Annotated in this window: 167 protein-coding genes and 2 tRNA genes (2 of these 169 only partly in view); 87 read left to right on the top strand and 82 right to left on the bottom strand. The window is 47.2% G+C overall.

The features are described 5' to 3' along the window. From RQM65_RS16140 to RQM65_RS16070, 15 genes are all read left to right on the top strand, one after another. Positions 1 to 705: the 3' portion of an O-antigen ligase family protein gene (locus RQM65_RS16140; RefSeq protein ID WP_314016451.1), read on the top strand. The gene continues 198 nt to the left of window position 1, outside the view; only the last 705 of its 903 coding nucleotides appear in the window; its start codon lies beyond the left edge, outside the window; its stop codon occupies positions 703 to 705. 31 nt (positions 706 to 736) lie between these two features. After that, positions 737 to 1834 (top strand): glycosyltransferase, encoded by a 1098-nt coding sequence (locus RQM65_RS16135; RefSeq protein WP_314016450.1) that lies wholly within the window; start codon positions 737 to 739, stop codon positions 1832 to 1834. Between the two features lie 13 nt (positions 1835 to 1847). After that, the gene (locus tag RQM65_RS16130) at positions 1848 to 2852 is read left to right on the top strand and encodes a polysaccharide deacetylase family protein (protein ID WP_314016449.1); all 1005 of its coding nucleotides are present in this window, start codon (positions 1848 to 1850) and stop codon (positions 2850 to 2852) included. Continuing rightward, entirely contained in the window at positions 2849 to 3619 is a 771-nt protein-coding gene (locus RQM65_RS16125; RefSeq protein ID WP_314016448.1) for a formyl transferase, read from the top strand. Before RQM65_RS16130 ends, RQM65_RS16125 begins: the two co-directional genes overlap by 4 nt. A gap of 4 nt (positions 3620 to 3623) precedes the next feature. Continuing rightward, a complete protein-coding gene (locus RQM65_RS16120; protein WP_314016447.1) occupies positions 3624 to 4778 on the top strand; it encodes a glycosyltransferase family 4 protein in 1155 nt (384 codons plus the stop codon). Positions 4779 to 4969: 191 nt separating this feature from the next. After that, positions 4970 to 5572: a sugar transferase gene (locus RQM65_RS16115; protein WP_314016446.1), complete on the top strand. Its 603-nt coding sequence runs from the start codon at positions 4970 to 4972 to the stop codon at positions 5570 to 5572. 4 nt (positions 5573 to 5576) lie between these two features. Further along, the gene (locus RQM65_RS16110; protein ID WP_314016445.1) at positions 5577 to 6596 is read left to right on the top strand and encodes a glycosyltransferase; all 1020 of its coding nucleotides are present in this window, start codon (positions 5577 to 5579) and stop codon (positions 6594 to 6596) included. Continuing rightward, a complete protein-coding gene (locus RQM65_RS16105; protein ID WP_314016444.1) occupies positions 6593 to 7561 on the top strand; it encodes an ATP-grasp domain-containing protein in 969 nt (322 codons plus the stop codon). Before RQM65_RS16110 ends, RQM65_RS16105 begins: the two co-directional genes overlap by 4 nt. After that, positions 7545 to 8213, top strand: a complete 669-nt coding sequence (locus RQM65_RS16100) for an HAD family hydrolase (RefSeq protein ID WP_314016443.1) — start codon at positions 7545 to 7547, stop codon at positions 8211 to 8213. Before RQM65_RS16105 ends, RQM65_RS16100 begins: the two co-directional genes overlap by 17 nt. Before the next feature lie 19 nt (positions 8214 to 8232). Then, complete coding sequence (locus RQM65_RS16095; protein ID WP_314016442.1) at positions 8233 to 9210, top strand: methionyl-tRNA formyltransferase; 978 nt, start codon at positions 8233 to 8235, stop codon at positions 9208 to 9210. 99 nt (positions 9211 to 9309) lie between these two features. After that, positions 9310 to 9990 carry a PIG-L deacetylase family protein gene (locus RQM65_RS16090; RefSeq protein WP_314016441.1) on the top strand — a complete coding sequence of 227 codons (681 nt, stop codon included), beginning with the start codon at positions 9310 to 9312 and terminating at the stop codon, positions 9988 to 9990. 208 nt (positions 9991 to 10198) lie between these two features. Further along, on the top strand, positions 10199 to 11260 hold the full coding sequence (locus RQM65_RS16085) for a GNAT family N-acetyltransferase (RefSeq protein WP_314016440.1): 1062 nt from the start codon (positions 10199 to 10201) through the stop codon (positions 11258 to 11260). A gap of 26 nt (positions 11261 to 11286) precedes the next feature. Further along, the gene (locus RQM65_RS16080) at positions 11287 to 12522 is read left to right on the top strand and encodes a GNAT family N-acetyltransferase (protein WP_314016439.1); all 1236 of its coding nucleotides are present in this window, start codon (positions 11287 to 11289) and stop codon (positions 12520 to 12522) included. A 167-nt stretch (positions 12523 to 12689) separates the two neighbouring features. Continuing rightward, positions 12690 to 14144 carry an MBOAT family O-acyltransferase gene (locus tag RQM65_RS16075; RefSeq protein WP_314016438.1) on the top strand — a complete coding sequence of 485 codons (1455 nt, stop codon included), beginning with the start codon at positions 12690 to 12692 and terminating at the stop codon, positions 14142 to 14144. A 180-nt stretch (positions 14145 to 14324) separates the two neighbouring features. Continuing rightward, positions 14325 to 15296: a hypothetical protein gene (locus RQM65_RS16070; RefSeq protein ID WP_314016437.1), complete on the top strand. Its 972-nt coding sequence runs from the start codon at positions 14325 to 14327 to the stop codon at positions 15294 to 15296. Between the two features lie 158 nt (positions 15297 to 15454). On the opposite strand, the gene RQM65_RS16065 is transcribed toward RQM65_RS16070, so the two are convergent. The 8 genes from RQM65_RS16065 to RQM65_RS16030 form a co-directional block, all read right to left on the bottom strand. Continuing rightward, positions 15455 to 16663, bottom strand: a complete 1209-nt coding sequence (locus RQM65_RS16065) for an OmpA family protein (RefSeq protein ID WP_314016436.1) — start codon at positions 16661 to 16663, stop codon at positions 15455 to 15457. A 255-nt stretch (positions 16664 to 16918) separates the two neighbouring features. After that, positions 16919 to 18067 carry an N-acetyl-alpha-D-glucosaminyl L-malate synthase BshA gene (gene bshA / locus RQM65_RS16060; RefSeq protein ID WP_314016435.1) on the bottom strand — a complete coding sequence of 383 codons (1149 nt, stop codon included), beginning with the start codon at positions 18065 to 18067 and terminating at the stop codon, positions 16919 to 16921. A 180-nt stretch (positions 18068 to 18247) separates the two neighbouring features. Then, complete coding sequence (locus RQM65_RS16055; protein WP_314016434.1) at positions 18248 to 21166, bottom strand: serine hydrolase domain-containing protein; 2919 nt, start codon at positions 21164 to 21166, stop codon at positions 18248 to 18250. A 65-nt stretch (positions 21167 to 21231) separates the two neighbouring features. Next, the gene (locus RQM65_RS16050) at positions 21232 to 21714 is read right to left on the bottom strand and encodes an ABC transporter ATPase (protein ID WP_314016433.1); all 483 of its coding nucleotides are present in this window, start codon (positions 21712 to 21714) and stop codon (positions 21232 to 21234) included. A 166-nt stretch (positions 21715 to 21880) separates the two neighbouring features. Next, positions 21881 to 22645: a (Fe-S)-binding protein gene (locus RQM65_RS16045; protein ID WP_314016849.1), complete on the bottom strand. Its 765-nt coding sequence runs from the start codon at positions 22643 to 22645 to the stop codon at positions 21881 to 21883. Between the two features lie 301 nt (positions 22646 to 22946). Then, complete coding sequence (locus tag RQM65_RS16040; RefSeq protein WP_314016432.1) at positions 22947 to 24278, bottom strand: 4Fe-4S dicluster domain-containing protein; 1332 nt, start codon at positions 24276 to 24278, stop codon at positions 22947 to 22949. 32 nt (positions 24279 to 24310) lie between these two features. After that, positions 24311 to 25294: an MlaD family protein gene (locus RQM65_RS16035; RefSeq protein WP_314016431.1), complete on the bottom strand. Its 984-nt coding sequence runs from the start codon at positions 25292 to 25294 to the stop codon at positions 24311 to 24313. 65 nt (positions 25295 to 25359) lie between these two features. Continuing rightward, entirely contained in the window at positions 25360 to 26637 is a 1278-nt protein-coding gene (locus RQM65_RS16030; RefSeq protein ID WP_432279872.1) for an N-acetylmuramoyl-L-alanine amidase family protein, read from the bottom strand. A gap of 178 nt (positions 26638 to 26815) precedes the next feature. Here RQM65_RS16030 and RQM65_RS16025 point away from each other — a divergent pair, with 178 nt between their 5' ends. Beyond that, entirely contained in the window at positions 26816 to 29581 is a 2766-nt protein-coding gene (locus RQM65_RS16025; RefSeq protein WP_314016429.1) for a putative LPS assembly protein LptD, read from the top strand. Between the two features lie 48 nt (positions 29582 to 29629). Here the strand turns inward: RQM65_RS16025 and RQM65_RS16020 are convergent, their stop codons facing one another. The 5 genes from RQM65_RS16020 to RQM65_RS16000 all read right to left on the bottom strand — a co-directional run bounded on the left by RQM65_RS16020 (position 29630) and on the right by RQM65_RS16000 (position 37833). After that, complete coding sequence (locus RQM65_RS16020) at positions 29630 to 30481, bottom strand: N-acetylglucosamine kinase (RefSeq protein WP_314016428.1); 852 nt, start codon at positions 30479 to 30481, stop codon at positions 29630 to 29632. A 94-nt stretch (positions 30482 to 30575) separates the two neighbouring features. Beyond that, positions 30576 to 31577: a type I glyceraldehyde-3-phosphate dehydrogenase gene (gene gap, locus RQM65_RS16015; RefSeq protein ID WP_314016427.1), complete on the bottom strand. Its 1002-nt coding sequence runs from the start codon at positions 31575 to 31577 to the stop codon at positions 30576 to 30578. Positions 31578 to 31781: 204 nt separating this feature from the next. Continuing rightward, on the bottom strand, positions 31782 to 32768 hold the full coding sequence (pfkA, locus tag RQM65_RS16010; protein ID WP_314016426.1) for a 6-phosphofructokinase: 987 nt from the start codon (positions 32766 to 32768) through the stop codon (positions 31782 to 31784). 191 nt (positions 32769 to 32959) lie between these two features. Then, positions 32960 to 33322, bottom strand: a complete 363-nt coding sequence (locus RQM65_RS16005; RefSeq protein WP_314016425.1) for a four helix bundle protein — start codon at positions 33320 to 33322, stop codon at positions 32960 to 32962. Positions 33323 to 33375: 53 nt separating this feature from the next. Continuing rightward, positions 33376 to 37833: a translocation/assembly module TamB domain-containing protein gene (locus RQM65_RS16000; protein ID WP_314016424.1), complete on the bottom strand. Its 4458-nt coding sequence runs from the start codon at positions 37831 to 37833 to the stop codon at positions 33376 to 33378. A gap of 124 nt (positions 37834 to 37957) precedes the next feature. Here RQM65_RS16000 and tsaD point away from each other — a divergent pair, with 124 nt between their 5' ends. Further along, positions 37958 to 38989, top strand: a complete 1032-nt coding sequence (gene tsaD, locus RQM65_RS15995) for a tRNA (adenosine(37)-N6)-threonylcarbamoyltransferase complex transferase subunit TsaD (protein ID WP_314016423.1) — start codon at positions 37958 to 37960, stop codon at positions 38987 to 38989. Positions 38990 to 39009: 20 nt separating this feature from the next. After that, the gene (locus RQM65_RS15990; protein WP_314016422.1) at positions 39010 to 39717 is read left to right on the top strand and encodes a 16S rRNA (uracil(1498)-N(3))-methyltransferase; all 708 of its coding nucleotides are present in this window, start codon (positions 39010 to 39012) and stop codon (positions 39715 to 39717) included. Positions 39718 to 39745: 28 nt separating this feature from the next. Here the strand turns inward: RQM65_RS15990 and RQM65_RS15985 are convergent, their stop codons facing one another. Beyond that, complete coding sequence (locus tag RQM65_RS15985; protein ID WP_314016421.1) at positions 39746 to 40654, bottom strand: TolB family protein; 909 nt, start codon at positions 40652 to 40654, stop codon at positions 39746 to 39748. 144 nt (positions 40655 to 40798) lie between these two features. On the opposite strand from RQM65_RS15985, the gene RQM65_RS15980 reads away from it, so the two are divergent. The 6 genes from RQM65_RS15980 to RQM65_RS15955 all read left to right on the top strand — a co-directional run bounded on the left by RQM65_RS15980 (position 40799) and on the right by RQM65_RS15955 (position 53133). Next, positions 40799 to 41476, top strand: a complete 678-nt coding sequence (locus RQM65_RS15980; RefSeq protein WP_314016420.1) for a DUF4159 domain-containing protein — start codon at positions 40799 to 40801, stop codon at positions 41474 to 41476. A 151-nt stretch (positions 41477 to 41627) separates the two neighbouring features. Next, positions 41628 to 42725, top strand: a complete 1098-nt coding sequence (locus tag RQM65_RS15975; RefSeq protein WP_314016419.1) for an AI-2E family transporter — start codon at positions 41628 to 41630, stop codon at positions 42723 to 42725. Between the two features lie 2 nt (positions 42726 to 42727). Next, positions 42728 to 43924 carry a class I SAM-dependent methyltransferase gene (locus tag RQM65_RS15970; protein ID WP_314016418.1) on the top strand — a complete coding sequence of 399 codons (1197 nt, stop codon included), beginning with the start codon at positions 42728 to 42730 and terminating at the stop codon, positions 43922 to 43924. 391 nt (positions 43925 to 44315) lie between these two features. Continuing rightward, positions 44316 to 47624: a SusC/RagA family TonB-linked outer membrane protein gene (locus tag RQM65_RS15965; RefSeq protein WP_314016417.1), complete on the top strand. Its 3309-nt coding sequence runs from the start codon at positions 44316 to 44318 to the stop codon at positions 47622 to 47624. A 49-nt stretch (positions 47625 to 47673) separates the two neighbouring features. Next, positions 47674 to 49419: a RagB/SusD family nutrient uptake outer membrane protein gene (locus RQM65_RS15960; RefSeq protein WP_314016416.1), complete on the top strand. Its 1746-nt coding sequence runs from the start codon at positions 47674 to 47676 to the stop codon at positions 49417 to 49419. 117 nt (positions 49420 to 49536) lie between these two features. After that, a complete protein-coding gene (locus tag RQM65_RS15955) occupies positions 49537 to 53133 on the top strand; it encodes a CRTAC1 family protein (protein WP_314016415.1) in 3597 nt (1198 codons plus the stop codon). Between the two features lie 95 nt (positions 53134 to 53228). Here RQM65_RS15955 and RQM65_RS15950 read toward each other — a convergent pair whose 3' ends face one another. Continuing rightward, a complete protein-coding gene (locus tag RQM65_RS15950; RefSeq protein ID WP_314016414.1) occupies positions 53229 to 54635 on the bottom strand; it encodes an FG-GAP repeat domain-containing protein in 1407 nt (468 codons plus the stop codon). Between the two features lie 349 nt (positions 54636 to 54984). Further along, positions 54985 to 63522, bottom strand: coding sequence for a T9SS type B sorting domain-containing protein (locus RQM65_RS15945; RefSeq protein ID WP_314016413.1), 8538 nt, complete (start codon positions 63520 to 63522; stop codon positions 54985 to 54987). A 159-nt stretch (positions 63523 to 63681) separates the two neighbouring features. Between RQM65_RS15945 and RQM65_RS15940 the strand changes: the two genes are divergently transcribed. After that, positions 63682 to 64806, top strand: coding sequence for a PQQ-dependent sugar dehydrogenase (locus RQM65_RS15940; RefSeq protein WP_314016412.1), 1125 nt, complete (start codon positions 63682 to 63684; stop codon positions 64804 to 64806). A gap of 283 nt (positions 64807 to 65089) precedes the next feature. On the opposite strand, the gene murQ is transcribed toward RQM65_RS15940, so the two are convergent. Next, entirely contained in the window at positions 65090 to 65899 is an 810-nt protein-coding gene (gene murQ / locus RQM65_RS15935; RefSeq protein ID WP_314016411.1) for an N-acetylmuramic acid 6-phosphate etherase, read from the bottom strand. 451 nt (positions 65900 to 66350) lie between these two features. Between murQ and nagB the strand changes: the two genes are divergently transcribed. The 7 genes from nagB to acs all read left to right on the top strand — a co-directional run bounded on the left by nagB (position 66351) and on the right by acs (position 77307). Next, positions 66351 to 68279, top strand: coding sequence for a glucosamine-6-phosphate deaminase (nagB, locus tag RQM65_RS15930; protein WP_314016410.1), 1929 nt, complete (start codon positions 66351 to 66353; stop codon positions 68277 to 68279). Positions 68280 to 68299: 20 nt separating this feature from the next. Further along, on the top strand, positions 68300 to 69574 hold the full coding sequence (locus tag RQM65_RS15925) for an MFS transporter (protein WP_314016409.1): 1275 nt from the start codon (positions 68300 to 68302) through the stop codon (positions 69572 to 69574). Positions 69575 to 69894: 320 nt separating this feature from the next. Beyond that, complete coding sequence (locus tag RQM65_RS15920) at positions 69895 to 71562, top strand: glycoside hydrolase family 3 protein (RefSeq protein ID WP_314016408.1); 1668 nt, start codon at positions 69895 to 69897, stop codon at positions 71560 to 71562. A 198-nt stretch (positions 71563 to 71760) separates the two neighbouring features. Further along, a complete protein-coding gene (locus RQM65_RS15915) occupies positions 71761 to 72834 on the top strand; it encodes an anhydro-N-acetylmuramic acid kinase (protein WP_314016407.1) in 1074 nt (357 codons plus the stop codon). 383 nt (positions 72835 to 73217) lie between these two features. Next, positions 73218 to 73478, top strand: a complete 261-nt coding sequence (locus tag RQM65_RS15910; RefSeq protein WP_314016406.1) for a DUF4212 domain-containing protein — start codon at positions 73218 to 73220, stop codon at positions 73476 to 73478. 137 nt (positions 73479 to 73615) lie between these two features. Next, positions 73616 to 75310, top strand: coding sequence for a sodium:solute symporter family protein (locus RQM65_RS15905; protein WP_314016405.1), 1695 nt, complete (start codon positions 73616 to 73618; stop codon positions 75308 to 75310). An 89-nt stretch (positions 75311 to 75399) separates the two neighbouring features. Further along, the gene (acs, locus tag RQM65_RS15900) at positions 75400 to 77307 is read left to right on the top strand and encodes an acetate--CoA ligase (protein ID WP_314016404.1); all 1908 of its coding nucleotides are present in this window, start codon (positions 75400 to 75402) and stop codon (positions 77305 to 77307) included. A gap of 187 nt (positions 77308 to 77494) precedes the next feature. Here the strand turns inward: acs and RQM65_RS15895 are convergent, their stop codons facing one another. The 14 genes from RQM65_RS15895 to RQM65_RS15830 form a co-directional block, all read right to left on the bottom strand. Beyond that, positions 77495 to 78748, bottom strand: coding sequence for a multidrug effflux MFS transporter (locus tag RQM65_RS15895; RefSeq protein WP_314016403.1), 1254 nt, complete (start codon positions 78746 to 78748; stop codon positions 77495 to 77497). A gap of 156 nt (positions 78749 to 78904) precedes the next feature. After that, the gene (locus RQM65_RS15890) at positions 78905 to 80251 is read right to left on the bottom strand and encodes a M24 family metallopeptidase (protein ID WP_314016402.1); all 1347 of its coding nucleotides are present in this window, start codon (positions 80249 to 80251) and stop codon (positions 78905 to 78907) included. A 162-nt stretch (positions 80252 to 80413) separates the two neighbouring features. Further along, positions 80414 to 81739 carry an AMP-binding protein gene (locus RQM65_RS15885; protein ID WP_314016401.1) on the bottom strand — a complete coding sequence of 442 codons (1326 nt, stop codon included), beginning with the start codon at positions 81737 to 81739 and terminating at the stop codon, positions 80414 to 80416. Continuing rightward, on the bottom strand, positions 81711 to 82685 hold the full coding sequence (locus tag RQM65_RS15880) for a CPBP family intramembrane glutamic endopeptidase (protein ID WP_314016400.1): 975 nt from the start codon (positions 82683 to 82685) through the stop codon (positions 81711 to 81713). Before RQM65_RS15880 ends, RQM65_RS15885 begins: the two co-directional genes overlap by 29 nt. Continuing rightward, positions 82676 to 83728, bottom strand: a complete 1053-nt coding sequence (locus RQM65_RS15875; RefSeq protein ID WP_314016848.1) for an o-succinylbenzoate synthase — start codon at positions 83726 to 83728, stop codon at positions 82676 to 82678. Before RQM65_RS15875 ends, RQM65_RS15880 begins: the two co-directional genes overlap by 10 nt. Positions 83729 to 83849: 121 nt before the next feature. After that, complete coding sequence (locus RQM65_RS15870; protein ID WP_314016399.1) at positions 83850 to 85817, bottom strand: sensor histidine kinase; 1968 nt, start codon at positions 85815 to 85817, stop codon at positions 83850 to 83852. A gap of 627 nt (positions 85818 to 86444) precedes the next feature. Beyond that, complete coding sequence (locus RQM65_RS15865) at positions 86445 to 87200, bottom strand: LytR/AlgR family response regulator transcription factor (protein ID WP_314016398.1); 756 nt, start codon at positions 87198 to 87200, stop codon at positions 86445 to 86447. 35 nt (positions 87201 to 87235) lie between these two features. Further along, positions 87236 to 88156: a 1,4-dihydroxy-2-naphthoate octaprenyltransferase gene (menA, locus tag RQM65_RS15860; RefSeq protein ID WP_314016397.1), complete on the bottom strand. Its 921-nt coding sequence runs from the start codon at positions 88154 to 88156 to the stop codon at positions 87236 to 87238. Then, positions 88157 to 88756, bottom strand: coding sequence for an SPOR domain-containing protein (locus RQM65_RS15855; protein WP_314016396.1), 600 nt, complete (start codon positions 88754 to 88756; stop codon positions 88157 to 88159). A gap of 164 nt (positions 88757 to 88920) precedes the next feature. Beyond that, positions 88921 to 89751: a CvfB family protein gene (locus RQM65_RS15850; RefSeq protein WP_314016395.1), complete on the bottom strand. Its 831-nt coding sequence runs from the start codon at positions 89749 to 89751 to the stop codon at positions 88921 to 88923. Positions 89752 to 90177: 426 nt separating this feature from the next. Beyond that, entirely contained in the window at positions 90178 to 90516 is a 339-nt protein-coding gene (locus RQM65_RS15845; protein ID WP_314016394.1) for a DUF2853 family protein, read from the bottom strand. Between the two features lie 180 nt (positions 90517 to 90696). Next, positions 90697 to 92463: a 2-succinyl-5-enolpyruvyl-6-hydroxy-3-cyclohexene-1-carboxylic-acid synthase gene (gene menD / locus RQM65_RS15840; protein ID WP_314016393.1), complete on the bottom strand. Its 1767-nt coding sequence runs from the start codon at positions 92461 to 92463 to the stop codon at positions 90697 to 90699. A gap of 274 nt (positions 92464 to 92737) precedes the next feature. Next, positions 92738 to 93838, bottom strand: coding sequence for a chorismate-binding protein (locus tag RQM65_RS15835; protein WP_314016392.1), 1101 nt, complete (start codon positions 93836 to 93838; stop codon positions 92738 to 92740). A gap of 7 nt (positions 93839 to 93845) precedes the next feature. Continuing rightward, positions 93846 to 94268 carry a PaaI family thioesterase gene (locus tag RQM65_RS15830; RefSeq protein ID WP_314016391.1) on the bottom strand — a complete coding sequence of 141 codons (423 nt, stop codon included), beginning with the start codon at positions 94266 to 94268 and terminating at the stop codon, positions 93846 to 93848. Between the two features lie 201 nt (positions 94269 to 94469). On the opposite strand from RQM65_RS15830, the gene RQM65_RS15825 reads away from it, so the two are divergent. Beyond that, on the top strand, positions 94470 to 95114 hold the full coding sequence (locus RQM65_RS15825; RefSeq protein WP_314016390.1) for an alpha/beta hydrolase: 645 nt from the start codon (positions 94470 to 94472) through the stop codon (positions 95112 to 95114). After that, positions 95111 to 95668, top strand: coding sequence for a GNAT family N-acetyltransferase (locus RQM65_RS15820; RefSeq protein ID WP_314016389.1), 558 nt, complete (start codon positions 95111 to 95113; stop codon positions 95666 to 95668). The genes RQM65_RS15825 and RQM65_RS15820 overlap by 4 nt, the downstream gene beginning before the upstream one ends. A gap of 138 nt (positions 95669 to 95806) precedes the next feature. Here the strand turns inward: RQM65_RS15820 and RQM65_RS15815 are convergent, their stop codons facing one another. The 5 genes from RQM65_RS15815 to RQM65_RS15795 all read right to left on the bottom strand — a co-directional run bounded on the left by RQM65_RS15815 (position 95807) and on the right by RQM65_RS15795 (position 102854). Next, complete coding sequence (locus tag RQM65_RS15815) at positions 95807 to 97051, bottom strand: NAD(P)/FAD-dependent oxidoreductase (protein WP_314016388.1); 1245 nt, start codon at positions 97049 to 97051, stop codon at positions 95807 to 95809. Between the two features lie 239 nt (positions 97052 to 97290). Continuing rightward, complete coding sequence (locus RQM65_RS15810; RefSeq protein ID WP_314016847.1) at positions 97291 to 98298, bottom strand: 4-hydroxyproline epimerase; 1008 nt, start codon at positions 98296 to 98298, stop codon at positions 97291 to 97293. Beyond that, entirely contained in the window at positions 98291 to 100048 is a 1758-nt protein-coding gene (locus RQM65_RS15805) for a DUF885 domain-containing protein (protein ID WP_314016387.1), read from the bottom strand. The genes RQM65_RS15810 and RQM65_RS15805 overlap by 8 nt, the downstream gene beginning before the upstream one ends. 4 nt (positions 100049 to 100052) lie before the next feature. Further along, positions 100053 to 101636: an aldehyde dehydrogenase (NADP(+)) gene (locus RQM65_RS15800; RefSeq protein WP_314016386.1), complete on the bottom strand. Its 1584-nt coding sequence runs from the start codon at positions 101634 to 101636 to the stop codon at positions 100053 to 100055. Between the two features lie 276 nt (positions 101637 to 101912). Then, positions 101913 to 102854: a dihydrodipicolinate synthase family protein gene (locus RQM65_RS15795; protein ID WP_314016385.1), complete on the bottom strand. Its 942-nt coding sequence runs from the start codon at positions 102852 to 102854 to the stop codon at positions 101913 to 101915. A gap of 445 nt (positions 102855 to 103299) precedes the next feature. Here RQM65_RS15795 and RQM65_RS15790 point away from each other — a divergent pair, with 445 nt between their 5' ends. The 8 genes from RQM65_RS15790 to RQM65_RS15755 all read left to right on the top strand — a co-directional run bounded on the left by RQM65_RS15790 (position 103300) and on the right by RQM65_RS15755 (position 113913). Next, entirely contained in the window at positions 103300 to 104130 is an 831-nt protein-coding gene (locus RQM65_RS15790; protein WP_314016384.1) for a helix-turn-helix domain-containing protein, read from the top strand. Between the two features lie 301 nt (positions 104131 to 104431). After that, the gene (locus RQM65_RS15785) at positions 104432 to 105994 is read left to right on the top strand and encodes a M28 family peptidase (RefSeq protein WP_314016383.1); all 1563 of its coding nucleotides are present in this window, start codon (positions 104432 to 104434) and stop codon (positions 105992 to 105994) included. Between the two features lie 131 nt (positions 105995 to 106125). Beyond that, positions 106126 to 106201, top strand: a tRNA-His gene (locus tag RQM65_RS15780). A 461-nt stretch (positions 106202 to 106662) separates the two neighbouring features. After that, positions 106663 to 108723, top strand: coding sequence for a tetratricopeptide repeat-containing sensor histidine kinase (locus RQM65_RS15775; protein ID WP_314016382.1), 2061 nt, complete (start codon positions 106663 to 106665; stop codon positions 108721 to 108723). A 134-nt stretch (positions 108724 to 108857) separates the two neighbouring features. Next, entirely contained in the window at positions 108858 to 110651 is a 1794-nt protein-coding gene (locus RQM65_RS15770; RefSeq protein ID WP_314016381.1) for a type VI secretion system Vgr family protein, read from the top strand. 5 nt (positions 110652 to 110656) lie between these two features. Next, the gene (locus RQM65_RS15765) at positions 110657 to 111337 is read left to right on the top strand and encodes a DUF4280 domain-containing protein (protein ID WP_314016380.1); all 681 of its coding nucleotides are present in this window, start codon (positions 110657 to 110659) and stop codon (positions 111335 to 111337) included. 33 nt (positions 111338 to 111370) lie between these two features. Next, positions 111371 to 112846, top strand: a complete 1476-nt coding sequence (locus RQM65_RS15760; protein WP_314016379.1) for a hypothetical protein — start codon at positions 111371 to 111373, stop codon at positions 112844 to 112846. Between the two features lie 299 nt (positions 112847 to 113145). Continuing rightward, positions 113146 to 113913 (top strand): hypothetical protein, encoded by a 768-nt coding sequence (locus RQM65_RS15755; RefSeq protein ID WP_314016378.1) that lies wholly within the window; start codon positions 113146 to 113148, stop codon positions 113911 to 113913. Positions 113914 to 114128: 215 nt separating this feature from the next. Here RQM65_RS15755 and bshB1 read toward each other — a convergent pair whose 3' ends face one another. From bshB1 to RQM65_RS15735, 4 genes are all read right to left on the bottom strand, one after another. Then, entirely contained in the window at positions 114129 to 114851 is a 723-nt protein-coding gene (gene bshB1, locus RQM65_RS15750) for a bacillithiol biosynthesis deacetylase BshB1 (protein ID WP_314016377.1), read from the bottom strand. A 140-nt stretch (positions 114852 to 114991) separates the two neighbouring features. Further along, positions 114992 to 116161 carry a trans-sulfuration enzyme family protein gene (locus RQM65_RS15745; RefSeq protein WP_314016376.1) on the bottom strand — a complete coding sequence of 390 codons (1170 nt, stop codon included), beginning with the start codon at positions 116159 to 116161 and terminating at the stop codon, positions 114992 to 114994. An 85-nt stretch (positions 116162 to 116246) separates the two neighbouring features. Beyond that, complete coding sequence (locus RQM65_RS15740; protein ID WP_314016375.1) at positions 116247 to 117656, bottom strand: MATE family efflux transporter; 1410 nt, start codon at positions 117654 to 117656, stop codon at positions 116247 to 116249. Between the two features lie 232 nt (positions 117657 to 117888). Continuing rightward, the gene (locus RQM65_RS15735) at positions 117889 to 119622 is read right to left on the bottom strand and encodes an FAD-dependent oxidoreductase (protein WP_314016374.1); all 1734 of its coding nucleotides are present in this window, start codon (positions 119620 to 119622) and stop codon (positions 117889 to 117891) included. 169 nt (positions 119623 to 119791) lie between these two features. On the opposite strand from RQM65_RS15735, the gene RQM65_RS15730 reads away from it, so the two are divergent. Next, positions 119792 to 120331: a YcxB family protein gene (locus tag RQM65_RS15730; protein ID WP_314016373.1), complete on the top strand. Its 540-nt coding sequence runs from the start codon at positions 119792 to 119794 to the stop codon at positions 120329 to 120331. 121 nt (positions 120332 to 120452) lie between these two features. Here the strand turns inward: RQM65_RS15730 and RQM65_RS15725 are convergent, their stop codons facing one another. The 5 genes from RQM65_RS15725 to RQM65_RS15705 all read right to left on the bottom strand — a co-directional run bounded on the left by RQM65_RS15725 (position 120453) and on the right by RQM65_RS15705 (position 128955). Continuing rightward, positions 120453 to 121295 (bottom strand): endonuclease/exonuclease/phosphatase family protein, encoded by an 843-nt coding sequence (locus RQM65_RS15725; protein WP_314016372.1) that lies wholly within the window; start codon positions 121293 to 121295, stop codon positions 120453 to 120455. Positions 121296 to 121350: 55 nt separating this feature from the next. Continuing rightward, positions 121351 to 122211 (bottom strand): endonuclease/exonuclease/phosphatase family protein, encoded by an 861-nt coding sequence (locus tag RQM65_RS15720; RefSeq protein WP_314016371.1) that lies wholly within the window; start codon positions 122209 to 122211, stop codon positions 121351 to 121353. After that, a complete protein-coding gene (locus tag RQM65_RS15715) occupies positions 122208 to 123947 on the bottom strand; it encodes a RagB/SusD family nutrient uptake outer membrane protein (RefSeq protein WP_314016370.1) in 1740 nt (579 codons plus the stop codon). The genes RQM65_RS15720 and RQM65_RS15715 overlap by 4 nt, the downstream gene beginning before the upstream one ends. A gap of 11 nt (positions 123948 to 123958) precedes the next feature. Next, positions 123959 to 127462: a TonB-dependent receptor gene (locus RQM65_RS15710; RefSeq protein ID WP_314016369.1), complete on the bottom strand. Its 3504-nt coding sequence runs from the start codon at positions 127460 to 127462 to the stop codon at positions 123959 to 123961. Positions 127463 to 127791: 329 nt separating this feature from the next. Next, positions 127792 to 128955, bottom strand: a complete 1164-nt coding sequence (locus RQM65_RS15705) for a FecR family protein (protein ID WP_314016368.1) — start codon at positions 128953 to 128955, stop codon at positions 127792 to 127794. Positions 128956 to 129107: 152 nt separating this feature from the next. On the opposite strand from RQM65_RS15705, the gene RQM65_RS15700 reads away from it, so the two are divergent. Further along, a complete protein-coding gene (locus tag RQM65_RS15700) occupies positions 129108 to 129695 on the top strand; it encodes an RNA polymerase sigma factor (protein ID WP_314016367.1) in 588 nt (195 codons plus the stop codon). Between the two features lie 98 nt (positions 129696 to 129793). Here RQM65_RS15700 and RQM65_RS15695 read toward each other — a convergent pair whose 3' ends face one another. Continuing rightward, positions 129794 to 133084, bottom strand: a complete 3291-nt coding sequence (locus RQM65_RS15695) for a cytochrome c biogenesis protein CcsA (RefSeq protein ID WP_314016366.1) — start codon at positions 133082 to 133084, stop codon at positions 129794 to 129796. Positions 133085 to 133458: 374 nt separating this feature from the next. Between RQM65_RS15695 and RQM65_RS15690 the strand changes: the two genes are divergently transcribed. From RQM65_RS15690 to RQM65_RS15650, 9 genes are all read left to right on the top strand, one after another. Next, on the top strand, positions 133459 to 133872 hold the full coding sequence (locus tag RQM65_RS15690; RefSeq protein ID WP_314016365.1) for a hypothetical protein: 414 nt from the start codon (positions 133459 to 133461) through the stop codon (positions 133870 to 133872). Continuing rightward, positions 133869 to 134381, top strand: a complete 513-nt coding sequence (locus RQM65_RS15685) for a hypothetical protein (protein WP_314016364.1) — start codon at positions 133869 to 133871, stop codon at positions 134379 to 134381. Before RQM65_RS15690 ends, RQM65_RS15685 begins: the two co-directional genes overlap by 4 nt. A 155-nt stretch (positions 134382 to 134536) precedes the next feature. Next, positions 134537 to 135322: a Rossmann-like and DUF2520 domain-containing protein gene (locus tag RQM65_RS15680; protein WP_314016363.1), complete on the top strand. Its 786-nt coding sequence runs from the start codon at positions 134537 to 134539 to the stop codon at positions 135320 to 135322. Between the two features lie 117 nt (positions 135323 to 135439). Then, positions 135440 to 135967: a KdsC family phosphatase gene (locus RQM65_RS15675; RefSeq protein ID WP_314016362.1), complete on the top strand. Its 528-nt coding sequence runs from the start codon at positions 135440 to 135442 to the stop codon at positions 135965 to 135967. A 38-nt stretch (positions 135968 to 136005) separates the two neighbouring features. Beyond that, the gene (locus RQM65_RS15670) at positions 136006 to 136596 is read left to right on the top strand and encodes a Maf-like protein (RefSeq protein ID WP_314016361.1); all 591 of its coding nucleotides are present in this window, start codon (positions 136006 to 136008) and stop codon (positions 136594 to 136596) included. Between the two features lie 59 nt (positions 136597 to 136655). Beyond that, positions 136656 to 137603, top strand: a complete 948-nt coding sequence (locus RQM65_RS15665; RefSeq protein ID WP_314016360.1) for a septum formation inhibitor Maf — start codon at positions 136656 to 136658, stop codon at positions 137601 to 137603. Then, entirely contained in the window at positions 137600 to 138205 is a 606-nt protein-coding gene (locus tag RQM65_RS15660) for a mechanosensitive ion channel domain-containing protein (protein ID WP_314016359.1), read from the top strand. The genes RQM65_RS15665 and RQM65_RS15660 overlap by 4 nt, the downstream gene beginning before the upstream one ends. A 347-nt stretch (positions 138206 to 138552) precedes the next feature. Next, positions 138553 to 141063, top strand: a complete 2511-nt coding sequence (locus RQM65_RS15655) for a PIG-L family deacetylase (RefSeq protein WP_314016358.1) — start codon at positions 138553 to 138555, stop codon at positions 141061 to 141063. 251 nt (positions 141064 to 141314) lie between these two features. Beyond that, positions 141315 to 143051 carry a sodium:solute symporter family protein gene (locus tag RQM65_RS15650; protein WP_314016357.1) on the top strand — a complete coding sequence of 579 codons (1737 nt, stop codon included), beginning with the start codon at positions 141315 to 141317 and terminating at the stop codon, positions 143049 to 143051. An 18-nt stretch (positions 143052 to 143069) separates the two neighbouring features. Here the strand turns inward: RQM65_RS15650 and RQM65_RS15645 are convergent, their stop codons facing one another. The 3 genes from RQM65_RS15645 to RQM65_RS15635 all read right to left on the bottom strand — a co-directional run bounded on the left by RQM65_RS15645 (position 143070) and on the right by RQM65_RS15635 (position 146405). Further along, complete coding sequence (locus RQM65_RS15645) at positions 143070 to 144032, bottom strand: SMP-30/gluconolactonase/LRE family protein (RefSeq protein ID WP_314016356.1); 963 nt, start codon at positions 144030 to 144032, stop codon at positions 143070 to 143072. A 149-nt stretch (positions 144033 to 144181) separates the two neighbouring features. Further along, on the bottom strand, positions 144182 to 144910 hold the full coding sequence (locus RQM65_RS15640; protein ID WP_314016355.1) for a carbohydrate-binding family 9-like protein: 729 nt from the start codon (positions 144908 to 144910) through the stop codon (positions 144182 to 144184). An 88-nt stretch (positions 144911 to 144998) separates the two neighbouring features. Next, entirely contained in the window at positions 144999 to 146405 is a 1407-nt protein-coding gene (locus RQM65_RS15635) for a Gfo/Idh/MocA family oxidoreductase (RefSeq protein WP_314016354.1), read from the bottom strand. A gap of 177 nt (positions 146406 to 146582) precedes the next feature. Between RQM65_RS15635 and RQM65_RS15630 the strand changes: the two genes are divergently transcribed. The 6 genes from RQM65_RS15630 (at position 146583) to RQM65_RS15605 (ending at position 160952) form a co-directional block, all read left to right on the top strand. Beyond that, positions 146583 to 147572, top strand: a complete 990-nt coding sequence (locus tag RQM65_RS15630; protein ID WP_314016353.1) for a 3-hydroxyacyl-CoA dehydrogenase family protein — start codon at positions 146583 to 146585, stop codon at positions 147570 to 147572. 234 nt (positions 147573 to 147806) lie between these two features. Continuing rightward, positions 147807 to 148925, top strand: coding sequence for a dipeptidase (locus RQM65_RS15625; RefSeq protein ID WP_314016352.1), 1119 nt, complete (start codon positions 147807 to 147809; stop codon positions 148923 to 148925). Between the two features lie 624 nt (positions 148926 to 149549). Next, positions 149550 to 152573, top strand: coding sequence for a SusC/RagA family TonB-linked outer membrane protein (locus RQM65_RS15620; RefSeq protein WP_314016351.1), 3024 nt, complete (start codon positions 149550 to 149552; stop codon positions 152571 to 152573). A 9-nt stretch (positions 152574 to 152582) separates the two neighbouring features. Next, entirely contained in the window at positions 152583 to 154160 is a 1578-nt protein-coding gene (locus RQM65_RS15615; RefSeq protein ID WP_314016350.1) for a SusD/RagB family nutrient-binding outer membrane lipoprotein, read from the top strand. A 343-nt stretch (positions 154161 to 154503) separates the two neighbouring features. Continuing rightward, positions 154504 to 157716 carry a VCBS repeat-containing protein gene (locus tag RQM65_RS15610; RefSeq protein ID WP_314016349.1) on the top strand — a complete coding sequence of 1071 codons (3213 nt, stop codon included), beginning with the start codon at positions 154504 to 154506 and terminating at the stop codon, positions 157714 to 157716. A gap of 119 nt (positions 157717 to 157835) precedes the next feature. Continuing rightward, on the top strand, positions 157836 to 160952 hold the full coding sequence (locus RQM65_RS15605; protein WP_314016348.1) for a DUF5107 domain-containing protein: 3117 nt from the start codon (positions 157836 to 157838) through the stop codon (positions 160950 to 160952). A gap of 49 nt (positions 160953 to 161001) precedes the next feature. On the opposite strand, the gene RQM65_RS15600 is transcribed toward RQM65_RS15605, so the two are convergent. Then, complete coding sequence (locus tag RQM65_RS15600; protein ID WP_314016347.1) at positions 161002 to 161847, bottom strand: DUF2911 domain-containing protein; 846 nt, start codon at positions 161845 to 161847, stop codon at positions 161002 to 161004. A 258-nt stretch (positions 161848 to 162105) separates the two neighbouring features. Between RQM65_RS15600 and RQM65_RS15595 the strand changes: the two genes are divergently transcribed. The 3 genes from RQM65_RS15595 (at position 162106) to RQM65_RS15585 (ending at position 164848) form a co-directional block, all read left to right on the top strand. After that, entirely contained in the window at positions 162106 to 162603 is a 498-nt protein-coding gene (locus tag RQM65_RS15595; RefSeq protein WP_314016346.1) for an SRPBCC family protein, read from the top strand. Positions 162604 to 162843: 240 nt separating this feature from the next. Then, a complete protein-coding gene (locus tag RQM65_RS15590) occupies positions 162844 to 163536 on the top strand; it encodes an SDR family NAD(P)-dependent oxidoreductase (RefSeq protein ID WP_314016345.1) in 693 nt (230 codons plus the stop codon). Position 163537: 1 nt separating this feature from the next. Continuing rightward, positions 163538 to 164848 (top strand): cryptochrome/photolyase family protein, encoded by a 1311-nt coding sequence (locus RQM65_RS15585; RefSeq protein WP_314016344.1) that lies wholly within the window; start codon positions 163538 to 163540, stop codon positions 164846 to 164848. A 25-nt stretch (positions 164849 to 164873) separates the two neighbouring features. On the opposite strand, the gene RQM65_RS15580 is transcribed toward RQM65_RS15585, so the two are convergent. Next, the gene (locus RQM65_RS15580; protein WP_314016343.1) at positions 164874 to 165842 is read right to left on the bottom strand and encodes a DUF6340 family protein; all 969 of its coding nucleotides are present in this window, start codon (positions 165840 to 165842) and stop codon (positions 164874 to 164876) included. 236 nt (positions 165843 to 166078) lie between these two features. Between RQM65_RS15580 and RQM65_RS15575 the strand changes: the two genes are divergently transcribed. Continuing rightward, positions 166079 to 166534 carry a VOC family protein gene (locus tag RQM65_RS15575; RefSeq protein ID WP_314016342.1) on the top strand — a complete coding sequence of 152 codons (456 nt, stop codon included), beginning with the start codon at positions 166079 to 166081 and terminating at the stop codon, positions 166532 to 166534. Between the two features lie 116 nt (positions 166535 to 166650). Here the strand turns inward: RQM65_RS15575 and RQM65_RS15570 are convergent, their stop codons facing one another. The 11 genes from RQM65_RS15570 to RQM65_RS15520 form a co-directional block, all read right to left on the bottom strand. Beyond that, a complete protein-coding gene (locus RQM65_RS15570; RefSeq protein WP_314016341.1) occupies positions 166651 to 167031 on the bottom strand; it encodes a DUF7009 family protein in 381 nt (126 codons plus the stop codon). A gap of 10 nt (positions 167032 to 167041) precedes the next feature. Further along, on the bottom strand, positions 167042 to 168286 hold the full coding sequence (dsrP, locus tag RQM65_RS15565; protein WP_314016340.1) for a sulfate reduction electron transfer complex DsrMKJOP subunit DsrP: 1245 nt from the start codon (positions 168284 to 168286) through the stop codon (positions 167042 to 167044). Positions 168287 to 168302: 16 nt separating this feature from the next. Further along, positions 168303 to 169445: a 4Fe-4S dicluster domain-containing protein gene (locus tag RQM65_RS15560; protein WP_314016339.1), complete on the bottom strand. Its 1143-nt coding sequence runs from the start codon at positions 169443 to 169445 to the stop codon at positions 168303 to 168305. A gap of 209 nt (positions 169446 to 169654) precedes the next feature. Next, complete coding sequence (locus RQM65_RS15555; RefSeq protein ID WP_314016338.1) at positions 169655 to 170272, bottom strand: cytochrome C; 618 nt, start codon at positions 170270 to 170272, stop codon at positions 169655 to 169657. Further along, the gene (locus tag RQM65_RS15550) at positions 170265 to 170963 is read right to left on the bottom strand and encodes a nitrate reductase cytochrome c-type subunit (protein ID WP_314016337.1); all 699 of its coding nucleotides are present in this window, start codon (positions 170961 to 170963) and stop codon (positions 170265 to 170267) included. Before RQM65_RS15550 ends, RQM65_RS15555 begins: the two co-directional genes overlap by 8 nt. A gap of 3 nt (positions 170964 to 170966) precedes the next feature. Further along, positions 170967 to 173297 (bottom strand): molybdopterin-dependent oxidoreductase, encoded by a 2331-nt coding sequence (locus tag RQM65_RS15545; protein ID WP_314016336.1) that lies wholly within the window; start codon positions 173295 to 173297, stop codon positions 170967 to 170969. Between the two features lie 5 nt (positions 173298 to 173302). Beyond that, positions 173303 to 173539, bottom strand: coding sequence for a chaperone NapD (locus RQM65_RS15540; RefSeq protein WP_314016335.1), 237 nt, complete (start codon positions 173537 to 173539; stop codon positions 173303 to 173305). 57 nt (positions 173540 to 173596) lie between these two features. Then, a complete protein-coding gene (locus RQM65_RS15535) occupies positions 173597 to 174895 on the bottom strand; it encodes an alginate export family protein (RefSeq protein ID WP_314016334.1) in 1299 nt (432 codons plus the stop codon). Positions 174896 to 175210: 315 nt separating this feature from the next. Further along, entirely contained in the window at positions 175211 to 176518 is a 1308-nt protein-coding gene (murA, locus tag RQM65_RS15530) for a UDP-N-acetylglucosamine 1-carboxyvinyltransferase (RefSeq protein WP_314016333.1), read from the bottom strand. A 30-nt stretch (positions 176519 to 176548) separates the two neighbouring features. Next, on the bottom strand, positions 176549 to 177205 hold the full coding sequence (locus RQM65_RS15525) for a DUF4290 domain-containing protein (RefSeq protein ID WP_314016332.1): 657 nt from the start codon (positions 177203 to 177205) through the stop codon (positions 176549 to 176551). A gap of 306 nt (positions 177206 to 177511) precedes the next feature. Beyond that, entirely contained in the window at positions 177512 to 177799 is a 288-nt protein-coding gene (locus RQM65_RS15520; protein ID WP_314016331.1) for a DUF493 family protein, read from the bottom strand. Positions 177800 to 178262: 463 nt separating this feature from the next. Between RQM65_RS15520 and RQM65_RS15515 the strand changes: the two genes are divergently transcribed. The 5 genes from RQM65_RS15515 (at position 178263) to RQM65_RS15495 (ending at position 182880) form a co-directional block, all read left to right on the top strand. Continuing rightward, on the top strand, positions 178263 to 178826 hold the full coding sequence (locus RQM65_RS15515; protein WP_314016330.1) for an AAA family ATPase: 564 nt from the start codon (positions 178263 to 178265) through the stop codon (positions 178824 to 178826). Beyond that, positions 178826 to 180730 (top strand): RecQ family ATP-dependent DNA helicase, encoded by a 1905-nt coding sequence (locus tag RQM65_RS15510; RefSeq protein WP_314016329.1) that lies wholly within the window; start codon positions 178826 to 178828, stop codon positions 180728 to 180730. The genes RQM65_RS15515 and RQM65_RS15510 overlap by 1 nt, the downstream gene beginning before the upstream one ends. A 79-nt stretch (positions 180731 to 180809) precedes the next feature. Beyond that, positions 180810 to 181757, top strand: a complete 948-nt coding sequence (fmt, locus tag RQM65_RS15505; RefSeq protein WP_314016328.1) for a methionyl-tRNA formyltransferase — start codon at positions 180810 to 180812, stop codon at positions 181755 to 181757. 175 nt (positions 181758 to 181932) lie between these two features. After that, positions 181933 to 182205 (top strand): HU family DNA-binding protein, encoded by a 273-nt coding sequence (locus RQM65_RS15500; protein ID WP_314016327.1) that lies wholly within the window; start codon positions 181933 to 181935, stop codon positions 182203 to 182205. 114 nt (positions 182206 to 182319) lie between these two features. Further along, complete coding sequence (locus tag RQM65_RS15495) at positions 182320 to 182880, top strand: YqgE/AlgH family protein (protein WP_314016326.1); 561 nt, start codon at positions 182320 to 182322, stop codon at positions 182878 to 182880. A 260-nt stretch (positions 182881 to 183140) separates the two neighbouring features. Here RQM65_RS15495 and RQM65_RS15490 read toward each other — a convergent pair whose 3' ends face one another. Both RQM65_RS15490 and RQM65_RS15485 read right to left on the bottom strand, forming a co-directional pair. After that, positions 183141 to 183986, bottom strand: coding sequence for an aminotransferase class IV (locus tag RQM65_RS15490; RefSeq protein WP_314016325.1), 846 nt, complete (start codon positions 183984 to 183986; stop codon positions 183141 to 183143). 222 nt (positions 183987 to 184208) lie between these two features. Beyond that, entirely contained in the window at positions 184209 to 184592 is a 384-nt protein-coding gene (locus tag RQM65_RS15485) for an START-like domain-containing protein (protein WP_314016324.1), read from the bottom strand. A 332-nt stretch (positions 184593 to 184924) separates the two neighbouring features. Between RQM65_RS15485 and RQM65_RS15480 the strand changes: the two genes are divergently transcribed. After that, positions 184925 to 184998, top strand: a tRNA-Met gene (locus RQM65_RS15480). Between the two features lie 371 nt (positions 184999 to 185369). Beyond that, entirely contained in the window at positions 185370 to 186899 is a 1530-nt protein-coding gene (locus tag RQM65_RS15475; RefSeq protein WP_314016323.1) for a sulfatase family protein, read from the top strand. Between the two features lie 28 nt (positions 186900 to 186927). Here RQM65_RS15475 and fucP read toward each other — a convergent pair whose 3' ends face one another. Further along, on the bottom strand, positions 186928 to 188250 hold the full coding sequence (fucP, locus tag RQM65_RS15470) for an L-fucose:H+ symporter permease (RefSeq protein ID WP_314016322.1): 1323 nt from the start codon (positions 188248 to 188250) through the stop codon (positions 186928 to 186930). A gap of 115 nt (positions 188251 to 188365) precedes the next feature. After that, positions 188366 to 190057 carry an arylsulfatase gene (locus tag RQM65_RS15465; RefSeq protein ID WP_314016321.1) on the bottom strand — a complete coding sequence of 564 codons (1692 nt, stop codon included), beginning with the start codon at positions 190055 to 190057 and terminating at the stop codon, positions 188366 to 188368. A 1061-nt stretch (positions 190058 to 191118) separates the two neighbouring features. On the opposite strand from RQM65_RS15465, the gene RQM65_RS15460 reads away from it, so the two are divergent. After that, complete coding sequence (locus RQM65_RS15460; protein WP_314016320.1) at positions 191119 to 192426, top strand: APC family permease; 1308 nt, start codon at positions 191119 to 191121, stop codon at positions 192424 to 192426. A gap of 43 nt (positions 192427 to 192469) precedes the next feature. Further along, positions 192470 to 193195: a class I SAM-dependent methyltransferase gene (locus RQM65_RS15455; RefSeq protein ID WP_314016319.1), complete on the top strand. Its 726-nt coding sequence runs from the start codon at positions 192470 to 192472 to the stop codon at positions 193193 to 193195. Positions 193196 to 193222: 27 nt separating this feature from the next. Here RQM65_RS15455 and RQM65_RS15450 read toward each other — a convergent pair whose 3' ends face one another. Then, positions 193223 to 194107, bottom strand: coding sequence for a dienelactone hydrolase family protein (locus RQM65_RS15450; RefSeq protein WP_314016318.1), 885 nt, complete (start codon positions 194105 to 194107; stop codon positions 193223 to 193225). 210 nt (positions 194108 to 194317) lie between these two features. On the opposite strand from RQM65_RS15450, the gene RQM65_RS15445 reads away from it, so the two are divergent. Continuing rightward, positions 194318 to 194692 carry a DUF302 domain-containing protein gene (locus RQM65_RS15445; protein WP_314016317.1) on the top strand — a complete coding sequence of 125 codons (375 nt, stop codon included), beginning with the start codon at positions 194318 to 194320 and terminating at the stop codon, positions 194690 to 194692. A 158-nt stretch (positions 194693 to 194850) separates the two neighbouring features. Here RQM65_RS15445 and RQM65_RS15440 read toward each other — a convergent pair whose 3' ends face one another. The 4 genes from RQM65_RS15440 to RQM65_RS15425 form a co-directional block, all read right to left on the bottom strand. Then, on the bottom strand, positions 194851 to 197169 hold the full coding sequence (locus tag RQM65_RS15440) for a GH92 family glycosyl hydrolase (RefSeq protein WP_314016316.1): 2319 nt from the start codon (positions 197167 to 197169) through the stop codon (positions 194851 to 194853). 205 nt (positions 197170 to 197374) lie between these two features. Beyond that, entirely contained in the window at positions 197375 to 198463 is a 1089-nt protein-coding gene (locus RQM65_RS15435; protein ID WP_314016315.1) for a DUF6544 family protein, read from the bottom strand. 111 nt (positions 198464 to 198574) lie between these two features. Further along, positions 198575 to 199585, bottom strand: a complete 1011-nt coding sequence (locus tag RQM65_RS15430) for a hypothetical protein (RefSeq protein WP_314016314.1) — start codon at positions 199583 to 199585, stop codon at positions 198575 to 198577. Next, the gene (locus tag RQM65_RS15425) at positions 199563 to 200063 is read right to left on the bottom strand and encodes a P-loop nucleotide/nucleoside kinase family protein (RefSeq protein ID WP_314016313.1); all 501 of its coding nucleotides are present in this window, start codon (positions 200061 to 200063) and stop codon (positions 199563 to 199565) included. Before RQM65_RS15425 ends, RQM65_RS15430 begins: the two co-directional genes overlap by 23 nt. 254 nt (positions 200064 to 200317) lie before the next feature. Between RQM65_RS15425 and trxA the strand changes: the two genes are divergently transcribed. The 6 genes from trxA to RQM65_RS15395 all read left to right on the top strand — a co-directional run bounded on the left by trxA (position 200318) and on the right by RQM65_RS15395 (position 207909). Continuing rightward, complete coding sequence (gene trxA, locus RQM65_RS15420) at positions 200318 to 200617, top strand: thioredoxin (protein WP_314016312.1); 300 nt, start codon at positions 200318 to 200320, stop codon at positions 200615 to 200617. Between the two features lie 554 nt (positions 200618 to 201171). After that, entirely contained in the window at positions 201172 to 202470 is a 1299-nt protein-coding gene (locus RQM65_RS15415; protein ID WP_314016311.1) for a TolC family protein, read from the top strand. A 116-nt stretch (positions 202471 to 202586) separates the two neighbouring features. Further along, positions 202587 to 203669, top strand: coding sequence for an efflux RND transporter periplasmic adaptor subunit (locus RQM65_RS15410; protein WP_314016310.1), 1083 nt, complete (start codon positions 202587 to 202589; stop codon positions 203667 to 203669). Positions 203670 to 204010: 341 nt separating this feature from the next. Continuing rightward, positions 204011 to 207289 carry an efflux RND transporter permease subunit gene (locus tag RQM65_RS15405; protein ID WP_314016309.1) on the top strand — a complete coding sequence of 1093 codons (3279 nt, stop codon included), beginning with the start codon at positions 204011 to 204013 and terminating at the stop codon, positions 207287 to 207289. Between the two features lie 88 nt (positions 207290 to 207377). After that, positions 207378 to 207683 carry a hypothetical protein gene (locus RQM65_RS15400; protein ID WP_314016308.1) on the top strand — a complete coding sequence of 102 codons (306 nt, stop codon included), beginning with the start codon at positions 207378 to 207380 and terminating at the stop codon, positions 207681 to 207683. Between the two features lie 19 nt (positions 207684 to 207702). Continuing rightward, positions 207703 to 207909, top strand: coding sequence for a YgaP family membrane protein (locus tag RQM65_RS15395; protein WP_314016307.1), 207 nt, complete (start codon positions 207703 to 207705; stop codon positions 207907 to 207909). Positions 207910 to 208012: 103 nt separating this feature from the next. Here RQM65_RS15395 and RQM65_RS15390 read toward each other — a convergent pair whose 3' ends face one another. Next, on the bottom strand, positions 208013 to 208312 hold the full coding sequence (locus RQM65_RS15390; RefSeq protein WP_314016306.1) for an HPF/RaiA family ribosome-associated protein: 300 nt from the start codon (positions 208310 to 208312) through the stop codon (positions 208013 to 208015). Between the two features lie 173 nt (positions 208313 to 208485). On the opposite strand from RQM65_RS15390, the gene RQM65_RS15385 reads away from it, so the two are divergent. Genes RQM65_RS15385 through RQM65_RS15375 form a run of 3 tightly spaced genes read left to right on the top strand, consistent with a single transcriptional unit; the run spans position 208486 to position 211512 of the window. Further along, the gene (locus tag RQM65_RS15385) at positions 208486 to 209568 is read left to right on the top strand and encodes an efflux RND transporter periplasmic adaptor subunit (RefSeq protein ID WP_314016305.1); all 1083 of its coding nucleotides are present in this window, start codon (positions 208486 to 208488) and stop codon (positions 209566 to 209568) included. Further along, on the top strand, positions 209565 to 210827 hold the full coding sequence (locus tag RQM65_RS15380; RefSeq protein WP_314016304.1) for an ABC transporter permease: 1263 nt from the start codon (positions 209565 to 209567) through the stop codon (positions 210825 to 210827). The genes RQM65_RS15385 and RQM65_RS15380 overlap by 4 nt, the downstream gene beginning before the upstream one ends. Positions 210828 to 210837: 10 nt before the next feature. After that, the gene (locus tag RQM65_RS15375; RefSeq protein ID WP_314016303.1) at positions 210838 to 211512 is read left to right on the top strand and encodes an ABC transporter ATP-binding protein; all 675 of its coding nucleotides are present in this window, start codon (positions 210838 to 210840) and stop codon (positions 211510 to 211512) included. 409 nt (positions 211513 to 211921) lie between these two features. On the opposite strand, the gene RQM65_RS15370 is transcribed toward RQM65_RS15375, so the two are convergent. Continuing rightward, positions 211922 to 212764 carry an ATP cone domain-containing protein gene (locus RQM65_RS15370; protein WP_314016302.1) on the bottom strand — a complete coding sequence of 281 codons (843 nt, stop codon included), beginning with the start codon at positions 212762 to 212764 and terminating at the stop codon, positions 211922 to 211924. Between the two features lie 149 nt (positions 212765 to 212913). Between RQM65_RS15370 and RQM65_RS15365 the strand changes: the two genes are divergently transcribed. Then, positions 212914 to 213195, top strand: coding sequence for a hypothetical protein (locus tag RQM65_RS15365; RefSeq protein WP_314016301.1), 282 nt, complete (start codon positions 212914 to 212916; stop codon positions 213193 to 213195). Here RQM65_RS15365 and RQM65_RS15360 read toward each other — a convergent pair. Both RQM65_RS15360 and RQM65_RS15355 read right to left on the bottom strand, forming a co-directional pair. After that, positions 213163 to 214536, bottom strand: a complete 1374-nt coding sequence (locus tag RQM65_RS15360) for an MBL fold metallo-hydrolase RNA specificity domain-containing protein (protein WP_314016300.1) — start codon at positions 214534 to 214536, stop codon at positions 213163 to 213165. The genes RQM65_RS15365 and RQM65_RS15360 overlap by 33 nt on opposite strands. 157 nt (positions 214537 to 214693) lie before the next feature. Further along, a complete protein-coding gene (locus RQM65_RS15355; protein WP_314016299.1) occupies positions 214694 to 215194 on the bottom strand; it encodes a hypothetical protein in 501 nt (166 codons plus the stop codon). A 189-nt stretch (positions 215195 to 215383) separates the two neighbouring features. Here RQM65_RS15355 and RQM65_RS15350 point away from each other — a divergent pair, with 189 nt between their 5' ends. Then, entirely contained in the window at positions 215384 to 216160 is a 777-nt protein-coding gene (locus tag RQM65_RS15350; RefSeq protein ID WP_314016298.1) for a patatin-like phospholipase family protein, read from the top strand. A gap of 145 nt (positions 216161 to 216305) precedes the next feature. On the opposite strand, the gene RQM65_RS15345 is transcribed toward RQM65_RS15350, so the two are convergent. After that, complete coding sequence (locus RQM65_RS15345; RefSeq protein WP_314016297.1) at positions 216306 to 216692, bottom strand: DUF302 domain-containing protein; 387 nt, start codon at positions 216690 to 216692, stop codon at positions 216306 to 216308. A gap of 239 nt (positions 216693 to 216931) precedes the next feature. Beyond that, a complete protein-coding gene (locus RQM65_RS15340) occupies positions 216932 to 217594 on the bottom strand; it encodes a WG repeat-containing protein (RefSeq protein ID WP_314016296.1) in 663 nt (220 codons plus the stop codon). A 338-nt stretch (positions 217595 to 217932) separates the two neighbouring features. Between RQM65_RS15340 and RQM65_RS15335 the strand changes: the two genes are divergently transcribed. The 3 genes from RQM65_RS15335 (at position 217933) to RQM65_RS15325 (ending at position 221478) form a co-directional block, all read left to right on the top strand. After that, entirely contained in the window at positions 217933 to 218136 is a 204-nt protein-coding gene (locus RQM65_RS15335) for a hypothetical protein (protein ID WP_314016295.1), read from the top strand. A gap of 489 nt (positions 218137 to 218625) precedes the next feature. After that, positions 218626 to 219954, top strand: a complete 1329-nt coding sequence (locus RQM65_RS15330; protein ID WP_314016294.1) for a dicarboxylate/amino acid:cation symporter — start codon at positions 218626 to 218628, stop codon at positions 219952 to 219954. Between the two features lie 279 nt (positions 219955 to 220233). Further along, entirely contained in the window at positions 220234 to 221478 is a 1245-nt protein-coding gene (locus RQM65_RS15325) for an MgtC/SapB family protein (RefSeq protein WP_314016293.1), read from the top strand. Positions 221479 to 221686: 208 nt separating this feature from the next. Here the strand turns inward: RQM65_RS15325 and RQM65_RS15320 are convergent, their stop codons facing one another. The 5 genes from RQM65_RS15320 to RQM65_RS15300 all read right to left on the bottom strand — a co-directional run. Continuing rightward, positions 221687 to 222826 carry an efflux RND transporter periplasmic adaptor subunit gene (locus tag RQM65_RS15320; RefSeq protein WP_314016292.1) on the bottom strand — a complete coding sequence of 380 codons (1140 nt, stop codon included), beginning with the start codon at positions 222824 to 222826 and terminating at the stop codon, positions 221687 to 221689. A gap of 11 nt (positions 222827 to 222837) precedes the next feature. Beyond that, the gene (locus tag RQM65_RS15315) at positions 222838 to 227196 is read right to left on the bottom strand and encodes a CusA/CzcA family heavy metal efflux RND transporter (protein ID WP_314016291.1); all 4359 of its coding nucleotides are present in this window, start codon (positions 227194 to 227196) and stop codon (positions 222838 to 222840) included. A 91-nt stretch (positions 227197 to 227287) separates the two neighbouring features. Beyond that, the gene (locus RQM65_RS15310; protein WP_314016290.1) at positions 227288 to 227659 is read right to left on the bottom strand and encodes a hypothetical protein; all 372 of its coding nucleotides are present in this window, start codon (positions 227657 to 227659) and stop codon (positions 227288 to 227290) included. 231 nt (positions 227660 to 227890) lie between these two features. Beyond that, positions 227891 to 230095, bottom strand: a complete 2205-nt coding sequence (locus RQM65_RS15305; RefSeq protein ID WP_314016289.1) for a heavy metal translocating P-type ATPase — start codon at positions 230093 to 230095, stop codon at positions 227891 to 227893. A gap of 45 nt (positions 230096 to 230140) precedes the next feature. Continuing rightward, on the bottom strand, positions 230141 to 230686 hold the 3' portion of the coding sequence (locus RQM65_RS15300) for a hypothetical protein (RefSeq protein ID WP_314016288.1). It continues 354 nt past the right edge of the window; only the last 546 of its 900 coding nucleotides appear in the window; the start codon falls outside the window, past its right edge; it ends in the stop codon at positions 230141 to 230143.

Raw genomic sequence — 230686 nt, 5'->3', positions numbered from 1 at the left:
TTTGCGGGAAGTGCCTGTTTATTAGGTTTCGCACTCTCTTATACAATTAATTCGAAAACTTGGAGGCTTATTGGCCAATTCGCTTTTACCCTTGCGGGTATACTCACTCTTTCAAGAACTTTCGTAATTGTTTGGTTGCTTATCAATATTTTGGCCATAGCAAAAAGCAAAAAAAACTTATTAGTCCCTGCTATTGGAGCAGTAGTTCTCATCGGCGTATTTACCTTCACAGATAGCAAAATGTTCGAGACCGATAGGTTCGATGCGCTAGAAAGTTTTTTTGACGAAGGGCCTGTTGAGACCAAGACATTGCAACGAGATTCAAGAACGGCCACTTGGGCCCTATACTACGATATGATAATGGATAAACCCATTTTCGGCCATGGATTCATGAAGCTGCAGAAAAAAACTAGTGATTTACCGGGTATCCACAACACCTATTTATTGGTTATCGGGGAGGCGGGCATAATTCCTCTTTTGCTTTTGATCGGATTATATGGTTATTTAATATATAACAGTTACAAACAGTTTAAGACGCGTCCGGAACTATTCTATATCATGGTTGTGGTTTCGTTATCCATGTTAGTTAGCCATAATTATTTTTTCGTTTACAATAATATTTTGCTTTCCGTTTATGTCTATTTAGAGCTTAGAAAAATCAGAAAGCTCGAACCGGAGAAAGCTACAGAGGTAGCAACCGTATAGAGTAGCAGTTAATTAATTTCGATTAAATGGAATGAAAATATTAAAAGCCCTAAAATTGAAAATGCAAAGGAGCATAATACATTATCGAATCAACAGAAAGAAAGTCAAGGTAGTTTTTATGATTCCCAATCTTGGGACCGGAGGTGCCGAACGGGTGTTTGCCTTTGTTTCCCAACATCTGAATCCCGATAAATTCGCTACGGAGCTGTTGGTCATGGGCAAATCTGAGCAGACTACTTACCAAGTCGATAAAATTCCTGTCACTTATTTGGACAAAAACAGGGTTTTGCATGCCGTTCCCGGTATTTATAGGTTCTTGCGCAATAAAAGACCCGATATCGTGTTAAGTTCTATTGGACACCTGAACATGGTCGCTGGCGTAATGGCCGTTCTGCTACCTTCTATCCGTTTTATTATTCGGCCTGCCAGTGTCGGATCAGAGGAAGAGGGAAGTTGGCAAGCTAAAAAATGCTTTGCCCAAGCCCATTCGGTACTCTGTCAATCAAGAGACATGGCCCATAATTTTCAAAAACGCTATGGCATTCCCGACGAAAAAATAACGATTATCGGGAATCCCGTGAGGGATACCGGAGAGATCGATGCACCGGATGTTATCGACCAAACCCATAATCTGGTTACGGTAGGCCGACTCGACCCCATCAAGGGCCATGCCCGTATCTTGAACATTTTGGCGCAACTGGACCGGGATTTTCATTATACCATTATTGGCGACGGGCCAGAAAAGGAAAATATATTGAATCAAATAGACAATCTACGGTTGAACGACAAGATTACCCATATCCCCCATACCGACAAGGTCAACGACTACCTCATCCAAAATGACCTGTTTTTACAGGGATCATATTCGGAAGGCTTTCCGAACGCCGTGCTGGAAAGCTGCGCCGTGGGTACTCCAGCATTGGCCTTCGACGTGCCGGGCGGAACCAAGGAAATCATCGAACACGGTACCAACGGGTTCTTGGTGGCCGACGAACAGGAATATCTCACCCTATTACAGGCGGACCACCACTGGAAACGAAATGAAGTAAGCCGTTCCGTTCTGTCAAAATTCGGATCGCAAACAGTGCTTGATCAATACGAGAACCTATTGGTCTCCTGTCTCGATTAAAATCATGCTTACTGTGATACAAAAAGAAAATATGTACGATTCGGGAAAATTTGTCATTTCGCTTGATTTTGAGCTTTTCTGGGGTATGAGGGACCACCTCACTTTAGAAAATTACGGGAAACACATCCAGGCGGTTTGGGAGGTATTGCCTAGAATGATACAGTCCTTTGAAAATTATCAGGTGAAAGCCACTTTTGCCACAGTTGGATTCTTATTTGCCGACGATAAAAAAGAGCTTAAGACTTCATGTCCTAATGATATACCGAAATATTCCAATCAAAGCCTTTCTCCGTATATAAGACATTTTGATACTATTGGTGACAACGAAGAAACAGATCCGTACCACTTTGCGCCATCCCTAATAAAATTGTTGCAAAAATATCCTTCGCAGGAAATTGCCACCCATACCTTTTCACACTATTACTGTCTTGAGGATGGACAGACCAAGGATAACTTCAGGAACGATTTGATTGCCGCCATAACTATTGCGGAAACCAAGGGCGTTGCCATAAAAAGCTTGGTTTTTCCAAGAAATCAGTTTAATGAAGAATATTTGGAGATTTTAAGGGACTTAGGTATAACCTCATATCGAGGCAATGAAAAAATATGGTCCCCTAGCGGATTAATGGCCAAAACTCCTAATCCGCTAAAGCGTGCTTTCCGGCTCTTGGACTCTTATATAAATTTATCCGGCCATAATTGCTATAACATGAAAGATATAGCGAAATCGGTGCCGTACAATATACCATCAAGTCGATTTTTAAGGCCCTATTCCCAAAAATTGGGACTGATCGAGAAAATGCGTGTGAACAGAATTCTGAATGGAATGACCTATGCCGCCAAAAATAAAAAAGTGTATCATCTCTGGTGGCATCCTCATAATTTTGGGGGACATCAAGAAGAAAATTTCAAAATATTAAATAAAATACTTGGCCATTATGATAAACTTAATTCCAAGTACGGCTTTGAAAGTGCTACCATGGGTGAAATATCCCATGCCTTAAAAGAAAAACAATGAGTATAAAAATTATTATGCTTACAGGCGGCGGAGAATCTTCTGCTTTTATGTTCAACGGACTGAAAGATACCACTCCTATATCGAAGGTAGTTGTCGAAGGAAAAGGCAATAAAAAGAAATTTCTGAAAAGGAGAGTTAAACGCTTGGGGTATGTAAAGGTTTTCGGACAAATATTGTTTCAATTGAGTGTGCCCAAAATTTTGAACAGATTCTCAAAAAATCGAACTGAAGAAATTAAATCACAATACAATCTTGATTCCAGCGCAATTCCATCAGACAAAATAATAAACGTACCTTCTGTCAACTCCAAGGAATGTATTGCTTTCCTACAAAAAGAAAATCCTGATTTGATTATTGTCAATGGCACACGTATCATCTCTAAAAAGGTGCTAAACTGTATCGATACTACATTTGTGAATACCCACGTTGGTATTACCCCGAAATACAGGGGAGTCCACGGTGGATATTGGGCTCTTGCAAACAATGATAAAAAAAACTGTGGGGTTACGGTACACCTCGTTGACGCAGGTATCGATACAGGGGGCGTGCTGTTTCAAAAAACCATAAGTCCAAATCAAAATGATAATTTTACCACTTATACCTATCTACAGATCGGGGAAGGGATACAATTGATGAAGCTAGCAGTAGATGATTTCCGTAAAAATAAACTTCGTGAAATAGAGAGTATGACCTCTAAAAGCATGATATGGTCTCATCCTACCCTATGGTATTACCTGTATACCCGGTTTTCCAAAGGTGTTAAATAAGGTTATGAAAAAAAAACTGTTCAGAGTCTCCGCCGTGGCGGGGTCGCTAGCCATACTGCTAAAGGGCCAGTTGCGGTTTATGAGTCAATATTACGATGTTACCGGGATATCTTCCGATGGCCATCAGCACGAGCGTATCCGTAAAACCGAGGGCGTGCGGGTGATTCCCCTCCGAATAAATCGTAAGATAAACCTTCGCGAAGATATCGTTTCGCTCTACCGTCTCTATCAACTTTTTAAGAGGGAAAAACCCTTCATCGTACACTCGCTGACACCAAAGGCGGGCCTGCTCAGCATGATGGCCGCCTACGCCGCCGGAGTGCCCCATAGGATCCATACGTTTACCGGACTTATCTTTCCAACCCATAAGGGAGCAATGAAAAAATTGCTCATTTTCTTTGATAAGGTCATTTGCTTCTGCGCCACGAAGGTTTATCCGGAAGGGGAAGGGGTCAGAAAAGACCTCATCCGCTACGGAATTACCAAGAAACCGCTCAAGGTAATCGCCAACGGAAATGTCAACGGCGTCGACCTTTCCTATTTCGATCCGCAACTTTTCGACAAGGAACATCGTGCAAATATCCGAAAGGAGCTTAATATCGAAAATTCCGATTTTGTCTTTTGCTTTGTCGGTCGGCTAGTTTTCGACAAGGGTATCGTAGAACTGGTGACCGCTTTCAATGAAATCAGCAAAAACCATGACGATATAAAATTACTGTTGGTCGGGGGATACGAAAAAGAACTCGACCCGCTACCGGAACACATAGAGAACGATATAGAGCATAACCCTCGAATAATCTCCGTGGGCTGGCAGTTGGACGTGCGACCGTATTTAGCGATTGCGAACATCTTCGTCTTTCCCAGCTACAGGGAAGGTTTTCCGAACGTAGTACTCCAGGCCGGAGCTATGGGCAAGTTCAGCATAGTGACCGACATCAACGGTTCGAACGAAATCGTTCAAGAGGGCTACAATGGCACCATCATTCCGGTCAAGGACTGCGATGCGCTCATCAAGGCCATGGCCCTTACCTTAAAAAATCCAACCAAATACGAAGGTTTTGATGTAGCCTCTCGCCAATTGATTGCTGAAAAATACGACCAAAAACTGGTTTGGCAGGCCAAACTTGAAGAATACAAGGCTTTGGAAATCGAAAGTTGAAACGTATCGACATTGAATGTCCAATAAAAATACAGATAAGTCATTTCTAAACGCAACAGTATGGCTTCTTTTGTACGTTTCTCTCCCCCACTATTGAAATTATATCCATTATTGCTGTAATTGGTCTATACTAAGCTACCCACAAAAATTATTATACTTACTTTCGGCCTCTATTTGAACACTTAATAATAATGTATCGACACTTCTTTAAAAGAGTACTGGACATACTGCTTTCGTTCGTCATCTTGGTCATCTGCAGTCCGATTTTGATCATCACTTTCATTCTTCTGACCATAGCGAACAAAGGCGATGCTTTTTTTATTCAAAGACGGCCCGGTAAAAACGCCAAGATCTTTAAGATATACAAGTTCAAGTCGATGAACGATAAAAAAGGGCCGGACGGGAAGCTGTTGCCCGATAGCGAACGGATTACCAAAGTCGGTCGGTTTGTTAGAAAGACTTCCTTGGATGAAATTCCCCAATTGTTCAACGTGCTCAAAGGTGATATGAGCTTAATAGGTCCCAGACCGCTTTTAATCCAATATTTGCCGCTGTATAATGAAGAACAGCGCAAACGGCACAATGTGCGGCCGGGCATTACGGGATGGGCCCAGGTAAACGGAAGAAATACCGTACCCTGGCCGCGCAGGTTCGAACTCGATGTCTGGTATGTCGAGAATATCTCGTTTCTTTTAGACCTGAAGATCCTATGGCTTACCTTTTTGAAGGTGATCAAGCGCGACGGGATCTCTTCGGAAACTAGCGCAACTATGGAAGCCTTTACAGGAAATTAAAGCTATGCAACTCAGTATTGTCATTCCTTGCTATAATATGGAACTCTATCTCGAGGAGTGCCTTGACAGCCTGTTGCGCCAAAATCTGGAGGCTTCCGATTTTGAGATCATTGTAGTTAATGACGAATCTAAAGACGATACCCTGAACATTGCCAATGGTTATGCGCGACAGCACGAGAACGTTATTGTTATCGATAAGAAAAATGCCGGGGTCGGGGCGGCCCGGAATTCCGGCTACGACATCGCTAAAGGAAAATATCTTTATTTCTTAGATCCCGACGACTACTTGGCCGAAAATACCTTGCCCATTTTGTTGGCGTTGATGGAGGATACCCGTCTCGACATCCTTACTTTTCAAAGTAAACCGGTAGTAGATACGCATTACCCGTTCTCGGAGAACCTCGACGAGCCCATCAAAGCGCTGGAGGTCAAAGATGGTATTTCGTACATTGCCGACCGAAAACACAAGAACGAAATCTGGTGGTTTATTATCCGAACGGAGTTTATGCGGAACACGGGCATTCGCTTTATCGAAGGTCGCTGGATGGAAGATGCCATTCTAACTTCGGAGCTATTTTGCGTAGCCCAAAGAATGGCGCATGTCGAACTCGATGTACACCGCTATCGGATCTTGCCCACATCCGCTATGCGGAACAAAAGTCCCGAACACTATAAAAAAGTCATTTATGACAACGCCAATGCGGCCCATGCCTATGACGGGCTGATCAAAAGTGTCCCCAAAAACCATCCCGATGCCGAGAGGTGCATCAAACGATTGAAGACCAGACAACAATCTTTTGTGTTTTTCTTGATGGTTCGCTTGATGAAATCGGATATCTCCGTAAAGGAAATCCCGGAAATGTTGGACGGATTTGAAAAAATAGACGCCTATCCCTTAAAGAAATTTTTAGGTGAGGATTACCACGGTGCGGCGTATTCGTTCTTGGTCTTCATCTTCAATCGAAAACCCTTAATCGATCCATTCATCAAGATGTTCCGTACATTTTATACCTTCGTACGATGAATATTCTAATCTCTTCTGCGGGAAGACGTGTGTCGTTGGTCCGGGCCTTTCAAAAAGAACTTAAAAAGGTCTATCCTAAGGCTAAGGTTTACGCTTCAGACGCCAATCCCCAACTTTCAGGGGCCTGTCAAGTGGCCGATGGTCATTTTAAGGTGCCGATGGTCTCGGATCCCGATTATCCCGAGTCGATGATACGGCAATGCAGGGAACATGATATTCAACTGGTAGTGCCCACCATCGATGCCGAATTGCTCCCCATGGCCATCAACGGGGATCTTTTTGCGGAAAACGGAATAAAAGCGGTTATTGCCTCGGAAGCCTTCGTCGAAAAATGTAGGAATAAAAGGGAAATTCACCGATTCTTCGAAGCGAACAAGGTTGCCGTGGCCCATGAATACTCCCGAGATAACTATCAGTTGCCGTTGTTTATAAAACCGATAGACGGAAGCCGTAGTATCGATACCTATCTGATAGAAGAAGAAGAAGACCTGACGGACTATCATTTCGATAACGATAAGCTGATGTTTCTCGAATATCTCGATCATAAGCACTACGACGAATATACCTGTGACCTCTATTATGGCAAGGACCATAACCTGAAATGTATCGTACCCCGAAAACGCCTGGAAGTCCGTGACGGCGAAGTGTACAAGGCCTTGACCGTAGATAATGTTTTGATACCCTATATAAAGGAGCGCTTGAGCCATATCGAAGGTGCGGTCGGCTGTTTGACCTCACAGTTTTTTAAACACAAGGCCGAGGATAAAATCTACGGCATCGAAATCAATCCCAGATTCGGGGGCGGGTTTCCCCTCTCCTACCTGTCCGGCGCCAATTATGTGAAATGGGTCATCCAAGAGCATTTTCTGGAGGAAACCATCGAGGAACAATTTGATTGCTGGGAACGTAATTTGCTCATGATACGTTACGACGACGAAATTTTGGTACATGGATATACAGGTTGATGCGCGAACCGTTATCGTCTTTGATCTTGACGATACCCTCTACAACGAAATGGAATATTTACGGTCCGCTTATGCTGAAATTGCCAAAAGTGTCGATCCCAAGCAGTGGCCATCCCTTTTTGCCCGTATGTATTCCCTTTTTCGAAGTAAGCAGGACGTTTTTGAGTATGTTTCCACAACATATCCCGCAAATAAATCGGATTTGCTGCACACCTATCGCAACCACACGCCCAACCTGCATCTTTTTGATGGCGTGTGCAAAACCATGGCTAGCATTAAAGATAAAAAAGGAAAAATCGGAATTATTACCGATGGCAGAAAAACCACCCAACGGGCCAAGTTAAAGGCATTGGGCATCACCGATCGTATCGATAAGATTGTTATATCGGAAGAGGTGGGTTCGGAAAAACCGGATGAAAGAAATTATAGGATTATTATGGAAGAGTTTCCCGATCATACCTATCTTTATATGGCCGATAACCTGCGAAAGGATTTTATCGCCCCCAACAAACTCGGATGGAAGACCTTGGGCTTGGTCGATAACGGACTCAATATGCATTTTGACGGACATCGATATTTCGACGAAACGCACATGCCCCAAAATTTTGTGACTTCCTTTCAAGAAGTTAACATTGTAGAAAGTGGAAGATAGATTACTTAACTAGAAAATCATGAGCAAGACCGAATATAAAATCTGTTGTATCGGATCTAACCTTGAATCGTTCGAGTGTTTAAATTATTTGGTCGAACAAGGGTGTGACATCCATACCTTGATTACGCTTCCCAGTGGCCGCAGTAAGAACGTATCCGATTATTATGATCTTCACGATTTTTGCGATACCCACGGAATTAATGTGGTGGATACTATTAACGTAAATTCCGATGAGACCGTTCAAGCCTTACAAAGTCTCGGTCCCGATTATCTTTTTACCCTAGGATGGAGCCAAATTTTCAAGGCGGAATTTATAAATTGCTTTTCCGAATTTGTAGTGGGTACCCATCCATCTAAGTTACCGTATGGCCGGGGTCGCGCGCCCCTACCCTGGACTATCCTCGAAGACTTAAGGTCGTCTGCTGTCAGCTTTTTCAAAATCGATACCGGCGTCGATACGGGAAGCTTGATTTTTCAAAAGGAGTTCGATATCCCCCCGAGAACTTACGTCAAAGATCTATATAGTGAAGTCGCCACACAATTGGGACTCGGATTTCACGAAATATATAAGTCCATCACCAATAACGAACCCATTACCTTCACCCCACAAGACGAACAAGGGGCTACCCACCGGGGGAAGAGAACGCCTTCGGACGGTCTCTTGGAGTTCCACCATAAAATCACGGAGGTCGAGAAGCTCATCCGCGCCGTGTCAGAGCCCTTTCCCGGGGCCTACTGTTACTATAAGGACCGAAAAATCACTTTTTGGGAGGTCGAATTTGACAAAGAGGACAATTACTTCGGAACTATAGGCCAAATCCTGAAAAAAAATAGAACCGGTATTTTGGTCCAGTTTTCAGATGGCAAACTTTGGCTCAACCGGCCGGGCGATGCAAATGGCGACCCCATCGATATGAAAATCTTTAGGATCGGCGATAAACTGGGCTACAGCCTTCAGGATGAAATTTTTATGTTGAAAAACAAGCTTCACACATAACAAAAATATCCCGGTAAAGAAAAAATATGGGATTTAAACCCTTAGAGATTAAATAGCCAACACGCAACTTCTAACGTACAACGTCTAAAAACTTACAATATGCTCCAACTCTTTAATAAAATCCTTGTCATAGCCGCACACCCAGATGACGAAATACTGGGCGTTGGCGGAACGATTCCCCAATTGGTCAAAATGGGCAAGCAAGTCGATGTTCTTATTTTTACGGATGGTAGCAGTACCCAGTATTTCAACAACGACGCTATACTCGAAGACAAGTTTCATGAGGCCAAGTCGGCCAACGACGTTTTAGGGTCCAAAGTACTGCCGCGCGAGGATTTTCCGGATATGCGCCTAGATACCGTAGCGCATGTAGATAAGAATATCGCTTTGGGAAAAATAATATCAAAAGGGGAATACGACACGGTATTCGTACAAGACCGTACCGATATCAACAAAGACCACAACGAAATTTTTGAAAGTACCTTAGTCGCTTGCAGACCTTACCCTGGTCAAAATGTGCGGCACTTACTCTCCTATTACGTCAACTCTTCGACGGAATGGGGCAACCTGCTAAAAAAAGAAGCTTTTAATCCCAATGTTTTTATCGACATCTCCGAAACAATCGAAGATAAATTAAATGCCATGTCGGAATATACGACCGAAGTAAGGGATTATCCCCATCCAAGGAGTATCGAGGCGCTAAGGAACTCGGCGAAATACTTTGGGAATTTGGTGGGTACCGAATATGCAGAACCTTTCTTTTTGGTGTATTCTATCTGATCCTAAACTTGCGACCAAATAAATCTCCTAATATACCGTTATCCATACTTGAGACGGAGCGGAGTTATGGATTGCAATCCTTTTGTATTGGTCCGCTTCTCGTAACGTAATCCATTTCCGACAAACCCCGAAAACGCTAAAAGTTACTCTCAAAACGTTTACTATTTCCTAAGTAAGACCGTACTTTTGTACCATTACATGTATCAGCATGATTGAAATCATCACGGAAAGAAAGAAATGGAACCAGTTTATGAAGCTGGTCGGCCATTTCGATTTTTACTATACATATTATTATCATCTTTTATCCAAAAAGGAAGAGGAGAAGCCCGTACTCATCGCCTATCGGGGAAATAATTCGCTTGTTGCCCTCCCTCTATTGGTGCGCGACATCGAGGGTACTGAGTATCGGGACGCCACTTCTGTATATGGATATGCCGGTCCGTTGTGCAAAACCAAGGACGGCAACCCCTTGCATTTTGACAATACAAGATTTAAAGAGGTGCTGCAGGGCTTTCTCTATGAAAACAAGATTGTTTCCGTATTCACCCGCTTGCACCCCTATCTCGACTACCAGAAGAACCTTATCGACGGTCTAGGTTGCGTAAACAGCCCCGGAGACGTGGTAAACATCGATTTGACCCTTCCTATCGACATTCAACGACGTCAATACAACAATCGCCTGAAGACCTATGTTAATAAGGCCAGAAGGAAGTATGATATCGTGGAAGGGAAGAATGAGGAGCAAATTGAGGAATTCATCGATATGTATTTCGCGAACATGCGAAGGGTCGATGCCGATGATTATTATTTTTTCGATAAGCGGTACTTCTATCAACTGATGATAAGTTCGTATTTTAAGGTGGAACTGTTAATGTGTTCCGTTAAGGATACCGGCGAACTGGTCGGAGGCGCCATGTTCATCAAAACGGGGAATATCGTGCAATACCACTTATCGGGATGCAAGGAAGAATACCTGCACCTGAATCCCATTAAATTATTGATCGACGAGATGCGGTTGCGGGCCACGGCCGAAGGTTTCACCTATTTCAATCTCGGTGGCGGTCTCGGGGTCAGGGAGGATTCCCTCTTCCACTTCAAGGCCTCTTTCTCAAAAGACCTTAAACCGGCCGAATTTTGGAAGTATATCGTGAACGAAAATGCCTACGATGAATTGGTGGTCCAAATGAACGATGGCCTCGAACGTTCGGCCCACGGGGAAACGGATTACTTCCCGGCGTACCGCCAACAAATCAAGACCGCTCAGGTCTAACATCTTTGATCTCGAATTCCTTTCAAGTGAACAATCCCTTTCAATCCCCAACCTTTACGGGCATTTGGTCCGAACGTTTCGCAGCAAATAAATCGGAACATCGATTTGATTTCATGCCTTCCCTGGCTTTTATAAAACACCGCTTTTTACCGCTCTATACCAATGTCGGCAAGACCTTGACCAAGGGGATTAGCTATCGGCTCGAACTCGAAAGTGCCCGGGATTTCAGAAAAAAAGCCTTCCTTATTTACGATGTTCCCAGCTATTTTGAAATCGATACCGACACTCATGGCACCGGTCTGGGACTATACCGCAGTACGCAATATCCAGGTTTTCTTATCAATCTTGAAAATCACGGCTCGGTCAACGAATTTCTGGCCACGGCCTTCAGCAAGAGCAGTAGGTACAAACTGAAGAAGTACAAAAAGCGCTTCGATGCCTCTTTTGACGTGCGCTATGTCATGTACCGCGGTGAAATGGCCAGGGAAACCTATGATCATATCTTCGACAGTTTCCGAAAACTGCTCGAAAAGCGTTTTGACGATAAGCAGATCACCAACAATAATCTCGATCCCAAAGAATGGCAATTCTATTACGAGCTGAGCTACCCCATGCTTTTGGAAGAAAAAGCTTCGTTGTTTGTTATCTATAACGGCGATGAACCCATCGGGGTTACCTTGAACTTTTTTTCGGAAGACATCCTTTTTGACGCGATAACCGTTTTTGATATCGATTATGCCAAATTCCACCTAGGGTCCAACACCATATTGGGCCTGTTGGAGTGGTGTCTTGCTAACGGGGTAAAAATCTTTGACTTTTCTAAAGGATATTTCGATTATAAAACCCGTTGGGCCACGAAGACCTATGATTTTGAATACCATATTTATTACGATTGCAAGTCCATACGGGCCAGGACCATCGCCTACTGTACAAAGCGTTTTTTTGATTTCAAGCAGTATCTGCGTGATAAGAAGGTGAACGAACGTATGCACCGGATGACCTATCGGTTGAAAGGCAGATCTTCGGAATCGGTACAGCACGTAAACTACAGGTTCCACGAAATTGATCCTGAAGGGCCGATCGACACCACCCGCGAACTGCCATTGGATGCCCTTGAAAACCATCACCTACGACCAGCGGTCTTCGAATTCCTTTACCTTAACAAGGGTCATTTTAAAGATGTTCGGCTATATGCTACCCGAAAAAAGAATCGTTATTTACTGACCTGTAACACGAAACAGGTTGTAGTTACGTTAGAATAGAACGACTGTGAAGTAAGAACCTTAGGATTTTGACCGATAAATGAAAATGTAACGCATTGAACAGTACTTAGAGGTCGGCAGTAGCAGTTGCAGAAAGCGAAAAACTTCAAACTACAACTGCCTACCCTTTATTATAATGCTACCCCGAACCATTAAATCCCCCTAGATTGCTCTTCAATTCCCTCGAATTTCTGCTTTTTCTTCCGTTGGTATTCGTGCTGTATTGGTTCGTATTCAACAAAAGCCTGCGTATTCAGAACCTACTGATCATCGTGGCCAGCTATGTGTTCTATGGTTGGTGGGACTGGCGGTTTCTGTTTTTGATCGCTTTCAGTACACTGGTGGATTTTTACGTGGGGCAACGTATCTATAATAACCTCAACGATAAGAAAAAGGCCAAATACTGGCTGTGGGTCAGTGTGGTCTGCAATGTGGGACTGCTCGGTTTCTTCAAATACTACAACTTTTTTATCGACTCGTTCGTCGATGCATTCTCCGCAGTAGGCTATGAAATGAAAAGTGTATGGACGCTGCGTATTATCTTGCCGGTGGGTATTTCGTTCTACACCTTTCAGACCATGTCGTACGCTTTCGACATTTATTACAAGAAGCTTGAACCTACCAAGAACTTTGTTTCCTTCGCCGCTTTTGTCGCATTTTTTCCGCAACTGGTCGCCGGTCCCATCGAAAGGGCCTCGAACCTGTTGGGACAGATAAATTCCCGAAGGGTTTTTACCTACCCCCAAGCCTCAAGCGGACTTAAACTTATTTTATGGGGCTTTTTCAAAAAATTGGTCATCGCCGATTCCCTGGCGCCCATCGTAGATGATATTTTCGCGAACTATGCCGACTATCCGGCCTCTACCCTGATTCTTGGGGTGTGCCTTTTTAGCTTTCAGGTGTACGGCGATTTTAGCGGTTACACCGATATTGCCATCGGAACCGCCAAACTGTTCGGCATTGAGTTGATGTCGAACTTTAAGTTTCCCAATTTTTCAAGGAACATGGCGGAATATTGGCAACGCTGGCATATTTCCCTATCGACCTGGTTTCGGCATTATATCTATATTCCCCTTGGGGGTTCGCGGGTGGGCAAACTGAAGTCCGTCCGGAATATCTGTATTATTTTTTTGGTCAGTGGACTTTGGCATGGTGCCAATTGGACCTTTGTATTCTGGGGAGGCCTTCACGCCTTATTGTATATTCCCGTATTCTTGATGGGAAGAAACCGCCTATACGCGGATAATGTTATCGGCGAGCGTACCTGGTTGCCCACCCCTACCGAGATACTGCAGGTACTGCTGACCTTTTCCCTGGTCACGTTTTCTAGGATTTTTTTCCGGTCGCCCTCCATTGGCGCCGCGTTCGACTATATCGACCGCATCGTCACCGATTTCCGCTATGAGCCCTACGTGCATCCCATGGGCTATCGTATGCTCGATTTTTTTATCCTGATCGCCGTGTTTACCTTTTACGAATACCTCATCCGAAAAGATGAACGTAGTCCCTTTAAATTCAAATATCGACCGGTACGCTTGCTCTTGTACGTTCTGGTCGTTTTGAGTATCTTATTGTTCTATGATGATGGGGTAAACCGATCGTTTATCTATTTCCAGTTCTAAGGGAATCCACCGGAATGCCTTGGCAGGAAAATGTTTTCGGTATGCAGAGGCTTTCGAACGGAATTTAAAACTAAAAACAAGGACCGCGGGTCATTCGAAAGGAAAAACATTAGAAATTCGAGGCCTCGAAGCATTTAAATCTCGAGTACCGAGTAAACGTATAAAACAACTTTCATAGACGTGAAAAAATTTATTTTAAAATCGGCGCTTTATATTTTCTTGATACTTCTTTTGCTTGAAGGTATCGTCAGGGCGCTACACCTGTACACGGAAGATCCCCCAAGGTTCATCGATGAATATGGGGTGGAAAAAAGGGTGCCGGACAATTCGGGATATGCCGTTACCGGAAACAGGAACCAAAATTTCTCGGAATTCCATATCAATAAAGCAGGATTCAATTCACATCGGGAATTCGAGCCGAGTAGGGACAACTATGAACTGGCCTTGATCGGCGATTCTTTTATCGAGGGCTTCCACCAAGATTATTACAGCTCTACCGGAAAACGGATCGAAGAGCGGATAAAAGGGATAGAAGTTTACGAATATGGCTACGCCGGATACGACTTTGCCAACCAAATTCATCTGGTGGATGCGTATTCGGATGATTTTGAGCTGATCGACCAGATTATATTTTACCTGAACTACGAAAACGATCTGGACCGCGGCATTTACGAACCCAATCACGGTAGGATTAAAATGCTCTCCTCTCCCCTATTTAGAATCCGCGACAATATAAAACTGCTGGCCTATGGTTCCAAAATCGGAATTGTGGAACCCTTAAAGAAATTGGCACAGGACGGGATTGCTTTCGGAGACACCGACGATGCCTACAAAGACAATGCGATGCAATCGGAGACCAAAGCGCAAAAAAAAGCAAAGGATCTAAAGCGGATCGATAATTTTAAAAGCCTCGTCGCGCTCTACGGATTCGATAAGGGCAAGAGCGCCCTGCTTCTGGACAGTCGAAAGACCAGTGACCTATTTTTGGAGTTTCTAAAGGAAAATGGATTTCGCTATATCGATTTTGCCGATCGGTTCGCAGCATCCAAAAAGTCAACAAACCTTATTTACGATCACCATTGGAACGCCCACGGTCGGGAATTGATCGCCGAAGAAATTTCGGAATATCTCAACGATCTGGGAAAGCGATAAAAGAGAAAAGCGCTCGGTTCATTGAGGCCACCCGACAAGCACGACCACCTATCCAAAACTAAGGCACCCGTAACGCAAAAGCCACGAACACCCAATCCATACTCAATACCCAATACTCAATACTCAATACTCACTACTCAATACTCAATACTCAATACTTAATACGCATTACTAAACTGGACCGTAAACTCAGACCGTCGGTTGAGCCTGTGCTTCGCTTCCGAACAATACGTATGGTCATCGCATTCGTTTTGCAGTTGTGTTTCACCATATCCCTGTCCGTTCAATCGGCCGGGAGAGATACCCTGTTCAATAAGGTATCCGACCGTACGCTCCACCCGCCGGCTCGAAAGCCATTCATTGTATTTCGACGCTCCCCTTGAATCGGTATGGGATCCCACCTGTAGGGTCACATCTTCGTTTTGATTTAGAATAGCCGCAATTTTATCAAGAATGGTTTTGGAATTATCGGTCAGGTATGAGGAGTCGAATTTAAAGTAGATCATGCCCAAGTCCGCAATCTGGGATTCGAGTTGGCGCTTTCTTCGGTTCTCCGCATCCTTTCTGGCCTTTTCGGCAGCGGCCAGCTGGGCGGCTTCCTTCTCTTTTGCCAAACGCTCCGCCAATGCCGCAGCCTCACGCTGACGATCCACCTCGGCGATGGAATCTTGCTTTCGCTGTTTTTCGGCCTTTAGGGCTTCGATCAGGGCCAGCTTTTCTTCGCCTTTATTTGACAGTCCTTTTTCGATTCCAAAACGATAGACCACCGCGGCGGCATGTTGCAGGTGATTGCTAGCGTCCCCCGTATTCATGGACCACTTCCCGGAGGAGTTCAGATCGAGTCCCCAATGGTCGGAGAACCAGGTGCGAAATCCGATGACCCCGTTATACGTTCCACGCGGGCGGTTGTTGGCCTCGGTGTATCCCAATCCCACCCCGAGATAGGGATCGAACCAGGCCGTTTCACCAATGATTTTGTTCAGATCGTACGTAAATCGCGCATCCAGACCGAAATAACTTTTTTCTTCCGGGTTGGGCATATTATCGACAATTTTGCCCTCCTTATATCGATTGTAGGTGGCAATCCCTTCGATACCTATCCCACTTTTAAAGTATCTTCCGAAGTTAAACCTTGTGGGATAGGGAACCGCATTCCATTGGGTCTTGAAGGCGAACAGTTCATCGGCCATATCACCGGAATCGTCGACGAAATTGTACCCTAGCCCGACCGTCCAAGCCTTTTCTACAATACTGTCTTTAGCCGTTAGCCGAAGTTCTTCTTCCCCGTCTTGTACCACTTCTTGGGAAAAAACTGAGGTGAGGGGGAGGCACGTGAAAGCGATCGCAATGAGCGTAATAGGTTTCATCTGTTTATTTTTATGGTTTTTTAAACGGTCAGATGTAATTCGCCAACAAACATCTCGATCAGTATCAAGATATCTTATGGCTCATTTCATAGGTGTAAAATTTGGGTGTTCTCGCTACAAAGTAAGGGCTATCGCTTCTTTTTACCAAAAATATAGTCCAAATGGTAGGAATTTTCGGTGGATTACAGTAATGGGACACGGATAAGGACTCTTCGCCTTGAGGTGCCGAACTATTTTTTGGCAGGGCCGCAATTTTTAGCGGTCGTATGCTTTATCAAAACGACTTTTATGGGCCTTTTCGTATATAGCTTCGTACAGCGGTACTATTCTATCAATATCAAAACGTTGCGCCGAAATCATGGCGTTGTTCTTGAATTTCTCCAGCGTTTGCTCGTCCGATAGAATTTTAAGGGCATTGCGGGCCATATCGTCCACGTCGCCCACATCGCTTAAAAAGCCGGTTACGCCGTCTTCGTTCACCTCGGGGATACCCCCGGTATTGCTCGAGATTACCGGTACCTTGTTGATCATCGCCTCCAACGCGGCCAGTCCGAAACTTTCCGTCTCGGAAGGCAGCAAAAACAGGTCGGAAAAACAGAGTATCCGGTCAATCTCGTTGCTATTGCCCAAAAAAATGACTTTTTCGGAAATCCCCAATTCTTTGCAGCGGTTTTCCGCATGGGTTCGTTCGGGCCCCTCGCCTACCATGACCAGTTTAGCGGGAATCTCTTGCTGGATCCTGTAAAACACTTCTATCACATCGGGAATACGTTTTACCTTTCGGAAATTACTGATATGGGTGACAATTTTTTCGTCATCTTCGGCCATCAGGGAACGCTGGCAATCGGTGAAGGAAGCACTGTATTTTTTTCCGTCGATAAAATTGGGAACTACTTCGATTTCTTTTTGGATATCGAAAAATTCCATGGTCCGCTGCTTTAGATTTTCGGATACCGAGGTGACCACGTCGGATTGATTGATACTGAAAGTCACTGCAGGCTTATAAAAGGGGTGATTTCCCACTAGGGTAATATCGGTGCCGTGAAGGGTTGTAATCATGGGTACGTAGATGTTCTCTTCCTCCAACATTTTTTTGGTCATATAGCCGGCATAGGCATGGGGGATGGCATAGTGTACGTGCAACAAGTCGATCTCGTGCAGTTTGATGGTATCGACCAGCTTGCTCGATAGGGCCAGTTCGTAAGGTTGATAGTGAAAGAGGGGGTATTCGGGCACGTTGACCTCGTGGAAGTGAATCTTATTGCTCAACAGTTCGAGCCGTACCGGTTGGCTGTAAGTCACAAAATGAATTTCATGGCCCCTGCCGGCCAATGCGATACCCAATTCCGTCGCGACTACGCCACTACCCCCGAAGGTAGGGTAACATACTATTGCTATCTTCATTCGTCAAAGTTAGCGAAAAGCGGGGAGAAAAAGAGGGAAAGACGAAAGGAGGAAAGACGAAAGGACGGCTGACGGGCGTGAACAGCTTCGGGGTAGCTCTTGAACCTTACATCAGTTGAAGTTTGAAAATTGATGCGCGGAATTTGGGTTTTGGAATTTGAGTTTTGGAATTTGGAATTTTCAATTAACAAGTGCCTCATAAATTTTCTCCTGGATCCGGGTGCGGAGTCCCGATTTGATCAACAGGGTGTTGGAGGCGGTGGGATAGGTGCGGTTGGATAAGAAGACGTATACGATCTCCTCTTCGGGATCGGCCCAGGTATAGGTGCCCGTAAACCCGCTGTGTCCGAAACTTTTGCGGGAAACACAGCCGCACGTGGGGCCGCTGCCCTCTAGTTGGGGCTTGTCGAATCCGACGCCACGACGAACGTCATTTTTGCAGAAGTAGCAGGTGTTGAACTTTTTAACGGTCCGGGATTCCAGAAAACGGGTGCCCCCGTAAAAACCTTCCTGCAGGTACATCTGCATGATCTTGGCGACATCACCGGCATTGCTGAAAAGTCCGGCGTGCCCCCCTACCCCGCCCTGCATGGCAGCGCCCATGTCATGAACATAGCCCTGCACCCGCTGGTACCGGTAGTAGTTATCCTCTTCCGAAGGCACGATCCGGTTCAGGGGAAACTTTTCCAAGGGATTGTAACTGGTGTTGTACGCCCCGATCCGCTCATAAAGAAAATCCTGGCTCAACCGGTCCAAGGGTCGTTTTTTTGTGGCCTCGATGTATTCCTTCATCACGTAGTAGGCCACATCGCTGTACCGGTACCGGTTCGATTTCAAATCTTGCCGTCCTATCCGATCGTAAATGGAATCTCTATAGGCATCGGTCAGATATAGCTTATCGGTGACTTTGGTATGAAAACCGTCCATTGGTGCATCCCGATAAAATTCTTCGGACGGTTTCCGGTCCTCGTCCAAGGTATCGACGTAGAAAGCGATCCATGCGGGAAGTCTTCCGTAGTGCGACAACGCCTTTAGCACGGTCACGTTCTTAAGTTCGGTATCGGCATATTCCGGCAGCAGGTCCTGAAAGGTATCGTTCAGGGCAATATCGCCCTCCTCGTCCATTTTCATGACCAGGGGCAGGGTGGCCAAAATTTTGGTGAGGGAGGCCAGGTCATAGATGCTTTCGGTGGTTATACTATCTTCGGAATCGAAGGTCGGTCGCCCGAAGGCCTTATCATAGACTACTTTGCCCTTTCGTGCTATCAACACTTGTGCCCCCGGAAACATCAATGAATCGAGACCTTGCTGTACCAAGGTATCTACCTGGGACAGTTTTTGCGCATCGAAGCCGGCCCGCTCGGGCAAGCTGTAGCCCAATCGTAAGAGGGACTTCAATTTCAGCTGTCGGTTTACCGGAAACTGGGGATGTACGGTGACCGGGAGCCTTCCCTTGGCCGGTAACGCCCCAAAAATGATCTGCGCCATTTTCTCTTGCGCCATCCGGCTATTTTGGTATCCGACGGCGACCGCATCCACCCTGCTTAGGGTATGCGCTTCCACATCCATCAGGGCGTAGGGTTTGGCAAATACCGAAAGTATAAGGTTCGAGCTGCGCATGGCGGCAATTTCGTTCAACCATTCCAATTCCCGCTGTGAAAATTTATAGGCTTTCCAAGGGCTCTCGTTGCTTTTATGAAATCCGATTATAACGAGATTGTAGGCTTTCAATTTATCCTTGAGGGTAGCGATATCTTTGGCATTGACCTGGGTAACCTTAGCATATTTGTTGAGAGATTCGATAAATGGCTCGCTGTTCGCATCGCCGAACTTTACGTAGGCAATCTTTTTGTTCTCCAGATTTTTGATACCCATCAGGTAGTAATCGTTCTTGACCACCGTGATGGCGTTCTCGATCGCCTCTTCGTAGACCAGGTCGTCGGTACGGCTGTTCAGGTCTTCATAGAGGTTCTCGAGCACTACCGGGCTATAGCGGTGCAGCCCCACTTTATATTTCGCCAGGAGGATCTTTTTTACGGAGGTGGATAGGCGTTCTTCGGTAATTCTACCCTTGTCGTAGGCCTGGGCCAATTTCTGCTTGGCCTTTTTTACGTCCATCGGCATTAATAGGATGTCGTTTCCTGCGATGAAGGCGGCCAGCTCGGCATCCCCATTTTTTCCGTGATCGGTCACGCCCTTCATATTGAGGGCGTCGGTAAAGACAAGGCCCTTGAACCCCATTTCCTCTTTCAGCACGCCGGATATGATCTGTTCCGAGAGGGACGAGGGAAGCTCTTCTTTCAGTTCCAGGGCGGGGACTTCCAAATGTCCCACCATCACACTGCTGAGCCCTTCTTGGATTAATTTTCGAAATGGATACAGCTCTATACTGTCCAACCGCGCCCGGCTGGAATTGATCATGGGCAAGGCGTGATGGGAATCGGTTTCGGTATCGCCATGTCCGGGAAAATGTTTGCCGCTGGACAAGACCCCGGCACTTTCCATCCCCTTCATAAAAGCGATGCCCTTGTTGGATACGTTTTCACGATCCTCGCCGAAAGACCGGTTTCCGATGATGGGATTTTTCGGATTGACATTGATATCGATATCGGGGGCGAAGTTGATGTGGACGCCCAGTCGTTTGGCATGTTCCCCGACGCGGCGGCCGACATCCTGTACGATGGTGTTATCCGTAATCGCCCCCAAGGTCATGTTCCAGGGGAAGGCGTAGGTGGAATCGAGGCGCATGGAGAGTCCCCATTCGGCATCCATCCCGATCATTAGGGGCAGCTTTGATGCGGCCTGAAAGCGATTGGTGAGTTTCGCCTGTCGTACAGGACCCCCGGTGGAAAAGATGACCCCCCCGATATGCTCCTGTTCGATCAGGGCTTCGACCCCATCAATGGCGGCCTTATTCTGGTCGGAACCCACCATGACCATGAACAATTGTCCCAATTTTTCATCGAGGGACATCGCCGCGTAGCGGGCATCGACCCACTTTTGCTGGTCGATGCTATCTCGAGTGATCAGGGGGTTATCCTGAGAATGGACAAAGCTAAACGTTAAAAAGAGAAAGGGGAACAGGTGATAAAATCGCATAGTGTGGACTGGTCTATGAAGATAACAGAAATCGACTAAAATTATTGCATTTCGTCGGATCCTCCTTACATAAATCTTGCGTGCCAACTTTCGGATGCCGGCACCTCCCAGTGCTCTTGATATTCCTCCTTGTTCGTGACCAAGTGGTTGAACACAATGGTTTTTGGGGATACCGCCTTCTGTTTTGCCATTTTTTTGAAATCGGCGAGCGGTTTGTAGGCGATGTATTCCCCCTGTTTATAGGATACGTTCATCTTGTCGAGGAGCTGCACATCGTACTTCTTTTCCAAATGTTGGACAAAACGGACCGAGGCATCGATGGAGCATCCGGATGCGGAGGTTTGTGATTGGTCTAACGCGATGACGATAAAACGCTTATAGCGGATTTCATATCCCGCTTTCAAGTTGCTGCCGTGGGCGGTCCAATCTTTTAGAAAGGCATCCAGTTCATTGCGGATCTCCTCCAGTTCATGGGGGGTAAAACTGCGGTTGGCCTGGTAGATCCAAACACGGGCGTCATCGGGTAAGTTGCTGAAATCTGTTAACATGAATGAGTTTATAAGTTTATGGGGCAGCCCGAAAATTCATTCGGCCGGCCCTCGGGTTTGCATTTTTAGATTCGAACGACCCCTCGACTGCGCCTGTATCCAGCGAAGTCGAGAGGCTCGGGGAGACATTTTAGATTATAGTTCAAGAACTGCCGCTGCCTACTGGTCAAAGATCCTCCGCCGTGGCGAGCAGCTCCGCGATATCCATGACCGCAATCGAGGCCTCCTTATCTTTACCTTTCACCCCGTCGGTCATCATGGTGTTGCAAAAGGGACAGGCGGCGGCGATGATTTCGGGCTGCACCTCAATGGCTTCTTCGGTCCTGGCGATGTTGACTTCCTTATCCCCTTCTTCGGCCTCCTTGAACATTTGGGCACCCCCGGCGCCACAGCACAGCCCCCTTTGCTTGCAGCTTTTCATTTCCACCAGCTCGGCATCCAACTTTCGGATCAGGTCCCGCGGGGCTTCGTAAACCTGGTTGCCACGACCGAGGTAGCAGGGGTCGTGATAGGTAATGCGCTTTCCCTTGAACTTACCGCCTTCCAAGGTGATTTTACCTTCTTCCAGCAATTGCTTCAAGAACTGGGTATGGTGTACCACTTTGTAGTTGCCGCCCAATCCCGGGTATTCGTTCTTAATGGTATTGAAGCAGTGGGGACAAGCGGTCACTATTTTTTCGACCCCGTACCCGTTCAATACCTCGATATTCGTCATGGCCTGCATCTGGAACAGGAATTCGTTTCCCGCCCGTTTTGCAGGATCTCCCGTACAGCTCTCCTCTGTGCCCAATACAGCGAAGGAAATCCCTGCCTTGTTCAAAAGCTGCACGAAGGCCTTGGTAATTTTTTTGGCCCGATCGTCAAAACTCCCCGCACAGCCCACCCAAAAAAGGATTTCAGGCGCCTTGCCCGCGGAGGACATTTCGGCCATTGTCGGGACTTTTAGTTTCTCTTTATTCAAAATAGTTTATGGGTTTAGGGGTTTATAGGTTTGGTGATAATGAGGTCTCGACTGCGCTCGACCGGACAGTTGTCATATATTGACGAAAAAGCTACTCCAGATTTTCGACCCCATTTTTCATTCTTCCTTTTTTCCTTCTTCTTCCCTCCGTCTTCAACATCCAACCTTAAACCCCTGCCCTGAGGGCAGTCGAAGGGTTGAACAGCTGCGAAGCAGCGATTGAACTTTGAATCTCATCACCTATTACTGCATACTGCCACTGACGACAGCCCTACTTCTCTTCCGCCCAGTTCAACCGGTCCATTTGATTGAAAGGCCAGGGAGCGCCGTTGTTCTCGACATTGCCCATCATATTGTTCAGGTCCCCGGGCGCGGCGGATTCTTCCATGACCAGGTATTGGCGTAGGTCCATGATGATGGACAAAGGATCGATGCTCACGGGACAGGCCTGCACACAGGCGCTACACGTAGTGCACGCCCAAAGTTCCTCGGGGGTAATATAATCGTTCAACAACTGTTTGCCATCATCGACGAATTCCCCCTTGTTCGCTTCTATATTCTTTCCCACTTCTTCTAGCCGGTCCCGCGTATCCATCATGATCTTTCGGGGGGACAATTTTTTCCCGGTCCGGTTGGCGGGACATTCATCGGTACAGCGGCCGCACTCCGTACAGGTATAGGCACTCAATAACTGTACCCAGTTCAGGTCCGTTACATCGGAAGCCCCGAATTTTTCCGGCTCCGTCTCCGCTTCCCCTTCGGCGGGGGCCGCAAAGGGATCTGCCGAGGGATCGAGCATTAACTGGACTTCCTGCGTGACCGCGTCGAGGTTCTTGAATTGTCCTTGCGGTCTTAGCCTTCCGAAGTACGTGTTCGGGAAAGCCAAAAGTATATGAAGATGTTTCGAATAGTACAAGTAATTCAAAAAGAACAGAATACCCGCGATATGTAACCACCAGGCCGTACGTTCGACTAGAATCAAGTTCGATACCGACATCCCTTCAAAGAGCGGGGCGATAAACTGGCTAACGGGAAAAGATCCCGCCTGGGTATAGTGCGCCACATCGAGTTGCTGTAATTGGTAATCGGCTGCGTTCATGGTCAGGAACAATACCATTAATACGAACTCGATGTATAAGATCAGGTCCGCATCGTTCTTGGGCCAGCCTTTTAGTTCGGGATTGACAAACCGGCGTATTCGCATGATATTTCTACGTACCCAAAAGAGGCTTACCGCAACGATGACCAAAAGAGCCAATACTTCGAACGATGCGATCAGTACATCGTAGCCCGCCCCTAAGGGAGCAAAAATACGATGGGTATCGAAAATACCGTCGATAATGATTTCCAGCACCTCGATATTGATAATGATAAAGCCTAAATACACAATAACATGAAGTACCCCGGCGATAGGTCGGACCACCATTTTGGTCTGCCCCAACGCGATTTTCGCCATGTTCTTCCAACGCTGGGTCGGATTGTCGGATACATCCACGTCTTTCCCCAATTTGATATTCCGCCGTAACCGGCCCACGTTTCGGATAAAGTACCCGATGCCGGCCAGCAATAATATGACGAATAGAATGTTGGGAAGATATTCCATGTAGTATTTTTTATGCCGAAAAAGTAAGGTGCCTACTGCTCCTCATCGATCGCTGCATCGGGAACATTTGCAGGATCGTCTTCCGGAAGCTCGTATTCCCTTTGCTTTTTTCCGAATACCGATACGTTTACGTACCGTTTGGGGTTGAGGCGCAGATCTTGTAGCAAAAGATCAAGTTCCCTAGAGGCGTTATTGAGATTGGTATAAAGCTTTTCATCGCTGAGCAGCTTGCCCAAGGTACCGTCGCCACTGTTCATTCGGGCCATTAACCCGTCAAGGTTCGCCACCGACGATTCCAGACTGGCCAGGGTACGGTTAAGCCCCGCATTGTTGAGGGAATCGGACAGCGTCGCAAAATTCGCCGTCAGTTCTTCAAAGTTGGTCAGCGAATTGCCCAGTTTCTCTTCATTGTCGTTGAGAATCCGATTGAGGGCATCGGCACTCCTTTTAAAGCTGGCTACCGTTTGGTTCAGACCCGACAGCGTTTGCCGCAAATCCTTTTTGGCGTTGTTGTCCAACACTTCGTTTACGTTCTGCAACAACGTATCGGCATTGGTAAAGGCATCTTCTACCTTGCGTTGCAAGGGGGTCAGTTGGTTCTGTAGCAACTCGGTAAGTCCCGGCTGTGTATTGGTCGGTAGGGTGTCGCCGGATTGGGCGGTAGCGGCCCCGTCGAAAACCGGTTTTATTTGAATGCCCTTGCCCCCGATAATCCCCGTATCATAGAGTTCGGCCTGGCTGTTACGGGAAAATTGAAACTTGTTCTTTACCGAAAATGTGACTACAAGATTGCCACTGGCGTCCTTGAACTTGATGCCGTTTACGTTCCCCACCGTGAGTCCGTTAATGGTTACTGGCGTGCCGGTCTGCAGCCCCCCGACATCATCATAAACCGCGTAAAAGGTTTTCCCGTCCTCGAACAATGGAGAGGATTTCAAATAGCTGAAGCCTAATACGAACAATAAGATGCCCCCTACGACGATAATCCCTGTCTTGATTTCCCTGGATAGTTTCAAACGGATGAATTTTGATTGATTACAAAATTAGAGATAAAAATCGGAAACGGCCCGTGAAAAAATACCTACTGTCCCGAAATATACTTCTTGCTCTCCCTGAACGACAAGCGCTCTCCATTACGATATACCACGATAAAGGAAGTGGTATACCCCTTGATATCGGCGTTGGATTTTAACATTTTGGCCTCCCTCAGGGAGCTGGTGTTTCCGTAAAGATACCGATTTAGGTTCTTAATAGGTTCCTTGCTTACACGGTTCAGGCCATTGAAGGAGGCTGGACGCAACGGAAAATCCTTTGCACTCGCCATAAGCTGTACCTTATACACGATTTCCGCTTCGTCCCTCGCGGACTCCTTCTTGCTCGCATGGATGGGACTTTCCTTCGGCTTCGCCGAACCCTTCTCTCCCGAGACCTTCTCCGCCGCACTGTTGTTGGAAGCCACCTGTTCGGGGGCGGAGGAAACTTTGGAGGTCGGCTTGTTTTCTGAAGCCCCTCTTTCTGCTGTCCCCCTTTCCGTCCTTGCTTCGGGATCCGGGGCCTGGGTGATCGCGGGAGTGCCAAAGTCGGCTATATTCGCCATGGCATTCTTTTTATAGACCATAACGGCTTCTGCGATGGCCGTTCCCATTTGGGATTGGCCCTTTTTGGAATTCAGGTAGGCTCCTTCCTTCTTATTGGTCAAAAATCCCGTCTCTACCAGCACGCTGGGCATAAAAGTCTGATGCAGCACGATAAAACCGGCTTGCTTCACCTTTCTATCGACCCGGTTCAATTTGTTGGAAAAATTATCCTGTATCGCTTTGGCCAATGCAATGCTCTGATCTAAGAATTCCTCTTGCATAATGGTCAGGCCGATGACGGATTCGGGGGAGTTGATATCGTAATCCGCATAGCGGCTCTTATAGTCATCCTCCAAATATATCACCGAGTTTTCCTTTTTGGCGATCTCGAAATTCTGCTTATTGGCATGCAGTCCCAATACAAAAGTACCGGCTCCATGGGCGTTGGAGGTATGCGAATCACAATGTACGGAGATGAACAGATCGGCATCGGCCTTGTTGGCAATCTCTCCCCTGACGTACAGATCGACAAAGCTATCGTCTTTTCGGGTGTAGATGACCTTGATTTCTGCATGTTCCTCCAAAATCGCCCCGGCTTTTAAAACGATATTGAGCGCGATATTTTTTTCGTAGTATCCGTTGCCCAAATTTCCGGGATCGTGACCTCCATGGCCTGCATCTAAAACCACGGTGAACGGATCATCGTTCGGGGCGGCGTAAGCCTTGGTATGAAATACGCTCAGCAATAAGACGAGCACAATACAGAACCCAGGCGAAATCATCCTTTGGCAACCTGCGTTCGACCCATATTTCAATGCTTTCATTTGGTTAAATTTGTGGTAACTCCCTATAACGGGAACAAAAAATATATGTAAGTTTGGACCCTCTTAATCACGGTTTCCGCTAGCTATTGCAACGAAAACTTCATGCCAAACGAATACAAAAATAGGATATAAAGCCTTGCAATCAAATAATCGCCGTTTAGTATTACTCCTTTGGCTTGTTGCCGGCATCTGGTCCGCAGCTGCCCAGGAAGACGGTTTGATACCCCTGCCCATCAAGGCCGAACCGGATTCCATTGTCGCCCCGCTCCTCCCCCGACCTGTTGAAAAAGATAGCCTTTTGGTCCAGGACACCGTTGCTGTCGATACCACTAACGGGAAAGAACCTTTGTTATTGGACAAAATTCGATACAACGCCAAAGATTACGTGAAGCTTAGTCAAAAAGAACAAAAAATATACCTCTACAACGAAGCGGAAATCTATTATCAGGATACCGAGCTCAAGGCGGGCATTATTATAATGGACTACGTAAAAAACGAGGTCTATGCGGGACGGATCAAAGATTCCCTCGGAAATTATACCCAACTGCCGTTTTTCAAGCAAGGTGACAACGAGGTGCGGCCTGACAGTATCCGCTTTAACTTCGATACCGAAAAGGCGTTGATCTTCAATTCCCGTACCGAACAGCAGGCGGGCTTGGGCCAACTGGGCAGCGATGCGATGAAAGTGTACGCCCAGGTCACCAAGAAAGAAAACGACTCGGTCTATTTTATGAGCGAGGCGAAGATAACGACCTCGCAAGACACGATAAATCCCGATTACTACATCCGCCTGCGGAAGGCGAAGTTCGTGCCCAAGAAAAAGGTGATCGCCGGTTTCAGCAACCTCTACATCGCCGATGTTCCCACCCCTATCGGCCTCCCCTTTGCCTATTTTCCCTTGACCGTCGGACGTACGGCGGGCCTGATCATGCCTACTTTTGGTAACGACCCCGACCGGGGCTATTTTTTACAGAACGGAGGCTACTATGTGCCTTTTTCGGAATATGCCGATTTGACCCTCACCGGGGATTTCTATACCAACGGCAGTTACGGATTTCGCACCCAAAGCGTCTACACCAAGCGGTACCGCTATCGGGGCAACGTCAATTTCAGGTACGAGAATCTGGTGAACAGCCAAAAGGGGTTTGACGATTATAGCAACAGCAAGGTCTGGAACATCCAGGTTTCGCACTCGCAGGACCAAAAAGCGAGTCCGAATTCCCGATTCTCCGCTTCCGTAAACTTGGGGAGCAGTAGTTACTATCAAAACTCGCTCAACCAAGTGAACCTGCCCCTGACCCAGAACAACAACCTGTCGTCCTCGATTTCGTATTCCAAGACTTTTCCGGCCTATCCTTCGGTAAATATGAGCCTCACCGCCACCCATTCCCAGAATACGAGTCCCTCTGCCCGGGAAAACCCGGACCAGAAAAACATCCAGATGACCTTACCGACCTTTCAGGCGAGTATGGAGCGGATATTTCCCTTCGCCAAACGCGACGGGATCAAAAAGGGGATCATCCAGAACATCAACTTTCAGTATGACGTCAATGCACGGAACCAGTTGACCACCAACGACGCGGATTTTCTCAAGGCGGCCATGTTCGACGAGGCCAAGGTCGGGGCGCGGCACCGCATTCCCATCAGTACGAATTTCAAGGTCGCCAAGTTTTTCAGTGTCAGTATGGGCGGCAGTTATGAGGATGTCTGGTCGCTGGAGACCTTTCGCCAACGCTATGTACCTGCCACCGATGAGACCCGGGGGCAGGTGGTCAGGGATACCATCTCCGGTTTCGATCGGTACAACACCTATAACCTCAGCGCCAGTGTCGGTACCACGGTTTACGGGACCTTTAGTTTTGGGGAGGACAAGAAGATCCAGGCCATCCGACATGTGATGCGGCCGTCCCTAAGCTATGGATATGCGCCTTCGTTCGACCAGTTTTACGATGAATACTTCAACTCCGATCTCGACGAACTGGTGGAATACAGCCGGTTCGAAGGAACGTTGAACGGCGCTCCCGGGCTGGGTAAATCGAACAGTCTCAGTTTTTCGCTGGCCAATACCCTGGAGGCGAAGGTAACGGACAAGGATTCGACAGCCACCGAACCTAAAAAAGTACCGTTGCTGAGTAATTTTAACATATCGACAGGATATAACTTTGAGTCCGATTCCCTGAAATTGAGCCCCTTGCGCATCAACGGTGGCACCAATATCCTGAACAATAAAATGTCCATCAACTTTTCCGCCGGCCTGGACCCCTATGCCATAGACAACAACGGAAGGAGGATCAATACCTTCAATGTGGATAACGGGGGCAGTCTTTTTCGCCTTACGGCCGCCAACATCAATATCGGGTACTCCATCGATAGCAAAACTTTTGGCAAGAAAGACGAAGAGCCCCTCGAAGATGAGCCCATCGGGGGATATGACTATGTAGCCCAGAGCCAAGGCCGTGACGATGATCTCTTCGGGCGGGCCGATAATTACAATAACCGGATGATCGATGACGACTACGGCAAGGACGGCGAGGATATCGAAAATCCGCCCTATGCCACCAAGATTCCCTGGAATTTTCGACTGGCCTACTCCGCCAGCTATTTCAATTCCGCACGGCAGAACGAGTTCAGCAGCCATTCCCTCATGTTTTCGGGGGATATCGAGCTTTCGCCCCGCTGGAAGGTCGGGGGATCATCGGGCTACGACTTTAAGAACAAGGGCTTCACCCTTACCCAACTTCGCTTCGAGCGCGACCTGAAAAGTTTCCGGATGAACTTCAACTGGACGCCCTTTGGCACCTATTCCCGCTGGTACTTTTTTATCGGGATAAAGAGTTCTTTGCTCAGCGATCTTAAATGGGAGAACAGAAGTCAGCCTTCGCGAAACCGGAGTAGACGTTAAAAAACTGGCAGTTGCGGTAGAGGGTTAGTAGTCGGTCGACTTTAATCGTTAGAGCGTTTCCCGATGAAACTCCATAAGCCCCTCAATGGGTCTTTGCCGGATGACCCCTACGATGAGGTCGTTGCGCTCCAACACAGCGGTGAGTTCATCGCGTAGATAATGGGCGATGCTTCCCACAAAGTTGACTGGCACCTTGGTCGCGAGGTCGAATTGCATGACGTAATTATTGATAAATTGCTGAAAGCCCTTATCGATGACCCCCTTGGAGTACGGATGGTTTTTGTTCTCGATCAGAAAGCGGGCGAAGGTAGCCAAATAGGTATTGGGATTCGGCTGTTTGTAGAGGTTCTCTTTAATGACATCCGCCTCGAGGTCGTACTGCTCGGCGAACTTTTCGGCCAGGTCCTTCGGGATCTTGTTGAAGTAATAATCGCGTATCAGTTTTCTTCCGAAGAAATTACCACTGCCATCGTCCATGGGGATATAGCCGAGAGAGGTGACTTTTTGATGGAGATTTTCCCCGTCGTAATAGCTGCAGTTCGAACCGGTACCCAAAATACAGACAATGCCCTGATGCCCCACTTTAACGGTGGAAAAAATAGCGGCATAGGTATCCTCCTTGACATCGGCCTGCGCGTTGGGGAAGAAATCCTTGAAGATTCCGGTCAAAAAATTCTTCATGCGATCGGTACCACATCCCGCCCCATAAAAATGCAGTTGGGTTACCTCGTCCTTATTTTTCGAGAGTTCAAAATTGTTGGCCAACCGGTCTTCGATGACGTTGCGGGTCAAGACTTCGGGACTCAATCCCAAGGTCTGGGTGATGAACAGTTGGTTTCCCTCTTCGTCCAAGGCAATCCAATCGGACTTTGTGGCTCCGCTATCTACTATTAAAATCATATGCTTAAGTTATAAGGTTGGTGGCATAAAAGAATCCTGAAAATAGGCAAAAAATCACCTACTTTCAGGATTTCCTTTAAAAAACAGCTTAAAATTATAAACTTCCTACATACTGCGCCAAATCGAGCAACTTACTTGAGAATCCGGCCTCGTTATCGTACCAAGATACGACCTTGAAAAATCGAGGGTTCAATTCCATTCCGGCGCTGGCATCAAATATGGAGATATGGGTGTCCCCCACGAAATCCTGTGATACCACGGCATCCTCGGTGTAACCAACAATACCTTTTAACTCCCCTTCCGAGGCAGATTTAAAGGCTTTTTTGATCTCTTCATAAGAGGTATCCTTTTCTAAACGCACGGTCAAGTCCACCACGGAGACATCGGCGGTAGGTACCCTAAAGGCCATTCCGGTAAGCTTGCCCTCCAATTCGGGAATCACCTTTGTTACTGCCTTTGCGGCCCCGGTCGAAGCGGGAATAATATTCAAAAGGGCACTTCTACCGCCCCTAAAATCCTTTTGGGAGGGACCATCTACCGTCATTTGGGTCGCCGTAGTAGCGTGGACCGTAGTCATCAGCGCCTCCTCGATCCCGAAATTATCATGTAGCACTTTCGCCATTGGCGCCAAGCAATTGGTCGTACAGGAGGCATTGGAGACGATGGTGTCCGATGCCTTTATCTGCTGGTTGTTCACGCCCATGACGTACATCGGGGCATCTCCGGAAGGTGCTGAAATTACGACCTTTTTGGCACCCCCGTCAATGTGGAGCTGCGCCTTTTCCGTGGATTTAAAGATGCCGGTACATTCGGCCACGATCTCAACGCCCGCATCGTCCCATTTTATGTTTTTGGGATCCCTCTCGGCAGTGACCCTAACGGTCTTGCCGTTGACCACGAGATGGCCGTCTTTCGTCTCGACGGTTCCGTCGAACCTCCCGTGAACGGAATCGTATTTTAAAAGATAGGCCAAATGATCTACCTCCAAAAGGTCGTTGATAGCGACTACATCGACACCGTCACGCGTGACGGATTCCCGGAAGACCAATCTTCCGATGCGTCCGAATCCGTTAATTCCTATTTTTAAGTCTGACATATTCTCTGTGTTTTAGGTTTAAAATTAGTATTTGATTCCAAAGTGCCATCTGCAGCACATATAGAACTTGTCTCGAGTTCATAGTATTGAGTGTCGGATATTTCGAGCCTTCCAACCACGACCCTAAAATACAGGTTACGAAGCACAGTTGCAAGAAAAACACTCTTTGATACCCATCGGAACAAACAATGGTATCGGAAGGAATTACGTGGTCATAATTTCGGAGACCCGTATCAATTCCTTATCAATTTTCGTATGCCCTTTTATAGCCTTACTGATGGGGGTCAGGATAATTTGGTTGTTCTGTATGCCCACCATGAAATTGGTCTGGCCATCTAAAATACTTTCTACGGCCTTTACGCCCATTCGGCTGGCCAGTACCCGATCATAACACGAAGGTGCCCCGCCCCGCTGCATGTGCCCTAATACGGAAACACGAACGTCATATATTGGAAGGTGTTCCTCAACGTATTCCTTGAGTTCAAAAACGCTTTTTCCAATCTTATCGCCTTCCGCAACGACCACGATGCTCGACGATTTGCCTGATTTCTTACTGCGTTTCAAAGATTCGAGCAAACGCTCAAGTCCCCTATTCTCCTCGGGAATCAAAATTTCCTCGGCTCCTGCCCCGACCCCGGCATTCAGGGCGATATGACCTACATCACGGCCCATAACCTCAACAAAGAACAGTCTATTGTGAGAGCTGGCGGTATCCCTGATCTTGTCGATTACGTCGACTACGGTGTTGGTTGCGGTATCGAAGCCCAAGGTATTCGAGGTGCCGAAAATATCGTTATCGATGGTACCGGGAATGCCGATAATCGGAAAGTGGAATTCCTCGTTGAATTTCAGGGCCCCATTAAAACTGCCGTCGCCGCCGATGACCACGAAGGCATCTATTCCCTCGGCACGTAGTTGTTCATAGGCCTTCTTTCGGCCCTCGACCGTTCTGAATTCAGTGCAACGGGCGGATTTTAATATCGTGCCGCCCTTGTTGATAATATTGTTTACGCTTCGGGCGTCCATCGGCTTAAAGTCGCCTTCCATCATGCCTTGGTATCCCCGGTAGATCCCCACACAGTCCACCTTCATATATGCACATGTCCGTACCACTGCGCGAATGGCCGCATTCATTCCTGGAGAATCGCCCCCGGATGTCAGCACCCCTATTTTCTTTATATCTGGAACCATTAAAAAAAACTAAGCTGCAAAAGTACAAAAATTGGTGGAACCGGAGGGAAGTTTGACGTTCTAATTTAGACTATTCGCAGGGTATCGAATGTTTTCGTGCTCGGTGCTCGGTGCTCGGTGCTCGGTGCTCGGTGCTCGGTGCTCGGTGCTCGGTGCTCGGTGCTCGGTGCTCGGTGCTCGGTGTAATAAAATCAAATTTTGTTCCTGAATGCAATCATCATATTCATCAACTTATAAGAATCATCGTAATGCTTTTGAAATACATTGACATCGATATAATTTCTATTTTTGGCCTTATAAATACATGTCACAACCTCGGCAAGTGAACGGATTGCGTAACCCATGAATTTTCGAAATTCTGGTTTTGACTGAACAATCGATCCTTCCGATATATTTAGTGCAATGGAGTCTGCAGCTCTTCTCAATTGGGAGGATAGATTATAAATTTCTTTCTTAGGAAAATTATCTGCCAACACGTCCATATGCTCTCCTAAATCCATAGAATTTTGCCAAGTAATTAGCTTTTCAAATTTAAACTTGTTTTGAAGTTGCATGATTCTATATTTTACCTCGTGCATCGAACATCGCGCATCCAACCTATTACCTTTTACCTCCTCCCCTTCGACTTGGGATAAAACCGCAACAGGCTGTCCTTGCCCATCACGGCGGTAGGCACTTTGGCGGGATCCGGTAGGCTTCTTTTAGCGCCTACATTTTTACTTAGGATGTTCCTAAAAAGTTCCCGAAAACTATCGAAGTCCACCTCATACGAAATCCCGATCCCTTGGGTATAGCCTAATCTGTCGGCCAGATACTCTTGGATATCGTTTTCGCGGTTGAAAAATTTGGCACTCAGCGTACCTTCTTCATTGAGCAGCAGCTGCACTTCAAAGTCGCCTGCGATTACGGTTTCGCGGGTGCCACCTACCGGTACGCCTACCTTACCGTTGAACAGCAATCGATCGCTGATCTTGGTCGATACGGTGACCCCTACCCGGCTTTCTGTCTCAAAGGCCGTACTCCGATCATAAAAACCTTGTTCGTACGACAGGCCCAAGTTGAAATTATCGTTTTCCCCCAGCACCTGGTTCAGAAGTCCCGATGCGGATTGCAAGAGGTTGCCGGTCACCGCCTGTTCGTTGATGCCGGTCTGGTCGTTGACGAACGAGCCTTGTGCCAAAAGAAAAAGGGCGTTGCGCTCTTCCACGGTGGGGTCTTGAAGCCGGTATTCCAATTCGGACTGCACAATGGAGTTCGTACCTGGAAAATCGATTTGGAATTCGATATCGGGACTCTCCAATTCGTTGGTCAGCTTGATGACCACTTCGGTGGGAATCCGCCGGGTGTACCCGGGATTATCGAGCAGGGGCGCCGGATTGGCGTTCAAGGCATAGACCGCCTCCAGGTCTAAGGTAGCCTCAAGGGGTTCACGGTCCCAAACAATGGTGCCGCCGGGTTTTACCTTGAAGGTCTTGTTGATTACGCCCCCGAACTTATAGTTGTATTCCCCATCGACCACAACAAAATCCCCATACATTTCAAAGGCCCCGCGCGTATTGATACGGATCAGCAGAATGCCCACCCCGCTTCCCTTTAGGGAGCTACCGGTTTCGATATCCGTAACAATTTCCACTTCGGCATCCGGGGTTACATCGAGGTCGAACGTGAGTTCCAGTCCTTGAAATTCGTCCAAGGTGAGCTTTTCGTCAACGGAGTCCAACCCGTTTTTTCCCACAAAATTAATAAAGGAATAGTCTCCCACCGATGCCACGTCGCTCAGGGGAATCTTTAAGGAGGTGCCTCGGGCCGTTTCACCTTCCACCTTGATATTCAAGGCCTTGGTGGGACCGAAAATCCGACCCTTTCCGTTCAGGTATCCCGTACCGTAATACAGTACTTCTTCTTCAAATTCAGTATTTAAAACAAGTAACCGGTTATCTTTTGTATCCACATTGAGATCCAGCACCCAATCATCGAAAAACGAATGGCTTATCGTGCCGTTTAAGGTCGCACCTGTTTTTTTGGCGGTGTCGGTAATCGCAATATCCTCGAAATCAAAGGTCTGATCGTACAGGTCCACCCGCGAACCGTTCGCAAAACTGTAGTCGACGTTCAGGTAGGGTACTCCCAGCCCCGCATTGTTCAATGTTAGCGTACCCCCGAAATCAGGATTGTTTACAGGTCCGTTTATGCTCGCCTTGCCACTGACATCGCCCCGCATATTGCTCAAAATGGACTCCGCCAAGGGAGCGAAGGGGGTAAGTTCGAATCCGTCCAGGTGGATTGAAATATCGGCTTCGGGCATGTCGCCCCGGTTGTAAATATGGCCCTCGATCCCCAGCTTTTCACGCCCGTTGTCCGTTATCTGTGAATTGACCGAGAACTCGGTCAGGTCTTTGTTCCCTACGATACCCACGGCCAAATCGCCCACTCGGATGGCGTTGATGGAAAAATCTTCGATCCCGAGATTGGACGAGGGCAGGTAAATATTATCCTTCTGTAGAATGTTGAGCGTACCGTTTACCTCGCCCTCTAATTTCAGGCTATCGATACTAGGGGTAATCTTGTTCAGGGATACGATCTTAAACTGCAGTTCGAGGTCTTTATAGGTCGAGTCAGCTAGTTCGCCACGAAGCCGAATCTGTTCTTCCTCGCTATTGTTCATCACAATTTCCTGGATACTGATACTGTCCAACGTTCGGTTAAAAATGACCTTGTTCTTATTATCATTGTTCTTGTTCAATACCCAAGTATTGCCCTTAAAACTAAGATCGGAAGTCTTTAGCCCGATAACAGATCGGTTATCGCCGTTGAAGGTGTGGTAAAAGTTCAGGTTATAACTATCGTCGAATTCGCTGCCGCCCTTGAATTCCGTCCGAAAGAAAAGGGTATCCTTTAAGGTCGTATTGATCAGGTTGAAATCTTTAACGTCGTAATAGCTGTTCGAAAGGTCGCCAACGGAAACAAAGGTATTGAACAGCGGATTTTTATTGTCGATTCGAATATCGATATCATCGGCTTCGTTGCCAAAGGCGGTTATGCTCGGGGATTCGAAGTTCAGCTTGAAATCGCCCTGATCGGCCGCGATATCCCCCTTGATAAAGGTATTCGGATCGAACTTGACTTCGGGAAAAAAGACCTCTACGATCTTATTGTATATCTTAAAATTAAAGGTCAGGGTCTGCCCCCCGGAAATCTCGAAAGGCCGGTAATTGGTGTAGATGCTTCCCAGGGAATTTTGGACCAACCGGCCCAGTTCCCGGACCTTGAAATTGCCCTTGAGGTATCCGGTGATAATATCCGGCGAATTGATATCGATGATTCGAATGGAGTCGTTCTCGAAATTTGAAGACACTTTAAAATCCTCAAAATAGTACGCGTCGTTCTTGTTCTTAAAAACCGTTTCGTTGAATTTGATATCGCCTTCAAGATCATCCAAAGTACTGCCCGTAACTTCCATATAGATATTGCCCTTGAATATAGACACGCTATCTCTGATGAAATTTAGGCGCTTCAAATCGGCGTAGTCCACTTCGGCATTAAAATTAAAATTATTACGCGCAGATCCGAAATCCGCCAATCCCGAAAAATCGAATTTAAGGTTCTCATCGTCGACAATCAGGCTTCCGTCGAAAAGCTGGTCCTTTACGACTCCCGACACCTCGATGTTCCGGTAGTCGTAGTTGTTATAGTGTAGGCAATACACCTCACCGACCACTTCGGTATCTAAAGTTTCTTGCACGAAACCCTTGCCGGCTACGTTGACATCCAGGTTTGTCTCTCCCAATTTTTTGTTATCGGTGAACTCGCCCAGGTCGAAATCGATGAGGGATATAAAACCTTTGTAGGTCGCATTGTCGATATTGTTGACATCGGTAAGGTCGAGATCGACATAACTGCTCCCTATGGCCGTATTGAGATTGACCTTGGTGCGGATAGAGCTTTCGGTGACCGTGGCATTTCCTCTTATCGTAAACTGACCCAGCTTTTCAAAGGTAGATGGAATGGATTTCCCGAGGATGTTGGGCATCAACGCCCGCAGTTCGTAATAGCTGGTTGTTACGTTCTTCATATCGGCCTGCATAATGAAGGGGTCGGCCTTGGTGAACAGGTTCTTGAAATTAAAATCGCCGCGGATGCCCGTGTAGTCGGACTGTACAAAGAGCTCTTCGGTAGTCAGGTCGTTCAAGGTTCCGCGAATCTTTGAAGAAAAGTTCACCTCCTTGCCCTTCCCGAACTGGTCGTAGAGCATATTGATCTCGTCGAAGGCCACGGCCGAGTCGTCAAATTCGGCGGTCAGGTTGACCTTGTTCACAAAATCGAGAAAATCTTCACGTTGGTAATCGAACACGAGATGGCCCTTCAAATGTGAACCCGGGGTAGAGATCAGGAGGGAGTCGAAGCGCATTTGCTCGCTGGTGTACTTGAATTCCGTGGCCATTTTCTCCACCTCGATACCTTGATCGCTTTTAAAGGACATCGACTCGATGTCGGCGGACACCTCGGGTCCCGAAATCTGAAAATCTTTTGCGCTGATGTTGAGGTCCGTAAAATGCAGCATTTGTTCGGTTTCGCGATTTTCGTCCAGTAGGGTAAAATTACTGTTGGCAATTTCAACATCGGAGGAAGAAAAGAAAAAGGCCGGTTTATTTGGATCTTTAGGACGGCCGTCGTCCAACTTATCGATAAACACATTCAAGTTGGTGCTGGTGGAATCGCGGTACGTTTTCAGCTTAAAGTTTAGCTCGTCGATATCGATGTCCCCAAATTCCAGCTGGCCTTTGATCAAATTGCGAACACTCAAGACGGAGGTGGTGAGCTCGTTTATGTAGAAAAGCGTATCTTTTCGGTAATCGGCAACATAGACTCCCTTTAGGTTGGTATTCCAGGAAATCAACGAAATTCGCAGCCGGTCGATACTGATATTCGTTCCAAAATCGGCGTTGATGGTTTTTGCGACCTGCCGGGCAAAACTGGTTTGGACAATAGGCAACGAGAGTACGAGCGTGCCCAAAATACCGATCAATAAAAACACCAATAAGGTCCGGATCAGTATTTTTCCCAATTTTTTGATAGCCCCTGCAGTTAGAAGTGAAACGTGTGATTTAAGATACCGGATTTTTACCTCCCAAAGTTACGGTAGAACTTAATATTAAATAACTTTGCGTCCAAATTTTATTCCAAAATCCTTGAAACGAGAAAAGATTAACATTCTTGCCATCGAATCGTCCTGTGACGACACCTCTGCTGCGGTTCTGCGGGGCAAAGAGGTGCTCAGCAATGTGGTGGCCACCCAAAAGATCCATGAGGAATACGGGGGCGTAGTGCCCGAACTGGCCTCGCGGGCACATCAGCAGCATATCGTTCCCGTGGTACACCAAGCCTTGGCCAAGGCAAATATGGATAAACGTGAGCTATCGGCCATCGCCTTTACCCGGGGTCCAGGGCTGATGGGCTCGCTGTTGGTAGGTACTTCGTTTGCAAAATCTTTGGCGATGGGCCTGAGTGTTCCCTTGATCGAAGTGAACCATATGCAGGCCCATATCTTGGCCCATTTTATCGCGGAAGACGGGGACGGGGACGGCCCCCAATTCCCCTTTTTGGCACTGACGATCAGCGGGGGGCATACCCAGATTGTCCTGGTCAGGGACTATTTCGACATGGAAATCCTCGGCGAGACCTTGGACGATGCCGTGGGAGAAGCCTTTGACAAGAGCGCGAAGTTATTGGGACTCCCCTACCCCGGGGGACCTTTGGTGGATAAGTACGCCAGACAGGGAAACCCCGATGTGTTCTCCTTTCCTAAACCCAAGGTAAAGGGACTCGATTTTAGTTTTAGTGGCCTAAAGACCAGTATTCTCTATTTTGTGCAGCGCGAGACCGCGAAGGACCCTGATTTTATAAAGAAGAATTTGAAGGATATCTGTGCCTCCATCCAAAAGACCATTACGGGGATTTTGGTGGACAAGCTCAAAAAGGCCTCGAAACAAACTGGAATCGACCGTATTGCCATCGGCGGCGGGGTTTCGGCCAATTCCGGTATTCGAAAAGCCCTTCAGCAGGCCGAAAAAGATGAGGGTTGGACGACCTACATTCCAAAGTTCGAATACTGCACCGATAACGCCGCAATGATCGGAATCGTGGGGTATTTCAAGTACCTAGAAGGCAGTTTTGCCGATCAAGCGGTCTCGGCGAAAGCGAGATATGGCATTGATGGGTAGTTTTTCGTAATTTCGCTCCCATGCAACTCTTCTACAACCCCGACCTCGACCAGAGTGTCTCGCAATTCACTTTTCCCGAAGATGAAAGCAGGCATATCGTAAAGGTCCTGCGCAAGAAAGAGGACGATATCCTTCATATCACTGATGGAAAGGGGCATACGTTCGAAGCGAAAATTACGGACGCCCATCCAAAAAAATGTAAGGTAAAGATCATCTCCAGTTCTAAAAAGCACCGGCGGATGCACCGCTTCCATCTCGTAGTGGCACCGCCAAAGTCAAACGATCGTTTTGAGTGGTTTCTGGAAAAGGCCACCGAGATAGGAGTCACCGAAATCACCCCGATCATCTGCGAACGTTCGGAGCGGAAAATGATCAAATACAAAAGACTGCAGAGGGTCGTTCAAGCCGCCATGAAACAAAGTTTGCGGTCTTATCTTCCCCAACTCAACGAAGCTGTTTCCCTAAATGATTTTTTGGAGAAAGACCAAAAGGGCCTACGCTTTATCGCCCACTGCGAGGACAGCGAGAAAACGGATTTGGCACGTAGGGTCGCCCCCGATCAAGAGGTGACGGTGCTCATCGGACCTGAGGGGGATTTTTCGCATGATGAAATAAAGGCCGCCGAAAACCGAGGTTTCCTGTCCGTATCACTTGGGGATGCCCGATTGCGGACGGAGACCGCCGCCCTGGTTGCCTGCACCATAGTCAACACCATCAACAATAGGTAGTCCGAATGCTGTAGGTACGCTTTCGCTCTCATTTATAGGCGTAACTGACAAAAGCAAAGCGTTTGCCATCGGACGACCATGAGGGCACGTTAATCGTGCCTTGCCCCCCGGTGAATTCGCAAAGGGTTCGGATCGACCCTGTTTTCAGATTGTAAAGCCGAAGTGCAACTTCTTTCATCGGCGGATGGGCGCTGCCCTGGTCCTTTAAATAGGATATAATAACGAGATGTTTACCGTCGGGGGAAGGATGGGGAAACCAGTTCGAAAGTTCATCCTCCGTCAACTGCTCCGGCTTGCTGCCATCGGGATGCATCCGCCAAATTTCCATTTTTCCGGAGCGGATGGAGTTGTAGTAAATGTACTTTCCGTCGGGGGAATACTCGGGGCCGTCGTCAAGCCCCTCGGTATCGGTCAATGCCGTTTCCTCCCCGCCGGTTACGGGAATGGAGTAAATGTTAAAGTGTTCACCGCGTTTTGCCGTATAGACCAAAGTGCTACCGTCGGGGGACCAGCCGTGCCAAAAAGAAGGGGTGTTTTCCGTTACCCGGACCGGGGTACCGCCCTCGATGGGAAGCGTGAAAATACAGGAGGTAAGCCATCCCCCTTCGCCGCTCTCCACATTATGGCTGATCGCCAAGGTCTTACCATCCGGGGAGATTCCGTGGTCATTGTTGCAACGGTCGGCGAAACCGGTATCGAGCTTTTCCTTTTTTCCATCCCAATAGACCTTAAAGAGGCCCCCGTTCTGATTGATGATGAAATATTTTCCGTCAGCACTCCAGTTCGGGGCCTCAAAATGGGCATCCTCCTTTAAAACCACCCTGCGCTCATCGGTTTCGATATCGTAAATTTCCAGGGTCGAGACGATGCCCTGGTTCTGCGCCGACGCGGATACAGCGAGCGTGAAAAAAAGTAATAATAAAATACGGTCTCCCATTTCTTTCAAATTTATTTCTTAAATGTAGTAAAAATAAAGGGAAGCCGTTTAAAATGCTTGGCGGTCTCATGTTGGTTTATTGAACGTCATACCGATACCAAAACATTATGATTATTCTTACATTTGCGTCCACATTCAGTATTTATGAACCCTCTTGAAGGAATTCGAAGTAATCTCCAACATCTCATTCTTGGCACTTTGCTCTTTAGTCTAGGTATTAGCACGGCAGACGCCCAGGAAATCGCCGTACTCAAATATAGTGGCGGCGGGGACTGGTACAGCAACCCGACCTCCCTGCCGAACTTGATCGGATTCTGCAACGCCAATATCGGTACCAAAATCACGGAAAAACCGGAAACGGTAGAGGTCGGGAGCCCCACGATCTTTCAGTATCCGTTCCTGCATATGACCGGTCACGGAAATGTTATTTTTTCGGAGGAAGAGGCCGAGAATTTGCGCACCTACCTGCTGTCGGGCGGTTTTTTGCATATCGACGATAACTACGGAATGGAGCCCTATCTGAGAAAGGAATTGGTGAAGGTCTTTCCGGATGCGGAATTGGAGGAATTGGGGACGGACCATCCTATTTTTGACGCAGTTTATGATTTTCCCGAAGGCTTACCAAAAATACACGAACACGACGGGAAACGACCCCAGGCATTCGGGATAAGGTATCAAAACAGACTGGTGCTGCTGTTCACCTATGAAAGTGACCTCGGTAACGGCTGGGAAGACCCCTCGGTGCATAACGATCCGGAGGAAGTACGACAGAAGGCCCTGAGAATGGGAGCGAACATCATCGCCTACGCTTTCGGACATTAAAATTCCATCCCATTTCGGATTATAACCTATATTTGAGCCACTTAAAATCAGCCCCTGAATCCATAAACTTTGGAACTTAATTAAACATAAACCCATAAACCCATAAACCCACATACTCAACTAAACTCAACTAAACCCATAAACTCAACAAATGACCGCTAAAACCATTTCCGACGGAATATTGCGCGCCTTGGCCATAGTCCTGGGTATTGCCCTGCTGCTGTATTTCCTTTGGCAAATCCAGGCCGTTATCGCCTATCTGGTGATCGCCGCGGTAATCGCGCTGCTCGGTAGGCCCGTGGTCTATTTTTTTCTAAGCAAGTTGAAACTACCGAAGCTACTGGCAGTAGTACTGACTATGCTGTTCTTAATGGGTATTTTAGCCGGGGTCATCGCCCTTTTTGTTCCGCTATTGACCGAGCAGGGAAAGAACCTTTCGTTGCTCAATATCAATGCCCTGCAACAAAATCTCAATTCACTTTACGCCGAGATTACGAAGTACTTAGGGGCATCTCCCGATATGTTCAACAAATTGTGGGACACCGACCTCGAGCAGTCGATGTTGGAGCGCTTTGACGTAGGGTTTATTCCAAATTTTCTGAATACCCTCCTGGGGGTCATCAGCACTGCGAGCATCGGGCTGTTTTCGGTACTTTTCATTTCCTTCTTCTTCCTAAAGGACCGCCTCTTGCTGCAAAAGGGTATTCTAGCTTTTGTTCCCAAAAGAAAGGAGAAGGCCACCATACATTCCATCGAAAAAATCAACAATCTGCTATCCCGCTATTTTGTCGGATTGCTGTTGCAAATCTTTGTGCTGTTCGTCATCTACACCATTACCCTGCTGATCGTCGGCATCGAAAATGCCATCGTTATTGCCTTTTTATGCGCTCTTTTCAATATCATTCCCTATATCGGTCCTATTATCGGGGGCGTCGTAATGATCGTGCTTACCATGACCAGTAATCTTGGAATGGATTTTAGCAGTGTGATACTGCCCAAGGCCGGTTATGTGCTGATCGGATTGGCGGTGGGGCAGCTGGTGGACAATTTCTTTTCGCAACCTTTTATTTTTTCGAACAGCGTGAAATCCCACCCCTTGGAAATCTTTCTGATCATCATTATCGCCGGCTTGCTGTTCGGGGTGGTAGGGATGATTGTCGCAGTACCTGGCTATACCGCGCTGAAGGTCGTTCTAAAGGAATTTTTGGCGGAAAACAAAATCGTAAAATCCCTGACCAAAAGCTTATAGTCTTGCACCATCCCATAGGTTTCGACAAAAGGATATTGCGTACCGAGGTGCAGGATTTTATATGGAAAAATCAGCGGACCGACATCGTATCGCTGCTGCTACAAAAGCCTGTTTTCCAAGACATTTCAAACCGGGCGCTGGCCCAACAGTTGGAGGCCCGCAAAAAATGCGAAACCAAACTGCCGAAATGGTTCGGAACGAAAGGAATCTATTACCCGAACAAGCTCAGTATCGAGCAGTCTTCTTCCGAGATTGCCGCGAAGTACAAGTCCCAACTCGTTTCCGGCGAATCGCTGATCGATGCCACGGGGGGATTTGGGGTGGACAGTTATTATTTCAGTTCCCAAATGGCCCAGATCTACCATTGCGAAATCGACCCGAGGCTTTCCAAAATCGCGGCCCACAATCTTAAGGTTTTAAAAGCGGAAAATATCCGGACCATCCCGACGGACGGGATACAGTTTTTAAGGGATTCCACATCCTATTTCAATTGGATATACCTCGACCCCTCACGAAGATCGGTCACCGAGGGAAGAGTATTCAGGCTATCGGATTACCGCCCGAACATTTTGGAAGACTTGGGGTTGCTTTTCGCCAAGTCGGATAACATCCTTTTAAAAACCTCTCCCCTACTGGATTTTTCGATCGGCATCTCCGAATTGGGCGCAGTAAAGGAAATTCACGTGGTGGCCGTAAAAAATGAGGTCAAGGAACTGCTCTGGATACTGAAAAAGGGATACGCTGGGGACATGATGGTGAAAACCGTGAATTTTTCGAACCGTGGAACAGAAACTTTCGAATATCCGCTATCCGAAGAGAAAAGTACCAGGGTCGAGTACGCCCTGCCCCTATCCTACATCTATGAACCCAATGCGGCCATCTTGAAATCAGGCGCATTTAAGACGGTGTCGAAGCGCTTCCACCTTAAAAAACTGCACGAGCATACCCATTTATATACTGCTGACGAGCTGATCGATTTTCCCGGGCGGCGATTTAAGGTGAAGGTCGTCCTTCCTTACAATAAAAAGCAAATCAAACGGCTTGGCCTTAAGAAAGCGAATATAAGCACACGCAATTTTCCGGAAAGCGTGGCGGAAATTCGGAAAAAATTTGGGATCGGGGACGGGGGGGATACCTATCTTTTTTTTGCAACCCTTACCAACGAGGTTAGGACGGTGCTACTATGCTCAAAAGAATAATTCATACCATTGGTTCGGTCTATTACATAAACAGGATGGGATAAGAGCCAAGATGACGTGGTGTTCAGATCGCTGCATATCGCCCGGTTCGAACGGGAAGTGCGCGAGAAAAATCTTAATAACCCGGTTAAATATAACATTCTTAAAAAAATTAACAGAAGTTGAGCACACATGGTTAGCGCGTTTCACTATCAAGAAAACCAGCCACTTACAGCTGAAATAGCTGATTTATAGTGGGAATTATTTGAAAACTTCGAATTTTTATAATTTTTGATGTCATAAAATTTTAGTATCATTACAGCCGAATTTTGTTTTTGTTAACATCTAATATGTGAATATTACTTAGCAAAAATGAAATTTTACTCGAACTCTAAACTAACAAACAACGATTATGAATCAACAACGTAGAAACTATGCGTTACCACCCCAGGGGAAAGGTCATTCTTTCTGTATCGGGCTCTTCTCAATGCTATTATGTCTAGGATCACAATTCGTCCTGGCCAGTACGGCGACAATCGGTAGCAATGAAACGAATGTTATCTTGCAGTCTACCGTTACCGGTACGGTCGTCGATAGCGAGGGCATCCCCTTACCGGGTGCGAACGTTCTTGAAAAAGGGACCACTAATGGTACCCAGACCGATTTTGACGGTAATTTTACGCTCGATGTTGCGGATGGTGCCACTTTGGTCATCAGCTACATCGGGTTTCAGACCCAACAAGTTCCGGTGGATGGCCAATCCGAAATCAATATTACTATGGCGGAAGATTCTGCCCTTCTCGATGAGGTCGTGGTTACAGGATATCAGACCCAGACAAAGCGTGAGACCACTGCTGCGGTCTCTGTAGTACAGGCCGAAAAGCTCGCTGCGGTCCCCTCAGGGAACGTAGAACAGCAATTACAGGGCCGGGTTTCGGGTGTTACCGTTATTACCAATGGCCAACCGGGTACGACAAGCCAGATTCGTATCCGTGGTTTCGGAGCCTTCGGAGGTAACGAACCGCTGTATGTTGTCGACGGGCTTCCTGTAAACAATACCGAATTTTTGAATCCCGATGATATAGAGACCACGACCGTGTTGAAGGATGCCGCAGCGGCTTCGATTTACGGGGCAAGGGCGGCCAACGGGGTTGTGGTCTACACCACCAAGCCCGGTTCCAGGGGCACTCAAAAAACCGAGGTTTCCATCAACATCTCCAGCGGTATCTCCGATCCGAATGCAGGAAGGGCAAAGAAAATGCTGAGTCCTTATGACCAAGCAAGATATACTCACATCGCTTACGAGAACAACGCGGCCGCACTGGGTGTTCCAGTTGACTATAACCACCCACAGTATGGCAGCAACCCCATTCCTACGCTGCCCGATTATCTTTATGCCAACGGCCCTAGCGGTGTATCGGCCAGCGAGGTCGATTTGGCGGCAATTCGGCAGGCCTATGAAAACGACCCCCAGAATACATTTTTGATCCGTCCCAACCTGAAAGGCACGAACTGGTATAAGGAAATTACCCGGGTAGCCCCCCTTAGCAGGTTTACCGTCGGCTTCAAAGGCGGTACCGAAAACGGTAGGTTCTATTCCAGCATCTCCGGACAGGACCAAGCAGGTATTCTACTGGAAAACGATTTTAAAAGATATACGGCACGGTTCAACTCCGAATGGGATCTAGCCCCATGGCTGAGTATCGGGGAGAACTTTCAGGTAACCTACCGGTCCTTGACAGGAGGGTTCGGTGGATCCGGAGGAATAGGCGGTGCCGACGATGAATCCGCGATACTATCTTCATTTCGGATGTCGACCATTATACCGGTATATGACGAGTTCGGAAGCTTTGCCAGTACGAAGGCGGCCGGTTTTGGTAATCCAAGAAACCCTGTTAGGGAATTAAAGAACAATGATGGCGACGATCGAAGCTACTCGATCGGCGGAACGGGCAATGTATACGTTCTCCTGAAACCCTTCGACGGACTTACACTACGATCGAGTCTTGGTGGCGGTTACAGCAACTATTATTATACAGACTACACCTACAAGTACCTGGGAGACGCCGAACCCCAGGCGAACAATAGCTATGGAGAAGGCAGCGGATTTAATTTCAATTGGACGTTTACCAACACGGCCAGTTACGACAAGTCGTTCGGGGTGCATCGCATCAAAGCGCTTGCGGGCATCGAAGCCCTGAATACAGGAAGAGGCCGCAACATCAGCGGATCGGGACTCAACCCGTTCTCCACCGATCCCGATTTCCAAAGTCTCACCGTGGTACAAAGTCCGGTAGTCAATAGTAGTCAATATAAGGGTGTAAACTTTTATTCGCTTTTCGGAAAATTGGATTACAATTTCGATGAGAAATACTATATAACAGGGGTATTACGTAGGGACGGAGCCTCCCGCTTTGGGGGGAACAACCGATACGGAACCTTTCCGGCCATATCCGGTGCGTGGCGAGTCATTGCCGAATCCTTTATGCAAAACCAGGAAGTTTTGAGTGATCTTAAGGTAAGGGGAGGCTGGGGCCAAATGGGCAACTCCAACAACGTTAACCCGAACAACCAGTATTTCCTGTATGCCGCCGACAGGGCCAATACCTTTTATCAAACCACCGGTCAGGCCTCTGGAGCGGACGAAGGCTTCGCGTTAAGCCGTATAGGAAACCCCGATGCCAAATGGGAGACCAGTACCACTCTCAACATCGGTTTCGACGCCAGTTTTTTCAACAATAGATTGGATTTCATCCTAGATCTCTGGAAGAAAGATACCGAAGACCTCCTGTACCAATTGCCGTTACCGGCCGTAACTGGAAATTATGCCGCCGCACCCTCTGTTAACATTGCTAAAATGTCGAATAAGGGGTTGGACTTCGAAATCATCGGACGGGGAAACTTCACGGAGGATTTTAGTTTTGAAGTGAGCATGACGAACTCGTTTTTGAAGAATGAGATTGCGTCGTTGGCCCCCGGCCTTGATTTCTTTGACGGACCCAGTGTGAGAAGCATCGTCGCCACTAGAAATGCGGTTGGTCAGTCCCTATCGGCCTTCTACGGCTACAATGTCATTGGATATTTCAATACCGAGGAAGAAGTGCAGAACTCCCCCGAACAAGACGGCAAGGGCTTAGGCCGTTTCCGATATGAGGATGTTAACCGGGATGGGGAAATTACCCCAGACGATCGAAAGTTCCTGGGAAGTCCCGTACCGGACTATACGGGAGGAATAACCCTGAACTTAAAATATAAGGCACTTGAGTTCGAAACCTATTGGTACGGTACTTTTGGTAACGAGATCTGGAACCAGTCTAAATGGTACACCGACTTCTACGGCACCTTTGAAGGTGCCGCGAAAGGAGTTGCCGCCTTCGATTCCTGGACCCCGGAGCTCGGCAACGATGCCGCCGCTCCAATTTGGGAAAGCGCTTCCAACTTCAGTACCAATACCGTAGGCAATTCCTGGTACGTTGAAAACGGTAGCTACGTTCGCTTACAGCGTTTGTCCCTATCCTACGACTTTAAGGAAGAACTGGCGGACAAATTGGGCCTGACCAAATTTAAGATCGGACTGTCGGCCAATAATATTTGGACCATTACCGATTATAGTGGCATCGATCCGGGCATCGGTAACGCCGCGGATACCAACTTCGGTATCGACGTCGGCAACTATCCCGTCGCCCCCCAGTATCTGATTAATTTTGAAATCGGCATCTAAAAACCGGCTGCTTAACTTGTTTAAAAAAACTATTTTTATAAAAACTATTATGGAAACAATATATAAATCAAAAAAGTTGGTCGCCCTATCGATTGCCCTGTTGATGTCGGGCATATCGTGTAGCGATGAGTTTCTAGAAGTGCCGCCCACTAACACCTTGGCGGAAGCACAGGTAACTACCGTCGAAGGGATTGAAGGTTTGTTGATTGGGGCTTACTCCATGTTGAACGGGGCTTTGAACGGTAACCGTGCAGCCGGACCCAACCATTGGATTACGGGATCGATTCTTGGCGGCGATGCCAATAAGGGCACGGATCCCGGTGATTATGCCGCAATGGCCACGATACAACGCTTTCAGGCCGATCCGACCTTTGCGGAATTTAACGCTTTATGGGCGGCTCGTTACGAAGGGGTAAGCCGATGCAATGCCGTACTGACCGCCATCGCCGAATCGGGCGATGCGATTCCTGCAGAAAAGGCTACAACTATGGCGGCACAGGCCCGAATGCTCCGGGGGCATTTTTATTTTGATCTAAAGAAGCACTATAACAATATTGTAGTCTTCGATGAGACCGTCCCTACCGTTGAAATACCTGAAATACCCAACAACGGCGATGCCTGGGCACAGATTGAATCCGATTTTCAATATGCATTCGACAACCTGCCCGAAGTAACCGATGCGGGCCGGGTCAACAAATGGGCCGCCGGAGCTTACATGGGTAAAGCCAAGCTCTATCAGGAAAAATATGCGGAGGCCATAACGTGGTTCGACGATGTTATTGCCAACGGTGTGACTTCCAACGGACTTAAATATAAATTACTGGATGACTTTGCCGAAATCTTTAATGCGGCCAACGACAACCACGCCGAAGCCATTATGGACGTTGAATCCTCCAACGAAACGGGGTCCGTTAACAACTCCAACTGGTGGGACGACCTCAACTATCCCTATCAGACCGGTACCGACGGACCGGGGGACTGCTGTGGCTTTTTTCAGCCCAGTTTTGAACTGGCCAATTCGTATCGGGTGACCGGCGATGGTCTGCCCCTTCTTGACAAGTCGTATCGAAATTCCGCTAATGAACTGGAAACCGATATGGGTATATTGACCAGCGAACCCTTCACCCCCGATGCCGGCCCCGTAGATCCCCGACTTGATCATTCCATCGGAAGAAGAAGCATTCCCTATTTAGGATGGCAACCGTTTCCCGGATCGGCATGGATCAGGGTTCAAAACTACGGCGGCCCCTATGCCCCTAAAAAATATGTGTACTATGTGAACCAAGATGGGGTGTACACCGATGCGAGTTCATGGACGCGTGGTTATGCTACTATGAACTATACGATTATTCGATTTGCCGATGTCCTCTTAATGGCGGCGGAAGCAGAAATCGAGGCCGGTTCTTTGGAACAGGCGCGTACCTACGTCAATATGGTTCGAGCGAGGGCGGCCAAATCGGAATTTTGGGTTAAAAATGACGACGGAACCAATGCGGCCAATTATGTAATCGCTGAATATTCCCCAGCCCAATTCGCCAGCAAGGCATCGGCAACCCAAGCACTCCGTTTCGAACGCAAATTGGAGCTATCCGGGGAAGGACACCGGTTCTTTGACTTGGTCCGATGGGGAATTGCGGCCGAGGAGATCAATTCTTTTATTGACTATGAGAAGCAATATTTGTCCTCAGCATATGAAGGAGGCAATTTTACCGAAGGAACCAACGAATATTTGCCTATACCCCAGACCCAGCTTGATTTGCAGCCTGGAGTGCTAACACAAAACCCTGGTTACTAAAGCAGTAATATTAAAGATACGATAGGCAACAATCTTGTAAAGGCATCTCGAAATCGGGATGCCTTTTTTGTAATTTCGTAACATCTATCAATCACCTATTTTGGCATTGTTGTTCATATGAAATTTGAAGAAGTCAAATATAGTGTTGGGCTCCTGGTCCTCATCTTGTTTCTTAATTCGGGTTGTACGGAAGAGGAACGGCCCAAGCGATTTCATGCTATTGGCCCATCGATATCGGGATTGGACTTCAACAACCAACTCTCGGAAAACGACTCCATCAACATCATTGATAATGAGTTTGTGTACAACGGGGCTGGCGTGGCCATCGGGGACCTGAACAATGATGGTCTCGATGATATCTTCTTTGCAGGCAACCAAGTGGACAACCGGCTTTATTTGAACCTGGGGGAACTGGAGTTCGATGACATTTCCAAGACGGCCCAAATTGGAAAACCGGACTCCCTTCTTTGGTCGTCGGGAGTGTCCATCGTGGATATCAATGCGGATGGAAAAAATGATATCTACATCTGCAATACGTTTTACCGGGATTCCGTACATAGAAAAAATCTCTTGTACATCAATCAGGGGAACAACGACCAGAACGTACCCCTGTTTCAGGAAATGGCGGAAGCCTACGGGCTGGCTGATGTCAGTTATTCCTCCCACGCCCAATTTTTTGACTATGACCGTGACGGGGATCTCGACCTGTTTATCGGGGTCAACCGTATCGAAGGCGTAGACCCGACCCTATTCCGTCCCCTCGAGGATGACGGAACATCAATGAGCAAAGACCGGCTCTACGAAAATCGCGGGAATACTGGACAAGGCCACCCACATTTCGTTGAAATTTCTGAAAAGGCCGGTATCCGCTACCATGGCTATAGCCATAGTACCGTCATCAACGACTTTAATGAAGATGGCTGGCCCGATATCTACGTTGCCAACGATTTTTTTAGCAACGACCTCCTCTATATCAATAATCAAGACGGTACTTTCACCAACCGGGCCCGGGACATGTTCAAACATTTTAGCCTGTCTTCCATGGGCAGCGATATGGCCGATATCGATAATAACGGGCAGCTGGAACTCTACACCACCGAGATGCAGCCCTATTATAATAAGCGCAAGAAATTGTTTCAAGGGCCCAGCAGTTATCAAAAGGAAATTTTTACCAAAAAATTCGATTACGAAAAGCAATATACTCGCAACACCTTACAAATTAGCCACGGTACCAATCCGGAGACCCAACTACCCGTTTTCGGGGAAATTGCGATGCTCGCCGATATCAAGGAAACGGATTGGAGCTGGGCCCCGCTTTTTGCCGACTATGACAACGACGGATGGCAAGACCTTTTTATTACCAACGGTTTTCCAAAAGACGTGACGGATCGGGATTTCGGTGATTTTCGTTCGACTTCAAAACAGTTTATAAGTAAAGAAAAATTGATTGCCGCCATACCCCAGATCAAGGTTCCCAATTTTATGTTCCGCAACAGGGGCGATTATGAATTTGTGGACGTCACCAAAGATTGGGGGCTTGACTTCCCCACCTACTCCAACGGCGCCGCCTATGGTGATCTCGATGGTGATGGAGATCTCGATTTGGTAGTCAACAATATCAACGACAAGGCGCTTCTTCTTGAGAATAAAACAAACGAGCTCGATCAGGGCAACCGTTACCTTCGGATAAAACTGAAGGGGCCAAAAAATAATTTGAACGCCATTGGGGCCACTGTAGAAATATATGGGGATAGCCTCCGACAGAAAAAGTCGCTCCTGAGCGGGCGGGGATATCTTTCCCAACCCGAAACCATCCTGCATTTCGGTCTAGGGAACCGTTCCAATATAGATAGCCTGAAAATCAACTGGCCGAACGGGAACGAGCAAATGCTCGGCAAGGTTTCCGCGGATACCGTGGTTACCATCCCCTACTCCCCACATCCCATACATTCCGACAAAACCAACGCTCCTAGACAATCGCCTCTGTTCGAGGAGGTTTCGGACAGGTATGGTCTGGACCATTTTGCCGGAGACCATGATTTTATCGATTTCAACTTCCAAAGTACCTTACCCCACAAATTCTCACAATACGGGCCTGCCCTATCCGTCGGGGACATCAACAGCGATGGCCTCGATGACCTGTTCGTAGGAGCAAGTCGTAGTTTTAAGGAAAAGTGGTTTATACAACAAGCAGATAACAGCTTTGTGCAAAAAGAGGTCGCCTATAAGAACTCCCAAGAACTCCACGAAGAAGATGCGGGTACCTTACTGTTCGATGCCGACAACGACGGCGACCTCGACCTCTATATCGCCCGAGGCTCCGCCCAGTATCCGTCTGGGCATGAGTATTATCGAGACATGCTCATGATTAACAATGGTCAGGGCAATTTTACGTATTCAAAAAACAGCCTTCCCGACATGCGCACAAATTCCTCGGCCGTAAAAGCTGCGGATTTCGATCGCGATGGTGACCTTGATCTCTTTATCGGGAGTAGGGTGTTGCCGTTTTCCTATCCTAAGTCCGATCGCTCATACATCCTTAGAAATGAAAGTAGCGCCGGCAGCCCGAAATTTACCGATGTGACCCAAGAGATAAACCCCGAACTGGAATTTCCCGGTTTGATCAGCGATGCACTTTGGACGGATTTTAACGGGGACTCGTGGCCCGATTTGATCTTGGCCGGAGAATGGATGCCCTTGCGCTTCTTTAAAAACGATTCGGGAAAACTGGTTGAAGTTACCGAAACCACTGGGGTAGATAGCTATTCGGGATGGTGGAACAGTCTGGCAGCGGCCGATCTGGACAACGATGGCGATATTGACTACATCGCGGGTAATGTGGGGGAAAACCTGAACTTTAAGGGTTCGATGGATGAACCGGTGCGTATCTACGCCAAAGACCTGGACAACAACGGGAGCATCGACCCCTTGATTTCCTACTATCTGCGTGACAGTGTCGGTATCAAAAAAGAATACCTCTACCACCCTTGGCAAGATGTGACGAAACAATACGTAGGCATCCGAAAAAGATTCAATTCTTTTGGGGAATTCGGGGAAGCAACTTTACCGGAAATGTTTCCCGACGGCCTGTTGGACGATGCTACTGTAGATTCCTTGAACTATATGAAGACCTCGTGGGTGGAGAATCTCGGTGATGGTACGTTTAAAATGCACGCTTTGCCCATCGCCGCCCAGCTCGCACCGGTTTACGGAATCCTGCCTCAAGATTTGGATGGTGACGGCTATCTGGACCTCCTCATGGTAGGAAACGACTTCGGGATGGAAGTCCAGCAAGGGCCTGCGGATGCGCTGGTCGGAGTGGCCCTAAGAAACAAGGGGGACGGCAGTTTCGAATCCATTCCGTTGAACCAAAGCCATTTCTTTGTACCCGGTGATGGGAAGAGCCTGGTCGCGATTTCACTTTCGGATACAAAGCGCTTGATTGTCGCATCCCAAAACAATGATTCCCTACGGGTATTCGAACCAAAAGCAAAGTCAGATGGCGTACGCATACTATTGCAACCCGACGAGGTAAGATCGGAAATCCGGTTTCAGAATGGACAAAAACAGATACGGGAATTTTACTGGGGCAGTTCATTTCAGTCACAATCAAGCCGCATTATTAGGGTACCGACCAAAGCATTGGAAATCCGTTTCTACAATATTTTTGGGAAAGAAACGCGGAAGTTGGATCTGCAACACGTTGAGACCTAAAATCCGGATTACACTTTCGAATACAAATAAACATTGAGTTTATTGGCACGTGGCAAGTTGGACAATGTTGCGAATCCGATGAAAAACCCAAAGGACTATTCCAACAGCACATTTTCCAAGATCAGCATATCAAAGTCTGACTCCCCCCACCTTTGCTTTAAATCCACCGGTACGGGGCTGAAGGAATAGGTAAAACAGCTGATTACAATATCCTCATCCCCGTCGTTGTCGACATCGCCGGCACCCATCAAAAACCATCTTCCGGAAATTGTCGTGGGTAGACCTTGCGGCTCGAATTGAAAGCTATCCTCGTTCTTGTTTTCGAGATATACGAATGATTGCACGGGCCTTTTCCCATAATCGGGAAACGTAGAGATTAACGCGATGTCTATATCCCCATCTTGATCAAAATCCCTACTAACGCTGCGTGAAGCTCCGTAGAAAGGATAAAAGAAGGTTTCCGAAAATTGGTTCGACCCATCGTTTAAGTAAATCCGTAATCCGTGATAGGGTTTTAAAATTGGGGTCTTATCCCCGTTATCTCCGTGTACGGTAATCAGGTCTTGGTCTCCATCGCCATCGTAATCCAATAACTCGAACCAACTGCTTCCGTAAAGGGGACTGAAACGAACCACCTGTTCTTCCCGAAAGTCCAAATTCCCGGTCTGATACAAAATGCTAACGCCCTCATCGCCTTGGGCGGTCATAGCGATAATATCATCCTTTCCATCCGAATCCATATCGTGAACTACCGTTCTTAGGGCTCCTGGCCGGGCCAGCAATACCCGTTTGCCATATATGGAGTCGTTTTGCTTGGTCAAAAGGGATAACTGCCCCGTAAGATTTCCGAACTCACAAACCAGGATTTCCTTATGGCCGTTACCGTTGAGATCATATACCGTGGTATGTACGGGCCGGTGAAAATCAAAGGGTAGCCGCTTTGCGGAACCGTCTTGCAGCACGTGGATACCGCCAGCCACAATCTCGGAAGGATCAAGAATGCCGACGGTGGTAATGTAAGCGATACTGTCCGTCTGGTTGAATGCCGTTATGGCATTGCCCAGGTTGAATCTTTGCAGTAAGGCGTTTTTGTTGGCATCGTACTCGAAGACCTTTCCCCGCAGATCGGCAGTTATCACTCTTGCCTTTTTTGGATCGTAATTTACAAAGCTAAGAAAGCTGCCAGGGCTGCTATCGATAGCTACCGGTTGGGGCGTAAATTGGGTAAGGGTACGGTCCATACCGCGAGAGTTCTCCTTCGTTGGGCTGTCCAAAATATGTTCCGTGGACAAACTGTCGGGTGCACGCGCGACAATATAATCGGTTAGTAGCTGCCAATCTTCCCTGGAAATGATGGGTTTCGCCCCATAAACCCCGGATTGAATCATGGCATACTGCTCCTCAAAGCTAAAGCCCTCGTAGGGGTCATAGGTAGAATCTCGAATTCCCATCCGCGCCCCCATATTCGGCAGTACTTCGTTCGCCCATAAATGCTTGGGCAAATCCTGGATATCGGGAGCCAAATGGCAGCTGGCGCAGTGGGTTTTGTATAAAGTCTTTGCTCTTTTGGTTTTGTTTGAGCATGAAGTCCCAAAAACCAAAAACACGGTCAAATTGATAAGTAAGAACCAAATTTTCATAAATATGCCAAAGATACCTTTCTCCTGTACATCCTGTTGCTCCCGTCCCTTGTTTATTATGAACACGAGACAAATGGTCTTTTCGTAAATAACAAAAAAGAAAGCAGCGGGGAGCGTATTTTATCTTTAAGGCCGATTATGGCGATCGTCAAAATAAAACGGATGTCCCAATAAAGGGACATCCGCCTTGCTAAAAAGTAGGTATCGGTTGCTAGCGATACAGCGTAAAGTGACCGACGTATCGGGTCTCCCGTTTGTCGTTCTGGTTGACGACGTACCAGTAATCGCCCGTGGGCAGTTCCTTGCCTTCGTAAAGCCCGTCCCATTCACTCACTTGGTTCAGCTCCGCCACTACCCTACCGTAGCGATCGTAGATGATCACTTCGATATCGGGGAAATACTCCCGGTTGTTGGGCGACCAGAAATCGTTCTCGTTGTCGCCGTTGGGTGTAAAGAAATTAGGGATTTCTAACATTCCGGTAAACTCGAAGGGAATGGAAGCTACGGCTACACACCCTCTCTCATCGACTACGCGTACTTCGACGGTACCGCTTTCGGTAGTCGTATAGATACCCTCGTTTCCGTACGATTGCCCGTTAAAGAAATACTCGTAGCCGCCGAATCCGCCCGCAGCGATGGCGGTAAGCTCGTTCGGAGCGGTTTTTTGGGCATCGAGAGTCAAGGGGTCATAGGCATCGATGGTAAATTCAACGGAATTGGTACATCCGTTTTCGTGATAGATATACACCGTATGATTGCCGGCCGGCAAATCGCCCCAAGTACGCACGTCCGTGGCCATCGCGGTAATCGCATCCGTCGGATCGATGGGGTCAAGGGCGAAGAGAATTTCCGAAAGACGGCTTTCGTCTTCCAAGGCGATATGGGTCGTGCTATTTGGGAAAATTCCCTCGCAACCATATTGCACGATGGGTTCCGCAGCCAGCTCTACCCCGATTTCAATCGGCATCTCGACAAAAGTTTCACACAGGTTGGCATCCTGAACGAATACGATATAACTCATGCCGCCGGCCAGGTTTTCGAAATACAGGTTGTCGTTTCTCTCGTACATCTCGCTCCCGTCCGAACCGGGACCGATCAATTTGGTCTCGTAATATTCGATTGGGTTTAGGGGGTCCGTATTATCGACGAAAGGTGTTCCCCCGACAACCGTCAACTGTCCGGTACCGTCTGCGGCCATGATACAGGTTTCGGGCGTAGTCGTGATATCGGTGGTCATAAGCTCATCAGGTTCGGTGACCGTGATGACATCCTTTTCGAAACATCCGTTTTCATCCTGAATCAAGATTTCATAATCACCAGCGGCCAGATTCTCAAACGTATAGATACCGGGATTGGCAGCATCGCTGAAGAACTCGTTAAAGTTCGGGGCGATGGCGAATTGAATCAACCCGACGCCTCCACTGTTCACCTCCAAGGTAATCGAGCCATCGGCCTCTCCCGTGCAACTTACGGGGGTTTCGCTAGAAGTGAACAAAATCGGGTCGGGCCTTACAATACTGAACGGTCCGGCGATATCACTACAGGTAATTCCACTGGTGACGGCGATGTAGTAATCGGTGGACTCCTCATCAAGGCCTTCGAAGGTGCCGAAATCCTGCGTACGGATCAACCGCGCCCCGGAATCGGGAGTAAAAGCATCAACGGGATCTCCGATATACAAGCTGAACACCTCGTTTCCTACCCCCCCGTTGGTGAAGGATTCGATACGTCCGTCGTTCTCGGAGGCACAGGAGATATCATCGGGGGCATTGGGCAATAAGGTAATTCCCGAAGCGTCGGTCATGGTGATTCCATTTGAACGTACTGCCGCGCAGACATTGCTCACATTTTTCTTGCGCACATCGACCTGATAGGTAATACCGGCATCCCCCGGGAAGCGGAAACTCGTACCCGTCATATCGGCATAGGTACCGATCTGGACCCCATCTTCCACCATGATGTATTCATAGACTACGGTGGGATCGGGATCGGGATTCTCGATGGCCAGTTCCATTTCGCCACGGCCACCGCATCCGGGAACTTGGGTCTGGACCAACCTAGGATTGACCGGTGGTGGCGGAACTACTTCATAAGGAGGCGTTACAAAACTACAGTTGTAGCTCGAGGTAACCTCAATGGCGTACCATCCCGCACTGATCACCCCTCCGGAAGTACCGGTAAAGGTCGGGTCATCCTGCAATCCACTGCGGTCGCGTTCATCGAGTCCACTTGGCGTCGGTAGGCCGGTAGTATTGCTGTCCAAATAGATCAACTGATATTTGTAGCCTGCCCCTACTACTCCGCCTTCGGCACCAGGAGTGTTGGTGGACAGATTGTACGCCTCCAGCACGGCATTGTTACCCCCGGGGCAGACCAGGTCCTGCGGTTCGCGAATGCCTGCGTTTATAGCGGGAACGGGAGGCAGATTGATAGTATCTATTTCGGTACATCCCTCGACATCGCGAATCTCTACCTGATAGTCCCCACTGGACAGGTTATCGAATTCATTGCTCGTTCCAAAAGGAACGACTTCCACAAAACCGGCTCCGCTATCATATAAGAGTCGGTATTCGTAGGGATTATTGTCCCATCCGCCGCTTCCGGCCGCCAAGATTCTTCCCTGGTTATCGTCACAGGTCACGTTACCTACTTCCATGGCTACGACCCCGAGCGTACCGTTCGGAACACTTATGGTGGCCACCCCGCTATCCGCGGAACAGAACGGCACATCCGTAGCAATCACTTCCACAAAATAATTTCCACCGGGAAGTCCCCCTGTCCGAGCCGCATCCCCATTGATGTCCGGAAAGTTTGCAGTGTCAAAATTTCCTGAAATTATCGGGGTCGTTTTGCCGGTATCGGAAGCTTCGTACACGTGATAATCGTAGGTGCCGGTATAATCGGAGACCTCTATGAACAGGGTCCCCGTGTTACCAGGCGTATTGCAACGCACCGGATTGGCCTCGGTAATCGTCACCGTAGGGTTGATGGGCAGATTGACGGTATGCACCGGGAGGGGATAGCTACAGCCGCCCGGGGAATCGTCGCGAACTACGAAAAAGTAATCCCCTGCATCGGGCAACAACACGGTCGCTGGCCCTCCGCCGGTTACCGAAACGTCGGCTACGATAGTACTACCGGGACCGGTCGTAAGCACAGTAAAGTCCGTCGTACCGGTTACCGATATCTCGACCTGTTCGGGATTGGCACAGTTCAACGGGGCTAGAACGGAAAGGGTCGGGACCACATCCGCGGGGAGGTTAATGGTCGGTAGATCAAAGGTGGTTTGGCAACCGTTACCGTCAATGGCGTACACCGTGATGTTACGGGGAGAGCCATTGTCAACGATTTCAAAGGTATTGGCGGATTGGTAATTGAAAAAACCTTCGATGCTGTACTGATAACCACTGCCCACGGTTCCCGGGGTGGCCGAAGCCGCCGGATCATCTACCGTAATAATCGTGGAGCTAAACCGGTTCGCGGCAGGTTCACAGGTAAAGTCCGGGGCGCTGGCCGTAATCGCAAAGTCATCGGGTTCGATGATCTCGATGATGCTGGACAGCACGGAGCAGTTTCGCGCGGTAACCACCTCGACCTGATAGCGGGCCGGGGGAAGACCAATAAAAGAACCGGTGGTGTTCCTTGTAATTTCGGCGGTGGTGTCAAAATTGTTCAAAATGAACTCAATAGGCGTATCTACCGCACTAAGAGGATTTAGTACGATATCGATGGTACCATCATTGGAGCCGAAACAGGTGATATCCTGTTTTGATTCGTTGTTGATGACCGGGGATACGGCCGCATCGAGCTGTACGCCGATGTCAAAGGTACATCCGGTCTCGTTATCGGTCACCTCGACCTGATAGCTGCCAGGGCCCACGCCGGTAATGATGCCGTCATCCCTGTCTCCGGTAACCGGGGTTCCAATATCCGTTCCCCCACTATCCTGTAACTGGTAATCAAAATTATTGCTGCCCCCGCTAACGTTCATGGTAATGATTCCATCGGCTGCGTTACATGTAGGATCCGTACTAAAATCACCGGAGGCGGAAAGGAATTCGTACACTTCCGCGGTGCCTTGGCTGGTACAGCCGTTGGCATCGACGACGTCAACGGTATACGTACCGGGACTGCTGACCTGATAGGTGTATTCGAACACGCCGTTGCCCATATTAGTACCGAACTGGGTATCGCCTCCCAAGGTAAAGCGTGGGGTATCGGTGGTCAGGGGCATGGTTACCCGAACGTCAAACGAGATGGCCGTGACTATACATTGGTTGGTCACGTCGATGATGGGTGCGACAAGATCGGGATCTAAATTAATGATGGTTGCAATATCGAAAGAGGTACAGCCACTGGCGTCCCTAACGTAAATGTCATAAGTACCCGCCAAGGCAACAAATGTGGTTTCGGTGGTCCATCCCGGATCACCGGATGTGGGTTCGGGATTGCCCTGCGGCTGAAAGAAATACTCATAGGGTCCTCCATCACCTCCGCGACCCTGTACGGTAATCTGGCCTTCAGCATTACAGTTGGCTGCCTCTTCCGTCAAGATATCGATGGCTGGAAGGTTTTCTTCTATGATAACGCCGATAGCATCGGAACAGTTGTCGGTCAGATTGGTTACAATGATCTGGTAGTCCCCGGCTATGGCTGCATGACTATCTGAAAAAGGAACGGTGCCAGGCGCGACGGTCTGAATTGACGATACGGTGCCGTCCTGATTGTCCATTATATTGATCTGGAGATTATCCCCTGGGGCAAAGCCGTTGATCGTATAGGAAATCTCCCCGTTCCGATTAGTATCGCATACCCCGGCGGTGGAAGACGCGGTAACGTTTAAGGGGGATGGCCCAGAGATAGGAGGAATTTCGTCCAAGTACACACATCCGGTGAAGGTGTCGGTGACCTCTACGGTGTAGGTGACCCCGAATTGGAGTCCCACGAACGTATGCTGCGTGGAAGAATTATTTGGAGCTACCGCGGGCGCCGGATCATTTTCCAACCGGATCAAAAACGGACCGGTTCCTCCAACAATATTCACTGTTTCACTGAAACCGGTTGCACTACAGGTCGGTGCCGGTACCGGCAATGGGGTCACGGTAACCTGGGCCTGGGTGATCTCAACAGTATCGATATCGGTACAGCCGTTCGCATCCAGGGTAATTACCGTATAATCCCCCGGAATCAAACCGGAATCGTTAATCGAGATTGGCAAGCTGGCCCGAGTTACGTTATCCTGTTGGGTAACGATGTTTCCATTTTCATCCTCAATGCGGAAGGAGAAGTTTTCGGAACCATCGACCACATTGTTGATTTGGATACCACCGCTGACCGCACCGGTGGCACAGGTGGCCGTTATTTGGCTTACCGTGGCATCGGGCGATAGGGTGTTGTCCGTCGTGACCACGGCATTGTCGATAACGGTCTCGCACCCCCGGGCATCCCGGACTAGATAAGGGTAAGAACCGCTGGCCAAATTGGAATAAACGGTTTGGGTAGTCCACCCACGGCCATCAAAGTTGACCTCGTAGGGGGGAATTCCGCTGGTTCCATCTGGTATTATCGTCACCCGGCCATTAGCGGTACCGCCACAGCTTACGGGCACGGAGGTCCAAGCCGCTGCGGCAATATTGATAGGTGGATCGAGCCTTATCGGTGAGGATTCGGCGGTACATCCTTCGGCATCCGTTATGCGAAAGACATAATCCCCGGGCGTATTGGTGTCGTAGTTAAAAGGTTCTATGGACGACGTAACGGCCGATTCAAAAGTCGTTCCCCCATCGTCGCTCACCTCGAACTGTGTCATTCCATATCCACCGGAAACGTTGACCCTGATTCTTCCATCAGAACCTCCGCAGGGGATTTCGGCAACCACGTTACCCGTTACGCGCAACTGGGGCGCTACGGTGGTGCTGACCGCATCCCTACAATTGTTGCCGTCCACTACTTCAATAGTGTAGTCGCCGGGCGCAAGACCCGTGAAAACAGGGCTCGGCTGCAAGGGACCGCCGTTGATGCGGTACCCGTGCGTTCCTAAAGCGGCGGTTCCCGCGGTGGGAGTAACACCAATCGTGGCTCCCGTACCGGGCTCAAAACAATAGTCCGAAGCCCCCGGGTCCAAGACGATACTCGGGGCATCAATTTGGGTCAGTGTAAACGCAAAGCTATCGACGCAGCCCTCCGCATCCTCGACGGAAAGCGTATAATTGCCCGCTTGGGTCAGGTTGTTGAAGGTACGATTTGTCTTCGTATTCGTGGTCGCATCGGGATAGGTCAGCGTATATTCATATCCTCCCCAACCCCCTGAAGCGTTGGCCCGCACCCTGCCCCGGTTGCTGTTGGCGCAGCTCATAGCACGCACGTCGCCGCCCAGGGAAATAGGATTCGTAGGCTCTTCGATATCAAAACTCGCCGTATCGGTACATCCGGTATCCACATCGGTCACGGTGATGGTATAGGTGCCGGCACCGGACAGTGGCAAGTCCACTTCCCCAGCATTTTGGGGCGCGCTTTCTGGGCCTCCGTTGATATGATAGGTATAGTTATTACCAAATCCGTCGATAAGATAAGTGCCAGATCCATCGGTGTCTCCCGTACATACCCGAAGATCGCCCCCGGATTTGACCCTGGCCCTGATCGAACTAATGGTCACAGGTGTAAAGGTTTCGGTATAGCTACAGTTTTGGTCATCGATAATTCTGAAGGAGTAGGTCGTTCCCGTGTTGAGTCCCGAAAAAAGCCCCGTGGCATTGCTCGCCGTAATCGGGGACGTTATTTCGTAGGTTGCGATGGGGTTGACGCTGGTCGGCGTCAGCTGCACATCGGAGGTTCCTAGTCCACAATTGATATTGCTCTGGGCGAAAGCAAGGTTTGTCGGCGGGGTTACCCCATTGATCGTGATGGCGGTCAACTCCCTACGGCATCCCCCGCCATCGATAATTACGGGGGTATAGGTGCCTGCGGTGAGTCCTGAATACAAGGTAGTTCCCGAAAAGTTGCTGCCATCCAAACTGAATTGATATCCTGAGCCGGAGCCCCCGGTAAAGGGACCTGTAAACTCGATTTCGCCGCCAGTAGTGCCTCCGCCCAAATTACAGGAAACATCGAAATTTTTGATGGCATTTCCAGTGATTGTACCGACCTCGGTAACGGTCACACTAGTCGGCAAGGTCAAAATACAGCTAAAGGCCCCTGATTCGTATTGTACCTCAATAGTGTTATAGGTGCCTGCGGTTACTGACAACATGGGATTACTGCTCCAGGAATCTCCCGGATCCGCCCTAAACCGCAAATCGTATCCTTTGGCATCGACGATGGAGAATTCCAATCGGGCTCCCCCATTGGTACAGGTGCCATCCACCCCTGATACCGTGATATCTGGCGGGGTAAGTTCCGCCACGTTCGCTGAGGCTGTAATCGTACAGCCGTTGGCATCGGTAATCAAAAAATCATAGGTGCCGGCGCTGGTCACCGTCTCGATCCTTGAATTGGTGTACGACGGACTCGAAGGTCCCGATCCGTTTACGATATAGGTGTACGGCGCCGTTCCTCCCGAGGTGAATACGGTAATATCGACACTGTTGATACCGCAGGCCGCGCTAAAGCTATTATTGGCCTCGGCCCGGGCATCCAAGGCGGTGACCCCCGCGCCTATAATAATAGGATTGTTCGAGGTATCTCGGTCTTGGCGCGGCGGATCGATCCCGTTTAAAGGGTCGCCCGTACACTGAACGGTTTCTACCTGCACGGTATATGTACCAAAACCTACGGCCGAAAAGGTGTAGGGGTTGTCGGGGATAAAAGCGGTAAATTCCTGCGCTGTTCCCGTATCGTCCAATAAGGTATATTTATAGGGTCCGGGAACGTTTCCGGCGGTCACGGTAACCGTACCCGTATCGCCAGAGCATTGGGCATCGGTAAAACTAACATCTATATCGATATTCCGTTCTTCGATAACTATGGGCGCGTATGGATATTCACAGGTGTTGGCCGTATTCCGCAAACGCGCCTTGGCGATATACGTGCCGGGATCTAAGTCATTGAAAATCGGGCCTTGCCACGGTCCGAAACCACTTCCGTTATCAATACTGAACTCATAGGCGCTCGAAAGACCGGTTATCTGGATCCTGCCCGGTACACCGCAGATATAATCGTTCTTGACAAAAGTCTGGGTAATCGTACTTTTTTTGACCTTGAAATAATAGGTCTGGCCATTTGTAACTACCCGAAATTCCGCACCGGTAGTAGCGGAAATCGTACTCGCATCAAGATTAAAAACGGGACCGGTAGCCACCGGACTGTAGCAGGAATTGGTCGTATTCGGACAGTTCTGGTTGATATCGGGACCACACGACCCCCCCAAACGCTGCCAAGAAGCGGAACCGTTCGATCCGGATAGCGTTATGGTTCGATCATCGGAATCACCACAGAGGTTGAACCGCGCCACCGTAGCGCCATCGTTACTACAGGTGACCTCGACGTCAGCTCCTTGTATGATCGTAGCGAACATCGGTGCGGCAGCGCTGGACCCCAGGTTGTTCTTGGAACTTCCTTTAATGCCTTTCGGGGTGGTTTCGCGAATTAAGTTGGCCGGTTCTTTCTTCGACGTAGTCGCTTCCTTGACCGCGGCGGCCACCTCGGTAAAAATAACGTGGACTTTGTTATTGGCTATGGCGGTCGTACCGATTGCGGAAAAGACAAACAATACAAGCACATACAAAAACTGCCGTTGTTTTTTGGGTAGCATAGGTTAAGTCGTATTTGGACAAGAATAGCCGCGATTTGGGAGGCGACGGATTCTTCGTGTAATCTTATGAACTTACAAAAATCTGTTTATCTTTAGCGGATAGAGCTTGTATCGCCCCTCTCGTTCATTACTTTTATTAATATCAATTAACGTAAAAACATGAAAAAAAGTGTACTGTTAGCCGGTCTATTGTTTGTGACGCTGAACCTGTCTTGCGCCCAAGATCCTGAAAATAAAGTAGATACCCCAGAAAAGGTGCCTTTTACCGCAGAATTGTTAATCGATGAAATACAGGTTCCGTGGGGGATGGCCTTTCTGCCCGATGGAAGTATGCTGGTGACCGAAATCTCGGGGGATTTGATTCATTTTAAGAATGGACAAAAAAATAAAGTCCAAAACGTTCCGGAAATATATAGAAGGGGCCAAGGAGGATTGTTGGACGTCGCCCTGCATCCCGATTACGAAAGCAACGGATGGATCTATATATCGTATGCTTCCAGTAAAGGGGATGACAAAGGGGGCAATACGGCCTTGATGCGGGCGAAACTAAAAGATGGTGCGCTGGTAGAAAAGGAAGAACTGTACAAGGCTACCCCCAATACCACCAAAGGCCAGCATTTCGGTTCCCGAATTGAATTCGATAACGACGGATACCTCTATTTGACCATCGGTGAACGCGGCGACCGGGACACTAATCCACAGGATATTACCCGTGACGGCGGCAAGGTCTATCGGTTCAACGATGATGGCAGTATTCCCGACGACAACCCGTTTGTCGAGAAAGAGGATGCCAAAAAAGCGATTTACAGCTATGGACACCGCAATCCGCAGGGCATGGACCTTCACCCTGAGACCGGTGAAATCTGGGTACACGAACACGGTCCCCGGGGCGGAGACGAAATCAATATTGTCGAAAAAGGCGCCAACTACGGATGGCCGGTGGTCACCTATGGCATTAACTATAGCGGCACCGAAATCACCGACAAGACCGAAATGGAGGGCATGACCCAGCCGATTTACTATTGGCTCCCCAGCATCGCCCCTAGCGGGATGACCTTTATCACAACGGATGCTTACGGTGCGGGTTGGAAAGGAAATATCCTGGTCGGAGCTTTAAAGTTCCAATACCTCGAACGCTTGGTATTGGAAGGGGAAAAAGTGGTGAAACGCGAGAAGCTAATGGATGGCATGGGCAGGGTGCGCGATGTCAAAGAAGGCCCCGACGGGCTAATTTATGTTGCCGTCGAAGGAAAGGGAATTTACAAGCTCGTTCCGAAAAAGTGAGCTCGACCGTTGTCAGTTCGAGCCTTTCGACTTTAGTTTATACTAAGCGCAGTCGAAGTACTCAAGACAGGCTCCGGTGGTGAGAACTCCTTCGCTCCAGACCTTGAGGTCTCGACTGCGCTCGACCGGAAATGAGAGCCGCTTTGAGCAGTCGTCTGTCAGTTCGAGTGCAGTCGTTTGTCAGTTCGAGCGCAGTCGTGTTTGTCAGTTCGAGCGCAGCCGTATGTCGGTTCAGGCCTTTCGACTTCGCTCAAGACAAGCTCCTCGCGGTTACTGCCTCCGATTACCTCCCTGCCTCCAGAGCCGCCTTTACCGAACCGTGCTTCTTCAACAGCTCCTCCGCGCGGGAGTAATCTATTCCTAAGCCCTCCATGACGTAGCGCGTGCCACGGTCGACGAGTTTATTATTGCTGAGCTGCATATTGACCATTTTGTTGCCCTTGACCCTTCCTATCTTTATCATCAAGGCGGTAGAGATCATGTTCAGCACGAGCTTCTGCGAAGTACCGCTTTTCATCCGGGTGCTTCCGGTCACGAATTCCGGTCCCACATCCACGGCAATGCCGATGTCCGCGGCTTCAGCAAGCGGCGAACCGGGGTTGTTGGTGATGCCTGCGGTCAGAAGGCCGTTGTCCTTTGCATCATTGATTCCCCCCAGCACGTAGGGCGTAGTACCCGAGGCGGCTATCCCGATGACCGTGTCGTTGGCATCGATATCGTAGGCCAACAGATCTTTCCAGGCCTGTTCGGTATCGTCCTCGGCATATTCCACTGCTTTCCGAATAGCAATGTCCCCCCCTGCAATAAGTCCGATTACCCGGTCGTGCGGCATTCCGAACGTCGGGGGAATTTCGGAGGCATCCAAAATGCCCAATCGGCCACTGGTGCCGGCGCCGATATAGAACAAACGCCCGCCACGTAAGAAACGCTCGGTGAGGGCATCGACCAGTTTTGTGACCTCGGGAACGACCAGGGCCACCGCATCGGCTATTTTCTGATCTTCTTCGTTCATTTTGGCCAGGATGGATAGGGTGTCCAGCTGTTCTAGATTATCATGGTTCGAGGGGGTTTCCGTGATTTTTTTGTAAGGCATAGCTTATTGGATAGCGGGTTAGAAATTAGGGGTTTAGCGAGCTGGTCAATTAAAGGATTACTAAATCAATATATTGTCAGGATACTTCGTTACCATAAACGCGTCGATCGTCGAGAAATACCGGGATATCATTTTGGTTAAACTTGCATTGCAATAACGCTGTTGCGGTAGCGGCACACATCTGTCTGAAAGTCTATTATTTACGTTTTAACGACCATTCAAAGATAGTAAATCGATACGGGCAAAATATCGTATTATTCGTTACATTTGTGATTAATCCTTTTCACATTTCACGATCAAGAACCATTTTATGAAACGGGCATGAACAAATTTTAAAAATTTATTCGCAAAAGGCGATGTTTAAAATTTTTCATGTGAGAGCGCAGCGGTTAGATGCGTTCTCAATTTTTTGATTAATTAATTTTCAAAGTAATTAAAAAGATTTAAACGCATGAAAACTACCTTAGAACAAAAAGCAAAGGACATCAGTTACAAACCCGTCGGACAATTCGAGGAGACCCGTTTTGAAAAAATCCACAATGTAATTTTTTCCGATTCGAACGTGGCCTCCATTCAAGTGGCACATGAGATCGCGGACCTTATCCGGTCAAAACAAGAGGCAGATGAGCAGTGCGTTCTGGGACTGTCAACGGGTTCTTCTCCCCTTCGAGTTTACGAGGAATTGGTACGTTTGCACAAGGAAGAGGGACTCACCTTTTCCAACGTCGTGACGTTCAACCTCGATGAGTACTTGCCCATGGAGAGAGAAAACCGCCAGAGCTATTGGTTTTTTATGCACGAAAACTTGTTCAACCATATCGATATTCCCAAAGAAAATATAAACATACCCGATGGCACGGTGGAAGGTGACGAGGTGATCGAGTACTGCCTATCCTACGAAAAAAAAATCAAAAAACACGGCGGTCTCGATTTTCAGTTACTCGGCATCGGTCGTACCGGACACATCGGTTTTAACGAGCCGGGATCCCATTACAATTCCGGTACCCGGGTAATTACCTTAGATCATATAACCAGGGTCGATGCCGGACCTACTTTTTTCGGCATCGATAACGTACCGCGAAAAGCCATCACCATGGGTATCGCTACCGTACGCAGCGCCAAACGTATCGTGCTGCTCGCTTGGGGACAAAACAAGGCCAACATTATCAAAAAAACCGTTGAAGGAGATATTTCGTCCACGGTACCCGCCACCTACCTGCAAGAGCATGAAAATTGCACCTTCGTTCTCGACACGGGAGCCGGCAGTGAACTGACCCGGAACAAGACCCCGTGGCTGGTCGATGAATCGCTGGACTGGACCGAAGAGCTTACCGCCAAGGCCGTCGTATGGCTGTGCACCCTGACGGGCAAGTCCATTTTAAGCCTGACTGACAAAGACTATAACGACAATGGGATGTCCGGTCTCCTTGCCTTACAGGATTCCTATGACCTGAACATTAGAATGTTCAACCGCTTGCAGCATACCATTACCGGATGGCCCGGTGGGAAACCAAATGCAGATGATACCAAGCGGCCCGAGCGTGCCGAACCTGCACAGAAACGGGTCATTATTTTCAGCCCCCACCCTGACGATGATGTCATTTCCATGGGGGGAACCCTGGATCGCCTGATCGAACAGGGCCACGAAGTTCATGTTGCCTATCAGACCTCTGGCAATATTGCGGTTTCCGACAAGGAAGCCCTAAAATTTGCCGAAATTTCCAAACGCATCTATCCCTCGGACGAAGCACAGGAAATCGTCGACTACATCAAGGCTAAAAAAGAGAGCAGTTACGATTCGAAACAGGTACTGCGTCTTAAAGGGGATATCCGAAGGGGGGAATCTTACGCCGCTGTCCGTTATCTTGGGCTCCCGGACGAAAACGTGCATTTTCTGGACTTGCCTTTTTACGAAACAGGACGTATCAAGAAAAACAATCTGTCGGAAGCGGATATCAAGATTATGGTCGATATCATCGAGAAGATCCAACCTCATCAAATCTATGCCGCTGGCGACCTTGCCGATCCGCACGGCACACATAAAGTCTGTCTTGACGCCGCTTTTGCAGCGATCGACCGTCTTAAGTCAAAGCCGTTTATGGATGATTGCTGGGTCTGGCTCTACCGTGGGGCATGGCACGAATGGGATACCAACGAAATCGAAATGGCCGTACCCATGAGTCCCGGGCAGGTACTGCGCAAGCGGAACGCCATTTTCGCCCACCAATCGCAAAAGGACGGCGTCATGTTCCAAGGCGACGATTCCAGGGAATTCTGGATGCGGGCCGAAGAACGCAATAAAGAGACCGCAGACCGTTACAATGCATTGGGACTGGCCGACTATGCCGCGATGGAAGCGTTTGTGAGGTATAATTTTTAGTACAACGAACAACCGACACTTTGATCCAAAAAGACAAATGGGCATGGGCCTGGGTGCCCGTGCTCTATTTTACGCAGGGCCTGCCCTACGTGCTGGTGGTTACCGTTTCGGTAGTCATGTACAAAAAGCTGGGCGTCAGTAACGAAGATATCGGACTGTACACCAGCCTTTTGTATTTGCCCTGGGTGCTGAAACCGTTGTGGAGCCCCTTCGTGGACCTGAAAAGCACCAAGCGCAAGTGGTTTTTATGGATGCAATTGTTGATCTCATTGGCTTTTTTGGGCGTGGGCCTGAGCCTGCCGACAAATATGTTCTTTACCATCACCTTGGCTTGCTTTTGGATGGCCGCCTTCGCTTCGGCCACCAACGATATCGCATCGGACGGGTACTATATGATCGGGCTCACAGAAGAGAAGCAGTCCTTTTTTGTAGGTATGAGAAGTGTTTTCTACCGCTTGGCCATGGTCACAGGGGAAGGTATCATCGTTGTTATGGCCGGGTTTTTGGAAAACAGGTACGGCGATAACACCAAGGCTTGGAGTATCACCATGTCGGCCGCCGCATTATTGATGCTGGCCCTGACCGTATCCAATTTTTTTGTGACGCCGAAATTTGAATCCTCTTCCGCTATCGCAAAGGATAAACCCGAAGGTTTTCTGGCCGTGTTCGCATCTTTCTTTCGAAAAAAGAATATTGGAATCGCTCTCGCGTTTATATTGACCTTTCGGCTGGGCGAGTCCCAATTGGTAAAAATGGCCGCACCTTTTTTATTGGACAGCCCCGAAAACGGCGGCCTCGGCTATTCCACGGAACAATTGGGTACTATTTTCGGAACGGCAGGGGTCATCTTTCTGTCCCTCGGAGGGGTTTTGGGAGGCATCTTGATTTCCCGTGACGGTCTGAAAAAATGGATGTTGCCCATGGTGCTTTCCCTGAACGTACCCAATATTCTCTATGCTATTTTGGCCATAACGGACACCACCAATATTTACGCAGTAACCACCGCCGTCATCTTCGAAAAATTCGGCTACGGTTTTGGTTTTGCGGCCTTTTTGATGTATCTGATCTATATTGCCGAGGGAAAGTCGAAGACCTCGCACTATGCCATCGCCACGGGATTCATGGCCTTGGGCATGATGTTGCCGGGAATGATTTCGGGCTATATGCAACAATGGTTGGGCTATGGCGGATTTTTCGTCTGGGTGGTCATCGCCGCACTGCCCGCGCTCTTCCTGTTAAAGTTCATCGAATATCCCGCCGATTTCGGGAGGAAATCCGATAAGACCGATGTTTAAAGGCCACTCGGGGTATGCTCTTGCGCCATGATACCAAATAATAAGGAGGTTGTGCCTGAGATAATAAGGAATCTAAGGTGTCCTTAACCACTTGGGATAATCTGAATAGGCTGGTCGTAGGACGATCTTGATGATCAAAAGGATAGGCTGCCGGTTCGCCTAATCAACTGATAAGCTTAAGACGGCAGTTCCTAGGACGTAAGAACGACGGTCTGTCTATGAAACGGACGGTTATTCATAAGAACTGGTCCTTTGTCCTACCTCGTGTAGTCCTATAACGGGTTTAGATTTCGAAACCGATACGAATAAAACATAAAACCATGACACTTCGAGAAAAAATAGGGCAGCTGTTTATGCCCGCCGCCTTTATCAATGATACCGAAGCAGAAATCCGAAAACTGGAGAAATTGATCAGGGAACACCATATCGGCAGCCTCTGCTTTTTCCACAGCCGTGCCAGTGCAGCGACCAATTTCGAGGGAACCAAAAAAATTGTTCACAACGAGAACAGTTTTGAGACCCTGACCCGCCTCGTTCAACGCTTTCAGCAGGTGGCCAAATACCCGTTGCTTATCGCTATCGATGCCGAATGGGGACTTGCCATGCGCGTCGAGAACACCCCGCAGTATCCCTATGCCATCACCTTGGGGGCGATTGCCGAAGAACGATCGGACCTGATTTATGAGGTCGGAAAAAGCATTGCCCGGGATTGTCGGGCAGCTGGCATTCACTGGAACTTGGCGCCCTGCGTCGATATCAATAGCAATCCCTTGAACCCCGTTATCGGTTACCGCTCGTTCGGGGAACAAAAATCCAAGGTCATCAAAAAAGCCATCGCCTTTGTCAAGGGCACGCAAAGCGAAGGCATCCTGACCAGCATAAAACATTTTCCAGGGCATGGCGATACGGGAACGGATTCCCATTTGGAGCTTCCGCTCATCGACAAACCAAAGAACGTCCTGCTCGAAAACGAACTGCGTCCCTTCGAAAAACTAATTGCTGAAGGGGCGGATTCGGTAATGGTGGGACATTTGTCAATACCTGCACTGGCAGGCGGAAAAAGCATCTCCTCGAGCCTATCCCCAGAAATTATCAAGGGAGTTCTACGGGATGAAATGGGATACAACGGCGTGGTCATTTCCGATGCACTCAACATGCATGCCGTAGCGAAAAACCATCCTATCAAAGGGGAATTGGAATGGCTGGCATTTGATGCCGGAAACGACATACTCTGTTTTGCGGAACACGTTGCGGAAGGTATCGAGACCATTTTGCAGAAGGCCTCCGTGGCCCAGATCGAAACAAGCTTTAAACGGGTCTGGGGCCTGAAAGAAAAAATCAACGCTTCTTGGGCGTCCGAAAATAATTCTTCGACCGGCAATGAACCGTCCATCGAAACGCATCCGATGCCCGAAACAGATTCCTCAAACGAGAATGACGACCCTACGGCAGTTAGCACCAGTGGTCATGGCGAGGTCTCGGAACTATCCTCGCACTTTTTCCGGTCGCTCGACCTCAATCGCAAACTGGCGACAGAGAGCTTGACCCTGCTCAAAGGTACGCCACATGGGATTTCTGAATTCAAGAAATCGGATTTTGCGGGGATAGCCATGAAACAACCTACCGACAATCACTTTTTTAAAACAATACAAAAAGAGAAAGACTTTCCGGATTTTTCTTCGACCGACTCCAGTCCAAACGAAACAGAAAATATACTTTTGGCGCTTTTTCCGCCCCAGGTCAAACCGTCGAACAGGTTCGGCTTCTCGAAAGAGGAGCTGATTTTTATCAACGAATTGATAGCTGCCGAAAACGTTGTGCTGTATCTTTTTGGAAATCCTTATGTGCTAAACCTTATCGAGTTCAATAAAGCGAAGGCCGTAATTATCGCCTATCAAAATTTTATCCCCTTTCAAAAGGTTGCTGCGGCCCATTTTTTAGGTACTTTAGAGGCGCAAGGAAAATTACCCGTTCGATTGGCCCCATAAAATTTTGCTGCGCTTCCCAAACAAAGCGTGGCAATGTCGGCTCTAAGCTCTTCCGTTTAAACCTGTTCCGGTCACTTGCCCAACACTTGTAATCACGGAGACACTTTTGACCTAACTATCGGCAGATCAGCGCACAACCTGAGTAAAATTCTCGAATTCGCCTATCGACCGGGCACGATTTTCAAAAAAATGTAAATCATGACACACGAAATTCTAGGCTTGATGTCCGGCACCTCGTTAGACGGGCTCGATCTCGCCTTCTGTCACATTTGGCAAACCGGTACGGACTATAACTTCAAGATCAAGGAAACCAAGAGCGTTTCCTATGACCCGGAGATGTCCACCAAACTACGGGATTCCATTTTTCTTCCTGCGGAAGAACTCCTAGGTTTCCATAATTCATACGGTGTCTGGCTGGGCGAGCAGTGCAGGATTTTTATCGACGAACACGGTCTGAATGTGGAATGCATCGCCAGTCACGGGCATACCACCCACCACCGTCCCGAAATGGGACTTACCTTTCAAATCGGATCGGGACAACATCTGGCCAACGCCAGTGGCCATAAGGTCGTCTGCGATTTTCGCACGAATGACATCGCTTTGGGCGGACAAGGGGCGCCCTTGGTGCCTATCGGGGACGCACTTTTTTTTAGCGAATATGATTTTTGCCTGAACTTAGGGGGCATTGCGAACGTGTCTTTCGATAAGGACGGCCAACGTATCGCCTACGATATTGGCCTGGCCAACATGGTACTGAACCACATCACCCGGAAAAACGGACTGGATTACGATGAAGGTGGAAAATTGGCCCGCAGCGGTAACCTCATTCCGAATATTTTAAAAGAATTGAACGATCTGGAATATTATCGGCTGCCCTACCCTAAATCGACCGGCTACGAATGGTTTGTGGAAAAGGTCGTTCCCTTGATCGATGCCGCCGATGACCGCATGGAAAATCTTTTGCATACCTGCATCCATCATATTTGCGAGCAGATCTCGGTGCAGGTGAAGGTCAATTCCCGCAAGCGCGAAAACTCCCTTTTGGTCACTGGGGGCGGGGCCTTAAACCATTTTTTAATACAGACCTTGCAAAAAAAACTAGGGACGGGTACACGGGTCGTGGCTCCCGATCAAAAACTGATCGAGTTTAAAGAGGCGCTCGTCTTCGCTTTAATGGGGATGTTGCGGCTACAAGGGGAAACCAACGTGCTACATTCGGTGACCGGCGCGAAACGGGATTCCTCCAGCGGCGTACTCTACCTGCCAAACTGAAAGCTATCGACCTTATTTCAAAAATTGACCTTTGTACCGCTAATAGAAATAGGGTTCTACCTTAAGTTTCAGGAGTAACCTTAACCAGCTATTGGAAAGTTATGTCGATAGAAGAGAGACGGACAGCCCAAGGAAGAACGACGAATACACTTTCCACAGCATCCTAAAAGATAGGCCGATGTCTCAAATCTGGATTGCGCCCCTAGCTGTCCTTGGTACTTCCTACTTATTACTTTTTACTTTCGTATTTTAGTCCTTTTGTCATTTCGCCCTTTTAAAAAACTGTGGTAACCAATCGTAATCGGTAAACAGCTTGCCGATAAAACATAAATCCCTATCTTTCCAATCCAAATACTTATTTTCCCATTCCAAACACATTCTCAATGTCGGAAAAACAAAAACACGCTACCGCCTATTGGAGAGAAAACGTCCGCTACCTCTTTATTCTTTTGACCATTTGGTTCGTGGTTTCCTATGGGGCCGGCATCCTATTTAAAGATGCTTTGGACAGTATAAGGCTAGGTGGCTTCAAATTGGGGTTTTGGTTCGCACAACAAGGCTCCATTTATGTCTTTGTCATTCTCATATTCGTATATATCCGATTGATGAACAAGCTTGACAAGAAGTACGGATATAATGAATAAAGGACGGATTCCAAACTTAGGTGTCGATTCCCTAACCCTGTGCCCTGTGCTTCGAGCAACAATACCGTTAACCAACCAAAATTCCCGCTACACAGCTCATCCTGTGGCCACCATAAAGCGGAAGTAAAAAAACCAACATGGATGTACAAACATGGAGCTACCTGCTCGTCGGCATCACCTTCACCCTTTATATCGGTATTGCCATTTGGTCTCGGGCCGGTTCGACCAGTGAATTTTATGTTGCCGGTGGCGGGGTATCGCCCTTGGCCAATGGCATGGCCACCGCCGCGGATTGGATGTCCGCCGCCTCGTTTATCTCCATGGCAGGGATTATCGCCTTTGCCGGTTATGACGGCTCGGTCTATTTGATGGGTTGGACGGGCGGATACGTACTTCTCGCCCTGCTTCTTGCCCCTTACCTCCGAAAATTCGGAAAGTTTACGGTGCCGGATTTTATCGGGGACCGTTACTATTCCAAGACCGCCCGGATCGTTGCCGTCATCTGCGCCCTGATCGTATCGTTCACCTACGTAGCGGGACAGATGCGAGGCGTCGGGGTCGTCTTTTCCCGTTTTTTGGAAGTGGATATCAATACCGGGGTCATCATCGGCATGGTCATCGTGCTATTTTATGCCGTTTTGGGCGGAATGAAGGGCATTACTTATACCCAAGTCGCCCAATATTGCGTGTTGATCTTCGCATTTATGGTACCGGCCATCTTTATTTCCATTCAAATGACCGGAAATCCGATACCCCAACTGGGTATGGGCGATACCTTGAACAATGGCTCCGGCACCTATCTTTTGGACAAGTTGGATGGGCTGTCCACCGAACTGGGTTTTGCCGCCTACACCGAAGGCAAAAAGTCGATCATGGATGTCTTTGCCATCACTTTGGCGCTAATGGTCGGCACCGCTGGCCTGCCCCACGTTATCGTGCGTTTTTTTACCGTAAAACGGGTAAGGGATGCCCGCAAATCCGCAGGATATGCGCTGCTGCTCATCGCCATTCTGTACACCACGGCTCCAGCCGTATCGGTATTTGCCAAGACCAACCTCATCGATACCGTGAGCGACAATCCCTATGCGGAAATGCCGGTCTGGTTCAAGAACTGGGAAACCACCGGCCTGCTGGAGTTCGATGACAAAAACGGGGATGGAAGAATACAGTACGTGGCCGATGCCAAACGCAATGAACTGACGATCGACAACGACATTATGGTATTGGCCAATCCCGAGATCGCCATGTTACCGGCCTGGGTCATCGGTCTGGTGGCGGCAGGCGGCCTGGCCGCAGCGCTTTCTACTGCAGCGGGACTCCTCTTGGTCATTTCTTCCTCGGTATCCCACGACCTGATCAAAAGAACCCTACGTCCCGATATTTCGGAAAAAGGCGAACTGTGGGCGGCGCGGATTTCCGCCACCGTAGCGGTAGTCATCGCGGGATACTTCGGAATCAACCCCCCTGGCTTCGTGGCGGCCGTGGTAGCCCTGGCATTCGGACTCGCAGCGGCATCGTTCTTTCCCGCCATCGTCTTGGGCATTTTCTATAAGAGGATGAATAAAGAGGGAGCCATTTCCGGCATGGTTGTAGGCCTGGTATCCATGTTGTTCTATATGATGAAATTCAAATTCGATATGTTCGGGGGTGGCACGTCCGATGATTGGTGGTTCGGCATCTCCCCGGAAGGCTTCGGATCGATGGCCATGGTCTTGAATTTCGCGGTCTCTATCATCGTAACGCAATTCACGCCCGATCCCCCGCAAGAGGTCCAGGATATTGTAGAGGACATTCGGATTCCCAGTGGAGCCGGTGAAGCGTCGGGGCATTGATTCCCTTTGGATAAAGACAAGATTTTTTAGTAACTTTCCTTTTGTTAAATTCTAAGTCATATTTTTATAATTACTAACGATCTCCCATCATGAGCAACTATCACATCAAACACCTAGAAGAATATTTTCAAGTCTATCGAAAGTCCGTTCGTAATCCCGAAAGCTTTTGGGAAGAGATCGCGGAAGAACATTTCGTATGGCGTAAAAAATGGGACAAGGTGTTGGAATGGGATTTCTCAAAACCGGAGATAAAATGGTTCGAGGGCGCCAAACTGAACATCACGGAGAACTGTATCGACCGACACTTGCCGACCCGTGGCGACAAGACGGCCATTCTTTTTGAGCCCAACGACCCCACCGAAGAAGCACAGCATATCACCTATCGTCAATTGCACGAACGGGTCTCCAAAATGGCGAACGTACTCAAAAACCATGGTATCAAAAAGGGAGATCGGGTCTGTATTTATCTGCCGATGATTCCTGAACTGGCCGTTGCCCTATTAGCCTGTGCCCGTATCGGGGCCATCCATTCCGTGGTGTTCGCCGGCTTCTCATCCAACGCATTGTCCAGTCGCATCAATGATTCGGACTGTAAAATGGTGCTGACCTCCGACGGCTCGTACCGTGGGCCAAAGACTATTGATCTTAAAGGAATCGTAGATAGGGCCCTAGACGACTGCCCCAGTGTCGAGAACGTGTTGGTGGTCAAACGCATCGACAGCGATATCGAAATGAAGGAAGGCAGGGACAAATGGCTGCAGCCCCTGCTGGACGAAGCCTATTCGGATTGCGTGGCTGAAATCATGGATGCCGAAGACCCGCTGTTCATTCTCTATACCTCCGGATCGACCGGAACTCCCAAGGGTATGGTACACACCACCGGCGGCTATATGGTATATACCGCCTACACCTTTAAAAACGTATTTCAATATCGCGAGGACGATGTCTTCTGGTGTACCGCCGATATCGGTTGGATTACCGGACACTCCTATATCGTTTACGGGCCCCTGGCCAACGGGGCGACTACCGTTATGTTCGAGGGGGTACCCAACTATCCCGATTACGGCCGGTTTTGGGAGGTCGTGGAAAAACACAAGGTCAATCAGTTCTACACCGCGCCCACAGCCATCCGGGCCCTAGCCAAACAGAGTCTGGATTTTGTCGAAGAACATGACCTCTCAAGCCTGAAAGTTCTAGGTTCGGTCGGGGAACCGATCAACGAAGAGGCGTGGCACTGGTACGACACGAACGTGGGCAAACACAACAGTCCCGTCGTCGATACCTGGTGGCAAACGGAAACCGGGGGAATCATGATTACCCCGATTCCCTACGTAACTCCGACTGCGCCTACCTACGCGACCCTGCCCTTTATTGGAATTCAGCCCGCATTGATGGACGAAGAAGGCAAGGAAATCAAAGGCAACCAAGTCGATGGCCGTCTATGCATCAAATTCCCCTGGCCCGGGATGGCCCGCACAATCTGGGCCAATCACGACCGGTATCGGGACACCTATTTTAAAGCGTACGAAGGCATGTATTTTTCAGGGGACGGTGCCTTGAGGGATGCCGTTGGATACTACCGTATCACTGGACGGGTTGACGATGTGGTCATCGTTTCGGGACACAATTTGGGTACCGCGCCCATCGAGGATGCCATCAACGAACATCCGGCGGTCGCGGAAAGCGCCATTGTCGGCTTTCCCCACGACGTCAAGGGCAATGCTTTGTACGGGTATGTCATTTTAAAGGAAACTGGGGAAAGCAGGGACCGGGACAACCTCAGGAAAGAGATCAACCAACAGATCACCGAACACATCGGACCGATTGCCAAATTGGACAAGATTCAGTTTGTATCCGGACTCCCCAAAACCCGCAGTGCAAAGATCATGCGGCGCATTCTGAGAAAAATCGCTTCGAACGATGCTGCCGACCTTGGGGACACCAGCACCTTGGTCAACCCTGAAGTCATCGACGAAATCAAGGAAAACGCATTGTAAAAAAACTGAGGCCCCAATAGTATCATCGAATAGCATCCACCGAAAGATGGATGCCGATACGTAACTCAAGTCGTGTCGAAAGCCGATGGAACCATTGGGACTTCTGTTTCTGTGCGGCATCTACGACCGAATTCCGTAGCTATTTCGAAGACGATACGAACAAACCCGACCTCATTGGCCCTATCTCTTAAGCGGCAGCTAAAATCTTATTCCGCCTTCGGACAGTTAGCATAATTCCGAGCGATATCATTCCACAGATGGCGAGCCCTAAGAACATCGGCCACACCGTATCCTCTACAAAACTGCCGATAAAGTTGGCGATTGGAACGGCCATAACGGTGGAAACGAATCCGTTGATCGCTGCGCCGATACCTGCGATATGGCCAATCGGCTCCATGGCAATGGAACGAAAATTGCCCCATAAAAAGCCCAGGCAGAAAAACTGGGTGAACAGAAATAGCACCAGCACCGCCACGTTCGGATTCGGACTATCGTAAAAAACGAATACGTAAAGCAGGGCTATCGCACAAAATGCGGTCACGGCCATTAATGCCAGGTTTCTCATACCGAAGCGCATCACCAACGTACCATTTAAAAAGGTAGAAAGCCCTACCGAGCAGGCCAAGCCCGCAAAGATGTACGGGAAAGATTCTACAAGTCCGTACTGGTTCTCGAAAACGTGCTGCGCGGCGCTGAGATAAACGAGGAACGAACCGGTGATAAAGCCCGAGGTAATAGTAAAGGCGATGGATTCCCTATATTTTGAAAATTCCGTGAGTCCGTTTATAAAGACACTTCCCGAGAAAGGTATCCTATATCGCGGCCTGAGGGTCTCGGCCTGTCGCCTCCAGAACCAAATGGCCACGATCAGGGCAAAAAACAATTGCACGTAGAAAATAGCCTCCCATCCAAAGAGATCCATAATCGCTTTGCCGATAGCGGGGGCAACGACCGGCACTAGAATAAAAAATGCCGTGACGAAAGACATGATCCTGGCCATATAATCGCCCTTGTAGGTATCGCGAATAATCGATATCGCAATAGTACGCGGCGCCGATAGCCCGATGCCCTGCAACACGCGTCCTAGAATCATGGTTTCAAGCGAGGGGGCGAGCACACAAATGACGCTAGCAACCGTGAAAAGGCCGAATCCGATATAGACAATGGGTTTCCGGCCAAAACTGTCGGACAGGGGCCCGAAGAACAGTTGCCCGACCCCGAGGCCTAAAAATATCATGGTAATCAGTAACTGATTGTCCGTAGGATCCAAGCTGTTGATGTCGATTCCGATTTCAGAGATGGCAGGTAACAGCGCGTCTATGGCCAGGGCAACGATGGACATCAAAGAGGCCATCATGGCGATAAACTCAAAGTTTGGGTTTACGTTTTCATGATGCCGTTTGACGTTTTCGAGGTCTGGTCTAAAGTTTGTATACCGCATCCGGCAAAAGTAGGACAAGAGATCCGCAACTGAAATGGAATCGTCAGTTATGTTATCATTTTTACTGATGAAGATGGGCCGACCTATAGTGGATCAATCACGGAAGTGGGTTGGTGATCGGTTATTCAGGAATAGGTTGAAGGGAAGAATTTCCGTTTATTTTTCCTGATGGGACCGTACCCGGGGAATCAGCAGCAATTCGGTTTGGCGACCGTTGACATACCGAAAGCCGTCCTCCCCGAAGAAACCCGCTTCCTCTAGCATGATACGGATGTCCCTTTTCCATTCGGGGACCGTAATAGTGGTGTTCAGCTCGATGGCGTAAACCGTATTGGGATTAAGGGGGTAGCTTTCGCCATCAGCTGATAGTACCCCATCTTGCGCATCCCACATACCGATGGTGGTGCCGGCGGAGTGGCCGTACAATCCTAATGGATGAGTGTAGATGGATGGACGCAATCCAGAAGCTTTTGCCGCTTCAAGGGCTTTCTGTAGGATTTCGTTTCCGGTGCGGCCCTTTACCATATTTTGGGTAAGGTAATCCTGTACCTGGTTTCCGGCCTTTAATCCTTCCCTTAAGAACGTGGGGGCTTCCTTTTCGCCTGGTTTTAGCACATAGGCCAATTCCTGGCAATCGGTGTTCAGCCGTAAATAGGTAATCCCGAAATCACAGTGGACCAGATCTCCGGGGAGGATAACGGTATCGTCGGGGCGCCCGGAAAAAGAGTAGAGATGCCCCACCAGTTCGTTCTTCGCCCGTTGCACATCGACCGTAGGGTGAAACCAGGTTTCCAGTCCCAGATCCGTCACTTTTTGGCGCATCCACCATTCGACCTCGGTAGTCGTGGTGATGCCCGGGGTAATGACCTTTTCCGAAAAGGCCTCGGCAATGATATCGTGGGTAATGGATACCAACTGGTCATAGATGACCATCTCCCGTTCGGTACGGGTCTCGATCCAGCGCACGGCCAAGGGCTCGGCGGACACCACTCGATCTTGGAATTTTTTCGGAAGGTGCCGCATAAATCCTTCGTAATCGGTTTTATCGAGTCCATCGGCAATATTGAAATCCTCCGAAAAGTTTAACCCTATTTTATCCGGGTCGCGGGCTTCGATCAGCTGCATCAGGCGCTTCCATTGATCCGGTTCTTTTTCCTTGTCCCAAGCGGATTTAATGTTTTTGCCCACATCGTAGCGTGCCACCGCCAATTTTTCTAGCGTATTGTTCTTGGTATTCCTGTAAAAAAGAAGGATTGTTCTGCGCCGGGCGTTGAGCCATGTAGACGGCAACATGGTCCGCAACACCGGATCCTCGTTGTACTCCCGCGAGATGACGATCCACATATCGATTCCCGTCCGGTCCATCAGTTTCGGAAGCAGATTATCGAACCGATCGGCTAAAATTTCGTCCACTACCCTCGCTCTTTCGACTTCTGGTAATATCTGTTGGGCGCTTGCAGGGATAAAAGCGAAAAAATAGCAGAGTAGGATGATCTTTTTCATGCATTTAAGTTCTTGGTTGGATTTTGGCCATGAAAATACGGAAAAAGATTCTCATAACGGACCGGAGGAGGAAAGCAGTAAACGCGATGTCAGGGATAAGAGGCGACGGGAATAAGGGCGACGTCATCTAAATCCTGTTCCTCTCACCTGTGTCGAAAGCTCCTACAAAGCCAAGGCCAAGGTTGCCTTTCGACGTATTTTTCCACTCCGGGTATGTTGGAATTGCGGGACGTAGAAAATTTCTTTGGGCACCTCGAACCTGTCCAAGATTTTCAGGCTTTTTATTTCCTGAAGCAGGTTCTCCTTTGCCGTTACGGTTTCTAATCCCCCGGCAATCCCTTCGGTTCCGGCTTTCGCATGAGATTTGGCCTTAGCTTGGGTTTCGGCCTTTCCTTCCGTTCCCGCTTTTCCTGTTTCATTCGATTCCCGAACCATTTCGTCTTCCCGAACTCGCTTTTCCTTCCATTCTACGACCAGCACCAATTTTTGTCCCAATTTTTGATCCGGCACTCCGACAACGAAAAATCGGGAGGCAATTATCCCGGTCAACTTTGACTCGATCTGTTCAGGATAGAGCTTTACGCCTCCAGAGTTGACGACGTTGTCGTACCGCCCTAACCATCGGAACTCGGTATCGGAAATCAGTTCGACAATATCGTTCGTGATTACGGGGGCATCGTTTATAAGCGGGGCCTCAATGACGAGACATCCGCGGTCATCGGTAGAAACGGTGACCTTTGGCAGGGTCTTAAAACCCGCCTTTCTCATTTCAGAAAACGGTACTACGCTTGCAACTCTTTCCGGCTTGCTGATTTGGGCTTCGGTCTTTCCGGCCATCTCACCAAAAGAATTGACCGGACCAGCGGTAATTCGTTTCAGTGCGATGTGGGTGATGGTCTCGGTCATCCCGTAGGTCTCAAAAATCTCGGTCTTACGCTTTTGGAATTTCGATTTTTCTTGTACGCTACGATACAAGCCTTGGGATAACGGGGCTCCCCCTACGATCAGGGTCGAGATTCGTTCGATTTCGTCCAAGGCGTTCTCCAATTGCAAGGGCACCATGGCACAAAAATCGTAGCGTTGGGGGTTGTCTTGCAACGGGTTGGAGGCCGGGGGACTGCAATCGATTTCCAGTCCCAATACCATGGCGCGAACCAACATCATCTTACCCGCAATATAGGTTGCGGGCAGGCAAAGCAGGGCGGAATCGCCGGGCTGCAGTCCGAAGAATTGCCCCGTGGCCCGGGCGGAGTTGACCATATGCTGTTTCTTCAGCCAGATCGACTTCGGGGTTCCGGTCGAACCTGAGGTTTGAACCATGATGGAGTCCTTATCGTCGCACCAATCCAACAGAAAATCGCCTATGTCCTTTTCGAAAGCCTCACCTTCCTTGACGAGGTTATGGCCAACCTCTCGGATTTCTTCCCGGGTGTAGGCTACGCCGTTGAGCTTAAAACGGTTATGTATGTTTTGGTGGGATAGTGTCATCGGCATGTTGTGCTAAAAAAATGTCCTCCGGGGGCACTTTGCCAGTAAGGCGGGTTTTCCAATCCGTCCATTTATATTTACGGGAGAAGATTAAAAGTAAAATAGGATACACCACAAAAACTGGCACCAATACATCCCATCCCAAAACGGGATCTGACACATCGCGATAGATGGAATTCGTTTGAAAGGCCGTCCAATCAGCGGTCACCAAAAGCGCGGCGGTAAGGTTGTTCGCGGCATGGAAACCTAAGGCGAGCTCCAATCCCTCATCCATCAAAGTAAGAATTCCCAAGAAAAAACCCGTTCCGATATAAAAAATCAAGATTCCATAACCCAATTTTTCCACTTCGGGATTGAAAAGATGCATGATCCCGAAAAGCAACGAGGTGACCAGCAGCGGCAACCACCTGTTCTTGGACATGACCCCCAGACCCTGCATCAGATAACCCCGGATATAGTATTCTTCCATACTGGTCTGGATCGGGATCATCACAATGGCGATTACCGCGAGAATCAAAAACGGCATCGGCTCAAAGTTAAATACATAGTCTTCCGGGGAAAGTTGGACGTCGATGAAAATGAAAACCGTAGAAATGACCGCCCAGAGCAGAAAAGCAATGAGTATTCTGTTCCAATCCACCTTTTTTCTAGAGGTGGTCAGCTGTTTTATGCTTTGCTTATGTACAAATCTTACATACAGGAATAGGGAAAGTAAGCCAATGGCAAATGCCAATAGCATTAAGAACAAAAAGGTGTTCGAACCCAGGATGTTCGCCATAACGCCCAAATCCCCGCTCGCTACGACCGCTAGGGAATCCGCTTTTAACAACAGGGCGGCCAACAAGGGAATACCCCCGATAATCTGCCAGCAAAGAAAAACGGCAAAAATGCCCAAAATATACCTCCAAGTTTCGCTTAAGCCCTTATACGCCTGTGCTATGTACATAGTTTTTGAATTAAGTCCGACTGCCAACTCGCCCCGGATCTATAGTAAATTTTGCCGTTTTGTACCTCAAGGGGACTCTCAAAGTTGTTGGTATAGAGACTTCCCGTACCCAAGCCTTGTGGCATGGTATTGTCTAAGGTATACGTCCATTGCGCGATGGCGTTCAGACCGATATTACTTTCAAGGGCACTGGTGACCCACCACGCAATATTGAATTTTTCGGCCAGATCGATCCACGCCCCGCTCCCTTGATAGCCGCCTATCAAACTGGGTTTTAAAATGATATACTGCGGTCTAATGGTCTCTAGCAATTCTTGCTTGTCCGTTATTGATTTTACGCCGATCAACTCCTCGTCCAGCGCAATGGGAATTGGCGATACCTCGCAGAGCTTTTTCATGGCCTGCGGATTGCCCTGTGGAATGGGCTGCTCGATCGAATGCAAATCATAGGCCGCCAATACCTGTAGTTTTTTCAAGGCTTGCGAAACTTCGAAAGCCCCATTGGCATCGACCCGGAGTTCGATATGCCCTTCGGTGTATCTTTTTCGGATGGAAGCCAACAACGCCACCTCCTTGTTGAAATCGATGGCCCCGATCTTCATTTTGATACATCGGAAACCCTGCGCCAATTTTTGCTCGATCTGTTCGTGCATAAAGCCTTCGTCGCCCATCCAAACGAGTCCGTTAATGGGGATGGGACGTTCCTTCCGCGTAAATTGTGATGGAAAAAGCTCAAAGGGAGTTTTGGATGTTAAGGATAAAAAAGCCTGCTCCATCCCGAATTGGATACTGGGATAATCGGTTAAGGCTTCCCAGAGCGCCTCGCGTCCCAAGTGGATGTTAGCGCAGGTCCATGCTAATTTTTCCTCATAGCCATCGATATCGTCACAGCTCAACCCCCTTAACAGACCGCATTCCCCGATACCCAATCTTCCATTTTCTTCTAAAATGAGAAACCAAGTTTCCTTATGGCGCATCACTCCGCGCGAAGTTCCGCTGGGACGTTTAAAATCAAGGACGTATTTTCTAAAACGGGCTTCTATCATGCAGCGTCAAATTTAGCCATATTTTTGGCACAAATCGTAGCTATGGGATTATGGAAAGAAAAAATAGTATGGCTCCCCGCAAACTCATCCGGAATCGGTGAGGCCTTATTGGGAGAGTTTACCTGAAGTTGAACCAATAGCGGACGCCCTCTACCTGTCTATCAATATTCAGGCTGGTCTGAAGTTGATTTGCCAGTCGGTTCATCAGACGCAGCCCCATAGATGAATCGCCCAAGTTTTCGGTGTCATCGGGAAGGCCGATGCCATTATCGGAATATTCAAAATAACCTTCCCGTCCTTCCACCTTTTGTATTTTTATGGTAATCTTACCATGCCCATCATCTTCAGGAAAGGCGTACTTAAAGGTATTCGAAACCAACTCGTTCAAAATCAGTCCGAATGGGATGGCCCTATCGATATCGAGTTCTACGTCTTCTGCATCGATGTTAATCTCTATATTATGGCCACCTTTTCGGTAAACGGACTGCACGCTATTGATCAAGCTCTCTATGTACCCCTGCATCTCGATCACGGATAGATCCTCGTTCTGATATAATTTTTGATGTATTAGCGCCATGGCCTTGACCCGGCTCTTGCCCTCTTCCAACGCTACGATTGCAGCCTTACTGCGAGTATTTCTGGTCTGCAGGCTCAAGAGGCTCGATACCATCTGGAGATTGTTCTTGACCCGATGGTGAATTTCTTTTAACAAGGAATCTTTCTCGACCAGGGACGTCTCGATGATGTATTTCTGTTCGGCGATCAAGCGTTGATTCTTGATACTCTTGAGGTAGGCGTAAACAAGGCCGGCGAAACCCAATAGCGTAAAAAAGAAGGAAATAAGCACTAAGTTGCTCGTTCGTTCTTGGGCGAGCATCTCGGCCCGCGACTTTGCAAGATCAAGTTTTTGTTTTTCCACGATCTCCTTTGAAATGTCAAGGTCTTGCCGCATGACCGTGGCGACTTGTTGCAGTCGGAGTTCGGATTCGTTTCCGCTGACGGAGTCCCGTATACGAAGCTCTTTTCTCAAGTAGCGTGCCGCATTTTCGTAATCTGCGGTCTTATCGTAGTAAATCGATAATAGCCTGTTCTTGCGAATCTTATTCTCTGTGGTCTTGGTCGTCAAGTCGTCACTCAGATAGTTCGTAGCCTTGTTATAATCTTCCAGCTGCAGGTAACATTCGGAAATGGCCAGGCTGTTTTCGGTTAGTTCGTCGGTAAGGGCACCGTTTCCATATTCCTTGATCGTGGAGATCGCCCCTTCTAAATGCGGGATAGCATCTTCATACTGCTTTAGCTGCACGTAACATTTGCCCATGTTGCCGTCGATCAGACCGTTCAGCAAGATGGCCTCGGCCTGCTTTGCCCCATCTTCCGTACGGGTAGCATCGTTTAAAAATACCGTTATAAAACCCTTTGCTTTTTTGTAGTTGGTCAAGGCAGTGGGCGTGGACTCGTCCAACCTTAGAAAATTCCCTAACATATTAAAATATTCCGCTTGGGCATAGAAGTCATTTTCCTCAATGGTTCTTTTGACCTTTTCGATATAATCGTCCAAGGCCCTGCGATACATACCCAAATTTGCGTAAATGTCATAAAAAATGACTTCCTTGGTAATACCCAATTCACGAATCTCGTTCCGTACCTCTACCTGTTTGGGATACAGGGCTAACTGCCCGTAATTACTGTCCATCAATTCCAACAACTTGGACTTAAAGAACATGTCGAACTTATCAATGTCGAGATGAAGGTCTTTTGCCAGTGCCTGGCTCTTGTCGTAATCGCCCAAATCGGAATAAATGCAGGCCCGAATCAGCTGATACTTTCGGATGGTTTCAGCATCGTCATCCTGGACCGCTGCACGCAGATATAGATTTACCTCATCGAGCCAATCGTAGATGGAATTTTCGCTATACCGGTCGGAGGTCTCCAAAAAGAAGAGGAAGCGCTCTTCAGCGGAATCGAGGTCTTGGAATTCCTGAAAAACACTTTGCCCGGAATCAGGTTCTTGCTGCGCCCTACCTAAAACGGCCCCCAACAAAAGGAGCAGTAATAGAATAGATTTTTGGTTTAACAGTTTTTTCATATCATACGACCGGCAAAGCAAAAGTTTGCGGTAAGGGTGAACCGGTTCAACCTTGTTCAACGCAACCACCTTGGTTCGGAGTGCAAATCACAAAAGTATAAACTTGAAGGGCACTTTAACGGTTTCTTATTAAAATTGTTGACAATTGGGCTGTATCCGATTCTTGCAAAAATCTTGCCCTGGCACGCTTTAATTTTATAGTCGATAAAAATTAAAAAGGACCCTGTCATATTTGACAAGGTCCTCTTTCGAGAACAGGTTATAAAAAATTAAAAGTCATTGCTATACTTTATAAAACACATTATCTTATATCACAGATCTAAAATAGAACAAAGGTGGAACGACCGGAATATTTTGTTGTGAACCGGCAGATACTTGTTGTAAACGCTGTTAAAATTGTTTTAACGACGAAATTGGCGCAAATTCACATCCGATTTAATTGAACGGGGGACCCGGAAGAAAGCGGCCTGGAAACCTTAAGGAGAAGTTGGTAACCATCTCCTTGAATCTTGAGTGCGCTTTTCAAACAAAAAAAATTGCAAGAAAGGAAACATTGTAAACACCGCCCCCGTGGTTGATCAAAAGAGAAGATTTGAAATCCTGGATGTTATTGGATCGAATACCTAGCTAGGAGTTCATGGCGGAGATAATAAATTCCTTGAAATCCTTGGATATAGGGATTAGCGTATCCTTAATCATGATATCCCTTGAATTAATGGCATCGATGTGATCCACATTGACAATGTAGGACTTATGGGCCCTGTAAAACTTATTTTTAGGTAGTTTTTCCAGGTAATCCTTTAACGGGGAACGCACCAGAAATTTCTTATCTATCGTGTTTACCTCTAAATACACGTTATCCGCCTTGATAAAACGGATATCGCTAAATTGAATACGGTAATAAAGGTGTTGCTTTTTTACAAAAATGGAGTCTTTCAATACTGTGTTCGACATAGCTACTCCTTCATCCGCGTCCGGACTGGAGGCACTTCCGGATTTATCGGAACGTGTAAAATTGGACAGTGCAATTTCAATGGATGTATACAGGTCTTGCTGTTCGAAAGGCTTTACCAAATAACCGTTTGGCTTTACGGATTTTGCGTTTTCAACGGTCGCCCTATCGGAATTCGAAGTCACGAAAATAAACGGTATGTCGTAATTTTTTCGGATATGTTTTCCTAGGTCGATACCGGTTTTGTCAGAGGCCAGAATGATATCAATAAGAACCAAATCGACATGTTGGTTCTTCAAAACTTCTTCCGCCTGTTCGTAAACGATAACGTTATCGACGATTTCATAGCCGATTTCCTCAAGCATCGACTGCATATCATCGGCGATAATTACATTGTCTTCAACGATAAGTATTTTGATGGGCTGTTCCAAAATTGGTGGGGTTTAGTTGATAATAATTACTAAAATTACGAAAAAATATTACAAATGATGTACATGAGCACTGCCAAAAAGAATGTGCTCAAGGCCAGTTTCTTCAATTCCGAATCAATTGATTGGGGTAAAGTTGTGCGATAAATCCGAATCAGATGAAAGAATATTGGTATAAAAGCCAAAAGGGGTAGATAGCTTAAGGGCCATTTACCAAATTGGATATTTAGAAATAAAATCGTGCAGGTAAAAGCAGAAATCAGGAGGAGATAATGGTATATTTTGGCATTTTCAAATCCCATATAAACCGCCAAGGTATTCTTTCCAGCCTTTTTGTCGGAAAAGACATCCCTCAAATTATTCAGGTTCAACACTCCGACACTTAGCAAACCGATAGCCGTGGCGGGTAATGTTGCCAGAGGTGTTAGCGCTTCGGTATATAAAAACATAGACCCAAGTACAGCTACCCATCCGAAAAACAGCAGTACGAATAGGTCACCCAACCCCCTGTACCCGTAGGCCGATCTACCGATGGTATATTTTAAGGACGCCCAGATGCCCGCCGCGCCAAGAATCAAAAAAACGGCCGAAAAGAGTAGGTTTTGAGGACCGAACGCGACGTAAATCAGGGAGACGACCAACAGGACATCGATTACAACTGAGACCAGAATTCCCTTTTTCAGCTTCTTAGGGGTAAGCAAACCGCTTTGTAAGGCTCTTTTTGGGCCTATGCGGTCTTCGTTGTCGGTACCCCGTACCCCGTCGCCGTAGTCGTTGGCGAAATTAGAGGTCACCTGTAAACCTATGGTGGTACAAATGGAAAGAATAAAAATCAGCGTATCGGCCTCCCCATAATAATTGGCGAGTCCGGTACCTACCAAAACGCCGGATATGGATAGCGGTAGGGTTCTTAACCTTGCCGCATGGAGCCAAGGTTTGATTTTGCGTGGCAGCTCCAATTATTGCGCGTCTTCTATTTGAACCCGTTTTCCATCTTTGTAGGATGCCACAAATGCGTCCTCGAATCCAAGATCGACCAATTGCTCTCGAAAGGTTTGAGCTTCCTTTAGCGTTTCAAAATTACCTAGGGAATAGGTGTAAAAGGGATTATTCTTGACGAACATGGTATTGGTCAAGGCCTCCGAGGCCAAGGTCATATTATTTTCGACAAAGGACTTCACCTGAACCGAATATATCTTTTCTTTTTGCAGGAATTCCTTGGCCAAATAAAATTCCTTGACCAAGCTAAGTTCTTCGTTTTGCTGCTTCAAATTATCTATGCGCGATTTAATGGCATCCAAACTATCGATGGAGACCAACAGATTACTCGGACTCTCATAATTATTGGAAACACTTCTACCGGCAGTGAAAGAAAATATGGTGAGCGTACCCAGGAGAAAAAGTACTGTAATGCCCCCGAGGGCATTGCGTTGAAATTTATTTCTCCTTATCTCCTTGTTCTTGAACTTTATTTGATGGAGAAGGCGTTCGTTGATGATCTGCGCCTTATCGATATCCTTGTGCAATTCTAAAAGATCGCTTTCTTCTATAAAGGGCATTCTTTGGTTTTTGGGCTGTTAAAAAATTATTCTTTGCTTTTGGTTTAAAGTTAATCAAAATACCACAAGATCGATGAAATACATACTGAAAATGTTGCGAAAATAGCTATTTGTGTAGTGTATGGAACTTAACATGAAGTTAAAGGCATGTACAATATTGGTTTTCAGACTTTTCGTATACCATTTTTTTCAATCTCGATTTTGCGTTCCCGGTAGAGGGTACCAATACCTTTCTTGAAGGTCTTTTTGCTCATTTGCAGTTCCTTTTTGATCTGTTTGGGATCTGACTTGTCGTGCAACGGCAAAAATCCGCCATGGGCTGTCAACCGCTCGAAGATTTTGTTCGCGGCCGGTTCCAAAATCTTTTCTCCCAGAGGCTGCAGCGATACATCGATTTTGTTATCGGGACGGATATTCTTGACGTACCCTTTGGAAAAGTCGCCCACCGCTACTTTTTTGAAAATTTCATTGTGGTACACCAAACCTTTGTGTACGTGGTTAATGATGACCTCCCAGCCCAGATCGGTCATTCTCGTAAAGAGTATCTGAACCTCCTCCCGTTCCCTTACTGTAAGGTCGTCGTTACTTAGAAACTTATCGAGTTTATTTGAAGCGACCAACCGGAACGAGACCTCGTCTAGATAGCAACGTACCACGTACCACTGCCCTTCCTTCATTTTTTCGCGCTGCTCGCTAAAGGGTACTAAAAGATGCTTTTCGAGTCCCCAGTCCATAAATGCCCCGAAATTATTCACTTCCGCAACCTGTAGGAATCCGAATTTATGACGAATGACGGTAGGGGTCAAGGTCGTAGCTATCGGCCTTTCCTCATAATCGAGATAACAAAACACCTTCAGCATATCGCCTATCTCGGTATCTTTGGGAATATACTTGATCGGCAATAAAATCTCTACGCCCGTGTCACTTCCCAAAAATAGCCCTACGCTTGTGTCACGTAACACCTCCAACTTATTGTAATTTCCGAGTTCTATCATGTTTGCAAAGATAAGGGATAAAAAAACCGCTTACGATTGCAAGCGGTCTTTTATTGTAATGAACTCGTTTGGACTTTTTGTTCGTAACCGGTCCCGAAAGCTTTCGGGAGGCTTTTGTGCCCTAATGAAGGCTTTTTTGAGCAGCATAGCCATAGCTGCGGGGCGATAAAAAGACAAAATTAGGCCGCAAAATATGGAATATGTAGGTAAAAGAGAATGTCTAAACGACTTCAATATGCTTATCCAATTAGCGTCATAAACCCAACGTAATTCTGTAGGACTTAGGACGAAGAACTAAAGATTATTGAAAAATCGGCCCATTCATGGGAAAAACCGATAGTTTTACCTATTGTGTCGTGCAGTCTTAGGTTATATAAAACAATTAAGTGAATAGGCGGACAAGCGTTTACAATACTATGGCCGGCCTTAATAGATGGAGGCCTTGTTAAAGTGCTTACAAAGCATATAATAGACCACAGCCCTGTGTTTGTTTCTGTTGGCGGAACCATAGGTATCCAGCACGGATTTAACCGCATCCATTAATTTGGGGTCATCGTCCATTCCCAACTTTTTTATCAGGTAGTTTCTCTTGACGGTTTCCAATTCTTGATCGTCGCCGGCGGAGACCTTCGAGGCATCGACGTTATAGATTGCCGGTCCCAGTCCCTTGGTCACCTTTGTCAGCAGGTCCATGTCGGGTTCTTCACCAAATTTCTCCTTAATGTCGGCAGCGTACTTTTCGATCAATTCGTCTTGTTTACTCATAATATTCGGTTGATTGTTAATAAACTCGTCTCGAGCCCATGTTCGATACCGAGATTTGCGGCTTTCGTATTCTAGTGAAGGCTCTTTTGAGTAGTATAGCAGTAGCTATGGTACTCAAAAGATTAAATTAGGACACAAAATATGCGAATCGTAGATGAAAAAAAAGAGCTTAAGACGAGTTCAGTATTTAATCGAAGATATAAAATCAAAATAACCGAGCAAAATTTTGTCGTTCATTGTTCTGGGCGTATGTACCTCAAGTAGTTTCGGATGTGGTGATGGCTCATAAAATCCGGACAGCATTCCCGTCAAGCCATTCTCATCGGAAGCGGACAGATATTCGAATCCGAATTGCCGGCTCAATAATTCGACATCACGCTGATGGGCCGTCTCGAAAAAACGCTCAAAGTTTTCGGTTTCCTCTTTCCCGGGCAGTATCCTAAATATGCCGCCACCGTTGTTGTTGATGAGGATAATCCGGAAATCGGGCCGAAGATAATTGTTCCATAGTCCGTTGCTGTCATAAAAGAAACTCAGGTCCCCAGTTATCAACACCGTGGGATTTTCGGCATAGATCGAGCTCCCTACCGCGGTCGAGACGCTACCGTCTATCCCGCTGGTCCCCCGGTTGCAAAATACATGTAACGAAGGATGCAGATCGAACAACTGCCCGTAGCGTACCGTTGAACTGTTTGCCAGATGCAACTGATATCCTTCAGGGATACCCGGCAAAATATGCTTAAAGACCGACATATCCGAAAACGGGATGCGCTCTAGGTAGGCTTTACGCTTTGCAACATAGGCATTTCTTATGCTGTTCGAATACGAATAATATTCGCTTTGCACAGGTTTTGTTTTCCGTAGGAATTGTAGGAAAAACAGATTAGCTGCCATCTTAAAATGATGGTTGAGCGAAAAAAACGTATCGTAGGCCTTTAAGGGGTCGATATGCCAATGATGCCGGGGTTTATACTTGCGTAAAAAAGCCTTTATCTTTTTCGAAACTACTAGTCCGCCAAAGGTCAATAAAATTTCTGGACGTAATCTTTGAAACACCGTATCGCGATTATCCCGCTTTTCGATGGGTGCCAAAACGCTGTCGATACTCGTAAAAAAACGGGGATGATGAAGATTGGATGTGGTCTCGGTGAAAACGATGACCGAGGGGTCTTCCGCCAGCTGGTCTAAAAATTGCTGTTCCACGGCATGAGGTGGATTGACCCCGACCAATACCATTTTCCGTTCAGCGGCATTCCACAAGTCGACGAAATTTCCGATATCGGAAATTTCGTCGACTTCCTCCTTTTTCGCCGGAACCACCAACGGTACAGCGGCGGGTTTTCGGGCGGTATCGTATAGCGGTTCTTCGAAAGGAACGTTGATATGTACCGGAAGTTTTATTTTGAGAGCCACGTTCAGGGCCGTATTCAACTCCCTATCGTTATGTTGTTGAATTCGGGTTTGCGACGCCTCTTCCGAATTACCTTGCAGCCATTCCGGGGCGTATAGCTCGATGCGCTCCGTGGCGTGGACGACATCTTGCTTTAAGTTGGTCGAATATCCGATATGCCGATGGAAAACGTCGTCTTGACGGATGGTCTGTCCGTCTCCGACATCTATTTTATAGACGGGTCGATCTGCAGAAATTACCACGAGGGGGAGTCCACTGTAAAAGGCTTCGGCTACTGCCGGATAGTAGTTCAGCAGCGCACTGCCCGAAGTACAGACCACAGCCACGGGTTGGCACAAGTGTTGCGCAATACCCAAGGCAAAGAAGGCGGCACTGCGCTCATCGATGACACTGAAGCAAGAGAAATAGGGGTCTTCGGTAAAATCGATGGTCAACGGGGCGTTTCGAGATCCGGGGGAGATAATGACGTTCTTGATCTGTTTGGCCTTACAGTGCTGCACGATCAACTGTGCCGAGGGAATACTGGAGTGTCTCATGGCTGCAAAAGTACAAGTTCCAATGCAGGTTTTTCCGATATTTCTGGCCAAGTTTTTCGTGTCGCTCGTTGTCGGTTGTTCGTTGTCGGTGGGCGGTTTTGGTTTGTGATTGGCGGTTTCTAATTGCCGGCTGTCCGTGGTGCGTCATGCGTTTCTCATTTCGTCGCTCCCCACCATCTGGCTGTCTTCGGTCACCCGTCAATCGTCTCCTCCCACCCGCCATGCGGCCAGCCTCCCGGCTAACGTCCAAAGAATTATGACTATCGAATAAAAATCACAAAACCTGCGTCATGGTGGTACTCTTGGCCACAATTTCTTCCCATTCCCTTTCTGCGTCGGAATCTTTGGTAATGCCTCCGCCTACGTAGATAAAGGCTGTATCGTCTTTAATTTGCATACAGCGCAAGTTGACGTACAGCGTTGTTGTTTTTGCAATGGCACGATAGGCCTGATTTTCCTGATTTTTTCGGCGGGAGCTTCGTTGTTTTACCGTCTTGAGGTTCAGTTCGCCCAGATAACCGGTGTAGTACTCCCGGTCATAGGCCTCGTTCCGGACTATAAAATCAAAGGCATTTTGTTTGGGCAGACCACAGACCGCCGGGGTGGGATGCAATGCATGTACGATGTTGCCCAGCTCGCCCTCCGCAACCCGTCCGGTAATCTTGGTGCGCAAATGCAGCAGTCCCCCTGCACGGGCGGTTTCGGTGTTCGACAGGGTGAGTCTCTCCACGGAACCTTCCAGTGCGTCGAGAATGTAGTCGGTTACCATTTGTTGTTCCTCCAGTTCCTTTTCTCCCCATTCGGGCGTAGCGTTACCGGTAAATTTTTGGGTTCCTGCGAGGGACATCGTCGTCAAGCGTCCGTTTTGGAGGCGGAGCAGGATTTCAGGGGTGGCGCCCAGCCAAAGTCCCACTTTAGGATGGTACCAGAGGTAGCAAAAAGCCGTCGGGTAATTGGTCAACAGCTTTTGGAATAAATCCAACGGCTGCGCATCCGACTCGACTTCCATCCGTCTAGAAAGAACTACTTTTTTTACGATTCCCTTCTTTATTTCCTCTACCCCTTTTTTTACGAGTTTTACATGCAATGACTTATCCCTTAGGGTGGTGGGCGGCACGCTGCCATCCGGTTTCGGGGCAAGAGGCGGAAGTTTACGTGTCGAAGCCTCCAATAGATCATCCGGAACGGTAAGAATGGTCGAATGACCGGCCGCGAAAGGGGCAAGAATAAATCCAGTGTCCCTATACGATTTGAGCCGATGCAGGGTATCATCCTTCTGCAAAATGGCCTGGACCCTATCTTCACCAGGCTTGCTGTAGGCCACAAAGGGAAGCTGCTTGCGGTAATGGATGTCGATACGTTCAAGAAAATCCAACGGCATCTTATTTTTTGGGAAGGGCGATGGTAGTCAATTTACAAACGGATATCAGCTTATCTTGGGCGTCGGTGATCCTGATATCCCACAACTGGGTGGTACGGCCTTTATGAAGTATCGTGGCTTTGGCGAAGACCTCACCATCGCGGACACTTTTAATGTGGTTGGCCGCGATCTCGATGCCCCGGATGGCAAATTTCTGGGCATCGAGAAAGATGTACGAAGCCATACTCCCCACGCTTTCGGCCAAGGCCACCATGGCACCCCCATGGAGCACCCCGTCCGGCTGATGGACCTTGGGGGACACGGGCATCTTTCCGATCAGAAAGTCAGTTCCCACATCGGTATATTCGATGTGAAGGGTTTCCATCAGGGTGTTTTTTGAAGAATCGTTGCAGACCTTGAGTATTTTTTCTTTGTAGTCGTCCATAAACTCTATTTTTGAATTTTGCACACATCCACTTTAACGAATGTACAATTTAACGCGGTAGCGACGCATCCGTCCAAAATTAACCATACTAAAACGAAATTCACCTTGAACCTCTTTGGAGTTTTGTTTGTCCCACGCAAAAGTCGTGTGATTCGGCAACCCACAGCGGGTCAAGGTGAATTCGGAATAAAACGCAAAACTATGACTCCTCCGGAAAATACAGTAACCTATTCTAGCACCAATTCCTATTCCACCTTGAACACCCTATCGGAAAACACCGAGCACGTGTGGGTCGTGATGCACGGCCTCGGATATCTGAGCCGTTACTTTATCAACTATTTTGGGGAACTCCCCTCCGATAAAAATTATATCATCGCCCCACAAGCGCCTTCGAAATATTACCTCAGTTCGGCCTACACTCACGTCGGCGCGAGTTGGTTGACCAAGGAAAAGACCCAGCAGGAAATGGAAAACGCTCTCTCCTATTTGGATGCTGTAATGGCCGCCGAAAAAATACCGAACACGTGCAACCTCATCGTTTTGGGCTTTTCACAGGGGGTCTCCATTGCCACCCGTTGGGTGGCAAGAAGGCAGATCAATTGCGCCCAATTGGTGCTGTATGCAGGGGGGGTCCCGAATGAACTTGAAGCTTCGGACTTCGAATTTTTGCTAAAAAATGGCACCAAAGTGACTGCGATCGTCGGCGATAACGACAAATACGTAAACGAAGAGCGCCGAAAAGCGGAATCCGAAAAAATCGAAAGACTCTTTGGCGGGAAAGCGGAGCAGATTATCTTTGAAGGGGGACACGAAGTGAAACGGGAACTGATACACGGCTTGCTATGAGCGATGGTCCGATCATTTTGGAGGACATGGCCGTCAGACTCTCCCCCTTGACTTTGGAGAATTACCGGCACCTTATTCCCGTTGCTTCCCAGGAAAAGCTCGTCCAGTATTCTCCTTCGGATATTGAGACGCCCGAGGCCTTGCAGGGTTACGTACAAATGGCTCTGGAAGCACAGCGTCAAGAAACTGCCATTCCATTTATCATTTACGACAAGAAACGGGAAACTTATGCCGGTTCGACCCGGTATATGCACATTGACCGGAAGAACAAGGTGCTGCATATCGGCTCCACTTGGATCGGGAGGGAGTTTCAGGGAAGCACTCTCAATACACATATGAAACATTTGATGCTCGACCATGCATTTAGCGCAATGGGATTTGAAAAGGTGGAGTTCCGTATCGACGAGCGAAACCTCCGCTCCCGAAAAGCCGTTGAAAAATTGGGAGCGAAATTGGAGGGCATTTTGCGAAAGAACGTCTATATGCTCGACGGTTTCAAAAGAAATACCTGTTGTTATGGAATCCTGCGGGAGGAATGGGAAATCAGGTCTTAACGCTAAGAATAAACGCTATTTGATGGAAACTTAGGACTACAGGGCTGATGGAGTATAAAAATAAGGTGAAGATGGAAAGCTGGCAACAAAACCATAGGGTATCGAAGACCGGCTTAGCAGCTAACGCAAGACAAAACGTCAAAACCTCCTCCCTGGCGCAAAGGCCGAAATGTCCATTGAAGTTTTCTCTCTATGGATAATTTCAGAGACCAATTTTCCCGTAGCGGGGCCAAGGCTCCATCCCATCATGGCGTGACCGGTGGCGAATGTCAGGTTTTCGATGTTCTTGCTTTTTCCGATATAAGGGAGCCCATCGGGGGAAACGGGGCGCATTCCGGTTCGGGCATCGGCGATTTCTTCCGAAGTAATTTCGAGATCGGGGTAGTAATTTTTAGCACCGTGGGCTATTGCCAGCACCCTTTCTTTACGGATGGTAGCGTTGATGCCCGAGAACTCCATCGTACCGGCAAAACGGGTAAAGCCCCGCATCGGAGTTACGGCCATATTGGCTTCCATCAAAATGGCGGGCATGCTAATTCCCGTAGGTCGCGAAACGTTGATCCGATAGCCCTTTCCGGGCTGTAGAGGCAGCGAAATATCAAGTTTTTTGGATAGGATGCCACTCCAAGACCCCGCGGCAAGTACGATTTCATCGGCCGTATAGCTGCCTTTTGAGGTTTCAACTTGGGCAATTTGGCCGTTGCATACAGCGAGGTCAAGCACCTCTTCGTTCGTTTTGATGTCGACACCGGCCCTTCTCAGATACGCCACAAGTTTTGGCATCAGTTCCGTCGGGGTGGTATGGCCGTCGCAGATATAATGGATGGCGCCCTTGGCATCGATCTCAGTATCGGGTTCGATTTTTTTTAGTTCGGATGCATCCAGATCGGCGACCTCCAGTCCCAGTGAACTGAGCCGGTCCGCCACCTTTTTTTCCTTTTCGTAGGCGGCCTCGGTTTTGTAGAGCATCAAAAGACCTTTGCGCTCCAATTGGAAATCCCCCAAATCGCCGGATGCCTTGATATCCTCAAAGAGATCACGGCTTAAGAGATTAATATCCCTGATTACGGGAATGGCTTTTTCAACCTTCGCCCGATTGGAGGATCGGTGGAAGTACCACGACCATTTGAAGAAGTCGATATCCCATCGGGGCCTGATGTAAAAGGGACTAGAAGAATCGAACATCCATTTGATACCCTGCGCGATTTTGCCGGGCGATGCCATCGGAATGATGTGGCTGGGGGTCAGAAAGCCCGCATTGACGAAAGATGCCCCGGAGGAAATGTCGGATTTATCGATGACCGTGACCTGATGCCCTTCCTTTTGTAAAAAATAAGCGGAGCTTAGCCCTACTATCCCACCGCCGATGATAATGATTTTCAATGTATCAATGTTCTAATTTGTAAATGTAACAATGTTTTTAATGTAGCGATTTTGCAATGTGAGAATATAACTATGGGTTTTAATGTTGATCGACTTGGCAATTTGAAGATGGGCCGGTTTAAAGAATAAAATGTCAACCTGTCTTAATCGTCCATCCACATTATTCGATTGGCGCATTAACCTATTGTCTCATTACTACATTAGTTTTGTTTCATTAGTACATTTTCTCGTAAATCAGTTCAAATCACCTGAAACCCGTGCGCATACGGATCGTCGTCGTCAATGGTAATGGTGTTATGACCATAAATCTTGGCCCATCCCCGAATACTGGGTACAATGGCGGGTATCCCGACCAAATCGCACTCCTCCTCTACTCTTCCGGTAAACTGTGAACCTATATAGCTTTCATGGATAAACTCGTCTCCCATTTTCAGTTTTCCCTTGGCATGCCATTGCGCCATCCGTGCGGAGGTACCGGTACCACATGGTGATCGATCGATTGCCTTATCCCCGTAAAAAACCGCATTCCGTGCCGTGGCCAAGGGAGAGATCGGTTGCCCGGTCCACATGAGGTGGGTCACGTCCCTAATGGTAGCGTCTTCGGGATGGATAAACCTATTCCGATATTTCCGGTTGATCTTCTCACGGATTTCCTGACTAAAATGGATCAGTTTTCCAGCGGAAAAATTGTTGATGCCCGAAAAGTTTTTTTGCACATCGAAAATGGCGTAATAATTACCGCCGTAGGCCACGTCGAAGACCAGCTCGCCCAAATCGGAGCTCTGCACGCTAAGTTCCGTGGCCGCCAAATACGATTTTACGTTGGTCAGGGTTACACGGTCCACCTGCTCTCCCTTCATTTCGTAGTCGATCAGCACTAGGCCCGCAGGAGCTTCCATTCGGATCCTTCCGGAGGATTTTGGATGCAGCAATCCTTCTTCGATGCCAATAGTGATCGAACCTATCGTACCGTGACCGCACATAGGCAGGCAGCCGCTGGTCTCGATAAAAAGGATGCCAAAATCGTTATCAGGGTCGGTAGGCGGGTAAAATATACTACCGCTCATCATATCGTGTCCCCTTGGCTCGCACATCAAGCCGGTTCTGATCCAATCGTATTCCCTTAAGAAATGCTGCCTTTTTTCGCTCATATCCGCGCCCTGCAGCTTCGGACCGCCCCGAGCGACGACCCGCACGGGATTGCCCGCGGTATGGGCGTCGATACAGACAAAGGTGTGTTTAGGCATCGCGTTCCGATTCAATGTACGCATTGACCCGACGTTCTAAAATAGGCAAGGTTACCGTACCCTGTTCCAGGATGATCTCATGGAACTGCCGGATATCGAACTTGGGGCCGAGAGCATCTTGGGCCTTTTTTCGAAGTTCCCGAATCTTTAGCTCCCCCATTTTATACGTTATCGCCTGCCCTGGCCAAGAGATATAACGATCGGTCTCGGTATTTACCTCATGTTCGGAAAGTGCCGTATTCGACAACATATAGTCCACCACCTGCTCCCGCGTCCAGCCTTTGGCGTGGATGCCGGTATCGACCACCAACCGGCAAGCGCGCCACATTTCGTAGGTGAGTTTACCGAATTGCTCGTAGGGGGTAGTGTAAATCCCCATTTCATCGGCCAAGAATTCGGTGTACAGCGCCCAACCCTCGCCATAGGCGGACAGGTACATGTTTTTACGGAATTTGGGAATGCTATCGCCCAGTTCCCGGTTCAGCGATCCCTGCAGATGATGACCCGGCACGGCTTCATGGGCGGTAAGCGCGGGCAGAGTATAAAGGGTCCGGCTGTCCAGTTTATAGGTGTTGACCAGATACCATCCGGGCTCTGTCTCGCTACTTGGACCAGAATAACGACCTGCGGTATATTTGGGGGCGATGGCATCGGCGACCTTCTTGACACCGTACGGTCTTCGGGGCAACGTCTTGAAATATTTGGGCAGTTCGGCGTCGATACGCTTGGCGATATCCCGTGCCTCTTGCAACAATGCTTTACCCGTTTTAGGGTAAAATCGCTTATCTGTACGAAGAAATTTGAGGAATTCCGCGAAATCCCCTTCAAAACCTACCTCCTCGATAATCGCCTCCATTTCGGCTTTTATGCGGGCCACTTCCCGTAAGCCAATGTTGTGAATGTCATCGGCAGTATACTCCGTCGTGGTGGTGTAAAAATTGATTCGGTTCTGATAATATTCCTTTCCCTCGGGGGTTTCTGAGACGCCCAAGGTCTCCCGGGTATTGGGGACGTATTCCTCTTCAAAAAAGGATTTTATTTTTTTAAAGGATGGAACCACGCTTTCCTCAACGGCCGTACGGGCAGCGGTGAGCACCGAATCTTTTTGCTTTCCGGTCATCGTATTTGGAAGGTTTTCGAAGGGGACGTAGAACTCACTTTGCTTAAAGTCGGATACAATGTGCTGGTCGTAAGTGGATTCGTATCCCTTGAAAATTACCTTGGGCTGGGACATGCCATTTTGCAATCCCTCCCGGATAAGGACGAGTTGCTGCTCGGTATAACGGGGGATCGCGTTCAGCACGTCCAAATAGTTCCGGGCATCCTCATACGAGAGAATCGGCTGAATTCGATAATTTAGGTTCAGGTGAAAGCCCGAATCGGCCAAAATCGGGTTCAAGTACATCTGAAATTTATACCGATGTATTCTATCCTGAAGCACAAATCGCAACAGTTCCAAAGAAATTGCCTCGGTTTCGGAGAGCTTTGCCATGGAAATAGAATCAAGCCGCTGTAACTGTTTTTGTGCAAATTCGGACTTCCTGCGTTCCAAATCCGCCTCGTATCTTCCCAAGGGATACTCTTTTTCGTCATAGGGTTTAAATTCCTGTACTGTTTTGATGATCGAGTCAAGATGTCTGGATGCGTCATTGCTTTGCTCGGTGTTCCCCCATTCCTGCGCGGATAGGGATCCTACTGCGAAAACCGTGGCGCACAGTACAATTACTATTGGGTGGAACTGTTTTACCATGTCTTTAGATTTTCGCATCGGTATGTTGTCCATCAACGATCCTGGAAATGCCTAAGGGATTCGCGTCCTTGAGTGCGTCGGGCAACGAAGCTGCGGGCCAGTTCTGAAAGGCCACGGGACGCACCCAACGTCTGGCCGCGGAAGTGCCCACCGAGGTGAACCGGCTGTCGGTGGAAGCGGGAAAAGGTCCACCATGCTGCATCGCGGGACAGACTTCGACCCCCGTCGGGACCCCATTAAAAATGATACGGCCGACCTTGGACCGAAGCGCATCGACAACAGTATCGTGTTTCACAACTTCGTCGGCACTGCCGAGAATGGTACCGGTCAATTGCCCCTCCAATTTGTTCAGGACTTTCTCCAACTCCCCCGCATCTTTACATCGGACCACGATAGAAAATGGTCCGAACACTTCTTGGTGCAATTTCGTATTTTGCAGAAAATCGGAACCCTTGACCGCAAGCACTTTTTGTTGGGCCACATTGGGAGCCACTTCAGACTCATAATCGGCCACCACATGGGTGCCCTGCTCCCCCGAAAGTTCCTGCTTTCCCTTTTCATAATTACGGTGGATGTCGGGATGCAACATACAGGTCGGTTCCAATTGTTCGATTTCCTTTCCCAAAGTATCTACAAAACGGTCTAAAGAGTGACTTTCCATCCCCAATATCAATCCTGGATTGGTACAAAACTGTCCCCCTCCCAGCATGATGGACCCCGCGTATTGCTTAGCCCAATCGTCGCCCTTGTCCATCAGGGCGGATGGCAATGCGACCACGGGATTGATACTGCCCATCTCGGCAAAAACGGGAATGGGTTCGTCCCGTTCGTTGGCCAGTTGATAAAGTGCGGTGCCGCCCTTGATGCTACCGGTAAACCCTACCCCCTTTACTTTAGGATGCATGACCAATCTTTGACCGACCTCGATACCGCTGCTGTTCAAGTTTGAAAACACCCCATCGGGCATTCCCGTGCGCTCCGCGGCCTTGATAATGGCAGAGGAAATCAGTTCGCCAGTACCCGAATGTAGTGGATGGCTTTTTACGATAACGGGACAGCCGGCTGCAAGGGCACTGGCAGTATCGCCGCCTGCGGTAGAAAAAGCAAAGGGAAAATTACTGGCGCCAAACACCGCTATGGGACCGATCGGCACTAGCATTTTACGGAGATCTACCTTCGGCATCGGCTCCCGTTCCGGTTGTGCCGTATCGATGGTCGCCTCCACCCAAGACCCTTCCCGGAGTAAATCGGCAAAGGCCCTTAACTGGCCCATAGTCCGTCCGCGTTCGCCTTTGGCGCGACCCTCTGGCAATCCCGATTCCCTGATATACGTGTCGATAAGCGGGTCGCCCAGAGCCTCGATCTCTTCGGCGATAGCGACCAAAAATTCCGCTTTTTTCTCGCCGGAAAAGCTCTTGTAGCGTTGAAAGGCCTCTTGCGCCTTATCGGCCGCGGCATCGATTTCTTCCTTGGTCGCCTCGTGGAACGTCCAATCCGTCTTTAGGTTCAGTTTGGGGTCAAAAGTGCTGTAGGTGTCACTGCCTTTGGCGGACAATTCTTTTCCGATATAGTTTTTGCCGGTGATCATATGCTGTTTTTGTTTTTGGGTTCCTCGCTAAGATAAAGGAAGCGGGGTAAAAATGCTGTTAAGAATGGTTTAAGATTTGAGAAGGAAATCTATGGCTTGAATCATGAAATCAACTAGGTTTCTCCGTTCGAGCCTCTCGATGTGGACGGAGAGAGGCGCAGTCGAGGTTTGTCAGGTCGAGCGCAGTCGAGACCTGAACAAGCGGGCGGGCCGAAGTTCTCGACTGCGCTCGAACAGACATTAACTTATTCTCATAGCCTTTCAAGGGCTCATTCCCTAAGCAGAGGCCGTGCCTCTAATCGGGTCCAAATTCTTGTAATCCGGTAATGTGGGACGGGTCTTGAGGGAATCATCGATTACCTTTAACACCCTTTCCCGCTCATCCCCCTGTAAATCCATCCGAGGTTTTCTAACATTTTCCGTACCGATTCCAGTAGCCACTTCCGCCAGTTTGATATTCTGTACCAATTGCGGAACGATATCCAGCTCCAACAAGGGCAGAAACCAGCGGTAGATGGCCGTGGCCTCCTTCACGTATCCGGCCTTGGCCAGTTCATAGATTGCCACGGTTTCTGCGGGAAAAGCGCAGACCAGTCCCGCTACCCATCCGTCGGCTCCCAATAGCAGGCTTTCGAGCGCGAGGGGATCTACCCCGGTCAGCACCTTGAGCCGGTGACCGAAACGATTTTGCAACCTTCCGATGTTAATCACGTCCCGTGTCGATTCCTTAACCGCCTGAACATTGTCCAATTTCAAAAGCTCTTCGAACATATCCCCGGTCACCTCGATCTTATAGTCCACCGGATTATTGTAGATCATGACGGGCAAATCAACACTCTTCGCAATTTCCTTAAAAAATTCTACGGTTTCATGGTCGGTGGACCGGTACCGCATCGGGGGCAAGACCATCAAGCCGTCCGCCCCGCTTTCCTGGGCTTTTTGCGCCTCAGAGACAGCAACGGTGGTGGCCTGTTCGGCGACCGTCATGATTACGGGAATTTTTTTATCGACAAGCCGAGCCGTCTCCTTTATGAGTTCGACTTTTTCGTCCGAGGTCAAGGTGCTGGCCTCCCCAAGAGATCCCCCTAAAACGATTCCGTGCACCCCCGCATCGAGCTGCGCGTTGATATTCTTCGCGAACATCTTCATATCTAACGTATCGTCATCCGTAAATTTTGTGGTAATAGCGGGCATTACCCCTTTCCATTCGAATTTCATGTCTTATTGTTTTATAGTAGTTAGCATTAGGTATTTATGGGTTGTGGCCATGAGGCTATGGGGTACGGATTAAGGATAACGGCAGTGGTCATGGATTACGGTATTGGGATTGAAGGATTTAGCGTTACGGATTTAAGGTTAGAAGTTATGATTAGGGAGTTATGCGTTATGAGTTGCGTGTTATCGGAATCGCTCGGTGTTGCTCGTTATGGGTTAACGGTTACGGATTATGGGATAGACAAGGGGTACAACGGGTTTCGGATTCGGAGGTCGATTATGATCTCCTGAATCCTCGAAATTCTGGTCCTAGCACATTTAGAGTTCGGATGCTGGTTCAAAAATAACCAGAAATCCACATTATTTTTAATCGGATGTTATCAATAGTCGAGACTATATTATCCAATTTTAGGACGATTTCAATTATATGGGATGTATATTTGCTCAAATGAAAGTTCTTCCTTTTAAGATTCCCAAGTCCCCGCGGGAGACCCTGATCGTACAGGAAGACCGGGTGCCCCAATTCTACGACCAACTGCACCAACATGAAGAAGTGCAATTGAGCCTGATCGTTCGGGGTAAGGGCAAATTGATTGTCGGCGATAGCATACACCCGTTTGTACCCGGGGATTTTTTTGCCATCGCCCCTAACTGTCCACATTTTTTTAACCACGAGCCGGCGCCCGGCGGGGTGCATATGATTTCATTGTTCTTTACGGAAAGAACTTTTGGGAAAGGTTTTTTTGAACTTAAGGATCTCGAAGAGGTACTGCCCTTTTTTAATATGGTCAAAGAAGGGTTCCGCCCGACGGAAAACGAGGAGGTGGAAAAATTAATGCTTCGGATCTTGGAATCCGATCGATTGGAACGCTTGACACATTTTTTGCTATTGCTAAAAAAACTCTGTACCTGCGAGAAAAAAGCCTTGACCCAATTTTCATACCCCAAGGAAATCGGCATTCGTGAAGGGGAGCGAATGAAGCTGATCTTAGAATACACGATCAACAATTTTCAAAAGGATATTAGCCTGAAAGAGACCGCCGGCCTGGTGCATATGACCCCGAACGCCTTCTGCCGTTTTTTTAAACAGCGTACCAACAAAACCTATTTCCAATTTTTGATCGAGCTGCGCATCGAACACGCCTGCCAGTTGTTATTGAAAAATGGAAATCGTTCCGTACTGGAAATTTCGGAGCAATCCGGTTTTTCATCCATATCGAATTTCAACCGCCAGTTCAAAAAGTTAAAGGGAAGCACCCCTTCCAAATTTAACGGCTGATTTGAAAAATTCTCATATAACTGGTTTTTAAACGCCTAGAACAAGCCCTGAACCCACCTAAGGGTAGCGAACCAGCGGGGCCCGATCCAAAGCCCCGCAACACGTGGAGGTTCTTTCGACCATCGTATTTTAATGCCTCCACGGCCTTTACAGTTCAGGTGCCATGAAGTACATGCAATCGGTTTTCGAGGGGCCGGACGTGCACCAATGCCAACCTTGTTAATTATACGAATAATCCCACGGGGATTTATCTCCTTGTTTTTCCTATTTTTGCCGTTTACGCAATACAAATTGTACTGACATGAAAAACATCGCATTCTTGGTGCTGGGACTGGCCATGGCCTGCAATTCTACACAAACGGCTTCGGAGTCCACTGGAACCACCAGCTTGGATCAGACGCCCGATCCTACACCCTATGCCGAAACGATAACCGAATCGGAACTAAAGGATCATCTATACATCTACGCCTCCGATGAATTCGAGGGTAGGGAAACCGGGGAACCAGGCCAAAAAAAGGCGGTGGAGTACCTCAAGGCCGAATACGAGCAAATGGACATCCCCGCAGCAAAGGGAAACGGAAACTACTTTCAGAAGGTACCTTTAGAACTCGCGCAATTGCCCACTGGTTCTGTGACCGTCAATGGAGAGGAGTTTTACCTGGGTGCCCACTTGCTTACTTTTGCGAAGGCCCAAGGCACCTATAACAATGTCGTATATGCAGGCTATGGAATTGAAGAGGACGATTATTCGGATTACAAGGGACTGGATGTCAAGGGGAAAGCCATCTTGATCAAAGGGGGTGAGCCTAAAAACGAGGATGGATCATACATCATATCCGGCTCCGATGAAAAATCGATTTGGAGCAATATGTCAGAATCCATCGCAAAACGTATGGAACTGGCATCCGATAAGGGCGCATCGGCAGTTTTTTACTACGATGAGCAGAACTTTGGCCGCTTTAAAAATCGTTTCGATTATATGAAGAACAATGGAAGCGGTAGAATGCAATTGGCGGACGACAACGATACAGAATTTGCCAATTTCTTTGTCGATGCCACCCTGGCCAAGGCCATGCTGCCCGAAATTGAGGCAAACGATACCCCCGAAACGCTACCGGTAAAGCTAAGTCTCGACATTCAAAGCGAAAATGAAGAAGTGGATTCTGAAAACGTCGTTGCCATTATCAAAGGCACGGAAAAACCGGATGAATATCTGGTGATTTCCTCCCATCTAGATCATATCGGCATCACTGCCGACGGGCAGATCAATAACGGGGCAGACGACGACGGTTCGGGCACGGTCGCCATGTTGGAAATCGCTGAAGCCTTTAAAAAAGCCGCCGATGCCGGGCAGGGGCCCAATAGGGCCATTGTCTTTCTTCATGTAACCGGGGAAGAAAAAGGGCTTTTGGGTTCGCGCTACTATACGGATATCGATCCGATATTTCCGTTGGAAAATACGGTCGCAAACCTCAACATAGATATGATCGGTCGCATCGACCCTAAATACGAAGGCGACCGCAATTACCTTTATTTGATAGGATCGGACAAATTGAGCACCGACCTGCACGATCTATCCGAAGCGGTGAACGACAAGTATACCCATATCGAATTGGATTATACGTACAACGACGAAAACGATCCGAACCGATTTTACTACCGGAGCGATCACTATAATTTCGCCAAGAACGACATCCCCATCATATTTTATTTTAACGGAACGCACGCCGATTACCATAAACCCAGTGATACGGTCGAAAAAATTAATTACGACCTGCTGGAAAATCGGACCAGGCTTATTTTTTACACCGCTTGGGAAATAGCCAACCGTACCCAAACGTTGGTTGTCGATAAAGCATTTTAAAAAATAACCTTGGTTTTAGTTTGAAAGATCTCGCAAAAAAAATTAACTTTGCGATCCGTTATGAAGCAGTGTCGTTGCTACTGTAGGAGGAAACAGCTTTAGTACGGGGATACGTAGTATATTTGTAAAATGGTGGTTGTAGCTCAGCTGGTTAGAGCGCTTGATTGTGGTTCAAGAGGTCGCCGGTTCGAAACCGGTCTTCCACCCTTGGATTAAGCCTTGTCATCACCGACAGGGCTTTTTTTTTGCCCCAATTTTGATCCATGAATAGGTGGACAAGCCTTTACCGAGCGTTTGCCCGAAAGATGTATTCCCGCCCGCCTGAAAAATGCACCCTGCGGACGGCAACTGGAAATCTGTTTCACTGGTTTACCATGAGATTCATCCTACCGGGCAAAAGCAGCACTTTCCCGATCGATCGAGGTAAGACTGCTTTGTCCCGATGCTTCATCCTAACGGGGCGTGGCCCATCCCAAGTAAGTAATATTATTCTTTGACCCGTCAGTTGCTTTCCTTAAAAACATCCTACCAAATACATCCTTCTTGAGATAACACACAAAATTTGGGGTTTCACAACATAAATTACGGATACTCGGTCCGATACGGTAATTTGGTCAAGCCTTAAATCATCCTAATTCATGCTTACTGTCAAAGCTTCTTTTTTGACAATGTTTTTCGTTCTAAAGAAGTGCTTCTTTCTTTTTGGAATGGTCGTTCTGTTCGTAAATCAAATCCAGGCACAGGTTAGTATTAAGGACAGTTTGACGGAGCGGCTTCAAGCCTTTGATCAGCCATCGGCAATCCAAATGAAGGATACGGTGTATATCGATCTCATCAACGCACTGGGACGGAAATTGCGATTTTACCAAAGCGACAGTCTATTACAGCTATCACAACAGGCACTACAGCTCAGTAAAAAAGCAAATTACGCAGTTGGGGAAGGTCGTGCGCTGCTAGGCCTCGGTGACTATCACTCCGATAGGGGCCATCATACCGAAGGCGTATTCTATTATGAAAAGGCCCTACAACTAAGTCGAAAAATCGAACACCAAAAGTTGATTTTAGATGCACAGAACAGTCTCGCAGGGGAATTTGCCTATGAGGGCGACTATGCCAAGGCCCTAATAGGTTACCTAGAGGGCATCGACCTGGCCAAAGCTTACGGCGATTGTCTGATGCTATCGATCATGAACGAAAATATCGCCAATCTATATGTCTCCCAAAAAGATTACAATCAGGCCTTAGAATTCTACAACCAGGTAAAAAAGATAAACGAAGACATCGGCAACGAAATATACTCCGCCGAGACAATGAGCAATATGGCTTCGCTATATGCCGATATCGGTCAGCTAGACTATGCCATGTTCAACGCCAACAGCAGTATTACGATATTCGAAAAACATAAAATAATGGACTGGCTTGCCTTTGCCTATGAGGTCAAAGGCAAGACCTACCTCAAGAAGAAAAAGTTCAAATGGGCCATCCACTGGTATAAGAAATGCGAGGAGCTACACCTGAATCTTGACGATGAAAGAGGGCGAATCGATATGCTCAACGGTATGGCCGAGGCCTATTTCGGCCTAAAGCAGGATGACAACTCGGAGCGGTATGCGCTAGAAGCTTTCGAAATCTCGAACAAGATTCAATTTATGGAAGGCAAACAGAAATGTGCCAAAACCTTATACAAGATTCAAAAAAATAAAAGAAACTACGCCACCTCGCTAAAGTATCTTGAGCTATATCAAAAATTGTCTGATACCCTGTCCCGCAACGAAAATAAAAAAAGCCTTACCCTGCTTAAGACCAAGGTTCAGCACGAAAAACAAAAAGAAAGACTTATAGCCCAGAATAATAAGCAGTTGGCAGAACAGAGAAACTATGTGTACGCTTCCCTCGCCATTCTCATCATATTCGCAATGGGTACATTTTTGCTGCGCCGAAGCGAACGCATTCAGAGGCGTCTTTTTGCTAAGCTTAAAGATAAAACCGTGACCTTGGAAAAAACACAGGACGAGCTGCGCGAGATGAACAGAACAAAAGATAAACTCTTCTCTATCATAGGCCACGACCTTAGGGGGCCGATCGGAGCCTTTCAAGGTCTTCTAAAACTTTTCAAGGATGGAGATATCGGGCAAGACGAATTTATGGAATTCATGCCCAAGCTGCGGAACGATATCGACCATATCTCTTTTACCTTAAACAATCTGCTCACTTGGGGCCATACCCAAATGAACGGGGCGACGACCAATCCCTCGGTCGTCGGCTTGGGCTCCATGGTCAAGGATAATATAAACTTGTTGTCGGAAATCGCCGAAAATAAATCCATCAAACTGGTAAGCCAAATACCTTCCAATACAATGGTCTGGTCCGACAGCGATCAAATTGAAATTGTCATCAGAAACCTTATCAGCAACGCCTTGAAATTTACCCCGGAAAACGGACTGGTGACTATCTCAGCTCAGGAGAACAAGGAATACTGGCAAGTATCCATACGCGATACCGGGATAGGCATGGACGAACAGACCATTGCAAAAATCTTCGCCATGAACGCGAACCATACTACCTATGGTACAAACAATGAAAAAGGGACCGGACTCGGACTTTCATTGTGCAAGGAGATGGTCGAAAACAACAGGGGAAAAATTTGGGTAGAGAGCCTGCTGCGCAAGGGAAGTACCTTTCATTTTACGGTTCCGAAGGCAAAGAAGCTGTATCGGAAAACAGGTTGATTTCAATGGCCAAGACACAAGAAACCTGGAATCATGTCGTTCACTTTTGTAGGTTCTAGGGATTGGATATAAGGCTTGACCCGCGATAAATACTATTGCCCTTTTACCAATAACCTCGTTTAATCGATTTATACATGCCAAAACTAGTGTTCCCACAGCTCAATTTGAACGGCGACGACTTTCTATCGAAGCACGGCTATAGCGCTAGGGTCGAGATGTCCGCAGGCGGACACAGCGCATTCAGCATCTCCTTTTCGGCCAGTGCCACCGAGACCTATGCCGGCGCGCTGATGGAGAACGCGATCGAATTCATTGGCAAGCGCATGTCAATCCGTCTTGATGCCGACGCCATGGAGTACACCGGGCTTGTCACCTCGATCGATCTGCAGAAGGGGACCGGTGCGGCGGGTACCTTGATCATATCCGGCCACGGGCCCTCCGTGCTTTTGGCCAATTCGGTGCAATGCCTTAGTTACGGAGAGGGCACGCCACTCTCGTATGTGGCGAAATCTATCCTTGAAGGTCATTCCTCCGAGATTCTAAAGCCACTCATGGGCGCGGGTAACGACATCGTACTGCCCTATACCGTACAATATAACGAGAGCGACCTTAATTTCTTACAACGGCTCTGCCGGCGTTACGGCCTGTGGCTCTATCACAACGGGAGGGAATTCTGTATAGGCCGCAAAGGCAATAAGAAGATACCGGCTATCTATGGAACCGATGTAACCGCCTTTAATCTCTCCACGAACCTTCGCTCGAAGGGGCCGCATGTAAGCGGTCGTGACTGGGTGCTTGACGACCTTTTCGAGACCCCCTCGTCTTCGTTCCGACCGAAATCCTATCACCCCTATTTCAATCAGGTAAAAAGGGAATCCGATTTCGTCTTCACTAAAAACGGGATTTACGACTACAGCACCGGCCAGGATGGATACAGCCATCAGAGGGACATGGATACTGCCAACGAGGTGACAGTACTGGGCGGAAGCACCGGGATGGTTGCCGCCACGGGTGTTTCCGAAATCTCGAACCTCAGGGTTGCCGATATCCTAAGCCTTGAGGGCCTCGATTTTACGGATCCCACGAAAAAGCACAGCTTTGGCAACTACGATATTGTAAAAATCATACACAGCTTCGACCATAGCGGTCAATATCAAAACCACTTCGAGGCCATCCCCGCGGACAGCCCCCACCCCCCGTATTCCAACGGTTTTGAGTCCTCTTTCTGCCCCGACCAGCGTGGCCGGGTACTCGACAATACCGACCCCGAGGGCCTTGGTCGGGTCAAGGTACAGTTCGAATGGCAACGGGGGATATCGACCTCCACGCCATGGATCAAGACCTCGATCCCCTACGCCGGTAATGGCCGCGGTTTCTACTTCGTTCCTGAAAAAGGCGAAGAGGTGCTGGTAGGCTTCGAGGGCGGCAACCCCGAAAAGCCCTACGTCATCGGAAGCGGATTTAACGCCAAGGCCAAGAGCGGTTTCGCGGACGACCGTAACAATATCAAGGCCATCCGCACCCGCAGCGGCAATACCATCGAACTCAACGATACCGACGGTGGGGAAATGATTACCATAAACGACAAAGCTGGCAACAGCATCCATATCAACTCCGCGGAAGGCAAAATGGTCTTTACCTCACAGGGCGATATGGAGTTCAACGCGAAGAACCTGCGCTTTAATGTTCAGGAGAATATGGAGGTCGAGGTCGGCAATGACATGCGGGAAGCGATAAAGGGCAAATCCGAAACCACCGCCAAAATAACTGAGGAAAATATATCGGAGTCAAAAAAAATTAGTGTCGGGCAGACCCTGGAACAGGTCTCGGGAGATTTGGTCATGCAAACCAGTAAAGGTAAAATGTTGTTGGAAGGACAAGGAAAGGTATCCTTACAGAGTGCCACCAAAGTTTCATACGGAAAATAAAGACTATGGAAAGATTCTATCTGGTGGAGGGCGCCAAGCTTCAATGCACCTTGGGTACATCCCCCGGAAAGCTTACGGTAATTTCCCAGCAAAAATTAGAGGTACAGGGCAAACTACAGGCCACTGCAAAAGATAAGCTTCTAAAACCACCGTTTTTCGGGAGCTGTACCTGCAAATCGCCCAACCCGCCCTGTTCTCCCGCCTTGCAGGATTGGCAAATGCCTGGCAAGAAAACCGGTATGGACGCTGACGATCTTATCACGGACGATTCCCGGATCCAATGTGCCCAAGGCGGAACGATTACGGTGCTGGACCCCAACCAAAATTTGGTCTCGACAGGCGAGGAAGAAATCGAAATCGAGGGCGCACTGCCAAAACTGGAAGGCGAGGTTATCTTCGTCAACGGTTTTCACAGCGACGTTCCCGAAAACACGGAACAGACCTTGCAAAATTCAATACTCGATATCGATCCCGATAACGCCGATCATGAACACTACAAGCAAGGTGAGAGCGTGAACGAAAGAAATCGGGCGGACGAAAATGATATTTTTACCAATAAGCAACTTGAAAACGAACTTCCTGACAATGAAAGAACGGAAGAGGATATTGAAAAAGCACTCAACCGGAAAAAATTGTCAACACCGTTCAGTTTCAACAATGGCGTCGAAAAATTTTGGGGTTACTGAAACCAAAAAGCCAATCAATATGAGGGAGCCGATATGTACGCCCGATATTTCAACGCCTATCGCAACGACCATTATATCAACGGTTCGCATGGCCTTGGGTCAAATGCCGCGCACAGAATCGATCATGGCATCGCCCTAGGCTATCTTTGGGCAAAGGGCAACTGGGGCATTTGGGCGTCCGATTCAGATATTTTCGACAGTGGCGCCGAGGCTTTCAAGAGCTTCACGCCCGCCTATAGACCGGTCACCATCGTGGCACATAGCCATGGGGCGGCCGTCGGTGCCGGGGTCTCCATCGGTATCATGTACTATGCGCTGGAGATGAAGTGGGACAGCATAGCCCTGAACATCATTTTTCTGGGCACACACCAGCCACAAAATTTGACCGGGCGTCAATACAGGGATTTTTTGGACAGAAAAGTCGATTACTATGAAGTGGACAGAACATTCCCCAATATCGGGGGTGAAAAAGAAGCCCACAGTCTGAAGTTCCTGAACGGCCTTGCCGACGTCTTCAATCCCGAACACAATAAGGTACGGCACGAAAGGGGAATCTATGAACATCTCAAGGAGATTCTGAACGGATGGGAGGCCTACACCGAAAGATGTGTACAGTTCACCTTTGCGAATGACCGCGGTGATCTGGTAACAAGGGACGGCGACATTCCTGATGTTCAGAGCGCCTGCAACCCCGCTATAGACGAATCGCTCTTCTGTGCGGAATACACGGCCCCCGACGATTTTGAACGCTCCGGAAAAAAGATAGTTTCCACGCTACAGGGCGGCTATCTGGTACTGTCAACCCATCTCGCGAACCGGCGTTTCGAATTCGACCATCTAAAAAAGGATGCCGATGAAAAATTAAAAAAAGAGGGCGAGGAATGGGGAGATTTCGAGAGCGTTGCATTGTATTGGGCGGATGCCTTTGAGGAATATAAAATTCAAAAGGCTAAATTTAAGGCAACATTTGGGGAAACCTATCGATATACGAATGTCGTAGCCGATAGATATCGAAGAATAAGCCAATGGATTGACGAAAAAAATCCGTTTGCCGACGACCGGACGGAATGGGAGAAGCAATACAAAAAGGCTTACAATATCGTCACGGATGCCTATGAAGACATGCTGCTAAAATACGCCTCGTTGCAACAGGCCTGCCTGTACGCCCACTTCGCGCCGGTGTCGCTAATCAACCACGGCAAACTAATCTCCGATATGCCCCACGATGGGCTGGGCACTGGGAGCATCGCTAAACGCATTGCCAAGGCGGGGGAAGGCAAATTTTATCGGGTAGAGTATGATTCCGATCCCGAAGAAGCGGAAAAGTTGTCACCTGAAGTAAAAAGAAAGAAAGACATGGAATACGTAAAACAAAATTCAGATAAATTAGTGACAACATCAATAGTAAATACATCATATATACATGACGTAATTGAGGCTTACATTGAGAAAAATACTAAAATCGAAATAGAACGATTGTACTACGAACCGGATAAGACCAAAAGATGAAAAAAATTGTTTCATTTATTTTTCTCACCACATTAACTACAAGTTGTAATATGAAAAATAAAGCGTACCAAGAACTGCATATCCACGATGGGACGGTAAATTATGAGGTAGCAGCGATAATTCCTAAGCAAAATAAGGCAACATACGTGCAATTTGATACTGTGCAAAATGTAATCGTTACTAAATCATTGTATAAAAGTGCAGTTAAAGAAAATACAACTTACGAAAGTCTCAAAATTGATTACCTAGGTAACATCCTTGATACTTATGAGTCGCATACACCCTTAAAAGATGGTACGATGAAGGGTTTTGATTACTACTCCAATTGGATTATAAACGGCGATAAAACGAAACACTTTTACATCGACCCGTTCACGGATAAACCTATTAAAGATCTCTACGATTATGAATGGCCGGAAAATGATTACGAAAAATGGTTTGAAATGTTCCAGATACTATATGATAAGGCGAGTTACGTACATATCGATATTTCATTTTATCTTTTCAAGATAAATGATAAATGGTATTCGCTTAGAGAACCCTTTGAAGAGACCCCAAAAGATTTCAACAAACGATACCCAGCAAAAGAAAACCAAGACGTCCGTATAGGAAAACTCCGCGACATCTGCCCCGATTTCACCGTGAACGAATACAATCGCGACACCAGTTTTATGAACGTGGTCGATTATGAGGAGACGGACAGCGAAGACGGGGGCTGGTTCAACCCCATTTCCTACTCGGCCGGTTACTATTTTATCGAGCTCTACATGCCCATGGGCGATACCATCAAGATAAAACGTCATGGCAGTATGGGGGCCAACTTGGAGGTCTACAAAATACCGGTGACCCATGGCGGCCGCAACGACGTGGTATTCTTAGTCCAGAAACCCGGTAAGCTGAATCCTGAAAAAGAATTCGGCGGCATGTACGTCATCAGACCGAGGAGCCTAGAACAGGATGAATACGGTACGCACAAAAGCGGTGCCGACAGTTTTATCAGCCAACACAATTCAAGGGACGGCAATATCGATACCGAAGCCAAGTTTATCGGACGAACGGAAGATTGAGACCTGTATTCAAATTGTTACCCTAAATTATATTCTAAACTATATGCATAGCGGAAAAACGATAGTACGCAGAAGCACCTTTTCTATTCGTTACAATATTACCATTGGAAGCCTTTTGGCAAGGGTGGCGGTGGGCAGCTGCAGCTATGGTGGGCAGTTGCTGTAGCAGTTACCGGTTGGGGCTGGGATGGCTTGTTGCGGCTGCGATACACATATCACTTCAAAGCCCCCAAACGATCGACGGCAACAAGACGTTCGACGGTAAAACCTTCAGCGTACTCCACCCCAACCAGTCTTCCGAGGTCGCGCGCCCGGTACTTGACGCTGTCTAAAAAATTTCTGCTGGTAATCGGTGTTTCAGGTTCCTTACTTCTCGGGTCGTGGAATTGGGAAGAATAGGCCAAAATCGCTTCGGTTTTCTTCTCGATATAGCCAGTAACATCTACTACGAAATCCGGTTGGAGATTTTTCCATTGGATATAGTGGTACACGTTTTTGGGCCTCCAAGGCTCTTGCCACTTATCGTCCCCGTCGAATTTGGTATCGATTTTCACCAGTCCGCTTAGGTAACAGGCATCACTGACCAATTTACTGCCCCTGCCATGATCGACATGACGATCGTCGATGGCATTGCAGAGCACGGTTTCGGGGCGATACTTTCTCAGCATCCGGATGACGCCCAATTGATGCTCCTTGTCATTGACAAAAAAACCATCGGCAAACTCCAAATTTTCGCGTACCGAAAGCCCCAAAATGTTTGCGGAATCCGTCGCCTCCTTCGCCCGAATTTCGGCCGACCCCCGGGTGCCCAATTCCCCTAGGGTCAAATCGACGATTCCCACTTTCTTTCCGTTGGCGATTTCTTTGGCAATCGTTGCGCCTGCGCCCAACTCGGCGTCATCGGGGTGGGAGCCGAATACTAGTATATCTAATTTCATTTCTAATTTTGCTTTTGTTTCAATGCCAATCCGATAGGTGTTCGTCTATTCCATGTGCGAAACGGAAACCTGTCCGCCGTCGGACGGTTTGATCACTCGTACGCTTGCATCGGGGTAGCGTATTTTTGACCGGTACCCAATTAGACCGTGCCGACCACGCTTTTTACTTTTTCAAGCGCTTGCTCGATATCGGCAATCAGGTCCTCCGGCTCCTCGATTCCTACAGAAAATCGAATCAAACCGTCCTTAATACCCTGCCGCTCCCGTTCCTCGGCCCCTAACAGGGCATGCGAGGTTTGGGACGGCGAAAGCACGGTACTTTCCACACCCGCCAAACTCATCGAGGGTTTAATAAGCTGTAGGGATTTTTGAAATCGGGAAGCATCCAGGCCTTCCAGCAGTTCGAAGGAGAGCATCCCTCCGAAACCTGCCATCTGTGTCTTGGCCGTTTCGTGTCCCGGGTGGTCTGGTAGCCCAGGATAGTACACCGCCGCGATATCGTCATGTCCGTCTAGAAATTCCGCCATCCGTTGGGCATTTTCGTTCTGGGCCCTGACCCGGATGCCCATGGTCTTCATACTCCGTTCCAAGAGCCAAACGGTATAATCGCTAAGACTGCCTCCAAAATTCTTTGCGAGGGAATGAATCCTTTTGATGTTTTCCTTCGTGGAGGCCACCGCCCCCGCACATATATCGGAATGTCCACCCATGTATTTGGTGGCACTATGAATAACCACGTCGATGCCAAAATCAACGGGATTCTGGTTAACGGGACTGGCAAAGGTGTTATCGATCATGGATACTAGACCGTGTTTTTTTGACAGCTTTGCGACCGCGTCCAAATCCGTGATGGTCAACAAGGGATTGGAAGGGGTCTCGATATATATCACCTTGGTGTTCTCTTGAACCTTAGCCTCAAAATCATCGGCAGCCCATCCTTCAGTAAACGAATATTCGATACCGTACTTATGAAATTCCTCTGTAATCAGGTTATATGTGCCCCCGTAAAGGGTCTGCTGCAGTACGATATGGTCCCCCGCCTCTAAAAATGCCAACAGGGAAGTACTTATCGCTGCCATGCCACTTCCGAAAATCAATCCCGCCTCCGTATGCTCGAGGGCGGCAATTTTTTTACTGAGGGATTCTTGATTTGGGGTATTGAAATAGCGGGGATACCGTTTGATATCGACATCCTCGAAGGCGTAGGAGGTGCTCATGTACAAGGGAGACACAGCGCCTTTGAATTGTTCGTCCTTCACTTCGCCCGTGTGGGCACAGATGGTATTGAGGCCTTTTTTGTTCCGGGTCATGCTTATCTATTTTGGTAAAAATCAAAGGTATGGAATATCTTCCGCCTTGGTAGGGTCGTACCGGTCAAAATTGCGGATGCAAAACCTATATCCTCACCCTTTTCCAATTTCCTTTTTTGAACCAGATGATCGCTATGATGGCCAATAAGGTTTCGGCGGAGGTGATCGCGATGAAGACCCCCATCGCCCCAAGGTCAAAAGTAATAGCCGCCAAATAGGCAAAAGGCAACTGAAATAGCCAAAAAGCCACAAAATTGATCTTGGTCGGGGTACCGGTATCCCCTGCCCCGTTGAAGGCTTGGGTGACCACCATACCGTAGGCATAGAATACATAACCCAAGGCAATTATCTGCAGGCACAGGCCCCCGTTCGCCGTTACCACGGGATTCGAAGTGAACCATCCGACGATTTCATGGGCAAACAACAGGTAACCTATGGAAACCGCCCCCATAAAAAGGGCATTGTACTTTCCTGTTTTCCAGACCGAAGTTTCCGCCCGTCGTGGTTTTTGGGCCCCCAGGTTTTGCCCGACCAAGGTTGCGGCGGCGTTGCTCATGCCCCAAGAGGGCATCAAGGTAAACAGCATAACCCGGATGGCGATGGTATATCCTGCCAGCACCTCGCTTCCGAACTCGGACATGATCCTCATCAGAAACAACCAGCTCGACGTACCGATCAAGAATTGTGCGATGCCCCCAAGGGAAACCCTGATCAGGTTAAGCATCACCTGGAACCGGAATGTCAGATCGCGGATACCGATCTTGATCCGGCTCCATCCGAAAAAGAGTACGGTCAACTGAAAAATTACAGCAGTACCCCTGCCGATATTGGTGGCCATGGCGGCACCCGTGACCCCGTACTCGGGGATGGGGCCCCATCCGAAGATAAAGATCGGGTCCAGGATAATATTGAGTCCGTTTGAAAGCACCAAGGTCCACATAGCGATTGCGGCATCCCCTGCCCCGCGGAAAATGGCATTGATCAAAAAAAGCAAAAGTATAGTGATATTCCCCCCGATGAGCCATTGGGTATATCCGTAGCCTTCGGCTATCAAATCGGGTTCCGCACCCATTAAGGCCAAGATATCCTTGGCATATAGAAATCCGAAAACGCCTACCGGCATGGCGACCATTATGCCCAAGGCGATGGCCTGTACGGCTGCCTCCCGCGCGCCCTGAACGTCTCTTTCCCCGACTCTGCGGGCGACGACGGCCGTAGCGGCCATACTTAGGCCGATAGCCACAGCATACACCAAGGTAACAACGGATTCGGTCAGGCCGATAGTGGCCACCGCATTGACGCTGACCTGCGATACGTAGGCAATGTCGACAATGGCGAAAATGGACTCCATCATCATTTCTAAGATCATGGGCACGGAGAGTAAAAAGATGGCCTTGCGAATGCTGCCGCCCGTGAACTCGGTTTCCTTTCCGGAAAGGGCGAGAAAAAAATAATGGAAAAAACGCCGAAACGTGATTCTGCTTAGATGAGGCATGATGTCGGGAATTATGTTTAAAAAGTGAAGCGGATGCCATGGGATGGACCCTCCCGCATTTAAACCGTGGTGGGTCACCTCTTGCGCCAAAACGAGAGGACATCTATGACGTACATAATTCCTATAACTTCATGATATGGCAAATGTCGGATATTTTTTTGGAGGCGGGGATACCGGTTATACAGATAATCGTACCATCCGTACAATTGGGCTAAAGCATCTACCGGGCAATTTAGTTTTGCGCCGGCCACTCTGTCTCGATGCCTTGCTGACGGACCAGCTTTTGGAATTCCTGTATTAGCGCCCGATCTTTATACGCCTGCTGCGGGGCGATTCCCTTTTCCATCAAGAAAGGAACGAGCATACCCACCGCCTCGCCGATACTCCATTCCACGGGATGCAGCCGGTAACAGCCGTTGGTCAGGTGGGTAGTACCGATGTTCTTATTGGCTGGAAAAAGATTTTCCATTTTCCTTGGGATTAATGCTCCCAGGGGAATCTGGAAGGGCAGCGATCCGAAATCGATGTAATTGTCACCTCCCGAACTGGGATGCAGATCGATATGATAGTACCCGATCCCCACGCTGTCGTCGAAGGTTTCGGCCACGAGTTCGTCGCCTTGCAGGCCGGTAATCTTTGCCCGCTGTTCCTTGCCCACATGCTGTTCCTTGACCGTAAACAGTGCCTTGATCCGCCGTGATTCCCGGATGTACGGATATTTGGCCAGTCCGTCTCCGCCTTCCGTACCCATGATGTCCCCCCGCAATCGGAGGCCCGGCCATCCCCTTCCGCCGTCCGGCCGCGGGGCCTCGGTCTGAAGCCAGTACAATAGCGAAAGGCTCAGTTGCCTGCCATTTTCAAAATGCGTTTCCAGGGCTTTCGGACTTACATCGACGATATTCCCAAAAAAATAATCGTTCTGGGGGTAGTTGACTATTGTGATGTCGCTTTGGTAGGTTTCCGGTGCGAAATTGTTCTTATCGATAATCCGCCTATAGTTCCAAAGGTTCAGGATATCTCCCATGGCATTTCCCTCGGGATGAAAACCCAATGCTTTGGGCTGCAGGGTTCTGGGATTGGAGTAGTTCAGTTCCAATAATTTTCCGGGCCAGGGCGGATCCAGATCGGGTTTGTAGCCCCGCCAAAACGAATACTGGTCCGGCCGGGGGATGGTCCAATCCTCCCCCTTAGCGTAATCGATCGCAAAACAATGGGTAAAGGATTGGTTATTTTCGGGCTCATGGGCATCCGCAGCATGCAGTTCACCGGTCTGGGGTCTGGATTCCGCCCCGGTCACGTAAGCTGTCTCGGTCATAGGGAGCAGGTCGCCCAGTTCCGTGGCATCAACAAAATAGTGGCCTTTTAAGGTCTTTGTCGTACCCGTTTTAGGGGACCTTACCTGCAGGGCCAGAATCTTGTTCCCTCTAGTGTCGGCGGAAATGGCCCTGTATTCTTTTAATAACAGCAACTTCCCTGAACTGACATAGGGTGCAAAAAGTGCTTCCAATACCGCCAGGGCCACCCGAGGTTCGTGGGCCAAGCGGGATACCGAGGCCCCACCGGGATTGAAATGCGGGTCGGCGGCCACCTGGTCACGCAAGGGATAGTGCTGTCGATAGTATTCGCGAATACCCTTTCGTAGCGTTCGATATAGTTCGGTCGCCCCATGGCTCTCGATCCAAGGATGCTCGTCCGGCGGCACCCCTTGTTGGGTCAGCTGTCCCCCGATCCAATCGGTCTCCTCCGTCATCACTACGGTCAGTCCGTTTCTAAGTGCGGCAAGGGCAGCGGCGCAACCGCCCAATCCGCCTCCGGCGATGATAAGGTCCACCGATATCGTGTCGGATGCCTGCGAACGAATCGTTTTTTCGTGAGCATCTTGGCTAAGGCGGTTGGCAAACATCGGGGGCGCAGCAAAAATTCCGCTGGCCAGGGTCAGGCTTTCTATAAAATTTCTTCGCTTCATCTGTTTAGGTTGCTAGATTCTACCGGTCCGGTATCCAATTTTAAGCACTGATGTCCGGATAAGGTATGACATCCATTTAATTTCGTAGCTTTCGCTTAAAACATTTAAAGTACATAAAAATAAACCAAATAGAGAAACACCACCTTCAGACATCCTAATAACCAACCCAATGGACTTAAGCTACACCTTAATCGAAGAAGATTATTTACAACAACAGCTCTATTACTTCAGCACCAATCCCGATGCCAAAAAAATGCGGAAAAAAGCTTGGTTGGCCGCCATCATAGCGTTCATAGTTATCGACATACTGCTATACATGTACGCCGACACCTTCACGGTTTATTTCTTTACTGCGGTCGCCCTTCTTTGCATCGTTGCCTTTCCCTTTTTCCATAAACACCGATTGAAACAGACATATCGCAAGTCGGTCAGGGATATCTACAAAAATAATTTCGGAAAGGAAATCCATCTTTCGTTCAACGAAAATCAATTGGAGATTACCGGTAGTACCGGCGAATCAAAAATCAATTATACCGCGCTCGAAAAAATAGTGGAAATAGGCAGCCACTATTTTCTAGTATTCAAAACTGGAATGCAGCTGATCATTCCTAAGAACGAAGTGAATAACACCGCTGTCGCAACTGAACTTGAAAAACTCGCCGTACAGCAAAAGGTTCCGTTCTCAAGGGAATTGGATTGGAAGTGGTAGCGAAAGAACAAAGCTTAAATCGTTGTGCTTATAAAAACCTACTCACAGCGTTTTCAGAGTTTTTTCCATTTCGGGATGAACGAGGGTTCCCCATCACCAAAATATCACCCATATTCAGCTTTTACCTTTGAACCTCCAGGTCGGCAACGATCGGAAGATGGTCGGAAGCATAAGTTTCATCAACGACCTTATGCTTTAGCACTTTAAAAGCTTTTTTTGGATGAAAGACAATAAAATCGATAGCCTTTTCAGGATGGTCTACTGGGATGGTGGGCTCGCAGTCATCGCAGGTTCTCTTAAAATTTTGATCTAGGATGTCGATGACCTCGGAACCGGGGGAGGCGTTGAAGTCGCCCGCGATTATTAGGGGCAAGGATTCTTTCGAGGCGATCCGACCTATTTCCTTAATCTGCAACAAGCGATTGGTATCCTCTTTTTGGGAATCGAGATGGGTGCTTGCGAACCGTATATGCCGGTCTTGGGCCAAGGTCACTTTTACGGTTGCCAAAACCCGTTTTTCTCCCTTGGTTTCAGGTATGGTGGGAAGCCTATGCACCGTTTCTTCAGAGATGGGAAACTTGGAAAGTACCGCGACCCCGTACTCCCCGCCCCCGAAATCGATGGATTTCCCAAAGAATACCTGCATGCCGAGGCTGTCCGCTATAATTCTTGCCTGGTTCCCCGGGCCGGACCTTTCCGTATCCGCATCGATTTCCTGCAAGGCGATCAAATCGGGATCCTGTGCCCTAATAGTACGCACGATGGCGGCGATATCGATGGAATCGGGCCGGGAGGGGGGATTCGCATGATGGATGTTGTAGGCCATCACCCGTAGCGGTAAGATTTGAGCGGGTATACTATCGGATACGTCGGCGTCTTCATTAGGGCCCGAACACGTTGAAAGTCCGGTTAAAGTAGCAGGCCCCAGGAAACCGAGAACTAGGATTAGGTATATGTATTTCATTTCCTGAATTTAAGTGTTCCAACTTCTTGTCAACAGCGACACTAGTAGGCGAAAATTAGTCCTTGGTATCAAACACAAAATCGACCAATAAGGGAAAATGGTCCGAGATAAACCGTGCACCACGCTGCCCGTCAAGCACGTGGTAGCTAAGGGGGGAAATCTGGTTTCCCTTGTAAAAAACGTAGTCGATTCTTTTTCGCTCATCCCCTGCTTCAATATCCCAGCCATTGGTAGTATATTCCGTACCGAACTTCTTTTCTTCATCCAAGTCCGATGCGGTATCAATCAGAGCGTATTCGATTAATGCCGTGTATGGCGTGGAACCGGGCGGAGTATTAAAATCACCGGTCAGAATTGTCGCATGTTCACCAGCAATGCGGTTAATTTCTTTGGCAATTAGTACTGCGCTTTTGTCCCGTGCTATCGTACCCTTATGATCAAAGTGGGTGTTAAAAAAATAGAACACCCTGTCACCGTTTTTGTCCTTGAATTTGGCCCAGGTTAGGATTCGCGGTAAGGCGGCATCCCATCCTTTTGAACCGACATCTTGGGGAGTTTCCGAGAGCCAAAATGTACTGTGCTCCAAAAGCTCAAAACGGTCTTTTTTATAAAAGATAGGGGTGAATTCGCCCTTGTTGCCCCCTTCCCTACCTACACCAATATGGGCATAGGTAGGCAATAAAGCTTCCATATCCTGCAATTGGGGATAGGTGACTTCCTGAGCCCCTACCAAATCGGCTTCAAAGAACCGGATACTTTTCGCCGCCCACTCTTTTCTATTTTCCCAAATATTGACTCCGTCATCCGGATTGTTATATCTGATATTAAAGGACATAACAATCAGCTCTTCTCCGCTGTTTTGGGCGAATCCCACCATACCGCTCAGGAAAATAGCTATACAAATTAGACTTTTCATTGCCATCCTGGATTTTGTTCCAAATTCGGATTTAGCTGTAGTTCAACCCTTGGAATGGGATAAAGATAATCTTTGTTTTCATTAAAGGTCCGGTTTTCATAATCGGGATGGGGCATTATCAAGCCTTGGTCGTCTAAATATGTATCGGATCCCAATTTATAATACTGGATCCCGGTAATTACATTGTCCGGTCGTTCGCCTTCATATAAAACCACGTTAATTTCACCGTCACCCGTAAGATCGTATTCCCCGGGTCCAGAAAAATATAGGCCGCGAATAGGCTGGGTCAATGTTTCGCCAGACTTCCAACGGACAATATCGTCCCACCGGAAATTTTCCATATATAACTCGATACGCCTCTCCCTCCGAATTTCAAGGATTATTCCCTCATTGGCACCCGCTACCCCAACGTATTGATCCGCAATGAAGGAATCAGGATTACTATTGGCCTCATCCAGCATTAAACCGGGCATATTTACGCGTGCTCTCAACAGGTTTATTGATTTATCGAGATCTTCTTGGGTCAAAGTGCCAAGTTCCGCCTTTGCCTCGGCATAGTTCAACAGAGTTTCCCCGAACCTGAACAACGGCAGATCGGTAATAGACTGCCCATTGGTATCATAAACAGGCTCTGTAACATATTTAATGATTTGGTACCCGGTAACCGTTGCCCCTAAATTAGGTGCACGTTCGATCGCTTCCCCTTTACGGGTATAACCGGGGGTTCTGATCGTTTGGGAAAGTCGCGGATCACGGTCCGCCACTTCCTCAGTAAAGGAAATTTGATCAAAATTAGCTTGATCGGTAAACCGCGATCCATCCGCGTTCAAATAACTGTCCACAAGATCTTTTGGCATTCCTGGCCTACCATACGAACTGGTGGTGGTGTAATAGTTTACGTTGTGCCCAATGTTAAGCGTTTCCGAATAAGCCCGGGCGAGAATTATTTCATCAGCTAGAGCATCATGTGAATTGAACAGGTTTCTGTAATCATCGTTGGGGCTACCGCTGCTATAAATAACGTAGGGCGAATTCTCGATCAATTCTTCGGAGGCCGCAACAGAGGCGTTCAAGTATTTTTCATATCCTTCCATACCCCTGTATTTTTCAAACGTACCTTCGTAAAGCCCTACCCTCGACTTTAAGGCCAATGCCGTATATTTCGTTATCTCGTACACATTCTGTTCGGCTCTCAAGTTTTCGATTGCCCAATCAAGATCTTCCAGAATTTTATCGACGACAAATTGCCTTGAATCCCTTGGCTTTGTCAAAGCCTCGGTATCTGTGGGGTCGATAGGCTCATCGTACCAAGGAAGGGCACCGAAACGTTGCAACTTATCGAAGTAGAAGTACGCCCTGAAAAAACGGGCGACGCCCCCGTAATGCGCCTTGGCATTTGCATCTTCGGATTTTTCATACTCCTGAAGAAAAAAGTTGATATCCCTTAAATATGCCCAATCCCAACCGCCTCCGGAAGTTGGTACCAAACGGGCGCCCCTCATCTCATCACTTAATTCATTCTCGATGATATTATCCGTAAGCGATTCCCCGTCATAAATCGAGATGCTGGGAAACATTCTGTAGAACCCATTGGTGTAGAGTTTCAAATCGGCTTCGGTATTGAAGAAGTTTTCTGCCGTAATCTCGGACAATGGTTCCTTATCCAGATAATCATCGCTACAGGCGTGTAGACCTAGGGCAAGAGCCGCAATCGATACTATATGCTTAAATTTCATAACTTGATTTTTTAAAATTGAAAGGTTAATCCCAAGGAATAGGTTTTTGAAAACGGATTCACTTGTGCCGTGCTCCTATTGGATGATGCAGAAGGACTATTGAGATTCACCGACGAACTGGCCGCTTCTGGGTCGATATAATCGGTTAAAGGCGAAAAGGTGAACAAATTTTCCCCGCTGAGATAAACTCTGAGCCTTGTCGTAGGGGATTGTGAAATGATCCCTTCGGGTAGCGTATACCCCAAGGTCAAGTTCTTTAGGCGCAAATATGCCACGGATTGCAAATACCGGTCGTTAATTTTTTCCAGTGAACCTCCAATGGCAATGTATCCGTAATTTCTGGGAAAGTAGGCATCCGGATTTTCAGGTGACCACATGTTGTTGACAAGGTCTTTTCTGATGTAAGAGTTGTAAGGTCGATTGTATTGGGCCCAAAAAAAGCGGGAGTCGTTGTTCGGATACCAATCCTGTTTGCCTACTCCCTGAAAGAAACCAGAAATATCAAAACCTTTCCATTTGGCATCCAGTACAAAACTGTAAAGGTATTGCGGCGCCGAATTTCCAATAATTTCCCTGTCTCCAGGGTCGTTGGCAGTATTTTCGCCCTCACCGATGAAACTGTCGCCGTTCAGGTCTATATACTTCACGTCCCCAGGCTTAAGACCTCCTCCCGATGAGATGCGATTGGAAACAAAACTCTGATCCGCATGATTGGCAATTTCCTGTTCGGATTGGAATAGGCCTTCGATCCGATAGCCCCAAAGTTCGCCTATCGTCATCCCTTCATAGAAATCGATCAAACTCTTATTCGGATTCTCGAAACGGGTTATTTTGGTAATGGAATTCGATAAATTACCAGTGATGGAGAAAGAAAAAGGGTCATCGCCCAAATCAAAAGAATCTTGATAGCCCAAAGAAAGCTCAAAACCCCGAGCCCTTAAGTCCGCCGCGTTCTCTAGGGGGGATACCGTTCCCAGTACACTTGGGAGACTTGCTCCCGGGGCCAACATCCCCTTGGTATCACGCTGGAACCAATCAAAATTGGCGGTCAATCGATTATCGAACAAAGCAATATCGGTTCCAAAGTTCAGGGTACTGACCTTTTCCCAGGTAATTTCAGAAGGATTTAAACCGGGCGACTCGATGTAGTTCAAGCGGGTACCGTTCATTGGATAATTATAGGTACCGTTCGGTAAGGTGGGAAAATAGGCGTAATCATCAATATTTTGATTCCCTAGAGAACCGTAGGATGCCCTTAGTTTTAAAAGATTAACGCTTTCGGATAAATTTTTCAAAAATCCTTCCCTGTTAACTAACCATCCTGCGGAAATCGATGGAAAAAATCCCCAACGGTAGTCGGAAGGAAATCGCGAGGTAGCATCATATCTTCCATTCAATTCCAAAAGATATTTATCCTTGAAATCGTAGGACAGTCGATAGAACAAACCTTGCAGGGCCCATTCGGAAGCACTTCCGCCCGCCTCAGGGTTATCCGTAGCCAAGCCTAAAGAATTCAGATCATTAGAAATCAGGTTCTGTTTGCTAGCTTCGATACTTTTTGTCAAGAATGTCTCTTGGTTAAAACCGGCGGTTACCTTAACGCTATGATCATCAAAAGAGCCTTTGTACTCCCCATAAATATTCAACGCATCATAACTGCTTTCGGTTCGGTATTCGTTCAAATAATCGTTGCCTAGGAGTCCTATCTCTTCGGGATATATGGAATACGGGATTCGCGTGGACCGCTGGAATCGATTAAAGTTGTTTCTACGAACGGCATAATTCATATTGATAGTCGTAGACGCAAATGGCCTTATTTCGACAGAGGCAATGTTCGAAAATTCATCCGCATTCGTTACTTGTTTTGAAGTGCCCTGCAACAATCCCGCGTACACGCCGTCCCCTATCGTGTAATTGTTCAATTCAGTACGCCAAAGCGCGCCACCATTAGGGTTTACCGGAACATACGACGGTAAGGCATGTACCCAGATCAGGCTGCCCCAAGGTCTTCCATAGCTTCCGTATTGGCTTCCTCCATGTTCAATATCCTCGGAACTGTTGTATTGCATATTGTTCGAAAAGGTCATCCAATCGGTAGCTTCGATATCCAATTTGCCCCTTAGATTATATTTCTTGTAGGTATCATCCTGAACTTTAAGAATACCTGTCGACCTGTAATTTCTATACGAAAAGTTCGCCTTTATCTTTTCGGAACCACCGGAAACCGAAGCATTATAAATTTGGGATGGATAGCTTTTTCTAAAAAAGTAATTCCACCAGTCCGTATGTCCGTAGTGCACATACTGATCACGTCCATTTCTTTGATCTACGATTACCCTAGCCAGTGACGGATTTTGAGAGACCTTTAAAAGTTCTGCCATATCCTCTTCCGTATATCCGGTATAAGACGCCCCGCTATTATTCCTAAAGGCTTCATCAACTATGGATACGGCCTGGTAAGGGTCCGTAACGAAGTCGGTATTATTCGTCGGCGAACTGATAGCTGTAGTGACCCCTACGTTCACTTGAACATTGCCCTGCTTGGCGTTTTTTGTGGTAACCAATACTACTCCAAAAGAGCCCCTGGCGCCATAAATTGCGGCAGCCCCAGCATCCTTTAGCACACTTATTGACTCTACGTCGTTTGGATTCAAATTGCTCAGACTTCCTTCGATACCATCGATCAATATTAATGGTTGCCCCCCGTTGATGGAAGTAAAGCCCCGAATATTGATTCTCGGTTCTTCCCCTACCTTACCAGTGGACTGAGTGACGTTCAGACCGGGGCTAAGGCCTTGCAAACTGGAAGAAACGTCAGCTATGGGCCGTTCTGCAATATTTTCGGTTTCGACCGTACTGACCGCCGTTGAAAGCATCTCTCTTTCCGTTGTTCCGTACCCGACAACAACAACCTCGTCCAACCCTTGCGCACTTTCCTCCAACTGCACATTAAGGGTTGTCTGCCCATTGACAGCTACCTCCCTTTCGGCAAAACCGATATAAGAGATGACCAAAGTTGCATTTTCGTCGGAAAGTTCAATGGAGAAGTTGCCGTCAAAATCGGTTTGTACGCCATTGATTGTACCTTTTTCTAAAATGTTCGCTCCAGGAAGAGGGGTGCCATTCGTATCGGTGACGGTACCCGAAACTTGAAACTGTGTTGTCACTTTATCAGGTCCCGAAATTTTTGAAATCATAACTGGTGTTGATTTTTCAGGGTCCTTTCTTAGAATTATCTGCTTTTTCAATACTTCGTAAACAACATTGGTACCAGTAAATAGCTCCGATAAGACAGTAGTGATTTTTTCCTTTTCAACTTTTATGGATACCATCCTATCCACATCAACGTCGTTTCTATTCAACAAAAACTTGAAATCGGAGAGGGATTCTATCTGCTGAATCACTTCCTCGATCGTGACGTCGGGCATATCCAAGCTTATTCTCTTGTTCTGGGAATAGGTGTTTGCTTGGATTTGAAACAGGGAAATTATCGTGAGAAAGAATGTGAGTTTCATTTTTAAGCTTGCTTTAGGGATGTAAAGCCATACACCCCACAGGTTCGAGCGTTTTTTCATAATTTAGTGTAGTTATGTGGTTTAAAATCCGTTTTAAATCATTTTTACCGAATCGGGAAATGTGTCCGTATTTTTCGATTTTTCATTTTGAACTGATTTAGTGTTTTAAATTGTTTTTACCCATATAATTCTGTTTTAAAATTTATCGGTTTGTAGCTCTGAGTATTAGATACACCAATTGGCACATTCTCCATCCACATATTGATTTGTTCTTAATCACTCAGTATTTTGTACCTGTGACGGAACTTGCCGCTCCAAGTCTAAATTCCTCACTCGATGATCACTTCATTGTCTTCAATCCTGTACGCAATTGCATAGCTTTTACTGAACGATTCCAACACCTCTTCAATGGTCTCGATATCAAAGGTGGCATCAAACAACTGCTCGTCAAGGTCTTTGTTGCTGTTCTTTATGGTGACATTGTATTTCCGCTCCAAGGCCTGCCGGATCTGTTGAAAGGGGGTGTTGCGGAAAACCAGCCTGCCCTGCATCCAGGCCGTATATATGTCCGTATCGACATTTTCGAGGGCGATGGCGTTATCCGCTGGTCTCCATTCGGCTTTAAACCCAGGTTCTAGCAAGGTGCCTTCCCCGCTTTTGTCGTTCTTTTTATTCGTACGGAGCGCTACCGAGCCTTCGACCAAAACGGTATTAATGTTCTGGTCTTCGGGATAATGGGATACATTGAATTGGGTACCCAAGACTTCGATGGCAAGTTCATCGGCATGCACCGTAAAAGGATGCTCTGTGTCTTTTACTACATCAAAGTAAGCCTCCCCGGTCAAATACACGTTGCGATTCTTACCCCTCACAAACCGTACGGGATACCGTAGCGTGGTGCCGGAATTTAAAAAAACATGGGTGCCATCGGATAGTACCACATCAAAACGTTTACCGTAAGGCACGTTTATGGTGTTGTGAAATAATTGTTTACGGCTGTTGGTTTGGGCAAAAGTGGTAGCGGATTCCCGATAGGTTAGTTTTGACCCGTTCTGGGTTCCGATTATAGTTCCCTTTGCATCCTTTACCTTTCGATTCGTCAAAGGGTCCAAGGTTTCAATGGTTCCATTATCCAAAGTTATGGTAACAGCTTCCTTTTTGGAAACAAGTTTGTCCGATACAGATCTCCCAACCTGGTTTTGATGATAAAAATACCCCAAGGCCATAAATACTAGTCCGATTGCCGCATATTTCATGAACGAACGGAAATTTCTGCGGCGAAAGACGCTTCTATCCTTTTTCATCCTCCGCATAAGGGCTTCCTTTATTTTATCGGTATCCGGTTCGTTCATTGCAGTGGAGGTTTCATAGTGTGCTCGAACGAATTCTTCAAAAATCCATTCATTGTCCGCTACCATAATCCAATCGGACAGCGCATCCAAATCTTCGGTCGTTGCCTCGTTCAGAAGGTATTTTACAATTTGGTTTTCCATTCCTCGATTGCGCAGATTGACCTAGTCTTTATAGTTAAGACAAAGCCAATTCACAATACCCTAACTTTTTGTTGGCATTATTTCACATTTCCATTTTACTCTACATTTTATGGGATAATGCTATATATTTGGGATAAACGGATTAGGACACTATGAAAGATAAGGTTAGCACGGAACTGATCGAACGGCTGCGAAACGGCGAGGAAGACGCCTTTATCGAGTTGGTGGATCTTTATAATCGTAAACTCTTCGGATATGCACTCACATTGACCAACGACCATGCGTGGGCACAGGATGTGCTTCAGAATGTATTTTTACGAACTTACGAAAAGCGAAAAAAATTACATATCACCTCTTCCTTACAGAACTATCTGTTCCGGTCGGTGTACAACGAGTTTATCAACCAATATAAAAAGAACCGCTCGACAATGATTTTAGAGCAGAAATATTTCGAGGCTTTGGACAAGGCGGTGCAATCGCATAAGGACACTTCTTGGGAGAAAATCATGGTCCGGGTTACCCAAGAAATTGAAAATCTGCCGCCAAAATGCCAGGAAGTGTTTTTGCTAAGCCGGAAAGAGGGACTCACCAATCCCGAAATCTCGGAATATCTTAAGGTTTCTAAAAAGACGGTAGAGGCTCACCTTACCAAGGCTTTTGGAGTACTGCGGAAGAAACTGGGCGCGGAATATCGAACGTTTTTGTTCGTGTTTTTCGGGAGAAAGGGTTTGACGAGGTAGAGCAGTAAGCAAGAACCTTGATCAAACCGTAGAGGTTAATCCCGCAGAGGCTATCATCACTCCGATGCGGGGGAGATTCTGCCGGAACTTTTGGAACCCTAAGCGGCGTTGGCCGATTTTCGCTTTGAAGGCCGATTTCCCTTTACGTAGTGTACCCGGTACCGCCAATAACTGATGCCGCCTAGAATTAGCGCGCCTAACGCAATGAACCACACGTAGTCCGGGGTAATGGCCGCGGCACCACTTTGGCCATAGCTGTGTAGCCCTACCAAATAGTAGTTGACACCGAAGTAGGTCATCATGATACTACCGAAGGAGATGACGCTTAGAAAATTGAACGTCCACCTGCCTCGAAGTCCAGGTACAAGGCGGGTATGGATAACGAAGGCATACACCATAATCGAAATTAGGGCCCAGGTTTCCTTTGGATCCCATCCCCAATAGCGGCCCCAACTTTCGTTGGCCCATTGACCTCCCAAAAAGTTACCGATGGTCAGCATGGCCAGCCCGACGGTAAGGGAGAGTTCGTTGATAACGGTCAGTTCCTTGATATTGACATCCATCTTGGACTTGTTCTTTTTGTTGGTCATGATCATTAACAGCAAACAGACCACCCCTAAAATCATCCCGACCGTTAGGGGACCGTAGCTTCCGACAATTATCGATACGTGTACCATCAACCAATAGCTGTCAAGCACGGGTACCAAATTGGAAATAGAAGGATCTACCCAATTCTGATGGGCCACAAATAGTAACATAGCTGTCACAAATGAGGTAGCGGCGATCGTCATGTCACTTTTACGGGCGAACAGCAGTCCCATACCCATAGTCGCCCACGATACATAGAGAATACTTTCATAGGCGTCGCTCCAAGGGGCGTGGCCGGAAATGTACCAGCGCAAGATCAGCCCGGCGGTATGCCAAAGAAAGAGGATAAATATCGTGCCTTTGAGGGAATAACTGGCGATTCGCCAAATAGACCGGTCCTTGAAAATTTGGAAAATCAGTACAAAAAACATGAAGAAACCGACCACCCCGTAGAGCCTGTACAGATGGTTGAAAATATCGAGCTTGTTGTAAATAACCTCGGCATTGATCTTTTGGTCGGAGGGCAACACCTCGCCGCCATGGTTTTTCTGATTCTGCTTAAAGGCCTCCAGGAGTTTGTCCGCATCGGCATAGTCCCCCGTTTCGTTGGCTTGTCGCAGGGTCATCAGATAATAGGGAACGGAATTCTTTATAAAGTTCGCATATAGGGAGTCGGATACTTGGTATTGCCCGCTTCGATATTCAACGGCGGAGATCCATTTGTTGTTCTGGTCGTTCAGCAGGGGGAAAATTTTGATAATTCTTCCGCTGAGGGCCTGGTCCAAAAGACTAAGGCGAACGTTGACCTCCTTAAAATCCTTTTGCATCTGATTGGGATTGTTGGTCGCAGTAGCGTCCCTAAGAAATGGTTCCAACTTATAACTGCCATTGTCGTTGAAGAAATCGGTCGCCTTGGCATATTCCTGGCCTTCCGGAATTCCAATGACATGCCTTAGGCTATCGTTCTGTCCCTTTTTGTCCACCGCTAAAAACTCTGCATTGTACCATGCGGCGGGCGCCATCATCATGGACAGGAATACCTGGTCGGCATTCATATCCCTAAACCTATCCTTCAGGCTCAGCTTGCGCAATAGTTCCGAGGAAAAGGTGTGAATGGGCTTCATCCGCCCTCCATCGTCTTGAATAACGAGCTTGCCGAATTTTTCGGCGTGTTCCTCGGATACGATGGTAGTCTGGAGCAGCGAATCGATCTGGGCCTGGGTAGGCATTCGTCGCCGGTGCTCGTGGCCGTCACCCACCGCGTGCTCCTGTAAATCGGCAGCTTGCTCCACGGAGACTTGTTCCGGGTCTTGCCCTGCGGTTGCCTTTTGGGGCTCTTGCGCCTGCAATCCGAACAGTCCGCCTAGCATCAAAACAGCGGCCAGCGTCTTCTTTTTGTGCTTTAACTTATTAAGGGATTTCCCCAGATCCTTAAACCGGGTCTTTCCGAAGAACATGATACCCATCAAGCCAGCATAAAGTAGAAAATAGCCGATATAGGTAATCCAAGTACCCCATTGGTCGTGATTGACGGACAGCACGGTGCCCTTTTCATCGGGGTCGAAACTGGATTGAAAAAACCGGTACCCCCCTTGATCCAGAATATGGTTCATATAGATATCGTAATCATACGGGCGCTCGTTCTCTACAGTCACTTTGCTCATAAATGATTTGTAACCTTTTTCGGTACCTGGATATTTTTCTGCGATAAAGTCGTTGAGTTTGATGCCGAACGGCAGCTCATAGACCCTGGAACCGTAGCTGAGGCTGAATTCGAGCCCCCCGACTTCGAACTTGTCCGTGAAGGTGGCATAGCCCTTGGCCCCCAGTATTTTCTTTTGAACGGATTCCCCGTTCGCGGTGACCTCGACCACTAGCGCGTCTTTGGTGCCCTGGTCCATTTCTTCCGCCGGTACCTTCACCACCCCGTACGATCCCTTTACGATCGGTTCGGGAACCACGAATTGCATCCCTGCCATATTGTAGAGGGACCGCAACTGAAATTCCTGCAGGCTGTCTTTGGCGACTTGGCCTTGCTGCTGGTCCGCCATCCGCATAAAATCACCTTCGAAAGGAGATTTTATTTGGTACGTGCTATCCGTTGACATGATATTAATGGCCCCCTCCGTCGGTTTGTTTAGCGCAAAAAGCACCCCATGGATACTGGACACCTTTCCGCTCTCCAAAAAATGTTCATGGCGTTGTCCGCCTCCGGCCTCGACGACCTTTAGGTATTCCTTCCCATTTTCGTCGGGAATCAGGCCTTCCTTGGCCCCATCGATGAAGTCCACATACGAGATCGTAAATGGCTGTCCGTTGTAATCGGAATCCCAAGGCAGGTTGGATTTTAGGCCCTCGGCAGTTACGATCAGGTCTTCCTGCAGGGTCTTACGTCTGGGTTGCCCATCGATTTCTCCGTCCACAAAAGCGGTCAAATAGGTTTTGTCGGAGTAAAATACTTTTTCGGTCTTGCCTTCCCGGATGGGCATCATGCCCTCATAACTGATATATCTGGTTACAAAAGCACCGACGATAATCAATATCCAGGAGAGGTGTAGAATTAGCACCGGCCATTTTTCCCAACGCAGCAGACGGTAGCGAAACATATTCCCGATAAAATTGATGACAAAGAACACCATAATGGCCTCGAACCACCAGGCGTTGTATATATAGATACGGGCGGTATCCGTGCTGTATTTACTTTCGATAAAGGTGCCAAAAGCCATCGCGACGGCAAAAGCGATAAAAAGGATGGCCATTAATCGGGTGGAGAAGAAAAATTTTTTGAGCAGATCTATCATCAGCGGCCGAATTGGTTTTCAGCATGCAAAAATACGGGTCTTTTTGGGATTTTTAGGAATGATAACGGCTTATTCGGATAGGACAAAATGTTAATTGTAAGTGAAAATTTCCATTAGAATATAGTATAGTGGACGAAGAAAAGAAAGTAACACCGGTCAACTATACAAAAATAGCCTCCATATACACAAAATTCCTATTCAGCTGTAAGTTTATTCGATAATATTATAAGTACACTTGGACAATGAGGTGACGTGAACAAAAATCATAGAGAAACCAGAATCAAATCAACGGAAACCATAACCCTTTCAACTCCACACGAGATGACGTTGCTCAAAATGTATCAAAGGATGTTTCCCCTAAAAATTTGTGAGATATGAACGTGTTTAAATCGTCCCTCGTTCTCTTGATTTTGACCTCCGTGTCCATCATGGCCCAGGACACCTTAAATACAGAACTACTTAACAATGCCCCTCCCTCGCCTGAGAATTTAAACGCAACGGTGATAACTCCAATGTCCAGGTTGGAATTTAGGTTATCCCTATCCATTTTGGGATTTGGATTAGTGGTTATCCTACTTGAAATTTTCCTGATCAAAATCAGGAAAATAAACTCTGAGGATACGATTAAATTCATTACGATAACATTGATTATTATCGCAACGCTCTTTCTCATTACCGCGGGTTACAGCAACGACCAAATCGCACCGGCCGTTGGGCTTTTGGGAACGATTGCAGGTTATTTATTAGGGCGCATTCAGAACGTAAACTCTAAAAATGGGGAGAAATGAGATTGTGCCATGCCATACTGCTAGGATTGTTAGTCTCTGGCTGTGTTTATGCGCAGGAAGAAGAGGTTCAGGAGGCGGAAGACGCAATGGAGACCGCTACCGAAATGACTGTGGAAGAAAAACACGCGTCCGAACATACCTGGCAAGAGAACCCGGTAAGTGCTGAGGAAAAAAAACCCCGGGCCGAGAACGCCTTGGAGGATGCCGCCGAGATGCGTAAAGCAGAATCAGTTGGGACAATGCAAATCGGGAAAGGACTCACAAAGCATACTGTTGGAATCTTTAATCCGACAAAGTTTAAGATTATTATCTGGTTAGGAATTCATGATAGGTTCCAACCCTTTGAGCTTGAGGAAGGAATTATGTGGTATAGCCATAAATATGAAGACGGTCCGATTGTTAAAATCCACACCAAAAACCAAAATGTAATCTATCAACTGACACTTGGCAGTTCGTACCTGATTTGTTGGAATGTCGATCGTAATTGTTGGGACATTAAAAAAATGTGATTTATACATCGGTTCGCACACCGCGTCAAGGACATACAACCACAATGGCCCTACCCGTATCTTCCAATACGGTAGGGAAATCCAAATGATTTACGCTTTACTTTTTTCAACAACCGCATCACCTTTTACATACTAAATATTCTTATTTTCGCGCTATGCTACGCATCAGTATTTTTGGCACGGGTAACGTGGCCGGACACTTGTTCGAAGCGTTTGCAGCGGCAGATAGTGTAGAGGTCGAACAGGTGATCGGCAGGAATAAAACCGCCTTGGCCTCTTTTGAAAGGAAAGCGGAAACGGTATCGGACTTTACACAGATCGCCGATACCGACATCTTTATCATCGCGGTAAAGGACGGTGCGATAGCGGAGATATCCGAATATCTGAAGGAAAAAAAGGGATTGGTGGTACATACCTCCGGAAGCGTGCCGATGGCCGTCCTTTCACACTGCCCGCGATATGGTGTGCTGTATCCGTTGCAAACCTTTAGCAAAGACCGGAACCTGGTTATGGATTCCGTCCCTTTTTGTTTGGAGGCGCATGATAAGCGGGACTTGCAGCTGCTCAAGAAATTGGCCGGACGGATATCTGGGAAGATTTACGAAGTCGATTCCCAACAACGCAAGGCCTTGCATCTGGCGGCGGTTTTTGTAAATAATTTTACGAACCACCTCTACCACATCGGAAAGGAAATCTGCGATGAAAAAGGATTGCCGTTCGCTATTTTACAGCCCCTGATCGAGGAAACCGCGGACAAGATAAAACAGCTGTCCCCTTACGAAGCGCAGACGGGCCCGGCCCGACGGGGAGATTCCGAAACCATGGCAGCGCATTTGGAGCAAGTGACGAAACTGGAGAATCCGACCTTTAAGGATGTTTACGAAATCTTGAGCGCATCCGTTAAAAAATTATACCGGACAGATGATGGGGCTTCCAACTAAAAACCAGGAACATCCCGGTGGGAAAAAACCATCATTATCGATTCAATGGTCGATGGTCCCTCCCGTCCCAAAGACGGGAGCTTATCCCAAATAATAACTAATAATACATCTAAACCCTTGGAAAAAAGTTACAAAGAAAGCCTGAAAGATATAGATACCTTCGTTTTTGATGTGGACGGGGTCTTTACCGACAGCACCCTTATCATTACTACCGATGGGGACATGCTAAGAAAGATGAGCGTGAAAGACGGGTATGCCCTAAAGACGGCTTTACAAAAAGGATATAACGTATGTGTCATTTCCGGAGGCACCAATGAGGGGGTCAGAAATCGGCTCAAGGCCTTGGGGGTAACGGATATCTATCTCGGGGCCCACCATAAAATGGACGCGCTGGAAGAGTATATGGATATCTACGAAATATCGGCCGCCACCATGCTGTATATGGGCGACGACATTCCCGATATTCCCCCGATGCAAACGGTCGCCATCCCCACCTGCCCCCAGAACGCGGTGCCCGAAGTAAAGGCGATTTCCAAATATGTTTCCCATAAAAACGGCGGGGAAGGCTGTGTACGCGACGTTATCGAGCAGGTCTTAAAGGTCCGAGGCGATTGGAACGGGAATTTTAGTGCGGCAAAGGATTGAAAAATCAATTAAAAACAATCTCACTCCGACTATAAAATATGCTTCCGGAAAAATTAAAAAACTACAACATCATCCTAGCGTCGGGATCTCCAAGAAGGCAGCAGTTTTTTAGGGAATTGGGACTGGATTTCGAAATCCGCCTTAAACCCGTGGAGGAAGTATATCCAAAAAAACTACGGGGAAGCGCCATCTCCGATTACCTGGCCGAACTCAAGGCTTCCGCTTTTGAGGGAAGCTTGGCATCCGACGAAATACTGATCACTTCGGATACCGTAGTCTGGCATAACCATAAGTCACTGGCGAAGGCCAAGGACGCCGAGGAGGCCCACAGCATGTTAAAAACCCTATCCGGCGATTGGCACGAGGTCATCACCTCAGTGTGTTTTACGACCCGTACCGGACAAAAGACCGTCAACCACAGCACAAAGGTCAAGTTCAGGGTATTGTCTGAAGAAGAAATCCGTTTTTACGTTAAAAACTACAGACCCTTCGACAAGGCGGGGGCCTACGGCATTCAGGAATGGATCGGGCTGATCGGTATCGAAAAAATCGAAGGCTCTTACTTCAACGTGGTCGGGCTACCGACGCATTTGGTGTACGAGTCGCTGTTAGAGATAGTGAAACCATGAAACGCTTTTTACTGGATTGGATAAAAAGGTTTTGGTATTTTTATTGAAAATCACACAAAATGAAAACCTGGATCAAACTGGAGCTTGCGGTACTCGCCTTGGCCGCCCTATCCCAAATCATGGCATCTTGCACCGACAAAAAGTCCACTGACACAGAGGATGCAAGGAAAACGGCGCAAAACTCGGACACCAAGGCCAAAAAACAGCTGTCCGAAGCTTTTAAGTCATACTGGTACGCCGGGGAGGCCGAAATAACCTCCTATCAACTACAGCAGGCCCGATATGGTGAAACCCGTGATGGGCAGGCCGTCCTTATTTATGTTACGGAACATTTCTTGCCCGAAGCGCAGGTGAAGGCCGACGAGAGCCATCCGGACAATGTACCAGTGCTTAAGCTCAATGCCACCAAAAATTACCTGACCGGCATCTACCCCTACTCCATAATGACCAGTACTTTTTATCCGGTGTACGAGAACCGACATGCCCTGAAGGTCGCCTTCTCGTCCCAGGAATGGTGCGGACAGGTGTATGCGCAGTTAAACAACCGGGAGCAGTTCGAAATCATGTCCCATTCCTATTTCGAAGGAGAGGCGGATCAGGAGCTGAGGCTGGAGAAGACCATCCTCGAAGACGAAATCTGGAACAAGGTCCGAATCGATCCAGCGGGACTCCCCATCGGGGACCACAAGGTAATCCCATCCCTGGAATACCTTCGATTGTCCCACAAGGACCTTAAGGCCTACGCGGCCAACCTGAGCCTCTCCGATTCTGAAGGTATCAGCACTTACGAAATCAACTATCCGGAATTGGAGCGGATCCTTAAGATCGACTTCTCCACCGAATTTCCCCACGAAATCCAAGGTTGGTCGGAAACTGCCAACAGCGGTTTCGGGACGAACGCAAAGCAGATGACCTCGACGGCGACTAAAATAAAAACATTAAAGACCCCGTATTGGCAGCAGAACGGAAACAAGGATCTATATTTGCGCGATAGTCTAGGATTATGATCTCCATAGAAGAATTTCTTGCCAACTACAAAAACGAGTTGCTGGCCACCGCGATTCTCATAGTCGTCTTGGTAATATCAAAAATGGCCTTGACAAAGACCATTCGCCGTGTCGGTCGGATGAGCGATATCGTTGAGGCCCGCACCCTACTGATTACCAAATATGTATCTATGTTGCTGACGACATTGGGTATCGGTATTCTGGTTTTTATTTGGAACATCAACGTAAAGGACGTCGGGATCGCTTTCGCTTCTGTCTTTACGGTTATCGGGGTTGCGCTGTTTGCTAGCTGGTCCATTCTAAGTAATGTCACGGCCGGCGTGGTCCTGTTCTTCTCCTTTCCCTTTAAAATCGGGGACCGCGTAAAGATAATGGACAAGGATGTCGAAGGCGAAGAACCCTACCTCATCGAAGATATACGCGCCTTTCACGTAAGCCTGCGGAAAGACAACGGCGAGCTATTGGTCTACCCGAACAACCTGATGATGCAGAAAGCGGTGACCCTACTGTACAATCACATCGTCGTTGACGAAGAAGTGGTCGGGAAAGATAATACGGAGCAAAACCTTCCAAATTCCCCGAAATCGCCTGGACTCAAATGAAGTGCCTCGCAGCCGCGTTCCAAATCGGCGACTTCGGAAATGGTTTCAATTTGATTCCATTTGTTAAAGAAATAAAATAAATAGGCTCGCTTGCTATTCTTCTTATCTTTGGAAAACGACCATTGTGCTATGTTAAATCTGAAATGTCGTTTAAGGCAGTCACGGATTTTGCTTCAGGCCTAGGCACGACACAGCGAAAGCTGTGGGCGAGCCGGAGCGATGGCAAGCAAAGCCGTAGCCACGGAATTATTTTTTAACGACGGCGTGGATCAAAAGACGACCAGGATTATACGACAATTTTAGGTTAACAGAGCACTAGTATCCCTTACTGTACTAAAACCAACTTTATGCGTCATTTTTTGATGTGTTCTTTAGGAATTCTTTTCCTTTTCAGTACCGCAGTGGCCCAGAAGCCCGATCAGCTTTCTTCTTCAGAAATCTACCATTCGCTTCAAAAGCTCAATTTTTTGGGATCCGCACTATTTGTGGCCGCGCATCCCGACGATGAGAATACCCGCTTGATTTCGTATCTGTCCAACGCCGTGCACGCCCGTACCGGGTACCTGTCCCTTACCCGGGGCGACGGGGGGCAGAACCTTATCGGTCCTGAGCTGCGGGAACTGCTGGGCGTACTGCGTACCGAAGAACTGTTGGCGGCAAGACGGGTCGATGGGGGAAACCAATTTTTCACCAGGGCGAACGATTTCGGATACTCTAAAAATCCTGATGAAACCTTGGAAATCTGGAACAAAGAGGCCGTCTTGGGCGATGTGGTATGGGCCATACGCCAATTCAGGCCCGATGTAATCATCAACCGTTTCGACCATCGGAGTCCCGGGACCACCCACGGGCACCATACGGCCTCCGCAATGTTGAGCGTTGAGGCCTTCGACCTGGCCGATGACAGATCCGCCTACCCCGATCAGCTTTCCCTAACCGAGACCTGGCAGCCCAAACGGCTGTTTTTCAACACCTCTTGGTGGTTTTATGGCAGCGAGGAGAAGTTCCAAAATGCGGACAAATCGAAGATGGTGGACCTCGATGTCGGAGGTTATTATCCCATTCTCGGAACCTCCAACAATGAAATTGCCGCTTTGGCCAGTAGCCAACACCTTTCGCAAGGCTTTGGAAGACTTTCAGAACGGGGCAGGCAAGACGAGTATCTGGAGTTGCTCAAAGGAAATCTGCCGAGCGATATTCCGAATATTTTCGACGGAATCGATACCAGTTGGGCCCGCCTCGAAGGAGGGGCAGCTATCGGGGAAATCCTACACGCGGTCGAGGAAAATTTCGATTTTGAAAATCCATCCAGACACCTTCCCGAACTTTTGAAAGCTTACACCATCCTCCAGAATCTTCCTGACGACCATTGGAAAAAAGTGAAATCCAAGGAACTCAAAAATCTGATTGCCGAAGTAACGGGGCTCTATCTGGAAGCATCCTCCGCATCGGCCACCACAAATCCCGGAGGCCAGGTTCAGCTCAATATAGAGGCCATCAACCGAAGCGGTGCCGATATGGTGCTGAAATCCGTTCGTATTTCATCCGCGGATGCCGCAATAGATCCCGACATCCCCCTAAAAGACAATCAAAAACGGAATTTCGAGCTAACCCTGAACGTGCCTCCGAACACGGAATATACCAGTCCATATTGGCTCAAGGAAAAGGGAAGCCTGGGCATGTATAAGGTACCCCAGCAAGAACTGATCGGTAAACCCGAAACGCCTAGGGCCTTTAAAGCAGCCTTTGAAATCGAATTAAACGGAACCCCGATCGCCTTCGAAAAACCCATCGTGTATCGCTATGCCAAACCGGAAAAAGGGGAACTGTACCAGCCCTTTGAGGTCTTACCGGAGGCAACGGCCGGATTTAGCGACAAAGTGTTGATCTTTGCCGATGGAAATTCCAAGCAAATTCCCGTCACCGTTGTCGCCCACGCAGATGGCATTAAAGGGCAGGTACAACTTCAACACGGCGATGGGTGGTCCGTCGATACCGGATCCAAAAGTTTCGAGATTGCCAAGAAGGGGGATAAAAAAACCGTTTTCTTTACCTTGACCCCGCCCGAACAAGAAAACGAGAGCTATATTTCGCCTATTGTTAAGATCAATGGCAAGGAATTCACCAAAGAGCTGGTCGAGATTGTCTATGACCATATCCCAAATCAATCCGTTTTGCTGCCCTCCGAAGCGAAGACGGTACGGCTCAACATTAAAAAAGCCGGGGAACAGATCGGTTACATCCCCGGGGCGGGCGACGAGGTGCCCGAAAGTTTGAGACAGATCGGTTACAACGTACGCACTATTGCGCCCGGCTCAATCGGCACGGGAAGTTTAGCGCCCTATGATGCGGTAGTGGTCGGTATCCGTGCCTACAATGTGGTCGATGAACTCAAGTTCAAACAGCGCTATCTGCTCGACTATGTCAAAAGCGGCGGAACGCTAATCGTGCAGTACAATACCGCTGGCCGTTGGGACGAGCAGTTCAAGAACATTGCCCCCTACCCCCTAACCCTGTCCCGGGACCGGGTGACGGACGAAAATTCCCCAGTGGAAATATTAGCAAAAGATCATCACTTGATCAATTTTCCCAACACCATTACGCCGTCCGATTTTGAGGGGTGGGTACAGGAACGCGGACTCTATTTCCCTAACGAATGGGCAAAGGAATTTACGCCGATACTCTCCATGCACGACAGCGGCGAGAACCCTAAAAAAGGAAGCCTCTTAATCGCGGGATACGGAAAGGGATATTATATCTACACCGGGCTGAGTTTTTTCAGGGAGCTGCCCGCAGGGGTCCCGGGCGCCTATAAACTGTTCGCGAACATGCTTTCTATAGGAGAGGCGGGGGATTAGTATTGAGTATTAAGTATTGAGTATTAAGTACAGCGTGTTAAGTAGTGCGACATGGGCCGAATTAACAGAAACAAATAATTGATAATCAATTAACAATCAATAACTAGTAATTTGTAATTAATAATTTTTAATCATCATCCACCCCCACCATGCTCGATAAATTCGATTGGAAAAAAGAATATACCTTGGTGCTCGTATTGAACATCATCTATGTTCTGGTATTTAGCTACCTGATGACAGCCTTTACCTAAATGAGCACGCTTGACTGGACCATATTATCAGGTACGCTGCTGTTTATAGTGTCTTACGGCGTCTGGCGCACCCGCGGCAGCAAAAACGTCGATGACTATGTCGGAGGGGGAAAGGATGCGAAGTGGTGGACGATCGGACTATCGGTCATGGCCACGCAGGCCAGTGCCATCACCTTTCTATCTACGCCAGGACAGGCTTTTCATGACGGCTTGGGATTTGTGCAGTTCTATTTCGGACTGCCCTTGGCCATGATCATCATCTGTCTGGTATTCGTGCCCCTCTACCATCGGCTGAAAGTGTACACCGCCTACGAATTTCTTGAAAACCGCTTCGATCTTAAGACCCGCTCATTGGCCGCTATCCTCTTTTTAATCCAAAGGGGACTGGCAGCAGGAATTACTATTTTCGCTCCGTCAATCATCTTATCGGCCATTCTCGGTTGGCACCTGCGTACCCTCAACATCATTATCGGGGTGTTGGTCATCATATACACCGTATCCGGAGGCACCAAAGCGGTCAGCGTTACCCAAAAACAACAGATGTTCATCATCATGACCGGGATGTTCGTGACCTTCTTCTTTATCCTGGGATACCTTCCGGCTGATATTGATATGGGAAAGGCCCTAAAGATCGCGGGGGCCAGTAACAAACTGCAAATTCTAGATTTTAGTTTCGATACCTCCAGCCGTTATACCTTTTGGAGCGGTATTACCGGAGGTCTTTTTTTGGCCTTGGCCTATTTCGGAACGGACCAAAGTCAGGTGCAACGCTATCTTTCCGGAAAATCGATGCGTGAAAGCCAGCTGGGCCTGGTTTTTAACGCAATTTTTAAGATTCCCATGCAGTTCTTCATCCTTCTGGTCGGCGTCATGGTCTTCGTTTTTTACCAGTACAATCCCTCTCCCCTAAATTTCAATCCATCTGCCACCAATGCGGTGATGGAATCGCCGTATGCAAAAGATTATGAGATACTGCAAGAGGGACAGTATCAACTCGAGGAGGAAAAGAAAATGGCACAGAACAAGTTCTCCGCCGCCCTTGAGCTCAAGGAATACACTGCCGTCGAAGAGGCTAAGGCAGAGATTATCGCCCTGAATAAAAAGGACAGCACCAACCGAGCCGCCGCCAAAGCCCTTATCACGGAGGCGGACAGCGTTGTAGAGACCAACGATAAAGACTATGTGTTCATCCACTTTATACTCCACAACCTTCCCCAAGGCTTGATCGGGCTCCTATTGGCCGTAATCTTATCGGCCGCCATGTCATCGACCGCATCCGAACTGAACGCTTTGGGTACCATCACAGCGTTGGATTTGTATAAAAGGAACAAAAAGGGAGTTTTCACGGAGCGCCATTACGTTCTGGCTACAAAAGGCTTCACCCTTGTATGGGGCCTAATAGCCATCGGAATAGCCAGTATTGCCGACCTTTTTGATAATCTGATCCAGCTGGTCAACATTATCGGATCTATTTTCTACGGTAATGTACTGGGTATATTTCTCTTGGCCTTCTTCTTTCGGTTCGTTAAGGGAAACGCGGTTTTCTTTGCCGCCATTCTGACCCAGCTGATTATTTTCGTATTGTTCTACACCCTGATTTTTGCCTACCCCGAGGGCGAGGAAAAGCTGAGCTATCTATGGCTCAACTTCATCGGATCGGCCCTGGTTATCTCTATCGCCCTGGTTTTCGAAGGTTTTGACCGGTTGCTGAAAAACCCCCCGGTGGGAGAACGATAAAAGACGGGGCGTACTTTTTCACTTCTTATTTTTTAGCGCGAACGCCCGGCCGGGGTGCTCGACCCTAAAGCGGTCGATGTTGCCCGTATCCTGCAGGGTGACGTAAGCAAGAGTTCCGTCTTCCCCGCCGAATGCGATGTTCGAGGCTTGTTTACCCGTCAGAAATATCTCCTCAAGCACATCCCCGTCGGGCGATACCTTAACTACGGTGCCTTTGCCGTGCCGGGTAATATATAAATTTCCCTTTACGTCGCAGCGCATTCCGTCCATTCCGAAATCATCGAATTTGATGAGCAACCGTTTGTTATCGATGTTGCCTTCGGGGGAAAGGTCGTACGCCCACACGTTACGCTGCACCGACTCGTTGACGTAAAGCGTCTTGTTATCGGGGCTCACCTCGATGCCGTTGGTAGTGCCCATATCGGCTTCGAGCAGGGTGAAGCTACCGTCCGTATCGATACGCCAAATTTGCCCGGTGGAATGCTCCCAGTCAGGATCACTGGCAAAAAGAATATCGGAATCCGAGATAGCGATGTCGTTGGGCTGGTTCATTTTATTGTTATGCGCGAACACGTCGATTTCCTTGGTGTCCATATCCACCGTTAGGATGTTATGCCCGGTATAATCCGCGATCAGCATGTCGCCACTTTGGTCGAAGCGGATGCCGTTACCCGTACTTCCGTCCGGCAGGGTAACAAATAAATCCACTTTTCCTCCGGGGGTTACGCGCCCTATCGTACCAGGTTTTTCAAAGTTCACGGCGTATAATGTACCATCGGCGGCCACTGCCGGCCCTTCGATACCCGATGGAAATCCGCCGGGTTCGGTAAAGATCTCGCTTCTGTATAGTTGCATGCTGTCCTGTTTTTCGATTGGGGTCTCCGTAGAGGTTTCTTTGTTCTGTTCGGATTTATCTTTGCACCCGAATATTAAAAGGAGTGCCATTATGGTGATGGGATTACCGATGGTTCGGATGTTCATAATCATGGTTTTAAAGGGATATTCCATTACACCCCGAAAAGGAAATTTGAGACTGTTTCAGTCTTTCAAATAGTTGTCTTAGGATACCCATTTGTTCAAAAACCAAGCTCCCGAACGCTGGTCTACCTTCAAGACTTTAATGGGATGCCCTATTCAAAAATCAAATCCCCAAAATATTCGGGCCTGTGGTAATCGGGATCCTCCGTGGCTATGGGGTTCCAGGTCACATAATGTTTTTTGGACATGGCGTCCCCGCATTTGTAAAAGTTGGATTTTGCCTTGCTTCCTTCTAAAGAAAGCCCCTTGTTAAAGGTCATGACCGCTGCGGGAATGATAACGGTCATTTCCCAGCTATGGCCCCCTTTTTTTTCAGAAAACGGTCGATCGCCCAAAGAGGATGCCGTCCTGATATGCTTTCGTATTACCTCGGGATCCACAAACTCCCTTTGGTGGCGACCGGGCCCATAGGCCAGGTGGACGGTACCGATGCAGTTGATTTCGAAGTTATAATAGTTGCCATCCCCCAAGGGGTCGAAGAAGAATTCCACACAGCTGTCCTTCGATACCGCGGAATTGGGCTCGGTATTTTTGGCCAAAATATGCGCTTCGGTCACATAGTATTTCAGCCAAATGTCGTTTTTATTACGGGCAATCCTGAATTCGACCTTCGGAGCGTAGGGAAAAGCATCCCAATTTACGACATCGATGGCATTCAGTTCGGTCCGAGCTTCCAAAAGTGCGGAAACCTCGACCAAGTCGGCCTCGCCGTCGTGCTCAATCTCGGTAACGATCAACTTTTTATCCTTCTGCCCTCCCATATAGTGTTTATTTGCCGGCGATAAAAAAACCGCCATGGCCATTAGTATAGTTATTTTCATGCTGCTTTCATTAAGGATATCGTAACTCTTTTGCGAGCTGTCATAAAGCCAAATCCGCAAAAAAAAACACGGAGACAAACTTTAGGCTTTACAACCGCACCGCCCGAGGCTCCAAATCGGTGAGTTCCGCAATTCGCACCGGCTCCCCGCTTTCTATACTTTTTCGCGCCGCGATACCGATAAGGATCGACATGGCACCGTCCCGAATGCCAGCGGCCCTATCGAAAGGATCCTTGGCCTCGGGGTTCTTGAAAATCTTGTTTTGCAGCTTTTCGTCGCCACCTCCGTGGCCTCCTCTTGAATACGGCACTTGAACGGTCTCATAATCCTGCCATACTTTATGAACGATAATCGGTTGGGACCGCTTTTCGCCCGCATCGCCCTGGTCCATTTCCAGGGCGTGCAGTTCATCTTGACTTAATTGCTGCTGCTCGTGATAAGGAATGTCCAACGAAGCCTCGATACGTCCCTTGGTGCCGTTAAAGGCAATCCTCCATCCCTCGAAAGGGGAATAGGTCGTCAAAGAGTAGTTGACCAGGGTGTTGTTCCGGTACTTGATCTGGGCTGACATTTTATCGTAAATATTGATTTCCTTCCTGAACAAACAATTATCCCTTATATACCCGTCGTATTGTTCATTGTTCACGTAAAGGTCCATCATCCGTTTGTCTTTGGTAATATCCCAATGGAATTTGCATTCGGATTTGTAATCGCAATCCCTGCAATTATTGCCCCTGAACTCATTATTGCTACCGTAAAGCTCAAGATCACCGTAGGCACTGACCTCTTCCGGATCGGAGTCAAGCCACCAATTTAAAAGATCAAAATGATGCGTGGCCTTATGCACCCATAACGTGCCACCGACCTCGCGCAACCCGTGCCACCGCCGGAAATAGGAGGCTCCGTGATAAGTATTTAGATACCAATTGAAATCGACCGAGGTTATCTTTCCGATCGTATCGTTTTGCAACAGTTCCTTGATTTTGGTGCTATAAGGGCTCCATCGGTAGTTGAACCCCACAATCAGATTTTTGTCATACCGGCGTTCGGCATCTAAAATCTGCTGGCATTTCTGTTCGTCAGTAGTCAGGGGTTTTTCGGTAAGCACATCACAGCCGAGCTCCAGGCCCCGAACGATAAATTGGTGATGGGTAGCATCGGTAGTGGTCACGATGACCAGATCTGGTCGGTTTTCGGCAATCATGGTGTCAAAATCAGAATAGGTATCGCACGACACTCCCATGTATTCTTTGGCATAGGCCAACCGACCCGGATTATTATCGCAAAGTCCCACATAGTCGATACTATCGGAGAATTCATCCACGATCCGTTTTCCCCAGAACGAGGTGCCGCGAACGCCGGTACCGACTAGGACTACCTTTAATTTTCGGTTTTTCAAGCCAAAATTCAAGGCGGGAACTCCCCCTAGGGCCGTACCTGCGGCAAGCATGGAAATCGAGGTTAAAAATCGGCGTCTGGATTCTGTTTTGCTCATAGTCTTAATTTCTGGTAGATTATTTTGTATAGTTTGGAGATGATTTCCCCCCTTGTGTTTGCATAAATATAATTATTTGTACTATACTATTCGTTTTAGCTATTACAAATTTTTGAAAGTTACCGATAATTTGAATAAATTACTCAAACTAGTAAAGACATAGGATGCAGGACAGCTATGAAAATTAACGACAATAAGGTCATCGGCATCATCGGTCTGGGCCTTATGGGCACGAGTATCGCAGCCGCACTGGCCCTAAAAGACCAAAAAATAATTGCGGTTGCCCCTATGGGGTCGGACCTGGACAAAGAAGCCCCCAAACGCATCCGACACTTTCTAGAAAAGTGCCAAGGGGAAGGGCTGACGGGGAAAGCTCCGGAAGAACTTATGGAGAATATCCACTTTACCACCGACTATGCGGATTTGAAATCATGTTGGTTGGTAATAGAGTGCGTTGTTGAAGACCTGGATATCAAACGCGAGGTCTTTAAAAAGATAGAACAAGTTGTTTCGCACGAGGTGATGATAACCTCGAACACCTCGGCCATTCCAATCAGTATACTTCAGGCCGATTTAGAGGTCCCCGAACGTTTTTATGGAATGCACTGGGCCGAACCGGCCTATACCTCCCCGTTTCTGGAAATCATCTGCGGAGACCGGAGTCCCATTGAAGGGGCGGAGCAACTGTACGAAATCGCCAAGCAATGGGGCAAGGAGCCTACGTTGGTCCGAAAAGATGTACGAGGTTTTATCACCAATAGAATTATGTACGCCATGTATCGAGAGGCGTTCCATCTGGTGGAGAACGGTTACGCGACGGTTGCCGATGTTGACCGCGCCTGTAAAAACGCAGGGGGGCAATGGATGGCCTTCTGCGGACTTTTTCGGTATATGGACCTTACCGGGTTGAAAGCCTATCACGCCGTGATGGGAGACCTGTTTCCCGAATTGAGCAATCGGAAAAGTGTACCCAAATTGATCGATGACATCGCAAAAGCGAACGGAAACGGGGTGTTTAACGGGAAAGGATTCTATGACTACACTCCCGAAGAGGCCGAAAAATGGAAAGAAACCTTTGAAAAATTTGCCTTTGACATGAACCGGCTTTCCAAGAAGTATGCAGCGGAGCTGGAAGATATTTCGAACAGTAATAATCCAAAACAGTGAGAAGTGAGAGGTGAACTTTGAGCAGGGCTCGCAGAGAAGATAGCGGAGAGCGGAGAAAAGACAAAGAGAAGATAAGGAGTGGTCAAAGATGAATAAATTGACGCGGCGATACGGAAAACTGAATAGAGCATATATTTCCAGTAGAAAAACATGGTCTTTATCCAGTATTCCTTGCTCTGTAATCTTTCTATTTTTAAGTGCAAAATTATTCCACAATTACCTAAATCGAAACTCGTGAAAGAGACTAGCAAAGTACCCTTTATCGTAGATGGCCATTTAGACCTGGCCACCAACGCCATGACCATGAACCGCGATCTCACCTGTACGGTGGCCGAAATACGGGAAAGGGAACGTAGGTTGGGATGGGACGACTACCAAGACCGCGGCCAGGGCACCGTAGCTTTACCCGACCTCCGGGAAGGCAATATCGGACTTGTAATAGCGACAATAATTTCCCGCTACTCCGAAACGGGCTCCCCCTTGCACACTATGGCTTTGAAAGGTTGGCATTCGCCCCGGCAGGCCTATGCCCATGCCCAAGGACAATTGGCTTGGTACCGCGAGATGGAGGCCGCGGGTGAGATGGTAGCCATTACCACCAAAAAGGGATTGGCCGATCATATAGCATTATGGACGGAAAATACCAACGATAACGCCAATAAGCCGATTGGCTATGTACTCGCCCTCGAAGGCGCCGATTCCATCGTCAACCTGGATTACCTCCATACCTACCATGAATTGGGACTCCGTTCTATCGGAATCTCCCATTTTGGTCCGGGGCGGTATGCCGCCGGTACCCATTCCGATGGAAGCGGATTGACACCCCTAGGGAAAGACCTGCTCAAGGAAATGAACCAACTTCCGCTGCAATTGGATCTCACCCACCTGACCGATACCGGTTTTTTTGAAGCCTTGGATATTTTTCAAGGCCCGGTCGTCGCCAGTCACCAGAACTGCAGAAGCATCATTCCGGGGGAACGGCAGTTTTCCGACGATCAAATCCGGTGCATCATAGAGCGAAAGGGAATTGTTGGGGGTGCCCTAGATACCTGGATGCTCTATCCCAATTTTAAATTGGGAAGGGATGACCCCAAGGAACGTGACATCCGCATGGAACTTTTGGTGGATCATTTCGATCATATCTGTCTAATGGCAGGTAACAGCGAACATATAGGATTTGGCAGTGATCTCGATGGCCTCTTCGGGCTCGAGCAGACCCCCCACGACATCGATACCATTGCGGACCTCCGAAAATTCGATGCCATCCTAGAAAAAAGGGGCTACAATGACAAAGACAGGGCAAACATCTTCTACGGCAACTGGATGCGGATGCTTAACAAAATAATGTCCTAAAAACGGAAGAATAAAAACGGAAACATAAAAGCCTGGAATTTTGTTCCTCTTAACGTCCGCCCATTAACACCTGTCCCTGAAAATGTTCGGCAGTTTTATCAAAAAAGCGCTGACTTTGAGAATACCATGGGCCTGGGCGCGACCTGATGATGCATACCGGCACTTTCTTTCCGGAACTTGTCCTTACCCAAAGTTCAGAAAGTTTCAAAGCTAACCGGTTATGGCACCACTCTGGGGACAGGGAATTATGAAATCGGCGTCAGCCAGAAACAAGCTGCTTCGAGCCAGGATTTGTTAAAGGAAACACGTAACCCAACCTCTCTTCTTTCGTAAAAATTGATATTCTCTATGGGGGAAGAATTAGAAGAGTATTTAGAGAGAAGTACCAAAATTCAATGTTCTTGCCAAATCGGACATGACTGACGAGAAATTTTCAATTATTGAATTATCTGCTTCTTATACGATAAAACCTCGCAATTATTAATCTAATTCTTGCTAAATACTCTTGATAATTCCAAATTTGCTCAATAATTCAGATAAACAGTTAGCAATATGAAAAAAAATTATATATTCACACGATATTAAAGAAATGTTAAATAACCAATCTAATGTAAGACCAAAATTATGACTAGAAAGTTACTCCTATTTTTTGCGCTCCTATTAGGGACGTTTCCTTTAATGGCGCAGGAAAAAACAATCACAGGTACGGTTACGGCTGCGTCGGACGGAACGCCGTTACCTGGGGTCAACGTATTGGTACAAGGTACCACGAACGGAACCCAAACGGATTTTGATGGAAATTACACCATAGAAGCTGCCGATGGCGATATTTTAGTATTTTCATATATCGGCACCAGAAGTCAGAACATTGCCGTGGGAGACTCGGACACTGTCGACGTCGTTATGGTCGAGGACGCCAGCCAACTCGATGAGGTCGTTGTTACTGCTTTGGGCATTAAACGAGATGAAAAAACCTTGACCTATGCCCAACAGACCGTTAGGTCCGACGAATTAACCAAAACGCGTGACCCTAACTTTATGAACAGTATTTCAGGCAAAGCCGCTGGGGTCGAGATTAAAAAAAGTAGTTCGGGCGCCGGGGGATCCACGAAAATTGTACTTCGAGGAAACAAATCATTAAGCGGTGATAGCTCGCCCCTCTTCGTGGTCGATGGTGTCCCTATGGCCAATAATAAAGGTGGGCAGCCGGGTATGTGGGGCGGAACAGACGGTGGCGACGGTCTTTCGGCAATAAATCCGGACGATATAGAGAGTATTAGTATTTTAAGGGGTGCGAACGCTGCAGTGCTGTACGGCAGTCAAGGCGCCAATGGGGTTGTTATGATTACCACCAAACAAGGTGTTGCAGGTAAAACGACCGTATCTTTGAATACAGGTTATTCCTTTGAACATTATCAAGAATTACCCGACCTGCAGTTTAAATATGGTGCCATTGGTACAGCGAAAGAAAGTTGGTCTCCCACTCCGGGTGATTATGCTAGTGAATATGTGGAGAATTTTTTTCAAACGGGGCATAACTTTAATAATTCGGTCAGTATCAGTGGGGGAAATGATAAAACAACGGCCTATTTTTCCTATGCCAACATTACCTCTTCGGGAATTACGCCCCAAAACAAGTACAAAAAGAACAATTTCACCTTTAAGCAGTCGACTAAATTTTTTAACGATAAGGTTACGATTTCTTCTGGAGTTATTATGGGAATTGAAGAAACCAAAAACCGATTACCCGCCGGGTACTATCTAAATCCCCTGACAGGTTTATATATGTTCCCTAGAAATCGTAATTTCTATGACTTTAAGGATAACTATCAAGTTTTTAATAGCGATCGAAATTTAATGGCGCAAAACTGGTTTGTAGAAGATCATCATCAATCGAATCCTTATTGGATTATCAATAAACAACCCAGAGTCGATGACACGAAAAGAATCATTGCCAACGCAACGGTTAAATGGGATATACTGGACAATCTCAATGTCCAGGTCAGGGGAAATTATGACTATGCCGCAGAAAAGCGCGAGCAACAGCACGCTGCTACTTCGAACGGTACGAACGTGCACCCTAACGGGGCTTGGAATTATCACAAATTTGAAGATCAGTTGGCGTATACCGATGTTCTTCTAAGCTATAATACCGATTTCAGTGAAAATATTAGCTTTAATGCGGTATTGGGTGCCAGCTACCAAAAGACCAAATACGGTGTAGGAGTCTCAGTTGGAACAGGAACATTGGGGCTGTTATATCCCAATGAGTATCTATTCCAGAATTTACCAACAAATGTACCTGTAAATTCTACGATCGATGAAGAAATTAGCAAACAGGGCGCTTTCTTAAATGCACAACTAGGCTATAAGGAAATGCTTTTCTTGGATATTTCAGGTCGTAACGATTGGGCCTCTACCTTGGCACTGACCGGTAACGACTCGTACTTTTATCCCGCATTTGGATTGACGGCTATTTTGAGCGAGATGTTCGATATGGGGAATGCAGTCAGCTTTGCAAAGCTTAGGTCCTCATACACCCAGGTGGCCAACGAAGTACCGTATAACCGTATATTTCCACAACACAATATCTCTGCCAACGGAGGGGTAAACAGAAATACACAAGCACCGTTTACGGATGGTAAGCCAGAAATCATAACCAGTTTGGAATATGGAGCGGATTTTCGATTTTTCCAAAATCGTCTAGGCCTTGATTTCACTTATTACAGCTTGACCAGCACCGATCAGTTCATTGAGGTTCCCTTAGATGCATCCGATCCGCTCTCCCAGGGTATTTATACGTCACGATTTATCAATGCCGGGGAAATCACCAACAAAGGGGTAGAGCTAACCCTTAGTGCAACCCCCGTAAGGAACGATAATTTTCAATGGGTTACAGCTTTTAATTTTGCCAAGAACAAAAATGAGATCGTAGACATTGGACCTGACGATGAAAGAGAAATTAATTTAGGTTCTTCTGAAGGTTATGCTTCAAAATTGGTTGAAGGCGGTGCTTTTAACGACCTCTACGTCTTTAAGTTTTTGAGAGATGACCAAGGTAGAATTATATTTGAAGACGGTAGTCCCAGAAAAACGGAACTGAGGGAGCTGATAGGCAATCTTGACGCGGATTGGTCGTTAGGCTGGAATAACAATGTAACCTTTGGCCGGTTAAATTTTGGTATGCTCATCAATGCAAAAATCGGTGGGAACGTTTTTAGCCAAACAGAAAGTATGCTTGATGGTGCCGGGGTTTCTCAACGTACGGCCGACGCACGGGATGCCGGAGGCGTCGCCGTTAACGGGGTAGACCAAGCATCCGGGTCCGCGATTACCACAGTAGATGCAGAAACATGGTACAGGGCCATCGGCGATCGTAATGGTGTCGGCGAAGCTTACGTCTATGATCGCACGAATATAAATTTAAGCCAACTGTCGTTGGGCTATGATATAAACGTTGAGAAAATGAACCTGCCCATTCAAGGGGCCACCCTATCTTTTATCGCCAATAATCTTTTATTTATTTATAAAGATGCTCCCTTTGATCCGGAGCTTGCGATGAGTACCAGTAGAAATGCCCAGGGTCTGGATAATTTTAATCTGCCTTCTACCGCAACTTACGGGTTTAATCTAAAAGTAAACTTTTAAAAAAGAATCATGAAAAAGTTCATACATCTAATTTGTGCGATATTGGTACTAGGTGCCTGTACCGACGATTTTGAGGAGATAAATACCAACCCTTACCAAATAACCGACGCGTCCCTTGAACAGAATTTCAATGATGTGGGATCATTTTATCCATCGATGTTCAGCCAAATTTTTGGCAATCAGGTAGATCATAATCTTACAAATGTGACTTATGCACAACATTTGGCAACACCGACTCCTTTTGTAGGCGGGATTAACAATACCACCTATTACATTCGATGGAACGGATATTGGTCACGACAATATAATAATGTTATGGCTCCAGCCAACCAAGTAATCGGTATTGCAGAGTCAAGCGATCAACCCGTCTTTGTAGAATGGGCCAAATTGATAAAAATATTATCAATGTCTCGACTGACCGCCTATCATGGCCCCGTTATATATACTCAGCACGGACCCGACGGCGATGGCTCCTATGATAGCGAAGAGACGCTTTATAATGCGTTTTTTGCCGATCTTGACCGTATCATCGGAGTTTTCGCAGCCAATACCGATTATGTTGGTTTGAAGGATTTTGATGCAAGTTTTGACGGCGACGTTGCCCTATGGGCAAAATACGCTAATTCCCTAAGATTGCAAATGGCAATGCGTCTAACGAAAGTCGATCCGGCTTTGGCAAAAACACAGGGAGAAAAAGCCCTGGCCGATCCAGTCGGACTCATCGAATCCAATGCGGACAATTTCAACATCAATTTATATGGCAATAAGTTTCATCCTGCACAGATCTGTTTTGAATGGGGAGATACAAGAATGAGTGCAACAATGGAGTCCATTCTAATTGGCTATAAAGATAATAGGATAGAGCCTTTCTTTGACCCTGTAGAAGATCTTTCGTTAGTGGCCGATCACCCTGATTGGCCTTATAAGGGTATTCGGAACGGAGCTGAACTGGTCGCTAAAGACGATCATTTACCTTATTCGACCATAGATATTAACTTTAACGATCCGGCTAAAGTCACCGAACGCAAGGTTATGAGTGCAGACGAAGTTTTCTTTTTGAAGGCAGAAGCAGCTTTACGCGGCTGGGCAGGTGCTGGTGATGCGCAAACCAACTATGAAAATGGCGTAAGAGCGTCTTTCGAACTTTGGGGCGCAGGTGGTGTCGACGACTATCTCGCCGACGACACAAGTCTGCCCATTGATTACGACGACGTCGTTTACCAAGGTGCCATCAATGATTTTGTCAATGAAATTACTACGACAGTTGCCTGGGATGAAGGTGCCGATAATGAAACGAAATTGGAGAAGATTATTACCCAAAAATGGATTGCGGCCTACACCAATGAAATGGAAGCCTGGGTAGACCATAGAAGAACGGGGTATCCGAAACTTCCTCCGGTCTATCAAAATAGTAGTAACTCGGATTGGGGGGTCATCCCAGAAGGAGAGATTCTTAGAAGAATGCCCTTTGTTCAATCGGAAAGAGAAAACAATGCTGCCGGTGTTTCCGATGCAACAGCTAAATTGGGTGGACCTGATGAAATTGGCACCCGATTATGGTGGGATACCGGGGGGCCGAATTTCTAAATGTTTTTTAAGTTCAATTGTTTTGAAAACCTGTGAGGCATGCTTCACAGGTTTTTTTTAACCACAGTAGTATTAATACCACTTGCTTCGTCGGATGGCAAGAAATAAAAAATGATGAACTAATTATAAAACTGAGGTTCAATGTAGTTTTAATAATTTGGTAACTTACCAAGGACTAATTCCATAGGATCAAACAATAAAATTTCATAATTTGACCGATCACTATGACCAAGAAACCGAAATGATCAATACGCCAAATTTTAGTAGAAGTACTTACCTCTTATTCTTTATTAGCCTGCTTTTTTCATGCCAACAGATCAATGAAGATAAAATGTTTACTTTGATGCCGAGCAGCAAAACCGGGGTTACGTTCAAAAACGTTTTGGGTGAAACCAAAAAATTTAATATTCTAACCTACGGTTATATCTATAATGGTGGTGGTGTTTCCATTGGCGATCTAAACAATGACGGTCTTCAAGACCTTTATTTTACCGGTAACATGGTAGGTAGCCGTCTTTACATCAATAAAGGCGATTTTGAATTTAAAGAAATTGCTGAAAAGGCAGGCGTCTTTGCAGCTGGATTATGGAACACCGGCACGACCATGGTGGATATCAATGCAGATGGTCTATTGGATATTTACGTATGTAGGTCTGCGGCAAAAGATGATTTTAAAAGAAAAAATTTACTGTTCATCAATAACGGTGATTTGACTTTTACGGAAAAAGCCGCGGAATATGGCATAGATGATGCGGGCTATTCTACACAAGGTGTCTTTTTTGACTATGACAAAGATGGAGATCTAGACCTATATGTCGTCAATCACTCTACACAGGAATTCGCAAGTTTCAGCCAAATTACGAACAATCTCAAATATCGCAGGAATCCCGCTTTTGAAGATAGATTGTACAATAATGAGAACGGGAAGTTCAGAAACGTAAGCGACGAAGCGGGCTTGGTTTCCAATGTTCTAGGTTTTGGGCTTAATGCTGCCGTTTCGGATGTTAACAATGACAATTGGCCTGATATCTATATATCCAACGATTTTAATGAACAGGATTATTTGTATATCAATAATCAAGATGGTACGTTTTCCGAAAATCTACAAAAATACATTGGTCATACTTCCCATTTTTCCATGGGTTCGGATATTGCCGACATCAATAATGATGGCTATCCCGAAATTATGACATTAGACATGCTTCCCGAAGGCAATTATCGCTCAAAGATGGTCTCTGGCCCAGACAATTATGATAAGTTCATGGTAATGTTAAACAATGGATTTTATCATCAAAGCATGCGAAACATGCTGCATTTGAACAATCAGGGCAAATCGTTCTCTGAAATTGGACAATTCTCAGGTGTTTCAGGTACCGATTGGAGTTGGGCATCCCTTTTTAGCGATCTGGACAATGATGGATACAAAGATATCTTCATTACAAACGGAATCAAGAGAGACTATACCAACATGGACTTCATGAACTACGCCGTTCAAGAGAAGATTAACGAAAACAAAACGGGGGTAGAAATGGCAATTACGGACCTACTGGAAAATATGCCGGCAACAATTGAGGAAAACTATACCTTTCACAATAATGGAGACCTCACTTTTACAAAGGTCAATACCGAATGGGGATTAAACCAAAAATCATTGTCTAACGGAGCCGCCTATGCCGATTTGGATAATGACGGCGATATGGACTTAATCGTCAACAACACCGATGAACATCCTTTTATTTATAGAAACAACAGCGATTTTCAAACAACGAACAACTATCTTAAAATTAAATTAATTGGCGAAGGCAAAAATACTTTCGGTATTGGCGCCAAGGTCATATTCGACGCAGGTGACCAAACCCAAACTCAGGAGATGATGCCCACAAGAGGATTCCAGTCTTCAATAGATTATAATATGGTATTTGGCTTGGGTGAGGCCGAGCAAATTGATACTATTACCATTATTTGGCCGGATTCTAAGATACAACATATAATAAAGGTCCAAGCCAATCAAACCATTACGCTGAAACAAAAAGATGCGGAAGAGCCCGGCAAGGAAATAGAAAAAGAAACACCTACCTATTTCACGAATATTTCTAAAGATAGTTTGATTCCCTACGTCCATCATGAGAACAACTACATCGATTTTAAACGGGAACAATTGTTGCCTCACAAACTTTCTACCCAAGGCCCGACCATCGTCAAGGGCGACGTAAACGGTGATGGTTTAGAAGACCTTTTTATGGGAGGAGCCAAGGAACAATCAGGGGAGCTTTGGATACAGACCAGGACCGGTGGATTCGAAAAAGCGAACGCTATGTTTGACCAAGATGCCGGTTCGGAAGATACCGGTGCCCTTTTTCTCGATGCAGATAACGATGGGGATTTGGATCTTTATGTGGTCAGTGGCGGGAACGAGTTCGACCCCGATTCCCCCGAATTGCAAGACCGGTTGTATTTGAACGATGGTCGGGGAAAGTTTATCAAAGCTACCACTTCCCTCCCATCAATGCTGAGCAGCGGGTCGTGCGCGGCAGCAGGCGATTACGATAATGACGGCGACCTTGATCTGTATGTGGGTGGCCGCTTGGTGCCGGGGCAATATCCGAATGCGCCGAGAAGCTATCTGCTTGAAAATGACGGAAACGGCAACTTTAAGGATATTACGGCATCGGTAAACAAAGACTTGGTAAAGCCGGGCATGGTCACCGATGCGATTTGGACGGATTTTAACGGGGATGGTCAAACCGACTTGATGTTAGTGGGTGAATTTATGGCGGTTCGTATCTTTAAAAATTCCGATGGTCGCTTGACGGAACTCCAAACGGATTCAGGCCTATCAGGTTCCGAGGGCTGGTGGAATCGTATCGTTGCCGGGGATTTCGACAACGACGGTGATACCGATTATATCGCGGGCAATTTTGGGGGGAACTCCCAGCTCAAGGCATCCCGCGACGAACCAGTACGGCTTTATGCAAGGGATTTTGATAACAATGGCTCTCTCGACCCCATCCTGACCTCATATGTCATGGGCGAGAGCTATCCCATATTTTCAAAAGACGATTTATTGGGTCAGATCAGCAGTCTAAAGCGTAAATACGTAAACTATTCCGACTATGCCGACCAAAAGATCACGGATATCTTTACATCCGATGAACTGTCCGATGCCCAAATCCTGGAAGCCAATAATTTTGCGACCAGCTTTATCGAGAATCTGGGCAACGACCGATTCGAGATAAGTTCCCTCCCCGCTCCCGCCCAATTTGCCCCCGTTTATGGGATTTTGGTCCAAGATTTTAACGAAGATGGTAATCTTGACGTCATTCTCGGCGGGAATTTTTTCGGTACCCGGGTGAAATACGGGCGTTACGATGCCAACAAAGGAGTATTGCTTTTCGGAGCCGGTACAGATGCATTCGAGGTAACAACTGTAAAGGAAAGCGGTCTGAATATGGACGGAGAGATCAGGGACATCACCTCCATAAAACTGGCAGACGGCGCTGAGCTTATCATTTTTGCACGAAACGATAAGGCAGTGGCAACCTATACGGTGAACTAGTCCATTCAACGGTTTAACTTTCTTACTAATCAGCTTCAAGAATTTCTCCTTTTTTTATTCGATGGGGTGCATGTTGATCGAGACTAAGGTTAATCGATCAAATTTTAAATAATTTATTAATGACTCGAAAACTAAGCTACTATTTAATTCTATCGCTGATTATTTTAGTTGGTTCGGTAATCCAAGCCCAATCCGTCAATATAAAAGAAGAAACAAAATCATTAGGCACCTACGGGTTCGCAAAACCGAATCCGGTTCCTATTCTTGGCGAAAATCCAAAAATATTCCCCTACTTCAAATTTGAGGAATACGAACATACCGCCAAGAAAAAAGATTGGAAGGTAGTGACCTTAGAAAACGATTACATCAAAGTGATGGTGTTACCGGAAATCGGGGGCAAAGTGTGGGGCGCCATAGAAAAGAGCACGGGCGAAGAGTTTTTATATAAGAACGAGGTCATCAAGTTCCGGAATATTGCCATGCGTGGACCTTGGACCTCGGGGGGCATCGAGTTCAACTTCGGGATTATCGGGCATCACCCCTCGACCGCCACGCCCGTTGACTATCTTACGAGAACCAACGCAGACGGCAGCGTGAGCTGTATAGTAGGTAGTACCGACCTGCCTTCAAACACTTTTTGGACCGTCGAAATCTGTTTAGAAAAAGACAAGGCCTACTTCGAGACGAATGCCTCTTGGTACAATGCATCCCCACTGACCGAGGCGTATTATAACTGGATGACCGCGGCGGCCGTAGCTTCGAACGACCTCGAGTTCTTCATTCCCGGTAACACCTATGTCGAGCACAATGGCAATGCCCATCCTTGGCCCATCGACGGCGAAGGCCGTAATCTGGCCTTGTACAAAAACAATAATTTCGGGAGCGCCAAATCCTATCATATCGTCGGGGAATACAATGACTTTTTCGGGGGGTACTACCACGACCGAAAGTTCGGCTTCGGCCAATGGGCGCCATATGAAGAAATGCCAGGTCAAAAATTATGGTTGTGGGCCTTGTCCCGCTCCGGAGGAATTTGGGAAAATCTACTAACCGATTCCGATGGGCAGTATATCGAATTTCAGGCGGGCCGTTTGCTCGACCAATATTCCGGCGGTGCCATCAATCCCATCAGTCAAGTCGGGTTCGACCCGTATATGATGGACACGTGGCACGAAATCTGGTTTCCCTATAAAGAAATCGGGGGAATGGTCGATGCTTCCAAAGAAGGTGTCCTCAATGTTGAAAAGGAAGGGAATGAAATCCATATCGGGCTTAATGCCCTACAAAATTTAGATTCCAAAATCGAAATTATCCTCAACGGAAAAACCACTTTTTCAGAAAAACTGGCTCTGCAACCCATGGATATTTTCTCAAAATCGATTCCCATTAAAAAATCTGACAGCATAAAGGTTTTTGTGGAAGGCACCGAACTGGCCTATACCCTCCCGTCAAAAGCAAACATACTGAAAAGACCATTCCATTCCGATATGGAATTGCAAGTTTCCGCCACGGAACAACTATTGGCAGAGGGCTCCGAAGCCTTGGTGTCTCGGGAATACGAACTGGCTTATACAAAATTATCCGAATTGATCGACCTGGACCCATCCCACCGTGCGGGCCTTATCCGTTTGGCCCAACTGGATTACCGGACGGCAGATTATGGGAGTGCCCTGTCGCATATTAATTCCGTACTACGGATGGACACCTATAACTCAGGCGCTAATTATGTCGCTGGAATTACCTACCGCGCGATGAACGACACTATCAATGCGCTCGAATCTTTCGGTTGGGCGGCAAGGGATGCGAAGCATCGATCGGTATCCTTTGCACAAATGGCGGAACTCTATCTGGCCTCAAAGAGTTACGAAAGGGCCGAAATGTACGCCCATAAAGCATTGGATTTCAATACGTATAACATCAATGCCAGAAAAGTCCTAGTGGTCGCAGCCCGAAAGATGGATCGATTACAGCAGTTCGAAAAAGAAATATCCGAACTTTCCGCAATCGCTCCCTTAGATTATTTTGTACAAACGGAAAAGAACTTTCTTAACGACCAAGTTCCGACTTTGGCCTTGACCAATGAGTTCCCTTCGGAAACCGTGCTGAACTTAGCAATTCAATATCAGCACCTGGGATTGCAGCGAGAAGCGCTACAAGTGTTGGATGCTAATCGCCTTGATACGAAAAATAAACTCTGGAAAGCTTACTTATTGCGAAAGATAGATGCCGCGAAAAGTACTACCCTATTGGAGAATGCCGCAGCTGATGAGGTGGCCTTCGTATCCCCATACCGAAGGGAAAGCCTCGCCGTTCTGGAATGGGCCGTACAGCAATACGATTCCTGGAAATTCGACTATTATCTGGCACAGAACTATGTGGCCGTGGGACAGGTGAACAAGGGAAAAGCGATTCTTAGGACCTTAAGGGATAGACCTGATTCTGCAGTGTTCTATAGGTTCCGCGCAAAAATGATTGGGGATGGCGATACTACAAGCGCATCCGAAGACCTATCAAAAGCCTTGGCAATGAAGCCTAAGGATTGGAAAGTCTGGGAAGAAAAAATTCAATTCCTTCTTAAAAGTGGGAATAATGACAAAGCTTATGATACCTCGAAAAAAGCCTATTCCAAATTCCCTAAAAACTACAATATCGGCCTCGCCTATGCCAAATCGTTGCTCAATACAGGTCGATACGAAAAAGTACTTTCCATTCTGAAAAGCATACAGGTGCTCCCCTACGAACACGCCAGCGAAAGCCGCGACATTTATGAAAGGGCGCACTTGGCCGTCGCAAAATCCTATCTGGAACAAAAAAATTATGGGAAGGCGATACAAATATTAAAATTAGCCAAAGAGTGGCCGGAGAATATCGGGGTGGGAAAACCCTATGGACCCGATGAAAGGGCTCAGAACTACCTGCTGGCATTGGCTCTTGAAAGGAACGGGGAAATCGATAAGAGCAAGGCACATCTTAAGGAAATCAGCAGCTACAGTAAGAATAACATCCACACCAATTCCCTAAACCATTTGTATGGTATCCTGGCCCTTAAGACTTTAGGAAATGAAAAGGAATTGGACAGCTATACCTCAAAACTGAAAGCAACTTTGGACGATGGCCACCTGAAGAGCGAATTGGCATTGGCCCTTTTCAAAGATAGCGAGACAGAAGACGTGCTATCTAAGAAATTAGTCCCTGATGATGTACTAGACTTAGCCCATTGGGCCTTAAAACAATAAGCCCCGGCCTATCTGGGCCAGGGCTCATGATCTTAGGGAGCAGGAGCTTTTACTGCGCCCCCCACTCCTTCAATGAATCGTTGTTCATCTTAATGTAATCGTCATTACCGGCTTCCTCGGCTTTGGCCAGTGATTTCTTGGCGGTTTCAATTGCGGCTTTTTTGTCCCCTGCCTCGGCCTGGATCAAAGATTGCTGTCGCAGCTGCCAGAACGCAGGCTCTTCAGTCATTTCCATGGCCTTGTCCATCCATTCCTGTGCCTTGGAAATATCTTTTCCTTCGCTGAAATAATAGACCGCGGCCGCATAATAGTCTCCCGCTTTGGGGCTGCCCGACATCGCATCCTCAATATTCTTCATTACCTGATCATCGGTAGAAAATTCGATGGGAACACCCACATACACGTTTTCCCAGCGCATACCCAGATTGGCACTTCCGGTTTTAAGCTCGTCGAAACCCATGGTAAATGTTTCGATATCCATGGGTAAAGCGTTCACCTGAACGCTGGTCTTTGCAGCAATTTTGTCATCCTCCAATTCTTGCGGAACGCCCCCGTCCGTTTCGGTATAGAAAAAAACCTCCCACGCCTGTCTTCCAGGCTTTGTGAAGATGGAATACGATCCTGCTTTCAATGGTTGTCCGTTTACGGTAACATCATCGCTAAAGCTAATTTTGGTCCTATCGTTGGCCCCTGTGCGCCATAGCTTGTCGTAGGGCACCAGATTTCCCATTATAGTGCGGCCCCGCATCGAAGGGCGCGAGTATTCCAAGGTTACATCGGTGAGGCCCACCGTTTGTTCCACTTTTGAATAAGGACTAGGAGCCGGGGTCTCGATTTGTGCCTCCACGGCTAGGGAAGTCACAAAAAACAATGTCAATACAAGTAATTTTTTCATTTGTTCTTTTTTTAGTTTACGCAAATCTACTATAATGAGTCAATCCAAATGTTAACAAAAACCTAAAGATAGAAAATTTTGAAACCTGCAAACCTTGAACATGAACCTTTTACCTAGTCCTTTTTCCAATGTGCGTCAGAACCGGATTGCCAAGGCAAACAGGATATTAGGGGTTACAATCGTTTAATATTATGCAATTGTTTAAGCAATACGGTTCTTTATTAAACAAAATGATTTTATATTTGTGTAAACTCGATTATGAAGTTATATCGTTTGCATTCCAAACAATCCCTTCCGATTTCAAGAGAAGAGGCATGGGACTTTCTATCCGACCCTAAGAATCTAAAGACGATTACCCCTGACCATATGGGATTCAATATGCTCTCCGGGGGCGATCGACCTATGTTCGCCGGTCAGATCATACAGTATAAGGTTTCCCCTTTTCCTGGATATTCCACCAAATGGGTTACGGAAATAACCCACGTTAAGGAGGGGGAATATTTCGTGGATGAGCAGCGTTTTGGTCCTTACTCCCTCTGGCACCACAAGCATTTTTTGAAATCCATAAAGGGTGGAACAGAAATGGAGGATATCATAGACTACAAAATTCCTTTCGGGATACTGGGCCAGCTAGCGCATCCTATTGTCGTAAAAAAGCAATTGAAACAAATTTTCTCGTATCGGGAGCGAAAACTGATCGAGCTTTTCGGTAGTATGGAGGGGAGCGCTAAGGAACTTCATTTTTCATCCGTGTAAGAGCCTTGCTAACGGAGCTGAGCGGGGACAAATGCCGATATAGTGCCGAACCCAGTGAAATGGACTGTAGCCTTTTTAGTGGCAGTTGCATTGGCATTGAAGCAGTTACGCTGATCCTAACGACAGCAGCAACGCCAGTTACAACAGTGACCATCAGGTCGAAGGCGAATCAGAAAGAAGTTAAGCATTTTTTTATAACATCATTATTCTATAAACTCATAACCTATAAACCATTTTCTTATGAAAAAGAACATACTGTTAATTGGTGGATCGCACGGTATCGGCTTTTCGTTGGCCGAACAGCTTCAAAAAGATCATTCCGTTTATATCGCGTCGCGAACAAAAGATGCCCTGAACGATCTCGATGTCGAATACATTTCCTATGACGTAACATCCGATGAATTCGACAGCTCCGTATTACCGGAAAAACTACACGGTTTTGTATATTGTCCCGGTAATATCGATCTTAAACCGTTCAAGATGATGAGCTTGAACAACTTTGAGGAAGACATGAAGCTCAATTTTTTCGGTCTGGTAAAGACCGTAAAGGAAATTGTTCCGAAAATGGCGGACGGTGCCAGTATGGTGTTTTTCAGCACGGTGGCCGTAAGCACGGGCATGCCTTTTCACACAAGTATCGCTGCCGCCAAAGGTGCCATAGAAGGCTTTGCCAAATCATTGGCTGCCGAATATGCCCCTAAACTAAGGGTTAATGTCATTGCACCCTCGCTAGTGGACACGCCTTTGGCGGAACGATTGCTGAACAACGACAAGAAGAAAAAGAAAATGGCGGATAGACACCCTTTAAAACGCGTTGGCCGGCCTGAAGATATCGCCGATATCGCCCAATTCCTGCTCAGCGATAATAGCAGCTGGATGACCGGGCAGGTAATTGGTGTCGATGGGGGTATGTCAACCCTGAATCTTAGTTAAGATGAGCAAAAAAGTAACTGTATTCTGGTTTCGAAGAGATTTACGTTTAGATGATAACGTAGGTTTTCTGGCTGCTCTTCAGGGCGATTTCCCGGTGTTGCCAATTTTTATATTCGATACTGAAATTCTGGACAAACTTCCAAAAGATGACGCACGGGTGACCTTCATACACGAAACCCTTCAGAAAATTCGGAGTCAGGCACAGGAAGAGAACGGGAGTTCGATTGCGCTCTATTATGGGAAGCCGGCATCGGTGTTTAATGACCTGTGTAAGGAACACGATATCGCAAGCGTTTATACGAACCATGATTACGAACCCTATGCCAGGGAGCGAGACGAAAAAATAGAAAAGCTTTTAAGGGAAAAAAATATTGAATTCCGGACCTTTAAAGATCAGGTTATTTTTGAAAAGGATGAAATAGTCAAAGACGATGGCGACCCTTATGTGGTATATACCCCATTTAAGAACAAGTGGAAATCCCATTTTGACTCCGATGAGCATTTAAAAATCCACTATACAAGCCAGTATAGGGATAACCTCATCGATCATTCCCGTTTGCCAAACTTAAGCCTGTCGGACATGGGGTTCGAAACTTCTTCCCTGAAAGTTCCCGATTATGATGTTACACCGACCCTGATCCAAAACTACGAAAAGACCCGTAATTTTCCGGCAAAGGAAAACGGGACCTCCCGTTTGGGTCCGCATTTACGGTTTGGAACGGTATCCGTCCGGAAAATGATGAAAAAAGCGATCGCGGAAAAAAATGAGGTGTTTTGGAGCGAACTGATATGGCGGGAGTTCTTTATGCAAATCCTTTGGCATTTTCCCCGCACGGTAGATGAGGCTTTTCGAAAAAAATACGACCGGATCGACTGGCGCAACAACGAAGGGGAATTCGAGAAATGGAAAAAGGGCGAAACGGGATTCAAACTGGTGGATGCCGGGATGCGCCAGCTCAACGAGTCCGGGTACATGCACAACCGGGTGCGAATGCTGGTGGCCAGCTTTCTTTGCAAACACCTACTCATCGACTGGCGCTGGGGCGAGGCGTACTTTGCCGAAAAGTTGCTGGATTATGAAATGAGTAGTAACGTGGGCAATTGGCAATGGGCCGCGGGTAGCGGGGTCGATGCGGCTCCGTATTTTCGAATCTTTAATCCCATGACCCAAGTCGATAAGTTCGACAAGGACAAAAAGTATATTTCGGAATGGGTACCAGAACACGATCGGGAATCCTATCCCGAAAAAATGGTGGACCATAAAGAGGCCCGGGAACGATGTTTGGAGGTTTACAAAGCGGCTTTAAATTGATTTATAACCTTGCCGGTAATCCCTGCTATCGCGACAATTGCTGGTTTAGCAGTCGTTCTTCCACCATTCGGTTCCGGAGAATATGTACATAGCGCAGCGCATCTTTGTTCCGATAATCCGAATAGGATTTTGACGCCCATTCCAGCGCCGTTTCCAGATTGCCGTTGATTTCACTGATGATCGCCATATTGTAACAGGCCCTCCCGGCGACCTTTTCCTTTTTGTTGCCCAGCTCTTTTTCCCATAGATCGGCCGCTCCTTCCCAATCGTTGGTTTGGGCCCTGCGCTGTGCGACCTTAAAGTTATCGGTGCCCCTGACAAAATAGCTCCTCGAAATACGTTTTCGCAAGGGACGCACATCCAATCCATATAAATTTCCGAGATTAGAACTATTTTGCAATACCGCTTCTTTCCGTCCGATTACCGCTTCGACCGCCTTTACCGGATTTATCCCCTGACCTACCGATACAATGTGATCCTTCGAAACGAATTCGTCAAGTAACCTCTTGTTTTTCGGATCATAGATACGCCATCCATTTTTCAGCACGGTATTTAAGGTCACCTTATGCCCCGGAAGGGATACGTCGATACCCAATTGATTGGGAACGGATACCATTCCCACCTCATAATCCACCGTTGTATCGGTATCGTAAAATTCTAAAGAGAACAGGATGTCAACGTCAAATTCCTCACAAATTTGATTCACGGCCTCCCATTTCAGCGCAGCCGGAAAAACACCCAATCCTTTTCGCTGTATAGCGATACTATCGATTATACGTATTGTCTCGAAGCGTTCGTTTTGGGATAGTTCATCAAAAAGGCCTACGACTGCCGATTCAGCGCCCTCTTTATCCAAATTGCGACCCTCTAGCGATAGTATCTTGTCAATTTGATCAACGGTTCGATTAGCTTCCGCGGGTAAACTGCGGTTAATAATACCGATTTTCGCCACCTCTGAAGGTATGGTGATGCGCGCGGGCTCGACCGTGTTCATGGTCAATCTATTTGTAGAACTGCAAGAAAAGAAAACTACGGATAGACATACGAAACTGATAACTGACTTAAAATTTATCATGAGATTGGATTTGGGTGGTTGTTCGGTGGTGTGGAATTCGCCGACACCTTGGTATTTAACTCAGAATGTTGTCTAAAATTGCCATCAAACTGTAAATAAGACAGAGGTTTTTTTAATACCTTCATTCCAATCAAATCATTCCTTAAAACACACCGATGAAAGCACACATAGAACTACTGCTATTGCTATCTCTCACTACCAATTGCCTACTCCTGCAGGCCCAATCTTTCGACTTTCAATTCGACCACTTCGCCATTGTGGTAGCCGATGTCGATAAAAGCGCGGAATTTTACGCCACCGTTCTGAATTTGGAAGAAACACCTCATCCGGACCGAAAACCGGGCTTTCGATGGTTTATTATCGATGACAATACCCAAATCCATCTGATCCAAAAAGAATTCGCTCCTTTTGAAAAAAACAAATCCATGCATCTGGCTTTGGCCACTCAGGACCTCGACGGATTGATCGCCCATTTAAAGTCTAAAAATGTGGTTTTCGATGATTTTGCAGGCAATAAAAACACCATAAAACACCGTTCAGATGGCGTAGATCAAATCTACATTCGAGATCCGGACGGATACTGGATCGAAATCAATACGGTAGTCCATTGATTGGAGATTTCCAATACCCCCTTTCGAAGCTCGGGGAACGGAATCACATTACAAAGTATCTTTCAAAGCCTGGGAATCAAAGGTTCCAAAAACCACTTTAAATTGGAATTTGACACTCATGAATTGACGTTTTCGTCAGCCCTGGGATTGGGATAGTTGTCGGATTCGTCCTCGTCCCTGTCGTCCAAGCAAACGAAGTCTTTTTCAAGGGTTAGGTCAAGCTCTTGCCCGTCGTCCAGTATCTGGGTATGATAAAACCCTACTTGGTCACTGGCGTCCCAATCCCTTACTAGGTCCGTGGGAACAAAAAGAATGATGCCTTGGTTTAAAAACGAGGCGTACAAATTGTCATGCTTATCTGAAGTGGTCACAGCATAAACGAAGTGTGCCTCGTTAAACTGGGTCTTTTCTCTGAAGATTCCCTTTTCGCAAACGGAGTCCACCTCCTTCTTGGTCAAACGAAAACGAACCGAATTTCCTTTAATACGAATTTTCATGACGATACTGTTACGCGGTTTTGGATGCTATTTTTTTCTTCCTCTTGTATCTTAGCTTCCCCAATTCAATGGCAATCGAGGTCTTGGCCAACATGGTAAAAATAAAAGCCCCCATGGCCCAGATACCAAAGGTCACCCCTATTTCGATACCCGTGGGGGTGTATTCGGCTATGACGCCGTAGGGCCCAGGAATAAATCCGGGAACGATGAGCCCGAAACCTTTCTCTACCCAAATGGCTACGAACAGCATGAAACAACAAAGATACAGCACCTTGGGGTTATTGCGAAGTTTATTAAAAGTTAGCATGACCGTTGCCAAGAGATTCAAGCTAATGGCCGTCCATATCCACGGCAACAGCGCCGTTTTACCCTCCAAACCGAAGAAAAGATAGTAAGCGCTTTCACTGTGGTGGGTAGGGGCGTAAAATTCTTTGAACAGTTCTGAAATCAACATGATCATGTTGATCTGCGCCGCAACGACCACGATCATCGCTATTTTTTTAATGGTTTTTTGTTCAATCTTAAATTCCGTAAACCTACGGATCACTGCCAGAACCAAAATGATAAGTGCAGGGCCTGCCGCGAAAGCGGAAGCCAAGAAACGGGGACCAAGAAGTGCGTTGTTCCAAAAGGGACGTGCCTGAAGTCCTTGATATAAAAAAGCGGTCACTAAATGGATCGCCACGGCCCAAAGCACCGAAAGTATCGCCCCCGGCACGTAAATCTTCCGCTTGGCCTCCTTGCCCTGGTAATGTTGGAATAGGATGTAGAGGGGAATGGTGATGTTTATAAAAAGATAGCCGTTCAGGGCAATAACGTCCCACGCCAACATGGAGCTTGGAAAATTGAAGACCCCTATGCCCGGTATTATGTGCCAAAGTACGGAAGGTCCTCCCATATCGGCAACGATAAAAGCCAAACACATGATGAGAGCGGCAACGGCGAGCCCCTCCCCAATCAGCACGGCGTGCTTAAAGTCCATATCCTTTAAAATATAGGTGGGCATTACCAGCATTACGGCCGCAGCCGCCACCCCCACCAAAAAAGTGAAATTAGATATGTAGAGCCCCCAACTGACCCTATCGGTCATGCCCGTAGCACTCAGGCCCTCGTCTAACTGCACCGAATAGCAGTACATACCGATGAGCATGATAGCGGTCAAGAAAATCATCCAAATATGATATGGCTTTGAGCCGTGGGTTACGTGCTCAAAACTATCCTTTACCATGCTGCCAAAAGCCTTTAAAGTATTCATCTGCGTCGGTTATATTCTAATCCATAAAATACCAGAACTTGGGATCGGTACCCAAATCCTCTTTTAAACGAAAAACTTTTTTGTTCTCCAGCACCCAGCGAATCGTGCTATCGGGGTCCAATAGATTTCCGAAGATTCGAGCTCCGGTCGGACAGGCCTCTACACAGGCCGGATCTTTGCCCGAGCGGGAACGCTGTATGCAGAACGTGCATTTTTCCATCACCCCCTTTTTTCGCATACGGTTGCCCAAATAATGTTGGTTTTTGTTGACCTCTTCCTCCGGCACCTCCGGTTTACTCCAATTAAAACGTCTTCCGTCATAGGGGCATGCGGCCATACAGTAACGGCATCCTATGCACCAATCGTAGTCGATGACCACGAGACCGTCTTCTTCACGCCAGGTAGCTTGTACCGGGCAAACATCTACACAGGGCGGATCATCGCATTGAAAGCATTGGGTTCCCATATAAAAATGTCCCTCGGCCGGTACCTCATGATAATAGTTATCGTCGGCCTCATCAAACTTGAAACCTTTGCCGTCTTTCATTTCATGGATTCTGATGTACTGCATTTGGGAATTACGGTCTTGATTGTTTTCCTCAACGCAGGCATTTACACAATCCATGTACCCTTGGCATTTGGAGATATTGAAGGCATAGCCGTACAATACGTCCTTAGATGCATCGGCGGAGGACATCGTGATATTCTGCTTTTTGCGCAATTGATACGAACGTACCAAACGGTCGACGGTTTCTTGGCGTTCTTTTTGGGTCATGAGTTTGTAGTTGCCCTTGAACTGCTCCTCCCAATCGATTTGGGCTTTTTCCTTGGTCTCTTCCCCGGCGATTACACTACAGGAAGCCTGAACGGCCCCGGCTCCGACCAATAAACTGGCGGTAAGTTTCCGAAAGGCGGTCCGGCGGTCCATTTTGACGTCGAATACCTGTTGAAAGCCATCTTTCCGGGTCTCATCGACCATAGTGCCTTCAACCGCCCTATCGAATTCTTCCGCAGTTAGGGTAGGTTCGGTTTTGGAAGACGCCGGTCTGTCGTGGGACCCGCATCCGCCTGAAGTTTTGCCGCAACCGCATGAACCGGTTGCGGGTTCTTTTTTATTGAATCCCAAATCCAAGGTGTACCATTTCTTGTTTTCGCCCATGTCTTTTTTCTATTTTTCGCTCCGCTTCGCAGTTAACCTGCTACGGTCGTTAGCATTTTCATTTCTGATCGGAACTTTTCGCTGTTTCCAATAGCCAATTCAACATCCACTCTTTCTCTCATCCCCTACTCCTATCATCTCATCCTTTCGTACTTCTTTTCTTCCATCCAACCCATTCAATTGATTCGAATGCCCCCGATTGACCGCCATCACTCCCTTTCCCGGGCTTTCTGTGTATTGTACCGCTCCGGCCATTTAGATTCTATTTGGGGCCGGTGGGGGTTGTGGCAGTTGACGCAGGTCATCGCTGCCCTAGGTTTTGTCCAGCCGCCGATGTTCTTGCCGTGGGCGCCGCCTTTCCAGTCCTCGAACTGGCTGGTATGGCATTGGCTACACAGCTTATAGCTTCGGTTAAAATCGATTTCCCTTCCGGTCAGACTCTTCAGATGGTTCATGTCATCAAGGTTATGGCAGGTGGCACAGTTCATCGCATCTTCATTGGCATGTACGACCTCAATATCCCAGTGTGCCTTTGGCCCCAAGGTGGCATTCTGCATCTCTGCCAGGGGTTTCGAATGGCATTCAATGCAGGCGTAGGAAGTAATCTGCCCTTTGCGCTCCGGAATCAGGAAGGTATGCCCGCCCTCGGTAATTTCAATGGTCTCGATATCGCCGATATAGGCTTCGGACGACATTATCGTATCGTGGAATGTCTTGCTCTCCGCCTCTATTTTTTCGATTAGGCTATGATATTCCCCCTCTGTGTGTTTGCAGTTGAGGAACAGGCACGCCACCAACAAAATCGTAATGGTATTTATCTTATTCATCCCTAATTTGCTTATTGTCCCTTACAAATGCTTCTACGTGCTGCAATTCGGCCTCTTTGGGTACGTGGCATTGTCTGCAGTTTACGCGCTCCGGATGATCTATCCACAGCTCTTTGACCGCCCCCGGACCGGCATGGCACGAAAGGCAGTTCTCGCGCATCTGTAATTGATGTGGAATTGTAGGCGGACTACCAGGCAGGGCGTTGTTCACTCCTACTAGCGGGGCTGGATTTTTGTAGAATTCGGTCTCCCTGAACGTTGATTGCGTCCGTTGCTCGACATGGCACTGTTTGCAATTGATCATATCGGGATGCGGGGTAACCGGGGCATACGCAGCGAACTTTTCCACAAAGCCCCCATTTTGGTGGCATTGCAGACAGATATTACCGCCCATACCCAGTTTTTCCGACACGGGGTGGGGAATACTGGGCGGCGCACCGGGATAGGCCCTGTTATCGTAGTAGTCGGCAAGTACGCGCCGATGTTCCTCATCGACGGGCATGGCCAGATAATCCAAGGCGTGTTCCGAACGTTCAAAAACCGCTTTTTCGGAGAGAATAGTATGATGATGCTCCTCCTCCGTAATGGGAATATATGCCTCTTCCATACCTTGTTCCCAACTGTAGATCCAATTGATGAGAAAGCCTACAAAAAGTATTGCTAAAAGGGACAAAATTACCGTTCTGTTCATAAATCAGGCCTTTGCTACGTTAACCGCACATTTTTTATAATCGGGTTCTTTTGACATAGGGTCAAAAGAATCTAGCGTAATCTCATTGATCAACATGTTTTCATCGAAAAAAGGCACGAAAACCTGCATCGGTGCGGGAACCCCCCGTTGATTGACGGAGGCCGGAAGTACGATCTCGCCCCTTCTGGTGGTCAATCTTACCTTATCGCCCGTGCGAATCTGCATCCGCTCAGCATCGTCGGGATGAAGTTCTACATAGGCATGTGGCATGGCCTGGTGCAGTACGGGAATGCGGCGCGTCATGGAGCCCGTATGCCAATGTTCTACCACGCGACCGGTACACAGCCAATACGGATACTCGGCATCGGGTTCCTCGGCCGCCGGTTCGTAGGGCCGCTGCCAAATGACCGCCTTCCCGTCCGGTTTCCCGTAAAAATGGAAATCCTTTCCATTGGAACAGGCGGGATCGTACTTGGCATTAAACCGCCATTTCGTCGGTTCCCCGTCCACCCATGGCCACATGGCCCCGGGTTGGGACTTCAAAACCTCAAGGGGGGCCATATTGTGCTTTTTCCCTTCGTGGTGTCTTCGGTATTCGGTGTAAATCTCTTCGATGTGAGACTCATCCTTATAATTGAACTGCTTTTCATATCCCATCCTTTTCGCGACCTCCAATAGCTGCACCGTATCGCTCATGGCCTCCCCGGGAGGTTGCACCATCTGCTCGAAATATTGGGTGCGGCGCTCGGAATTACCGTACATACCTTCACGCTCTATCCACATGGCCGATGGTAATATCACATCGGCAATATCGGTCGTAGGGGTCGGATAGATATCGGAAACCACGATAAACCGGCCCTCTTTGTTGGCACCGTCACGATACCGCTTCAACTTGGGCATCGTCACCATGGGATTCGTCACCTGTATCCACATAAAACGAATATCTCCCCGGTCCAAGGCCCGGAACATTTCCACCGTATGATACGTGGGATCAGGAGAAATGTTTTCCACGGGAACATCCCATATCTTGGCCGCAAATTCACGGTCTTTCTTATTGGTCACGACCCCGTGAGGCAATCGATTGGTCAGGGTGCCGACCTCTCGCACGGTACCACAGGCACTGGGCTGGCCGGTAAGGGAAAAGGGACTGTTGCCGGGGGTGGAAATCTTGCCGGTCAACAGGTGAATGTTATAAATAAGATTGTTCATCCACGTGCCACGGGAGTGCTGATTGGGACCCATGCACCAGAGGGACATCACTTTTTTGTTCGGATCTCCGTAGTGGGCGGCCAGATATTTAATGTCCTTGACGGAGACTCCCGAAAGGCGTGCCACTTTTTCCGGGGCGTAGTCCTCCAAAAATTCCTTGTACGCCTCAAAAGTGATCGGTTCGGGATTGTCTTTAAAGGAATAGTTATCCTCCAGACCATAGCCCATTTCGGTAAGACCCTTGTTAAAATTGCAATGTTCTTGTACAAATTCGTCATTCACCCAACCATTGTTCACGATTTCGTAGCAGATGGCGTTGGCCACGGCGAGATCGGTCTGTGGTATAAATAGGATGGACCTGTCGGCGGCCATGCTCGTGCGGGTCGTGCGGGTGGCAAAATCGATGATCTTGACCCCGCGACGCAGGCGCTGATCCAACATTCGGGAGAACAGAACGGGATGCATCTCGGCCATGTTATTTCCCCATAACACAAAAGTGTCGGCATGGTCGATATCTTCGTAACAGCCCATAGGCTCGTCTATACCGAAGGAAGTCATAAACCCCGTAACGGCCGTCGCCATGCAGAGCCGTGCGTTGGCCTCGACGTTATTGGTGCCGATACAGCCTTTAAAGAGTTTCGAGGCGACATATCCATCGGGAATGGTCCATTGTCCGGACCCGTATATGGAAACGGAATCCTTTCCGTGCTCCTTGATCGTCTCCTGCATTTTATCGGCGACCAAGTCCAAGGCCTCTTTCATCGAGGTCTCCACGTAAGCCCCGTTCTTTTTCACGAGCGGTTTGGTCAACCGGTCCTTGCCGTACAGTGCCATAATGGAATGATAGCCTTTGACGCAGCACAAACCCTTATTTACGGGGGATTTGGGGTCACCTTTGACTGCGATGGCCTTTCCGTTTTCGGTGCCGACCAAGACGCCACAGCCCACGCCGCAAAACCGACAGGGCCCTTTTTTCCAGTCCAAATTGGCATCATCGGGAATTCCCCTTTCCTGCTCTTCGGCGAAAATGATGCCCGGAAACATACTGGCCGCCGCGGTCATAGCCGACAACATCGCCATTTTTTTGATAAAACTTCTTCGGTCGGTCTGTATCGATTTGTACATAGTCCTTAATTTTTAGGGGTATCGAAGCCGGATACCATGGCCAATAACTTTAAGCTGGGAAGCGCCTCTAATTTCGCTATCAATTCATCCTCCTCTTTTTTGGATTCCGTCTCGGTGACTACAACCAAAATTTCTTCATTTTCCGCAGGTAAAACCTCACATTCCTTGAAGTCGGATAAAGCAATTTCAAGATACCTTTTTTTTCCTTTATGCGGATGTGCCAAATAGCTTTTTATGGGCATATGGGTTTAATTTAAAAACGTTCTAAAGTTTAGAGACTGTTTTGGAATCGGGAAATATTATTCTCTTTTGAATAGGACAGGTTTGATGGTGACCATCGCCCAGCCCCAATAATTGGCATTGTTGTCAAAGTTGTTCTTCAGGAATTCCATCCCCTCTGTAGGAAACAAGTGGGAATACCCGGCCTTGATGTTTACGGTGGGGCTAAAGTTATAATTGAAGACCAGATCGGCCTCCGCTCCCAGTTGTTTGGATGCTGTTCCGGTCAGTTCGGCGGCAGCGTTGAAATGGTGCAACCGCAGGTTCAAGCTTGACTTTTCGCCCGTTTTTATAATCGTTCCAACGTAAAGGTCCAATAATCCCACATTGTCCGTGTGATTGCCCACGTAAAAATAATCCATCAGACCGTTGAACTTGTGGTTGGTACCATAAAGTGGAGAAAAGGCCTTGTTATCGCCATTGATGGGGGAACCCCAATCGTTTCCGCTCTGTAGTTCGCCGCCCAAGATCAAGGTGAAACCGGACTGCACTTCATACTTACTCTCCAATCCTACGAGGTAGGCGTTGAGTTTATTATCGTTTACATCCCTGCCCGTCTGATAGTATATATTACCCATCAAATTCAGCCTATCTCGACCAAATTCTAGATGCGAGCCCAAGGTCTGACCGTAGCGCGTCTCCGTATTGGCCGCATCGTCGGTATCGATAAACTGCCGACCGTTGTTTAAAATTAGCAAACTGACCTGAAAATCTTGCCAGTCCCTATGCAGCCAAAGATACTGCATCGCCTTATAGGTATTCGTGTTCAAAACGGTTCCGGTAAGGGATTGTCCGTCTTGGTTGAACCCGGCCCCAAAATGGACCTCTAACTGTTTCTTTCTGAATTGTAGCAACGCCACGTCGTGGCTCCGGCCCTGCTGGGCCCAATCCACGCCTCCCAAAATTCTTTGATCGTCGTAAGCGAGTACCTGTCGCCCGAGCTTTACGGAGAATTCCGGCGTAAACCGTAATTGGCCCCAAGCCTCATGTAAACCGAGTCCGTTGCGGTCGGCAACGTTCAGTTGGGGCACGTCGCCCCATACCCGGATGTCGTGTACGCTCAGATAAAAATCAAGCTTCTCATCGGAATAGGACGCATTCAAACGGGTACGCTGCGAAATGAAAGCAGCGGCATCAACGTTATTCGGAAACAGGGTCCCGAAACCATGTCTGTATTCGAACCGGGGCCTTAGTTCAGCGTCGACCTGTACCTGTGCGGTCAACAACGAAGTAAAGATCAATGCGCAAACGAGCAGGGGTGCAGAAAAAAAATGGGTAGCTCTTAAGCAAATAGAAGATTGCAGTTGTTTTGTTTTCATTGGGCTTGACTAATTAAGTTGGGGTACCGCTTTATGACGAGCTAGGATTTACATTACTCATAATATTTTCAAATATCGTTGCTATAAAACAGGCAAAATCATACTCTTCGCTATTTTGTAGGAAAATATAGGGGAAAATAGTTTTTCCACGCTCCGAAGGAAGCGGGAGAAATTGCTTAAAAATGAGGGACGGAAGGATGGAATGATGGAAGGATGGAAGGAAAGATGGAAGGGCGAAATCAGACCTTTCAAGCGCGGTTACCCGATCAAACAGCTGACGGGATAAACCCATAAACTAGAACTCCATAAATAAAATTACACCCTACTGATCTTGGCCCCAATGGCCCGGAGCCTGGTATCTATATCCTGATAACCACGATCGATCTGCTCAATATTGTGGATGGTAGAGGTGCCTTTTGCGGAGAGTGCCGCAATCAGCAATGAGATTCCCGCTCGGATGTCGGGGGAGGTCATAGTGGTGGCGTTTAAGGCAGACTTAAAGTTTTGTCCTATAACGACAGCGCGGTGCGGATCGCAGAGAATAATCTTTGCGCCCATATCGATCAGCTTGTCCACAAAGAATAAACGGCTTTCGAACATTTTTTGATGAATGAGTACTTCGCCCTTGGCCTGGGTGGCCATGACCAAGATGATACTCAATAGGTCTGGCGTGAGTCCCGGCCACGGGGCATCGGATATAGTCAGTATCGAACCATCGATATACTTTTGGATCTTATAACCGTCGGGCTGCTCGGGGATATAAATATCATCTCCCTTCTGTTCCAGTTCTATTCCCAATTTTCGAAATACCGTGGGAATCTGGCCCAAATCGCCCCAGCTTACGTCTTTAATGGTCAATTCGCTCCGGGTCATGGCGGCCAATCCGATCCAGCTACCGATTTCGATCATATCGGGTAGCATACGGTGCTCGGTTCCGCCGAGTTCGGCCACGCCCTCAATGGTCAACAGGTTTGAGCCGACTCCGGAGATTTTGGCGCCCATTCGGTTGAGCATCTTACACAATTGTTGTAGGTAGGGCTCACAGGCGGCATTGTAGATGGTCGTCGTGCCTTCGGCCATAACGGCCGCCATTACGATGTTGGCCGTTCCGGTGACCGATGCCTCATCGAGCAGCATGTAGGTCCCCTTTAAACTTTTGGCCTCTACCCCGTAAAAATGTTCCTCCTTATTATATCGAAATTTACCGCCCAGCTTTATAAAACCCTCGAAATGTGTATCCAATCTACGTCTACCGATCTTATCGCCCCCGGGCTTAGGGATATATCCCTTTCCGAATCGGGCCAATAGCGGCCCCACCAACATAATCGATCCACGAAGCTCACGACCGTCTTGTTTGAATTGGTCGGACTGCAGATAGTCGAGGTTTATTGCATCGGCCTTAAAGCTGTACGATCCTTCTTCCTTGTTTTTGATTTTCACTCCCAAATCTTCTAGAATGGAAATCAGTTTATTGACATCGACGATGTCGGGAATATTGTTGATGGTGACCTCTTCGGCGGTGAGCAACACGGCACAAAGAATCTGTAAAGCTTCGTTTTTGGCGCCTTGGGGCGTGATTTCACCCGAGAGTGGGTAGCCGCCCTCTATTTTAAAAGTGCCCATGGTAGGTGGTGGGTTGTAGGTTGATAGTTGTTAGTAGCGCTTTTTACCGCGGTTGTTATTGCTGCGTGATCCTTTCTTGCTGCTGCTACTGCGGGAGGATTTCGAACTTCGTTTGTTCAAGAACTGTCCGCTATCCGTAAGGCTTTCATCTTCGGCGTCAAGACTGATCTCCCCGTTGCTCAGCTCATGGAGGTGCTTGAAAATGACCTTATCGTCGACGGTATCCTTGTTCCAGTTGAGGTAACATTTTTTCATGTGGTTGGCAATGGCATATTCAAGGCCTTCGCGTTTGGGACCTTTGTCCCACTTTACCGCCTCATCGATCATCCGCTTGATATTGTTGCCGTAGAATCGATATTTCGGATGGTTCTGCGGATATTCCAAGGCATCGGGGCGCTGTTGTAAGACCTCTTTGCTGGTAATGGGAAAAGGAGATTCTACATCCAACTTAAAATCGGACATAATAAATAACTGGTCCCATAGCTTGTGTTGGAAGTCGGACACATCGCGTAAATGCGGCTGCAGATTGCCCATTACGGATATAATGGATTGCGCCACGCGATTGCGTTCCTCATCGTCCTCGATGGATACGGCATAATCTACCATTTTCTGAAAATGCCGCCCGTACTCGGGAATGATCAATTGCGGCCGCTCGGTATTGTACTCAAGGTTTTCTACTAAATTCAAATTGAAGAGTTTTACTTGAAGAGACTGTTTTAAAATATGTCAATTATTTTTTTAAAGCCCTTTTTGCGCATTTTGTCGTTAAAATTTTTGACCATAGCTACGGCTATGCTAAAAAATTTTGCCTAAAACTGCATCAAAAATGGCGCATAAAAATTCTAATCACACATTCCAAAACAGTCCCTGAACAAAAAAGGAGAAGTATCGAACTCCCAGTGAGTTCGTTTATAACGCACGCAATTTACGAAAATTATGGCACGCAGGCTATTTATTTATCGGGAAACGGATTTTGGCGCCAGGCGCAAACCATTACAATGATATTACCCCTTCTACCTCGGCCACTTCTTGATATTTTTCGACCACTGCCTTTGGATCCCTAAGGTTGACCGTTACCGATACACTGGTATATTTCCCTTTTTTAGATTTTTTCGATTCGATGACCGCACCGGTATTATCGAATATTTTATGGATCTGATCGATTTTCTCCGGATCGCTCTCCACAATAAATTTAAAAAGATAATCGGAGGGCCAAGATGAGGTTTCTGCCAATTGCTCTTGCAATCTTCTATAGAATTCTTCGGGGTTTTTAGTATCCATTCCGTCATTTTTTACAAAGGTAAGCAACTCGAGCAGAGTAATACGCTCCATTTTACATTGCTTAGGGGAATGCTTACTTTTACCGATGAATAGTACTTAGTATTGAGTATTTAGTACTGAGTACAGAGGTGGTTTGTGGTTGGTACGGCGTATGATGGTTTATGGGCTGTCCCGGATACATCGGGATTTGGATTGCTAATGCGAACCATTTAATTCTGGGCGTATCCAGCAGGTTTTAACCACACTTGACATCCGTTATGTAGTACTTATTATCTTAAAATGCCGATCCGCCTAACTGTTGAACAAGGTGCATGATGGTAGGACCCAAGACTGATTTAGCAATGAATCGGATGGCTATTTCGAAGTATTTAGTCCTAAGTCCGGCCCAAGTTCGTAACAAATAAGCACGTTAGTTTATACTAACTATTAATTACTTAATACTAACTACTTAATACTCCCCTTATTGAGCGCGAAAAAGATAGTGATAACAGGCGGTCCCAGTACCGGTAAGACTTCGGTAATCAAAGAGTTGGAGTACAGGGGGTACTACTGTATACCCGAATTGGTAAGGGGACTTACCTCAGAGGAGAAGAACGTAAATGGTTCAGAAGCCATTATCACCAATCCTATCCTATCGGTAAAAGATCCTTACGCGTTCAACAACAAATTGCTGCACGGCCGTGTGGCACAGTACCGGTCCGCCGAAAAAACGGATGAAGACATCGTTTTTTTCGACCGGGGCATCCCCGATGTCCATGCCTATATGGCCTGTTTCGGACAATCATATGATGCTGCCTTTGAGCGCCCCGTACACGACTTACGCTACGACCGAATCTTGCTGATGCCCCCTTGGCCTGACATCTATAATACCGATGCCGAGCGCTTCGAATCCTTTGAAGAATCGGAGCGCATCTTTACAGCTTTGAGGAATACCTATCAAGACTTCGGGTATGCGATTACCCTTATTCCCATAGGTAGCGTAACGGAACGAACGGATTTCATTCTCGACCTGGTAAAATCTGAATAATGCACAAAAATCCTGAGGAAATTTTAAGGGAGTTCTGGGGATTTACCGCTTTTAAAGGATCCCAGAAACGGATAATAGAGGCTGTTTTGAGTCGGCGTGATGTACTGGCGCTCATGCCCACCGGCGGCGGAAAATCGCTCTGCTTTCAAATACCGGCGCTGGCACGGGATGGACTTTGCATTGTGGTATCCCCTTTGATCGCCCTTATTCAGGACCAGGTCAACAACCTAAAGCTAAGGGGAATCAAAGCGATGGCCCTGACCGGAGGCATTCCCTTTGACGAGCTTATCACCGCGTTGGACAATTGCCGGTACGGCGGCTACAAATTCGTCTATATTTCTCCCGAGCGCCTACAGCAGGAGCTGGTTCAGGACAAGATTCAGCAGATGAACGTCAACCTCATCGCTATCGACGAGGCGCATTGCATCTCGCAATGGGGGCACGATTTTCGGCCCGCCTACCTCGAATGTGGCCATCTTAGGGAGCTTCTTCCCGAGACCCCCATCATCGCCCTGACCGCCACGGCAACCAACCGGGTGGAGCAGGACATCGTCGAGAACCTTGGCCTTACCGAGCCGATGACCGTAAAGGATTCCTTCTTCCGACCGAACATCGCCTTCGAGGTATTGCGCTGTGAGGATAAACATTATCGTCTCGAGCAATGCTTCGCCGAAAGCGGTCAAAGCGGCATTGTATATGTACGCACGCGCAAAATGACCCAAGACGTAGCCCGGTTTCTCAATGCAAATGGGTGCACGTCGGACTTTTTTCATGGAGGAATTCCTAAAAAAGAAAAACAGGAAAAACTTAACCTATGGCTGAACAACCGAATCCAAGTCATGGTCGCCACCAATGCCTTCGGGATGGGCGTGGACAAACCCGACGTACGCACAGTGGTGCACTTTCAGGTGCCCGACTGCCTTGAAAACTACTATCAAGAGGCCGGAAGGGCGGGAAGGGACGGCGCCCCCGCCAAGGCGCTACTTCTGACCAACGATTTTGATGTGGCGCAGATGCGGCAGCAATTTCTGGGTGCCCTACCGGATGCGGCCTTCCTGAAAAAAGTATATAACAAGCTTAATAATTACTTTCAAATATCGTTCGGGGAAAGTACGAACGAGATTTTTCAGTTTCCGTTTCGGGACTTTATCTCGGCCTACGGCCTAAATTCCTTTCTCACCTATAACGCACTGCGCATATTGGACCGGTATTCCGTCATCGCCCTCTCCGAATCCTTTTTCAAAAAAACGGAAATACGCTTTATTGTTTCCCAACCCCAAATCTTTGATTATTTGGAAAAAAATCGGGAATCGGTCCCTATTATTCAGAGCATCCTGAGAACCTATGGGGGTATTTTCGATTTTGAAACCAAAATCGACCCCGACCTGATCGCTAGAAAAACAAATACCTCCGAAAACAAGGTCTTCGCCCTTTTGGAGAAGTTCAATAAGGACGAGATCATCGATTATCGATCACAAAAGACCGATCTCGAGATTACCTTCTTGGTCCCACGGGACGATGACCGAACCATCAACGTATTCGCCCAACAGGTCGAAGATCGAAATCGCATCAAAGTAGAAAAAGTCGACCGGATGATCGGCTACCTCAACAACGATACGATTTGTAGAAGTGTTCAGATTTTAGACTATTTTGGGGAAGAGAAAATCGAAAATTGCGGTCTTTGCGATGTATGTAGACGCAAAAACGCCAAAACAGTGGATTTTAAAGGTATAGCCAAACAATTACGTGAGACGTTGGGGGATAAGAGTTACAGCTCAAGGGTCCTGATCCGGTTGCTCGACCATGATGAAGCATCTGTTCTAAAAACTCTGCAGCTCATGCTCGAAAATGGTGATATTAAGGTTAATACAAGAAACGAATATGAGATGGTCGTTGGTCGTTAGTCGTCAGTCGTCAGTCGTCAGTCGTCAGTCATTAGTCATTAGTCATTAGTCATTAGTCATAAAAAAATAAAAAAATAGAATGAAGTCGTTAAGAATCATTTTTATGGGCACTCCCGAGTTCGCTACTGCCAGTTTGGCGAAAATATTGACGGAAGAATATCAGGTCGTGGGCGTAATCACCGCCCCTGACCGTCCGGCGGGAAGGGGCCGAAAACTACAGGAATCCGATGTAAAGAAATTTGCGGTATCAAAAGGCCTGAAGGTCCTTCAGCCCGTTAATTTGAAAGATAGGGACTTTCTGTCCGAACTCAAAGCGCTGAACGCCGATCTGCAGATCGTAGTGGCCTTTAGAATGCTGCCAAGAGCGGTTTGGTCCATGCCCGATTTGGGTACTTTTAACCTTCACGCATCCCTTTTGCCGGACTACCGTGGTGCGGCACCCATAAACTGGGCCATAATAAACGGAGAAACAAAGACCGGGGCAACCACTTTTTTTATCGATGAAAAAATAGATACCGGGGAAATCATCCTTCAGGAGCCCTTAAAAATATCCGAAAACGAAACCGCGGGCAACCTGCACGACAGACTGATGCACCTTGGTGCCGATCTTGTTTTGAAAACAGTTCGAGAAATCGAAGCCGGTAAAGTAATGCCGCGAAAACAAAAACAACCATCCCCCTTAAAAACAGCACCAAAGATCCATAGGGATACCTGTGAAATAGATTGGAACGCATCCCTTGAAACCATACATAATAAAATAAGGGGACTGAGCCCCTACCCCACCGCATGGACAACCTTGATCAACGGCAATGAAAGCACCCAGCTTAAAATATATGGCTCATCCGTGGAAAAAGCTTCCCATAATGAAGAAATAGGCAGCGTTTTAGCAAATGACAATCACCTGAAAATTGCAGTAGAAAATGGCTTCGTCGAGTTACTGGAAATCCAATTGCCGGGCAAGCGTAAGATGAGAACCAAAGCCTTGTTAAACGGTTTTCATTTCGAAGAAAACGCAAGGGTGAGGTAATGCCCCGCTAGCATTGGGCTGCAAAGACCGTAAAAATTGCCCTACTTTATCAACAAACGGTTCGAGTTATTAACAAAATAGGCGATTTACCCCCATTTTACTTGTGTTCGTGGCAAATCCGTATAATTTTGTTTAACGTTTAAAATTTTTCTTAACAACTTTTAATCTCATTATTATGAACAAAACAGAATTAATCGATGCCATGGCATCAGATGCCGGCATTACAAAGGCCGCGGCAAAAAAAGCATTGGAATCTTTCTTGGAAAATGTTCAAGATTCATTGAAAGAGGGAAACCGAGTCTCTTTGGTAGGCTTCGGATCTTGGTCGGTATCTAGAAGAAATGCAAGGGAAGGAAGAAACCCTTCTACTGGAAAAACGATTCAGATCGCAGCGAAAAACGTAGTAAAGTTCAAGGCAGGTTCTGAACTGGCCGATTCGGTAAACTAATTTTACCCCACCATATCAAGAAAGCATTCCAATTTTTCGGGATGCTTTTTTTATAAAAGGTATTTGATTTTTATAGGATTTATGTTACTTTAGGCCAAAGAAGTCCACATAATCATGGTCGACCTAAAGCCACAAAAAGGCAAATTATTGATTGCCGAACCTACCCTCACTGGCGATGTATCATTTAATCGCTCCGTCGTACTTTTGGCCGAACATAGTGACGAAGGTTCCGTCGGCTTTATTTTGAATAAGCCTTTAGATTATAGCATCAATGATCTGGTTACCGAAATCGAGATTCCCTTTCAAGTGTACAATGGCGGTCCGGTGGAGCAAGATAATCTATATTTCATTCACAAAGTGCCACAGCTGATCATGAACAGTATCGAAATATCGGACGGTATCTATTGGGGCGGGGACTTTGAAAATCTTATCGGTCTTATTAACTCGGGAATCGTATCGGAAGGCGATATCCGTTTCTTTCTAGGTTATTCGGGCTGGTCATCTTTGCAATTGGACCATGAGCTTTCTTCGAAATCCTGGGTGGTAGCCAACAACGACCACCAAAGCGGACTCATTCACAAATCTTCGGATGCTTTTTGGAAGGAAAAAATGAAGGAACTCGGCGGCAGTTACTTGTTGTGGTCCAATGCCCCTGAAAATCCGAATCTGAACTGAGAATCCAGCTCTTCTACGGTAATTTCTCGTGACGGACAAACAGTGCTCCTGAGTTCATCTAGCGACATCCTAGAGCCAAACCATAAGAGTCGGTTATTGATGGGTTCCCATAGCAGGCGGTAGAAATTTAGGCAGCCAGGCGACTCTGCCCTCCCGAACCCCTCCAGAACAAGTGGTCCGCCCGATTCAGGACCTTAAAAAGGTGGGAGGCGCATAGCAGTGCAGAACTTCTAATGTACAGCATCACGGCGTATCCCTTTTCAGCCCAATCTTGCCGCTGCGTTCAATTTTCCGAGCAAATCTTTTGCTACCACGGCGGTAAACTGCTTTTTTCGGTATTTGGTAATGGGGCGAATGCCGATAATGCTATTCGTAATAAAGAGCTCATCGGCCTTTTGGAGTTCGAAAGGCGAAATCGAGCTTTCCTCCAGTTCGTAATGCTCCAGTTTCGCTACGATTTCCGTTAATTTTTGACGAAGAATTCCATTTAGACAACCGTCGGTTAAGGGCGGGGTCTTAATGGTATTTCCTTTGACCAGAAATAGATTTCCGTTCAGGGCCTCGACAACCGCTTTGCGTTGATTGAGCAGCAAGCAATTATCGTAGCCGTTTTCACGGGCATAAATACTTCCGACCACGTTGATGATTTTGTTATTTGTCTTCAGGGTGGATAGTATATCGGGATTCAACCAAAAGTCCTTGAACAGCTCGACTTCGTAAGCTCCGTCGGAAAGCACATAAAAAGAATGTTCCAGAGCCTTGGCCTCTATGGTATAGGAAATCGTGTTGGTTCTCGGCAGATAACGCCCCCCTTCGTTTCGGAAGACGGTAAGGCGAACACGGGCCGCACTTTCATCTAGACTATTGGCGGCAACAACCTGCTGAATTTGTTCTTGAAGGAATTCCATGGTAAAATCCATCGGAATCTCCATTCGGAGCATCCGCATGGAAGCCATTAGACGAAAATAATGATCCTCCCAGAAAAAAAGCCTCCCATTGATCGACCGAAGCGATTCGAAGAGGGAATCGCCGTAGCGTAATCCCCGGTTTTCATGATTTAAAAAAGTACTGTCTTTGGGGAGAAGTTCCCCGTTGAAGTTGACCATAATTGGTAGTGAGTTGTTGGTTGATTATTGACCTGGGGGGTCGGTTGTTGGGGCTTGATTGCCGGTAGTCGGCGGTCTGCTTTCAGTGGTCAGTGGTGAGTGGTCAAGGTAGAACAGTTTAAATTTCAAGATTAATGGCCAACAAATTATTTGCTGCATGACAATTGCTTGTCCGACAACCGCCCTATTTATAGAGCGCATATCAAAGTAAGTCCTAATCCATCATTTCGAACCTAGCACCTGCTTTAGGTCCATAACCTGATTGGTCCACAACATTTTGGCCTCATCCACTTCACCTTCATCCGCGAAATCGGTGATGAAAAGAGAAACGTCCTTAGTAATTTCATCAACAATAATTTTCATTTCAAAAAAGACGCCGTCTTCCGAGTCCTCCCAGGCAAATTTTACGAATTCTTCACTTTTACGCTTGAGCAGCTTGGCCTCTTCCTCCGAACCGTCCCATATAAATGTGAACTTCTCGCCCCTCGAATTCACGTTATCGGCAAACCATTCCGAAAGTCCGGATGGGGTTGACAGATATTGGTACAGTAGCTGTGGCGAGGACTGTATTACGAACTCAAGTTGAAATTTTATTTTATCGTCCATTTGGGGTGTTTTCTTTCGGGCAATATATAGATTTCCCCATGATAAAAAAATAAAAGACATAGATTATTTTTAGGAAAGGATTGTTGACGAAGCGGAAATTAAATTCTATATTTGCACCCGTTTAAAAAAGCTGGAAAACCTTTCCGATTCCAAGGTCGGGTCCGAAAGAAAACCAGACCGATAACTAAAATATTGAAAGCTGCGCCAAACATAAAAACTATGGTGTGGCACCTGCCAGTCGGCAGGCAGGGTTCGGCCGATTTTACGTCCTTACCGGGCTAGGAGCTTCGGACTCATGAACCCTGACATCGATTAATCAAAATTGACAAAATGGCGTGGTAGCTCAGCCGGTTAGAGCGTCGGATTCATAACCCGGAGGCCGGGGGTTCAAGTCCCCCTCACGCTACAAGTAAACACAGGGTCTTCAAGAAATTGGAGGCCCTTTTTTTTGCCATTACATTCTTGAGTTTTTCTACGGATTGGGTACATGAACATTCACCAAACTCCTGTGGAAATCCAGAAAATCCGCTCAAGGACAGAAATTGGATTATCGATCTATTATTACCTCTGAATGCTCTAAATCTTCAATATTTTTCGTTAATTACAGAGAACCCCGTACTACAAAGTAATCGTTGGCATCGGCATTTTCCATGAGCTTTGCCTTTGGGTATTTTCCGGTAACGCTCATCAGGGCGAGATATTTCCAAGATATTTGGCCGACAACTTTTACTTAATTATCGGATGGTTGAATTTTACCGCAGATATAATAAACCGATCATGAAAATCACATTTGCACTTTTACTCATTCTTGTACTGACGTTCCCCGCCTGTAAGGAAAACGAACCCAATAATAACAAGAAGGATGCCCCGAACATCGTTTTCCTGTTTACCGATGACCAGACCTATGGGAGCGTTCACGCCTTGGGGAACGACGAAATCATCACCCCGAACCTCGACCGTCTGGTAAACCAAGGTACTACCTTTACCCACGCCTATAACATGGGCGGATGGCACGGCGCCGTTTGCGTAGCGTCTAGATCCATGATCATCTCCGGGTCCTATATTTGGAATGCCAAGAAAAAGGATAGCCTGTGGAACAAAAAAGATTCAATTGCCCTTACACAAAATTGGAGTAAATTATTGCAAGACCGGGGCTATAGCACCTATATGACCGGAAAATGGCACGTACAGGCACCCGCCGATCAGATATTCGACCGAGCGGAACACATAAGACCGGGCATGCCGCGCGACAGGGGAGGCGAGCTACGAAAGGGATTTGCGGATTGGAAGAAAGCATCCGGCGATATGAAGGACTGGAACGACTACATGCCTGTAGGCTATGGCCGGCCCGTCGACGAGCGCGATACGGAGTGGTCGCCTACCGATAGCATCCATGGCGGTTTTTGGGAAGGCGGTAAGCATTGGAGCGAAGTGGTACGGGACGATGCCATCGATTTTATCGCTAATACCAAAACCCATGGGAACCCCTATTTTATGTATCTGGCCTTTAATGCGCCCCACGACCCGAGACAGGCACCACAAGAATATTTGGATATGTATCCGATTGACAGTATAAAAGTCCCGGAGAGCTTTCTTCCCGAATACCCTTATAAGGATTCGATCAACAACCCCGCCATACTTAGGGACGAGGCCCTGGCCCCATTTCCCAGAACCGAATATGCCATTAAAAAGCAGCGTCAGGAGTACTACGCCATAATTACACACCTAGACGAACAGATCGGTCAGATACTGGATGCGCTTGAAACCACGGGCGAAATGGACAACACCTATATCTTTTTCAGTTCCGATCACGGACTTTCGGTAGGCCAGCATGGACTAATGGGCAAACAGAGCCTTTTCGACCACAGCATTCGTGTACCGATGATGGTCAAGGGGCCCGATGTACCCCAAGGTCTAAAGATCGATTCCGACGTTTACCTTCAAGATATCATGGCGACCAGCTTGGAACTGGCCGGTGCCGAAAAGCCCGATTACGTACAATTTCATAGTTTAATGGACCTAATAAAGGGAGATAATACCGAGGGCCATTACAATGCGATCTACGGGGCGTACATGAACGCACAGCGGATGATACGAAAAAACGGGTTCAAGCTCCTGGTCTATCCTAAAATGGACAAACTGCTGTTGTTCGATCTAAATAACGATCCCGAGGAAATCAACAATTTGGCCGATGACCCCAAATATTCCAATAAGGTAAAGACCATGTTCGATGAGCTTTTGAAGCTTCAGGAAACCATGGACGACCCCTTGGACCTCACCGATATCGACAATGCATTGATTAGGTAGGCATACCACAAACGCGGACAGGCTTCCATTATCGAACCCCGTAAACTTTGAAGGCCCTATACCCATAACCCGCGACCACGGCAAAACATATAAGCGGGAGCATAAAGGAAAAATTCACCTCGGGCACGCCCAGTATCCGTACATCATCGTAGGCACTTCCGCCGATATCCAGAACCATCCCCTGCAGAACGGGCATAAAGGCACCCCCGACGATGGCCATCACCAAAAAGGCCGAAGCAGGTTTGGCGTCATCGCCGAGTCCCGTCAAAGCGATTCCATATATCGTCGGAAACATCAACGACATGCAGAAAGAAACCAAGACCAGGGAATAAAGTCCGCCAATACCCTGGATGAAAATAGTGCCCAAGCAGAAGAAAATGGCCAGAAAGGCCAAGAGCATCAGCAACTTTCCCGAATTGATGAACTTCATAAGGTAGGTGCATAAAAACCGACCTATCAAAAAGATAATCAGTGCGGCGTATGCGTAATTCACAGCATCCTGATTGTTTATACCAAGGTTTTCGGCGTACTGATAGATATAGGTCCAGCACATGATCTGGGCCCCTATATAAAACAACTGGGCGAATACCCCTCCTACGAAACGCTCTTTCTTGAAAATTCTGCGGATAGAATCCCACATGCCCGACACATCCCGGTATTTTTTCCCTTCGGGCATCCTCACAAAAGCAATTAGTACAAACATGAAGATTACGAAAACGCCCAACCAAACGTATGGATCTCTGATTACCGAAAGATCCGACGTTTTTACGGCGGCCTTGGCGGTCTCTGATAAGGTTCCGTAAATGGCATTGCCCTCGGCATCCAAATCGTCCGATTGCAGTGCGCCCAATATAAAAACCTGTGCCACGAACAGGCCCGAGAGGGCGCCCAACGGGTTGAAGGCCTGGGCGAGATTCAGTCTCTGGGTTGCCGTTTCCTCGGCTCCCATGGACAGGATATACGGGTTGGCCGTGGTTTCCAAGAACGCCAGGCCGAAGGTCAGAACGTAGAGCGCCAATAAAAAGAAAAAGTAGTTTTCCATGGCCGCCGCGGGATAGAACAACAGCGCACCGATGGCGTAAAGGCCGAGCCCTACAAGAATACCTATTTTATAGGAGTATTTTTTGACCACGAACGCTGCAGGAAGCGCCATGGTAAAATAGCCCCCGTAAAAAGCGGCCTGCACCCACGAGGCCTGGGTATTGTTCAGCTCCAATATTTTTTTGAAGGCCGAGACCATGGGGTTTGTTATATCGTTCGCGAATCCCCATAGCGCAAATAATGAGGTGATGAGCACAAACGGCAGGAGCATTTTTTTGGATACGACGGGTGGTTTTTGGTTGTTTTTCATAGTTTTAACTATTGGCGGTTAATCGTCATGGAACTAGTTGAATCACGCGGATTGGGAAAGCTCGGGCAATGCAAGACCCATCTGAAATTGGTCGATGGGCATTGCGACCTTCTCTCTATAATTTTTCAATATAAACATAATAGGCGGGATGCACACGGTCATCCTTATCGATCAATTGGGCCTCCATATCGTGTTTACCGGCCGGTATTTGGCCAGTAAAGGCAACTTCTTGTTGCCCTTGCTCTATTTTTGCCGATCTATCGATATCGGCAACAAACAAATAGGCCTCGGCAAAATCGGACTTCACGCTTGCGGGCATTGTCCGGTCTAACGCAATGATTTTTTTCTGTTCGGGGAAAGTATCGTTAATGGCCAGGCCGCTTTCCCTTGGAAACCGGCGCAGGCTGATTTTATACTCGCCATCTTCCACAAATTCGATTTTCCATTTCCCGGTTGCCTGGACGGCACTTGCCGCCCCATATTGATGCCACATATGGCCGAATTTACCGGTCATCATGTCATGGGACGAAATACGGCTGGGATTCTCGTTCGGGGACCCGACCTTAATGTAGGCGTAACGTTGGTTGACACCATCGTTGGTCATCGAGTGCCACCAGTCTTCATAACCGGCCGCCAATTTCTCGGCGACTTCGGGGTGCTTGTCGAATACGTTGTCCGTCTGGCCAAGGTCATCGTTCACATTATATAGCTCGGTCCCGTTTACCAATCTCCAATTGTCGTCCATCACGGAGTATTTCCGGTACTTGACCAAATTCTGCAATCGTTGCGTATCCATATAGAGTATCCTGTTCGGCCAGTTCTCACCTTTATCGTAGAGCAAAGGCTTCAGGCTAGTACCATCCAAAGGTTTGACCGGGTCGAAATCCAACCCTAAAAGGTCGACGAATGTGGGCAGCAGGTCATAGTGCGCGACGAGTTTATCGATGTCCTTACCGCCGGTCAGCTGCCCTTCGGGCCATCGGATAAAGAATGGCACGCGGTGGCCGCCCTCGTACTCGCTGCCCTTGGCTCCCCTTAGACCAGCATCGTAAACTTGGTTTCCGCCTGCCGTACCATTATCGGTCGTAAAGATCAGGATGGTGTTATCGGCCAGGTCCAAGGAGTCCAGCTTTTCTTCCAGAAGCTTAAAGTTGTCGTCGATGTTGGTTATCATCCCGTAAAAGCGCCGAAAGCGCTCCTCGAGATTATCGTTGCCCTTGTACATATCCAAATATTTCTCTGGAACGTTCAAGGGGCCATGTGGGGCGTTGGTAGAGATATAACAGAAAAACGGATTGTCTTTGTTCTCCTCTATGAAATCCATTGCTTCGGAAAAGAATACATCGGTACAGTAGCCCTCGTATTTTTCAGTTTCGCCGTTGTGCCAGTACGTATCGTCGAAATAGTCGTTGCCCCAGTAATCTGGACCCTGGGTAATACCACCTCCCCCATGACGCACTACTTCATGAAACCCACGGTCCATAGGACGAAAGGGGTAATTGTCGCCCAGATGCCATTTTCCGAACATACCGTTGGTATATCCGTTTTGGGCAAAAATTTGGGGCAGGATGACCTCATCCTCAAAAAGCAGGGAGCGACCGGCAATCGTATGGAAAACGTTCAACCTGTTGGTATGTCTTCCGGTCATTATCGAACCCCTGCTCGGGGCGCAGGTGGTAGATACATGGTAGTTCGTTAGGCGAACGGCATCCTTATGGAATTCGTCGAGGTTCGGCGTTTTGATGTAGGGATTTCCCGAAGAACCTAAATCTCCCATGCCTTGATCATCGGTGATTACGAAGATCACGTTCGGTTGCTTTTTGGGGGGATTTTGTGCGTTTGAAATTGATGGGCAAATGCTTACAACAAGTAATAATAGGCCAATGTGTTTGCTTAAATCACCCGAAATAGACCTAGGGTCGAAACGCTTTGTTCCATTTGATTTGTTTTGAAACAGCATAAGAATCATCAATTTATTATTGGTTCAAAATCTATTACAGGGAATACACGAAATAGGTGTTGCATCTCTAGTGCCAAGTAGAGGTAAAAAGAAATCCCAAATTGCGATTTCACCCAAACCTTAATAACCAAAACTAAAAATATTGAAGATAGAATGCCACCTACAAAAACACCTATTTCGGTACTTTTTTAGCAAAATCGTATTTTTCTCAGCTCTTGACAATGATTTTTACAATTTTATATCGGTCTGAAATTAGTTTAAGCGGGGTAAACCATTCCTCGATTCAATCAATCTCAACGTTTATTTTTTGCTTGCACCGTTTAGAAAATAGTCGTAAATATAGGAAGTTGTAGCTGCAAAGACCTGAACTTGATCTGCTGTTCGTATTCGCCAAAGCTTAGAACCGAAAGGAGCAAAGAGAAATGTTTATAGCCCTTTGTCCGAGGACAGAACTATCGACGCAGGCAGTTTAGGGATTATTAGAACCGGGCCGATGATCCAATTGTGAATGTGTAAAATGGAAAAGGATCTTTGTGTTATGGAAACCTTAGATAACAATGTGCAATTCACTTTTGGGTCTTAGAAGACAGTCGGAATACGTTTTTCGACATCGACCCGATCCGTCAAATACAGGCATCTATTTAGAACAAATCGTAGGATGCTCAGAGAACTTGGAAAAAAACGGCAATGCGATTTTGCCGCTACGAAAATATCCTGTTGTGGTAAGTCCCAGTTAATTTATCAAATTCAGAAACGAAATCCCAAAATTTCGGTATCAGTTATTCTTTCGAAAATGGAGGGTGGCATATTGGTCGGACCTTTAAAAAAAGTGCTATTATAGAATAAGTTTGAAGACGCATTTTTATGCTCTCTTAATATTTAACGAATCGATTTTCCGGCTACAGCTGATGATAAAACAGTCCCACATATATAAAATTACGACCATCACCGGACTCGCATTGGTGGTGGCCAACATGATCGGGACGGGTGCGTTTACCAGTTTGGGGTTTCAATTGAAGGACTTAAGCAATCCTAGCGTTGTGCTTATCCTTTGGGTTTTGGGCGGCGTCATCGCCTTGTCCGGTGCATTTAGTTATGCTGAAATCGGAACCCATATACAACGTACGGGCGGTGAATACGCTTTTCTTACAAAACTATTTCACCCCCTAGTCGGGTATTTGGCGGGATGGATTTCTATAACGGTCGGTTTTGCGGCACCTATCGCCTTGTCCGCAATGGCCTTCGAAGCATATTTCCCCTATTTCGACCTGAACCCCAAATGGACAAGTATTGCATTGGTGGCATTGATCACGCTGATTCACACCAAAAATCTAAAGGTAAGTTCAAAATTTCAGAATATCAGTACCATCCTAAAAATCGCTTTAATAGTTGCTCTCATTAGTATCGGTATTTGGCAAGAGCCATCCTTTGAAAACACGGGATTTTTGGCAAATTCGGACTATTCCAATTTAATCTCACCTGCATTTGCCGTCGCGCTTATTTATGTGAGTTATTCTTATTCGGGATGGAATGCGGCCGCCTACATTACCGAGGAATTTAGAAACCCAGATAAATCCTTGCCAATAGCTCTTATTGGTGGGACTTTGTTGGTTACTGTGCTTTATACATATTTGCAGTATGTTTTTATGAAGCACGTCCCCATCCCTGAGCTGAAGGGACAATTGAATGTGGGCACCATTGCGATGAGCAAAATGATTGGGGAAGACTATGGGAAATTGTTCGGTCTGGCCATTTCACTTTTATTGGTGTCCGGCATAAGCGCAATGGTGTGGGTGGGCTCAAGAGTAACTTCGAGCATTGCCAAGGACCACAGGTTCTGGAACTACTTTAAAATACAAAAAGGCAGCATTCCCCAAAGAGCATTGTGGTTGCAATTTGCCATAAGTGCACTATTGATTTTAACCGGAACGTTTGAACAAATTTTGATTTACTGTGGCATACTATTGACCATGTCTTCGATGGCAACCGTATTAGGGGTCTTTAAGTTAAGGCACCAGCATAGAAAAAACCGAATCGATACCTATAAGAGTCCATTATTCCCCCTTTTTCAGCTGGTGTTTATAACTTTATCCCTTTGGATGGTGGTTTATGCATTCATAAACAGCCCTTTCGAAATCTTGGTAGGTTTCGGTAATATCCTTTTGGGATTGGCAACCTATTTAGTGAGCGGTCAAATGAGCAATAACTTAAAATGAAATGAAATCGAAGATTTATAAATATTGGAAAATACTTTTAGCAATGAGTAAGACAAAACAAATGTTCCTTTCAGCATCTTTATTGATCGCCCTTGCGGCCTGCAAGCTACAGCACAAACACAGCGATAGCCACAATGAAAATCACGAAACAGAACAGAAGACAGCACACGATGCGGAACACGGCAATAACGCGGCCAATGAATTTATGCACCGCTCCTCTACCGAAGATTTAATCAGGCACTTTGAATCGCCCGAGCGCGATGCCTATCAAAAACCAGAAAAAGTGCTTGAATACCTGGGCGAGCTGGAAGGCAAAAAGATAATGGATATCGGTGCGGGTTCGGGATATTTCTCTGTAAAACTGGCCGAAAAAGGCGCACAAGTCATCGCAGCCGATGTCTCGGACGAATTTCAAGAGGCACTGCAACAACGGATCGAAGACAATAACCTTGGGAATATTGAACTACGAAAAATACCCTATGATAGTCCGAATCTAGCGGATAACGAAGTAGATATGGTATTGATCGTAAATACCTACCACCATATAGAGAACCGTAGCGACTATTTTTCAAAGGTCAAAAAAGGAATACACCCGGAGGGCGAGTTGGTGGTCATAGATTACTTCAAAAAAGAAATTCCGGTGGGCCCACCAGCAGACCATAAGGTGGCTTTGAACACCGTAAAAAAAGAGCTAAGGGAGGCCGGTTACACTCAGCTGGATGTCAATGTTGATCTGTTGCCCTACCAATTTATCATAAGGGCGAAGTAGGCTATTGTTCGGCACTACCCCAATTATTCAAGTTAGCTTCTCCTTAAAAAAATCGATGGTCCGCTGCCAGGCCAGTTCGGCCGCTTCCCTGTCGTAGCGGGGCGTGGTATCGTTATGGAAACCGTGGTTCGCATTGGGGTACACATAGGCCTTATATTCCTTGCCGTGTTCCTTTAGGGCGGCCTCGTAGGCGGGCCAACCTTCGTTAACGCGTTTGTCCAATTCCCCAAAATGCAGCAGCAATGGTGCCTCGATGTTCTCGATGCCCTCGGTCGGCTGTCCGCCATAAAAGGGTACGGCAGCCCCAAGGTCAGGGACTTTTACGGCCATCATGTTCGAAATCCATCCCCCGAAACAAAAACCGACCACGCCTACGTTGCCCGTACACTCGGGACGTGCTTTTAAATATTCGAAGGCGGCGATGAAGTCCTCGAGCATCTTATCGCGGTCTCGCTTGCGCTGTAGTTCCCTGCCCTCATCATCGTTTCCGGGATAGCCTCCAAGCGGGGTAAGAGCATCGGGGGCCAAGGAGATGAATCCCGCCAGAGCGGCGCGGCGCCCGACATCCTCGATGTAAGGATTCAATCCTCGGTTCTCGTGCACCACGACGATCCCGGGCAGCTTGTCCTCGGCATCGGCAGGCCGCGAGAGTAGGCCTTTTATACTGCCGCCGCCCTCGGGCGATTCATAGGTAATGAATTCCGATTTTAACCGGGGGTCGTCCTGTTTGATCTGGATTTTCTTGACGTAATCTGGCGATATAAAGCTAAGCAGTGACCCTACGGTAAGTCCCCCGACGGCGTAGGTCGACAGCTTGTCGAGAAACAACCTCCTATTGACCCGATTGTGCGCGTAGTCGTCGTAAAGATCGAATACCTCCTGTTTGATGTCTTCTTTTTTGATTTTTTTCATTGCCGTTCTATTTCATGATTATCGTTCATTCTGGGGTTATACAAGATACTTAAAACTTCGTTCGAATAAATAAAAAGTTGTCTTTTATAAAATCTCGAAACAATTCTTGGTTCGACCTGAATTACCCTTTAAGACCATCGAGACCATTGATGCGGGCAATGATACGGCTACGAAAAGGACCAAGCCGGTCGGCTGCGGGACTAAAAGTACTTGAGAGGTTCCCAAAATGCGGCTTCGGTAGCATTGGAATTGCCACCGACTCAAATTGTTTTCTTTGGAAATCCTAATAGTGGAGCCCCGGTAATGCAAAAAAATCAATTGGCCGGTTTGGACCTTCCCCAGAAAGTGCTGTTTTATGAAGATGAAAATGAAGTTTTTGCGCTGTACAACAGTACGCAATATCTCGCTTCCCGGTATGGGGTAAATGAAGATGAACGTCTGCCACAAAATCTTGAACTATATGTCTTACGAAGCTATGGGAAAGGCTATTGGCGTCATTGTAATGCTCAAATTTCAAGATATGGACTTGCAAACCTAAAACCAAGATTGCGAAAAAGGGTAGATTTAGAAATGTTTTACGCATGAACCATCGGATAGCGGTTACAACGTAATACATTTTTAAAGATCAGATTTCATGTTTCTAGGGGAACTTGAACAATTCGTCTGGTGTTATTTAAGCTTAATCTCTTTGAGTTTAGTTCACCGAGATAATTTACGCTCAAGATCGGCCCGGCCCAGAAAAATTAACGATCATCAGAAGATGCGGAGTCGCCCATTGTAAACTCCAAGGTAGCGCCCTGCGAGATGTCGGAATGTTCGATATAATTTGTCTCGAAACTATTGCCGTTTACCCTTTGGGATTGGATATACTTCTTGCCGGAGGAGGCTCCCGGGGCATTGATGACCAATTGCTTTTCGTTCGGCAAAGCTATGCTTACCTTGTCAAAACTGGGACTCCCGAATTCGTATTTGGGATTTTTTTCCGTGCCCCCGTTCATCTGGAACAGTCCTATTTTCATCAGCACCGCCAAGCTCCCCATGAGTCCCTGATCTTCATCGCCGTTGTAGCCGGTGGAGGGGGACAAGCCGCCGAAGACTTTGTCGACCACTTTACGGGACCAGTACTGGGTCAGATCGGGCCTTCCCAGATGGTTGAAAACAAAGGCGGTCTGAATGGAGGGCTGGTTCCCATAATTGATAGGTACACGCCGATATTCAGGGTGCAGTTCCTGGGCGTGCGAATTACCGGCCGTGAACCCCAACTTCTCGGCGGTCTCGAACTGGGTACTCAATTTCTCCACCGCTTTTTCCTTTCCGCCCATCAGTTCCGCCAAACCATCAAGGTCATGGGGTACGAACCAAGTGGCCTGGGCGCCGTTCGCCTCAATAAATCCGTTTTGATGTTCGTAAGGGTCGTAGTTTTCGCGCCATGTCCCGTTAACGTCCTTGGGGCGCATCCAACCGATGGAAGTATCATAGACATTTTTATAGTTGTTGGAACGGTCCATAAAATAACCGTAATCCTCCTGATGGCCCAGTTTCTTGGCCAATTGCGCCAGCGTCCAGTCTTGGTAGGCATATTCCATCGTTAGGCCGGCGCCATCTTGATGCCCGCCGAACCTGCCTTCGGGAATGGGATAGGGCACGTAACCCTCGTCCAAATAGTATTTCAGTCCCCCGCCAAGGGAAGTATTGTGTTCATAGCCCGCCTTGGCCATAATTCCGCCGGGCATGTGGTTTTTCCTCAGTGCCCGATAGATCGGTTCAAGATTCTCTGTAATGATTCCTTTTTGGATGGCACTGACGATAAACGGCGTGGACGAGGCTCCGGTCATAACATAGGTATAATTACCTCCGGAAGGGCCGCGGGGAACCAGCCCGCCATCCCTATAATACTGCATAAGGGAATGTACGAACTCCTCCATGATTTCGGGATAGACCAGGCCCCAAAGGGTATTCAAGGTCCACTGCGCCCCCCAGAAGGAATCGGAGTTGTAATGGTTGAACCTGGGCTTACCGTATCTGTCCAGGGGAAGCTGCCCGATCCGGAAGCTTTCCCCCGTATTATCGGGATAGGCCCCATTTACATCGCTAATGGTCCGCCTTCCCTGCAACGCATGCCATAGGTCGGTGTAGAAGCGTCTTTGTTGGGTCTGGCTTCCACCTTCGATACGTATCCTTCCCAGGAGATCGTTCCAAGCCGTTTTCGAGTTCTCGACCGTTTTGTCAAAGTTCCATGCCGGTAGCTCGGTCGCACTGTTGATCGCGGCATTTTCAACGGAGGTATAGGAGATCCCTACTTTCATTAAAGCGGTGTTGTCCACACCTTTCAGGCTTATCAAATAGTTGCCGGTTTCCGGATCTCGAACGATCGTTTCAATTTTATTGACCAAGGCAACATGAAAGTACAGTTTTACCGGTTTCGGCCTTCTATGGGTCGCAGCGATCGTGAGTTCACCTACCAAGGTCTTTTCCTTTATTTTTCGGAGGGTTCCGTCTACGGTCTCGTTGGGACCCAACATGCCGTTCAGATTGAACAGGATGGCGGGCCGCCCTTCGTCCGGGAAGGTGTACTTGTGAAACCCGACCCGCTTTGTACTGGTAAGTTCCGCGGTAATTCCGTACCGGTCCAGTTCCACATAGTGATGGCCCGGGGAGACGCGCTCCGTACCATGGCTGAACTTGGAACTGTAATCCTTGAATATGGATTTTCGGTTTTCCTCGGATACTGTCACCGGCATCACGGAAAGTCCCGATAGCTGCCAGGCGTGGATATGGCTAAAGCCTTGGATTGTATCGGTCTTATAGCGGTAACCGCTGCCCCAGGCCCCGTCGACCTGGGTATCGGGACTTAAATTGACCATCCCGAAGGGACGGCTGGCGGAGGAGAAGAAAAACCAGCGGGAGTTTTCGGTGTCGAGCTGCGGGTAGACCAGGTCGACCGGATCGACCGACTTGGTCTTCATAGGACCGTCCGACTTGCTTTCAGTGCATGATCCGAAAGATATCAACAGTAGGAATAGGGATGGAATGAAATACCATGAAACGTTAGCGTTCTTCATTCTTGGTTGCTTTTAAATTTGGATTCGATGGCATCCAGTATGAAGGGATGGAAATCCGTTGTCGGATATTGGACAAAGCATGTTCAAAACTAATCAAATCGCCGTTTAGAAGCACAGTGAGGCAAACATAATTATGGTAGAAATTATTCTTCGCTTCGACGGGAATTCAATTGCTTCCTGTAGTATTTTCGTATTCATCCTTTTGCTACCATAAATCCGTAACATTGTACGCTACACTTATTACGTTGAATTTTCCATAAACAAACTCCCCATCGGGATAATGCCATACCGCCTCGCCATAGGTCGGTAAATGATACCCATTAATAAGCTTATAGTTGCTAGCGGGGGTAGAAAACGGGAAGGTTTTCATTTCGGCAATCGAATAGCGGTCGTTCGAAACAAAATTGATGAGTTGCCCGGCTTCATTGAAATATAAGGTAGCGGAAATAGTAGTCTCGGCGGTTGTAAACGTGGCATTTGCCGAAAGTCCATCAATAGCCTGCCATTGTATCCTTTTATCGATAAGCGCAGCAGGGGCGAATAAACACAGGTCGTTAAAAAAAGTAACGGTTTCCGTAGGATACATTTCCTTGGATTTCAGGTCGACCGCCGGAATCAATGAAAGTACCTTGACCAGCATACTCGCCCCTTCCCTATCGTATCTGTGATAACCGTTGGTCGGTAATCCGCTTACCTTGGCTTTCATAAAAAACAAACGGACCGGGGATTCGAAAAAATTATATTGCTGCGACGTAAACGTAAACCAATCCTTGCCCTTATCGCGCATTTCGCCTTCGAAAACAATCCTTACATTACCCACCTTGGGTTTCCCGACGATACCGACGTACATCAAATACTTTTTTACGGGCGTCGGAAGGTGTTCCAAGTCCCTCCCCGTAACCGTTTCGGATTCGACCGTGAATTTTTTGATCGCCGAAGTCACGTCTTCCCTGTATTCACTTTCAAATTGGTAGGATGCAAAACCGATAATGGCGGCCACTAGAATGACCATATTGGCGATAGTACCGAATTTAGCATCCTTCCAAAGGGTGAAAATCAAGATTTGCGATACCACCACTGCAACAATTGCAAGTACCGGCCATGCGTCTTTCTTCAGGAAATAAAGGAGGGCGGATACAACGAATAGAATGCCGGCAAGCATCCATAGAAAACCCATAGGTCTCGATATTTCTTTGCTAAACTGAGTTAAGTTGCCGTAACCAAAGGCTTTGGCAAAGCCCATGAAGTGAATAAGGCCATGCAGGAACAGTGTTATGGTTAGAACTATTTTCATATGAATCGCATTTATAATATTTATCTTCTGTGTATTCTAACTCGTATTCCTGATGGGCACAGCCTTGTATCAAATTTGTTTATAGGTAGCTAGTAATACTTCTTGTCCATATCACTTGAGAGAGCATAGATAATCTTCCATCAATTCGAAATATCTTTTGACTTCGGAGAGTGCCCTTTTTCTATCGGCACTATTGGAGGCACTATTCGCGCGCAGGCTGTTGACCTTGGCGCGTACATTGGCGCGGTACGCTTTGTAATAAATAAAGAGATTCTTGTCTTTATCATTGCGTATGGCAGGAAAATGTCGATTATACTGTTCGATGAAAAGTTCGGACAGATCGTTTCTGTCCAAGGCATCGAGATCCATACAAAGAAAGGCGACCTCGTTCAATACATCGATCTGGCGATACTTGTCATTGAATTCGATACAGTCGAAAGGCTGTGGATCGGGCAAGAGAAAAATATTGCGGGTATGCAGATCTCCATGCACGTCCCTATAAAATTCCATTTTCAGTCTATCCTCCAACAGCTTTTTATTTTTTCGCAAAAAAGTTCCGGAAGCTTTTAGGGCGCTGTCGATACGGTCGCCGTATTCCGAACCCAGGTTTTCCGTTAGAAACGACCTTGCACCAGCTAGGTCATTGAATTCCTGCCCAATATCAATTCCACTCGTGTCATAAATTATCTTGGCATGCTCATGAAAATCGGCAATGTATCGCGCCAAGTTCACAATATCTAAGTTGCTCACTTTGTTTTGGGATACCAGAACGTCCATTTGTTTTTCTGGGTCGAGCTTGCTCATTTTAAGAGCGTACTCCACAACCCTTCCTTCATCTCCACCGATAATAAATTGACCCTGAAATTCATAAATAGGCAGCACCCCTAGGTAGATATTTCCAGAATACCGTCGGTTAAGCACCAGTTCTCTTTCATAAAAATGCTTGCGCCTCTCCAAGGTCGAAAAGTCAAGAAAAGAATATTTTATCGGCTTTTTTATCTTGTACACGAACCTGTCGCAGAGAATGACCCAAGAAATATGGGTCTCGAGCAGTTTGCGATGCTCGGTCGGTTCGGGAAAAACTCCTTCGGAAATTAGTTCATCGATTTGATTCTTGGTCATTTTTCAAATATTCAAGGGCTCTTTGCAGCAGGGCCTCTATATTCTCGTTGGTGGATTTCAGAGTCAAATGGGGTGCTTCCAAAGCTTCCCATTGCTGCTTGATCAGTTGGTGGATTTGATAATCGGCATCACTGTCAGGCCTGCTCTTTTTTAGACGGTCTTTGATAATCGCTTCATCGGCACAAACTTCGATAAAATGGGTCTTTCCCCTTGCGGTCTTGGTGAAAAGTTGCCTAGTTGATTTTTTATGGAAAGTGGCATCCAGCACCAAATTCCTTTCTTGGGCATTTGTCTCTTGCATTTTCTTGAGCATGGCATAGTAAACGTTGGCTTTTTCCAGATCGGAATAGGTGGGTTCGGGAAATAGCTGCTTTCGCAAGCGGTCGCTACTCACGTATTCGGCATCCAATCGTTTTGCAAGCCGTTCTGCAAAATAACTTTTACCCGACCCGGGAAGCCCCAGAACCAGTACGTTCATATTGCATTTCTTTTTTGGCATACCGTTGTCACTTTTCCGCCATTGCACTAATGCATGTGTACAAAATAGTATTCGCAGGCCTGAACTCTATAGAGGTCTAGGACAAAAATCGTTGGCTACTAGAATTCGCTTGTCCACAGCATGTATTTCTTATTCATCGGATAAAGTTAGGGTTCGAAAACGCAATTTACCATGACGAAAGTCAGTTTGAGAACTTACGGTTTGGTTTAAATTTGTAGTTCAAATACAAAGGGATGAAAAGTAGCTTTCAAAAAATCATAGATTCAAAAACGCCCGTTCTAGTTGACTTTTTTGCCGATTGGTGCGGCCCTTGCAAAATACTGGCTCCCATTTTGAAACAAGTGAAGGACGAATTGGGCGACGATGTAAAAATCATAAAGATCGATGTGGACAAGAACCAGTCCCTGGCCAGTACCTATCAAGTGCGCGGTGTGCCGACAATGCTGTTGTTCAAAAATGGGAAACAGGTCTGGCGAAAGTCCGGGGTTTTGCAAAAGAACGATATTGTCAGTGCCATCAGAGCACAGCATTAGTGCTTGTCTACACTGAACGAAAACCATAGATTTTTTGATGGTTTTTCAGGATTTCCCATGACGAAATCTACCTACCGACCACCGACCAAAAAAGATTGGATTTCCCGATCGTAGTGATAGACAGGTAAAGGTATAGCAACGCAATATCGTCTTATTTTCGAAGAAAATTACTTGCAAGTTCTACAGAACCTGCGCAAAACTCTTCTACACCGTTGCGATGGAAGAATGATTTATAGTCCTTTTTTATCCCCACCCCACATTAAAGCAAGGTATAACAAGAGATGAGCCGAGCTATCGGCAAAACTTTCTAGGATGAAGTAGCCCGATCGGGGGTGAAATCATTTTGGGATACATATCATGGTAAGGTGCATGAGAACGGCAATAGCCTATTACCAGAATGGTGATAGGCCTTTTTAATTGGTGCCTTTTATTTATTGGAGACCCATTCAGGATTAAAATTCTCCTCGGTAACGCAGAAAAATCCCCCCTCGGTAACATTGGTTGCTGTACGGCCCATTTTACAATTCTAATTTTGTTTTAAATGAAATGGTACAATGAAGTTCAAACTAACATGGCTGTTGTTTTTCATCCTTTATTGGCAATATGCCCAAGAGACCTTAATCACCAAGGAGGAAGTCTTGGCCCGGGCAAACGAAAGCAACACTACCTTAAAAATAGCGCAACAGAATGTGCTGGCCGCCAAAGGCGATTTCAATCAAACCAACGCCATCTTGCTGCCCAATATCAGCATTTCCCACACGGGTATGGCCACCACCAATCCTTTAATGGCCTTCGGTTCAAAATTGAACCAAGAAATTTTGGCTACGGCCGATTTTGATCCCGACCTCTTGAACGATCCAAGACGGATCGAAGATTACACGACCCGGGTAGAAATACAGCAACCTCTTATAAATTTCGACGGTATATTTCAGCGGAAGGCCGCCAAGGCCAAGTGGAACGCCGCCGAACTGCAATCCGAACGAAAACAGGATTATTTGGAACTGGAGGTCGCAAAAGCCTATATGCATTTGCAGCTCGCCTATAAGACGGTGGAAGTCCTCAAGAAGGCCAAAGCGACCGCCTTGGAAAACAAACGTATTGCCGATAACAGTTTTGAACAGGGCTATTTGCAAAAATCGGACGTATTGGCGGTTGAGGTGCGAGTAACCGAAATCGATAACCAACTACGATACGCCAAAAGCAATATTCTGAACGCGAGCAACTATCTGTCCGTTTTGATGGATGATGACAGCTATCAAATCCTAAGGCCTTCCGATACGTTGGCGGTAGCATACCATGACCTGTCCAAGATGGACTTGCCGGAAGACCGAAAGGATATTTTGGCGATGCATTCGGCCACCGAAGCCTATAAACAAATGCACAAGGCCGATCAAATGTCGTTTTTGCCACGCCTGAATGCCTTTGGTACCTACGAACTGCACGACGATGAAGCTTTTCAGGGAGATGCCAAGGGCTATCTGTTCGGGGCGGAACTCAAATGGAACCTTTTCGAGGGCAGCAAACGTTTCGGAAAAGTGCAAAAGAGCAAAGCGGAATACAACAGGTCTAAATTGCAGTTAGAACACTATAAGTCTGAAAGTCAGCTTGAACTGAACAAGGCCAATCGTGGGCTAAAAGATGCGCAGAACAAATTAAAGCTCACGAAATTGGCCCTGCAACAATCGCAGGAAGCATTACGCATACGCGCCAATCGTTTTGACCAGGGTCTCGAAAGAACGACCGATCTGCTAATGGCCGAAACCCAATTCTCCGAGAAACAACTGGAATATTACAATACGGTTTTTCAGTACAACTACGCATTGGCCTATGTGCGGTTTTTGATGAAAAAATGAAAAATGGGGGCGGTAGGCAGTGGCATTCCGCTGTATAAAAAATTACTGAAGACTTGTATTAAAACAACAATAAGCTTTCCGTCTCCACGGAAACGAGAAATTAAAATAAGTTATAAATGAAAAGCAAAATGTACATACCCGTAGCAGTTTTTACCATCACGATGCTACTCGCAAGCTGTGGCAGTGAAGACAAAACAGCGGTTGCCGATAATTCCCCCGCGGTGGCCGTACAAGTAAATGCTGTTTCCGAAGCTAATAGCAATCCGTTTTTGACAGCCAGTGGTAAAATAGAAGCCGTTAAAAGTGCCGACATCAGTACCCGCATGATGGGGTATGTCGATAAAATCTATGTGCAGGTAGGCGAAAAGGTCAAAAACGGACAATTATTACTGAGCATCAACAATGCCGATGTTTCCGCCAAATTGGCCCAGGTAAATGCCGGTATAACCGAAGCTCAGGCTGCCTTTTACAACGCCAAAAAAGATTACAACCGATTCACGGCCTTATATCAGGAGAATAGTGCCTCCCAAAAAGAATTGGACGATATGACCGCCAATTACAACATGGCGAAAGCAAGGTTGGAGTCCGCCAAACAGATGAGGAACGAGGTCAATGCGCAGCTTTCGTACGCGAATATCCGCGCCCCGTTCACCGGGGTCGTGACCAATAAGTTCATCAACGCCGGCGATATGGCCAATCCGGGGATGCCTTTATTGGAGGTCGAGGCCCCGGGGAAATATCACGTTATGTCCATGGTGCCCGAATCCGGTATCTCGGACATCAAGACCAACTCCGAAGTAGATGTACTGCTAAAATCCTTGGGCAGAACAATCAAGGGAAAAGTGACCGAGATAAGCACCTCCGCCAAAAATACGGGCGGGCAGTATCTGGTTAAGGTGGTTCTGGAGGATTCCGATGCTAGCATTTTATCGGGCATGTACGCCACGGTACAATTTCCGGTGGAGCGAAGAGTGGCGACCAATGCGATCATGATTCCCTCTGAAGTCATCGTCGAAAAAGGCCAATTGACGGGTGTCTATACCGTAAGTCAAAGCAACACCGCCCTCTTGCGCTGGTTGCGATTAGGCAGGACCTTCGGGGACAAAGTTGAAGTGCTCTCGGGACTTTCCGCTGAGGAGCGATACATCGTTTCGGCGGAGGGAAAATTGTTCAATGGAGCGAAAGTTTTTGTGGAATAGAAAAAAGTTGATGGTCAAGGGTTGACGGTTGACGGTTAACGGTTAACGGTTAACGGTTAACGGTTAAAGAAAAAAAATACGGGTATGGTTTTAAATATAATTCCAAAGTTGAGCCAAAAACGAAGGATTGCGTTTAGAATTGCAGCGGTTACCTCGCAAGGCTTTTGAGCTATTTTCAGCGCAAAAGTACGAGGAATCAACTACCTCGTGGCATCCCCTAGAGTCATTCGTATGGCAAAAAACACTAGCGTTTCGAGGCAAGCCTCGGAGCATTCAAATCTCGATCATCGAGTAAAAGCGGAAAGCCCGCCCGAACGTCCAAAGTAAAACAACGATTAAAAATGAAAGAAGGTCTAGCAGGTAAGATTGCCAAAATGTTTATAGGCAGTAAGTTGACGGTGCTGTTGATGATCGTATTTATGGTCATTGGGGTGTACAGCTCGTTTTTGATCCCGCGGGAGGAAGAGCCGCAGATCGACGTGCCGATGGCGGATATATTTGTGGGTTACCCCGGGGCAAGTCCGACCGAGGTGGAGAGTCGCGTGACCAAGCCCTTGGAAAAACTGATCTCGAACATTAAGGGAGTAGAATATGTGTATTCGACCTCGATGAAGGAGCAGGGCATGGTAATCGTGCAATTTTATGTTGGTGAAGATATCGAACGCTCGTTCGTGAAACTGTACAACGAGATCAACAAGCATATGGACGAAATGCCGCAGGGCGTAACATTCCCGCTCATAAAGACCCGTGCCATCGACGATGTACCGATGTTAGGTCTTACACTTTGGAGCGAAAACTATGATGACTACCGCTTGAAACAGATCGCCCAGGAGTTGACCGACGAAATCGAAAAAGTAAGCGACGTTTCCGCCACGCAAAAGATCGGCGGACGCGATCGCCAGTTACGTGTGGTGTTGGACAAAGATAAAATGGCTGCGAGCGGACTTGATTTTCTGTCCGTCGCCGAGATGATCAAGGCGAACGACCAACAACTGGGCAGCGGCACTTTCGACAGGAACGATACCGAATTCATGGTCACTACTGGGAAATTCCTGGAAACGGCTTCCGACGTGGAGAATTTGGTGGTGGGGATACAACAAGACCGTCCTATTTATCTAATACAGGTCGCTACCGTTAAGGACGGACCCGAAATTCCAAAAGACTACGTGTACCACGGTTTTGGACAGGCTAGCGAAAAGGCCTCAGATTTTGAGTCTGAATATCCGGCCGTAACCATTGCCATTGCCAAGCGAAAGGGCGCGGATGCTATGAAAGTTTCCGATATGATCATTGATAAGGTAGACCATTTGAAAAAGACCTTGATCCCCGATGACGTATACGTGGAAGTGTCAAGAAACTATGGGGAAACGGCCTCCCAAAAAGTCTCCGAACTGCTGATGCACCTGATCGGGGCCATCATCGCCGTTACCCTTGTAGTTATGCTGGCCATGGGCTGGCGGGGGGGATTGGTGGTGTTCCTGTCCGTTCCGATTACCTTCGCCCTGACCTTGCTCAGTTATTACATGCTCGATTATACGCTAAACAGAATCACGCTTTTCGCCTTGGTCTTCGTTACGGGAATCGTCGTGGACGACTCCATCATCATCGCCGAAAACATGCACCGGCATTTCAAGATGAAGCGCCTGCCGTTCAAGCAAGCGGCCCTGTACGCTATCAACGAGGTAGGCAACCCCACGATCTTGGCCACCTTCACGGTAATCGCATCGGTCTTGCCGATGGCCTTTGTATCGGGATTGATGGGCCCGTACATGTCGCCCATGCCCATTGGTGCATCGATCGCGATGGTATTGTCGCTCTTTGTCGCCTTGACCATCACCCCGTATTTAGGTTATATCTTTCTTCGTGAAAAGGAGAAGCCCGCCCGTACGACAGATGGGAAGGAAGAAGAAAAGCCTGAAAAGCGCTTGGAAGATACCTTGATCTATCGCTGGTATGCAAAATTGGAAGCCCCCCTGATCGAGAATAAAAAATACCGCTGGATATTTTTGTGCATTACATTTTTGTTGCTCATGGGATCCGTAGGGATGTTCTTTACGAAATCGGTTGCCGTAAAAATGCTGCCGTTCGACAACAAGAACGAATTCCAGGTGGTCATTGATATGCCCGAAGGTACCACCCTGGAGCGCACCGGGGCCGTAACCAAAGAAGTCTCCCAATACCTGCGTACCCGTCCCGAAGTGGTCAACTACCAAAGTTATGTAGGAACCTCGGCCCCGATCACCTTCAACGGATTGGTGCGCCATTACGACCTCCGAGGCGGCAGCAATATGGCCGATATTCAGGTCAATCTTGTAGACAAGGGCGAACGCAGTGCCCAAAGCCACGGTATTGCCAGCTCGATGCGATCCGAAATACAGCGAATAGGGGCAGCGTACAACGCGAATATAAAACTCGTCGAAGTGCCCCCCGGTCCCCCGGTGCTCTCTACCATCGTAGGCGAGATCTATGGACCCGACTACGATACGCAGATCGATATTGCGGACCAGGTCCGAAATATTCTCAAGAACACCGATGATGTGGTCGATGTCGATTGGATGGTAGAGGCCGACCAGACCGAATATCAATTTGTCATCGACAGGGAAAAGGCGATGTTGTACGGCGTGGTGCCCCGACAGATCGCCCATACCATGAACATGGCACTATCGGAACGGGCGGTGACCAATCTCTACGATGAGGACTCCGCAGACCAAATAGGGTTGTTCTTGACCTTGGACGAAAAAGAAAAATCGACCGTTAACGATATCGCCCAATTGAAGGTGAAATCGAATCAAAATACAATGGTTACTATCGGCGATCTGGTTGACATTCAAGAAACCACAAGTGCCAAGAGCATTTATAGGAAGAACCAAAAACGGGTCGTTTATGTATTGGCAGATATGGCGGGAGCTTTAGAAAGTCCCGTTTACGCCATTTTGGGGATGACCGACAAATTAAAGGAAATCAACCTTCCCGAAGGTTATTCCATCGATGAGCTCTACATCAAACAACCTGATTTCGAAGATGATTACACAGTTAAATGGGACGGCGAATGGCAAATTACCCTAGAAGTCTTCCGCGATCTAGGGATTGCCTTTCTAGGCGTTATCGTCATCATCTATATTTTGATCGTAGGATGGTTCCAGAACTTTAAGGCACCGATCGTGATGATGGTCGCCATTCCGCTTTCGTTGGTGGGCATTGTTCTAGGCCACTGGCTGTTGGGTGCATTTTTTACGGCAACCTCCTTTATCGGAATGATTGCCCTGGCGGGCATTATGGTGAGGAATTCGGTTTTGCTCATCGATTTTGTGAACCTGCGCTTGGCAGAGGGCATCCCGATCAAGCAAGCGGTCATCGAAGCCGGTGCGGTACGGACCACCCCTATTTTATTGACTGCGGGAACGGTGGTAATCGGCGCGTTCGTCATCCTGTTCGATCCAATTTTTCAAGGTCTGGCGATTTCGCTGATGGGCGGTACGATCGTATCGACGGTATTGACTTTATTGGTGGTACCGTTGGTGTACTATATGATCGAAGAGAAAAAATATCCAGAGGTGGCCGCCGAGGGCAAAGAGATCCCCCCTGCCCCAAATGGCAAAACCAAACCGATAAAGCAATAGCGAACTAAAGTGAATATTCAACAAACTCCTGTCGAAGCCTTTACCGAGAGCTTTCGAGATACGGGGATAACAGCAAAACAAATTAGTCATGAAACTACTGATAGTAACCGTTGTAGAAGAATTCGAAGAAAAAATCGTAGAACTCTTCAAAGAAGCGAAAATCGAGAGTTTTAGTGGCTCGGACATCGATGGGTATAAGAACCCCACAACCATGGTGCGCACATCGAGCTGGTTTCCGAGTCAGAAAAGTGTAGTGGAATCGAACCTGTTCTTTTCATTTTCCGAAGCGGATAATATCGATATACTTTTCGGTTTGATCAAGCAATTCAATAAAAATTTGGAAACCAATAATCCGATTAAAGCGGTTGTGGTTCCCATTGAAAAATTCATATAAATCATAAAAGAGATATACCATGATAAACAGATATATCCGTGCCATAGCCGGCACCTTTATTATCATTAGCGTTTTATTGGCCATGTACGTGAACGTAAACTGGCTTTGGTTTACACTTTTTGTGGGCGCCAATCTCTTGCAATCGTCTTTTACCCAATGGTGTTTGATGGAGAAATTTCTATACAAATTGGGGGTAAGGAAAGATGGGGATAGCTGTACGGTGTAGCAAATATAAAATTCCAAACAGGCCTTTCATACCGTATTTTTGGTAGAAGTAACCGGGTCATGCGCCATCGAAAACGATTATGGTCACTTTGGGCGAATTTCTTTCAACGCTTTTGCATCATCGTTTTCTTTTTACGCAATTGCCCTTCAAGTTCCTTTACCGTTTCCGCCAACGATTTTTCAAAATCATCGGAACTTGACTTGGCAAACAAACGGGGGCCCGGTGCGCTGAGTTCTATCTCGCAAATCTTACCGTTTCCCGCAGGTACGTTCTCCAGCTTAAAATGGACTTGGGCCCGAATCAGCCAGTCGTATTTTTGGGCAAGCTTGTTCAGCTTTTTCGTTGCCAAGGCATCCAAACTTTCGCTCGTCGGTATCCGTACGTATTGAATTTCTATCGTCATCGTTACATTATTAAAAGTTTACCATCTCAAAGCTAAGACACAGATACGGGAATTTTTATGACGAATGTCATTGTTGCACAAACACCTATTTTGGAGTTTTGGAAAGTGGTAACCCCAAGAGACTGATTTTTGATTATTTTATGGGGAATTCAGCCAAGCAAAAATTGTATCCTTTGAAAATAAACGTCCTATTAATTAGTGTACTGTGGTCACTTTCCTGTGGGGGCGAGAGTGAAAAAATTCTTCCCAAGAAAACGGCGATGACCGAATCGGTCTATGCTTCGGTAACCATACAGCCCGATAGTCTATACCGAGTATACGCGGCCGTAGCAGGAATTTTGGAGCACAATTTCGTAGCGGAGGGCGATGCGGTTCAAAAGGGGACTCCCCTACTCCAAATCATCAATAGTACGCCCAGACTAAATACCGAAAATGCGAAATTGACCCTACACTTGGCGCGTGAAAATTACAGCGGAAGCTCGGCGGTCTTAAAAGGATTGGAAGATGAGATACAGGCGGCGGCCCTGAGGTTCCGCAACGACTCTCTCAATTATTTTCGACAGAAAAATCTGTGGGAACAGCAAATCGGCTCGAAAGTGGAATTCGACAACCGCAAGCTGGCCTACGAACTTTCCCGCAATAACCTGAGCTTGCTGAAAAGCCGCTATGAACGCACTCAGATCGAATTGCGCACACAGGTGCAACAGGCCTCCAACAATTTAAGGACTTTCCAGATCGCAACCGAAGATTTTACCGTTACCAGCAAAATCAACGGCAAGGTCTATGCACTCTTCAGGGAACCAGGGGAAATCGTTACTACCATGGAGCCGCTGGGCTCCGTGGGGAGTGCGAACGATTTTATCGTAGAAATGCTCGTCGATGAAGTCGATATCGTAAAATTAAGTGTAGACCAAAAGGTGCTGGTAACTCTGGACGCGTATCAAAATCAGGTATTCGAGGCGAAGGTCAGTAAGATCTATCCTAGAAAAGATGAACGGTCACAGACTTTCAAAGTGGAGGCACTCTTTGAAAATCCCCCTGAAACCTTATATCCCGGTCTTGCCGGGGAAGGCAATATAATCATTGCCCGGAAAGAAAATGTACTGACCATTCCCAAGGCATATTTGATACAGGGAAATCAAGTACACACCGAAGACGGCCCCATAGAGATCAAGATCGGACTCCAAAATCTGGACCGAGTTGAGGTTCTGGAAGGTATCGATGCCAATACCCAGATACTAAAACCGGAGAAATGATCAATTGGAAGGTCATACTCAACATTGCCAAGACCCATCTGCTGACCAAGATGAAAAGTACGGTTACGGCTGCGCTGGGGGTAACCTTCGGCATCGGTGCCTATATTACTATGGCCGGGTTTATGACAGGACTGAACGATCTGCTCGACGGACTGACGCTAAACCGAACGCCCCATATCCATTTGTACAATGAAATCGCACCTTCAGAGAAGCAACCTGTTTCGCTGCACGCCGATTTTGAAAACGCATTTAATGTGGTGCACTCCATAAAACCGAAGCAAAGTCAGAAAAAAATCCATAATGCGCTACCAATCTTGAACTACCTTAAAAAAAACGAGGCGATCAAAGGGGCTACACCGCAAGTACAGGCTCAGATATTTTATATCTCGGGGTCTATAGAATTGGGAGGCAATCTGATCGGGGTCGATATTATGGAGGAGGTTCGGCTCTCGAACATTAGGGACTACATTGTCAATGGTTCCCCCGAGGCCCTGAAAAATAACGATAACGGTATTCTGTTGGGCGCAGGCCTGGCTGAAAAGATGTCCCTAAGCGTTGGCGAACGTGTCCAAGTCAGCACCGTGGAGGGAGCCATTTTTCCTTTGAAGATCGTGGGCATCTATCAAAGTGGACTAGCCGAAATCGATAATATACAAAGCTATGTGAACCTAAAGACCGCCCAGCGTATTCTAGGAGAGGCCGAAAACTTCATTACGGATATCAACATGAAACTTTTTGATATCGGGGCGGCACCCGCAATGGCAAAACGGCTGCAGAGACAATTCGAGGTCAAAGCCATCGATATCAACGAGGCCAACGCCCAATTTGAAACGGGATCTAACATCCGGAACCTGATTACCTACGCCGTTTCCATAACCTTGCTGATTGTGGCCGGTTTTGGGATCTATAATATCCTGAACATGCTTATTTATGAGAAAATGAAGGATATCGCCATTTTGAAGGCTACCGGGTTTTCAGGACGCGACGTACAATTAATTTTCATTAGTCAAGCCATGATTATCGGTCTTCTGGGCGGTCTTTTAGGCCTGTTGGTAGGTTTCGGACTTTCCGTTTTGATCGACAACGCCCCTTTCGAGACCGAGGCCTTGCCGACCATCAAGACCTACCCCATCAATTATAGTCCCTCTTATTACGCCATCGGAATCATCTTTGCCTTGATATCAACTTTTGTCGCGGGGTATCTGCCTGCTAACAAGGCAAAGAAAATAGATCCGGTACGTATCATTCGTGGAACGTGACAACGACAGTATGAAACTTGTTCTTCAAGCAAAAAATATTAACAAACATTTTTACAAGCCCAAGAAGTTTCATGTACTGAAGGATATTTCATTTGGGATCAAGGAGGGGGAATTTGCTTCGGTCATGGGGAAGTCCGGCTGCGGAAAATCTACTTTACTCTATATTCTTTCCACGATGGATACCGCCTATGGGGGCGAACTCTACCTGAACGACCGATTGGTTACCGGAAAGTCCCATGAAGAACTCTCGCGCATTCGCAATAAGCATATTGGGTTCGTATTTCAGTTCCATTATCTTTTGACGGAATTCAGCGTTATCGAAAACGTGATGTTGCCCGCGAAAAAACTGGCCGAAAAATCACTTGGTGAAATCGAACATGATGCACATGAAAAATTAAAAATGCTGCATATCGAGCATTTGGCCGAACAGCGCGCTTCCCGTATTTCGGGCGGTGAAAAGCAACGCGTCGCTATAGCCCGTGCCTTGATCAACAACCCGACAATCTTAATGGGCGATGAGCCCACGGGCAATCTCGACAGCCATAACTCTGAAAACGTCTTCACTATTTTCAAACGCCTAACGGAAGAAGAGGGACTTTCTCTTTTGGTGGTGACCCATGATGTCGATTTTGCCGAACGCACCGATCGTATTATCGAAATGGAAGATGGGCGGATAATTAGTTAAGATCGGACTCCAAGGTTTTTGAAGTATACCCAAAAAAATGGAGTTAAGACCTTTGCTGTTTTTGATCAATCCCCTTCCTATCGGAAATTATGACAGCATTTTCATATGAGTCCACAATTCGTAGGGCCAGTTTCTTGATACAAGTGTCGCTTACATAATTGTGCGAAATTAATACGTCTATTCGCCATCGGAAATCGCGCTTGCCCGGTTAAAGGACATGATTTACTGAAGCTCCTTCATTGACGCCGATAGTAAAAGAGCCCTGTGATTCATCGATTGATAGTATAACGGGATATAACATTGGAAAACCGTTGGTTCAGTTCCAGTTCCCTTGTCACAAGAGTAAGAACCTACTGAAACTAAACCTGACAACACGTTTTTCTTTTGGCGTTACAAGAACTTGGTAGCCTTATGATCTGCAAAGTACCTCTACTTCCTTTACTATTTTTTCCTTTCTAATGGCGGAAATTCCCAAATGATCCAGAAAAAACCGGTCTTTGAGCAGCTGTCGGCACAATACTACGTCCCTGCTCAAAAGAAATTGTTTTTCACGTTCCGTCAATAACTGCGATACGGTTATGGGGTAAAGGCCTAAGCGGTCAATACGGTCTTTCAGTCCGTTTTTTTCCGGATAATCCCAACTCAAGAGATGTAATCCGACACATTTTCCGTACGCGAGAGCATCTTTGGTAAAACGAGTATTGGTGACCACCCCTCCCCCAACCCTATTCTTCGAGGTATCGCTTCGTTTTTCCCATTGCTGTTTGACATCCTCATAGCGGGAATTTATATACAAGGGCACTTTAACGTTGCAATTTCGGCCTTCATCGCCGTGGAATTTACATTCGATTATCCGTACATTACCGTTTTTCTCTGCAAAGACATCGATTTCATGGGATACACAGATTCCCGACATAATCTTACCGACTTCGGTCTGGTATCCCGAATATTCCAATATGGCCGCTACGAAATTTTCGAAGGGAAACCCCGTTGGCCCCAATTCGTAAATGGCCTTCTTCAGTTTGTATTTAGAAGCGAAAACGGATTTCTTCTTTTTTAAAAGTACAAAGGCCCGGTTATAAATCTCCTTGGTTGAAATGCCCTGATAAAGTTCGTCACGTACGGTATCAACGATTTGCTGTACCAGCTTATCGTCGGCTCCGCTATGCTTTAGGGAACTACGGAGTTTTTCCATTGAGAATTTTACTTTTTCTCCGGATGTCTTTATGATCTCTACGGTCGTTTCTTCCATTTCGTGGGGATTAAGAGCAATCGTTCCGCGCAATGATGGATATATGGGAGAGGCATCCTAATTGTTTGACCAAGTATTCGCTTGTGCATAGCAGATTGCTTTAAATTGAAATCGAAGTATGAAGGTAGCCACCTATGCCGGTAAAAAACATGACCAAGGTCAGTCGGACCTCGGAAGATTTCCCTGGTTTCCGAGTCCATTTTAAGGCGGTTGACCTGAATAAGGTCTTTCTTAGGGATTGGCGGTTGGTGGGCGGTCAGGAAATTCCACTATCGAAAGAAGCCGAATCTTTTGGAAGGGGAAGTTCTATCGCACAGATCGTTTCCAGCGGGCCCGATGATTATTTTCCGGCCATAGAGCAAGTGTATTTTTCGATAATCACATCTGCGTATTTAATTTTACGATATCGGGACTTCAATGGTTTCGTATAACTTGGGAATATGTGCATTCCAGCCCAAAACATTCTTGATTTTGACCCGAAAAGCATCCAAGGCCAAGGGTTCGCCATGTATTAAAAAAACTTTTTCAGGATAGTTCCTGATTTCTTCCAACCAGTGCAATAATTCAAATTGGTCGGCATGGGCCGAAAGACTTTCCAAATGTTCGATTTTCGCCTTAACGGGAATATACTTTCCTCGGATTTTGATTTCGTGTGCACCTTCCAACAGCTGCCTTCCCCTGGTTCCTTCCGCTTGAAATCCGACAAGAAGAACCGTAGTGGAGGGGTCATCGATCATCTGTTTCAAATAGGTCAACACCCGACCGCCGGTTACCATACCGCTTCCGGCAATAACTACTTTGGGCCGCTGATCGTCGATTGTTTTCCATGTATCTTTATAGGAACTGATGATATTGAAATGCCCGCACATAGCGCGGTACTCCGCTACCGGCAATTTGTGCCAATCGGGATGGTTCCGGAAAACGTCCAATACGTTATTTCCCATCGGGCTGTCAACAAATAAGGGGATATTCGGGATTCGATTCTTTTTGTACAGCTTCCAGAGGATGTACATCAACGACTGTAAACGTTCGACGGCAAAAGAGGGGATGATCAGGTTTCCTCTTTTCTGAATTGTTGTTTTGATCAGATTTATCAATAGTCGATCTACATCCTCATTTGGATGCAGTTTGTTGCCGTATGTACTCTCTAAAAACAGATAATCGGCCCATCTCGGCCGTTCTGGAGGCCATAGCAACAAGTCTTCCGTTCTGCCCACATCCCCTGAAAAAATAAACTGTTTTCCGAAAATGTCCAGTTCGATAAAAGTAGCACCGATAATATGCCCGTTATAGCGAAACCGGACTGTAATATCTTCGGATAGCGGAATCCAAATGTCTTTTTCTTTAGACACAAAAAGGGCGATCGCCTTTTCGGCCTCCGCCATCGAATAAAAGGGCAATGCCGGTCTGTGCTGGCTATACCCCTCCGCATTGGCTCGTTCGGCCTCTTCTTCATGTATTTTCGCACTGTCCCTTAAAATAATCGATGCAATGGACAGCGTCGGGGCAGTGGCGATGACCTGCCCTCGAAACCCTTCTTTGACCAGTCGGGGCAGATAGCCGGTATGGTCTAGGTGTCCATGGGTTAGGAGCACAACGTCCAATTTTGAAGCGTCTATCGGCAGCGGTTGCCAATTTGCTTCCCGAAGTTCCTTTAGACCTTGAAACATACCGCAATCTACCATGATGTTCAGCTCGTTAGTTTCCAGATAGAATTTAGAGCCGGTCACCGTACCGGCGGCTCCGAGGAAATGAATCTTTACATTGTTCATCTTGGCATTTTTGACAATAGGTTCCAATTTTTTGTCATTAACCTGCTATACTTCTGGCTTACGCTGTAACTATATCCCTTCCGAATCCATACATCTTAATTTGGGTAGCGCATCGGGATAGTTGTTTTGGACAAAATCAATCAAGGCTTCCCTGAGCTTACAGCGTAGCCCCAAGCGTGGGTGGCATTTCGAACGCCAACATCGAGGCCACGGCAATGGTAATGATGGCAATAAGGCCCATACTTTTTAAAAAACGGAGCTGGGTCAGGGCCTGCCGTTCACTGGCTTTGTGGTATCCGCCTTCCTCCAATACGAATTTTTGCCGAATCACCTCGGCTACCGCATATAACAGAGCTACAAAGACCCATGCGAGATAGATGATAATGCATCCCTCTAGTACCTTTTCCCAAAGCGTATCCAATTCAATATAGGATACAACCGGCCGCAGGAACAACAGGGGCATAAAAAAATACAGTGGTCTCTGAAAACGTTGTTGTAGTTGTGTTTTTAAAACAGAAGGCCGATTCTTATGGGAAAGCCTCAAAAGGGCAGCACTGGCCCAACCGACGAAAAGTCCGAATACGATGGCCATTAAAGGTGCCACAGCGTAAGCCAGCCACGATCCGTTATCGAACAGGAGTCGAGAAAATTCGTCCATTTGCATTTTTTGTAAAGCTAAGGTCGTCGTGGCTGTCGTAACATGATTTTGGTCATGTTCAGATTTGAGATTCCCGTTATTCCATGCTCCCCGATACGCTACGTTTACCATCGGATACAAGAATCGTGGACGGCAAAAGGTGTAACAAATGACCGACATCAGTTCAGCAAATTCGTGAAACACTTAACTTTGAAGAAATTTAAAGGTATGAAAACAGGCCTGATACTTTCTGGCGGAGGAGTGCGCGGTGTGGCCCATATCGGGGCAATTAAAGCATTGGAAGAACATGACATTCATATTACGCATGTTGCTGGTACAAGCGCAGGGGCCATTGTGGGGGCACTCTACGCCAGTGGGCACCCTTGGGAAGCCATATTGGAGTTCTTCAAGACCACCCAGCTCTTCCGTTTCGGTAATTATGCGTTGAACAAACCCGGTTTCGTAGACCCGGAAAAATTCTATGATCGTTTTTTGAACTATTTTTCAGAAGATGATTTTGAAAGTTTAAAAAAACCTTTATACATCACGGCGACCAACATTTTAGATGGTACACTGAAAGTTTTCCATCATGGAGAGCTGGTTCGGCCGATTTTGGCCTCCGCTTCTTTTCCAGGCGTCTTCGCACCAATAAAAATAGACGATGGTTACTATGTAGATGGGGGCGTACTCAATAATTTTCCGTCCGATCTTCTCAAAAAACAATGTAATCGATTGTTCGGAGTTTATGTAAACCCTTTTGAAAAAGTAAAGGTCGAGGAACTCAAACACTCCTATACCATCTTAGAGCGGGTATTAAAAATTCTGATGGCCAAAGAATCATTAGGGAAGTTTGCGGATTGCGATTTGGTCATTTGCCCTGAAGACCTCACGAACTACAGTACGTTCTCCTTAAAGGATATGGATTCGATATTTGAGGTGGGCTATAAGGCTACGAACGAAGCCATAGAAAAGATGACAGCCTCTTGATAGGAACCCTCCTTTAGAACTGTTTTAAAAAAATGTACCAAGTTTAAGATTAACAAAGAAATAACTTGGAACGAAGGAAAACAATCCGTTCATGAGAATTGAAAACAACTGACAGCCCAATGTGTTAAAGAGAACTAAAGACAAACTATAGTACGTCTATGACATTCTTTAGCTTTTGGGTAACATCGGCAGCCAGTTGCTCTAGTTTTGGGTTTTCAATAGCCATCATGGAGGCCTTTGGGTTTACCGCTGCCACCTCGATTTTGCCGTCTTCTTTTTCCTGCACGATAACATTGCACGGCAACATGGTACCTACTTTATCCTCGGTCATTAGGGCATTATGGGCATATCCGGGATTGCAAGCCCCAAGAATGGTGTACTTTCGGAAATCCACGTCCAGTTTATTTTCCAAGGTATTCTTGATGTCTATTTCGGTCAACACGCCGAAGCCTTCTTTTTCGAGTTCGTCCTTTACCCTTAAAATGATCTCCTCAAAGGTTCCTCCGACTGTTGTACTAATATGATATTCCATAAGATATATATTTAAACTGTTTTTATGTTGAGAACTGCCGACTGCAGTACCTTCTTTGTCTTTAGTGGGCCTCTCTTTTTATCGTTTGGTCTCACAAAGCGATACGCTTTTACCGAGACCTATAGTGACCTAGATCAGACCGTGGCATACTAACCCAGTTCAAGGTATGGGCATCCATGGGGGCATGCTGATCTTCGTTATCATCCAAGTATTTATCGAGAAGTCTTCGATGCGCCTTTTTACTCGCCACCCGGTGTCATTTTTACAATTTTCCATTTATTATTATTGTCCTTGACCGTCAAAAGGTCTTCGGACAGCAACCTGGTTCTCAATTCCGGCAACTTAAACCGTCTTTTCGACATGATGATGCCCTGTCGTTGTTGAACTGGCCATATCATTTCGCCTTCCTTATTGAGCAATACCTCGGTAAAACCATAATCATAGATGTCAAGTTGAAACTCGTTTTTTCCCCTGTGGGTTTTATTTGCATAGATGCCGACCGCATGACCGGCTTCGAAAGGGCTAACGTTCACAAATTCGGGTTCAATGACCGTTTCGCCCTTCGTGTTTATAAACCCATAGAGCGGAATGTCTTCTTCCGTTCTCTTTGAAATGATGCTCATACCTCCTTTAAATTCGGGGTATCGGATGCCAGCAACCCCTTGCGCATTTGAAGCTTGGCGGTTCCATACCAAATCGCTCCTAAAATCGATGACCAAGTGGCCCTCTTTATCGATAAAGCCCCATTGCTCTCCCTTTCTGACGGCCGCCATACCTTCGCTAAAAGGGGCGACTTCGTCGAGTCCTCCGATAGTGGGCCTATTAATATCGGATACAGATTGTGAGATGCCATAAAAAGGCATTGACATCAGTACAGCAAATAGTAGTAGTAAACGTTTCATGATGTAGAATTTTAAGTGAATACTTCTTGATTGGAGCCTAAAGTAGCATATCGTAATAACAAATGAAATGACCTTGATCAGTTCCCCCCGCCATTTGTAAACGGCCGGTCAGGGGTTCGTTAATACCCGGAATTCACTGGTCTTTTGTGATGTTTTTTTTCGAATCTTTAGGGGGTTTTCCTACATTAAGCGAGCCATGTCGCCCAAAAATAACGGCACACGCGGAAAATGGACGGAAACCAGATTTTAAGCTTTCTACTAAATGGACCTAATGACGATGAAAACATCATCGGCTACACCTCTAAAGTCATAGAATAGATTCGAAGAGAGATCATACCATGGTGTCGGTACCAATAGATGAAATTACCTCACTGATCCGGTGGCACGGTGTGTTTGCGTACGGCCATTTCGAAGAATTCAAACAGACCGGTGCCAATCTTCAACTGCACAGATTCGCTATGGACGTTAAGGAGGTAATCGCCGAAACGATACTAGATAATCCCAATTTTGTGAGTGATTTCTCCAGCAAGTCAGCAGGTTAAGGCAGCATCGTCGATTGTACTAAAATATGGGGCATCATCGGGAAGCAGCGAGATAGTGGAATTGCTTCACTACCCGTTCGTCTCATGTCAAGCCCCGTGATAATACCCTGCGTAGGTCAGCCGACGGTAAACTCCAAATCCCAGATCAGGGGTATGAAGAACAATAAAGTTTGCGAAAATAGTTTACTGACCAAAGTCATTGTTTAAGTCCAGTGGGCTTAAGAACTTACGTCCCGGTAATTTTCAATCCAGGGACAATGAAGACAGGGATAAAACGTGTCGGAATTCATTGGTACACGTTCCGAATTCAAAAAACAGTTCAGTCTAGGGGAATTGCGGCGCTCCTTCATTTTTCCACCAAGGGCCAAGGTAAACAGGATTGACTTAATCGGACTACCGAATAGAAGACGTACTGAATAGTAGGTCTTGGCCTCCCGGAAAGCAAACCATTTTAAATGGGTGATCAATGCCCACCACTCCGATGCAATTATGTTAGAATCCAGACCTCTCAAGAACTTATCGGTTCATTTAGAAAGCCTAGTAAAAGGCCGCTTATGGCTCCAAGTTATCATTGGCCTAGTGGTCGGCGCGGTAATGGGTATTTTTCTCAACCCTTCGGCCGGACTGGTTTCGGAAGAATTTAGTTCATGGTTGGCCAATTGGCTCGATTTACCAGGTCAAATTTTTATGCGGCTTGTTCAAATGGTCATGATCCCCTTGATATTCGCATCGATTGTTTCAGGAATCGTCAGCAACACCTCTGATAACCTAAAGACATTCGGACTTCGACTGTTGCTCTACTTCGTTTTTACCACCACGATTGCCATAAGCATAGGCACAGTCATTACCCTTATCATGAGACCCGGTCGCTATGTGTACTCCCTCGGCGGTTTGCCCAACAGCGGAACAAACGAAACTATCCCGGTCGAACAGACCGATCTTTTTGAGAATGTTCCGATGGCTATTTCCAACCTTATTCCCGATAACCCTTTGGAATCTATTTTGATGGGGGAAATGTTGGGAGTTGTCATTTTTACTATAATTATTGGGGTCGCGATTACCCAGCTGCGTGATGAGACGGCCCGGCCCATAATCCGGTTTACCGAAGCCGTACAGAAAATCTGCATGATCGTGGTTTCATGGGCCATGATGCTCGTACCCTATGCCGTATTTGGCCTAATGGCTGCCTTGATATCGAGAATAGGGGTCGAGATATTCCTTGGTCTCGGATATTATATGCTAGTGGTCATTATTGGATTGATCATCTTGCTTACCTTCTATCTTATGCTGGTTCTCCTGTTCGCAAAAAAAAATCCCTTTACATTTTTACGGTCAATCAGGGAACCCCAGTTGTTGGCTTTTTCCACTGCGAGCTCCGCGGCCGTTATGCCGGTGTCCATGAAAACGGCAAATGAAGAGTTGAAAGTGTCTGCCAATATCAGCGATTTCGTCATTCCGATCGGAGCGACCATTAATATGGACGGAACCGCTCTATTTCAATGCGTAACAACCCTGTTCATGGCACAGGCCTATGGCATTGAACTCTCGCTTGTCAGCCTAGTTCTGATTACCGCCACTGTCGTCGCCGCTTCCATTGGCACGCCCGCCATTCCAGGAGGTGGAGTGATTATTCTCGCGTCGGTACTACAGAGTGCCGGAATCCCCGTCGATGGTCTAATTGTTATCATCGGGATAGACCGGATTCTGGGGATGTTCAGGACAGTTGTTAACGTAACGGGGGATCTAACGGCATGCTTGGTCTTTGATCGGTTCTATGGCACCGTTTCAAATCCTGAAATAGTCGCAATTAAAACCTAACTTTATGCTTCGTACGGCACTTGCGAAACTAAATGCGCTACGAAGAACGTCTAATCTACGATACTGGGTCCAGAGTTTCGGCTACAGTGCCCGTGGGCATACAGTCGCGGTAAGCAGTAAGCGAAAAACTGCCCGCTGCGACTGCCGACCGCTCGGACCAAATTTTTTTTTGGAAGCTCAGGTGGAATGTACTAAAGTGTATAGTTTGAACTGTTTTTGAGAGCAATAAACCGCTTTAAGTGTCAATTTGATATGCAATTCGACCAAAAATTAATTGACTTGATAGACTCCTATCTTTTGGGGGTACTCATAAGTATGGGTATTGGCTTGATCTTGGGCTTGGAAAGGGAGTACGACAAGCTTAAGGACGAAAAAGGTTTTGCGGGTATCCGCACCTTTCCCATAGTAACGATATTGGGGTATGTTCTCGGTACTATGTCCGATACGTTCACTCCGTGGTTCTTGATCGTTGGGCTGGGTTCGTTCATTCTATTTCTCGGGGTAGAACATGTAGTCAAGACCCGGATAGAGGTGCCCCTGGGAATCACTACGAACCTGGCTCTAATGACCACTTTTGTACTCGGCATCATGGTCTCGCAAGGTTGGTATCGCGACGCCGTAGCCACAGCTGTAATCGTGGTTACCCTACTTTCCCTGAAAACGACGTTCCGCTCGCTGATACAGAATATTACCTCCGTAGAGCTTTTCGCCTTTATCAAATTTGTAGTACTTGCCCTTTTGATCTTACCTTTTCTGCCCGATCAGGATTTTGGGCCCGATAATCTATTGAATCCCTACGAAATCGGTTTGATCGTAGTCGTGGTATCCTTTTTAAATTTTATAGGATACTTTTTGGTCAAGTTCGTGGGGTCGCGAAAGGGAATCTTACTCACCGCTATCCTTGGCGGGTTGATTTCAAGTACGGCCGTTACTTGGGACTACGCCGCGAAAAGTCGGGAAAAGCCAGAACTTTCCAGGGAATACAGTGCGGGAATAATAATTGCCTCCGCCATCATGTTTCCACGGCTTGCGCTGCTGGTGGCCATCTTCAACACCACGATCTTGACCTATTTGGCGGTTCCCATGACGCTGCTTGCCCTGATCTGCCTGATACCCGCCCTCCTGTTCATCAAAAGGGATTCGGGGAAGGCGGCTACAAAAATTGAAATGGGCAACCCGTTAAATATTTTGAACGCACTTACTTTTGCGGGCATTTACGTAGTGATTCTCTATGCCGTGCATTACGGCAACCTCTATTTCGGGGAAAAAGGACTCTATTATTCCGCGATGATCGCGGGGCTTGCAGACACAACGGCCATTACGATAAGTATGGCGAAATTTAGTCTGGAAAGCGCTAAACTTCAACTCGCCACTAATGTTATCGTTGCCGCCACTTTGAGCAATACCTTAGTGAAATTGGGGATTGCCTTCACCAAAGCCTCAAAGAACACGGGGAAGTTGGTCAGTTATGTGTTCGGGGGAGCGATAGTCGTCGGAACGCTTTATATTCTTATCGCTCGATGAATGTATATCTTGGGATGACCCTCCGTCTTTTTGACCCCCGTGATGCCCCGAACCGATTCAGCGATCCCTTTCGCCATTTCTGATCCCAACGGAATAAAGAACGCTATGGCTCGGCCTATATCGATTATCAACAAAATCTTCATCCTTATTTGAAAATTGCGTCGAAGATTATTCGCTGTCTAGGTACTGATACGTTTTAAAACCTATATCATTCCCCAAAAATATCGAATGCTCCCCTGACCAAGAATTGGTCCGATGCCCCAAATTCGTTTTCATTGTCGAGGGCCGTGAATCCTGCATGACTTTTTTTGACCTTTACCCCTACCGGTTTGAAATAATAATCGCCGTTCAGTTCTTCATCGAGCACCAACACGTAATCTTTATTGTCGGCACCAACAATGGATTCGCTCGGCAGGCCTCTCGCGGTTGTCGCAGCAGACACAATATTGGATTCCACGAACATTCCGGTCAAAAAGTTTTCTCCTTCTTCATCCTTTAAATGACCGTGTACTTTTATAGTGCGCCCCTCCCCGATCGAGGTGCCCACCAAATATACTTCGGCCTCGAACGTATCGGAAGAGGCTTCGGGAATCTTGAATGCGATATCCTGGCCTTTTTTGATTTTCATAATATCCTTTTCAAATACGGAAAGCTCTAAATGGATATGTTCGTTGTCGATAATTTCCAGAATAGGCGTAGCGGGTGCCACATAACTTCCCCTGCTCACGTTCACTTGGGTCACGCTTCCGGAAATAGGGGCATATAAGGTAGTCGTAGTGGTCACATTACCGGCTTCGACCTCGCCAGGGGAAATATTGACCAAGGTCAGTTGTTTGCGAAGCCCATCATGTTTGGCTCGGGCCATCTTGTAATCGCTCTCCGCCTTTAAATAGCTCTTCTGGGAGGTGATATTCTCATCGTACAGGGTTTTTTGGCGCCCGTATTCGGATTTAAGGTAATCCAACTGCCCGCTTACTTCCATATATTCCTGCTGCAGGGTCACGAATTCGGGATTTTCTATGCTGAGAAGTACCTGCCCTTTTTCGACCGCATCGCCGATAAGCAAGGGCAGGGTCTTTATATAACCGCCCATGGTGGCACTGACCACCGACCGGTTCTCCGGCGGCACGTCTATCATGCCGGTCGCTTTGACGATGAAAGGGAACTCTCTTTCCTCTAACGTGCCCAACACCATCCCGGTCTGGTCGAATTGGGCCTGGGTTACCTTAATACGGCCATCCGGTATCTTCTCGGACTGTGTTTCCGCGTTTTCCGTATTGCCGTTGCCACAACCTAGTACAGTTAGGAAGGCCATTAGAACGAACGTGCTATATCGTAAATGTTTCATTTGTTATTTTCTTAGAAGGTGATATAATTTATTTGGATGACCGTTTGGTTGTACAGGTTGAGATTATCTAAGTAATCCAAACGGATCTGATATGCATTTTCGAGACTTAGGATGTACTGATAAAAATCGATCTCGCCATTTTTAAAGCTTCCGTTCGCGGTCTTTAGGATTTCTTCGGATAGCTGGGTGCCCTCTTCTTCATAGTAGGCTACTGCCTCTTCATACTTTCTCAGCTCGTTACGGAGTTCCAACAGGCGCGCTTCCAATTGGATGGTATACGATCTGGATTCTTCCAGGGCCTTGTCGGATGCTATCTTCGATGCCTTGATGCGAGCCGCCCGTCCCCCAAAAAATAGGGGAATTTTCAGTCCCACTTGATAACCGTGCAGATTGTCGTCAAGGTCAGGATTGCTGCCCTGAAAGTAATTGAGCGAAATGTCAGGCAACAATTTATGCTGCTCAAGACCACGGGCGGCCTTGGCCAGGGAAATCCTGTCATCGTAGTAACGCAATTCCGGACTATTCGCTAGCTCAGCATTTTCCAAAGGAACTTTGAACACGGGCTCGACGGCGATTTCCATCGGCTCCTCGGCCTGGACCAGATTCAAGAGGCCGTTGAGGGCTATGGCCACATCCTTTTGCGCCTTTTCGGACTGGACGGAAATTTGGCGGCGTTTGGACTGTGCCGTGATTTTTTCCAGATACGTGGTGGCGCCTAGTTCGAACCTTCGTGCCGCCTGATCGGCAAAATCGGAATAAAGACTATCCAAACGGCTATAGATAGCTTCCTTTTCCCGTGCGTATTGCAATTCATAATACGCTGCGGTCACCTCGCGCACCAAGCTTTTTCTACGAATTTCGTAAAAGCTTTGGGCCAGGTCATAATTTTTCTTGTTGACCCGCTTTTCCGCAAAATAGACCGTAGGGAACCAAAAATCTTGTTGCACCCCGAACACGTCCAAAGGTTGGTTATTACTACCGAGGTTGCTCTGATCATATCCATAGTAGAATTCGGTCTTGTTTATGTCGAATGCGCTTCCTACGAGCGCATCGGTACGTTCCCTTTCGAATTCGACCGCCTTTAGTCCCGCGTTATTTTCCATAGCCAGGGGAACCAAATCCTGAAGCGTTTTCGGAGTTGACTGGGCGCTGACATTCATGATGGAAAAGCATAGAAGAATGGGAAGCCCCGTGGCCCTTTTCTTAAAGGTTGCCGGTTTCCATCCACCATTTTTAATTTTGTTGAAATAGGCATAGAGCACCGGAAGTACCACAAGTGTAAGAATGGTTGCCGTGAATAGCCCCCCGACCACCACCGTGGCAAGCGGGCGTTGCACTTCGGCCCCCGCACTTGTCGAGATAGCCATGGGCAGAAAGCCCATAGCTGCTGCCGATGCCGTCAACAATACGGCCCGCAGCCGGTCTTGGGTGCCTTGCTTTATGAGGGCTTCCATAGAATCGAATTTTTCTTTTTTGAGTTCCTTAAAATGTTCGATCAGTACAATACCGTTCAGTACGGCAATCCCGAAAAGGGCGATAAACCCGACCCCGGCCGAAATGGAAAACGGCATTCCCCTAATCCATAACAACAATATGCCGCCCACGGCCGAAAGGGGTATGGCGGAATAAATCAATAAGGCTTCCGTGACCGATTTAAATGCAAAGTACAAGAGAATAAAAATAAGGATGAGTGCAATGGGTACCGCCACCAATAACCTTGACCTTGCACTTTGTAGGTTCTCGAATTGTCCCCCATAGGTAATGGAATATCCGACAGGCAACTCGATATTTTCATCGATCAACTTTTGGACATCGTCCACAACGGATTGAAGGTCGCGGTCGCGAACATTGATACCTACCACAATCCTGCGCTTGGTATCGTCACGGGAAATTTTAGCGGCGCCTTTTTTATAGGTCACTTCGGCCAGCTCATTCAAGGGAATTTTTCCGCCCGTGGGCAAATCGACGTACAGGTTGCTAAGGTTATCTATGTCCTGACGGTTTGCCTTATCCAACCGCATGACCAGATCGAAACGTTTTTCCCCTTCAAAAACACTGCCCGCTGTTTTTCCTGCGAAACCCATGGAAACCAAATTGTTCACCTCTTGGATGTTTAGTCCGTATCTCGCGATTTTCGTGCGATCATAGGTCACGTTCATCTGTGGCAATCCTACCACCTTTTCCACAATGATGTCAGCTGCGCCATCGACATTTTCAATGAGCGATCTGATCTCGTTCCCCTTTTTGGAAAGCACCTCGAGGTCTTCCCCAAAAATCTTGATGGCAATATCGGCCCGTACCCCGGTAATCAGTTCGTTAAAACGCATCTCGATAGGCTGTGTAAATTCCACTTCCATATTCGGTATCACTGACAGGGCTTCCTTGAATTTATTGGCCAGTTCGTCTTTGCTTTCCGCCGAGACCCATTCTTTTTTGGGCTTAAGGGTGATGATTACATCACTCTCCTCCATTGACATAGGATCCGTTGGCACTTCCGCGGCCCCGATCCGGGTGACCACTTGATTGACTTCGGGGAAATTGTCGATCAATATCTTTTCGATCTGGGTAGTCGTTTCTATGGTTTTGCTCAGCGATGTCCCAGTTTTTAGAACCGGTTGTATTACGAAGTCCCCTTCGTCCAAAGTGGGCACAAATTCGCCGCCCATGACCGTAAAGAGATAAACGGAAATGCCCAAAAGCACGAAGGCAATTCCCAATACCACCCGCTTACTGCGTAACGCCCAATCGATAATGGGATCGTACCGGCTATGTAGCCAGCCCATCAAACGCACCGTAATATTCTTATCCGATGACTTTGTAGGTTTTAGGAACAATGCCGCCGCCACGGGCACATAGGTAAAGCACAAGATCATGGCCCCTATCAACGCAAAACTAAAGGTCAAAGCCATAGGTTTGAACATTTTCCCCTCCACCCCGCTCAGCGATAAAATGGGGATAAAAACGATAAGAATGATCAGCTGCCCGAAAATGGCCGAGTTCATCATTTTGGAGGCACCGGTAAACGTTATTTCATCTTTTAGCTTCTGTTTTTTCGTTCTCCCTTCATCGGAGGACAAGCGCGCCAAAGTAGCGATCTCGTCCTTTCTTTTTGTAATTTTGAAAGCAATAAACTCCACGATGATCACCGCCCCATCGATGATGATCCCGAAATCGATGGCCCCGAGGCTCATCAAATTCGCGTCCACACCAAATATGTACATCAACGAAAGTGCGAATAGTAGGCTTAAGGGAATTACTGATGCCACTACCAACCCTGACCGAAAATTCCCCAACAACAGAACCACTACAAAAATTACGATCAGGGAACCCAAAATAAGGTTCTCGGCAACCGTAAAGGTGGTTTTGGCAATGAGTTCGCTTCGGTCTAAAAAGGCATTGATATAAACCCCCTCGGGCAACGACTCCGATATAAAGGCCACACGCTCCTTAACCGCATCGATAACTTTTTTTGAGTTGGCATTCTTGAGCATCATGACCTGACCAAGGACTTTTTCACCCTCGCCATTGCCGGTAATGGCGCCAAAGCGCATGGCACTGCCGAAGCCCACTTCGGCGACGTCCTTCACATAGATGGGCACGTTATTTTTATTTTTGACAACGATATTTTCAATATCCTGCAAAGAGGTGACCAAGCCTTCGCCGCGTATAAAATAAGCTTGGTTTACCTTTTCGATATACCCCCCACCGCTTACACTATTGTTCATTTCAAGAGCGGTAAAAATTTCTTGGGCGGTGATGTCCATCGCGTTCAACTTTTCGGTATTGATCGCGACTTCGTACTGTTTTAGAAAACCGCCCCAGGTATTTACCTCTACTACCCCGGGAATGCCCGAAAGCTGTCGTTTTACGATCCAATCTTGAATCGTGCGCAGATCTTCGGCGGAATATTGGTCTTTGTATTCCGGTTCCACGTCGAGAATATATTGATAGATTTCGCCCAGGCCCGTTGAAATGGGCCCCATTTCGGGCGAACCGAAGCCGTCAGGGATTTTTTCGGAAGCCGATTTGATCTTCTCGGCAATGAGCTGGCGCGGCAGATAAGTACCCATATCCTCGTCGAAGACAATGGTCACGACGGACAGCCCGAATTTCGAGACGGAACGGATTTCCCTGACACCGGGCAGATTGGCCATTTCCAGCTCCACGGGATAGGTGATAAACTGCTCCATATCCTGCGTCGATAGGTTGCGCGACGTAGTGATGACCTGCACTTGGTTATTGGTCACGTCGGGAACCGCACCTATTGGAATCTGGGAAAGCGAATACAGTCCGAATCCAACAATAAAGGCGGTAAAAAGAAGAACAATAAGCTTGTTCTTAATACTGAAATCGATAATACGTGATAGCATAATTCATTGTTAATATGGATTACTGAATACATCAAAATCCATTGGATTTTGACCTTATTAACATGCGGATCTCACCTATATGGGAGACGAATTATGCGGATCGAGGAGGTTGAAACCGTCCTATTGCGTGAAGTGAAGAGATAAGGGCGGGATAGTAAAAATTGGTCTCACCATCGAGGTTTGGAAACGAGGTTAAAGACACTACGTACTTATCGGACACAATGGCCACCGTTGAAGAACAACTACAATGGTTTTGAAAAGGCAATTTTTCATGGTCCTTTTTCTCTTCCTGATGGTCTTTATTATGCTGTTCCTTTAGTTCGCCGTAGTGCTTTGAGATAAATACGAAGATATTGTCCCCATATTCCTCAGCGTGGAATTCGGCATGTTCCAAAAGCTCGTCGAATTGCACAATGTCCTCCATGGCAATATCAAAGCTTTGGATCAGAATCAAGCCTGACATACATATGGAAAATAGCTTGGCCATCATAGTTTCAAAGATAGAAAATCATGTCGTACGTCAAAGCGATATGGATTATAGCACTACAGATTTTAATAAAACATTAAGCTTACTGATTTAGTGCCAAAACTAAGCCCTTCGGTAGTGAATAAACATGATTATAATCAGTTGTATGGATATAATTTTGTTAAATTTTCTTGTTTCGCTAAGGTCCAGCGTTTTCAAAAGCTTTTTTTACAATTCATATCTTAGAAGCCGCAAAGCGTTCATCACGACTATCAGCGTAGAACCTTCATGACCCACCACGGCAGGCCCGATTGCTATTGTTCCCATAATCGTCAAGGGAACTAAAAGGGCTACCATGCCTAAGCTAATAACCAGGTTTTGTTTTATAATTTGTTTCGCTTTTCTGCTCAGACCGATAGCGAATGGGAGGTTATCCAATTTATCGGCCATCAATGCAATATCCGCTGTTTCCAAGGCAACGTCCGAACCTGCCGCGCCCATTGCGATACCGACGGTACTTTTTGCCATAGCCGGGGCATCGTTTACGCCATCACCCACCATTGCTACACTTCCCTCTTGTTGTTTTAACTGTTCTATGGCATTCACTTTATCCTCAGGGAGCAAACTGCCCATGGGGTCGGTAATTCCTATATCTTTCGCGATTGCATCCGCTACCTTCTGATTATCCCCCGTGAGCATAACCATCCGTTTTAAACCCATTTTTTTCAAAGTGGCAAGGGTAGCAACAACTTCAGGTCGGGCAATGTCCATTACGGAAATAATGCCCATGTATTCCTCATCTTGATGAACGATCATGGCGGTATGTCCTCCTGTTTCCAGTTCCGCCATCTTTAGATCAATTTCCTGTGGAACTTTTTTCCCCGTCAATTCTTCAAAAAGCCTTCGATTGCCGATATGGATCAAGCTGCCTTCCCAATTGGCTTGAATGCCCCTTGCCGTTAATGCTTTCAAGTTTTGAGCCTCCGGAATATCGATACCCCCCAATTCCTGCTGCCCCGCCTCAACGATAGCAGCTGCCAAAGGATGGTCACTCAATGCTTCCACTGCTACAGCTATTTTTAATAGATGCGCTTTGGTAATCGCTCCAAATGGAATAGCGTGGGTCAGGGTCGGTCTGCCTTCGGTGAGCGTCCCGGTTTTGTCAAAGGCAATGGCGCCTATTCCTCCTAAATCTTCAAGTGGACGGCCCCCTTTGATCAAAACGCCTTGGCGCGCAGACCTTGCTATTCCTGCCAATACGGCACTTGGTGTGGAAATGGCCAAGGCGCAAGGCGATGCTGCAATCAGCACGGACATTGCCCGGTAAAAACTCTGTTCAAAGGTCTCGTTAATAACTAGGAATGCTAACATGAGCAACATCACTGTGACCAATACGGAAGGAACATAATATTTTTCAAACCTATCGGTAAGATGCTGCGTCGGCGATTTCTGGGTTTCGGCTTCCTTGACCAAGGTGATCAATCGAGAAAGTGTACTGTCTTTAGCCCGCTTCAATACTTTAATTTCCAGTACGCCGCTACCATTCATGGTACCCGCAAATACACGATGTTCCGAAAGGAGCTTTTTAACCTCGTTTTGGCTTTGCCAGTTGGTACTGGGGCGTTTATCTACCGGTACACTCTCGCCGGTGATAGCCGCTTGGTTGACCGGGCTCGTTCCATTCGTAACCACGCCGTCGGCAGCAATTTTGGTATTGGGTTTTACCACGATAATATCTCCTAATTCGAGCTGTTCAATATGTACTTGGGTCAATTCGCCATTGCGTTTGACCAACGCCACGGGAGGAGCCAGATCGGAAAGGGCCGAAATGGATTTTCTCGCCCTTCTCATGGCGTAATGTTCTAGGGCATGCCCCAGACTGAACAAGAACAGCAGCAAAGCGCTTTCTCCCCATTTTCCCAGAACCGCTGCGCCTATGGCTGCAAACAACATGAGGAAATCTATTTCAAACTTTCCCCGGAGTAAATCCTGGCCCGCGGTGATGAAAGTGAAGACCCCTCCAAAAGCCGCCCCAATAATGAAAAGCGTAGTAGCTATGCTTTCATCGATGCTAGAAAAAAAGGAAAGAACGAAACCCGTAACCCAACAAACACCACTGAATACGGCAAAATAAAGCTCCGTGTTTTCTCCTAAAACTCGGAGACCGGAATGGGTATTATGGCTATCTTCTTTTTTGTCTACATGATCATTATAATTTTCTACATTGACGATGTTCAGCCCTAATTTTTCGATCGATTCAATAATACTAGATTGATTCGTTTGATCGGCATCCCATTTCATTACTATTACTCCTGAAGTAGAAACAGAAACATCGCTAACCCCTTTTTTACGCTCTAAAATCCGCTCCATTCTCCGCGCTTTCCGAGTGTGCTGAATTTTTTCTATTTCGATTTGAAGTTTATTCGTGTTCATTTATTGGTGCTTTTAAAGCTATAAAGTTAAAGTTTCGGCGATTATTCAAAACCTCAATAATTCTGTCATAATACCAAACCGGATAACATCCAACCGACGGTCGAAATAAATGTTATAATCATCTACCCCATGATAAAACTGTACAAAGAACCCAATGTCCTCCAAAAATTTAGGATGGTAGTAGAACGTCAGCCCGATGTTGAACCTCTTAATATTAAAAGTGTCCCAATCATTGATGTTATCGATCAGCCATGTGGTTTCGGCCTTTAGCGAGAAATCGGCCTTTACCGATCCGCGATGCCCCATTTTCACGGGGAGTTTGTAGGCGAAAAAAGCATTATGCCAACGAAAGCCACTGTATTTTCCATGCAGTTCCCCTAACATCCAACTTCGCGGATGCACTTCGAAAGAACTCTTGAAGAATTTTGTAGCGTTCAGCGTTTTACTGAACGATGTTTTAATAACCCCCAGTTCAAAAAAATTGGTGGCAAAGTTTCCGTTCTGTACGTTGATGTTACCGTCGGACCCGTAAAAATCGCCATCCTGCCCGTTGGAATGGTGGGCAAATTTCCCGAACAACGTATAATGGTC

Source organism: Pricia mediterranea, from assembly GCF_032248455.1.
Lineage (GTDB): Bacteria > Bacteroidota > Bacteroidia > Flavobacteriales > Flavobacteriaceae > Pricia > Pricia mediterranea.
The sequence above is the reverse complement of the archived record's forward strand: the minus strand, read 5'-3'. Positions and strand labels throughout refer to the sequence as shown.

Coding starts and splice junctions, on each gene's coding strand:
- RQM65_RS15905 (WP_314016405.1), top strand. CDS start 73,616: ATGGATGTACAAACATGGAGCTACCTGCTCGTCGGCATCACCTTCACC.
- RQM65_RS15665 (WP_314016360.1), top strand. CDS start 136,656: ATGAAAACCTGGATCAAACTGGAGCTTGCGGTACTCGCCTTGGCCGCC.
- RQM65_RS15510 (WP_314016329.1), top strand. CDS start 178,826: ATGCACAAAAATCCTGAGGAAATTTTAAGGGAGTTCTGGGGATTTACC.
- RQM65_RS16030 (WP_432279872.1), bottom strand. CDS start 26,637: ATGATTTCGCCTGGGTTCTGTATTGTGCTCGTCTTATTGCTGAGCGTA.
- RQM65_RS15545 (WP_314016336.1), bottom strand. CDS start 173,297: ATGTACAAATCGATACAGACCGACCGAAGAAGTTTTATCAAAAAAATG.
- RQM65_RS15720 (WP_314016371.1), bottom strand. CDS start 122,211: ATGAAAAGTCTAATTTGTATAGCTATTTTCCTGAGCGGTATGGTGGGA.
- RQM65_RS15800 (WP_314016386.1), bottom strand. CDS start 101,636: ATGATCACCGGCAAAAACTATATCGGAAAAGAATTGTCCGCCAAAGGC.
- RQM65_RS15745 (WP_314016376.1), bottom strand. CDS start 116,161: ATGACCCGGAACAAAAAAGGCCTCAATACCATCTGTGCCCACACGGGC.
- RQM65_RS15685 (WP_314016364.1), top strand. CDS start 133,869: ATGAGATTGTGCCATGCCATACTGCTAGGATTGTTAGTCTCTGGCTGT.
- RQM65_RS15740 (WP_314016375.1), bottom strand. CDS start 117,656: ATGCCTCATCTAAGCAGAATCACGTTTCGGCGTTTTTTCCATTATTTT.
- RQM65_RS15580 (WP_314016343.1), bottom strand. CDS start 165,842: ATGAACACGGTCGAGCCCGCGCGCATCACCATACCTTCAGAGGTGGCG.
- RQM65_RS15990 (WP_314016422.1), top strand. CDS start 39,010: ATGCAACTCTTCTACAACCCCGACCTCGACCAGAGTGTCTCGCAATTC.
- RQM65_RS16095 (WP_314016442.1), top strand. CDS start 8,233: ATGAGCAAGACCGAATATAAAATCTGTTGTATCGGATCTAACCTTGAA.
- RQM65_RS15655 (WP_314016358.1), top strand. CDS start 138,553: ATGCGTCATTTTTTGATGTGTTCTTTAGGAATTCTTTTCCTTTTCAGT.
- RQM65_RS15700 (WP_314016367.1), top strand. CDS start 129,108: ATGAAAGATAAGGTTAGCACGGAACTGATCGAACGGCTGCGAAACGGC.
- trxA (WP_314016312.1), top strand. CDS start 200,318: ATGAAAAGTAGCTTTCAAAAAATCATAGATTCAAAAACGCCCGTTCTA.
- RQM65_RS15830 (WP_314016391.1), bottom strand. CDS start 94,268: ATGGACGACTACAAAGAAAAAATACTCAAGGTCTGCAACGATTCTTCA.
- RQM65_RS15320 (WP_314016292.1), bottom strand. CDS start 222,826: ATGAAACATTTACGATATAGCACGTTCGTTCTAATGGCCTTCCTAACT.
- RQM65_RS16065 (WP_314016436.1), bottom strand. CDS start 16,663: ATGAAACCTATTACGCTCATTGCGATCGCTTTCACGTGCCTCCCCCTC.
- RQM65_RS16005 (WP_314016425.1), bottom strand. CDS start 33,322: ATGCAACTTCAAAACAAGTTTAAATTTGAAAAGCTAATTACTTGGCAA.
- RQM65_RS15595 (WP_314016346.1), top strand. CDS start 162,106: ATGAAGTTATATCGTTTGCATTCCAAACAATCCCTTCCGATTTCAAGA.
- RQM65_RS15575 (WP_314016342.1), top strand. CDS start 166,079: ATGAAAGCACACATAGAACTACTGCTATTGCTATCTCTCACTACCAAT.
- RQM65_RS15370 (WP_314016302.1), bottom strand. CDS start 212,764: ATGGAAGAAACGACCGTAGAGATCATAAAGACATCCGGAGAAAAAGTA.
- RQM65_RS15520 (WP_314016331.1), bottom strand. CDS start 177,799: ATGGATACTAAAAACCCCGAAGAATTCTATAGAAGATTGCAAGAGCAA.
- RQM65_RS16110 (WP_314016445.1), top strand. CDS start 5,577: ATGCAACTCAGTATTGTCATTCCTTGCTATAATATGGAACTCTATCTC.
- RQM65_RS15495 (WP_314016326.1), top strand. CDS start 182,320: ATGGTCGACCTAAAGCCACAAAAAGGCAAATTATTGATTGCCGAACCT.
- RQM65_RS15805 (WP_314016387.1), bottom strand. CDS start 100,048: ATGGTAAAACAGTTCCACCCAATAGTAATTGTACTGTGCGCCACGGTT.
- dsrP (WP_314016340.1), bottom strand. CDS start 168,286: ATGAATACTTTAAAGGCTTTTGGCAGCATGGTAAAGGATAGTTTTGAG.
- RQM65_RS15395 (WP_314016307.1), top strand. CDS start 207,703: ATGATAAACAGATATATCCGTGCCATAGCCGGCACCTTTATTATCATT.
- RQM65_RS15380 (WP_314016304.1), top strand. CDS start 209,565: ATGATCAATTGGAAGGTCATACTCAACATTGCCAAGACCCATCTGCTG.
- RQM65_RS15895 (WP_314016403.1), bottom strand. CDS start 78,748: ATGCGGTATACAAACTTTAGACCAGACCTCGAAAACGTCAAACGGCAT.
- RQM65_RS15535 (WP_314016334.1), bottom strand. CDS start 174,895: ATGAAAACAAAACAACTGCAATCTTCTATTTGCTTAAGAGCTACCCAT.
- RQM65_RS15550 (WP_314016337.1), bottom strand. CDS start 170,963: ATGAACAGAACGGTAATTTTGTCCCTTTTAGCAATACTTTTTGTAGGC.
- RQM65_RS15760 (WP_314016379.1), top strand. CDS start 111,371: ATGTACGCCCGATATTTCAACGCCTATCGCAACGACCATTATATCAAC.
- RQM65_RS16100 (WP_314016443.1), top strand. CDS start 7,545: ATGGATATACAGGTTGATGCGCGAACCGTTATCGTCTTTGATCTTGAC.
- RQM65_RS16020 (WP_314016428.1), bottom strand. CDS start 30,481: ATGATTTTAATAGTAGATAGCGGAGCCACAAAGTCCGATTGGATTGCC.
- RQM65_RS15315 (WP_314016291.1), bottom strand. CDS start 227,196: ATGCTATCACGTATTATCGATTTCAGTATTAAGAACAAGCTTATTGTT.
- RQM65_RS15400 (WP_314016308.1), top strand. CDS start 207,378: ATGAAACTACTGATAGTAACCGTTGTAGAAGAATTCGAAGAAAAAATC.
- RQM65_RS15375 (WP_314016303.1), top strand. CDS start 210,838: ATGAAACTTGTTCTTCAAGCAAAAAATATTAACAAACATTTTTACAAG.
- acs (WP_314016404.1), top strand. CDS start 75,400: ATGAGCAACTATCACATCAAACACCTAGAAGAATATTTTCAAGTCTAT.
- RQM65_RS15670 (WP_314016361.1), top strand. CDS start 136,006: ATGCTTCCGGAAAAATTAAAAAACTACAACATCATCCTAGCGTCGGGA.
- RQM65_RS15335 (WP_314016295.1), top strand. CDS start 217,933: ATGGTGTCGGTACCAATAGATGAAATTACCTCACTGATCCGGTGGCAC.
- RQM65_RS15460 (WP_314016320.1), top strand. CDS start 191,119: ATGATAAAACAGTCCCACATATATAAAATTACGACCATCACCGGACTC.
- RQM65_RS16115 (WP_314016446.1), top strand. CDS start 4,970: ATGTATCGACACTTCTTTAAAAGAGTACTGGACATACTGCTTTCGTTC.
- RQM65_RS15880 (WP_314016400.1), bottom strand. CDS start 82,685: ATGTACATAGCACAGGCGTATAAGGGCTTAAGCGAAACTTGGAGGTAT.
- RQM65_RS15660 (WP_314016359.1), top strand. CDS start 137,600: ATGATCTCCATAGAAGAATTTCTTGCCAACTACAAAAACGAGTTGCTG.
- RQM65_RS15600 (WP_314016347.1), bottom strand. CDS start 161,847: ATGAAAAAATTACTTGTATTGACATTGTTTTTTGTGACTTCCCTAGCC.
- RQM65_RS15485 (WP_314016324.1), bottom strand. CDS start 184,592: ATGGACGATAAAATAAAATTTCAACTTGAGTTCGTAATACAGTCCTCG.
- RQM65_RS16090 (WP_314016441.1), top strand. CDS start 9,310: ATGCTCCAACTCTTTAATAAAATCCTTGTCATAGCCGCACACCCAGAT.
- RQM65_RS16125 (WP_314016448.1), top strand. CDS start 2,849: ATGAGTATAAAAATTATTATGCTTACAGGCGGCGGAGAATCTTCTGCT.
- RQM65_RS15355 (WP_314016299.1), bottom strand. CDS start 215,194: ATGGACGAATTTTCTCGACTCCTGTTCGATAACGGATCGTGGCTGGCT.
- RQM65_RS15450 (WP_314016318.1), bottom strand. CDS start 194,107: ATGAAAAAAATCAAAAAAGAAGACATCAAACAGGAGGTATTCGATCTT.
- RQM65_RS15475 (WP_314016323.1), top strand. CDS start 185,370: ATGAAAATCACATTTGCACTTTTACTCATTCTTGTACTGACGTTCCCC.
- RQM65_RS16045 (WP_314016849.1), bottom strand. CDS start 22,645: ATGGCCGAAATGTCCTCCGCGGGCAAGGCGCCTGAAATCCTTTTTTGG.
- RQM65_RS15820 (WP_314016389.1), top strand. CDS start 95,111: ATGAGCGATGGTCCGATCATTTTGGAGGACATGGCCGTCAGACTCTCC.
- RQM65_RS15415 (WP_314016311.1), top strand. CDS start 201,172: ATGAAGTTCAAACTAACATGGCTGTTGTTTTTCATCCTTTATTGGCAA.
- RQM65_RS15695 (WP_314016366.1), bottom strand. CDS start 133,084: ATGATAGATCTGCTCAAAAAATTTTTCTTCTCCACCCGATTAATGGCC.
- fucP (WP_314016322.1), bottom strand. CDS start 188,250: ATGAAAAACAACCAAAAACCACCCGTCGTATCCAAAAAAATGCTCCTG.
- RQM65_RS15650 (WP_314016357.1), top strand. CDS start 141,315: ATGAGCACGCTTGACTGGACCATATTATCAGGTACGCTGCTGTTTATA.
- RQM65_RS15870 (WP_314016399.1), bottom strand. CDS start 85,817: ATGAAAAAACTGTTAAACCAAAAATCTATTCTATTACTGCTCCTTTTG.
- RQM65_RS15345 (WP_314016297.1), bottom strand. CDS start 216,692: ATGGAATATCATATTAGTACAACAGTCGGAGGAACCTTTGAGGAGATC.
- RQM65_RS15785 (WP_314016383.1), top strand. CDS start 104,432: ATGAAAAACATCGCATTCTTGGTGCTGGGACTGGCCATGGCCTGCAAT.
- RQM65_RS15610 (WP_314016349.1), top strand. CDS start 154,504: ATGCCGAGCAGCAAAACCGGGGTTACGTTCAAAAACGTTTTGGGTGAA.
- RQM65_RS15560 (WP_314016339.1), bottom strand. CDS start 169,445: ATGGGCGAAAACAAGAAATGGTACACCTTGGATTTGGGATTCAATAAA.
- RQM65_RS15965 (WP_314016417.1), top strand. CDS start 44,316: ATGAATCAACAACGTAGAAACTATGCGTTACCACCCCAGGGGAAAGGT.
- gap (WP_314016427.1), bottom strand. CDS start 31,577: ATGTCAGACTTAAAAATAGGAATTAACGGATTCGGACGCATCGGAAGA.
- RQM65_RS16085 (WP_314016440.1), top strand. CDS start 10,199: ATGATTGAAATCATCACGGAAAGAAAGAAATGGAACCAGTTTATGAAG.
- RQM65_RS15425 (WP_314016313.1), bottom strand. CDS start 200,063: ATGAACGTACTGGTTCTGGGGCTTCCCGGGTCGGGTAAAAGTTATTTT.
- fmt (WP_314016328.1), top strand. CDS start 180,810: ATGAAGTCGTTAAGAATCATTTTTATGGGCACTCCCGAGTTCGCTACT.
- RQM65_RS15640 (WP_314016355.1), bottom strand. CDS start 144,910: ATGAAAATAACTATACTAATGGCCATGGCGGTTTTTTTATCGCCGGCA.
- RQM65_RS15310 (WP_314016290.1), bottom strand. CDS start 227,659: ATGTCAGGCTTGATTCTGATCCAAAGCTTTGATATTGCCATGGAGGAC.
- RQM65_RS15955 (WP_314016415.1), top strand. CDS start 49,537: ATGAAATTTGAAGAAGTCAAATATAGTGTTGGGCTCCTGGTCCTCATC.
- bshB1 (WP_314016377.1), bottom strand. CDS start 114,851: ATGAAATTAGATATACTAGTATTCGGCTCCCACCCCGATGACGCCGAG.
- RQM65_RS15555 (WP_314016338.1), bottom strand. CDS start 170,272: ATGAATAAGATAAATACCATTACGATTTTGTTGGTGGCGTGCCTGTTC.
- RQM65_RS15430 (WP_314016314.1), bottom strand. CDS start 199,585: ATGACCAAGAATCAAATCGATGAACTAATTTCCGAAGGAGTTTTTCCC.
- RQM65_RS15705 (WP_314016368.1), bottom strand. CDS start 128,955: ATGGAAAACCAAATTGTAAAATACCTTCTGAACGAGGCAACGACCGAA.
- RQM65_RS15715 (WP_314016370.1), bottom strand. CDS start 123,947: ATGAAATTTAAGCATATAGTATCGATTGCGGCTCTTGCCCTAGGTCTA.
- RQM65_RS15770 (WP_314016381.1), top strand. CDS start 108,858: ATGCCAAAACTAGTGTTCCCACAGCTCAATTTGAACGGCGACGACTTT.
- RQM65_RS15330 (WP_314016294.1), top strand. CDS start 218,626: ATGTTAGAATCCAGACCTCTCAAGAACTTATCGGTTCATTTAGAAAGC.
- RQM65_RS15690 (WP_314016365.1), top strand. CDS start 133,459: ATGAACGTGTTTAAATCGTCCCTCGTTCTCTTGATTTTGACCTCCGTG.
- RQM65_RS16055 (WP_314016434.1), bottom strand. CDS start 21,166: ATGCGATTTTATCACCTGTTCCCCTTTCTCTTTTTAACGTTTAGCTTT.
- RQM65_RS15680 (WP_314016363.1), top strand. CDS start 134,537: ATGCTACGCATCAGTATTTTTGGCACGGGTAACGTGGCCGGACACTTG.
- RQM65_RS15435 (WP_314016315.1), bottom strand. CDS start 198,463: ATGAAAATAGTTCTAACCATAACACTGTTCCTGCATGGCCTTATTCAC.
- RQM65_RS15795 (WP_314016385.1), bottom strand. CDS start 102,854: ATGAAATTCGAATGGAAAGGGGTAATGCCCGCTATTACCACAAAATTT.
- RQM65_RS16050 (WP_314016433.1), bottom strand. CDS start 21,714: ATGTTAACAGATTTCAGCAACTTACCCGATGACGCCCGTGTTTGGATC.
- RQM65_RS15540 (WP_314016335.1), bottom strand. CDS start 173,539: ATGCCCATAAAAAGCTATTTGGCACATCCGCATAAAGGAAAAAAAAGG.
- RQM65_RS15845 (WP_314016394.1), bottom strand. CDS start 90,516: ATGAGTAAACAAGACGAATTGATCGAAAAGTACGCTGCCGACATTAAG.
- RQM65_RS15490 (WP_314016325.1), bottom strand. CDS start 183,986: ATGGTCAACTTCAACGGGGAACTTCTCCCCAAAGACAGTACTTTTTTA.
- RQM65_RS15810 (WP_314016847.1), bottom strand. CDS start 98,298: ATGCCTAAACACACCTTTGTCTGTATCGACGCCCATACCGCGGGCAAT.
- RQM65_RS15980 (WP_314016420.1), top strand. CDS start 40,799: ATGAACCCTCTTGAAGGAATTCGAAGTAATCTCCAACATCTCATTCTT.
- pfkA (WP_314016426.1), bottom strand. CDS start 32,768: ATGGTTCCAGATATAAAGAAAATAGGGGTGCTGACATCCGGGGGCGAT.
- RQM65_RS15620 (WP_314016351.1), top strand. CDS start 149,550: ATGACTAGAAAGTTACTCCTATTTTTTGCGCTCCTATTAGGGACGTTT.
- RQM65_RS16040 (WP_314016432.1), bottom strand. CDS start 24,278: ATGGAATATCTTCCCAACATTCTATTCGTCATATTATTGCTGGCCGGC.
- RQM65_RS15825 (WP_314016390.1), top strand. CDS start 94,470: ATGACTCCTCCGGAAAATACAGTAACCTATTCTAGCACCAATTCCTAT.
- RQM65_RS16120 (WP_314016447.1), top strand. CDS start 3,624: ATGAAAAAAAAACTGTTCAGAGTCTCCGCCGTGGCGGGGTCGCTAGCC.
- RQM65_RS15455 (WP_314016319.1), top strand. CDS start 192,470: ATGAGTAAGACAAAACAAATGTTCCTTTCAGCATCTTTATTGATCGCC.
- RQM65_RS15915 (WP_314016407.1), top strand. CDS start 71,761: ATGACACACGAAATTCTAGGCTTGATGTCCGGCACCTCGTTAGACGGG.
- RQM65_RS15885 (WP_314016401.1), bottom strand. CDS start 81,739: ATGACACTATCCCACCAAAACATACATAACCGTTTTAAGCTCAACGGC.
- RQM65_RS15410 (WP_314016310.1), top strand. CDS start 202,587: ATGAAAAGCAAAATGTACATACCCGTAGCAGTTTTTACCATCACGATG.
- RQM65_RS15605 (WP_314016348.1), top strand. CDS start 157,836: ATGACTCGAAAACTAAGCTACTATTTAATTCTATCGCTGATTATTTTA.
- RQM65_RS15365 (WP_314016301.1), top strand. CDS start 212,914: ATGACCAAGGTCAGTCGGACCTCGGAAGATTTCCCTGGTTTCCGAGTC.
- RQM65_RS15920 (WP_314016408.1), top strand. CDS start 69,895: ATGACACTTCGAGAAAAAATAGGGCAGCTGTTTATGCCCGCCGCCTTT.
- RQM65_RS15735 (WP_314016374.1), bottom strand. CDS start 119,622: ATGAAGCGAAGAAATTTTATAGAAAGCCTGACCCTGGCCAGCGGAATT.
- RQM65_RS15440 (WP_314016316.1), bottom strand. CDS start 197,169: ATGAAGAACGCTAACGTTTCATGGTATTTCATTCCATCCCTATTCCTA.
- RQM65_RS16135 (WP_314016450.1), top strand. CDS start 737: ATGAAAATATTAAAAGCCCTAAAATTGAAAATGCAAAGGAGCATAATA.
- RQM65_RS15615 (WP_314016350.1), top strand. CDS start 152,583: ATGAAAAAGTTCATACATCTAATTTGTGCGATATTGGTACTAGGTGCC.
- RQM65_RS15570 (WP_314016341.1), bottom strand. CDS start 167,031: ATGAAAATTCGTATTAAAGGAAATTCGGTTCGTTTTCGTTTGACCAAG.
- RQM65_RS15765 (WP_314016380.1), top strand. CDS start 110,657: ATGGAAAGATTCTATCTGGTGGAGGGCGCCAAGCTTCAATGCACCTTG.
- RQM65_RS15390 (WP_314016306.1), bottom strand. CDS start 208,312: ATGACGATAGAAATTCAATACGTACGGATACCGACGAGCGAAAGTTTG.
- RQM65_RS15360 (WP_314016300.1), bottom strand. CDS start 214,536: ATGAACAATGTAAAGATTCATTTCCTCGGAGCCGCCGGTACGGTGACC.
- RQM65_RS15755 (WP_314016378.1), top strand. CDS start 113,146: ATGAAGGGTTTTGATTACTACTCCAATTGGATTATAAACGGCGATAAA.
- menD (WP_314016393.1), bottom strand. CDS start 92,463: ATGAGACACTCCAGTATTCCCTCGGCACAGTTGATCGTGCAGCACTGT.
- RQM65_RS15305 (WP_314016289.1), bottom strand. CDS start 230,095: ATGAACACGAATAAACTTCAAATCGAAATAGAAAAAATTCAGCACACT.
- RQM65_RS15340 (WP_314016296.1), bottom strand. CDS start 217,594: ATGAAACGTTTACTACTACTATTTGCTGTACTGATGTCAATGCCTTTT.
- RQM65_RS15850 (WP_314016395.1), bottom strand. CDS start 89,751: ATGATAGAACTCGGAAATTACAATAAGTTGGAGGTGTTACGTGACACA.
- RQM65_RS15940 (WP_314016412.1), top strand. CDS start 63,682: ATGAAAAAAAGTGTACTGTTAGCCGGTCTATTGTTTGTGACGCTGAAC.
- RQM65_RS15645 (WP_314016356.1), bottom strand. CDS start 144,032: ATGAACATCCGAACCATCGGTAATCCCATCACCATAATGGCACTCCTT.
- RQM65_RS15725 (WP_314016372.1), bottom strand. CDS start 121,295: ATGAAATACATATACCTAATCCTAGTTCTCGGTTTCCTGGGGCCTGCT.
- RQM65_RS15910 (WP_314016406.1), top strand. CDS start 73,218: ATGTCGGAAAAACAAAAACACGCTACCGCCTATTGGAGAGAAAACGTC.
- RQM65_RS15890 (WP_314016402.1), bottom strand. CDS start 80,251: ATGAAAAAGATCATCCTACTCTGCTATTTTTTCGCTTTTATCCCTGCA.
- RQM65_RS15975 (WP_314016419.1), top strand. CDS start 41,628: ATGACCGCTAAAACCATTTCCGACGGAATATTGCGCGCCTTGGCCATA.
- murA (WP_314016333.1), bottom strand. CDS start 176,518: ATGGGCACTTTTAAAATAGAGGGCGGCTACCCACTCTCGGGTGAAATC.
- RQM65_RS15730 (WP_314016373.1), top strand. CDS start 119,792: ATGGACTTAAGCTACACCTTAATCGAAGAAGATTATTTACAACAACAG.
- RQM65_RS15985 (WP_314016421.1), bottom strand. CDS start 40,654: ATGGGAGACCGTATTTTATTATTACTTTTTTTCACGCTCGCTGTATCC.
- RQM65_RS15585 (WP_314016344.1), top strand. CDS start 163,538: ATGAGCAAAAAAGTAACTGTATTCTGGTTTCGAAGAGATTTACGTTTA.
- RQM65_RS16105 (WP_314016444.1), top strand. CDS start 6,593: ATGAATATTCTAATCTCTTCTGCGGGAAGACGTGTGTCGTTGGTCCGG.
- bshA (WP_314016435.1), bottom strand. CDS start 18,067: ATGAAGATAGCAATAGTATGTTACCCTACCTTCGGGGGTAGTGGCGTA.
- nagB (WP_314016410.1), top strand. CDS start 66,351: ATGAAAACTACCTTAGAACAAAAAGCAAAGGACATCAGTTACAAACCC.
- RQM65_RS15630 (WP_314016353.1), top strand. CDS start 146,583: ATGAAAATTAACGACAATAAGGTCATCGGCATCATCGGTCTGGGCCTT.
- murQ (WP_314016411.1), bottom strand. CDS start 65,899: ATGCCTTACAAAAAAATCACGGAAACCCCCTCGAACCATGATAATCTA.
- RQM65_RS15945 (WP_314016413.1), bottom strand. CDS start 63,522: ATGCTACCCAAAAAACAACGGCAGTTTTTGTATGTGCTTGTATTGTTT.
- RQM65_RS15635 (WP_314016354.1), bottom strand. CDS start 146,405: ATGAGCAAAACAGAATCCAGACGCCGATTTTTAACCTCGATTTCCATG.
- RQM65_RS15855 (WP_314016396.1), bottom strand. CDS start 88,756: ATGCCCTTTATAGAAGAAAGCGATCTTTTAGAATTGCACAAGGATATC.
- RQM65_RS15960 (WP_314016416.1), top strand. CDS start 47,674: ATGGAAACAATATATAAATCAAAAAAGTTGGTCGCCCTATCGATTGCC.
- RQM65_RS15405 (WP_314016309.1), top strand. CDS start 204,011: ATGAAAGAAGGTCTAGCAGGTAAGATTGCCAAAATGTTTATAGGCAGT.
- RQM65_RS15775 (WP_314016382.1), top strand. CDS start 106,663: ATGTTTTTCGTTCTAAAGAAGTGCTTCTTTCTTTTTGGAATGGTCGTT.
- RQM65_RS15500 (WP_314016327.1), top strand. CDS start 181,933: ATGAACAAAACAGAATTAATCGATGCCATGGCATCAGATGCCGGCATT.
- RQM65_RS15590 (WP_314016345.1), top strand. CDS start 162,844: ATGAAAAAGAACATACTGTTAATTGGTGGATCGCACGGTATCGGCTTT.
- RQM65_RS15790 (WP_314016384.1), top strand. CDS start 103,300: ATGAAAGTTCTTCCTTTTAAGATTCCCAAGTCCCCGCGGGAGACCCTG.
- RQM65_RS15710 (WP_314016369.1), bottom strand. CDS start 127,462: ATGAAACTCACATTCTTTCTCACGATAATTTCCCTGTTTCAAATCCAA.